We start from the raw sequence: 230686 nt of genomic DNA on the forward strand, positions 1-230686 counted from the left end.
AATATAGAGCTATGGCCGCATAAATCGTTTTTATTATTTCCACTGTCTACTTGACAGGGGGCAGTTCAGGCTGCACATGCAGCTCTTTTATTTTTGTTCTTTTCTAGCTTGGATAGAGCTAAACGATTGGATATAACAATGGTATTAATGATACGATGAAAGGGAGGGAAGGAAAGAAGGCGGGGAAAATAATGAAAACGAGAATTACGGAATTACTAAATATTAAATATCCAATCGTTCAAGGCGGGCTGGCTTATTTGGCCTATGCAGATTTGGCTGCAGCTGTTTCAAATGCTGGGGGATTAGGGCAAATTACAGCAATGAGTTTACCGGATGAAAATAAATTAAGAAGTGAAATACATAAATTGAAAACGCTGACAGATAGGCCTTTCGGAGTAAACTTTGCCATTGGTCAGCATGGCCGCCCATTTGAGCATATGGTGCAGGCTGCCGTTGAAGAACAAGTTCCGGTTATTTCTGTTACCGGCGGGAATCCAAAAGGAGTATTGGATATGGTGGAAGGGCATAATATAAAAAAGCTTGTCCTGGTGGCAGCACGCAGGCAGGCGGAAAAAGCGGAAGAGCTTGGTGCAGACGCCGTTATGGTTGTTGGCCAGGAAGGCGGCGGCCATCTCGGCAGGGAAGATACAGGCACTTTCGTATTAACCCCCCAGGTGGCCGACAGTGTTTCTATTCCTGTGATTGCTTCAGGCGGTATTGTGGACGGCAGAGGTTTAATGGCTGCATTGGCTCTTGGAGCAGAAGGGATCGAAATGGGTACGCGATTTATTGCAACCAAAGAATGTATTGATGCACATGAAAACTACAAAAAAGCAATACTGGATGCAGATGAAAATGCCACAGTAGTAATTAAACGTACATTGGGAACCCCGGCAAGGGCACTGAGGAATAATTGGACAGATGAAATATTGGAAATGGAAAATTTGGAAAAAGGGTATGATGGCTTAAAGAACTATATTAGCGGTGAAGCAAACAAACGCTATATTTATGATGGAATGAAGGAAGAAGGTTTTGGCTGGGCAGGGCAAGGTGTGGCAGGCATTCATGATATACCTTCCGTGGCAGAACTCATTCAAACTATTGTGAAGCAGACTGATAAAATTAGAAATAACTGGCAGCAGGCAGGTGGATTTCAAAAATGAATTATCATTATCCCATTGATGAAACGTGGACAAAAGAAGAGGTTATTGATGTAGTCAAGTTTTTTTCTTTGATCGAGAAGGCGTATGAAAGCAAAGTAAATCGCGAAGAGGTTTTACTGCAATATAATCGTTTTAAGCAGGTTGTGCCCTCAAAAAGTGAAGAAAAAACATTGCTGAAACAGTTTGAAAAACAATCAGGATACGTAGGTTATCTTGTATTGAAGAAAGCAAAAGAAGCGGATGGAAATTTCATATCCATGAAGTAAAAAGAAGGGTCATTTGCAGCATGACCCTTTCATAACCTGTTTATAGGGATATCACAAATCGATGTTTTATTATTTTTCTTCAAGCTAATTGGATGCAGACCTGCTTCTCAGGGCTTTTTGGTACAAGGGGATTAATGAATTAAATGTTTCCTTTGCTGTTTCCAGAAACTCGCCTCCGTTTGTTGTCCTTGCATCATCAGGGGACAAATGCTGTCCGATTAGAAATTCGCATTTCTTCACATCACGAAATCTTTCCACATCTTTCAACTTGAGATCTTCCAGACTGATTGCCTCTTTTTTCATGTGATCGAGAGAGACAACATAATGATCAGGCAATTTCTTAATCTCTTCAAAACTGTTGACAAATGTTTCTGCAATGGCCCGTTTATGATCCAATTCATATATAAGAGCCAGCCAAATAAAAACATGATCATCGAATAAACCTACTTGGAAATGCGGGTGCTTTTTATATCCCCGTTTATTATCCGCTATCGCCAGCCATGTGTCGTTTGGGGGATTCACCGTTCTTCGGGCATGCTTTGCTATATGCAGATATACTTCATTGCCAAGCTGAAGAGACAAATAGTCTGCCAGTTCACTGCCTATTTCCTTGAATTTGGGCTGGATCCTGTTTTTTATTGCTTCCATTCTTCCATCAAGTCCTTCAATGGAAAATGTATCAAAGTCTTTTTGTTCAAATCCTTGAAATGTCATGTGAACAGTCCTTTCCTACACATCTTTATTACAAATATGATTATTCATGATATGGAATATCAAGTCAAGCAGTGTGCTGCTTTACAGCAGTTTAACCACTGTCATGTTTCAAAAAATTAATATTTGGGAATTAAAAAATAAATAGAAATCCATTTGGCAAATGAGAATTGAACCAAACTAATAAGTAAAACATAAATATAATCAAAGGTAATCGAAAGGTTGTGAAAAAATGAAGTATGTAATGGAGGCGTTGAGGCGTAAAGAGGCACAAAAGAAATTACCTGTAATTCGTATGGAAATTGATTATGAACTCGTTACACTGAATGATGCATTAAAAGCAAGTGATAAAGTGCAGATTATCAAATCAAAAGAGCGTTTGGAACAATTAAGGCGGCAGCTGCTTGAGATAGAAGATGACTAGGAGCAATTTATTAACAGAAACCCAAAAATATTCCCGGGGACATATTATAACACTTGATGACTAATCAGAGCTATAATTGGTACTATATATCATAGAGTAATATTCGGAGGAAAATATATGGAAAAAGACATACGCAAAAATATTTATAATTTCGCAAAATCCTGGGTGCTGGAAGCTGGTAAAATAATAAGAAAAAAAATGAATGATCCGCTCACTATTGAGACAAAGTCACATGCAAATGACCTTGTTACTGCAATAGACCGGGACACGGAATCCTTTTTTGTCAATAAAATTAAATCTGTATATCCCAATCACCAAATAATAGGTGAGGAAGGATATGGCGATGAAGTTACACATCTGGATGGAACGGTTTGGATTATTGACCCGATAGACGGGACAATGAATTTCGTCCATCAAAAAAGAAATTTTGCAATATCTGTTGGTATCTACCAGGATGGTATTGGGGAAATTGGGTTTATTTATAATGTAATGGAAGATGTCCTTTACAGTGCAAAAAGAAATGAAGGAGCCTATAAGAATCACCAAAAATTACCTTCAAAGAAAGCATATGTACCATTAAATCAAGCCATACTTGGTTTGAATCATTTATGGCTGTGCGAGAATCGGCTGGTGGATGTTAGTGCTATGCAAAAATTAATAAAAACAGTCCGCGGCTCCAGAACCTATGGATCCGCTGCTTTGGAATTAGCTTATGTAGCTGAGGGAACGCTTGACGGGTATTTAACGATGCGGCTTGCTCCGTGGGATATTGCAGCCGGAAAAATTATTGTGGAGGAGACCGGGGGTGTAATGACCAATGTGGATGGAGATGAAATAAATATGCTTGGAAACAATTCAATTTTTGTATGCAATCCATCCATTCAGAGAGTGATATTAGATGATTATATTAAAGCCGGAAGAAAGTGACGCTTAGTGAAGCAGTCACTTTTCCTTTTTTTTCTTCAAATAAATGCCATACCCCATGGCGCTGAATCCTACTATAATCAATAATATAATAAGCCAAACACTTCTAAGTGCAATGGCAAATCCAACTCCAGCAAATGATAAGATAACGAATGATGCCAATAGGAGCATAGGGATATCGATTTTTTTCACTGTAACACCTCTGTTTCGGAATTTCTCCGTTAATTTCTTCTTTCTTGGCAAGAAAGCAAAATCATTTTTACCTGAATTAATTTCATAACAAAAAATTAGTATTGAAACCCTGATGAACTAATTTCCGCCCGGTAATTAGCGCCTTCCGCTTCAAGCGACGGGAATAGCTTTATATTAACCTGATTCCATATGAAAGTTCAGCTACATAAAATAAGCAATTATGAAATTAACCCGGCTGGAAAATTTTACTTTATATTCTGCGGCGCGAAAACTTTTGCAAAAAACTTATGCCTACTGCCTAAGTTTTCGGGTCAAAAATAGTATATATTAAATTTGGGAGATTGTTAAGTAAGTGATAAATGGACATAGCCTTTAGGGATTATTCAAAAAAAATTAACACGGAAAAAACTAGCATCCCGGCATAAGTTCTAGTATGATAGTACAAGGGTTTGATAGGAAAGTTCAAGTAATGGAGGAGTAAGATGGATACAAATTTCGGCATTATTTTTGATTTTTTATTGGATAATTATGGGACGTCCATTAATTTATTCTGGGTTTTTTATGTATTGAATTTCATATTTGGCTTGATTGCATATAAATTGGGTTTTGCAAAAAAACTTCCTTTAATGAAATCTGTAATTGTTTATATTTTGTTTGCGATCGGTGTATTTATTATTACGATATTCAGTATTTTTAAATTGCCGATTACCGAAAGTCTGATTATTATTTCCCTCGTCCTAGCCATATACAGGCTTAGGCTGCATAATCAGCGAAAGAAAGATAAATAAAAGGACAAAAGGCTGTGATAATGAGGATCCTTCCTCAAAATTTCACAGCCTTTATTTAAATTAAACTGCTGGAATTTTTTTTCACGCTGTATAATCGGAATTTGCCTGTTGCATGTCTTTCCTTTGTTTTTACTTCAATCCGCTCATAACATTTCCTGCATAAAAACATATGCTTCCTTCGATTTCTCAGCCGTTTTGCCTGAAATGAATTATCATCCAAATATTCTATTTTATCACATAGCGGACATATTACTTTCATTATTTCACCCTCTAGCTATGATTAGATTCATTATTCATATTGCAATATGTTAAAGTTTAACATAAAAAGTGCGGAATAAAGAAGTGTTTGGCATGTTTTAATTAAATTTTCCGGGGGAATATAATAATTAAAGGAATAAAGGGAAGGGTGAATTACTTAATGAGAAAAAGCTTTATTCTTTCTGCTGTTGGGGCAGCTGGAGCAATCGGTGCAACAGCGGCAGGATATTATCTCAAAGATAAAGAAAACAGGGAAAAATTAATTGAACAGGCCCAAAATGTCCGGGAAAAAGTCAACCGTTTCACCAATGGATCTGATCCTACTTTTGAAGATGCAGGAGTTCCGGATCAGTCTGAGGGCAATGATACGGCACAGCTGGAAAATTCCAAAATGGTCTCGGAAGGGTCCCAATTTGGGGTACAATACTATAATAAGTATAAGGATGATAATAAAGCGGAACTGCAGCAATAAAATAAGGTTTCCGGCTACTCAGACCGGAAACCTTATTTTTCTTATAGTGAATTTACAACACTGAATTTAATCTGTACTCCCACTTTGGTTGTGTGAATGTTCTTCTTCCAGCTCTTCCATCTTCCGTTCATCTTCTTCAGGAACTGTCCGTTTATTCTGATCAGGCTCTTCCGGCTGGTCGTGACTAATCGGGAATTCAGGCATATACCTGCCCACTATGGCTGCGATCTCATCCACTACTCCCCTGACAGGATGTCCCTGCCTGAGTTTATCTGCCATTCCCCTGATTCTTTCTGTGACGTCAGCATCCGCAACAACCACTGCGGTTTTTCCGTATGGATCGTGATAAAGTGCTTCCTGCACTGAATATTTTACCGTTCCCACTCTGGAACGATCAAGCTCTCCATCCACATCAATCCCAACAACTGTATAGGGACCTGCTACAACGGAGGCTGCATCATTTACTTCAGGAACCTCGCTTGCTACATTTGCAAGGTGATCTGCAATTTCGCCATTTGTTAATTCCCGCTGTTCAACCGGATCTGAATCCCTTACTTGAATAATTCGATCACTTTGTTCCTGGTCCTCGTTTGCCAATGGTTCTTCGTTATCGTTATTTTGCTGACATCCTGAAATAAACAGCAGCATGGCAGCGCCTATGATGATCGATTGCCGTAATCTCATTGTTCGTATCCCTCCAAATGATCGCTACTAACAAATATCAATTAATGTTATTTTGGGTAATTTACATGAAAATATACGAAAGAATTTACACGGCAAGCCCTGGTTATAAAACGGATTCAGGCTGCAGAAGAAAATATAAAATAAGAGAGGATCGTGATGACATAAAAGCATCACGATCCTCTCCGTAAAATGAATGACTAATTGATAATGATTTTAATAATGTTTTTAATTGGATTTTCTTTGTTGGAGCCGTCCTGAAAATATAAATGCACTGGGCCATCTTCTGTTAATGGCTTGCCATCCCTGGCAAAAAGAAAATAACTTTCTTTGAGCTCCTCCAGGGAAATAACAACTTCGCCTTTCTCCGTAGCCAGTGTTGCATTTTCTGCGCCCGGTTTTACTTCTGCATTGTCAATAAAATCTCCAAGTGGCATTACATAGGTACTTTGCAGGATTTTTTCCCGTTCAAACTTTTTAATGCTTCTGTTAACAGGCGGCTTTGCAGACTGCTGATAAACCTCACGATTAAACCTTTCTGATGCTTTTTCCAGTTCATCTTCTTCTTTTGTCTCCGTACTATACTGAAACGCGTGTTCAAACTCGATTTTTCGATCATCAAAGATCCATACCGTCGGATCGAGTGTAATAGGATATGTAACATTGCCGGTAATTGGCACGATCATTTCTTTCACCTCTTTTTAATATATCTCTACCTAGAATAGCAGACTGCAGTTAATTTTGCAGGTAAGAAAGCAAAATAATTACCTGGTCTATAATTTTAAAAAAAGTTATTAGTGAGCTTATTAACTGTGAAAACACTTACATTCATTTGGGGTTTTGCTGAGATTTAATTTTTCTCATCTTCGTCTGTGGTTATTGATAATTTTATTTGCATTTTTTCTATCCAGACGATAATATAATATAGAAGAAAGCTTTTTAACGGAGGGATAATATTGATGCCTGAGGCGACTATGACTCATCGAGAAAAAGCCTATGCCCTTCTTAAGGCTGATGCTGAAAAAATTTTACGGTTAATAGAAGTTCAAATAGATAACCTGACGATGCCGCAATGTCCTTTATACGAAGAGGTCCTTGATACGCAGATGTACGGCCTTTCTAAGGAGATCGATTTTGCAGTGCGTTTGGATCTGATCAGTGAAGATGAAGGAAAAGCATTGCTTGGAAATCTTGAAAAGCAGCTGAATATCCTGCATGAAGCCGCTCAAAATACCGTATAACACATTTATGCAATTAGTGTATACAGTGTGACGGTAGGCAAAAACTTTGCTTGCAAATATAATGGCAAAGTTTTTTTATTTATGGCATGTATTTCCTAACATTATATTTAGGCAAGCATTATTTTTGCCGATATATTTACTGCATGCCATTTTATGGCGGACAAATGTGTTACACTATATTCTTAAATTTGTTATATTAATATAAATTTCTTTTTCATCTGAGCATCGGCTTATATTTAAATGGGGAGAAAAAAGATGATACAGAAATTAAAAGATTACGATTTTACTTTAATGATAACACCTATACTTTTATCATTATTTGGCATGGTAATGATCTATAGTGCAAGTATGGTTATTGCGGTAGTGGAAGGTCATGAAAGTACATATTACCTTATCAGGCAGATGCAATGGTTTGTAATTGGGCTGTCCGGGTTTATTTTTTGCTGTATTTTCCCATATAAATATTATCAAAAGCTAATGAAGATTATCATTTTAGTTGTTATTTTATTATTGGTTGGTGTATTGTTATTTGGAAATACGATAAATAATGCAAAATCATGGTTTTCTTTCGGCCCGGTAAATCTGCAGCCGGCAGAATTTGCCAAGTTGGGATTAATTATGTATTTGGCTTCGGTATATTCGAAAAAACAGGCCTATATTAAGGATTTCAGTAAAGGGGTATTGCCGCCGCTTGTTTTGACGGTAATTATTCTGGCCTTGATTGTACTCCAGCCGGATATTGGTACAGCAGCCATTATTTTCCTCATTGCCTGTTCAGTTATTTTCAGTTCGGGAATTAAATTTAAACATTTATTTACACTGGTGGCGGCAGGGGTTGTTCTGCTTGCTGTTGCTATACCAAACATGGTTACAGATGTAAGAATTTCGAGATTTACCGGTGCTTATCAGCCGTTCCAGGCTCCGGATGATGGAGGATATCATTTAATCCAGTCCTATCTTGCCATTGGCGGGGGAGGTCTGACAGGTACAGGCCTTGGACAAAGCGTACAGAAGCTGGGGTACTTGATGGAGGCACATACTGACTTTATTATGGCTATTATTGCCGAAGAACTTGGTTTTTTAGGCGTAATTGTGGTTATAGGGCTGTTGGCAACCATCGTTTTAAGGGGGATTTTTATTGCAAGGAAATGTGATGACAGCTTTGGTGCATTGCTTGCCATTGGAATAGCTTCCATGGTGGGGATCCAGGCTTTTATTAATCTGGGAGCAATCAGCGGTGTACTCCCAATCACAGGCGTTCCGCTTCCATTTGTCAGTTATGGCGGATCATCATTGCTTATCCTGATGATCTCTATGGGAATCCTTAATAATATCGCTATGAATGTGAAAAAACAGGAAAATGAACCAGCAAATAATATACCAAATTCCAAAACAATAAACTATTCTCAATCAGGAGGGAGAACATGGCAGAAACAAACAAGATAGAAAAAGTATTGGTAGCAAATCGGGGAGAAATTGCAATTCGTGTATTCCGTGCATGTACAGAACTGAATATCAGAACAGTTGCTGTTTATTCCAAGGAGGATTCCGGTTCTTATCATCGCTATAAGGCTGATGAAGCATACTTAATCGGGGAAGGCACGAAGCCGATTGATGCATATCTGGATATAGAGGGAATTATTAAACTGGCAAAAAGTGTAGGGGTAGACGCCATTCATCCGGGATATGGCTTTTTATCCGAGAATATAGAATTTGCCAAGCGCTGTGAGGAAGAAGGAATCATTTTTATCGGACCGACAAGTGAACATTTGAATATGTTCGGGGACAAGGTAAAAGCAAGAACACAGGCTGTAAATGCGGGACTGCCGGTTATTCCGGGTACTGATGGACCCGTCTCCGCAGTGGAAGAAGTAGAAGCATTCGGGGAAAAATACGGTTACCCCATTATTATTAAAGCTTCCCTTGGCGGCGGTGGCCGCGGCATGCGCATCGTCAGGAGCAGGAACAATCTCTCTGATGCGTTTGAAAGGGCGAAATCTGAGGCAAAAGCAGCCTTTGGAAATGATGAAATTTACGTAGAGAAATTAATTGAAAATCCGAAGCATATTGAAGTGCAGGTAGTTGGTGATGCACATGATAATGTTATCCATCTGTATGACCGGGACTGTTCCGTACAGCGAAGGCATCAGAAAGTGGTCGAGGTTGCTCCGAGTTTATCCTTATCCGAACAGCTTCGTACGGAAATTTGTGATGCGGCCGTAAAATTAATGGAAAATGTAAAGTACAAGAATGCGGGAACTGTTGAATTCCTGGTAACTGAAGATGCTTATTATTTTATTGAGGTAAACCCGCGTGTACAAGTGGAACATACCATTACGGAAATGATTACCGGAGTGGATATTGTGCAGACCCAAATTAAAGTCGCTCAGGGCGAGGATCTGCATGGGGAATCTGTAGGGATCCCTTCTCAGGATAAAATAGCTGTAAATGGATATGCCATTCAATCCCGGGTTACAACGGAAGATCCATTAAATAATTTCATGCCTGATACCGGAAAAATAATGGCATATCGTACAGGCGGCGGATTTGGTGTCCGGCTGGATGCCGGGAATGGTTTCCAGGGCGCTGTCATATCACCGCATTATGATTCTTTGCTTGTAAAAGTTTCTACTTGGGCACTGACGTTTGAACAGGCGGCACATAAAATGGTCAGAAACTTAAAAGAGTTCAGGATCCGCGGGATTAAGACAAATATCCCGTTTTTGGAGAATGTTATTCTGCATGAGCAATTTTTGACAGGAAAATATAATACAACTTTTATTGATCAGACACCGGAGTTATTCGTGTTCCCTAAACGAAAAGACCGCGGAACGAAAATGCTGACCTATATCGGGGAAACCACGGTAAATGGCGGGGAAGGCATGACGAAAAAAGTAAAACCGACCTTTCCGAAATTACAGGTGCCTAAAGTGGATTCCATGGAAAAAATACCGGACGGGACAAAACAGATTTTGGATGAAAAAGGTCCGGATGGATTGGCGGAATGGCTGAAGGAGCAGAAAGAGGTCATGCTGACTGATACAACCTTCCGTGACGCACACCAGTCATTGTTGGCAACAAGAATAAGAACAAAGGATTTAAACAGGATTGCAGAGCCCACTGCGAGGATGCTCCCGAATTTATTTTCCGTGGAAATGTGGGGAGGAGCGACCTTTGATGTAGCTTATCGATTCTTGAAAGAGGATCCGTGGGACCGTTTATTGAAACTGCGGGAAAAAATGCCGAATCTCCTGCTGCAAATGCTGCTCCGTGCCAGTAATGCGGTAGGCTACAAGAATTACCCGGATAATGTAATTAAGGAATTTGTGGAAAAGAGTGCAAGCGCAGGGATTGATGTATTTCGGATATTTGACAGCTTAAATTGGCTGGAAGGAATGCAGCTGGCAATTGAAGAAGTGAGGAAGACAGATAAAATTGCAGAAGCTTCTATCTGTTATACAGGGAATATCCTGGATAACGGCCGTTCCAAATATGACTTGGATTATTATTTGAAGATGGCAAAGGAATTGGAACAAGCTGGGGCACATATTCTGGGCATTAAGGATATGGCAGGTTTGTTAAAACCGGAAGCTGCATATCAATTAATATCCAGTCTAAAAGATACGGTAGATCTTCCTATCCATCTTCATACACATGATACAAGCGGAAATGGAACTTTCCTTTATGCCAGAGCCATTGATGCCGGCGTGGATGTAGTGGATGTGGCTGCAGCACCATTGGCAGGTTTAACATCACAGCCTGCTGCTCAAACGCTCTACCATGCGCTTGAAGGAACTGACCGCCAGCCCAAAATCAATATAGATGCTTATGAAAAGCTGTCCCATTACTGGGAAGGAATCCGGGAGTATTATCAGGATTTTGAAAGTGGAATGAAAGCTCCGCATACAGAAATTTATCATCATGAAATGCCGGGTGGACAGTATAGTAATTTAAAACAGCAGGCCAAAGCAGTGGGGCTGGAAAACCGCTGGAATGAAGTGAAATCCATGTTTCGCCAGGTTAATGACATGTTCGGTGATGTGGTAAAAGTTACACCATCCTCAAAGGTCGTCGGGGATATGACATTATTTATGGTGCAAAATAATTTAACGGAAGATGATATATATGAACAAGGTGAATCTATTGACTTCCCTGATTCCGTAATTGAATTTGCCCAAGGGTATATCGGGCAGCCTTATCAGGGATTTCCGCAGGAGCTGCAGCGTATTATATTAAAAGGCAAAGAGCCAATCAGGGTACGGCCGGGTGAACTGCTTGAACCTGTGGACTTCACCCAACTGAAAGAATCCCTGTTTAAATCACTTGACCGTCAGGTAACGAGCTTCGATATGGTATCCCATGCACTTTATCCGAAGGTTTTCATGGACTATCAGAAGTTTCATGACACTTATGGAGATGTTTCGGTATTGGATACACCAACCTTTTTTTATGGAATGAAACTGGGTGAAGAAATCGAAGTGGAAATTGAGCAGGGAAAAACTTTAATTGTTAAGCTTGTATCGATTTCTGAGGCACAGCCTGATGGAACCAGGGTCGTCTATTTTGAATTAAATGGACAGTCACGTGAAGTGGTGATTAAAGATAAAAGTATTAAATCAGAAATTGTATCCAGGCCAAAAGTGGATAAATCAAATGAAAAACATATTGGAGCAACCATGCCGGGCACGGTAATTGAGGTGATTTGCTCTAAAGGAGACAGGGTGAACAAAGGAGACCATATTATGATCACAGAAGCAATGAAGATGGAAACAACAGTCCAGGCACCTTATACCGGTACAATTAAAGACATACACGTTTCTAATGGCGATACGATCATGGCCGATGATTTGCTTATAGAATTTGAATAAAATAAGGGTAAGTGCCACGTTTAACGGCTTACGGACTGCTTTTAAACGATCGCCATCGTTTGCAAAAAGTTGTTCCTGCCATAAAGCTACAAAGCCCGGCTATAGCCGGGAGTGGAACCTATAAAAAAACGCAAATTGCAATTGCAATTTGCGTTTTTTCTCATGGATAAATTAGTCGGCAGTGACCAATGGAGATGTTTCCGCCTTTTTCAATGCCGGCTGCTCTGCTTTGGCACTCCTTGACGATAACATGATGAAATAGCAGAGTACGCCAAAATAGCAGGTGATCACCAATGCGTGCAGCAGGGCGACATTTAAATTTAATAATGTAAAAATAATCATTGCTCCGAAGAATACTTGCAGGGTAATAAGTCCTAAAGCTGCCATCCAGCCATAGTACATAACATTTTGGGAACGGTAATTTTTCACCACTTTTATGAAAAACACTATTGTCCACAAGAACAGCATTCCGGCCATAAGCCGATGTCCCATTTGGATCCATTGCTCCATACTGTATGCGGCAAAATCAAATGGCGCAGCATTATTGCAAAAAGGCCAGTCACCGCATACCAAATTGGCTTCCGTGTGACGTACCAAAGCACCTGTATAAACCACAATCATTGTATAAACAGATAGCGCATAAATTTCAATACGATGCTTCTTTTTTATATATAACCCGCTTGTGTCCAGCTTTTTATCGATTTCAAAAATAAGCAGCGTCAACAGAAAAACCGATGCAAAAGAAATTAATGAAATCCCAAAGTGTGCTGCCAAGACAAAATCAGGCTGCCCCCACATTACTACTACTGCACCCAATAATGCCTGCAAAATTAAAAAGGCTATGGACATAACTGCAAGGAATTTCACTTCCCGGATGTGCCCAATATATTTCCAGGCGAGAATGGAAAGCAGGACCACAGTTATTCCTACTACACCGGAAACAAGTCTGTGACTAAACTCAATAACGAGTTCGGGTGTAATAACTGAAGGAATCAATTGCCCTTCACATAATGGCCAGCTATCACCACACCCCTCGCCAGAGCCTGTTTTAGTCACAAGCGCTCCGCCCAGTAAGACAAACGCCATTCCGATTGTAGTAACGACAGACAACGATTTTAAAATCTTTAACATAAGATAGCCTCACTTCTATGTAATTAATACTGTATAATTACCAATACTAATATTAATATCATGTATTTCATTAACTTTGCAATAAAATAGCCCGAAAAAGTGACAAATGACACAGAATTGTTACAGTCCCGTCACTAATTACCATTTTCACTATGGAAAAAGTGAAAAACGCTTGCATTGTTTACATTTGTTTGCTAGAAATAATGTAGAGGATATTTGCTGTGCTGTTTATCACTTTGTGAAAAAAAGTTTAAAAATGTCCAAACTGCATAGTACTACTGTGATTGTGAAGAAGGCTGGCCGCCTTTTATTTTCATTTTACATCAATTATTTCACAGAAATGTCACAATTACATCGTTTCATTGTATTATAATGATATTCTGTGTAGTTTGTTAGAATGTAATTCATTTACGTGCTACAATTAAAAGGTCATAGCTTGGCTGCTTATTGGAAATAGTATATAGCATACGGCTGTGAAACCCTTGGAATTTGGAGTATAAAGGGGGGAACGGATGGGGAAAGCGGAGCCGCCTTCTGCTGGGATTGTTGGTGTATCTGCTGCCGGTGATATTAGCAATAAATCATTTATTTAAGGTTTAAAATCACTTATTAAAATAGGTATAGTAAATTCGCGGGGTTTTGGCTGGGACTATATATTACAGGCGCTTCTATTGGGGCGAACTGGGATATATTTCTGTTCACAAGGCCGGAAACGCCCTCGTCATTATAGGGGGGATGTATCGTCAACATTTCGTATGATGCAGATATAGATCCTGTCATGAACCGAACAAAACCCGGCCTACTGTAACAGGGAATATAACACTGAATACAGCATTGGTACTTGGTATAGCTGCCACGGTACTCGGATTAATCCTCTTACTTTTTACCACAGTTCAGACAGTGTTAATCGCATTTTTTGGATGGTTTGTCTATATAGTTTAAAGAGACGATATATGTTAAATACAGCAATCGGAAGCCTCTCCGGAGCTGCTTCGCCATTAATTGGGTGGACTGCTGTACAATCGGAATTTCATATGGTACCGTCTATATTATTTTACTGATGTTTATTTGGCAGATCCCGCATTTCCTGCGTTGGCAATGAAGAAAAAAGATGAATATAAGCGGGTGGGAACCCCTATGCTTCCGGCAGTTTTTGGTTTTGATATGACAAAACATCAAATAATTATATATTGCGTGCCTGCTGCCATTGCCATTTTACCTGGGTTCCTTTGGATCCGCATTTATTATAATTGCAGCCATATTAAAAGCAGGCTGGATCATCCTTAGAAGCAGCGGTTTTTTCATGAAAAATGATTTGAAATCGGCAAATTTAATATTTGTTTATTCACTGAATTATTTATTGGTCATTTTTTTAACCATGATTGCAGTAACAATGAATTTACCTTTTAGCTAATCATCTGTTAACAACGTCCTTAATAGAATAAATATATAAGGAATCAACAATAGAAAGAGAGGTATAAACATGAAAGGTTGGATGGGAAAATTCAAGTCATTATTTCTTTTAAGCATGCTGGCATTGGTTCTGGCAGGCTGTGGAAAAGAAAACTTAACCGCCCTTGTACCTAAAGGATACGGTGCTGAATCGTCCATGAATTTGATAATTCTTTCCACAGTTATTATGGTTTTTGTATTTCTTATTGTAATCTTGGTCTATACAATTGTTCTAATTCGTTTTCGCAGGAAAAAAGGACAGGAAGGTTACATACCAAAACAGGTAGAGGGAAGTAAAACGCTGGAGACTGTATGGACAATTATTCCAATTATATTGGTGGTTACCCTTGCAGTTCCGACGGTGGCCGCTACTTTTGATTTGGCTGATGAGTCTGCTTCTGCGGATGGGATTAATATTGAAGTTACGGGACATCAATACTGGTGGCATTTTAACTATGAAGAAGAAGAATTTGCAACCAGTCAGGATCTGTATATTCCTGTAGGTGAAAGAGTGTATGTTCATATGCTTTCTTCCGATGTAATCCATTCATTCTGGGTGCCGAGCATAGCCGGAAAAATGGATGTTAACCCGGAGAACGTAAACACGATGTATCTGGAAGCTCATGAAGAAGGTGTTTACTGGGGTAAATGTGCGGAACTTTGCGGACCGTCGCATTCACTAATGGATTTCAAAGTGATCGCAGTAAGCCCTGAAGAGTATGACCAATGGGTGAGCGATATGCAAAATGCGGATCCTGAAGAAGAGCCGCAAGATGCAGTAGCGCAGGATGGAAAAGCACTTTTTGAGGAAAATAACTGTATGAGCTGCCACGCGATTGGTTCTGCACCATCTGCAGTAGGTCCTGATCTGACAAACTTTGCCAATCGTTCAAGAATTGCCGGATACTTGGAGCCGACAAAAGAAAATCTTGTTGATTGGCTGATGGATCCTGAGTCACTCAAGCCAGGGAACAAAATGACGGGCGCTTATCCTGCTCTATCGGAAGAAGAGGCAGACAGTATTGCTGAATACTTACTGCAGCTGGAACATTCCGAGATCACACCTGAAAGTGCAGGCGGTTTATAAATGGTATGGATTCTTATAAATACTGGGATGAAAGATGACAAAGGGAGGTTTGGAATTTGAGTATTGCAGCTACTCAAAAACGAGGCTTCGGAGCCTTCTTGTGGGATTATATTACCACTGTCGACCATAAAAAAATAGCACATCTCTATTTATTTGGCGGCGGTTTTTTCTTCCTGCTGGGCGGCTTGGAAGCAATGATTATTCGTATACAATTAGCTACACCTGAAAATGATTTTATTAGTGCAGGTTTATATAATGAAATGATAACGATGCATGGTACTACCATGATTTTCCTGGCGGCCATGCCATTATTGCTCGGCTTAATGAACGCCGTTATGCCTCTGCAAATCGGAGCGCGGGATGTTGCATTTCCATTTTTGAACTCTCTTGGATTTTGGCTGTTCATGTTTGGCGGCATATTGCTGAACTTCAGCTGGTTTATGGGTGGAGGAGCACCTGATGCCGGCTGGACTGCCTATGCACCATTATCTACACAGTCGCCCGGACACGGGGTTGACTTTTATGTGCTCGGGTTGCAGATATCGGGTGCCGGTACATTAATGGGGGGCATTAACTTCCTTGCAACGATTGTTACCATGCGTGCACCCGGTATGACTTATATGCGTATGCCGCTCTTTTCATGGGCAACATTTATAACAAGTGTACTCATTCTATTTGCCTTTCCTGCGTTGACAGTTGGCTTATTCCTGTTAATGTTTGATAGAATGTTCGGCTCTGCATTTTTTGACGTAGCACTGGGCGGAAATACAATTATCTGGCAGCACTTGTTCTGGATTTTTGCTCACCCGGAAGTATATATTCTGATCCTGCCGGTTTTCGGTGTATTCAGTGACATAACTGCCACACTATCAAAGAAAAGGCTATTTGGATATACAGCAATGGTATTTGCGACGATTCTAATTGCATTTCTTGGGTTTATGGTGTGGGCCCACCACATGTTTACAGTAGGTCTTGGACCTGTAGCAAACTCTATTTTTGCTATTGCAACCATGGCCATCGCTGTACCAACCGGTATAAAAATATTTAACTGGCTTGCGACCATGTGGGGCGGAAGCATAACGATAAACTCGGCTATGCTTTGGACACTTGGTTTTATTCCGTCTTTCACTATTGGTGGTATGACAGGAATTATGCTCGCTTCAGCTGTAGCCGATTATCAATACCATGACACCTATTTTGTTGTGGCACACTTTCACTATGTAATCGTAGGTGGAACAGTATTTGGTATAATGGCGGCATTGCATTTCTGGTGGCCAAAAATGTTTGGCAGAATCCTGCACGAAGGCATGGGAAAGCTTACATTCTGGTTATTCTTTGTCGGCTTTCATTTAACTTTCTTTGTGCAGCACTTCCTCGGTCTGATGGGAATGCCTCGCCGTTATTGGGTCTTCCTGGAGGATCAGGGTTTGGACACTGGGAACATGGTAAGTACCATCGGTGCCTTCCTGATGGCAGTCGGTGTGGTTATATTCCTGATCAACGTATTCTATACATGGGCAAAAGGCAATAAAGCACCTGCAGACCCGTGGGATGGACGTTCATTGGAATGGGCAATTTCATCACCTCCGCCTTACTATAACTTTAAGCAAACACCGCTTGTTCGCGGTTTGGATCCGCTATGGGTGGAAAAAATGGAAGGAAAAGGGGAAATTACACCAGCAGAGCCTTTAGGTGATATCCATATGCCAAATTCATCGATTCTGCCATTCCTGATTTCACTAGGATTTACAATTGCCGGTTTTGGATTTATTTTTCAAGTGGATCATAGCGCATATCTGATTTTAGTATTTGCCGGAATAGGGCTTGCGCTTCTTTCGATGTTAATTCGTTCCCTGAAAGATGACCATGGCTACCATATTAAGAAAGAAGAACTTGAAAGGGAGGCGGACTAATATGAGTCACGATCATTCCTTGAATCCGGAAACGATGCCGCAGGAACCAGAGAAAGCCACCCTTGAAGGAAGAAATAAATTCTATGGTTTATGGTTCTTCCTCGGAGGGGAGACTGTTCTCTTTGCGAGCTTTTTCGGAACGTATATTGCATTAAGAAATTCGACTGCAGGCGGTCCTGCCTCAACTGATTTATTTGGCCTGGGGCTTGTATTTGCAATGACAATGATCCTGCTTACTAGTTCTTTAACTAGTGTTTATGCAATGTATCACATGAAAAACAATGATTTTAAAAAGATGCAGCTATGGCTGGCGATCACTGCATTTTTGGGACTCAGCTTCCTTGCGCTGGAAATTTATGAGTTTACCCATTATATCATTGACTATGGATTTACGTTCCGCTCATCCGCTTTTGGCTCCGCCTTTTACACATTAGTCGGGTTTCACGGAGGGCACGTTACTTTTGGGATTGCCTGGCTGATGGCGCTCATGGTTCGAAATGCCAAGCGGGGATTAAATCTGTACAATGCGCCTAAATTTTATACGTTCAGTTTATACTGGCACTTTATTGATGTTGTGTGGGTATTTATCTTCACAGTTGTATATTTAATGGGAAGGGTGGGTTAATTTATGACAAATAACACCAATACCAATCATGTTGATTCGTTTGAGAAACGGAAAAAGAAGGAAGAAATGAAAAAACAGTTAATTTCTTTTGCGTTAATGATTGGATTTACCATTATTGCATTTATAGCTGTTGCAGCTGATGTTATGGAACCAATGTTTGTTGTACCATTAATCCTGATCCTTGCCGTAGTACAGGTTGCCTTTCAATTTTACTACTTTATGCACATGAAGGATAAAGACCATGAAATGCCGGCAACATTGATGTACGGTGGTGTATGGGCTGCCGCTCTTACACTTGCAGGACTTATTCTCATTGTCTGGTGGTAAAGGAGAAAGACTGGCTTAGCCAGTCTTTTTTCATGATTATTGTTATCTTTCATGCTTCATTGTTTTGTTTATAAATTGTCACAATATAAAGTAGTTCGCTAATTAATTTTCAGTTATAATAGATGATATACTGTTTCCTCTAAGGAGAAAAAAGCTCCCCATACTATTTCACTGTGTTTGCCTATTTTGACACTTTGCTTCCGAATTTTATGTACTGGTAAATCACTGCATCCATACAAAACTATGGTGCATCAGGGGGATTTAAGATGTGGTTAGAATTACAGATATTCGGGTTCCGTGCTTTGTGGAGTCCTTACTTTCTTTTGTTTGTAGCAGGACTGGCTCTACTATATTTTCTCGTGACTGGACCTTTCCGGCACAAATTTGGCGGTAATGAAAAACCGTCAGTTAAGCAGCAGATATTTTTTTATACAGCAATGGTTCTTTTGTATGCTGTGAAAGGGGCCCCGGTGGACCTGCTGTCGCATATAATGCTGAGTTTTCATATGACACAAATGGCCATTTATTACCTTGTATTTCCCATTTTGGTTATTAAGGGTCTCCCTGTATGGATTTGGGAAAAAATATTGTACGCACGGTTTATTAAGCCTATGTTGCGTTTATTGACAAAACCGGTGGTTTCCTTACTATTGTTTAATACTTTATTTTCCCTGTACCATATACCGGCCATACATGATTTCTCAAAAACATCACAGCTGGCGCATACATCCATCTCTTTAATCATTTTAGTTGCAGCTTTTATTGTTTGGCTGCCAATATTAGCGCCGCTTAAAGAACTGGATAGAATAAAGCCACTCGGAAAAATACTTTATATTTTCGCAAATGGTGTGTTAATTACCCCGGCTTGTGTATTAATTATATTTGCTAATGAGCCGCTTTTCTTAACATACAGTTCAGAAGGGGCATGGATGCAGGCCATGGCATTATGTGTGCCGGGAGATGTACTGCAGGGAATTACTTATGCCATTTCCGGACCGGAGATGTTTTCGCCAATGAGTACACTGGTAGACCAGCAGCTGGGCGGTATTATTATGAAAATTATGCAGGAGATCACTTATGGCTTCATTTTGGCAAGTGTATTCTTTAAATGGTTTAACAAAGACAGCCTGAAGGTGGATCCGGCACCTGCTCCTGCAGAGCCGCAAAACCTGTAATATACAGCATAAGCAGTTTATTAATTGTATTTGGAAAACGGGAAAAATAGCCCCCTTGACGATAGACAGTAACAATATTGTCAAGGAGGTTTCAATTTATAAGGCGATATTTCGGCATTATATGTATTTGACTCTTTGTCTATCTGAAAGACAGTAAAGAAACATAGTATTTGTAAATGAAAGGAACAGTGTACTCCATGGAATTTTTACCAACAATCAGTACCTTTTTTATCCTGTTAAGCGCTATATTGGTTGCGATTGGATGGCGATTTATTGCAAAAGATAAAAGAGCTGCCCATAAAAAAACAATGCTGGCAGCAGCAGTCAGCGCATTATTATTTTTTATTATTTATGTGTCACGTACGATTTTCGTAGGGAATACCAGTTTTGGCGGTCCGGAGGAACTGGAAATTTATTATACGATCTTTCTTGTATTTCACATAATATTAGCGACAACCGGTGCAGTCTTTGGGCTGGTTACACTTCGGCTGGCTTTAAAACGAAAGATTACCAAACATAGAAAGATTGGTCCGGTCACAAGTATTATTTGGTTTTTCAGTGCGCTGACAGGCATTATGGTATATTTATTACTGTATGTATTTTTTGATGGCGGAGAGACGACCAGTATGATCCGCGCTATATTTGGCTCTTAATAGTAAGATGAAGCTGCTAAACTGATTTATCGGCAGCTTTAAATTTTAGTTCGTTTGCCTGAATATAAAAGGGTGAAAGCTCCATGCTCTCACCCTTTTATATTTTTATATTCCATTTAAAAATGCCGACTTCCTTTGCAGAGGTAAATATAATTACGAGCAATGGTCCAAGTATAAACCCCCATATTCCCAGCAGCTTCAATCCGAGAAACATTGAAATCAGGGTTGCAAGCGGGCTTAAACCAATTTGTTCTCCCATCACCTTAGGTTCCACAGTTCTTCTGATGGCAAGCAATATTACTGCTAATGCAGCGAGCTGGATGCCCAGAACAGTGTCTCCTGCCAGTAGTACATAGGCTGCCCAGGGCCCCAGAATAATAATGGATCCTATGATCGGAATTAAGTCTACCGCCCAGATAATCAGTGACATAATAATGGCTACTTCCGGTATAATGATAAACAAACCTATTAAAGATACCAGAAATATAATCAGTGAAACTAAAAATTGGGCTTTGAAAAAACCAAAAAACACACTGGCTAACCTGGCATTCATAAAAGTTACCTTTTCGGCAGTTTCTTTTGTTAATAATTGATACATTTTTGTTTTTAGAATTGGCAATTCCAGCATGAATAAAAATAAGGCTATCAGGTATACCAGGATGCTGATTAAATATTCCGGAATTTTGGCGAAAATCTGCGCAATATTTTCCAGTGTAAACCTTTCCCTTACTACTTCACCTAGCGTATGCAGATTCGATTCGATACTTTCCGAAACCTGACTGACAAACTCAGATGGTAAATCATCTGTGTAGCGCTGGAGCTGTTCTTCCCAAGACTGGTAAATTACATTCATTTGATTCACATAAACCGGGACATCTTCCACCAGATTTATAACTTGAGTCACCGCTTTAGATATAACTGTTGCTCCAATAAACACAACCACAAGCAAAAAAAGAGTAAAAACAATAATAACGGAAAACTTTCTGCTTATTTTCGTTCTCCGCTGCATGAGTCTTACAAGCGGATTAAGTATCAGGGCAGTGATAAGAGCTAAAATCAGGGGTATGGAAATTGGCAGTATAAAAACAGCTGCTAATATTAAAAAAATAGTAAGGAATATAAGTGTCCACTGTCTTTTTGTTATGGATCGAAACACAGTAATATGGTTACCCCTTTCGAATTTAGAGTGGAGGCTGCAAAATCAATAATTAGAATACTGTTATAATAAACATATGAAGAAACGGATAAAAGGATGAAGCTGCTTTAGCATTTTTTTACACGTAAAGAAATGATGAAATTTCAGCTGAATACTGGATTCGAGGAATCGAATATTTAAGTCTCAAGGACAGGGAAAATCAATGCATTCACTAAAAGGCGGGTGAATGCGGGCTTTTCTAAAAGCCAGCCGCCTATATATAAGCAGCTGGCTGTTTCCTTTCTTACTTTTGATGCTGTTCAATTTCCTCTTTTAATTTAATAACTAAATTATTGGCTCTTTCAACAAGGTTTTCCGGGAAGTTTTCTTCTTCTCCGTATTCCACTCCATGCGGATAATAATGCTTTCCGAGCAGGGGAGTCATCAGCTTAATTACTGCATTACGGCTGTCTACATCACCTTCAATGGCATAGCCCTGTACGCGGATATAATATGTAATATTTTTTTCTTTTGAATCAATTCTGTAGTCATACGTAACCCTTTCATAATCCCACTGACCGGCTCGGATGAAAGCATGTTTAGCTGTAATATGGTCCAGTGGCTTTAAATCGATAACAATTTCATCAATACCTGTATTTTCTATTTTCATTTTATCCACCTCGCGTATTTGTCCTCATTACCTTATGATAGTACGAATTACCTGAAGTTGCAATTGATACGTTAATTTTTTTCGTCTGACTTTCATGATAAAAATTAAAATGGAACGGCCGCAGCTCATCCTCCTCAAATTAGATTTACCGCTTATCCTCAGGAATCTATTTATTTAATATACAGTATCTTTTTTTTACGGAAAAAAATGCTATAATTACGGGGAATTATAATAGAAAAAATAGCATGTATTTTATCCCTTTGACATATAGTGTTTTAAAAAGGAATAAAGGAGTTTCTTCTATGCGATTTGTAAAAAATCTATCTTTAGCCGCATTCATTGTTGTTCTGATTGGTGTTCTTTTAATAGACCAAACAGGGATCGGAGAGGGAGAAGCATTCAATTTGGTCAGTGATGCAGCATGGAAGCATCATACACTGGAAACAAAAGTTGCTCCTGAAATAGAGGGTATGTTCCCGTTGGAAGGAGATTTATTCCAGTGGATGAGAAAAGATGCAGATGCGCTGGAAAAAGCTTTGGGAGAGCCTGACAGGAAAGATATGAGCGCTTATGGATATACTTGGTGGGTGTACGCCAGTCAGCCGGAAAGCTATATCCAGTTTGGCATATTGGAGGGTGAAGTGGTTACTATTTATGCAACAGGAGATGGTTTGGATTTATCTCCTGTCCATATTGGACAGCAATATGAATCCGCTGCTGATGCTTATGCAGCAAGCGGGGATTTTCAATTTAGCGATGAAGTAAATTATAGTGGAGGATTTTCATCGTATACTTTTCTATTAAACGAGGAAGATTTGAAATCCCGTCCATTAGTAAAAGTGGATCATGATACTTTTATACAGAACTATTTTGATACGTTTACCAATAAATTATCCTCCATCAGAGTATTAACAGCCGACATACTGCTTAAACACCGACCTTATGAATTGCAATACCGCGGCAGCCTTCCTGAAGAGCCAAATCTGTCTGATGAAGCATGGGAAGAGGTTGAAATGGGGATGGAACAGCAGATTTTTGATATAACAAATGTCATTCGCCAGAGACATGATTCTCCTCCATTAAGCTGGGAGGGAGACGTTCATGAAGTAGCATTTTTACACAGTAAAGACATGGCCGAAAATGATTATTTTTCTCACTACGGTTTAAATGGTGATGGACTAAAAGAGCGTTTGTCGGAATTGGATGTGTTTTACAGGACGGCCGGAGAAAATATCGCTGCGCAATACTCGGATGCTCCTTCCGCCATGGAAGGCTGGCTTAACAGTGAAGGACACAGGGAAGCATTATTCAATGAAGAATATACCCATCTTGGTGTTGGTGTTTATCGTCTCTATTACACACAGAACTTCCTGGAAAAACCAATGTAAGCCCCTGCAGCTTGTTTTCCGAATAATCGCCTATTTTACAAAGCACAGTATATGGGTAATCAGCATAAATTAAATAGTAAAAAGATTGCTTTTGAGGTGAGTAAATTGGGCGAACAAAAACTTCATCCTTCTATCCATGAATTCAAACAATTTGTTAATAAACATCCTAAATTAATCTCGAACCTGCGAAAAAAAGGAAGACCTTGGCAGGAGTACTATGAAAAATGGATATTGCTTGGAGAAGACGATGACTACTGGGAAGCATTCAAGGAAGAGGATAAAGGTGACGAGGAAAAAAAAAAGACAGCCGACGAGAATACCAAGAAGAAAAACACCGAGCTATTAAGCCAGCTTGTTAAGGTGGCTGAAAATATGGATATGGATAAAGTACAAAAACAAGTGCATCAATTAAGCAATACTATTTCTACTGTTCAGGAAGCTATCAGCCAGTTTCAGCAGACCAAGGGGTCAACAGCGAAACAAAATCCAAATCAATGGTTTCAGGATTAGGGGGAAGGACGGTGGATAAACATACGTATCATTACTTGGCAAATAATCCCTCCCTAATAAGATTTGTCCGATATAACCCGGTTTGGTACCGCTATTTATCAAGGGATCCGCGAAAGATTAGCGAAATAGAAAAAGAAGCGAAGAAGTTCTACGGAAAAACATTCCCACAGCGTATGGACCGTTTAAATAATCAAGTGCAAATGATGGGAATGCTCATGCAATTTGCCGAAGAAATGAAAGATTAGATATTCTCAGAAAGCCTCTGACATGTTAAGATAGTGTTGGAGGTGTTTTGTGAATGATTGCGACACTGGAGTATGCAGATATACTTGATCACTCGGAATCCTTAGCTAAAATGATTTTGGATTCAGAAGATATGCAGGCCTATCAGAAAACTAAAAAAGCACTTGATCGCGACAAAGAAGCCCAACGGCTTATTAAGAAGTTTATAGATGTAAAAGAGCACTATGAGGATGTCCAGCGGTTTGGCCGGTATCATCCGGATTATAATCAAATTATGAAAAACGTGCGTTCCGCCAAACGGGAAATGGACATGAATGATAAAGTGGCAGCTTTTAAGGTAGCGGAGCGGAATATACAAAAATTACTTGATGAAGTCAGTTCCCATATTGCATTAAGTGTCAGTAAGGATATTAAGGCACCAAAGGATGGAGCTGCTTTAACCGACAGTGGATGCGGCTGCGGAAGCGGTGGAAGCTGCGGGTGTGCTTCCTGACTGTGCTTAAGGAAAACCGGTACTTTTATATATTAAAATAATTTGTAAATGAGGATTTTATATGAGGGTAAAAAGGCAGGGACTGATCGTCTGGTTCCAACATAGAAAGAACATAAAACAAATAAAACGGCACGGACATTTACTCTATATTTCCAAAAAGCTGAAATATGCCGTTATTTATGTAAATGTCTCAGATATTGAAAGAGTAGAAGAAAAACTGTTGAAGTTTCCGTTTGTTTCAAAGGTGGAACGTTCATATAAACCATATGTTCAGACGAATTTTCAGAACGCCATGACTGATCAGGCAAAGCAGTATGACTATAAATCAGATATGCATTCTACTATATAAATACATCCTTAAAATAAAATGGGGACACCCGGTACTTGGAAAAAGCCACAAGGTTTGTAATTCAGATTTTGTTGGCTTTTTCCTTTCAATCTTCCTTAAATCGGCTGCTCTGCTGATTATTGGGCAAAAGAAAAACCTGTAGATATATTTCTACAGGTCTTTTTGTTTTCGCCCAACGAAAACAAAAAGGCAAAGGGAGAGGAGAAACCGGAGGAAGAACTTATGGGGAAGTGTAAGTCTTCTCCGAGTTTTTGAAACAGCTGATTAAACATTTGCTGTTTCATTATGTTATTATGGACGAGTAAATTAAAAATATACATGACTTTGACTGGAAGTGGACTATTTCTTCACTTCACTTTATCAAAAATAGGCGGGAAAACTCCCTCTTCAAGCATGCGAAGAGCCTGCCCCTCAGCAATAAGGGTTGATCAAGGCAGGATTAATGTCAAATAGTATTCAATTGAGGTGAAGGAATGCGCGTTGTTGCAGGTTTACATAAAGGAAGAAAATTAAAGGCGGTCTCAGGCAGTACAACAAGACCTACAGCAGATAAAGTAAAAGAAGCTGTTTTTCAAGTGATGGGCCCATTTTTTAGCGGCGGAAAGGTATTGGATTTATTTGCCGGAAGCGGAGCATTGGGAATTGAAGCATTGAGCAGGGGAATGGAAAGCGCTTTTTTTATTGACAAGCAATCGAAAGCAATTCATACTATTCACGATAACTTAAAATCACTCAGCATCGCGGATCAAGCGGAAGTTTATCGAAATGATGCATTCCGTGCTTTACAGCTACTGTCCAAACGACAATTGCAATTTGATCTGATCCTCCTCGATCCGCCGTATGGCCATGTTGATCTTATAAAGCTTTTAAATGAAATCAGCAGGCACTTGTTACTTAAAGAAAATGGCTTTATTTTCTGTGAACACGATTATTCTGTAAAACTGCCGCAAAGCATTAATAGTTACCAAATACTGAAGCAAAGTAATTATGGGGATACCATCGGTGTTACTATTTATCAAGAGACAATGGAATAGAAAGGATTGATTTTAGTTGAGCAGGCTCGCCATCTGCCCTGGGAGTTTTGACCCGATTACCTTTGGGCATATAGACATTATCAAACGGGGATCTAAAATATTCGATCATGTTATCGTAGCTGTTTTTAAGAACCAGTCAAAAAACCCTATTTTTACGGTGGATGAAAGGATACGTCTGATTGAAGAAAGTGTCAAGGAATACCCAAACGTGACAGTTGATACATCAAGCGGATTACTTATAGATTATGCCGAATCCAAAAATGCACAGGCTATCATCCGCGGGTTGCGTGCAGTAAGTGATTTTGAATATGAAATGCAAATCACTTCCATGAACAGAAAGCTTAATCCCGAAATAGAGACTTTTTTTATGATGACAAATAATCAATATTCTTTCCTGAGTTCAAGTATTGTAAAAGAAGCTGCAAGATACCAGGGAAATGTCAGTGATCTTGTACCCGAACCAGTAGAAAAAGCATTAAAGGAAAAATTCACCAAATAAAGGAAGAGAGGCTGAGACAGAACACTGGGTAAGCATAGAAAAGACGAACAATCCACCATATTAGCTCCGGAGATATACGCAGACTCCTGGGACTATGGTACACCGGTTCCCTCGTACCACCGGAAAGATTTGCGGGAGCAAAGGCATCGGTAAGCCCCCCTAAAGACGAGTTGGCAATCTTTACTTGCGAGGAGTGCTGCACCACTGGGATAATTGTAACACGAAGCGCACGAGAAGGCTTACCAGCTGCCCGGCAAAGCAGACACCGAAAAAACGACCAAAGGGACAAAGGGAGTTTGAGCTGATGTCGCATTTGTGCCTATGGTGAAAGCGTAGTATATTTCCGGAGCGGGTTTTAAGCTTAGTGTATAAGGATGTTCGGGTTTCTGTTTACTAAAATTGTTTTGTCCCACCGTCTTTTTTCAGCATTCTTCTGTATAATATGATTGCACCAGCACCAAGTGTAACTATTGTAACTGCTGGACCAATCTGGGAAATGTGATTTATTATTTCCATCCAAATATTCGTGCTTGCTTCTTTGGATACAGCGATATCTTCTCTTTCAAACGTTTGCTGGTTTAAATAAAGCGGATAATATAACATTATCGTTAATATACTGGCAAAAATACCGTGCAGAAATCTGGCAAAAAAATATGGAGCAAATTTAATATCTGTCTTTGCCAAAATACTGGCAACCTGAGCCTGAACCGAAAAACCATTAAACCCTAAAATAAAGCTGACAATTACCGCTTTTTGCAGGAATGTATCTGTTGATACCTGTGATATCATCTGTGCACCGATGGTTATTTCAAAAAGTCCCGAGAAAAATGGCGGAGCAAGCTCGGACGGCAATGAAAATAATGCTAAAACATACTGGAATATTCCTGAAATAACCGGAGATATGCCAACAAGGTGGAAAAGCTTCGTCAAAACAGAGAAAAGTATAATAAAGCCGCCAATCATTACCAGTGTCTGAATGGAAGTGAGGACTGCATCTCCAATGATCTGTCCCAATGGACGCTTATCCTTTAAACGGGTCCGGTGCATCTCCCGAAAGGCTCTAATCGGTGATATTCTTGAACTTGAATCTCTCCCTCTAAGCTCGTATTTCATTTTCTTTTCCTCGTTTCTTTTATAAAAACGCATGCAAACACCTACGAGCGCATTCCCTGCATAATGGGCTGCAGCCAGTAATATTCCAAGCTGTGGATCATGGAAAAATCCAATGGATACAGCTCCTATGATGAACAGGGGACTGGAGGCATTCGTAAAAGAAACAAGTCTCTCGGCTTCCGTTTTTGTCAGCTGGTCATCCTCACGCAGGCGGGCAGCAATTTTTGCACCGGTGGGATAACCGCTTGCCATTCCCATTATCCAACCAAAGCTGCCTGCACCCGGGACATTAAATAACGGTCTCATAATGGGTTCAAACAATACTCCGACAAATCTTACCACCCCAAATGCAATTAATAATTCTGCTGTAATAAAGAACGGCAGCAATGAAGGAAAAACTACTTCCCACCATATATTTAACCCTCTAATACTGGCCTCAAATGCCTGATCGGAAAAAAACACAAGAGAAAAAGCAAAAAATGCAGTAAATCCTGCTAAGATTATGGTTTTTAATTTTTGTATCAATACTGTAGCCTCCTATATAATTAGCTAGCTCTTGATTTGTTTCTCTGATATAATAATAGAATGATTTTTGGAGTTTTTTGGCTTGTGACCTGTGCTCTTGGGTAAAGATGATATATAGAAGCTGTGTACAAGCATACGGGTCTTTTAACAATATACGCTCATACATGTTGCATTTATGCCATACACTTTTTAAAGCAGCTGGTATTTTAACAAGTTTTTTCAGTGCATGAGTAAGGCGCGGCCGGGCGGGAAGTAAAGTAAAGCTGACTCGTTCCGCTGTAAAGAATTGCTATTGCCGGGGGCTATAGTATTATGAGGTTAAATAACTTTGCCAACTTATCCATAGCTTATAAATTTATAATTCCTGAGGATGACGATAGGCAGGGTTAGTCATTAAATCACCAGACTGCCTGACACAGCCAAGTTTTTAACTGGGATGGAAGGAGTTCTTACATGTTATTTAACAAGAAACGAATATTATCTCTCGTTATTATTGTAATTGCTGCTTACTTTTTGGCGGCTTTTCAATTGCCGTATTATATATACAAACCGGGAGCTGCTGATGAGCTGAATCCGATTGTGGAAGTAACCGACGGATTTTCAAGTGAAGGTGAAATGCATCTTGTCACGGTAAGCGGCGGTCAGGCTACCCCGCTGCAATACGTTTGGGCTATGTTTTTGCCCCATCATGAAATTAGACCATTAGAGGAAGTGAGGCCGGATGGCATTACTGATGATGAATATATGCATGCACAGCTGCAAATGATGGAAAGCTCACAGGAGGCTTCTACAGTTGTTGCTTATGAATTGGCTGGGCAAGAGATAAACATAGAGTATAATGGTGTTTACGTGGTCTCAGTTATGGAGAGTATGCCTGCATCCGGAAAGCTTCAAATGGGTGATCGTATTATTGGGATTGACGGGGAAGAAATCACAGAAGCTGATGATTTAATTAACTATGTTCAGGCAAAAGAAGCAGGGGAAACAATTACTGTGGAATTTATCCGGGAAGAAGAAACGATGGAGGAAATGATCACCCTGGAAATGCTGGGAGAGCTTGATGGTCAGCCCGGAATTGGTATTCAGCTGGTTACTGACCGGGGTGTCACAGTAAATCCTGAGGTAAACTTCTCAAGCGGCAGAATTGGCGGCCCAAGTGCCGGATTAATGTTTTCCCTGGAAATATACGATCAGCTGACAGAGGAGGATATAACTAAAGGATATGCTATTGCGGGTACCGGTGAAGTTGACTATGACGGAAATGTCTACCGTGTTGGCGGAGTGGATAAAAAAGTAGTTGCTTCCGATAAAAAAGGTATCGATATCTTCTTTGCACCTAATGAAAATGGCAATGAACAGTCAAATTATCAAATTGCACGGGAGAAAGCGGAAGAGATTGGGACAAATATGGTAATTGTTCCAATTGATACAGTGGAAGAAGCGGTTGCTTATTTACAGGATTTAGAGCCAAATGATAGTTAGAGGCAAAAACTTAATATCGTGGGTATGACTGTAAAAAACCGATGAAAAATATCATCGGTTTTTTACAGTTAAAGAAATTACTGTCAAATTCTAATTGGTGTTAATAGCTTATATATCAAGCTATTCAGCGTTTCTTTATACCGAGTGTCGTTAACGCATAATCAAAAGCGCTATGATGGGATAATCATTGGTGGCTGAAAGTCCTGTCTGCTTAATTTATATTTATTCTCCGGAGGAAGGATACTGTAATAAGCGTTACTTGCTCTTTCTTCAAGTAACAGCATAGGATCTGCATTTTTTGTGATCTTTGACACCAGCGGAACCTTAAATTCCTTTTTATAGCGATTTAAATAAGATTGGCCTTTTTCCGTCATTCCAAGCAATCGAATATATGGTACAGTTTTATGTTGTCTTATTTCATCCATTTCTTTTTTTGTGGTATTGGTTAAAATATGTACAAAAATACGCTGCAGCCTTGTCCATGTATATCTTTTTGTTTTTATTGCCTTCATCCAATCGTTGAAGGAGAATGCCGTCTTTGCGGTTTTCTTAATACGATATTCCAAGCCTTCTTCCACATCATGAATACTTGCAAGGTCTTCTAAACTCATGGTGGATACGCGGTAGTGCAGCAATGGGAAATAATGTTCCCATGTATGCCAGGTTAATGCTGCTGTTTCATATTTCCGTAATTGTACAAGTGTTTCATCAGGCATTGCTTTTTTCAGTACATTCGTAATCGTCCCAGTTTCAAGCAATGCCTTTCGTATACTGGTTGCACTGGCAATAGAGCTTGTGATAGATTCATCATGGTAGTTGCTATTTGTACGTTTGATGGTAAAGGCATCAATAGGCAGCCAGTAGTCTAAAATAGTTTTTACATATCCGAAGCCAAGAATATTATTCGGTTTAGTGAGATCCATTTTCTCCGTTGACAGTCCTATTGCTTTATATGCCAGTCTGCTGGCTTCAGGGAAAGTAATGCCCTTGTTTAATTGGGATTTTAATACTTGCTGGAACAGCTGCTTTTTTTCTTCAAAATCTCCGTAGGCTTTTTTAAAATAATCTATATTGCCTGATTCGCTACCAAAGCAGATGGAATCTACACCTATTTCATCCAGTGTGAAAACAGCCCCTTTTGCAAAAAAATCACTGCTTTGAACAGCGTATGGATACGGCAGTTCCAGCATAATATCAACACCAGCATTCAAAGCTGCCCTGGTGCGGTGAAACTTATCGATAATTGCCGGCTCGCCTCTCTGGAGAAAGGATCCGCTCATCACAGCAATCACACAGTCTGCTTCCGTCAGTCTTTTCGATTGCTGAATATGATATAGATGTCCATTGTGGAATGGATTATACTCAACAATTAAACCGCAAGCTTTCATATCGACCAACCCCTGATTGTATTTAATATTTATTGTACCAAAAAACACCATACTCCGCATGAATATCCGGTAGTTTCTTTTGGTTAGCAGTTTAGGTCTTAGGGTAGTATAATAGGTAATACTGCTGGTGAATATAGAATTCGGCCTGAGCCATTTGCGGCGGATATATTTACCCCGAAAGGAAAATATTATGTTTAAGGAAAATGCTTGTCTATACAGCGTGCTCATTTCCAAATGGATGTAAAGATAATATGTTGACAAAACATGTTTTTTCTTTTAAAATAACTCTTGTTGTCTTGAGGTGATAATGGTGAAATTTTCTATAGCACAACTAAGAAAAAGTGCTCATCAGGAAGCTTTTGCCTTTGATGATACTGTAGATGTTTCTGAATTGGAAGTAATGAATAATGATATTAGAAAAATTGATCCCGTTCATGTGACAGGCCAATGCTTTTTACAGGGAGAGCAATTCATTTTTGACCTTCGTATTCAGGGAGAGTTGATTTTACCCTGTGCACGTACACTTGCAGATGTGCCCTATACACTGGATGTCCGGGCAAGTGAAATCTTTGCGGATTCCGATATTGGGGATGAAGAAAATGAAATTTACCCAATAGAAGGGGAAGTAATTGACCTGACTCCCTATATCAAAGAGCATATTCTATTAAATATACCGTATCGCGTGTATTCCAAGGATGCATTAAATCAGGAAAACACGCTCACTAAGGGGCAGGGCTGGGAATTTTTCACCGAAGAGGAAAAACAGGAAAAGAATGTTGATCCCCGTTTGAAAAAGTTGGAAAGTTTGCTGAAGGAAAATAAAAATGATAAGGAAGAATGATTGTAAATTACTTTCTTGCCTGGCATAGTCAGAAAATGCTTAATCCCGGCAGATAAGTACAAATCAGTTAAAGAAATCAGGGAGATATAGTTTCTAAAAGGAGGTGTAAGTCGTGGCAGTACCAAAAAGAAGAACTTCCAAAAAAGTAAAAAATCAGCGTCGTACGCATAAAAAACTGCAGGTGCCCGGCATGGTGGAATGCTCAAATTGTGGAGAATTAACAAAACCGCATCATGTTTGCAAATCATGCGGTCATTATGACGGCAAAGAAGTGGTAAGCAGTTAATAATGAATAAAGGAAGCTGTCCCAGTTATAAATGGGTCAGCTTTTTTATTGTATGAGCAAATTCCGGCTTGATTTTACATAGAAGGTGATTACTATTGAAATAAAAAGGAGTGATAATGCTTGGTTAATTTGGTTACCTATGAAAAACATGAACAAGGTTATGGTGAAATATGCCTGAACCGGCCTGAAAAAAACAATGCTGTATCACGGGAAATGACAATGGAACTCATGGCAATACTTGAAGAAGCAAAGGAAGATCCCCTGAAATTTCTAGTAGTTACAGGAAGGGGGAAAATGTTTTCCGCAGGCGGAGACTTGGGTGATTTGCATGGAGAATTAACAACAGATGAAGCTTTTTCCCGCTTATATCCAATGAAAGAAGTGTTATTTGAGCTGGTGAATTTTCCTGTGCCAACAATTGGATTGCTCAATGGAAATGCATTGGGCGGGGGATGTGAACTGGCCACGGCTTGTGATATACGGATTGCAAAAAATTCAAGTGAATTTGGATTTATACAAACTAAACTGGGAATTTTGCCAGGATGGGGCGGGGGTGCTTTACTATATGAGAAAGTAAATCCCAGTTTTGCGCTGTACTGGTTAACTGAAGCAAGTATACTAAAAGCAGATTACTTAATGCAGCAGGGCTGGCTGCATAAAATCGTGCCACTTGGGGAATGGGAGGATCAGTCTAAGATTATGTTGAATCCATTTATTTCCAAAACATATGATCAAATGAAAATGCTTAAGCTGCAATACAAGAAAAAAATATCCAGTCTTGGCTTGTCCTCTTTAATGAGTGAAGAGGTGAGAAACTGTGCAAGTTTGTGGGAAACTCCTGAACATAAAGGAGCCATCAGCCAATTCAATAATCGAAAGAATGACTGAAAATTTCCCATAAAAAGCTAAACATGTATTCTATCACTCCTATTTTATGCATACATTGATAGCAAACGTATAAGGAGGGATGGTATGAATGCAACTCGGCAGGATGCCTGGTCAAAGGATGAAGACATCATTCTGGCTGAAACGGTATTACGCTATATTAGGGAAGGCAGAACCCAGCTGGAGGCTTTTAAAGAAGTAGCCAAAAAACTGTCACGCACTTCAGCCGCATGCGGCTTCAGATGGAATGCCACCATTAGAAAGCAATATCAGGAAGCAATACTAGCTGCCAAGGAAGATAGGAAAAAAGGCAATAGGAAAGATGTATGGCAATGGAATGAGCCAGTTACGGCAGAAAAAGATTCCATAGAAGCAGCGATTACTTTGCTCGAGAAAATGAGGAAGGATTTTTTCAATGAAAAAAGTGATCAGCAAAAGCAGCAGGAAAATATGGTAGTATACTTAAAAAATGAAAATGAAAGGCTAAAAAAAGAACTTGGCCGCTATGAAAGCACCTGGAAGGAAATGGGCGAACTATTCGAGCGGGCAAAAGTGGGGGAAAGAGAATAAGTTGATTGAAACGCTGCTTGAGATCGATAGATGCCTGGTTTCATAACAGTAATGTATATATAAATACTATCACATACAACACTTGCATAAAACATAAAAAAGACATGAAGGGAGTAGAGCTCATTCATGTCTTTTGTTATTTTAACGTATTGAAAATGAAAAGCCATCAGCTGCTTTCCTGTTCATTGACACCTTCCGGCAGCCAGATTAATGGGTTTTCCCCTAAATCTCTTTCCATATCATATTGGGCTTTTTGGAAGTCCATTTTTTCCCAGAATCCATGTGAATTGATTCGCGGATTTGTTTTAATAGGGAGACCATAACTCTTGGCGAAATCAACCAGCGCTTTGCCATATCCCTTACCCTGATAATCGGGCAGTACTTCCAGTTTCCATAGTGTTAAGTAGTCCTGAGGAGGATCAAAGTAATGGTCATATTTTGCTTTTATCCTGTATAAACTCATTCTTGCAATTAAATTGTCTCCATAATAAATGCCGTAAAAAGGGGAATCCACATAATTTTCAACGATATTATTTTCCAGGTCTTCCTGCATGGAAAGCTCCTGATTTCCATACTCCTTAAAGTGCTTAAACCTCTCAAGTGTTTTATAATTAATTTTCAGCTTCTCTACTTTTGTCGGCATAGTTCTTCTCCTCCATAAAATATACATTATTGTCAGAAATATTTTAGCTTTTCTGTTTATTTTATTATAATATAAAAAAAGGATAAATAAAATCTTTCTTGTTCATTTTAACATTTTTTACTCCAGGTTCATATATCATTTGGATTAATTTTAATGTTTAAGAGGAAGGAGCCGATGTAATGAATATTGGCATTATAGGAGGAGGTTCTACCGGATTATTACTAAGTTTCTATTTATCCCGAAAGCATGCTGTTACAATTTATGTGCGCAGGGAAGAACAAAAGAGAAAGCTGGACAATGAGGGGCTTATATTACAAAACGCTTCCGCCCCCATCAAAATCCGTTCGTTGCTTAGTTCGGATTTGCAAGAAGAGGATTGTTTTATTATCTGTGTTAAACAACTTGCTGTTCCGGCTGTCATTCCACTTTTGCAGAAAATGAGTGAACAGATCCCGCTGATTTTTTTACAAAATGGAATGGGGCATCTGGATGAAATAAAGAAATTAAATAATCCGATTTTATTGGGCGTGATTGAGCATGGCGCTTTAAGGCATAGGGATAATCTCGTTCAACATACCGGGAAAGGCATAATAAAACTGGCAGCTTTTCAGGGCGATGGAAAGCTTTTATATGCGCTTTCCGTGAAGTTAAATCAGCACGATTTTCCGTTTGGTTTTGAAGATGATTATATGGCATTGCTTAAAGAAAAGCTGGTCATAAATGCTGTAATTAATCCGCTGACTGCGTTATTTCAAGTATGCAATGGGGAAGTGACAAGAAATCCTTACTTATATAGAATGGCACGTATTATATGCCGGGAGACTTGTTCAGTTCTGGACATGGATTTTTCCATAGAATGGGCCAAGGTAGAAAATATATGTAATAATACAGAACAAAACCGTTCCTCGATGCTAAAGGATATGGCGGATCATAGAAAAACAGAAATTGATGCGATATCCGGTTATATTCTGAAGAAAGGAAAGGATCTTCCAATTCCATACACTGCTTTTTTATATGACAGTATAAAAGCATTAGAAACTAGAAGGGAATTATAGACTGATTATGGTCGATATTATTAGCTATATCATTGCATTTATTATCACTGTTCCTTTCATCGCAACATGGCTTGTTTATTTTGTATTGGTGAAATGGAATTGGCCTAAGCTGAAAGCATTTCACCAGGCGGTGAATTGGACAACCTTGCCGTATATTATAGCTGTATTAATATTAATCCGGTTAAACTTTGATGTAAACCTGACAGGTGTTTTTATCATTTTCTTTCTGGCTGCATTAGCATTCATTATTTTTATGCAGTGGAAAATGAATATGGAGATATTGCTAACCAAAGCATTAAAATTACTCTGGAGAATATTGTTTTTGCTATTTGTGTTTATCTATATTTGCTTATTAGTTTTCGAAATCAGTTATCGGATCTTCTATTAGGATAGTTATTTAAGGTTCAGTCTGTAAACTTCTTATCTTAAATCATGGGTTAATTACATCGGAATAGTAGGTTTAATTCATGTCCCGATGCTAAAACAGAATGAGTGAAATCGTATGATTATTTATGTACAATACATATGGATATCATAAACATAAGGGGCATCGGAATTATGCAGATTGAGTCAGTAGAAATAAATAATAAAAGCAGGCTGATAAGGGATTACATGGCAAAGGAAAAGGCGATCATGTCTTTTTTTGACTATGACCCTCATACCCAATACGAAGAGCGTATAAAGGAATTGAAACAGCGGCAATTTGACCGCCGGCATATGACTGATGTTTTACATATCATAAATAGCCGATGGGATGCTCCTGGATCGACGATGGATAATATAGAGCGGCTGAAGGACGGAAGCAGTGTTGTGGTTATTGGAGGTCAGCAGGCAGGTTTATTGACCGGTCCCATGTACACAATAAATAAAGTAATTTCCATTATCCAATTGGCAAAACAAAAAGAAAAGGAACTGAAAGTCCCGGTTATCCCGGTTTTTTGGATTGCGGGAGAAGACCATGACTTTGACGAAATTAATCATGTATTTCTGCCAAGCCGCGAGCAGTTAAAAAAATATAAGCATCCACAGAAAGTTTATAAAAAAATGTCCGTTTCCGAGATAAAGATGAACAAGGATGAAACCGCAAAGTGGCTGGATAAGCTATTTCAGCAGCTGCAGGAAACAGCGTATACGAATGACTTATACTTTTCGATAAAGCAGTGCTTGGATAAATCTGAAAGCTATGTGGATTTTTTCGCCCGGCTTATTTATCAGTTATTTGACCAGGAAGGTCTTGTATTGGTTGATTCTGCACATCCGGCGTTACGGAAGCTGGAGAAGGAGCATTTCATCAGCCTGATCAAAGCACAGCCAGAGATAGCCGAAAGTGTACGTCAAACACTGCTGGAGCTCCATCAGCTTGGGTACCACGTATCGCTCGATGCAGAGGATGACGACGGACATTTGTTTTATCATAAGAACGAGGAGCGGATTTTGCTTAAAAGGACAATTGAGGGTGATTGGGCAGGCAAACAAAATGAAGTTTCTTTAACAACACAGGAACTATTGAATATTGCCAAGGATCATCCTGAACAGTTGAGCAATAATGTTGTTACAAGACCAATAATGCAGGAATTATTATTTCCATCCATTGCATTTATAGGTGGACCCGGAGAAATTGCCTACTGGGCTTCGTTAAAGCAAGCTTTTCATAATTTGAACCTAAAAATGCCCCCTATAGTTCCTAGATTATCATTTACCTTTCTGGAGAGAAATGTTAAAAGATATGCAAAAAAGTATAATATCTCGTTTAAAACAGTTGTAAATGAAGGGGCAGAACAGCTGAAGAAACAATGGCTGGAGGCAAAAAACAATCCATCTGTCCGGGATGTGGCAATTTCTGTTAAAGAGCAGATAGAGGAAGTGCACAAACCGTTAAGGGATATTGCATCCGACATTAGTCCGGACATAGGAGATTTATCCGAAAAGAATTTGTTTTATTTAAGGAATAATATCGACTTTCTGGAAAACCGGATAATGAAAGCATTAAAAGATAAATATGAAAAAGAAATGTACGAATTTGATTTAATTAATATGTCATTATTCCCGCAGGATAATTTACAGGAACGGGTTTGGAACCCGCTGCCATGGATTAATTTATACAGTTCCGGATTTATAAAAGAACTGACAGGCAAACACTTATCTTTTCAGAATGATCATTATATCGTTTCGCTTTGATTTTTCACCACTTTCCCCCACAATTGAAATTAACTTTTAGGAAAGGCTGTCTATCACTGATATGACAGCCTTTTTTTATGGGCAAAAACCTTTATTCAAACACCTGATAAAATAAAAATGATAGTTTTTTAATATAATTGTGGTGAATAGTGGGGAGATGTGGTAAGATAATTATACGAAAGTGGGGCGGACTATATGTTTATGGGTGAATTTCAACATAACATAGATACAAAAGGCAGAATTATCGTGCCTTCCAAGTTTCGTGAAGGACTTGGAGAAAACTTTGTTGTCACCCGTGGACTGGATAAATGTTTGTTCGCCTACCCAATGGATGAATGGAAATCATTAGAAGAAAAATTAAAAAACCTCCCACTAACCAAAAAAGACGCCAGGGCTTTCACACGGTTTTTCTTTTCCGGTGCAGTGGAATGTGAAGTGGACAAGCAGGGAAGAATAAACATTCCTCAGCCTCTCCGCAACTATGCTGTCCTGGAAAAAGAATGTGTAGTAATCGGTGTATCAAACCGGATTGAATTCTGGGCAAGCGAAAATTGGGAAGATTACTTTACCGAATCAGAAGAATCTTTTGCCGAAATCGCAGAAAATCTTATGGATTTTGATATTTAACTTAAGCTTTTTCGAATAGAGTGATATTATTCAGCCGGTTGTCCGTATACTCCCCGCTTGTTGAGACGGCTTGGAATATTTCACAACGCTTGTTGTTTAAAAAAGCAACAATCTTTGTTAAAAAGGCTGAATAAAACGCTGATACTAGAAAAGTGGGTGTCCCTATGTTTGAACATTACAGTGTATTAATGAATGAAACGGTGAAGGGATTGGCAGTAAAACCTGACGGAACTTATGTAGATTGTACGTTAGGCGGCGGAGGCCATGCAGAACAAATTGCCGCCAATTTGAAACCGGACGGTCTCCTCGTAGGATTTGATCAGGATAGAGATGCTTTAAAAGCTGCAAAAGAAAGACTAACCCCTTACCATGATCGTATCCTTTTTATTCACTCCAATTTTACGGATTTAAAAAACCAATTAATTAAAAATAATATCCAACAGGTGGATGGTATATTATTCGACCTTGGTGTTTCTTCCCCGCAGCTTGACAGAAAAGCGCGCGGGTTCAGTTATCAGGATGATGCAAAACTGGATATGAGAATGGACCAAACCCGAAATTTAACTGCTTTTGAAATTGTCAATTCCTGGTCTTACCAGCAACTGATTTCCATCTTTTTTAAATATGGAGAGGAAAAGTTTTCTAAACAAATTGCCAGAAAAATTGAGCAGCACCGTAATAAAGAGGCGATAGAAACAACACACCAGCTGGTGGATATTATTAAAGAAGCAATACCTGCCCCTGCTAGAAGAAAAGGCGGGCATCCTGCAAAACGAATTTTTCAGGCATTGCGTATAGCGGTTAATGATGAACTGAATGTGTTTAACAGCGCGCTTCACCAGGCTGCTGAAATAGTTTCAAAAGAAGGCAGAATTGCTGTGATTACTTTTCATTCTTTGGAGGACCGGATAGCCAAGCAGGCTTTTAAAGCATGGAGCAAAGAGAAACCGACACCAAAGAACCTGCCGGTGTTGCCTAAAGAATTTGAAGCCCCCTTTAAGCTGATTACCAAGAAACCAATAGTACCAAATGAAAATGAATTACAGGAAAACAGAAGATCCCGGTCGGCGAAGTTACGGATCGTTGAAAAAGTAAATGATTGGAATGAAGATTTTACATACAGAGAAGGGTGGAATAAGTAATGCGTGGGAACCAGGCTTTTGATTGGCAGCACCGAACTTCAACGGAAGCTGCCCCAAAAAGGGAACAAAAGGTAACTGTAAAAGTCCGAAAACAGGGATGGATCACTAAAGGTGAGAAAGTATTGTATTCACTGATCGGAACGGCAATCATAATAGCCTGTGGCTTTATGGTTTCCTTTTCTTCATCAACAGACAGCCTGAACAGAGAGCTTCAACAGTTGGAGCAGACCGTGCAGAATCAGCAGGTGATCAATGAAAGCCTGTTATTCGAAGTGAAAGAACTGGAACGCCCGGAACGAATTACCAAAATTGCCAGGGATAACGGGTTGAAGATACAGGATACAAAAGTAAAGCAAGCTCAAAATGTTAATAATTAAGCAAGGCGGTTTTTAAAATGAAAAAAAATAGAACAACCCATTTTATGGCAGGGATTATGATTATCCTGTTTGTTGGTGTGTTTCTGGTATTAACCGGCCGCTTCTTGTATATTCAGGCTACAGGGGAAGTCAATGATGTGTCCTTACAGGAATGGGCAGAAGAGAAACGGACAACTTCCTTTACGCTTGAATCTGAGAGAGGTAAAATCTATGATAAAAATGGAATGACACTTGCTTATGACATGCCTGTATATCGACTGTATGCGATTGTTCAGGAAGCTTATTCTACCAATCTGGACAATCCGCAGCATGTAGTCGACCCGGAGGAAACTGCTGAAAAAATTGCCCCCATTATTGAAGCAGATGAGGGTGAAATACTGGAACGTCTGGAAAGTGGAATGAAAAACGATGCCTTTCAGGTGGAGTTCGGAAATGAAGGCAGAGAATTGTCACAGCAACAGAAGGAGGATATTGAGGCACTCGAGCTTCCAGGCATTAACCTTGAAAAAGAGTCCATCCGTTACTACCCCAATGGAATGTTTGCTTCCCATATTATTGGATTTGCAAGGGAATCAGAAACAGAGGATGGCGTAGCAGGCGGAATTACAGGTGTTGTCGGCATGGAAGATGAAATGGAAGAGCTGTTAAGCGGAAAAAATGGAAAGATATCCTACCAGCGTGATAAGTATAATAAAAAATTACTGGATCCAAAAGAGGTCATCACCATGCCGGAAGACGGGGATGATGTCTATTTAACAATTGATCAAAAGATACAAACCCTTCTGGAAGATACATTAACAGAAGTAAATGAAATATATAATCCGGAAAGAATCACTGCAGTGGTTATGAATCCAAAAAGCGGAGAAATTCTAGCCATGAGCAACAGGCCAAGCTATAACCCGAATGATCCATCAGATGTGGAAAATTGGTATAATGATGTCATTTCCACACCGGTTGAACCGGGTTCATCGGTGAAAATGTTTACCTGGGCAGCGGCTATTGAAGAAGGTGTTTATAGCGGAGAAGAAACTTTTGAATCAGGAAGCTATACGGTTAATGAACGGATTCAGCCAATTAATGACCATAACCAGGGTGAAGGCTGGGGAAGCATTTCGTATAATGAAGGATTTAGGCGTTCTTCCAATGTTGCGGCTGCAAAGCTGTTATGGGAAAAAATTGGGGCAGATACATACCTGGAATATTTGGAAGCATTTGATCTGGATCAACCAACAGGAATTGACTTACCAGGGGAAGTTCCGGGTCAAATTTTATATAATTGGCCACTGGAAAAAATTACGACTTCCTTCGGGCAGGGGAGTACGATGACACCAATTCAGCAAATGAAGGCAGCTACTGCCATTGCAAATGGCGGGAAAATGTTTCAGCCATATGTCATTCAAAGAGTAGTTGATTCCAGTACCGGGGAAACATTGGAGGAGAAGAAACCCAATGTGGTTGGAGAACCAATATCAAAAGAAACTTCTGAAAAGGTTTTAAAGCTGCTCGAATCTGTTGTGAATGGGGAAAACGGAACAGGGAAAATGTATCAGCTTGATGACTATACCGTTGGCGGAAAAACAGGAACAGCACAAATTCCAAATCCGGATCCTGGCTCAGGCCCATATTTAACCGGCCGGGAGAATTATATATTTTCATTTTTGGGAATGGCCCCTATGGACGACCCGAAGCTGATGATGTACGTATCGGTTAAGCAGCCTGAATTAGATGAAACAGAATCGGGTTCTGCCCCCGTATCTTTCATATTCAATAATGTGATGGAAAACAGCCTTCACTATTTAAATATTGAACCAGACAAAGAGCAGCAGGATAAGGTCCGGCAAATGGAAATACCAAAGCTGGTTGGAGCTGACGCAGCCAGTGTTGAAGACTCACTGAAAGAACTGGGATTAACCGTGACGGTAATGGGCAAAGGAAATGTTGTTACAGCAAATGTTTCAGAAGGAGACGCTATTCTGCCCGGGGACCATATTATGCTTGTTGCCAACGAACCTGAAATGCCTGATATCTCCGGGTGGTCAAGAAGGGAAGTTTTACAATTAACCGAGCTGCTTGAATTAAAAACGGAAACCTTCGGACATGGTTTTGTGGCTACCCAAAATATAAGTGAAGGCACACCTATTAAAAAGGGAGATTACTTAGGTGTGGAGTTCGTTTCTCCTCACGACACAGAGGAAACAGAATCAGTGGAGGATGAAGGTGAAGAAGCGGAGGAATAGCTTGCTGAAAATATAATACATCTATAAATACCAGAGAGGCTGTCTTTTGACTCAATTTCACCTTTCCATTTAACGCTGATGGGAGTCTGATTCTTTTACAGGACAGCCTCTCTTTTGCTTCTGGTAAAGCGAGTTAACCTCCTAAAAAGTTCTATTCGATTTTCTTCATTCATATAGTGGATACAAGCCTACCTATGAAAGAAAAGGGGATGGAATATGAAGCGTGTATCTGCTGTAACGATGAAGAAACGTATAGTAACTGTTTTTCTTTTTGGGCTGATTATCTTTCTTGTGATTGTTATTAGATTAGGATATGTTCAATTCGCACTGGGCGATGAATTAATGGGAAAAGCAAATGATTTATGGACAAGGGATATTGTTTTTGAGCCTGAAAGAGGGTTGATCCTTGACGCGAATAACGAAGTATTGGCTGAGAATGTAACTGCGCCATCCATTATTGTAACCCCAAGACAAATTACAAACCCGCAGGAAACAGCTGAAGTGCTTGCTGAAATATTGGACGTATCTGTAGACAAAGTATTTGAAAATATAACCAAGAATACATCAAGTGTGATGATTCGGCCTGAAGGCATTAAAATTTCAGAAGAGCAGGAGCTTGCCGTACGAACAGCAAACCTGGAAGGGGTCTATCTTGCCAAAGATTCCAAGAGACACTATCCATTTGATGAAGATTTATCACATGTATTGGGGTTTGCCGGAATTGATAATCAGGGATTAATGGGTCTGGAATTGTTTTATGATGAAAAGCTGAAAGGGGAACAAGGCAGCCTTTCCTTTTATTCTGACGCAAAAGGGAGAAGGCTTGATGATTTAGCAGATATATATTCTTCTCCTGCAGATGGTTTAAATTTAAAAACTACCATTAATACAAAAGTGCAATCCATTATGGAAAGAGAACTTGATCTTGCAGTTTCCAGATATGATCCGGACGGTGCGCTTGCTATAGCGGTCAACCCAAAGACCGGCGGAGTTTTGGGGATGTCAACTAGACCAAATTTTCATCCTGAAAATTATCAGGATGTGGAAGCAGATGTTTTTGACCGCAACCTGCCCATTTGGAGCACGTATGAACCGGGTTCTACCTTTAAAATAATTACACTGGCTGCTGCGCTAGAAGAAAACGCAATAGATTTAATGGAAGACGAGTACCATGATGATGGGGATATTGAAGTGGGAGGTTCCCACCTCCATTGCTGGAAAAGCGGGGGGCATGGACATCAAAACTATCTTGAAGTAGTACAAAATTCATGTAACCCCGGATTTGTAAATCTTGGCCAAATGCTCGGTACAGAAAAATTATTTACTTATATTGAAAATTTTGGTTTTGGCAGGAAAACAGGCATAGATTTGCAGGGGGAAGGCAATGGAATTCTATTTAAACAGGAAAATGTCGGTCCTGTTGAATTGGCAACGACTTCTTTTGGACAGGGAGTTTCGGTTACTCCTATTCAACAGGTAATGGCTGTGGCAGCAGCAGTCAATGGGGGTTACCTCTATGAACCTTATATTGCTGATGAGTGGATAGACCCTGTTACGGAGGAAGTAGTGGATAAAAAGAAGCCTAATCTAAAACAACGGGTTATTTCCTCGTCAACATCGGAGGAAATTAGGTTTGCATTGGAAAGTGTAGTTGCCGAGGGTACAGGACGTCCAGCTTATGTAGACGGCTATCGTGTAGGCGGGAAGACAGGTACGGCACAGAAGGTTGGAAAAGATGGAAGATATATGGAAAATAATTATATCGTATCCTTTATAGGTTTTGCACCTGCAGATGACCCTGAAATTGTTGTTTATGTTGCCGTCGATAACCCGAAAAACACCGTTCAGTTCGGTGGAGTGGTTGCAGCTCCAATTGTAGGTACCATTATTGGCGACAGTTTACGTACTATGGGAGTAGAACCGCGTGATGACGGGCCGGACAAAGAATATCAATGGCCGGAGGAGCCCAAGGTGGAGGTTCCGGAATTAATAGGGCTAACTAAGGATGAGCTGACAGAATATATGTTAAATTTATCGGTGGAAACAGAGGGCAAAGGTGAATATATCATTGATCAGGCACCTGCAGCAGGGACAAAAGTAGAGCAGGGAGCAGAAGTGAGAATTTATTTATCCGAAAACGATCGTTAAAAATGATGAAGTTTGCTATAATGAAAAGGAAATTTCTTATCCATAGGAAAAATCAACCCCCATTCCGGCAGTGAAAGCCCGGCAATGAACTTGTTGTGAGGACAAGTGGTTTCAGAAATAATATGCAAAGTTGCTTTTCAAATACTCACTTGTTCAGTTGTTTGCCAGCTAAATAAAGTAATTTTTATAATGACAGCCGGAGGGATATGTTTACCTATGGTGAAAAAGGGTAAAAAGCAGAAAGCAAAAAAGAAGAATAAATAGATAGGATGTTTATCATGAGATTAACGGCATTACTTTCCACAATACCTTTTTATGAAGCAAGTTCTTCCATCGATCATATCGAAATAAATACACTTGAAATGGACTCAAGAGCTGTAACGGAGGGAAGTTTGTTTGTATGTATTTCCGGCTATACGGTAGATGGCCATCATTTTGTGGAGGAAGCCGTAAGCAATGGAGCAGTAGCAATCATTGCGGAAAAACCCGTGAAAGCCGATGTCCCGGTCATTTCCGTTTCAGACACAGCAAGAACACTATCCATGCTGGCAGTTAAATTCTATCATGACCCAACGAAAAGTCTGCCTTTAATTGGTATAACAGGAACCAATGGAAAAACGACAGTGACGTATTTACTTGAAACGATTTTTAATTATTTTGAAAGAAAGACAGCGGTTATCGGAACCATTCAAATGAAAATAGGTAAAGAAACCTATCCGGTGAATAACACTACCCCTGATTCCCTTCACTTGCAAAGATCCTTCAAAAAGATGCTTGAGGAAGATGTGGAGCAAGGGATTATGGAAGTATCCTCTCATGCATTGGATATGGGCAGGGTGTATGGCTGTGACTTTGACATCGCTGTTTTTACCAATTTATCACAGGACCATTTGGATTATCACAAAAATATTGACGATTATTTAAGAGCGAAAAGTCTTTTGTTCAGTCAACTGGGAAATACTTATGAAGAGCAGGCAAGAAAATTTGCGGTAATTAATGCAGATGATCCTGCAAGTGATCTTTTAAAAAGAAGTACAGCACAGCATGTGATTACATATGGCTGTAAAAAACAAGCACAGATTATGGCTAAAGATATCAAACTGGATGCTTCAGGCACGTATTTCCGCATGGTTACCCCGGCTGGGGATATAGAGGTCAACAGCAATCTGATCGGCAATTTTAATGTGTATAATATGCTGGCGGCAAGCGGGGCGGCAATTGCTTCCAATATACCGCTTTCTGTAATCAAGGAAGCGCTGGAAAGCATTAAAGGAGTCAGCGGAAGGTTTGAAAGTGTAGGCGAAGGTCAGCACTTTTCTGTTATTGTTGATTATGCCCATACCCCGGATTCACTGGAAAATGTATTGCAGACCGCCAAGGGCTTTGCCGCTAATAAAGTTTACGTTATTATAGGGTGCGGCGGGGATCGCGACCGGACAAAACGGCCGCTGATGGCAGGTGTAGCACTTAAATATGCAGACCATGCAATCTTCACTTCGGATAATCCGAGAACAGAAGATCCGCAGGCTATCCTGGATGATATGACGGCGGAAATTAAAAGCACGGAAAAAAACTATGAAGTCATCGTTGACCGCAAAAAAGCAATACATCATGCTGTGCAGATTGCCGAAAAAGATGATATTATTTTGATTGCCGGGAAAGGACATGAAACCTATCAGCAGATCGGGCATACAAAGTATGATTTTGATGATCGTGAAATTGCCCGGCAGGCGATTCAAGTGAAGGAGTAATGGAAATGTTATTTAGTATTAGCCGGCTATCCGGCCTTTTTACAGAGAATCAAGGCAATACGGAAAATGCAAATCAAATTGCGGAAGTATCTACAGATAGCCGGAAAAAAATGAATCAAGCATTGTTTGTCCCAATAGTTGGGGAAATATTTGATGGACATAACTATATCCTGCAGGCTATTGAGCAAGGAGCCATTGCGACTTTATGGGATAAAAAGAGGGAACTTCCCGAAGAACTGCCAGCAGATTTACCAGTGTTTTTCGTCGAAGATACCATTGCAGCGCTGCAGCAGATTGCAGAGGATTACCGTTGGCAAATTGATCCGCTTGTAATCGGCATAACAGGCTCAAATGGAAAAACGACAACGAAAGATATGGTGCGTGCAGTGGTGGAAACCACATACCGCACCCATTATACAAAAGGCAATTTAAACAATCATATTGGTCTGCCTTTAACTATATTATCCATGAAGCGGGATACTGAAGTACTGGTGCTGGAAATGGGGATGAACCAATTTGGGGAAATAGAAACATTGTCGAAGCTCTCCAGGCCGGACTATGCCATTATTACAAATATTGGCGAATCCCATATTGAATTTCTTGGGTCCCGGGAAGGAATAGCCAAAGCAAAATTGGAAATTCTCCACGGGCTTCGTTCGGATGGACAAATCATTATTGATGGTGATGAAAGACTGCTCGAACAGCTCCATGGGCGAAACAATGTAATTTCCTGCGGATATAACGAGAGAAATGACAAAGTTATCGAAATCATCACGATGGAATATGACCGGACAGATTTTAAAGTTGGAGATTCCATGTACACTATTCCATTATTGGGCAAACACCATGTGCATAATGCATCTTATGCCATTGCACTTGGAGAACTTTTAAATATTAAACAGGAGAATATGCAAAAGGCGCTGCGACAACTGTCCAGAACATCCATGCGGTTTGAAATGATCAAAGGGGCTAATGGTTCGTCCATCATTAATGATGCTTATAATGCTTCTCCAACATCCATGAAGGCAGCCATCGATGTCGTTAAAGAGATGGACGGATTTCATCATAAGATTCTTGTGCTCGGTGATATCCTGGAGCTTGGTGTACATGCAGAAGATATGCATCGCTCCGTCGCTGAAAATATAACTGTACCAATTACAGCCGTATTTACATATGGTGATGAAGCAGGAGTTATTTCGGAAAGTATTGCCGGTAAAGACGGGAATATTTATGCGAGGCATTTCACCTCAAAAGAGGCGCTGGTTAATGAAGTGAAGCAATATCTGGAGGAGGATTCCCTGCTGCTCTTCAAAGCATCAAGAGGCCTGGAATTTGAAAAACTCATTGAAGAACTTATGTAAAATGAAAGCATCACATATTATAACAGTAATTACACAGAGGGCGAAACATATCTAAAGTAATTTATTTTAAATATGAACAAAGACCTAATTTAGCGAAGTAAGTATATTTCAGGAGCGGGTTATAGGCGCTAATTATTATTGTTCGGATTTTACCTTGATAAAAATACTTTTGTCCCAGCCCCTCAGAATAAGATACTTCATATGGACGGTTTTGTACTAGGAGGAGAAAACGTGAATATTTCAGTCTTATTAATAACAATAGCCATAGCATTTTTAATTACCGTCCTTTTATCTCCAATATTGATTCCATTTTTAAGACGCTTAAAGTTTGGACAAAGCATTAGAGAAGAAGGACCGGAATCCCATTTGAAAAAAACCGGCACACCGACAATGGGCGGTCTTATGATTATATTCAGCATCATTATTACCTCCATTATTATGGTAAGCAGGGCTGCTCCTGAAGGAATCAGCTATGAATTGTGGCTGTTGATTTTTGTATTGGCAGGCTATGGTGTATTGGGCTTTTTGGACGATTTTATAAAAGTTGCCATGAAACGAAATTTGGGATTGACTTCCAAGCAGAAAATGCTTGGTCAAATCATAATTGCACTTATTTTTTATTTTATTTTGCAAAGCCAGGATTTTCCTACTACAATTCAAATTCCCGGAACACAGATAGAGTGGGAGCTTGGCTGGCTGTATGCCGTCCTCATCATATTCATGCTTGTAGGCTCTTCCAATGCCGTAAACCTGACAGATGGTTTGGATGGACTGCTCGCGGGGACTGCAGCTATTGCTTTTGGAGCTTTTGGCTTATTGGCCTGGTACGGTTTTCCCCAATATGATGTTACGATTTTCTCATTGGCTGTAGTTGGAGCGTTGCTCGGTTTTCTTGTATTTAATGCCCATCCCGCAAAAGTATTTATGGGTGATACCGGGTCACTTGCCTTGGGTGCGGCAATTGCCGCGGTAAGTATATTAACCAAAATGGAAATTCTATTAATTATCATTGGCGGTGTGTTTGTGATTGAAACATTATCCGTGATAATTCAGGTTGCTTCATTTAAAACGACAGGAAAAAGGGTATTTAAAATGAGTCCGCTGCATCACCATTATGAGCTGCTTGGATGGTCGGAATGGAGAGTAGTAACTACCTTTTGGCTGATTGGACTGGTCTTTGCTGCACTCGGGATTTATATTGAGGTGGGATTAAGTTGAAAAAATTAAAGGAATTCCCTTACTCTCGAATACTTGTATTAGGTTTGGCAAAAAGCGGCACTGCAGCAGCAAAATTACTGCTTGAAAATGACCGGATTGTACGTGTAAATGATATACAGGCAAGCGAAGAGGACGAAACGGTTTCAAAATTAAAATCGTTGGGTGCAGAGCTGATACTCGGGTCCCATCCTCTTTTTGTTTTAGATGACATAGAGATTGTGGTGAAAAACCCCGGTATCCCTTATGAAAACCCAATTTTGGTAGAAGCGGAAAAGAGAGGCATCCCTATCATCACAGAAATTGAGCTCGCCTATCTATTGACAGAAGGTCTGCTTATCGGGGTTACTGGATCAAATGGAAAAACCACTACAACAACTTTAATAACGGAAATGCTTTCCAAAAGTGACCAGCCTGTAAAAGTGGCAGGTAATATTGGCTTAGTCGCAACGGAAATTGCACAAACACTGACAGAGGAAGAGCATCTGGTAATGGAACTGTCTTCTTTTCAATTAATGGGGACGGAACAATTTCGCCCCAATATTGCTGTACTGCTTAATATTTATGAAGCACATTTGGATTATCATAAAACTATGGATAATTATAGAACCGCAAAATATAATATATTTAAAAATCAGTCGTCAGGTGACTATTTGGTGTATAATGCGGATGACCCAATACTTTCAGAAGCGGTACTGACTTCAAACGCCATGCTGATCCCTTTCTCGGTAAAAAAACGGCTGGAGGAAGGGGCATGGCTGGATGATGAATGGATTTATTTCCGTGGGGAGAAAGTCGTTAACCGAAAAGACATTGTTCTCGTCGGGGAACATAACCTGGAAAATATACTAGCTGCTGCAGCTGCAGCAAAAATCAGCGGTGCTTCCAATGAAGGAATAAATAAAGTATTAGCTACATTTACAGGTGTCAAGCATCGCCTGCAATTCATCAGAAACCATTATGGGCGTCTATTTTATAATGATTCCAAAGCAACAAATATTCTGGCTACACAAAAGGCACTTGCTTCCTTCAAACAGCCTGTTATATTACTTGCAGGAGGACTGGACCGGGGAAATGAATTTACCGATTTAATCCCTTATTTAACCTGTGTAAAAATGATGGTAACCTTTGGAGAGACCAGGAAAAAATTAAAGGAAACTGCTAAATTGGCTGATATAGATGTAATAATGACGGAAAATATTCACCAGGCTGTAGAAAAAGCCTATAAGCACTCTGAGGAAGGAGATGTCATTTTACTATCCCCAGCATGTGCCAGCTGGGATCAATACCGGACGTTCGAACAAAGAGGTGACATGTTTATACAAGCCGTGCATACATTATTATAGGGGCTTGTTGTGAAACATGAATAAAAATATAAATTAACAACAACACCCCTGCCTTAATGATGAAAAGAGGGGTGTTATTTTGTATAATAAAATGCTGAATAGCCATCATAAACCGGATTATCTGCTGCTTTTTTCCATCATCACTTTACTCGTTATAGGAATTATTATGGTTTTCAGCTCTTCTTACGTTTGGTCGGATTATAAATTTGATGACGCAGCATTTTATCTGAAGAGACAGCTGCTTTTTACCCTGGCAGGTATTATAAGTATGTTTTTTATCATGCAAATTCCTTATGGTACATGGAAAAAATATGCAAAGGTTATACTCATAGGCTGTTTCGTTTTACTTTTTCTTGTTTTAATTCCGGGAATCGGCATGGTGCGCGGCGGTGCCCAAAGCTGGATAGGAATCGGTGCTTTCAGCATTCAGCCGTCAGAGTTTATGAAACTGGGATTGATTATTTTTCTGGCAGCCTACCTTGCTTCCAACCAAAAAAATATTACCTCATTTAAGAAGGGATTTTTTCCGTCTTTAATATTAGTTTTTACTGCCTTTGGGCTTATTATGCTTCAGCCTGATCTGGGAACGGGAATGGTTCTTGTTTTAACCTGCATGCTAATGATCTTCGCAGCGGGAGCAAAATTGTCCCATTTTTTTGGACTGGCTGCCCTTGGACTTGCGGGTTTTGTTGGGTTAATCGCTTCGGCCCCGTATCGTATTAGTCGAATAACCGCATTCTTAAACCCTTGGGAGGATCCATTAGGAGACGGTTTTCAGATCATTCAATCGCTTTATGCAATTGGTCCGGGCGGACTCATGGGGCTCGGATTGGGAGAAAGCCTGCAAAAATATTTTTACTTGCCGGAACCGCAAACCGATTTTATTTTTGCCATCCTCGCAGAAGAACTGGGATTTATTGGAGGGACATTTGTCATCCTGTTGTTTGCCCTTTTGCTGTGGAGAGGAATAAAAGTTGCGCTGGAAGCACCGGATACCTTTTCCGGATTTTTGGCTCTCGGTATTGTCTCCATGCTGGTCTTACAGGCAATGATTAATATTAGTGTAGTAATCGGTCTTATTCCCGTCACGGGAATTACACTCCCATTCTTAAGTTATGGAGGTTCTTCTCTAACTCTGACATTATGTTCGGTAGGCATACTGTTAAATATTAGCAGATATACAAGAGTGTAAAATGAAATATATTTATTAAACACGCAAAATGGAATGACAGGTCCATTTTGCGTGTTTTTTCCTCCGGAGCCGATTTGGTAAAAATTAATATAAATTTTTACAGGAAACTATTCACGGGAGACTACAACTAACAGGGGGATATGTGATATAATTCATATAACATGAGAGAAGACTGAATCAATACATAACTCTTCTGTTAATTTATGTACAAAGGAAGAAATGGGGATGGATGATAAAAAAATTGTTTCAATTGAAGACCGGATTCCCAAATTGAAACAAGCCCGTAAAAAAAAAGCGAATCGGCGTCTCGTATTTTATCTTTCTATTTTTTTCTTTTTAATTTCAATTATCGTGTATTTACAGTCACCCCTAAGCTATATTAAAACCATTGAAGTAACCGGCAATACTTTTTTAACGGATGAGGAAGTTATTGAAATAAGTGAATTACAAACAAATACAAACATTTGGACGATAAATAAAGAAGAAATTGCCGAACAAATGAAGGATAATCCAATTGTTGAATCTGCAGAGGTAAACAGAATTCTTCCCCGGACAGTGGAAATCAGCCTTAAGGAGTTTGAACATGTAGGTTATGTGGAAGAAGAAAACAGTTATTCGCCGATATTGAGGAATGGAAACATCCTGGAATCAATGAATCAATCAAACCCGAATGGGGATGCTCCCATTCTCATCGGTTTTACGGAAACGGAATATTTGGAAAGGCTGGCAAATGAGCTTGCTGAACTGCCGGATAGCATAAGTAATTTAATTTCTGAAATTCACTGGTCACCTGCTGAAGAAAATAGGGACAAGTTATTGTTATATATGAATGATGGTTTTTTGGTGGATGGAACGATAAGGAATTTTGCTGAAAAAATGGAAGTATATCCTTCCATTGCAGGTCAGCTTGATGAGGAAGAAAAGGGAATCATTCATATTGGGGTAGGGGCCTATTTTGAATCATTCAATGAACCGCCAAATGAGGATGATGCAGTGAATGAAGACAGCGGATCAGATTCAAATGAGGATACAGATAATGAATAATTGCATAACAATAGCCATATAACTCGCTGGCGTACCGAATTAGTATATGAATAGAGAGTTCCCGGCTGAAAAGAGCCTAAAAAATAATATATTTCCTATGAAAAATTTGCAAAAGTAATAAATAATGCGGAAAAGTCCATAAATAACAAGGAAATTCCTTGTTTTTCGTTCCATTAACATATATATATTTTCTTTTTCCGCTATTATACTATAAAATAATTAATTATCAGGTTTGAATGACGATGATAGATAAAGATGTGTATTAATGGACCGAAAGAGGGGGTGCCTTTTCTTTGAATAATAGTGAAATATTAGTAAGTCTGGATATAGGAACCACAAAAGTGAAAGTGATTATCGGAGAAGTATTAAATGATTCATTAAATATTATTGGAGTTGGAACGGCAAAATCCAACGGCTTAAAAAAAGGTGCTGTCGTGGATATCGACCAGACAGTTCATTCGATCAGGAATGCTGTAGAACAGGCTGAAAGAATGGTAGGCATGAAAATTGACAGGGTTGTTGTAGGGATCAATGGAAACCATGTGCAATTACAGCCTTGTCATGGTGTTGTAGCTGTCCAAAGTGAAAATCGCGAAATAACAGATGAAGATATTACGAGAGTAATTGATGGTGCGCAAGTGGTTTCGATCCCTCCTGAACGTGAAATCATTGACGTAGTTCCACAGCAATTTATTGTCGATGGTTTGGATGAAATCACAGACCCGCGCGGAATGATTGGTGTAAGACTCGAGATGGCTGGAACAATCATTACCTGCTCCAAAACTTTTCTACATAATGTTCTGAAGTGTGTAGAACGTGCTGGATTGGAAATTGCTGATATTTGTCTGCAGCCGCTTGCTGCAGGAACTGTAGCGCTATCCAAGGATGAAAAAAATATGGGTGTGGCGTTAATTGATATTGGCGGGGGCTGTACCACCATATCGGTTTTTGAAAATGAACATCTAGTTTCCACAGGTGTTATTAACCTTGCAGGAGATAATATTACAAAAGATCTTTCCATTGGTTTGCGGACATCCACGGAGGAAGCAGAGGATATTAAGCTGAATTATGGCCATGCCTATTATGACGATGCACAGGAAGATGAAGTGTTTGAAGTGGGAGCAATTGGAAATGACTCCAAGCAAACATATAACCAGTTACAGGTTGCTGATATTATAGAAGCCAGACTGGAAGAGATTTATGCATATGCTGACGAAGAAATAAAAAGAATGGGCTTTGGTGAATTGCCGGGAGGATATGTATTAACCGGCGGTACAATGACCATGCCCGGGGTGCTTGAACTTGCCCGGGACCTGTTCCGTTCCAATGCCCGCGTTGCTATCCCTGATTATATCGGTGTAAGAGAACCTCAGTTTACAGCAGGGGTTGGAATATTGCAATTTGCTTATCGCAATGCGAAAATACAAGGAAAAGATTTATTTCCAGCTGTACAAATGCAGCCGGACGAACAGAATATGAAACGAAATCAAAAGCAGCCAAAAACAAATGCACCGAAAGAAAAGAAGAAGAAAGAGTCCAAAATAGCTAACATGTTTAAGTACTTTTTTGATTGACATCCGTTTAAGCGTGATGAAAACAGCTATTGGATCACTTGCAATTTTGCACATTAGGAGGAACGAAATATGTTGGAGTTTGATACGAATATGGAGGAATTAGCAACGATAAAAGTTATCGGTGTTGGCGGCGGCGGAAATAATGCTGTAAACCGCATGATTGAACATGGAGTCGAGGGAGTCGAATTCATTGCTGTTAATACAGATGCCCAGGCGTTAAACCTGTCAAAAGCGGAAGTAAAAGTACAAATTGGCAGTAAACTAACCCGGGGATTGGGAGCCGGAGCCAATCCGGAGGTCGGAAAAAAAGCTGCTGAAGAAAGTAAAGAGCAGCTGGAAGAAGTATTACAGGGAGCAGATATGATTTTTGTAACAGCCGGTATGGGCGGAGGAACCGGAACCGGTGCTGCCCCCGTTATTGCCCAGGTTGCCAAGGATTTAAATGCTTTGACAGTCGGGGTGGTGACACGTCCATTTTCCTTTGAAGGGAGAAGGCGCTCAACCCATGCGGTCTCAGGAATTGATACATTAAAAAGCAATGTTGATACGCTTATTGTTATACCAAATGACCGCTTATTGGAAATTGTCGACAAAAATACACCGATGCTGGAAGCATTCCGTGAAGCGGATAATGTGCTTAGACAGGGTGTACAGGGTATCTCTGATCTAATTGCAAAACCGGGCTTAATTAATGTGGATTTTGCGGACGTAAAGACCATTATGTATGATAAAGGATCCGCCCTGATGGGTATTGGTGTGGCTACCGGTGAAACGCGTGCTACCGAAGCTGCCAAAAAAGCAATCTCATCACCTCTTTTGGAAACATCGATTGATGGGGCACATGGAATATTAATGAATATAACAGGCGGTATCAACCTGAGTTTATACGAAGTACAGGAAGCGGCAGATCTTGTTACTTCCGCTGCTGACGAGGAAGTAAATGTTATATTTGGCTCTGTAATCAATGAAAATCTAAAAGACGAAATTGTTGTTACAGTAATTGCAACCGGGTTTGACGAATCAGTTAAAAAACCAAGCAGAACACCAAAAGCAGAACGTCCGATAGTTAACCATAACCAGCATGCTGCAACAAGAGCAAATGAGGATATGCCGCGGGAACATAGGGAACCTGTTCAGCAGCAGCGTCCAAAACAGGAGGAAGAGCTGGATATTCCTACGTTTTTGCGGAACCGCAATCGCAATCGATAATAATGATTAATAATAGGAAAGTAGAAACAAGTGCTGTATTCTGGCACTTGTTTCTTTTTTTATTTAAAAAAGCAACGGCAACATGTTTTCCCCGGCTTAGCGGTTAACTTAAATTTCCTCTCTTTAGTCTTCGCACAAGTACGTGTGATCTTTCATCTTTTGAATCATTATCATCAGTGACAAACTTTTCAATAACTAGCTAAAATTAGTCGCATTACGCATACAGGATGTGACAGACTTTGCTGTCTATATCCCTTATACTTCTTTTAACTGTACGGAAAGTAATTTATAGCATTTATAAATATTAGCGTATAGTCATACAGCAGATTAGTGACATAGCGGAAAACCAATCTATCATTTTAGTAGAATAGTAAATCAGATTATTGATGGTAGTAGCAGAAAGGAAGAATATAGTTGACTATTTACCTTGATGCTGTATGGATGTTGAACTTTTTACTTGATATGATGCTTTTATTATTAACCCAAGCCTTGGCCAGGGAAAGTATAACGAAAAGAAGAATTGCTTTTGGATCCGTCATTGCATCTTTAATTGTGCCTATTTCTTTTTATTTTCCGGATTCATTTTTCAGCGGTGCAGCAGGCAAAATAATGTATTCCATACTTATCATTTTTTGTTCATTTGGATATAAATCATTTTATAGAATGATGAAATTGTTATTTCTGTTTTACTTTGTCTCTTTTTCGATAGGAGGTGGTTTAATTGCTGTACACTTTCTATTTCAGCAGCCTGTAAGTATCACGGCAAATGGTATTTTAACCGTTAATCACGGGTTTGGCGATCCAATCAGCTGGCTGTTTGTCATGATAGGCTTTCCGTTTGTATTGCTTTTTACAAAACGGCGTATGGACAGGCATGTAGCTGAAAAAATCCGATATGATCAATTATGTCCAGTGACGATAAAAATAAAACAGGAAAGTTTTCCAACGTCCGGTTATATTGACAGTGGAAATCAGCTCGTGGATCCGATTACCAAAAAACCGGTAATCCTATGTGATGAACCCTTTTTAAAGCAATGGTTCTCCGAAGAGGACTGGAAACTGCTGAAACAATTACAGGAACATCTTGATTTTACTAAAATCCCAAAGGCATGGGAGAACTATATTCAAATAATTCCATATCAGGGAGTTCAGGGAAACAGCATGTTTTTGCTTGCAATCAGACCTGATGAAATCACGATAATCTATGAAAATAAAAAGATTGTTACCAGTCATTTTTTAGTTGGAATCCAATTTGCGGAGCTAACTAAAGACAAAAGCTATCACTGCCTATTGCAGCCGCAAATGATTCATTTACCTGCAATTCATTCTGCATAAAGGGGAGATTCTGAGTGAAAATAATAAAATTACGTGTACGCTTATGGTGGTATAAATTACTGATTAAACTGGGGATTAAATCTGATGAAATTTATTACATAGGAGGAAGTGAAGCACTGCCGCCTCCTTTATCCAAGGAGGAAGAAAAGGAACTCCTTACCCTTTTACCGCAGGGGGATCAATCGGCAAGAGCCGTACTGATCGAACGAAATTTACGGCTTGTTGTGTATATTGCAAGGAAATTTGAAAATACAGGAATAAATATTGAAGATTTGATAAGTATTGGAACGATTGGGTTAATTAAAGCAGTAAATACATTTAATCCCGAGAAGCAAATTAAGCTGGCAACCTATGCCTCAAGATGTATCGAGAATGAAATATTAATGTATTTACGAAGAAACAATAAATTAAAATCCGAAATTTCTTTTGATGAGCCGCTGAATATAGACTGGGACGGCAATGAATTATTGCTTTCCGATGTACTTGGCACAGAAGAAGATATCATTACAAAAGATCTGGAAGTAAGTGTTGATAAAAGTCTGCTGAAGGACGCACTTTCCCAGTTAAATGACCGTGAAAAACAAATCATGGAGCTCAGGTTCGGTTTGATAGGAAAAGAAGAAAAAACCCAGAAAGATGTCGCCGATATGTTAGGTATTTCACAATCTTATATCTCCCGGCTGGAGAAAAAAATAATCCGCCGTTTAAAAAAAGAATTTAATAAAATGGTGTAACCTTGTCTCTAAAAGGTTTATACTGATTTTCAGGCTTTAGGTGTTTAGTCAGCCTGCATAAAAACCCTTCCTCAGGGAGATACTGTCCATGAACAGCATCACCACCAACTGGGAGGGTTAAACAGATAATGACTAGACATAAAGTAGAAATATGTGGTGTTGATACATCAAAACTGCCTGTACTTACCAATGAAGAAATGCGAGAGTTATTTATTCGAATGCAACAGCATGATGATCTATCAGCAAGGGAAGAACTGGTAAATGGCAACCTGAGATTGGTTTTAAGCGTTATTCAACGTTTTAATAACCGCGGTGAATATGTTGATGACTTATTCCAGGTAGGTTGTATCGGATTAATGAAATCAATTGATAACTTTGACTTATCGCATAATGTACGATTTTCAACGTATGCTGTTCCAATGATCATCGGGGAGATCAGGAGATATTTACGGGATAATAATCCGATCAGGGTATCGAGATCATTAAGAGATATTGCGTATAAAGCATTACAAGTAAGAGAGAAATTGATTAATAAAACCTCAAAGGAACCAACTGCAATGGAAATTGCCGAAGAAATGGATCTGCCGCATTCCGATATTGTGTTTGCGATGGAAGCAATTCAGGATCCTGTTTCCTTATTTGAACCTATATACAATGATGGCGGGGACCCGATCTATGTTTTGGACCAAATAAGTGATGACAAAGATAAAGATTCAACGTGGCTGGACAAACTGTCCCTGAAAGAAGGAATGTACCAGTTGAATGACAGGGAAAAAATGATTTTGAATAAGCGTTTTTTTCAGGGAAAAACACAGATGGAGGTTGCTGAAGAGATTGGGATTTCCCAGGCACAAGTATCCAGGCTGGAAAAAGCAGCGATCAGCCAAATGAATAAACAGATGTTTGAATAATATATGTGAATTTATTCTAAACGTAACTAGCGGCAACGCTCGGGGACACTAAGTGTGTCTGGCTTTTAGCGATCAGATGCACATTAATAGGAATTTAATAAACATAATCTGGAGGGTATATTATAAGCTTTTACTTTGAAAAGTTAATAAAGAATAAGATTAGGAACAGGTTGTCTGTTCCTTTTTGATTTTCGTTAAAAAAACTACTGGTGGAATAGCAAAATTATTTAGCGGCGTCCGGAAGAATTGGAAACAGATCGACGATTGCTGTCAGAAGAGACAGAAGCTGAAAAGTCTTTGAACAGTATTATCAAGGCCAAAATCAGCTGAGAAAGAGTAGAAAAGTCTTTGAACAGTGTTATCAAGGACAAAATCAGTTGAGACAGAAGCTGAAAAGTCTTTGAACAGTGTTATCAAGGACAAAATCAGCTGAGAAAGAGTAAAAAAGTCTTTGAACAGCGTTATCGTGGACAAAATCAGTTGAGAAAGAGTAGAAAAGTCTTTGACAAGCGTTATCAAGGACAAAATCAGTTGAGAAGGAGTAGAAAAGTCTTTGAACAGTGTTATCAAGGACAAAATCAGTTGAGACAGAAGCTGAAAAGTCTTTGAACAGCGTTATCAAGGACAAAATCAGCTGAGAAAGAGTAAAAAAGTCTTTGAACAGCGTTATCGTGGACAAAATCAGTTGAGAAAGAGTAGAAAAGTCATTGAACAGTGTTATCAAGGCCAAAATCAGCTGAGAAAGAGTAGAAAAGTCATTGAACAGTGTTATCAAGGCCAAAATCAGTTGAAAAAAGTGTGAAAATATCTTTGAATACCGGTCTCGTGGACAAAATCAGCGAAAAAAGAGTTTAAAGAGTCTTTGCGGATCATCCTCTTTTCTAAAATCACGATTCCCTGCATATAGTTATAGTATACTGGGGGGTGAAGAGGGATGATCAGATTATCGGAACTTCAATTAAAAGAAGTTATTATTATTGATGATGGGAGTCGGCTGGGTCATATCTCAGACCTGGAAATAGATACGGACATCGGAAGAATTGTCGGGATTGTGATCATAATGAAAGAGAAAAAAGGGATTTTTGATAAACCGGAAGAATTGGTAATTCACTGGAGCCAAATTATTCGGATAGGGTCTGATGTGATCCTTGTCAAAAATGTGGACCAGCCAAAATTATACAGTCCTTCCTAAAAAGGAACATAATTATGTTAAAATGGACAAGTAATCCTGGCGGAAAGTGGAGGAAGCTTTATGAATGAACCATTTATTCGGAAAACAGAAAGGATGCTATTTATTAAAAAATGGCAGGACAAGATTCCCGGGTTAATTGCCGGTTTTACTACGAGAAATGGAGGAGTAAGCGAAGCACCGTTTGATTCCTTAAATATTGGTTTGCACGTAAATGATGAAAAGCAACATGTGTTAACTAATAGAAAGCTGTTTGTGAAAGATTTATCCTTTTCTATGAATGACTGGGTCAGCGGAGAACAGGTTCATCAGACAAAGATAAAAAAATTAGGAGAAGCAGATAAAGGAAGCGGTGCTGCTTCAAATGCTGATTCCATACCAAATACAGATGGATTAATTACCAATAAAAAAGGGATCCTGTGCACTGCTTATTTTGCTGATTGCGTTCCATTATTCTTCCTCGATCCTGTGACAGAATATATTGGAATTGCACATGCTGGATGGAAGGGTACCGTGAACGGCATGGCATCCAAAATGGCAGCTGCATTTAAAGAAAATGGTGTGCTTGCAGAAAATCTGCATGTCATAATCGGCCCTTGTATTTCTTCAGCATATTATGAAGTCGACAATCATGTTGTCCGTCACATCATGCCGAAATACAGGGAAAATTGTGTCACTCCTCGGGGGAATAATCAGTTTTTGCTCGATTTAAAACAATTAAACGTAGATATCCTTTTACAAGCAGGGGTATTACGTAATAATATAGATGTAACCAACTACTGTACGTTTAAAGATAGAGCGTTATTTTTTTCACATCGGAGAGATGAGGGGAAAACAGGAAGAATGGCAGGATTTATTGGCTTTTCCCTTTAACTATTTTTAAAGGAGAAATGGTAATAATGGATGTAGCAGTTAACTTGGATAGCATACAGAAACAAATTAGGCAGGCATGTGCAAGAAGTAATCGAAATTTAGAAGAAATAACCATAATCGGGGTGACAAAATATGTTACAATAGAACGAACAGAAGAAGCATTGCAGGCAGGAGTGACAAATTTTGGCGAAAATCGGCTTGATGGTTTTTTGACAAAATACAATCATTTTCAGGACCGGGCAAAATGGCATTTTATTGGTACATTGCAATCGAGAAAGGTAAAGGAAGTTATCGATAAAGTGGACATGATTCATTCTTTGGACAGGATGTCATTGGCCAAAGAAATTAATAAGCGTGCAAGTGATGTGATGGATTGCTTTGTTCAGGTCAATGTAAGCGGAGAGGAAACAAAGCATGGACTAAAAACTGAAGAGGTACTTGCCTTTATGGAGGAAGTATCCAAATATGAAAAAGTACGTGTGGTTGGACTCATGACCATGGCTCCCCAAATAGAAGATGAATCCCGCTTGAGAGAGATTTTCAGGTCGCTTGCCCGTCTGCGTGATGAAGTTAGGAACCAAAACTTTTCCCATGCCCCTTGTGAATTTTTATCCATGGGCATGAGCAATGACTTTTCAATCGCTGTGGAAGAAGGTGCAACCCATATACGGATTGGCTCCAGCCTTGTAGGAGAATGACTAAGGCGGGAACACCCGGGTTAGCGGACCAAGGCCATGCCAGCTGGATCAATGCTGGGGCTGTGCTAAATGCCCGCCCCGCCGAAAAGAATTGAACTGTGCTGAATTGCCACAAAAAATAAGAGGCACGAGGTGAGAAAATGAGTTTTAAAAATAAGGTGAAAAACTACTTCACAATGGAAGACGAATATGAATATGTTGAAGAACCTGTGGAACCGGAGGAGATAGAAAACCAAAATAAACAGAATGTCGTTAATCTCTCGAGCATACAAAAATCACCTGCAAAAGTGGTGCTGTGTGAACCGAGAAATTACAATGAGGCACAAGAGATTGCCGATAATATTGTAAACAAACGGGCAGTGGTAATAAACCTCCAGCGGGTGGAGCATCAACAGGCGAAGAGAATCGTGGATTTTCTCAGTGGAACAGTGTATGCGATTAATGGTGATATTCAAAAGCTTGGTGCAGATACCTTTTTATGTACGCCCGATAATATTGATGTGACCGGTTCCATCACAGAATCCTTCACAGAAAACGAATACGAAAAAGGATGGTAAAATAAAATATGGCGTTATTGTTTGGAATAATATCGAATGCATTAATGATTTACAGTTATGCATTAATTGTATATATATTTATGTCCTGGTTCCCAGGTGCAAGGGAGTCTGCGTTTGGATCCTTTCTTACTAAAATTTGTGAGCCTTACCTTGAGCCTTTTCGGAAAATAATCCCTCCATTGGGCATGATCGATTTGTCTCCGATCGTTGGCATTCTGGTTCTTCATTTAGCAAGGTTTGGCGTTTTTGAGCTGTATCAGATGATCGCTTTATAAGGGAAGTTTGACATGGATATTTATCAGCATTTCCGTAAAGATGAAAGACCATTTATTGATCAGGTGCTCTCGTGGAAGGAGCAGGTAGAAAGCTCGTTTATAAATAAACAAACGGATTTTCTTGATCCAAGAGAACAGCAAATTGTCAGCATGATCATAGGCAATAATGATGCAGACGTAAAATTGGATATATTTGGCGGCTTCCAAAATGCGGAAAGACGTCGTGCTATTATATCTCCCTATTATGAGGAAGTAACGGAAAATGACTTCCAAATTACCATGCTTGAAGCAAACTATCCGGAGAAATTTTTAACATTAACACATCGGGATATTTTAGGGGCATGCCTGTCATTGGGCATAAAGAGAAATGTCATCGGAGACATCATTGTTGAAGATGGAAAAATTCAAATTATAACTGCTGCTGAAATTGCTGCGTATGTTATCGCGAATCTGACTTCCATCAATAAAGCAACGATCACTCTGAAAGAAAAACCGCTCTCCTCCATCATGGAAAAACAGTTGGACTGGACGGAAAGGGAATTTACGGCAGCCTCTTTACGGCTTGATGTCGTGTTAAAGGAAACATATCATCTTTCAAGAAAGTCTTCCCTTGAGTTAATTAAAAGGCAATTTGTAAAAGTTAATTATAAAGTTGTTGAAGATGCAAAGTTTCTGCTGCGGGACGGAGATATGTTGTCCGTGAGGGGAAAAGGAAGAAGCAAGCTGGTATCGATCAATGGCAGAACAAAAAAAGATAAGTTGAAAATCACCATGGCTGTGCTAAAATAGAATAAACCAGCAGTACTTATTGTATATTTTTGTATAATATTTTATTTATTTTCAAGCAGATCGAACGGAGGTGGCACTATGCCATTAACACCATTGGATATTCACAACAAGGAATTCACAAGAAAATTTAAAGGTTATGACGAAGATGAAGTGAATGAATTTCTGGATCAGGTAATAAAAGATTATGAAATGACGATCAGAGAGAAAAAAGATTTAGAGGAAAAGGTCAAGCAGCTAAACGAAAAATTGGGACATTTTACAAATATTGAAGAGACATTAAACAAGTCTATTTTAATTGCTCAGGAGACAGCTGAAGAGCTGACAGGCAATGCTTCAAAAGAATCCAAATTAATAATAAAAGAAGCGGAAAAAAATGCCGACCGGATTATTAATGAAGCATTAACAAAATCACGCCGGATTTCCATGGACGTGGAAGAATTAAAGAAACAGGCAAAGGTATTCCGTACGAGATTGAAAATGCTTGTGGAAGCACAAATGGATATGATCAATACCGGAGATTGGGAAGATCTTTTTGACACGGATATAGGAGAAGATCTCGAATTAGCGGAAAAAGAGTCGTAGTCCTTGACGTTATCGGAAATTATACATATAATTCATAATCATAATTAATTTTAAATGCGATGATGGAAACAGTATAGAGGAGATTTCTGCTTTAGCGAGTCAGGGATTGGTGGAAGCCTGATGCAGCAATACCTGTAGAAAATCATTCCGGAGCAGCCATTATGAATCAAGTAATAATGGACGTCGGTTCACGTTACGAATATCGAGTGAATTTAAAATTTGTACTGATTTTAAATTTATAAGGGTGGTACCGCGAGTCTTCTCGTCCCTTTTGGGATAGAGGGCTTTTTTATTTAAATTAAAAATCAATGAATGCACCAAGCATACAGGAAAAAAATAAGGAGGAAATGAAATGGACTATAAGGATACATTATTAATGCCAAAAACTAAGTTCCCCATGCGGGGGAATTTGCCTAATAAAGAACCACTAAGGCAGGAGAAATGGGAAGAAGATAAGATTTATGAAAAAGGACTCCAAAGAACAAAAGGGAGACCTCTATTTATTCTGCATGACGGCCCGCCATATGCAAATGGTGATCTTCATATCGGTCATGCGCTCAATAAAATACTGAAAGATTTTATTACCCGCTATAAATCCATGACAGGATATCACGCTCCGTACATTCCGGGTTGGGATACACATGGCCTGCCAGTAGAAACGGCACTTACAAAAACGAAAAAAATTAACCGGAAAGAGATGGATATAGCCGAATTCAGAAAAATGTGTGCTGAATATGCCCTGGGACAGCTTGATAATCAGCGTACACAATTTAAAAAGATGGGTGTGCGCGGCGATTGGGACAATCCATATATAACACTAACAAAGGACTATGAAGCGGCACAGATTAAAGTGTTTGGTGAGATGGCCAAAAAAGGATATATTTATAAAGGATTAAAACCTGTTTACTGGTCTCCATCATCGGAATCCGCGCTTGCCGAGGCAGAAATTGAATATAAAGATAAACGATCTCCGTCTATCTATGTATCTTTTGAGGTAAAAGACGGAAAAGGACTGCTGGACGGCGGGGAGAAAATAATTATCTGGACAACAACACCTTGGACATTACCTGCCAATATGGGAATTTCGCTGCATCCGGAAATCCAATATGCCGTTGTGGAAGAAGCTGGAGAGAAATATGTCATCGCTAAAGCGTTGCTGGAAAGCATAACAGAAGAATTAGGCTGGGAAAACCCGGTGGTTGTGCAAACCTTTAAAGGAGAAAAAGCGGATAAAATGGTGGCCCGGCACCCTTTCTATGATCGTGATTCCCTAATCATGCTGGGAGATCATGTAACAACGGAAGCGGGGACTGGATGTGTCCATACTGCCCCGGGACATGGGGAAGATGATTTCTATGTTTCCGTCAGCTATGGATTGGATGTTTTGAGTCCTGTTGATGAAAAAGGAGTATTTACTTCAGAAGCCCCTGGATTTGAAGGGTTGTTTTATGATAAAGCAAACAAAGTGATTACGGAGAAACTGGAAGAAACGGGAGCGCTGTTAAAGCTTTCATTTATAACACACTCCTATCCGCATGATTGGAGAACAAAAAAACCAACCATTTTCCGTGCAACATCTCAGTGGTTTGCGTCCATCAAGGATTTCCGTGACAATATACTGGATGAAATTAAGGAAATCAATTGGTATCCCAACTGGGGGGAAACAAGACTTCATAATATGGTAAGGGACAGGGAGGACTGGTGTATTTCCCGACAGCGTACTTGGGGCGTTCCAATACCTGTTTTTTATGCGGAGGATAACACACCTATTATTTCAGATGAGACTATATCCCATGTATCAGATCTTTTCAGGGAATACGGTTCGAATGTGTGGTTTGAAAGGGAAGCAAAAGATTTATTGCCGGAAGGTTTTACATCCGAGCACAGCCCCAATGGGAAATTTACGAAGGAAACCGATATTATGGATGTCTGGTTTGACTCCGGATCATCCCATGAGGCGGTTCTCATGGAACGTGAAGATCACCGCCGGCCTGCAGATATTTATCTGGAAGGAAGTGACCAGTACCGCGGGTGGTTTAATTCGTCCCTGTCAACTGCAGTGGCAGTTACAGGAAAGGCGCCTTATAAAACCATTATCAGCCACGGGTTTGTACTTGATGGTGAAGGCAGAAAGATGAGTAAGTCCCTTGGCAATGTCATGGTGCCAGCCAAAGTGCAAAAACAGCTTGGTGCAGACATTTTAAGGTTATGGGTTTCTTCTGTGGATTATCAGGCAGATGTAAGAATTTCACCTGATATATTGAAACAAATTTCCGAAGCGTACCGGAAAATCCGCAATACGTTCCGTTTTATGCTGGCAAATCTGGCTGATTTTGACCCGAAGAAAGATAGTGTGCCTGAAGCGGAATTGGAGGAAGTCGACAAATATATGCTGCACAGGCTGCAGAAATTATTGGAGGATGTGCGTGAAAACTATGAGGAATACGAGTACTCCCCAATCTATCATCAGGTTCATAATTTTTGTGCAGTTGATTTAAGTTCATTCTATCTGGACTTTGCCAAGGATGTATTATATATAGAAGCTGCTGATCATAAGCGGCGCCGCAGCATCCAGACAGGATATTATGAAATTCTCACCACATTGGTGAAACTGTTAACCCCGATTATCCCGCATACGATGGATGAAGTATGGGAGTATATTCCGGGTGTCGAAGCTGAAAGTGTCCAACTGACTGATATTCCCGAACCAAGAGATATTGCCGGTTTGAATAATATCGCCGAAAAATGGGATCATTTTATGAAAGTCAGGGACGATGTGCTAAAGGCATTGGAAGAAGCAAGAAATGAGAAGGTGATCGGAAAGTCACTGGAAGCTAAAGTAGCGATTGCTCCAAAAAATAAAGAAACAGCGGAAGTGCTTAAGTCAATAGATCACCTGCATCAGTATTTAATCGTCTCCGAAGCAGATATAACAGATAATAGCCCAAAGATGAAAGAGTATCAGTATACGGACGTGCTGGTTGAAAAACATCCGGGCGAAAAATGTGAACGCTGCTGGGTATCAACGGATACAAGAGGTGAGGATCCAGATCATCCGGAGCTTTGTTCCAGATGTGCAAGCATTGTGAAAGAACATTATCCAGCATTATAATACAAAGGCTGCCTTATGAATAATCCTTTTATAAGGCAGCCTTTTGCTTTATAATAAATTGCGTATCTGAGTAATAACATATAAAATTAAAAAGACAGATATATGAATACGGAGGAAAACGCATGCACTGGTATTATTTAATTGCGCTTATTATTATTGGAATCGATCAATGGACAAAATGGATCATTGTACAGAACATGGAACTGGGAGAGCGGATTCCTGTCATTGAAAATTTCTTTTACATAACATCTCACCGGAATTCGGGTGCTGCATGGGGTATATTGCAGGGCCAAATGGCTTTTTTTTATATTGTGACGGTCATCGTCGTAATTGGTATTATCTTTTATATGCAGAAGTACGCAAAAAACAATAGGCTGCTTGCAGTATCGTTAAGCCTATTATTAGGCGGGGCAATCGGAAACTTTATCGACCGCTTGCTGCATCAGGAAGTGGTGGACTTTCTTGATTTTTATATTTTTGGGTATAACTTTCCTATATTTAATGTGGCTGACTCCTCGCTCACTATAGGAGTAATCCTTGTTATCATCGCTACCATTATAGAAGAAAAGAAAGGAAATACGAAAAAATGAGCGTTTTTCATCACAAGGTTACAAAAGAACTGGAAAATATACGCCTAGACAAATTACTGGCTGATATAAATGAAGGATATTCACGTTCCCAGGTGCAGGACTGGATCGCGAAGGGGATCGTTACTGTAAACAGTGTAACAGTAAAAGCGAATTATAAGTGCCAGCCGGATGACCTGATTGAATGGAGGATTCCTGAAATACAACCGGTAAAGATAGAGCCGGAAAATATGGAATTGTCTATTGTATTTGAGGATAATGATTTATTGGTAGTGAACAAGGAAAAAGGGATGGTTGTCCATCCATCCGCAGGTCATGAGAGCGGGACGCTTGTTAATGTCCTATTGTATCATGTTGATCAATTATCAACTTTGAATGGGGTAGAACGGCCCGGGATTGTTCATCGGCTTGATAAAGACACGAGCGGTTTATTGGTCATTGCGAAAAATAATAACACACATCAAGACTTGGCTGATCAGCTGGCGGAAAGAAAAATAATACGAAAATATGAAGCAATTGTGCATGGAAGGATTCCACATGAAAAAGGGGTGATTGATGCGCCGATAGGCAGGGATCCCAAAGATCGCCAAAAGATGGCTGTCACAGATAATGGGAAACCTGCAGTTACCCATTTCCGCGTAATCCAATCCTACCCCGGCTATACACATGCAGAATGCCAGCTGGAAACTGGAAGAACCCATCAAATACGAGTTCATATGAAATATATTGGCTACCCGGTAGTTGGAGACCCAAAGTATGGTCCGCGCAAAACGATGGATGCAGGCGGACAGGTATTGCATGCTAAGACAATAGGGTTTACTCACCCAAAAACAAAGAAATGGATGGAATTCACAGAAGCTGCCCCGGATACTTTTTATGATATTTTAGCTTATATACATAAAATGTATTGACTTTGACAACGAAATTTGAAATAATACGTTTAATAGAATAATGCCCTTTTAAGAAAGTCCAGTGAGGCTAAAAAGGAACCGTAATGAAACATTTAGGCAGAAGTATACACACAGCCCCTTTTTTCCTCATGGAAGAAAGGGGCTTATTATTTACAGGAGTGAAATAATGAAGAAAAAAACGGAACTGCTTGATGAACCTGCAATCAACCGGGCATTAACCCGGATAGCCCATGAAATTCTCGAAAAAAATAAAGGTGCAGAACAGCTTATACTGGTGGGAATCAAGACAAGAGGAGTTCCGCTTACGAAGCGGCTTCAGGAAAAAATCAAGCAAATTGAAGGGAATTCTGTGCCTGCTGGAGAATTGGATATCACCCTATATCGGGATGATCTGAAAAAGATTACGGATAATGAAGATCCTCAATTAAAAGCGGCAAATATTCAGGAAGATATTACCGGTAAGATAGTGGTTATGCTGGATGATGTTTTGTATACCGGCAGAACGGTCAGGGCCGGAATGGATGCAATCATGGATATGGGAAGACCGGCACAGATTCAACTGGGAGTGCTGGTGGACAGAGGACATCGTGAACTGCCGATTCGTGCAGATTATGTCGGGAAAAACATTCCAACCTCGGAGAAGGAAATAGTTGTAGTGAAATTGAAGGAAACGGATGATAAAGATTCTGTTGCCATTTACGAAAATTAAATAGAACCTTTAAAAAGATCCAGAGAGGTCTGAAAGGTTGCACTGAAAACATATCTCCAGCGATATGTATACCTCTTTGCGGCCTTTGCAAAGAGGTTTTTATTTTGCCGGGAAAGAAGGTTTTAAGACTTGCCCGGATACCAAAGTACCACTGGATCCCGGAAGAAAGCCTGGTTTTCTAAAATAAGGAGGAGTGCTGGTATGCAACATTTTATCTCTGTTGATCAGCTGACGGAAGATGAGTTATATGCCTTGTTCGAAACTGCAGAAAGCTACCGTTTCAGACAGATTATAAAACCATACAACCAGTTGTTTGCAGCAAATTTATTTTTTGAACCAAGTACACGTACCAAAATGAGTTTTATTGTGGCAGAAAAAAAACTGGGTATGGAAATGCTGGATCATCATAACGAAAACTCCAGTACAAGGAAAGGAGAGTCATTATATGATACGGCTAAAACATATGAGGCCATAGGCGCAGACGTCCTGGTTATCAGAGATGCATCTGATGATTGGATAGAAGATATTTCTGACAGTATTTCTATTCCGATCATTAACGCGGGTGCCGGCCAAAAAGAGCATCCGACTCAATGCATGCTTGATCTCCTTACAATTTTTCAGGAATACGGAAGCTTTGACGGGTTAAAAATTGTAATTGCCGGAGATATAAAGCACAGCAGGGTTGCTCATTCCAATGCTGCTGCACTGAATAGACTTGGTGCTGAAGTATATTTAAGTGCAGCACCGGGATTTGAAGACACGTCATTGGACTTTCCATATATTTCGATGGATAAGGCAGCTGAAATGGCTGACGTGATAATGCTCCTCAGAATTCAGCATGAAAGACATGGGGTTTCCTGCAGCATGGATAATTATTTGGACCAGTACGGTTTAACGATAGAACGGGAAAGAAAAATGAAAAACGAGGCGATTATTCTTCACCCCGCGCCGGTTAACCGCGGAGTAGAAATTGATACGGATCTGGTGGAGTGTGAACGGTCAAGAATCTTTAAGCAGATGAACAACGGTGTTTATATTAGAATGGCAATCATTACTAAATTATTGGAAGATCGGGGGAGTACAAATGAAAATACTATTAACCAATGTCAAACGGCTTTCCTCAGCGTATAAACAGGAAGCAATACAAATCCTGATTGAAGAGGGAAAAATCAAAAAAATAGCTCCGCAAATTGAAGAAGGAGCACAAAAAATTATTGATGGAAAAGGAAAGCTGGTTTTACCGGGATTTATCGATGTTCACATTCATCTAAGGGAGCCTGGCGGGGAATATAAAGAAACGATCGAAACAGGCACGAAAGCGGCAGCCAGGGGAGGATTTACCACGGTATGCGCCATGCCGAATACAAATCCTGTCCCTGATAGTGCGGAAAAAGTCCGGGACTTATTTGACAGAATCAAAGAAAAAGCAGTTGTTCGTGTACTCCCATATGCTTCGATTACAAAACATCTGCAGGGTAAGGAATTAACAAATATAAAGGAAATCGCAGAGGAAGGTGTTTTTGCATTTACGGATGATGGAGTCGGAATTCAGACAGCAGATGTAATGCTCACTGCCATGAAGGAAGCAGCTGCTGCAGGTAAACCGGTTGTTGCTCATTGTGAGGATAACTCCATTGTGTATGAAGGTGTGATGCATGACGGGAAAGTGAGTAAAGAGCGGGATCTTCCCGGCATTCCTTCCCTCAGCGAATCTGTGCAAATCGCCCGGGATGTGCTGCTTGCGGAAGCTTCCGGCTGCCATTACCATGTCTGCCATGTAAGTACAAAAGAATCTGTCCGTGTGATCCGGGATGCGAAAAAAGCAGGCATACATGTCACCGCAGAAGTTACACCACACCACCTGATTCTAAATGAAACACACATTACAGAGGATGATGCAAACTTTAAAATGAATCCGCCGCTCCGGGCAAAGGAGGATCAGGAAGCCTTGCTGGAAGGACTCCTGGACGGTACTATAGACTTTATCGCTACAGATCATGCACCTCACGGGGAAGAAGAAAAGTCGCGCGGTTTTCTGAAAGCACCATTTGGAATAACCGGGCTGGAAACAGCATTTGCTCTGCTGTACACTCATTTAGTCAAAACTAATAAAGTAAAACTGCATCAATTAGTTGAATGGCTGACAGTTAAACCGGCAGATGCATTTGATCTGCCATATGGACGACTCGAAGAAAACAGCGCAGCCGATCTGACCATCGTCGATTTGGGTAAAACAACCATCATTGACAGGGAAACATTTTATTCCAAGGGTAAAAATACACCTTTTCACCAGTGGGAAACAGCAGGAATGCCGGTGCTCACGATGGCAGAAGGAGAAATTGTTTTTCAGGAGGACAGCTATGAATAAACGGCAATTGGTGCTTGAAGATGGTACTGTTTTTATCGGTGAGGGCTTCGGGAGTGAACAGACAGCAAAGGGAGAAATAGTTTTTAATACAGGGATGACAGGCTATCAGGAGGTAATTTCCGATCCTTCCTATTGCGGGCAAATTGTTATGATGACGTATCCGCTTATCGGCAATTACGGTATTAACCTCGATGACTTTGAAACGGTAACACCCTTTTTACACGGTTTGATTGTAAAAGAAGCAAGCCGCATGCCATCCAATTTTCGAAGCGAAGAAAGTATTCATGCATATTTAAAGGAAAATGATATTCCGGGTCTGGCTGGTATAGATACCAGGAAGCTAACCAGGATTATCCGAAAATACGGAACGATGAAGGCTGTAATGACAGACCTGGACAAATCACCCGGGGCATTAGTCGAAGAAATGAAACATGCACCTTTACCGGTGAATCAGGTGGAAACAACATCAACGCTGAAGCCGTATGTCGTTCCGGGAAGAGGAAAAAGAATTGTTGTGGTGGACTTTGGCATGAAGCACGGTATTTTGCGGGAGTTAACTAAACGGGACTGCCATCTTACTGTCGTGCCATACAATTACAGCGCAAATAGTATTCTGCGCCTGAAACCGGACGGCATCATGCTGACTAATGGTCCGGGAGATCCGAAAAATGTACCTGAGGCTGTGGAAATGATTAAGCAGGTAATTGGCAGTATTCCTGTATTTGGCATATGTCTCGGCCATCAATTGCTGGCACTGGCAAGCGGGGCCGATACAGAAAAAATGAAATTCGGACATCGGGGAGCCAATCATCCGGTCAAGGATCTCAGGACTGGAAAAACCTATATCACCCCGCAAAATCACAGCTACTCAGTTACAAAAGACACACTTACTCAGGCGAATCTGGAATTAACCCAGCAATCTTTGAATGATGGAACGGTGGAAGGAATTGCTCATAAACAATACCGCGCATTTTCCGTGCAGTACCATCCGGAAAGTGCTCCGGGACCTGAGGATACCGGTTATTTATTTGATGAATTTCTGAAAATGACTGATTCAGAACACTGGAACAGAGGGGAGAAAACGCATGCCTAAAAATGAAAACATCCAAAAAATTCTCGTCATCGGCTCTGGACCAATCGTAATTGGACAGGCAGCGGAATTCGATTATTCCGGTACACAAGCATGCCAGGCATTAAAAGAAGAAGGGTATACAGTTGTACTGGCAAACTCCAACCCTGCGACAATCATGACAGATACCACTGTGGCCGATAAAGTATATATGGAGCCGCTAACTGTGGAATTTTTAACAAAAATCATTCGAAAAGAACGACCTGATGCCCTTCTTCCAACACTTGGCGGACAAACCGGCTTAAATTTGGCGGTTTCCCTGGAGGAAACAGGCATACTTCAAGAATATGAAGTGGAATTGCTTGGTACTTCACTGGAGGCTATTCAAAAGGCGGAAGATCGGGATAAGTTCAGAAGCCTGATGCAGGAAATTGGGGAACCTGTTCCAGACAGTCAAATCGTCAATTCAGTGGAAGAAGCAGTTGATTTTGCAGTAAAAATCGGTTTTCCGCTGATTGTCCGTCCTGCCTATACGCTTGGCGGCACAGGCGGCGGCATGTGCTATGATGAGGCAGAATTAAGGGAAATAACCCGCAATGGTCTCTCTTTGTCTCCGGTGAATCAATGTTTAATTGAGAAAAATATCGCCGGATATAAAGAAATTGAATACGAAGTGATGAGGGACCGCAATGATCAGGCCATTGTAGTATGCAATATGGAAAATGTGGACCCCGTCGGAATACATACCGGAGATTCCATTGTGGTTGCACCATCGCAAACGCTCAGTGACAGGGAATATCAGCTGCTCAGAAATGCCTCGCTGAAAATTATCCGGGCGCTGAAAATAGAAGGTGGCTGCAATGTACAGCTTGCACTGGATCCATACAGCTTTAATTATTACATTATTGAAGTAAATCCGCGTGTCAGCAGATCTTCGGCACTGGCATCCAAAGCAACCGGCTATCCTATTGCAAAAATGGCTGCAAAAATAGCGGTTGGCCTGACAATGGATGAAATTATTAATCCTATAACCGGAACGACGTATGCTTGTTTTGAACCCGCACTTGACTATGTTGTTGCTAAAATACCGCGTTTTCCTTTTGATAAATTTATCACCGGCGACCGTTCACTTGGGACGCAAATGAAAGCAACAGGGGAAATTATGGCAATCGGAAGAAACGTTGAGGAAGCCCTGCAAAAGGGAGTAAGATCGCTGGATGCAGGATCAGAGCAGCTTTGGCTGGAACAGCTGACTCAAGTGCCGGAAAAAATATTGAAACAACGCATGCAAAAAGCAGATGATGAACGTCTATTCGTTTTGGCGGAATTGTTCCGGAGGGGGATGACCGTAGACGAGGCCTTTAACATCACAAAAATAGACCGTTTCTTTCTTGACAAATTGAGAAACCTGATTCAACTGGAAAAAAACCTCGCAGCTCATCCGTTTTCAACAGAATTATTAAAAAAGGCAAAGCAGCTTGGGTTTTCGGATGCACATATTGCCAGGATGTGGAATACTGATGCAGATGAAGTTTACCACTTGCGTGTCTCAACCGGGATGACACCCGTCTACAAAATGGTGGATACATGTGCGGCTGAATTTGAGTCGGAAACGCCATATTTTTACAGCACCTATGAGGAAGAAAATGAATCACTGCCCTCTGAACGCGAAAAGATTCTTGTGCTCGGATCCGGCCCTATCCGAATAGGACAGGGGATAGAATTTGACTATGCAACGGTGCATTCTGTCCTTGCTATTAAAGAAATGGGCTATGAAGCCATTATTATGAATAATAATCCCGAAACAGTTTCCACGGATTTCAGTATTTCCGATAAACTTTACTTTGAACCTTTAACACTGGAAGATGTCATGCATGTGGTTGAATTGGAAAAGCCGGCAGGGGCCATTGTACAATTTGGCGGGCAGACAGCGATTAACCTTGCATCAGGGCTAAAGCGAAGGGGAGTAAAAATTTTAGGAACAGACCTTGAGTCAATCGACAAGGCGGAAGACCGGGATAAATTTGAGATTCTCCTTGACGAACTTAACCTGCTGCGCCCAAAAGGAAAAACAGTTTTACAGATGGAGCAGGCGATGGAGACGGCAAATACTATCGGTTATCCTGTTTTGGTAAGACCATCTTATGTAATTGGCGGCAGCCGGATGGAAATTGTATATAATGACAACGAACTAATCGCCTACCTGGATAAAAATAAGGTGACAAATGAGCATCCCGTATTAATAGATAAATATGTAACCGGGATTGAAGTGGAAGTGGATGCCATCAGCGATGGAGAAACTACCATTATCCCCGGCATAATGGAGCATATTGAAAGGTCGGGCGTTCATTCCGGAGATTCCATTGCTGTATATCCGCCTCAGCGGCTCAGCCCGGAAGTAAAACAAAAATGTCTTGATGCCACTGCAAAGATTGCCGGAGCATTACATGTGAAAGGGTTAATCAATATACAGTTTATTATAAGAGATGAAGAAGCCTATGTGCTTGAAGTAAATCCGCGGGCAAGCAGAACAATCCCTTTTTTAAGTAAAATTACCGGGATTACCATGGCCAACATGGCAACTAAATGTATTTTGGGCATGAAACTGTCCGATTTGGGCTATGAAACGAACATTCTGCCCGAGGGTAATCAGGTTGCCGTAAAGGTTCCTGTATTTTCTTTTGAAAAACTGCGCAGTGTTGATACAATTCTTGGACCGGAAATGAAATCGACCGGGGAAGCTATCGGGTATGACAAAACATTGGAAAAAGCACTGTATAAAGGCCTCGTTGCTTCCGGCTTAACCGTGCCGCAGGAAGGTGCTGTACTTTTAACAGTGGCAGACAAAGATAAACAGGAAACCTTGCAGATTGCCAGGCGTTTTCACCAATTGGGCTTCCAGTTATTTGCTACAGAAGGAACAGCTGCTTTTGTTGGAAAAACCGGAATACCTATTACAGAAGTGGCAAAAATCGGCTCAGACGAACCAAATGTATTGTCCATTATCGAAAAAGGTGACGTACAATTTGTCATCAATACGTTAACTTCCGGAATACAGCCGCGTTCGGACGGCTTTAAAATACGACGTGAGTCGGTGGAGCACGGGATAGCCTGTTTAACGAACCTGGATACTGCAAGTGCAATATTAAATGTGATAGATTCCATGACATTTCATGCAAAACCGATGACAAAACAAGGGGTTGGTGCATCATGAAAAAAGCAGAAGAAATGCAAATTATAAAGGCGTCGGAAATTGCACGGGATACGGTGGAAATGGTACTAAGGAACCGGTATATCAGTCAACATGCTGCACCGGGACAGTTTTTGCATATCCATGTTGAGGGGCATACATTGCGCCGCCCCATTTCGATTGCAGATGTAAACCACGAGGAAGAAACGGTTACGATTTTATTTAAAATTGTTGGCTCGGGAACACGACAATTGGCTGCTAACAGGCCGGGTATGTCAATCAATGCTCTCGGTCCAAACGGAAATGGGTTTCCCGTTCTTGCGCAGCCCGGGAAAACAGTGCTGCTTGCGGGAGGAGGAATTGGTGTTCCTCCCCTTTATTATCTTGGAAAAACATTAAAAAGTAATGGAGTCAAACTGATTTCCATTCTCGGTTTCCAGTCCAAAGTTGATATTTTTTACGAGAAAGAATTCAGTCAGCTTGGAACAACTTTTATCGTTACAGATGACGGTTCCTACGGGGGAAAAGGGTTCGTGACCGATGTGCTGGATGATACAGGATTGTTTGAACTGTATTACTCCTGCGGTCCTGGGCCAATGCTTCAGGCAATGACAGAAAAGCTGAAGGGGAAACCCGGATATATTTCCCTGGAAGAGCGGATGGGATGCGGTGTTGGAACCTGCCTTGCCTGTGTCATCCCAGCCAGTAATGGAGACGGGTATAAAAAAATTTGCAAAGATGGACCGGTGTTCCATGCCGGGGAGGTATCTTTATGACGAATTTATCCATTCAGCTGCCCGGCTTACAATTGAAAAATCCAATCATGCCCGCCTCAGGCTGCTTCGGTTTTGGCCGAGAATACAGTGAATTTTATGATCTTGGAAAACTGGGGGCAGTCATGATGAAAGCTGCCACAGGCGATGAAAGATTCGGAAATGACACTCCAAGGGTTGCAGAAACCGCATCAGGCATGCTGAACGCAATTGGTCTGCAAAACCCCGGGATAAAAAAAATTTTGGAAACTGAAGTCCCTTTTCTTTCCGATTATGGTATGCCTATCATTGCAAATGTAGCGGGAAGCACACCGGAGGAGTATGAGAAGGTAGCTGCTGCTTTTAATGAAACGGATCAGGTACATGCACTGGAATTGAATATTTCCTGTCCGAATGTGAAAGAGGGCGGTGTTCAATTCGGTACAGATCCGGTGATGGCTGCCGAAGTAACGGAAAAAGTAAAAAGGGCAAGCAACCTGCCTGTTTATGTGAAGCTCTCTCCCAATGCAGGAGATATCGTTGGGATGGCAAAGGCAGTGGAAAATGCAGGAGCAGACGGATTATCCATGATTAACACGATAACAGGAATGCAGATACATCTGCCGAGTAAACGCCCTTTGCTTGCAAATCAAACCGGCGGATTATCCGGTCCTGCGATCAAACCGGTTGCCATAAGAATGATTTATGAAGTCAAACAGGCAGTAAACATTCCCATTATTGGCATGGGAGGTATTACCAATGCAGAAGATGTTCTGGAATTTCTGCTTGCAGGCGCCAGTGCCGTGGCAGTGGGTACGGCAAATTTTCAGAACCCGTTTGCATGCCCCGATATCATTGACGCCCTTCCGGAAACATTAAGGAAGTATGGTTTTCATTCTGTGCAGGAGGCAGTCGGAAAGGGGATTATCTCATGAAGCATCCCATTTTTATTGCATTGGATTTTCCAGACTGGAATGACGCGGAGCTTTTCCTGAAAGAAAATGAATTTGCTGGCGTGCCGGTCAAGGTAGGCATGGAGCTATTTTACCGGGAAGGTCCGCACGTGATAGAAAAGTTAAAGGAAAATAATCATCCTGTCTTTCTTGATTTAAAACTGCATGATATTCCGACAACAGTAATGCGGGCGATGGCTAATCTGGCCAGTATGGAAGTGGACATTGTCAATGTGCATGCATTTGGCGGGAGAGAGATGATAAAGCGGGCAAAAGAGGGCTTGATGCATCCATCAACCAGCCATGAGGTCAAACTCCTGGCAGTTACGATCCTTACTTCCATGGATGAAAAAACAATGAATAAAGAGCTTTTATTACCCGGAAGCCTGCGGACAAACGCTGTTCATTTGGCGTCAATGGCAAGCGACAGCGGGGCAGACGGTGTCGTTTGTTCGGTCCATGAAGCGCGCTCGATAAAGGAGGCATGCGGTCCCGGCTTTTTGACACTGACACCGGGCATTCGTCTTGATAAAACTGAGCAGCATGATCAGAAACGAGTTGCGACACCGCAATTTGCCCGGGAAAACGGGTCAGACATGCTAGTCATCGGAAGGAGTATTACAAAAGCGGATTATCCGCATCAAAGCTATGTACAAGCAGTAAAGGAGTGGGAAAATGGGCTTAAATCATGATTTGGCAAGGGATTTATTAAGCATAAAAGCGGTTCAGATTAATCCAGATCACTATTTTACCTGGACATCCGGCATAAAATCACCGATCTATTGTGATAACCGACTAACCATGTCATACCCTTTCATCCGGAAAAAAATTACGAAAGCATTTGTTGAACTTGTGGAGAAAGAAGAGGAAAAGCCGGATGTTATTGCGGGATGTGCAACAGCTGGAATCCCCCATGCTGCATGGCTTGCGGATGAACTTCATCTTCCTATGGTTTATGTGCGTTCCAAACCAAAAGCCCATGGGAAAGGAAACCAAATAGAGGGTGAAATAAAAGAAGGACAAAAAGTGCTGGTGATTGAAGACCTGATTTCCACCGGCGGATCATCTATTGATACAGCGAATGCCCTAAGAAAAGCAGGTATGGAGGTTATTGGCGTCTTTGCTATTTTTACTTATGGCATCAGGCAGTCAGCGGCTTCTTTTGTCGGGGAAAACCTGAAACTCAGGACCCTTACCGATTTTGATCAGTTAATAGATGTTTTAGCGGAAGATGGGGAACTCCAGGAGAAAGATAAAAAGAAACTGCTGGAGTGGAGAAATGGGTTGTAGAAGTTTATTCTCGGTGTAAATGAAAAACATGGGATACTTTTTACTGAAGTAACCCATGTTTTTATTCGAAAGCGGGTGAGTGGGATTTCCCTAATTTCATCATGTAATCCTTAAAATCCAAAGTTATCCAATTATCCTATAACGTACATAAAACGAACCATTCATCAATCGTAAAATGCTGGATCTTCCCATTTTCAATTTCTATATTAAAATATTGTTTTACATCATTAGAAGCATTCATTATAAATTCTTCCACAATTTTTTGTTCCTCTTCACTGCCTGACGTCCGATTTACCCACTCCCCATAGGGCAGCATTTTTCTTCTCTTTTGCTCATGAAGGATTTCCATTTTAGTTTCAGATAAAAGTTCTTTCCATTCACTTATTTTTAGTGAACGGACATGGCTGTAATCCCGGATTTTTTCCAGTTTATTAATAAAAGCATCATATTTTTCATCAGCTGGAGCTACGTTATCAATCAGTAAAAATTTTCCCTTTTCCTTTAATACACGCTTTACTTCACGTATGAACTGATCGGGGTGTGGAAAATGATGTGCAGCAATCCGGCAGGTAACAATACCAAAGGTATGATTTAAAAATGGCAGCTGCTCTGCATCAGCAATGACATAATCAATATTCGAATATCCACTTAGATGATCAGCTGTATTTTCCAGCATTTCCTTAGTAATATCTGTTGCAACCACTCTTGTCACATATGGTGAAAGTTGTTTTGCAGTATGCCCTCCGCCTGTGGCAATATCCAATGCAATCATACCGGCTTTTGGATTCAGCCATTCGGTTAACAGAGTCAAATCCCTGCTATTACTATGGGTACTGCTTGATACGTATGCTTTTCTGTTTTTCGAAAACATACGTTTAGCATCCTTTTTTACTGACATATTTACCATCCTTTCCCTATATAAATATCATATGATGATTAATGCAATAAGTAAAATAGTAGTTTATAATAAATAATAATAACTAATACTTATCCAAGGAAGATGAATATGAGAATAGATGACTATGCATTATTATTAAAATTACATGAAATAGGCACCATCAGGGGGACTGCCAAAGCAGTGCTTATTTCCCAGCCTGCGGTTACCCAGCGCTTAAAATATATCGAGGATTACTTTGACAGAATGATATTTATTCGCACACCCAAGCGGTTGATACCTACACCTGCCGGGGAACTTATTTTAAAACATGCCGAAAAAATAATAGAAAAAGAAAAAGAAATAAAGAACAGCCTTGCACAATCCAGCGAAGAGGTGCAGGGGACATTATCGATTGCCTGTTCTTCCCTGATCAGCCAGCGTTTTCTGCCGATGATTTTAGGTCAATTTACAAACCACTACCCAAAAGTTGCGATTGAACTTGTAACAGGCATCAGTGAAGATATAAAACGCCATCATAAGAAGTATCATGTATGCATTATCCGTGGCGAAAAACTAAAAGAGAGTGTTTCTACCCGTTTATTTGATGATCCGCTTTATATTTTTGATACGGAACCATTTCCTGAAAAAGGTATAAAAGAAAGACCATTGATAGCCTTCAACAGTGACGACAGCATGCATGAACTAGTGGACAACTGGCTCTATCATCATCAGGAGGATATTAAGCCCGTGAAAACAATTACAGTGGATCAGATAGAAACTTGTAAACAATTTATGAAACAGGGACTGGGAATGGCAGTCCTGCCTGAAAGTGTGTCTGATTCAATGAAAAAAGATTACCCGCATTTGCCGCTGACTTTAAATGGAGAGCCAGTTACAAGAGCTACATGGCTTTGCTATCAGGAAGGCATAAAAGAGCTGCCGCAAGTCAATCATTTTATTGAAGCTTTAAAAAATTATTCGTTTCTAAAACAGCGGTTGGATTAGATTGCTGCCTTAGTCTGTGTTAAGTTTTACGAACCGGATAATAAGGAATACTATAAGCAGACAATAAAAAGGAGTGTTATTCATGAGTGAAGTAATATTTACTAGCAGCGCTACTGCAAAAGGCGGCAGGGAAGGACATGTAACTTCCGGCAACGGGATCATCGATTTAAATCTGGTAAATCCGGCTGATAACACTTCCGGCAGCGGTACAAATCCGGAAGAATTATTTGCTGCGGGCTATGCTGCATGTTTTGACGGAGCTTTGAATCTGGTTGCTTCGAAAAAAAGAAAAAGCATAGATTCGGAGACAACAGCAGAGGTTGATTTTATGAAGGATGAGGAAGATGGCGGTTCTAAAATAGGAGTTCAGTTAAATATACAGATAAATGGAGTAAGTCCGGAGGAAGCAAGAGATTTAGCGGAAGCAGCACATAAGGTTTGCCCGTATTCAAAAGCAACAAGGGGAAATATAGAGGTTAAATTAAATCCGAAAGCAGTGGAGATCAGGGGTTAATCCTACCGGGGGTTAATCCCTTTTTTTCTATGCCGGAAACTTGCCTGCTGTAAATGGAGGGGAGTTTGTTATAGTATAATTGAATGTATATAAATTATTTATGACTTATGGGGGAAATGAAATGAAAAAAAGCAGTTGTCGCCTACGATAATTCACCATTAAGCAAGAAAGGAATAGATGAAACTAAAAGTTTGGCTTTAATGTCTGTGCTGTCTAAGGTTCATTTTGTTTCTGTCATGAAGCTGAAAAGCATTAGCTTAAATAAACTAAGAAACCCGCAAGGTGATGGAACTGTAGTTGAAAGGTATTATTCCAAAGAAATAAATTCATTGGAGGAAACTTTTAAAGCAGACGGAATACCGGCTTATTCTGAAGTATTAATTGCCGCAGCAAATGAAAATCAATATTGGGGATAGAGGCTGAGACATTATTTAAGCAATCCACGTGAAATGCAAACAATAAACTAATCCAGCGGCGGAAATATACGCAGAGCCCTGTGGGAAGCAGGAGACCGGTGAGAGCCCACAGGGCGTTAGCCCCAAGAGGCTCGCTCCCCCCCCATCGGCAAAGCAGACACCGAGAAAACGACCAAAGGGAGTTTAAACGGATATCGCACTTGTGCCAATGTGGAAAGCGAAGTATATAAGCGCTGCTGTTGTTTGGATTTTAATAGATAAAATTACTTTTGCTCAGCCTCTTTTCTCCCAACCCTGATAACATGATACAACATAGTCATTTCCCGTTTCTTAATAAATCTACAATCTTTTTCTCCGGAGTGACAAAAACAGTTTTTTGATTATCGTAAATGACATAACCCGGCTTTGCCCCATTTGGTTTTCTAACATGCTTAACTTTTGTATAGTCAACAGGAACTGAGGAAGATTGCTGTGATTTACTGTAATAGGCAGCAATTACAGCAGCTTCCAATAATGTTTCTTCGGAAGGATCACTGGAACGTATGATGACATGTGAACCCGGTATATCCTTTGTGTGCAGCCATGTATCCTCTTTATGTGCAAGTTTCGCTGTGACATATTCATTTTGTTTATTGTTTTTGCCAACCAGTATAGTTGTTCCATCTGATGCCGTATATTTTTCCGGCACAGGCAGTTTTGGTTTGTTTTTTCCCTTTTTCTGTCTGATTTGTTTTTTCAGATAGCCTTCTTCCCTGAGTTCTTCCCGAATTTCCTCGATATCTTCCATATTGGCAACCTCAATTTGCTGAAGCAGTTGTTCCAGATACGTAATTTCTCTTTTTGTTTTGACGATTTCCCTGTCAATAATATCCTTGGACGTTTTTAACTTTTGATAAGTCTTGTAAAAGCTTTGCGCATTCTCGCTTGGCGTTTTATTCGGATTTAAATCTATGGTCAGCTCGCCCTGTTGCGGGTCGTAATAATCAGTCACCGTTACATGTGAATCGCCTTGTGAAACGAGATGCATATGTGCCGTCAGCAGTTCACCCATTTTTTGATAATGATCTTTGTTTTCCGCTTTTTTTAATGTTTGCCTATGTTTTTTCATCTTCCGGACATTTTTATCCTTCTCGTTTTTAATAAAACGGTATAGATCTTTTGTCTGCTGCTTAACTCTGTCCCGTTCTGCTTTTCCGGAGAAAAATTGATCGAGCATGCTGCTGGCAGATGAATAAGTTTCCTTTTCCCCTGATAAAAATGTGATGGGGATGACATGAAAATTCTCTTTATCATCCCGGTAGATTGAAGGCTCATAACGATGGGAATGGATCAGCTCCTGAATTTCAAGAAACTTTTCCATATATACCCGGGCATTCCCCAATTTTGCACGGGATACAATTTCTTTGGCAATGAACGGGGAGAAGCCAACGAAATGATTCACGATTTGTCCTTCCAATTTGCCTTCATTAAAATCAAGTTTTCGGATGAATTGTTCACCGTCTATTTCCAATGGATTCAGCTTATCCTGCATCGGCGGAAGCAAATAGTCATGTCCGGGTAAAATCGTCCGGTGCCTGTTCTGTGACACGGAAATATGTTTTAGGCTATCGATGATCATATCCCCATCGTTCAGGAGCATCACGTTGCTATGCTTTCCCATTAATTCCAGCATCAGCGTTTTATTGGAAATATCTCCAATTTCATTTCTGGCCTGTATGTGGAAAGAAACGATCCGTTCCATGCCATATTGCTTTATTTCTTTCAGCTGCGCTCCCAATATATGCTTTCTGAGCACCATGCAAAACATGGGTGCTTCCCTCGGATTTTGAAAAGATTCCGCTGTGATGTGAAAACGGGCGTAGGCTGGATGGATGGAAAAAAGCAGTGAATGATTTTTTCCATGGCTCCGGATGGTAAAAACAAGCTCGGTTGTGGTCGGCTGATATATTTTCGTAATTTTTCCCGGAGTCAGTTGTCTATTTAATTCCGCTGTTACCGCGCGGGTAACGATTCCGTCAAATGGCATAGAATCACCTCTTCCGTAATTATAGCATTTTTGCGGACAAGTCTGCATAGATATTATAAACAACAATGAAAAATCAAGTGGAAGATAAAGACAAGGACAGGCCAGATATGAAAATACCGTTATAGTGCTTATTTGGAGGAATGTATGATGAAATGGTATCAATTAGACGTGGAAAGCATAGAGAAAAAACTGCATGTATCCTCACACAAAGGGCTAAATGCAAAACAGGTGAACCAAAGGCGAAATCAATACGGGGAAAATACTTTACAGGGACAAAAAAAGCCTTCCAGGTGGTTAATATTTTTAAAACAATTTCAGGATTTTATGGTCCTGGTCCTATTGGCAGCAACTTTGATAGCTGGTCTTCTGGGAGAATATATTGATGCTATTGCTATTATGGTAATCGTTCTGATTAACGGATTTATAGGTTTTTTCCAGGAACAAAAAGCAGAAAAATCGATGGAGAAATTAAAAGAATTGTCCGCACCCATGGCCAACGTCCTTCGCCATGGAAAATGGGAAAGGCTGTTGTCCAAAGAAGTAGTTGTCGGGGACATTGTCAAAATAAATAGTGGCGACCGTATTCCAGCTGACGTCAGAATTATAAAATCAAACAGTATGGAAACAGAGGAATCCGCATTAACGGGGGAATCACTTCCGGTTATGAAGCACGCCACCGCAATACCGGGTGATAATCTGGATGCCCAGGATCAAGTGAATATGGGGTTTATGGGAACACTGGTTACCCGGGGCTCAGGTTTGGGGATCGTAGTGGGCACTGGCATGAACACGGTGATGGGTCAAATTGCCTCATTAATGGTAAATACGAAAAAAGTTATGACCCCGCTTGAACGAAAATTGGCCGAGCTTGGAAAAATATTAATCGTTGTTGCACTGCTGCTGACTGCCCTCGTAGTCGTACTTGGCGTATTGCAGGGTCATTCTGTCTACAATATGTTCTTGGCAGGTGTATCACTGGCCGTTGCAGCTATTCCCGAAGGACTTCCTGCCATTGTAACGGTTGCTTTATCATTGGGTGTGCAGCGTATGATCAGGAAAAAGGCAATTGTCCGAAAGCTTTCAGCTGTAGAAACGCTCGGCTGTGCCTCTGTTATTTGTTCCGATAAGACCGGTACCATGACTGAAAATCAAATGACAGTCAAAGAACTTTACTTAAATGGAGAAAACATCTATGTCTCCGGGGACGGCTATGATTTACGCGGGGATTATTTTCTCAACAGGAAAAAAATTGATGGAAAATTTCCCAATCTCAAATCCATGCTTTTAAATGGCATGCTATGCAATAACGCATCGCTTTTTGTTAAAAAGGGAAAGTACAATGTGGACGGTGACCCTACAGATGGTGCATTATTAATTGCTGCTAGAAAATTCGGGATTACACAAGGAACACCTGAAGCATACCGGATTATTAAGGAAATTCCTTTTGATTCCGATCGAAAGCGGATGAGTGTCATTGTGGAAGATGAGAATGGCATGCGTTTTTTGATTACAAAAGGAGCGCCTGATGTACTTCTTCCAAGGTCCGCATATTTCATGGATCGGGAAGGGCGCAAGGTGATGCGGCCATCTGATAAAAATGACATTGATCAAGCTGTGAATAATATGGCTAATAAGGCATTAAGAACCATTGCTATTGCTATACGCCCCATTTCCAAAAGCGATTCACTGAATACGCACTTTTTAGAAAAAGATCTTACTTTTCTGGGTGTTTATGGCATGATTGATCCGCCTAGGAAAGAAGTAAAGTCGGCTATTGAGGAATGTAAAGAGGCAGGGATAAAAACGGTCATGATTACCGGTGACCATGTGAAAACGGCTCAAGCCATTGCTAAAAACCTGAATCTGCTGCCTGAAGGAGGTTTGGTGCTCGAAGGATATCAGCTTAATAAAATGTCAGCGGAACAATTGGAGGATGTTATTGATGATACGTATGTATTTGCAAGGGTGACGCCTGAACATAAATTGAAAATCGTTAAAGCATTTCAAAACAGGGGACATATTGTGGCAATGACAGGGGATGGAGTAAATGATGCCCCGGCAATCAAGGCCAGTAATATTGGGATTAGCATGGGAATAAATGGTACGGATGTAACAAAAGAAGCATCCTCTCTCATTTTAATGGATGATAATTTTGCTACGATTAAATCAGCAATTAAAGAAGGCAGAAATATATATGAAAATATTCGTAAATTTATTCGATATTTACTGGCATCCAATGTCGGGGAAATATTAGTGATGTTATTTGCCATGTTGCTTGCAATGCCTCTGCCGCTAGTCCCTGTCCAAATACTTTGGGTTAATCTCGTAACGGACGGGCTGCCCGCCATGGCGCTGGGCCTGGATAAATCAGAAGGAGATGTGATGAAAAAGAAACCGAGAAATCCCATGGAGGGTATATTTGCAAGAGGCTTAGGGTATAAAATAATTTCCAGGGGGATACTGATCGGCGTAGTCACGTTAATTGCTTTTATGGCTGCTTATCAAAACAATCCGGATAACCTGATTTACGGCCAGACTGTAGCGTTCACTACTTTGGTTATGGCACAGCTAATTCACGTGTTTGACTGCCGAAGTGAAAGGTCCGTGTTTGCACGAAACCCATTTGAAAATATGTATCTTGTATTTGCTGTCCTATCTTCTTTATTACTGCTGTTGGTTGTTATATATTGGGAGCCGCTCCAGCCTATCTTCCATACAACTGCACTCAGTTTAAGTGACTGGATATTTATAGGGGCAATGAGCGCGATTCCTACTGTATTGTTTGGCTTTACTAAAAAATAAAAGTAAAAACCCCTCTGATTGTTATTTGTCAGAGGGATTTTGTTTGCAGAATTAAAGCAATATGAAGCAGGCTTTTCTAGTATTAGGCTAACTATATGGGATGGAAATTTGCACTGCAGGCGAAGGGGACAGTTTTCTTTCACATGCCATTAAAGTTATTTATCTGCCATGTATTATTAAATCTGCTGAGGTGCATATAAGGGGATCTTCAGTTGACGTTGGATCAAGGACATTACGCTGTCTGAAAAGTTGACTTTTACATTTAATATCCCCTTACCAAAAGTCTCTGTTTTCAATTTTAGTATCATTGGCGTATAATACAAATATGGGTGTGATCAGATGACAACAAGTATGACAGGCTATGGTGCAGATAAACTGCATATGGAAGACACTACAATTACTGTTGAAATTAAAACGGTAAATCATCGCTTTTTTGATTTTACGGCTAAAATACCACGTTCTTTGTTATTTCTGGAGGATGCAATCAAAAAAGAAATCCAATCTTATTTTCACAGGGGAAGAATAGAAATCTATATTAATATAGAAGGAAAAGGATTTGTGGAAAAAAGCCTGCAGACGGATTGGAATTTGCTGGGGCAATACATTCATGAAATGAAATTGGCTAAAAAACGGTATGGATTGACAGGAGAAATTCCAGCTACAATTATCTCCGCCATTCCGGATATTATCTCCATACAGGAAAAAGAACAGCAGCCCGGGGATTTACAGGATGCAATTATAAAAAGTGTGCAGCAGGCCTGCTCGCAGGTTTTGAGAATGAGAAAAAAAGAAGGTGCATTTCTGCAAAAAGATTTAATGGAAAGAATTAAAACAGTAACCGGACTGACTAGGGAAATAGAGGCTATGCGTCCGAAAATTATAGAAGGATATAAAGAACGGATTGCAGAAAGAATAGCAGCAAATATAACTAATACAGCAAATTTGGATGAAGACAGGGTCCAACAGGAAATTATATTGCTTGCGGAAAAAGGAGATATAACGGAAGAATTAACCCGTTTGTACAGTCACTTCAAACAATTTTCTTCCTTGCTGCAGCAAAAACAGGATACACCAATCGGCCGCAAATTGGATTTTATTGCACAGGAAATTCATCGCGAGGCGAATACCATCGGTTCTAAATCCACGGATGCCGCATTGAGCGAGAAAATGATATTATTAAAGAGTGAAATGGAAAAAATAAAAGAACAACTTCAAAATATTGAATAAAGGTTGTTTTTTGCCGGGATATGAACGTATAATAAAATATATCTTGCTTAATGGGGAAATATTGCAGAAAACTATAGAAATAGACTTCCCGTCCGGGGATGTTTATGTTGAAGAATATTACTTCCCACTCATGCGGTTTGACAATCCAGCGGTCGGAGCAGGAAAACTCCAGCTGAATGAAGCTTCGATTTAGTAATGGAAATAAGCAATAATAGGGGGAACAATTGTGAGTTTACGTTTGATAAATATTGGATTTGGTAATGTAGTTTCCGCAAATAGGGTGATCTCAATCGTATCACCTGAGTCAGCTCCTATAAAACGGATTATTACGGTTGCAAGAGATAAAAATAAACTAGTGGATGCTACATATGGCAGACGTACCAGGGCCGTAATTGTTACAGATAGTGATCATGTGATCCTCTCGGCTGTTCAGCCGGAAACAGTGGGGCAGCGTGTGATCAGCCACGAAGATGTAACAGATGAACAATAAAGCGGAAACTTTATACGGCTGTCTGTGTGCCGGATAAATAAAAGAATTCTTTTTAAAAAAATCAATTTACGTGTATTGCCTTTTGAAAAAGGTTAAGATAAAATTATTGCTCATTTTGCTCATTTATGATACGGAGGTTGGTCATTATGCTGGAACCATCAATTGATTCATTGCAGGAAAGAATTAATTCAAAATATACGCTTGTCACGCTTTCTGCCAGACGTGCAAGAGAAATAAGCGAAACGAAAAAGGTATTGGTTGAGAACCCGAAATCCAAAAAATATGTAGGCATGGCACTTGAAGAAGTTCAGGAAGGAAAGTTATTTTTGGCAGAATAATACTTTTCTGTCTTGTATGGCAAAGCCGGAAAAAATAGTCCGGCATTTTTCAAGCGGTTTACCACAGACGGGCCTATACTTTAGTATATATGTCAAATAATCAAAGCTCCTTTACAAAGTAAGTGTAAAGGAGCTTTATTCTTTTTCATTGCTGAATAAAAGTTGTATGATGAAAATATGGACAACCGAATTGATGTAAATTATCTGAGAGGGGCTTAACCATGGTTCAAAATAAGAATGTCATATTAGGCGTTTCAGGAGGGATTGCCGCCTATAAAGCATGTGCGCTTGCCAGCAAACTGACACAGGCAGGTGCCAATGTAAAAGTAATTATGACTGAAAGTGCCAGGGAGTTTGTTTCTCCATTAACCTTCCAGGCTTTGTCAAGAAACCCTGTTTATACAGATACATTTGATGAAAAAGATCCTGAAAAAATTGCCCATATTGATGTTGCCGACTGGGCGGATATAGCTGTCATTGCCCCGGCGACTGCGAATATAATCGGCAAACTGGCCGGCGGTATTGCTGATGATATGCTGTCAACGGTGTTACTAGCTACCCGGGCAAGTGTATATATCGCTCCGGCTATGAATGTTCATATGTACGCCCACCCTGCCGTAATAAGAAATATGGGGCAGCTGGAAGAATGGGGCTATCATTTTATTGAGCCTGGAGCGGGATATCTGGCTTGCGGTTATGTTGGAAAAGGCCGTCTGGAAGAACCGGAAGAGATTATTAAGGTAATTGAGGAACACCAACATAAAAGCGGCAGGCAGCCGTTAAAGGGGAAAAAGGTACTCGTTTCAGCAGGGCCGACCAGAGAGGTGATAGATCCTGTCCGGTTCTTTTCCAACAGATCAACGGGAAAAATGGGTTTTGCGATCGCAGAAGCAGCAGCTGAAGCCGGTGCGGAAGTTACGGTAGTGGCCGGACCTTCAAATGTAACAACAGAAAACGGATTGATCAGGCGGGTAGATGTAATTTCCGCGGAAGAAATGTATGAACAGATGCATCACTATTTTCCGGCCAGCGATATTGTAATTAAAGCAGCTGCTGTTGCAGACTACCGGCCAAAGCAGCAGCATGAAGAGAAGATGAAGAAAAAGGAAGGAGACCTGCAGATAGAATTGGAAAGGACAAAGGATATATTACAGTCGCTTGGACAAATAAAGGACAAGCAATTCTTGGTAGGTTTTGCAGCTGAAACAACTAATCCCATCGAATATGGGATGCAAAAATTAAAGAAAAAAAATCTTGATGCCATTGTGATTAATATGGTCTCCGCGGCTTTTGAAGGAGATACAAATATAGCGACCTATATAAATAAACATTCGCAGAAAGAAGAAATAGAATTGGCATCTAAAGCAGAAGTAGCCAAAGAAATAATTGCATTGATCGAACGGGATATGAAGGGTGACCGCCGGTGAAAATAGCAAAAATCATTGTTGATGTGCCTGCAAGCTCTATTAATCAGACATTTGATTATTTAGTTCCTGAGAAGTTCCAGGATATTTTGCAGGAAGGCATGCGGGTCATTGTTCCTTTTGGTCCCAGAAAGGTCATGGGGTTTATTACCGGTTTTACAGATGAATCAAGCCATGGAAATTTAAAGGAAATAATTGATGTGCTTGATATCACACCGGTATTAACAGATGAATTGCTGGAATTGGGGAAATGGATTGCCGATAAAACGATCAGCTTTTATATTACTGTTCTTCAGGCTATGCTGCCTCAGGTTTTAAAGGCGCATTATAAAAAAGAAATTGTGCGTTTGAGCGAAATGGAGCTAAACCCCGAACTGGAATATCTTTTTGCAGGACGTGACCGCATCCAATATGAAGAATTTGAAGGGGCATCCATGAGTTATTATCATTTGCAAAAAGCGGTTCAGGATGGTGATATAGCGATTGAACACCTCGTAAAATCGAAAATCACAAAAAAATATACAACCATGCTAAAGCCTGCAAAACCTGTCCATTTATTGGAAGAAGCCTTGCTTGATTTATCGAAGCAGGCCAAAAAACAGCGCAAAATACTTTCCTATTTTATTGAACACCCGGATCCAGTAGAAAAGCAAAAATTTAAAAGTGAGCTCAATGTCACGGAAAGCACCGTAAAAACATTAGTGGATAAGCAGCTTTTGGAGTCAGATAAGGTGGAGGTATACAGGAATCCATATAATGATAAAATGATAAAAAGAACAGAAGCCCTTCCACTGACAGAAGAACAAAAAGCAGCAATCAAACCGGTAAATGAGCATATTGCAAATCAGGAACATGAAGTTTTTTTGCTGCATGGGGTGACAGGGAGCGGCAAGACGGAAATTTACCTGCAATCCATACAGACGGTTCTGGAAAAAGGGGAAGAAGCGATTGTATTAGTGCCGGAAATTTCGCTCACTCCCCAAATGGTTAACAGGTTCAAGGCCCGGTTCGGCTCGAAAGTAGCTGTTATGCACAGCGGCTTATCAACAGGTGAAAAATATGATGAATGGCGCCGCATGCATAACAAGGAAGTAAAAGTAGTAGTTGGGGCGCGGTCTGCCGTATTTGCTCCGTTTGAAAATATTGGCATTATCATTATTGACGAAGAGCATGAAACTACTTATAAGCAGGAGGACCAGCCGCGCTATCATGCCAGGGATATAGCAATAAAAAGAGGGGAATATCATCAATGCCCGGTTATTTTAGGAAGTGCAACACCGACACTCGAATCATACGCAAGAGCAAAAAAAGGTGTTTATCAATTGATTTCCCTGACAAAGCGGACAAACGAAAAGGAAATGCCTTCCGTAGAGATAGTGGATATGAGAAAAGAACTTCATGCAGGCAACCGCTCCATGTTTTCTCACCTGCTGACGGAAAAAATGAGAGACTGTATTGATAAGGGAGAACAAATTGTTTTATTGCTTAACAGAAGGGGGTATTCCACATTTGTCATGTGCCGAGAATGCGGCTTTGTCAATGAATGCCCGCATTGCGACATTGCTTTAACCTTTCATAAGAATTCCAGCAGGCTGAAATGTCATTATTGCTCCTATGAAGAAAGTCTGCCTGCACTATGCCCGGAATGTGACAGTGATTTAATTCGTTATTTCGGTACAGGAACACAGCGGGTGGAAGAAGCACTGACCCAATTAATACCAGAAGCACGGGTGCTTCGGATGGATGTGGATACAACGAGAAGAAAAGGCTCTCATGAAAAGATATTAAATCAATTTTCAAATAGGGAAGCAGATATTTTGCTTGGAACGCAAATGATTGCCAAAGGACTGGACTTTAACAATGTTACACTTGCCGGCGTGCTTACAGCGGATTCCATGCTGAATTTACCTGACTTCCGGGCATCGGAAAAAACATTTCAATTATTGACACAGGTAAGCGGAAGGGCAGGAAGGCATGATCTTACGGGTGAAGTTATTGTCCAGACATATACACCGGATCATTACAGTGTGGAACTGGCCAGCCAATATAATTTCCAGGCATTTTATAATCAGGAGATGGCTGTGAGGAAAACATTCCAGTATCCTCCATATGTCTTTTTGGCATTAATCACCGTTTCCCATGAAAACCGGATTAAAGCAGAACAGGCAACACGAAAAATTGTACAGACGCTGTTAAACCATGTGAATGAAAATACGGTTGTATTAGGTCCCAGCCCTTCGCCAATTCCGCGCATGAAAGATAGATATCGTTTCCAATGCATGGTAAAATACAAAAATGAACCTTCATTAAATAAATATATGAACAGTATTCTTGCCCATTTTCATGATGAAATACGAAAAAATGAACTGATGATAGCAGTTGATATGCAGCCGTATCATCTAATGTGAATGAACGCTTATTATTACGGGAGGTTTAAGGATGAAGAGAATTGTTTTTATGGGAACGCCGGATTTTTCCGTACCAATTTTACAAGCCCTGACGGAAACGGACAATGAGGTAGTTCTCGTTGTTTCCCAGCCGGACAGGCCAAAAGGAAGAAAACGTGTCATTACACCGCCTCCGGTTAAAGCCGAAGCTGAAAAACACGGTATTCCTGTTTTTCAGCCGGAGAGACTGAAAAATCAATATGAAGAAATACTTGTCCTCAAGCCTGATATTATTATTACAGCAGCATACGGGCAAATATTGCCCAAAGCGTTATTGGAAGCACCGGAATACGGGTGTATTAATGTACATGCATCTTTACTCCCCGAATTAAGAGGGGGAGCGCCGATTCACTATGCAATATTGCAGGGAAAAAAGGAAACAGGGATCACCATCATGTATATGGCGGAAAAACTGGATGCCGGCGATATTCTAACCCAGCGGAAAGTCCCTATTGAAAAGGATGATCACGTGGGCAGCCTGCATGACAAACTGTCAGCTGCCGGAGCAGCATTGCTTACAGATACACTTCCTGATTTATTTGCAAATAAGCTGGATCCGATCAAGCAGGATGATGCCAAAGCCACATTTGCAGCAAATATAAAAAGGGATGAGGAGAAGATTGATTGGACCAAAAGCAATCAGGAAATATACAACCATATTCGTGGCATGCATCCATGGCCGGTAGCTTTTACAACCTATGAAAATAAAAATATGAAAATATGGTGGGCGGAGATGGACGATGCGTCCTACGAAGGGATCCCTGGTGAAATTGTAAAAATTGACGATAATGAAGCTATTATTGTTATTTGTGGAAATCAAAAGGGGCTGCGTTTAACTGAAATACAGCCTGCAGGCAAAAAAAGAATGGCTGTGAAGGATTACTTGCTCGGTTCAACGGACAGAATCAAAACAGGTACAATAATGGGTGGTTAGATGAGTAAACATAATTTAAGAGACAGCATGCTTGAAATACTAATCCGGATTGAAAAGGATACAGGCTACAGCAATCTCCTTATTGATCAGGAAATAAAATCCCGGGATATCTCCCCAAAAGATCAAGGATTACTGACCGAAATTGTTTATGGTACACTGCAGCATAAAATAAGGCTGGATTATTACTTGAAGCATTTTATCAATAAGGGAAAGAAGCTGGATCAATGGGTGGGCATTTTGTTGAGAATGTCACTTTATCAAATGATTTTTTTGGATAGAATACCTGACCATGCCATTATACATGAGGCTGTGGAAATAGCTAAATCACGGGGACATAAAGGAATTGCTTCACTTGTGAATGGCGTACTGAGAAGTGTGCAGCGAAAAGGGGTTCCTTCATTGGATCTCATAGAAAGTGATACAGAGCGGCTGGCGATAGAGACGAGCCATCCGGAATGGCTTGTAAGACGCTGGATCAGGGCCTATGGATATGAAACAACAAAGGATATGTGCTTTGCAAACACGACTTATAAACCTTTGTCTGTTCGCGTGCAGCCGTTAAGAATAAACCGGGAAGAAGCCATTCAATTATTAACGGAGGAAGGTTATCAAGTCAGACCTTCTTTCTTTTCCGGCCAAGGGCTTATTATTGATAAAGGCAATATATTAAATAGCAAACTGTTTAAGCAGGGATTATTGACAATACAGGATCAAAGCTCCATGCTCCCGGCGGAGATGCTGAAATTGTCTTCTGAAATGCGTGTACTTGATGCGTGCAGTGCACCTGGAGGGAAAGTAACGCATATCGCGGAAAAAATGGGGAATAGAGGGGAAATCCATGCCTATGACCTCCATAAAAAGAAAATAAAACTAATTAAACAGAAGGCCAATCAACTTGGACTAAATATTATTCATACTGGGGCGAAGGATGCAAGGAAGCTGCAAGCAGTGCATCAGCAGAAGAGTTTTGACCGTATTTTGGTCGATGCACCATGTTCGGGACTTGGCGTCATTCGCGGAAAACCGGAAATAAAATACCATAAGGAAGAAAAAGACATACACCGTCTTGCGGAAATTCAATTGGATATACTGGGAGAAGTGGCCCCATTGCTTAAGCAAAATGGATTATTGGTTTACAGTACATGTACCGTGGACAAAGAAGAAAATGAAGAAGTAGTAAGGCAATTCCTGAATAATCATAACGACTATATAATTGATGTGAACTTTTTTGAAGAACTGCCTTCCATGTTAAAAACATCTGTTGGGATATCAGATTATGGCCTGCAGTTATTTCCGCAGTTTTTTGAAACAGATGGTTTCTTTTTGACAAGATTGAAAAGAAAATCATAAGTATTTCCCGTATAGGCATACGGATTGTGTACGGCATAAATGCTCACCCCGCCATAAAACACTGGTGTTCCCGTGTCCAATGTAAGCCTCGCTGGCTGCCGGATGCCGGAGCGGGACGAGGGTTAAAACTTTGGCAATGGATTAACGGTGTTCATGAAAAAAATTAAATATAAATTGTTCTTTTTGAGGCAATCTTATGTCATACTTTATAGCAAGTGTATCTGTTGTGAAAAAGGGGTGAAAGGATGAAAGCTCGATTTTTAACTGATCAGGGAAAAGTGAGAAGTCATAATGAGGATGCAGGCGGAATTTTTTATAATCTGTCCGATCAGTTCTTAGCGATTATAGCTGACGGTATGGGAGGACATCAGGCAGGGGACGTCGCCAGCCAAATGGCCATATCTTTAATGGAAGAAAAATGGAAGCAGCAAAGTGAACTGAGTTCACCGGAAGAAACGGAACAATGGCTGTCATCTGTAATATCTGAAATAAACCATTCCATTTATTCTTACGGTTTTCAAAAACCTGAATGTGAGGGTATGGGCACCACCATTGTCATTGCCATTTGTACTGAGGAGTTTGTAACCATAGCGCATATTGGAGACAGCCGCTGCTATATGCTGAGCGGATCACGGTTTAATCAGGTAACCGAGGATCATTCATTGGTCAATGAACTTGTCCGGTCCGGACAGATTTCTAAAGATGCAGCCGAGCAGCATCCGAGGAAAAACGTCCTTTTAAGAGCACTTGGAACAGAGGAACATATCACTTCCGACTTGGAATCGATGAGTTGGGAGCAAGGGGATAAACTATTATTATGTTCTGATGGCTTGACCAATAAAGTATCTGATGAAGAACTGGAAGCACTTATTTCCTCTGATAAGGATTTGCAGGAAATTGGGGAAAATATGGTTCAATTGGCTAATGACAGAGGGGGAGAGGATAACATCTCACTCATTCTCATCCATTATGATCCTTCATCAAAGGGTGGTGAAGATTCATGCTGAATGGCCGCCTTTTGAATGAACGTTATCAAATCAAGGAGACCATCGGTGGAGGGGGCATGGCAAACGTATATTTGGCCAGAGATATGATACTGGAACGGGAAGTTGCCATAAAAGTACTCCGCCTGGAATACGCCAACGATGAGGAGTTTATCGCACGCTTTGACAGAGAGGCACAGTCAGCAACAAGTTTATCCCATCCGAATATCGTAAATATTTATGACGTTGGTGAAGAAGATCATATTTTATATATGGTGATGGAATACGTCGATGGTATGACACTGAAGGAATACATATTACAGCGGGGGCCGCTTGAAGTCAATGAAGCACTTGATATTATGAAGCAGATTACCTCTGCCATCACCCATGCCCATGCAAATGGGATTGTTCATCGGGATATAAAGCCGCAGAATATTTTAATGGATTCCCATGGCAAGGTAAAGGTGACAGACTTTGGAATTGCAATGGCACTGAGTGCGACGTCTTTAACACAGACAAACTCCATTTTGGGTTCTGTGCATTATCTATCGCCGGAGCAAGCCAGGGGAGGTATGGCTACAAAGAAATCGGATATTTATTCGATCGGGGTCGTATTATATGAACTTTTAACAGGCAGGCTTCCTTTTTCAGGAGAATCTCCAGTCTCCATTGCATTAAAGCATCTACAAAATGATACACCATCTGTAAGACGGTTTAACGAAAATATTCCACAGAGTGTAGAAAATATTGTATTAAAAGCCATGGCGAAGGACCCTTTTCACAGATATGAGAACGTAGCCGGACTTGAGCAGGCACTTGAATCGGCGATGGACCCGGATAAAATAAATGAAGCAGTCTATACACCACCTGTAGAAGTCGGGGAGGAAACAAAAGCAATACCGATTATTACAGATAATCATATTCAGGATACCGATCAGGACACCATCGTTCATCATGCCGATGGCACAACGAAAAATTTCAGCGAGGATATGGCAGATGAGGAAGAAAAAGCGGCAGCTGGAACAGCGAATGGAAAGAAGAAAAAGAAAAAAGGGAAAAAAAATAAAAATAAAAAGAAAAAAAAGAAGAAGTGGATCATTCTGTTGATCCTGTTTATTTTGCTGGCATCAGGAATTGCGGCTTTATTTATTATTCCCGGCATACTGCAGCCTGAGGATGTAACTGTTCCTGATGTTTCGGAAATGGAATATGATGAAGCGGTGGAAGAACTGGAAATGCACAATCTGTCAGCAGAAGAAGAGCTGATTTTCTCTGAGGAAATAGAGGAAGGGTTAGTAGTAAGGTCCGATCCCAGAGCAGGAAGGACAGTAAAGGAAGAATCGACCATAACCCTGTTTGTCAGTCAGGGCAAAGAAAAAGTAAATTTTTCGGATTACGTCGGAAGGGATTATTCCCAGGTGAGAAGAATTCTGGAAGAGGAAGGTTTTGAGGTCATAGCCTATGAGAAGTTTTCAGACAGGCCAGTTGGGGAAATTATTACACAAATTCAGCCAACTCCAAACGGTGATGTTGTTCCAAGTGAAACAAGGGTTATTTTTGAGGTCAGTCAGGGACCGGAATTAGTAAGTCTGAATAACCTAAGGGGAATGACTGAACAGGAGGCAAGGGACTATCTGGAAGGGAATAATTTGATCATGAATATGCATCAGGAAAATTCGGATTCCGTACCGGAAGGGGAAGTAATCAGACAGGATCCTGAAGCAAATACGGAAATGGAGGAAGGGTCCACAGTCAATGTTTATATTTCGACCGGACCGGAAGAACTGCCGCCGGTATCCCATACCGTTAATTATACCGTTTCATTTGAGCCTGAAGAAGATAATGAAGAAGAAACGGTGCGCGTGTATATCCATGATGTCAATAATGATATATCGGAAGTATATATAGAAGAGACAATTACGGAAGATACGCCATTTGAGTTTACATTAACCATTGCACCTGAGACACAGGGGGAATATTTGATCATGCTTGGGGAAGATATTGTCAGCAATGAAACGATTTCCTATGAGGATGGTGGATAAATGGCAGAAGGAAGAATCGTAAAAGCCCTAAGCGGTTTTTATTATGTGAAATCCGGAGACAAGCTCTATCAATGCAGAGGAAGGGGAGTTTTCCGCAAAAACAAAACCACTCCCCTTGTCGGTGATTTTGTGCAATTTGATATAAGCGATGAATATGAAGGATACGTAATGAAAATTGAAAAAAGAAAAAATGAATTGGTCCGTCCGCCAATTGCAAATATTGATCAGGCGATCATTGTCAGTTCTGCAGCAAAGCCTGATTTCAGCACCAAATTGCTGGACCGCTTTTTGGTTTTAATTGAGGCTAAGGATATTAAACCGATTATTATCATCAATAAATTGGACTTGGCCACTGCTTCACTCAAGGAGGAATTGGAAAACTACCGGGAAGAATATAAAAGGATAGGCTATGACGTGGAGTTGTTATCCGCGGATGAGTTAACCGAAACCTCGGATTTAAAAACGTATTTTCCCGGCAAAGTAAGTGTCATTGCAGGCCAGTCCGGTGTAGGGAAATCTTCACTGCTAAATGGGCTGATGCCATCTTTATTTTTACCGACCGGGGAAATTTCTGAAAGTCTAGGACGCGGAAGACATACGACAAGGCATGTGGAACTGGTTGAAGTAAATAAAGGATTGGTAGCAGATACACCAGGTTTTAGTTCCCTGGAATTTGATGAAATTGCATTGGAAGAACTGGGAGATTGTTTTCCCGAAATAAGTTATAGAAGTGCTGATTGCAAATTCCGGGGCTGTTCCCATAACAAGGAACCTAAATGTGCCGTTAAGCAAGCTGTCTCAGATGGAGAGATTGCCTTATATCGCTATGAGCACTATTTACAATTCTACGAAGAAATTAAATTGCGAAAACCGCGGTATTGATGTCAGTAACCCAAGTCTGCCCGGTGGCTGTAAATAGCATTGATTAATCCGCTGGCGGCCTGCCGCCCTGTTTTCCGGAATAGAGTTACTGGAGCCCGTCAGCTGTTTTTTGGAAGCCATCATACACCGGCATGATCCGCCGTCAGGTTTGTTGAACAAATATGGCTATATGCTGCGGATGAGTAAAGATTAGCAGAATCAAAACAAATAAGTAATAAGTTAAAGGAGGGAAGGTCGCTTTCCTCTCCATGCTTAAAAGCAGGGGGGTTCCAGCGGCCGTTTTTATGACTAAAATAGCACCATCAATTTTGTCAGCAGATTTTTCTAAACTGGGAGAGGAAATCAGCGAGGTGGAAAATGGCGGAGCAGACTATATTCATGTGGATGTGATGGACGGGCATTTTGTCCCGAATATTACGATCGGCCCATTAATTGTAAATGCAATTAAACCTAAAACAAAACTGCCTTTGGATGTTCATTTAATGATAGAAAATCCGGACGATTATATTCCTGCTTTTGCTTCTGCCGGTGCAGATATAATTACCGTTCATCAGGAAGCCAGTGTTCATCTTCACCGGACTGTTCAGCTGATAAAAAATCAAGGGAAAAAAGCCGGGGTTGTCATTAACCCTGCAACCCCGGCAGAAACTCTTCGCCCTGTTTTGCCAGACATAGATCTTGTCCTGATTATGACGGTTAATCCAGGTTTTGGCGGTCAGGCATTTATCAAAAATTGTGTTAAAAAAGTAGAACAGGTGGCAGCATGGAGAAAAGAAATGGGCTTGCGGTTTGAAATAGAAGTAGACGGCGGGGTAAATAAAGACACGGCAAGACATTGTACTTTGGCAGGGGCCGATGTTTTAGTAGCAGGAAGTGCAGTTTTCGGCCAAGACGACAGGCGGGCTGCAATGGAAATTATCCGGCAGGCGGCAGAAGGGAAATAGAATGGTATGTTATCTGTTGGTATAATGGGGAGCTCTCCTGATTCCCCAGGGGATCTTTCCGAATATGATAAAAAAATCAATATATGGATTGGTGCAGACCGGGGCGCAATAACATTAATTGAACGGCAAATCCGGGTCGATTATGCGGTGGGAGATTTTGACTCCATCACTGATATAGAGAAAAGAATGTTAATGGATTACGCTGTCTCTATGGAAGAATATCCCTCCGAGAAAGCTGAAACCGACTTGGAAATTGCATTGTTAAAAGCAATGGAACTAAATGCAGATCAAGTATATTTATTCGGAGTAACCGGCGGCAGACTTGATCATGAGTTGTCAAATATCCAATTATTGTATTCTTTCGTTACAAAAGGAATACGGGGGATGATCGTCAATGAAAATAATTATTTGGAATTGACATTGCCGGGGGAGCATCAAATCAATCAGGATAGCCGGTACCCGTACATCTCTTTTATCCCATTCAGCCCTGAAGTAGAAGGGCTTACATTAAAAGGGTTTTATTACCCTTTGGCAAATCAGGATATATATTGGGGTTCTACACTTTGTATATCAAACGAGCTTATTAAAAAAAGTGGTACTTTTTCCTTTAATGAAGGCATATTATTATTAATAAAGAGTCGAGATGCAATTGAAGGATAAGCTTTGTTTGTAAAAGAGGAGGAAGAACTCATGAAATTTTATACGATTAAGCTTCCAAGGGTGGTCGGTGGATTTGTCAGGGTGATTATCGGGGTTTTTAAAAAAGAAAAATAATATTTTTAGGCTTTTGTCAATTTATTTGGCGGAAGCTTTTTTACACGTAAAGCACGTTAAGAAAGTATCCTGTAATAAAGCAAGACAAGGATTGAACAACAAATCCTCTTGGCACGATACAGTTTGTTCACAGCTGATCAGCAAAAATGGACACTTATAGAACCATGATGGATTGTAAATAAAAAAGTCACCTGCAGCTATTCAGGTGACTTTCCCTTTTTCATTGAATATGATTGCCCGTATAAAGAGCTGTTTGCTTTCATGATAATCCATTATAATGATCTGTATTTGTATGGATTTCAAACCGAAAATAAATATCGGATTATACGCGCTCCACTTTACCAGATTTTAGCGCACGGGCTGATACGTATACTCTTTTTGGCTTTCCATCTACCATAATACGCACTTTTTGCACATTTGCCTTCCAATTGCGTTTATTAGCATTCATAGCGTGTGAGCGCTTGTTTCCACTGCGCGTTTGCCGTCCGGTAATAACACATTTTCTAGCCATGTTATCCCTCCTAATCACCATGTGTCAATTCATACTTATACAATTTACCACAAGTGAATGGATAATGCAATCGATTTTTGTTTTGGCATATAAAGAATAATTACTTGACAGATTATAAAAAATCGTCCATTGTAATAAGGGAATTTTAACTAAAAGGAGAAGTCTGCTTTTATTCATTATCAATATGTAGTAAAATATGCTTATATAATGAGAAACGTTTATAAGGGGGATCATTATGTCCATAGAACTTAATACAAATGATGGCCATGTTACGATAACAAATGAAGTTATTGCAACAATAGCCGGCGGTGCGGCCGTGGAATGCTACGGTATTGTGGGAATGGCTTCCAAGAGCCAAATCAGGGATGGAATTGCGGAAATGCTAAAGAAAGAAAACTTTTCCAGAGGCATCGTTGTTCGCCAGGAAGATGATAAACTTCATATAGATATGTACATAATCGTAAGTTATGGCACAAAAATCTCGGAAGTTGCCCATAATGTACAATCCCAGGTTAAATATACGCTCAGTCAATCACTCGGCTTGTCTATTGATTCTGTAAATATATATATTCAAGGGGTGCGAGTAGCAAAAGACTAATTTTGCTATTTCTTTTTAGTGTAGAGGAGGAAGAATTGTGACAGTACATGAATTAGATGGTGTAAGGTTTGCACAAATGGTTCAGCTGGGAGCACACCATTTATCAAACAACGCCAAGAAAATAGACGCACTTAATGTTTTTCCAGTACCCGATGGTGATACAGGTACAAACATGAATTTATCGATCACTTCCGGTGTAAATGAAGTAAAGAAGCGGGAAAATGATGATATATCCCAAGTAGCTGATGCCTTTGCTAAAGGGTTATTAATGGGTGCCAGAGGGAACTCGGGAGTTATCCTTTCACAAATTTTCAGAGGGTTTTCAAAAGGACTGGCAAATAAGTCTCTTGCAAATGCAAAAGATATAGCAGCGGCCTTGGATAACGGCGTAGCGACGGCGTATAAAGCTGTAATGAAACCGGTTGAAGGCACCATTTTGACTGTTGCAAAAGATGCTGCGAAAGAAGCGGCTAAAATATCGGAAAGCGAAAAAGATGTCATCGTATTAATGGACAAGGTTGTAAAAGAAGCGAAGGCTTCCTTAAAAAGAACGCCTGACCTTTTACCCGTATTAAAAGAGGTAGGGGTAGTTGATTCAGGAGGACAAGGTTTAGTTACGATTTACGAAGGTTTCCTGGCAGCGCTGAAGGGGAAAGCGCTTCCGGAAAAGGCGAATGGAATTGCCATGGGGGAAATGATTAATGCCGAGCATCATAAAGTAACACAGGATTTTATGGATACCTCGGAAATTGAATTTGGGTATTGTACGGAATTCATGGTGAAATTTGAAGATGATAAAATAAAGGAAAATCCATTTGATGAAGATGCTTTTCGCAGGGAATTAAGCGAGCATGGGGATTCTTTACTGGTAGTTTCCGATGATGAACTGGTAAAAGTCCATATTCACGCAGAGTATCCGGGAACCTGCATGACACTTGGGCAGCGCTATGGCAGCTTGATTAATATGAAGATAGAAAATATGCGGGAGCAGCATACAGCGCTTGTTGGCGATAATAAGTCTGAAGAAAAACCGAAAGAGAAAACGGAATATGGTATTGTTACCGTAGCCATGGGAAGCGGTATAAAAGAATTATTTGAAAGTATAGGTGTCTCTAAAGTAATTGAAGGCGGACAAACGATGAATCCGAGTACGCAGGATATTACGGAAGCAATTAAGGAAGCCAATGCAAAAAACGTGATTATTCTCCCCAATAACAAAAATATTGTAATGGCAGCAGAACAGGCAGCAGAATTAGCCGAAGATAATGTGAAAGTTGTGCCGACTACAACGATTCCCCAGGGGATCAGTGCTATGTTTGCTTTTCACCCTGAAGCAGATTTAAAAACAAACCAGGAAGCAATGGAGGATGCAAGAAAACAGGTTAAAACAGGTCAAGTAACATACGCAGTGCGGGATACAAAGATTAATGGCATGTTAATTGAAGAAGGAAACTTTATGGGGATTTTGGATGGAGCCATTAAGGCGACACATCAAGATCAACAAGAAGCAGTTAAATTGCTGTTAGGTGAAATGATCACGGAAGAGGATGAAATCCTCACGATTTTATACGGAGAAGATGCAGGAGAAACAGAAGTGGATGAGCTTGTTTCTTATATAGAAGAGAACTACGAAGATATAGAAGTGGAAGTGCACAATGGTGCCCAGCCAATTTACTCATTTATTTTTTCAGTTGAATAAAAGTAAAAAAGACCGCCGGAATATCGGCGGTTTTTTTACTTAAGCAGCAACCTTAATGCCCTATAGTATGCCCCGCTCTTTCAGGAACAGCCATTTCATTCGAAAGAGCATAGACTTTATTTACACAGGTTTTACTGATTAATGTATTCCGCCCCTTTAAGTTAGGGGGGAATGACTGCATGACACCCCCAAATGTTTATGGAGGGACGGACAAAAGCAAAAAATCTATAACTCTTAAGTAAGATAACAAACGCATTCACTAAAAGACGGGAAAAAGCAAATTTTCCAAGTGTCGCCACTTCTCGTTATCCCATGATGAATGTCTGAGGGATAAGAGGGCGTAATGTTCAGTTTAGCACCTGTACGCCATGCTTATTTCCGTGTTTTTTGGTATACTTTTTATTGGATTCACGCACAAAAAGAAAATCAGCGTATTAGGATGGTGAGGCATTTATGAAATATAATTCCGTGTTTGATATTATTGGTCCGGTCATGATTGGCCCATCCAGTTCACATACAGCAGGTGCTGCGAGAATAGGAAAAGCAGCACGGCATTTATTGGGAGAAGAGCCAGCATGGGCAAAGATTTACTTATATGAGTCCTTTGCAAAAACATATAAAGGTCATGGTACCGACTTTGCTTTAGCCGGCGGATTACTTGGTTTTGAAACAGATGATCCAAGAATGAGCAAGGCTTTGGAAATAGCCAAAGAGAAAAATATAACTATCGAGTTCATCGAAGATACAGCAGCAGCGGATCACCCCAACACTGCAAGGCTATGTATCGGAAATGATCATCATTCTATTGAACTGACCGGTATTTCCATTGGCGGCGGCAAAGTGGAAATAACAGAATTGAACGGTTTTCAATTGCGATTATCCGGTAACCATCCTGCTATACTTATTATGCATAATGACCGGTTTGGTGCTATAGCCTCCGTCACTAAAATTCTTGCAAAAAATGAAATCAATATCGGCCATATGGAGGTCAACCGTAAAGATATCGGTAAAGATGCTTTAATGGTGATTGAGGTAGACCAGAATGTCGATGATGCCATTATGAATGAATTGGAAAGAGCAGATCACATTAATCAAATTGCAAAGATTGTCAGCTGATCTTTAAAGGAGGGGGATATGTATGTTTCGTACTGTAGAAGAGTTAGTGAAAATAGCGGAAAAGGAAAATATTTTAATCTCTGAGGTCATGATCCGGCAGGAAATGGAAGTAAAAGAGACATCACGTAAAGAAGTATTTTCCCAGATGGAAAAGAATCTTGAAGTTATGGAAAACGCGATTGAGGAGGCACTTGAAGGCGTAAACTCTGTTACTGGTTTAACTGGGGGAGACGCTGTCTTAGTTCAAAAATACATGAAGGAAAAAACACCGCTTTCCGGAAATCTCATGCTGGATGCAGTAAGCAAGGCGATGGGGACCAATGAGGTGAATGCAGCTATGGGGACAATTTGTGCAACCCCAACTGCCGGCAGTGCCGGGTGTGTTCCCGGGACTTTATTTGCTGTGAAAAATCAGCTGAATCCTACCCGTGAACAAATGATTCGCTTTCTGTTCACATCCGGTGCTTTTGGGTTTGTTGTAGCCAATAATGCGTTTATATCCGGTGCGGCCGGGGGCTGCCAGGCGGAGGTCGGTTCAGCGGGAGCTATGGCTTCAGCTGCCATTGTGGAAATGGCTGGAGGCACACCACAGCAATCTGCAGATGCATTTGCTATCACATTAAAAAACATGCTTGGGTTGGTATGTGATCCGGTCGCCGGTTTAGTAGAGGTGCCTTGTGTAAAACGAAACGCTGCAGGTTCATCTCTGGCCATCGTTTCCGCGGATCTTGCGCTTGCCGGAGTTACAAGCCGGATTCCATGTGATGAGGTAATAGGAGCTATGTACCGAATTGGAAAACAAATGCCTTCGAGCCTGCGTGAAACCGGGGAAGGCGGGCTTGCTGATACGCCAACAGGCCGGCTGCTGAAAGAAAAAATCTTTGGAATGACAGTGTAGAAAGAGGGATCAGGTTGCTGAGTAATGCTGTATCAACGGTTAAAGGAGTAGGGGAAAAATTAGCAGAAGATTTGGCTGCAATGCATATATTAACAGTAGATGACTTATTGCATTATTTTCCTTATAAATATGATGTTTATGAAATTAAACCGCTTAGCGAATTAATTCATGATGATAAAGTAACCATTGAGGGAAGGGTTGTATCGGAACCTTCCCTTACCTTTTACGGCAGAAAAAAATCACGTCTGTCCTTTACGGTGGAAGTAGAAAATATTGCTGTAAAAGCTGTCATGTTTAACCGTGCTTTTGCCAAAAAGCAAATAAATAAAGATGATATCTTCACGCTTACCGGGAAATGGGATGCACATAGACTGCAGATCACGGTTAGCAACTATAAAAAAGGCGAGGCAGAGCGTGATAAAACAATCAATCCTGTTTATTCAGTCAGGGGCAATGTAACAAATTTTAAATTAAAAAAAGTGATAAAAAATGCCATTAGCCAATATGGGGAACACATACATGAGATGCTGCCGCAAGGATATTTAAGTAACTATAAACTGCCAAATAGGCGGAATGCCATTAAAACGATGCATTTTCCCCCTGACCGAATTTACCTGAAACATGCCAGGAGAAGGTTTATTTACGAAGAGTTTTTACTATTTCAATTAAAAATGCAAATGCTGAGAAAGCAGATTAGAGAACAGACTATAGGAAATGCCCAGTTGTTTGACGCTGAAAAAACAAAAGCATTTATTGAATCTTTTCCATTCCGTTTAACCCAGGCGCAACATAAAGCATTAACGCAAATTTTGCATGATATGAAATCACCGTACAGGATGAATCGGCTGCTCCAGGGGGATGTGGGGTCGGGAAAAACAGCTGTAGCCGCAATATGTCTTTATGCGGCAGTAACTGCAGGGAAGCAGGGAGCATTGATGGTACCTACGGAAATACTGGCTGAACAGCATTTTCAGAGTTTGACAGAGTTGTTTGGGGGCAAAGCAAATATTGCATTGTTAACCGGTTCAGTAAAAGGGAAAAGAAGAAAAGAAATACTCCAAGCAGTTGAAAATCATGATGTGCATATTGTGATAGGTACACATGCTCTCATCCAGGAAGATGTCTATTTCGATGACTTAGGCACGGTAATCGTAGATGAACAGCACCGGTTTGGTGTGAACCAGAGGAGAGAATTAAGGGATAAAGGCCTGGATCCTGATGTATTATTTATGACAGCGACACCTATACCGCGGACCCTGGCGATCACCGCATTTGGGGATATGGATGTTTCCGTAATTGATGAAATGCCTGCAGGGAGAAAAGAAATTGACACCTACTGGGTAAAAGAAAACATGCTTGAACGGGTTTTGCAATTTATACAAAAGAGACTGGCAAATGGGGAACAAGCTTACGTTATTTGTCCGCTGATAGAGGAATCGGATAAATTGGATATTCAAAACGCCGTTGATTTGTATGATCAGCTAACAGACTATTTTCAATCCAATACAAATGTCGGGCTCATGCATGGAAGGCTGCCTGCAGATGAAAAAGAATCCATCATGAAACAGTTTACGGAAAATGATATTCAAATTCTTGTCTCAACAACTGTGGTGGAAGTAGGAGTCAATGTGCCTAATGCAACAGTAATGTTAATTTATGATGCAGACCGATTTGGTCTGGCCCAGCTGCACCAGCTGAGAGGGAGAGTCGGCAGAGGCGATCAACAGAGCTATTGTATTTTAATCTCAGATCCAAAAGGTGAAGTAGGAAAAGAACGAATGCGAATTATGACAGAAACGAATAACGGTTTTGAACTGGCTGAAAAAGATTTGCAGCTTAGAGGTCCCGGCGACTTTTTTGGAAAGAAACAAAGCGGCATTCCTGAATTTCAAGTTGCCGATATGATTCATGATTATCGTGCATTGGAGCAGGCCCGCAAGGACGCAGAAGAAATAATCGCGTTAAACCTGCTGGAAGAAGATGAAACATATCATTCCCTTCAGAAGATTATTGAAAATGATCTCTCACTAACAGAAAAATTGGATTAGCCGGGGACTTGCATTAATAAAAATGGTATTATATATTACTATTAGTACCAAGTGCTAAAACAGAATATATATCATGGTTGGACGGTGTCTGATATGAAAAGAACGAAAGCGGAACGTCAGCAATTATTAAAAGCTACCATTGAAGAGACGCCTTTTATCACAGATGAGGAACTGGCAAGTAAATTTGATGTGAGCATTCAGACTATACGTCTGGACAGAATGGAATTATCCATTCCGGAATTACGGCAAAGAATTAAATCAGTGGCAACAAATCAGTGGAACGAGACAGTAAAAGCTTTACCATTGGAAGAGGTCATCGGGGAGATTATTGATTTGGAATTGGACAATCGGGCCATCTCTATTTTGGACATAGGTAAAGAGCATGTTTTTTCACGTAATAAAATTGCTCGCGGCCATCATTTATTTGCCCAGGCTAATTCACTGGCTGTAGCTGTGATTAACGATGAACTGGCTTTGACGGTGAAATCAGAACTGAAATTCACAAGGCAGGTTACTGAAGGAGAAAGAGTCGTTGCTAAAGCGGCTGTGACGGGAAAAAATTCAAAAGGGTTAACAATGGTCGAAGTAACCAGCTTTGTGGACCAGGAAAAAGTGTTTACAGGGATGTTCCAGATGTATCAATCCAATGAACGAAAAAAGGAGCAGGTTAAATGAAATTAGCAATTGATGCTATGGGGGGGGACCATGCCCCAAAAGAAATTGTACTTGGTTCCATGGATGCCTTATCTGAAATGAATGATCTACATATAACCTTGTACGGAGACGAAAATAAAATTGATCAATATGTGACAAATGAGAAAAACCTGGACATTGTTCATACCAATGAAGTGATAACGGCAGATGATGAACCAGTAAAGGCAGTAAGAAGGAAGAAAAATGCCTCTCTGGTCTTAATGGCGCAGGCTGTAAAAGAAAATAAAGTGGATGCATGTATATCAGCCGGAAATACGGGAGCATTAATGAGTGCAGGTTTATTTGTGGTTGGAAGAATAACAGGAATTGAGCGTCCAGCTTTAAGCCCCACGCTCCCTACCATTGACGGTAAAGGCTTTCTGCTTTTGGATGTAGGAGCAAATGTGGAAGCAAAAGCCAGTCATTTATTGCAATATGGATTAATGGGGTCTATCTACACAGAAAAAGTGCGTTCCATTGCCAATCCGACCGTAGGGCTTTTGAATGTTGGGACAGAAGATGGAAAAGGAAATGAATTAACGAAAAAAGCATTTACGCTGATGAAAAATGCACCAATTAATTTTATCGGCAATGTGGAAGCAAGGGATTTGTTTGATGGGGCAGCAGATGTAGTTGTCACAGATGGCTTCAGCGGAAATATAGCATTAAAGACAATTGAAGGAACTGCAGCCACCATGTTTTCCTTATTAAAGGAAACTTTTACATCCTCATTGAAGACCAAAATTGCTGCCGGAATGGTGAAAAGTGATTTGAAAACATTGAAAAATAAGCTGGACTACTCAGAATACGGCGGTGCTGGACTATTCGGACTTGCAGCACCTGTAATTAAAGCCCACGGTTCATCAAACAGAAGGGCACTATATAATGCAATCAGACAGGCTTCCCACATGGTGGAGTATAATGTAACAGAAACCATAAAGGAAACAGTGGAAAAATTGGATGGAGGGAAATAAATGAAAAAATTAGCTTTTATGTTCCCCGGGCAAGGTTCCCAGGAGCCTGGCATGGGAAAGAGTTTTTACCATCAGGATGCCAGTATCAAGCGTATTTACGATGAAGCAAATCAGCTGTTAAATAAAGATATAACAAGGCTTATGTTTGAAGGTCCTGCTGATGTATTGACAGAAACTGAAAATGCCCAGCCTGCGCTGCTTCTGTCAAGTATAGCAATACATACATTATTATTAAAAGAAGAAATTCAGCCTGTGATGACAGTGGGCCACAGCCTTGGAGAATACAGCGCACTGGTTGCCGCAGGTTCCTTATCACTTGAGGAAGCATTACCTCTCGTTGCAACAAGAGGGAAGTTAATGGAAGAAGCATTTCCAAAAGGGCAGGGAACCATGGCTGCTGTACTTGGAATGAAACAAGGTGAAATTGAAAGTGTAATTGAGAAAGTAGAAAACGGTGCGGTAGATCTGGCCAATATTAATTGTCCTGGTCAAATTGTTATATCCGGTGCCAAGGAAGGAATAGAAGAAGCAAAAGATTTGCTGAAGGAAGCAGGTGCCAAGCGCGTACTTCCATTGAATGTAAGCGGTCCTTTTCATTCAAGATTAATGAAATCCGCAAATGAAGCTTTTGCAGAACATCTAAATAAAGTAACGATCAGGGATGCATCCATTCCTGTATATGCAAATGTTTCCGCACAACCGGTAACGGACCATAAAGAGATAAAGGACTTATTAATTAAGCAATTATATTCACCCGTTCGATTTGAGGAGTCCATACGGAATATGATGGAAAGCGAAGTGGATGCATTTGTGGAGATTGGCAATGGTAAAGTATTAAGCGGTCTGGTCAAGAAGATTAACAGACGAACGAAAACTTTTGCCGTCCAGGATATAGATTCCTTGAATGAGTTTATAAGATGGAATAAGGAGGAAACGTGATGCTGAAAGGAAAAAATGCACTTGTTACCGGTTCGTCCCGGGGGATTGGCAGAGCGATTGCATTGGAGCTTGCAAAACAAGGTGCCAATGTTGCTGTTAATTATGCGGGAAGTGAAGAAAAAGCCCGGAAAGTTGTGGAAGAAATTGAGCATTTGGGTGTCAAAGCAATTAAAATACAGGCCGATGTTTCCGATGAAGCAGATGTAAAAGCCATGATCAAAAAAGTGATCAATGAATTCGGATCAGTGGATATTCTTGTTAATAACGCAGGGGCAAATAAAGATAACTTAATAATGAGAATGAAAGAGGAAGATTTTGACCATGTGATTAATACAAATCTGAAGGGTGTCTTTTTATGCACTAAAGCTGCTGCAAGGCACATGATGAAGCAAAGGGCGGGTAAAATAGTGAATGTTGCCTCCATCGTCGGTGTGAGCGGAAATGCCGGACAAGCAAATTATGTCGCAGCAAAGGCCGGCGTAATCGGTTTGACAAAAACGACCGCAAAAGAGTTTGCCACACGTAATATTCAGGTTAATGCAGTCGCACCGGGGTTCATATCCACAGATATGACAGATGCTCTTTCAGAAGAACAGCAGCAGGCTATGCTGGCCATGATTCCGCTGGAAAAATTCGGTCAGCCGGAGGATGTTGCCAAAACTGTTCGCTTCCTTGCATCTAGTGATTCCGATTATATTACCGGACAAACGCTACACATCGATGGCGGCATGGTAATGTGACAGAAGAACAGCAATTTTATTTATGGCTTGTATGATGTAACCAAAAAGTTTATATTACTTGAAGGGAGGTGAATGGAATGGCAAATGATGTGTTTGAGCGTGTAAAAGGTATTATTGTAGATCGTCTTGATGTGGATGAATCAAAAGTGACATTGGAAGCGTCTTTTAAGGATGATCTGGAAGCAGATTCTTTAGACGTAGTGGAGCTTGTCATGGAACTGGAAGACGAGTTCGATATGGAAATTGCCGATGAAGAAGCAGAAAAAATCAATACAGTGGGTGACGCTGTTGATTACATAAACAGCACCCAGGGCTAACATGTTTAAAGTCTCGCTAAAGCGGGACTTTCTGTTTCTTCGCTGTCAGGAGGTGAATGTAAAATGAATATGCAGCAATTGGAAAACCAGTTTAACATGAAATTTAAAAATCATGCTTTAATCAAACAGGCTTTTACCCATTCATCTTATGTGAATGAGCATCGTGGTAAATCTTTTTCAGATAATGAGCGTTTGGAATTTTTAGGAGACGCCGTGCTGGAATTGGGTGTATCCCAATTTCTGTTCCGAAGTCATAAAAATATGCCTGAGGGGGAAATGACAAAATTGCGGGCAGCTATCGTTTGTGAACCATCACTTTACAGCTTTGCTGTTTCTCTTCATTTCGGTGAATATATTTTACTGGGAAAAGGGGAAGAACAGACGGGCGGCCGCAGTCGTCCAGCCTTACTGGCAGATGTTTTTGAAGCTTTTCTTGGCGCTGTTTATTTGGATCAGGGCTTCGACAAAGCCCTTGAGTTCCTTGAATCGCATGTATTCCCAAAAATAACCGACGGTGCTTTTTCGCATGAGATGGATTATAAAACACAGCTTCAGGAATTGGTGCAGCAGTCCGGCAAGCAGTCTGTCGATTATCAAATTGTCGAGGAGAAGGGTCCTGCCCATGAGAAAACTTTTTTAGCCCAGGTTATGATCAAAGACAGGGTTTTAGGATCAGGGGAAGGGAAGTCAAAAAAAGAAGCGGAACAGCGTGCTGCAAAAAAAGCGATGGATCGTTATAAATATTCCTGAGCAGGTAAATACTTTAATGAGCGTACCGCGAACGAAGCTTTTTTAACAGAAAAAACCATCAAAGACTGCATACATGACAGCCATGATGGTTTTTTCCTCAGGAATAAAAGTGCAAGCGCCTGTTTAGCGACGTACGGACTGTGCCTGGATCAGCCGCCGGGGCTGTGCTGAATGTTCTCCCTGCCGTAATTATCCCGCTGGTCACTGGGTAATAGAGCTAAAAGCAGCCTTCTAAAAAAAATATGGATTACTTCCGGACAGAACGCAATTCCTCTATAAATGCCTGTGTTTCCGAAGCACTTAAGCTGCCTTTATTTATAATCATCTCATACATGAGTTTTAATTCATCATATTTTTCCAGATCATAATCTTCCGGGTCCATTAAGGAGCGGTTTGCTACCCCCAATCGATCAGCTAATTCTTCCAGTATTATTTTCATATTCTGTTCTGTAGGCTGTTCCAAATTCATTCTAGCACCTCTTTTTAAACGTTTATCGTGTTTTTTAAACTAGTTATTTTTTATGATAGCACAAATTTCTTTCTTACCCTACAGTTAATTTAATTTTATTTGTTGCAAACGAACATCATTTAAAATATTGTCCGGAAAAGATGTAATCGGTGTATAATTGTACATTAGTGTCTATACGCCTTTACACCCTTTATGATAAAATAAAGCAGTATATACAGGATAACAATGACAATCATGAAATGAAATAGATTTGTTTTTTCAGTAGGAGAATGAATATGTATCTTAAACAATTGGAAAGTGTTGGGTTTAAATCTTTTGCTGAGCGAATCCGGGTTGATTTTGTGCCGGGGGTTACAGCTGTAGTAGGTCCAAATGGCAGCGGCAAAAGCAATATAACGGATGCGATTCGCTGGGTGCTTGGAGAGCAGTCGGCAAAATCGCTGCGCGGTTCCAAAATGGAAGACATTATATTTCAGGGAAGCGATTCGAGAAAGCCGTTAAATGTAGCTGAAGTTACATTGACATTGGATAATCAGGACGGAAATTTAGCTGTGAATTATGCAGAAGTCAGTGTGACAAGAAGAGTTTACCGTTCCGGTGAGAGTGAATTTTTTATAAACAAGCAGCCCTGCCGATTAAAAGATATCGTCGATTTATTTATGGACTCGGGTATGGGACGGGAAGCTTTTTCCATTATCAGTCAGGGAAAAGTAGAAGAGATATTAAGTTCCAAAGCGGAAGAACGCCGAACGATTTTTGAAGAAGCTGCCGGTGTTCTTAAATACAAACAAAGAAAAAAGAAAGCTGAATATAAGTTGGAAGAAACCCAGGAAAATTTAAACAGGGTGGAAGATATTATCTATGAAATTGAACAGCAAAGAGCTCCCCTGGAGCAGCAGGCAGAAACAGCTGCTAGGTACTTAGACTTAAAAGACAAATTGAAAGAACAGGAAATAGCGCTCCTTATTGCTGAAATCGAATTGCTTCATCATGAATGGAAAACATTATTGGACGAGCTTGAAGAAGAAAAAATGGAAGAAATGAATTGGAAGTCAAAGATTCAGAGAAAAGACTCCAATTTGGAAAATGAACGGAATGAAATACAGAAGCTGGATGATGAAATTGCAGTACTTCAATCGAAGCTGGTTACGATTACAGAAGAACTGGAAAAATCGGAGGGAAAGAAAAACCTGTTTAATGAACGGACAAAGCATATAACCGAAAACAGGGAAAAACTTCAATCCCAGCAGCAGGAAAGTGCTGCAAAAATTGAAAAACTGCAGCATGTAATAAAAGAGGAAAATCAGAAGCTGAGCCATCTTAAGGAAGGAAAGACGGAGTCACAAAAAAAAGTAAAAGAACTCGAAAAAATGCTGTCGTTAAGGGAAGATGAAATTTCTGATGAAATCGAAAACCTTAAAAGTGAATATATTGAGCAGTTAAATCAACAGGCTGCAATGCGTAATGAAAAACAGTCCGTCATACAGCAAATAGATCAGCTGAAAGCCAAAAGAGACAGCAACAGGAGAAAATTTAATGAGCTGCTTTTATCTAAAGAGAATTTAACCAAAAAAGAAGCCAGGGTGAAAGAATATGTTGAGAAACAGGAAGCGCTTCTTTCAGACAAGGAATCGGACGTCATAAGATTGAAAGAGGAACTGGATGAGAAAAGGGAACTGTATCAAACCGCCCAGGCAAAATTATATGAGGGTTATCAATATATTGAAAAACTTAGTGCCAGAAAGGAAATGCTAAAAGAATTGAAAGATGACTTCCATGGTTATTTTCAGGGAGTCAAGGCAGTTCTGAAAGCCAGAGATGAAAAACAGCTGAATCACATTTACGGCGCAGTCATTGAGCTTATAGATGTGCCGAAAGCATATCTTTCGGCAATTGAAACAACGCTGGGAGGGCAGGCACAGCATATCATTGTAAATAATGATGAGACTGCCAGAAAGGCAATATCCTGGCTGAAGAAAACGAATAATGGAAGAGCTACTTTTCTTCCGCTTGTCTCCCTTCAGGAGCGCAGGATTCCGGGGAATATAATATCGCAAGTCGAGGGGCATCCGGGTTTTATAGGAATTGCTTCAGAGCTGGTTCAAACAAATAGTTTATACAAGAAGGCAATGAACCACCTGGCAGGCAATGTGATCATTGCAAAATCGTTAAAAGATGCAAATCATATAGCCAAAATCGTTATGCGTAAATACCGTATTGTTACACTTGATGGTGATGTGGTAAGTCCGGGAGGGGCAATGAGCGGCGGCGCCAGAAAAAAATCAAACCAATCTTCCCTCTTTACCCGTGAAAAAGATTTGACTGAAATAACGGAGAAACTGACAGATTATAAACGAAATATACATTCATTTGAAGAAAAGCTGAAAACTAGAGAAACTAAAATTTCCGAACTGGACCATTTGCTTAAAGCGGAGGAAGCCAATATCCCGCCTCTGGAACAAGAATTACAGGAGATGCGGTCCAATTATGCCGATATAAGAATGAAAAAAGAGTCCCTGATGGAGAATATAAAATTATATGAACAGGAAAAGAATCAGTTTGAAGAAGAAAGTGAACAATTAACCGGAAGAGATCAAGCATTATCGAATAACCTGAAAGAAATGAAACATACATTAGCATCCATTGAAGAAAATATTGAAAGATTGTCAAATCAGGAAGAAGAATTTAAAAAGAATTATGAGCAGTTACAGCACGATTTTCACAAAGAACAAGTAACCCTTGCTGAACTGGATGAAAGGTTAAAGGCCCAGCAGGAAAAAACAGATGCTAATCAGGCACAGCTGAATGAACTGAATATGCAATATCAAAAATACACGAATGATTTGGAAGAATTAAAGACAATACATGAAAAAGAAGAAACAATAGAGGAAATAGAAGAAAGGATTTCCCTAAAGAAAAATGAAAAGCAGGATTTGACTTATTCCATACAGGATAAGCGTTCCCAGCGTGCAGAACGATCACAATTATTGCAGGACCAGGAAAGAGAACTAAAAGAAGAAAATAAAAACCACCAAGCTTTCCAAAAAAAGATCCAGCAAAAAGAAGTAAAGACGAACCGGCTTGATGTCGATTTGGAAAACCGGTTGTCCCATCTGCAAACGGAATATACCATGACATTTGAAAAAGCACAGCTGACCTATACAAAAGCAGAAGATATGGAAGCTGCCAAAATAAATGTAAATGACCTGAAACAAAGGATAGAACAGCTTGGCACTGTTAATCTGGGAGCAATAGAAGAATATGAGCGAATTAAGGAAAGGCTGGCATTTTTAATTGAACAAAAAACGGATTTAGTGGAGGCAAAAGAAACGCTGTATGCAATTATTGCTGAAATGGATGAAGAAATGGAAAAGCGGTTTGATGAGACTTTTACTCAAATTAAAGAGGAATTTAAAAACGTGTTTTACCAGCTTTTCGGCGGCGGCCATGCAGAGTTAAAATTGACCGACCCATCAAAACTGCTTGACACAGGTGTGGAAATAATTGCACAGCCGCCGGGAAAAAAACTGCAGCATCTCGGTTTGCTTTCCGGCGGGGAACGTGCTTTAACTGCAATTGCACTGCTGTTTTCGATCCTGCGTGTAAGGCCTGTGCCCTTCTGTGTGCTGGATGAGGTAGAAGCAGCACTGGACGAGGCGAATGTAGTACGGTTTGCCGAATATGTCAAATTTCATAGTGAAGATACACAATTTATTGTCATTACACACAGAAAAGGGACAATGGAGGAAGCGGATGTGTTATACGGTGTTACCATGCAGGAAGCAGGAGTTTCCCGTCTGGTTTCCGTAAGGCTGGAAGATACGAAAGAATTAATCGGGTAATAAGGAGGACACGAACATGGGTTTTATGGATAAATTAAAAAATAGATTTAAACAAAACGAGGAAAACGAGGAAGTATCTGAGAAATATAAAGAAGGAATGAAAAAGACGAGGAGTTCATTTTCCGGAAAGATCAACGACTTAATTGCCCGCTACCGCAAAGTGGATGAAGATTTCTTTGAAGAGCTGGAAGAAGTTCTTATCACAGCGGATGTCGGTGTAATGACCGTAATGGATTTAATTGATGAACTGAAAATGGAAGTAAAGCGGCAAAATATAAAGGATACTCAAGAAGTGAAGGAAGTCATTTCAGAAAAACTGGTAGAGATATATTATGGTGATGATGATGAGGAAATTGAGCAATTAAATATTCAGAAAGACCAGCTCTCTGTAATTCTTGTCGTCGGTGTAAATGGTGTCGGTAAAACCACATCGATTGGAAAGCTGGCACACCAGTTGAAGCAGGATGGCAAAGATGTTGTGCTGGCAGCGGGCGATACATTTCGTGCAGGTGCCATCGAACAGCTGGAAGTATGGGGGGAGAGAGCCGGTGTTGACGTAATTAAACAAGGTGCCGGAAGCGACCCGGCGGCGGTTATATTTGACGGGATAAAAGCTGCAAAGTCCCGGAAGGCAGATGTTTTAATTTGCGATACGGCAGGCAGGCTGCAAAACAAAGTCAATCTGATGAATGAGCTGGCAAAAGTAAAACGCGTCATTGAAAGGGAAATTCCAGGTGCTCCGCATGAAGTGCTCCTTGTTCTGGATGCAACAACAGGCCAAAACGCTTTAAATCAAGCCAAGACATTTTCCGATGCAACGAACGTTACAGGGATTGTATTAACAAAACTGGATGGTTCTGCAAAAGGGGGAATTGTCCTGGCAATCCGTAATGAATTAAATATTCCTGTTAAATATGCAGGTCTCGGGGAAAAAATCACTGATCTGCAGCGATTTGATGCGCATGCTTTTGTATACGGACTATTTGCGGATATACTTGAAGAGGAAGAATAGATAGCCCGCTTGACAAAGAATCTTCTTATCTTTAGAATCAAACGTAAAGTAATTTCACTTAACAAGGGGTGTATAGATTGCTCGGAAAAACGACGAGAATGAATTATTTGTTTGATTTTTATCAGACATTGCTTACACCCAAACAACGGAATTATATGGAACTTTATTATTTGGAGGATTACTCGTTGGGTGAAATATCAGAGCTGTTAAACGTTTCACGGCAAGCGGTTTATGACAACATAAAAAGAACCGAAGCCATGCTTGAGGATTACGAGAATAAGCTATGTTTATATGATAAATTTCAGCAGCGGGTGTCACTGATTGAACAGCTGGAAGACCTTCTACAGGAAGAAGACCGTTCTGTAACGGATAAAATAAAGCAATTAAAAGAATTGGATTAGGGGGAAACCTTCTATGGCATTTGAAGGATTAGCCGAACGCCTGCAGGGAACAATTAAGAAAATTACAGGTAAGGGCAAGGTTTCTGAGCAGGACGTAAAAGAAATGACAAGGGAAGTACGTCTTGCATTACTTGAAGCCGATGTAAACTTTAAAGTAGTGAAGGATTTAATCAAGCGTATTAAGGAACGTGCTGTCGGTCAGGAAGTGATGGAAAGCCTTACCCCCGGTCAGCAGGTTATTAAAGTAGTGAAGGAAGAACTTACCGAGCTGATGGGCGGGGAACACAGTAAAATTGCAACAGCTGATCGGCCTCCCACCGTCGTTATGATGGCAGGTCTTCAGGGTGCGGGAAAAACGACCACCACAGGCAAGCTTGCAAACTTATTGCGCAAGAAATATAATCGTTCTCCACTTCTCGTTGCCTGCGACGTTTACCGCCCAGCCGCAATTAAACAGCTGGAGACACTTGGCCAGCAGCTGAATATGCCGGTTTTTTCCATGGGAACCGATACAAACCCGGTTGAAATTGCTGAGAAAGCATTGGAGAAAGCGAAAGAAGAACATCATGATTACGTCATTATTGATACAGCCGGCCGTCTGCATCTTGATAGTGAACTAATGGATGAATTGGAACAGCTTAAAAATACGGTAAATCCGCATGAGATTTTCCTCGTTGTAGATGCGATGACAGGGCAGGATGCCGTGAACGTTGCCGAGAGCTTTAATGAACAGCTGGACATCACCGGGGTTGTATTAACCAAGCTTGACGGGGATACACGCGGTGGTGCAGCACTATCCATCAAGGCTGTCACGGATAAACCGATTAAATTTGCAGGTATGGGTGAGAAACTGGATGAGCTTGAAGCTTTTCATCCGGAAAGAATGGCATCTAGAATACTTGGCATGGGTGATGTGCTTTCATTAATTGAAAAAGCACAGACAAATGTAGATGAGAAAAAAGCAAAAGAGCTGGAAGATAAAATGCGTACCATGTCGTTCACATTTGATGACTTTCTGGAACAAATGGGTCAGGTTAAAAGCATGGGGCCTTTGGATGATTTAATGGCAATGATCCCGGGTGCCAACAAAATGAAAGGGCTGAAAAATGCTCAAATTGATGAAAAGCAGCTCGTTCATGTAGAAGCAATCATCCAGTCCATGACAAAGAAAGAACGGCAGGACCCGAGTATTATGAATGCCAGCCGCAAGAAGCGGATTGCTAAAGGATCAGGTACATCCGTTTCACAGGTCAACCGTTTATTAAAACAATTTGATGAAATGAAGAAAATGATGAAACAGATGACAAATATGCAAAAGGGCAAGAAAGGTAAAGGCATGAACCTGCCTTTCATGTAACGGCAAACCGATTAAAGACAGCCGGAGCAGTTAATTTGGACCTTATACTATGTTGTAATGGAAAAACACTTTACAGACATCCCGGTTTCTGTTAAAATCTAAACTTGGCAGGAAAGAAAATATAAAACTTTCTTCCGGCATAAGCGGCCAGGTGATGAGTCAATACTTAGTGTGCCGGAAGTTCAAGTTTTCCAAAGAAATATTAATTATTGGAGGTGTAAATACATGGCAGTTAAAATCCGTTTAAAACGCATGGGGTCAAAAAGAAACCCTTTCTACCGTATTGTAGTGGCAGATTCACGCGCACCGCGCAATGGACGTTCTATTGAACAGATTGGGACTTATAACCCTGTCGTAAATCCGGTTGAAGTTAAAATAGATGAAGAAAAAGCGCTTGATTGGATGAAAAATGGTGCAAAACCAAGTGATACTGTACGCAATCTTTTTTCCAAAGAAGGGATCATGAAAAAATTCCACGAGCAAAAAAACTAAGTGATAAAGTAGAGTGATAACATGAAAGCCTTAATTGAAACCATTGTCACTTCATTAGTTGATCATCCGGAAGATATTGTCGTAGCTGAAAGAGAAGAAGAATCAAAAATTGTTTATCACCTGACAGTTAATCAGGAAGATGTGGGAAAGGTCATTGGCAAAAACGGCCGAATCGCCAAGGCGATCCGCACGGTTGTATATGCAGCAAAACCTGATGGAAACAAGCGTATTTATTTGGATATTATGTAAAGGGAAAGGGAGCCTCCTTTCCCTTTTGCACATCTCGGGGAATGCAATATAATTCCGCTCTGTATAAAGAAGCTATATGAGAGTGAGGAACAAATATGAAGATAATAAAAAAGGTTGTAATCAAACAAATTATCACAGAGAAGAGTAAGCTAAAATTGAAAAGAAATTTTCATAACCATAAAATGCGCCTTGAACAGGAATGCCAGCAATTGCTGTTTGAAAAAAGAAAGCTGCAGAATAAATCGGCTGCTTCCAAGCAGGATATAGCACACCGGTTCCAACAGGAGATCAATAGGCGAAAAGAGAAAATAAAACTTGCCGATTTTAAAATTGAGCAACTGGATATGCTGGAAATGGGCAGTGAAATTATTGAAAAGGAGATGGAGGCACTTGTAGACGTTTCCGTAGGCTCCGATTGGAAGGAAATTATGACTGAGGGTGCCATCGTAATAAAAGATGATATTGTAATTCGAATTGATTAATGGCAGGTGAAATGATGAATAACCGGATGTTTAATATTGGAAAAATTGTAAATTCCCATGGTATCCATGGGGAAGTAAAAATTGTGCGCATTACAGATTTTGAAGAACGATTTGAGCCCGGAAATACAGTATTTGCTGCAGGCAAAAATGATCACCCCATAAAGCTGACTATTGAAAGTCATCGCCATCATAAAGGTTTTGATCTGCTTAAATTCCAAAATTACAATAATATAAATGATATCGAACATCTGAAAGGGCTAAATTTAAAAATAGAAGAAAGCCAGCTTACCGAACTGGAGGAAAATGAATATTATTATCACGAAATCATCGGATGTGACGTGTATACGCTGAATGGAGAAGAAATAGGGTTCGTGAAAGAGATACTATCTCCCGGAGCAAATGATGTCTGGGTTGTGAAACAGTCTCACGGGAAAGATATTCTCATCCCATTCATTGAAGAAGTCGTCAAGGAAATACATATAAATAAAAAGAAAATTATTATTGAACCAATGGAAGGATTGTTGGATTGATGCATATTGATGTTTTAACGCTATTTCCTGAAATGATTTCCGGCTTATTTCAATCTTCTATTATAAAAAAGGCACATGAGAAGGAAAAATTCAGTTATAGCCTGGTCAACTTTCGGGATTACTCCAATCAAAAACATCAAAAAGTGGATGATTACCCATATGGCGGTGGAGCAGGAATGGTATTAACCCCGCAGCCGGTTTTTGATGCAGTTGCATCCATCAAAGAAAATACAGAGAAAGAACCGAAAATTATTTTAATGACTCCTCAGGGATTCCCCTATAATCAAAAAAAAGCGGAGGAGTTGGCAGAAGAAGAACATCTTATTTTTATTTGCGGCCATTATGAAGGGTATGATGAACGGATTAGGGAGAATCTTGCCGCAGATGAGATCTCCATTGGTGATTATATATTAACCGGAGGAGAACTGGGTGCCATGGTTGTAATCGACAGTGTAATCAGACTGCTGCCCGATGCGCTTGGCAATGAACAATCTGCAAAGGAAGATTCTTTTTCAACAGGTTTACTGGAACATCCGCATTATACTCGGCCTGCAGAATTTCGGGGAATGAAAGTTCCGGATGTTCTATTATCCGGCAATCATGCAAAAATTGAAAAATGGAGAAAGAGAGAATCCTTGAAAAGAACTTGGCTGCGACGTCCTGAATTATTAAATAACCTGGATTTGGATAAAGAAGAGGAAAAGTTATTGGAAGAAATCAAAAAAAATTACTGACATTAGTTGAACAAACAGCCTCACTATGGTATATTAATTGTTGTGCTTAAAGTGATTGCTTTGAGCCGGATAAACGATGTTCCGCTGTCATTTAATGATAAGAACATTAGTTTGGAAGGAGTGAACGATTATGCAAAAATTAATTGAAGAGGTTACAAAAGACCAGCTTCGTACGGATCATCCCGAATTTCGCGCCGGTGATACTGTTAAGGTCCACGTGAAAGTTGTGGAAGGAACACGCGAACGTATTCAGGTATTTGAAGGTGTTGTAATTAAGCGCCAGGGCGGCGGCATCAGTGAAACATTTACAGTAAGAAAGCTTTCATACGGTGTAGGTATAGAGCGTACATTTCCGGTACATTCACCGCGAGTTGACAAGATCGAAGTAACCCGCCGTGGTATTGTTCGCCGTGCAAAACTATATTATTTACGCAATCTGCGCGGTAAAGCGGCACGTATTAAAGAACGTATATAAATATTTAAGAAGATAATTGGGGAGAAAGGAGCTTTGTATTGAATACAAGCTCTTTTTTCTTGGCTCATTTTGAACAGACTGGAATTCAACCGGACGACTTGGCCCATTTTAAAAAATAGAACTACCATACTGCGGTTCCTCATTCTTTCAAAAGATATGGACTGCGGTGGCGTCTAAAAAAAACACATCAGCAAACAGGCTATTTCACCGGCTTCCAAATACATCCCAATGTTGTCGCCTAAATGAAGTATCAGCAGCATTCCTGTTATGCCAATATAGTTGAATGGGAGTATGGAACTGGCTTAAACTAAGTAAAAGAAGATATACATATACGGGGGAAACGACATGGTTAAACGGGAAAGTGAATGGTTGGATTGGATAAAAGCATTATTGGTGGCGTTTGGATTGGCACTAATTGTCCGTATGTTCTTTTTTGCTCCAATTATAGTGGATGGACCATCCATGCTGCCTACGCTGCACGATGGCGATCAAATGATTGTTAATAAATTCGCATATAATATAAGCGAGCCGGAACGCTTTGACATTGTCGTTTTTCATGCTTCTGTTCAAAAGGACTTTATCAAACGCATAATCGGATTGCCAGGAGAGCATGTGGAAGTAAAGGACAATATATTGTACATTAATGGGGAAGAAGTAGAGGAGCCATTTTTAGCAGATATAAATCAGAAAATGAATCCTTTTCATTTAACAAATGATTTTGCGCTGGAGGAACTCCCGGGAAGACATAAAGTCATACCGGAGGGGCATGTATTGGTATTAGGAGACAACAGAACCAACTCAACGGACAGCAGATCCATCGGGGTAATTCCCATGGAGGAAATTGTAGGAAAAACAAATTTGATCTATTGGCCGCTGGACCGGATGAAAATATTAAGAGAGTAGGTAAGATATGACTATACAATGGTTTCCAGGCCATATGGCCAAGGCGAATAAGGGAATAGAGGAAAAATTAAAACTAGTCGACTTTGTGATGGAACTCGTTGATGCAAGAGCCCCCCTGTCTTCCCATAATCCCCTGTTGGAAAAAACAGTATCAAACAAAACAAAAATGAAGGTACTGATGAAAAAAGATCTTGCCGATCCTGAAATAACAAAGGAATGGATTTCTTACTTTAGTAAGCAGGGTATTCCTGCTGCTGCAATAAATGTAAATGAAAAGGCAGATATAAAACGTGTGATTCAATTGGCAAAGGAGCAGGCTCAAAAGAAAATGGACCGGCTAAAGCAAAAGGGAATTCAGCCGAGACCTGCAAGGGGGTTAGTGATCGGAATCCCCAATGTAGGAAAATCCACCTTGATCAACCGGCTGGCAAACAAAAAGATTGCTAAAACAGGTGATAAACCAGGGATAACCAGACAGCAGCTATGGGTTAAAGTGAAAAAGGACTTTGAATTATTGGATACACCAGGTATACTTTGGCCAAAATTTGAAGAGGAATTAGTCGCTTACCGCCTTGCTGCCATAGGTACGATAAAAGATCAATTGTTGCCATTACAAGATGTTGCGGCCTTTGTTATTACCCATTTGCAAAACAACTATCCCGATTTGCTTGAAGAAAGATATGAGGTGGACCGGGATACGAAAGAAATGTGGGGTATATTTACAGAAATCGGAAAAAAACGCGGTGCATTGGAAAGCGGAGGAAATGTCAACTTTGACAAAGTTGCAGACTTACTGCTTCGTGATCTTCGTACAGGCAAGCTTGGTAAAATAACGATGGAATCACCGGAAAATTAAGGGTTTATTAGCCGGACAGGAGAGTCTGACCCGTGCCACGATATAAGTGAGACGGGGTTTTTTATTATGATGCTCCATTAAGAATTGGACCACTATCAGTTAAAGCGAAGAAAAGATATGCCGATATAATTGGGGGACATGTGTTAGCATGAAAGATCAAACGATATCACAAATAAAACAATATATGGAAAAAGAAAAACTGCAGGAAAAAGAAATAGCAGCTTTGAAAAAGGATAAACGAAAAGGGGTTCAGCTGCTCGTTCAAAGTTATGAGAAAAAGAAAGAAAAAGAAAGGGATTTGGAAGAACGGTTTCAGAAAATGTGTCATTTTGAAAGAATAGGATATGTAAATGGCTGCCAGTATATTGCGGGAACAGATGAAGCCGGGAGAGGACCGCTTGCAGGGCCAATTGTTGCAGCAGCTGTAATTCTCCCTTCCAATTGGAAATTACTTGGGTTAAATGATTCCAAACAGTTAAATGAAAAAACGAAAAACAAGTTTTATTCTATTATTACACAAGAAGCAGTTAGTTATGGGGTTTCTATTATTCCCAGCCAGAGAATTGATGAACTTAATATATATGAAGCTTCAAAACTGGCAATGCGTGATGCGATAAACCAACTCCAACCCGCTCCTGATCATGTATTAATAGATGCGGTAAAACTGCCTGATTTACCATATAGTTCGGAGTCCATTATAAAAGGGGATGAAAAAAGCATTTCGATTGCTGCTGCGAGTATTTTAGCCAAAGTAACAAGAGACCGAATCATGCAGCAACTACATCATGAGTACCCTGTCTATGATTTTAAATCAAATATGGGCTACGGAACAAAACACCATTTGCAATCGATTAAGGCACATGGAATAAGTCCTTATCACCGGAGGTCATTTGCTCCAATCAAAGAGCTTGTATAATAAAAGGAGCTGTTTTACTTGAGTATATACCAAATATCAGGCGACCGGCTGAATCATTTGAACAATCAAATGAATCAATTACAGCCTGGGCAAATTGTGCAAGGCAAAATCGTAAAAATCTTTCCAGGTAATAAAGCCCGGATTACACTTGGTTCCAGATCCATGATTGCCCAGTTGGAGGCATCCCTGATCATTGGAGAAAGATACCATTTTCAAGTGAAAAGCACGGATCATCTGCTCCATTTACAGGTTCTCGGAAAACCATTGAAAAATGAAAATAAATTGAATGCAGAAACATTGCTGCAGCAGCTTGGATTTAAAGGGACAAAAGGTAATATTGATCTAGTTAATGGCTTAATACAAAAGTCGATCCCTTTTGATAAAAAGGATATAGCAAATGCCATATCATTGCTGGATCGTGCAGTAAGCAAAAATACAGCAATACAGCTGCTGCAGCAAATGATTACATATAAACTGCCGGTAACAAATGCTGTGTTAAGAGCTATACATTCAATGCAAACATCAGATATTTCCCGGCAAATGCAGGCGATGCTGTCTTCAGCAAATGAAAAGGAGCTGGGAAACAATCTGTTTCGGATGCTTGAAGGTTTCCATACACGGCCGGAAAATCTATATGCATTGCTTACTGCCGAATCTGCGAAACAGGCAAAAGTTAATAACCAGGGTTTATTTTCACTACTTCAACTAACCGGTGTGATCAACGATAAAATAGATTTTTCCACATGGAAATCAGCATGGAACAATGATACGTCCGGAGCAGGGCAAAGCGCTTTTTCAATAAAAATGTCTTCTGCCTTACAGGGCCTGGAACAAATAATCAAGCAAAAAGCTGCATTCACACAGGCGGGAGAGGAAAACCTGCTAATGTGGAGAAAGAAATTATCTGAAGCAATCGCAAATAATACCGGTTTGACAAAAGAAGAATTTAGCACATTAAAACAGCAAATATTACAAATACTCTCACCTAAACTATGGAAGTCATCAGTCATGGAAAATTTAAACAATCATCCTGCTGATCTGGAAAGGATTTTTCATATATCAAAAGCACTGTCCAGCATTAGCACATCTGCAAATTCAGAAAAGCTGCTAAATCAAATAAAAACCGGAAACACTTTCCTTCAGGCACCACCGAAAGATCAATTCCTGATGCATCTGAAACACTGGTTAACGGCAAGCGGTATGGATTATGAAAATCAAATAGCCACTGACAGAATATCCCCGGATCCGTCATTAAAAGGAATGCTGTTACAATTAATGTCCTCGGGCAGCGGAAGGGTTCAGGAACAGGCGGCCCAGTTTCTGCATTTTATTCATGGACTGCAGCTTAGTTCTGTTCACGAAACAAACGGTTTTCTGCATATCAGCCTGCAAATCCCCGGTCAAAAGCTTGGATTATTAAAAGATATTAATCTTGAATTTGAGAGCAGAAAAACGGAATCCGGCCAAATCAATCCAGAACATTGCCGTATTGTATTTGATTTACATCTGGAAAATTTACACGAGACTTTGGTGGATATGCATGTTCAAAAACGGGCAGTTACCATTACGGTATATAACGACGCAGATAATCCTGGAGAAATTTTTGGCAATTTTAAAACGATGTTAAAAAGCGGACTGGAGCATTTGAATTATCAGCTTTCCATTGTACAATACCGTAAATTGCATAAATTGGAACAACAAAACAGAAAAGTATTCCCGGACCAGCAGATGACACAGGGAGTTGACTACCGGATATGAAAGAAAAACAGAAAAAGGCAGCAGCATTAAAATATGATCATAAAAGGAACTCAGCCCCATTTGTTGCTGCAAAAGGCAGGGGAATGATTGCCGATCAGATATTGGAAAATGCTAAAGAAAATAATATTCCTGTAATTGAGGATGCTTCACTTATGGAGTTGCTGGCAGCTTTAAATATAAATGAATCGATTCCCGAAGAATTGTATCAGGCAGTTGCCGAAGTATTTGCTTTTATTTACCGCGCAGACCGGCAGTTGGAGAAACAGAATGATTAACGTGCGGCAGAAAAGCTCCCGCATCGTTTTACTGCAATGAGAAATCCATACCTTGTGAACAGCGCGTTAGTACAACAAAACAAGAAAAAATTCGACAAAATTCTGACAGCAAACTTCTATTATTCTTGTGGTATTTGCTTTTTTTTAATACAATGGAAATGCAGTAAAATTGTTAGGAGGACTAGTGATGAACATTCATGAATATCAAGGAAAAGATATTTTAAGAAGCTATGGCGTAAATGTTCCTGATGGTTATGTTGCCTATACAGTGGATGAAGCTGTAGAAGCTGCAAAAAAATTGGGAAGTTCGGTTACAGTAGTAAAAGCACAAATTCATGCAGGCGGCCGCGGTAAAGCCGGTGGTGTAAAAGTGGCAAAAAGCCTGGATGAAGTGCGTACATACGCAGATGAAATACTTGGTAAAACACTGGTAACACATCAGACGGGTCCGGAGGGTAAAGAAGTAAAGCGGCTGCTTATTGAAGAAGGCTGCGACATTCAAAAAGAATATTATGTTGGAGTTGTCCTTGACAGGGCTACTTCCCGGGTCGTTATGATGGCATCTGAAGAAGGCGGAACTGAAATTGAAGAAGTTGCAGAAGCTACACCGGAAAAAATCTTCAAGGAAGTAATTGATCCGGTTGTAGGTCTATCCGGTTATCAGGCAAGAAGATTGGCATTTAACATAAATATTCCCGATGAGCTGCTGGGAAAAGCAGTGAAGTTTATGACAGGCTTATACCAGGCCTTTGTGGAAAAAGACTGCTCTATCGCTGAAATTAACCCGCTTGTCACAACCGGTGACGGAGAAGTTCTCGCGTTGGATGCCAAATTAAACTTCGATGATAACGCATTATTCCGTCAGAAGGATATAATGGAGCTGCGTGATTTGGATGAAGAAGATGAAAAAGAAATTGAGGCATCCAAGTATGATTTAAGCTATATTTCACTTGATGGAAATATCGGATGTATGGTAAATGGTGCAGGTCTTGCCATGTCTACCATGGATATTATTAAGCATTACGGCGGAGACCCTGCAAACTTCCTCGATGTCGGCGGTGGTGCGACAGCTGAAAAAGTTACGGAAGCATTTAAAATCATCCTGTCTGATCCTAATGTAAAGGGTATTTTTGTAAATATCTTCGGCGGGATTATGAAATGTGATGTGATTGCAGAAGGTGTCGTGGAAGCAACAAAACAGGTGGGACTGGAAATACCGCTTGTAGTTCGTCTTGAAGGAACCAATGTGGAATTAGGCAAAAAGATTCTGGATGAATCCGGATTGAATATTACTTCTGCCGGTTCCATGGCAGATGGTGCAGAGAAAATCGTGTCGCTTGTAAAATAATTTTCCTGTACACTTTTCTTAAATTAAGCATGCATGAATGAAAAATAATAGATTTGGCTGATATCACAATCGGAATGCTGCAGACTTCGGGTTTGCAAGCTGATGAGGAAAGGACGGTAGACAATGAGTGTATATGTAAATAAAGATACAAAAGTAATTGTCCAGGGCATTACTGGCGGTACAGCCAGGTTCCATACAAAACAAATGCTTGAATACGGAACAAAAATAGTTGGCGGGGTGACCCCGAAAAAAGGCGGGACAGAAGTGGAAGGTGTCCCCGTATTTAATACAGTAAAAGAAGCTGTAGATCAAACAGGGGCCACTGCTTCTGTCATTTATGTACCCGCACCATTTGCAGCTGACGCCATCCTGGAAGCGGTTGACGCGGAACTCGACCTTGCCATTTGTATTACAGAGCATATTCCTGTTATGGATATGGTAAAAGTGAAACGTTATATGGAAGGGAAGAAAACCCGATTGGTAGGACCTAACTGCCCGGGAGTTATTACAGCTGATGAAAGCAAGATAGGTATTATGCCGGGCTATATTCATAAAAAAGGACATATCGGGGTTGTTTCCCGTTCCGGCACATTAACATATGAAGCGGTACATCAGCTCTCCGAGGCAGGGTATGGCCAGACTACTGCAGTAGGAATCGGCGGCGACCCTGTTAACGGTACAGACTTCATCGACGTGCTGAGCGCTTTTAACGATGATCCGGAAACAGAAGCAGTGATAATGATCGGGGAAATTGGCGGAACTGCAGAAGAAGAAGCTGCAGAGTGGGTAAAAGCCAATATGAAAAAACCTGTAGTAGGCTTCATCGGAGGAGCAACTGCACCTCCAGGAAAAAGAATGGGTCATGCAGGTGCGATTATTTCCGGGGGCAAAGGTACTGCTGATGAAAAAATACGCATCATGAAAGAATGCGGTATTGATGTTGCAGAAACCCCGGCAGTAATGGGTGAAACCATGATAAATACACTGGAAAAACACGGTTTGAAAGAGAAATGTAAAACACATTAAAATATTTAGGGTATAGGGAACATTCTACAGGTTCCCTATACCGCTATAATAAAAGGAAGTGATTACGCTGCCTGAAGTCAAAATGCGTCTAATTCATTTATCCAGATGCCGCGGCATTTCACGTAAAAGACTCCATAAAATCATGGATCTGGATTCCTCATTAAAAGAAATCTACCACTTATCTCCGCAAGCACTAGCAACATTTTTATCTATCCCCACAAAAACTGCTTTATCCATATACTATGACCTGCGAAATAGGCAATTGATTCAAAATGTAAAGGAGGATGCCAAAAAATATGGCATCGTTACCCTGTTGGATCAGCATTACCCTATCCAATTAAAAACAATTAAAGACCCCCCGATAGTTTTGTATTTACTGGGTGATGCCAGTCTTTTAAAGCATATCCCTTCACTCAGCGTAATAGGAACGAGGAAGCCATCCAAAGAGGCAATGGAAAAAACAAAGGTTATGATCGAGCCGTTAGTAAAAGCGGATTGGCTGATTGTCAGCGGAATGGCGAGTGGAATTGACAGTTATGCCCATCAAATTACCCTCCTTTCCAAAGGGAAAACAATAGCTGTCCTTGGCGGGGGCTTTCAGCATATTTACCCGAGAAAAAATATATTACTTTACAAAGAAATTGTAAGAAATGGGCTTGCCGTGTCGGAATATCCTCCCTCTGTCCCTCCTCAAAGACATCATTTTCCCGAAAGAAATCGAATTATCAGCGGACTGAGTTTTGCTACACTTGTCATAGAAGCAACAGAAAAAAGCGGGACATTAATTACAGTGGATCAGGCGCTGGACCAAGGCAGAGAAGTTTATGCTGTTCCGGGGTCCCCATTAATCCCCCAAACCGCAGGCTGCAATAATTTGATTCAGGATGGTGCCAAGCTGGTTCAGCAAGCCACTGATATTGCTGAGGACTGGGAAGCAACAGGAAAGCATTTTCAGCAAATACACGCAGATCAGAAATGAAAAAACCGGGATAAAAGTGATGAATCTGCTTAAAAAAAGATGCAATTACAGTAGGAATATCTTCAGCTGCCGAACATAAGATGATGACAGTATGTTTGACAAATGTATATTATATATTTAATATTAGTGAAGATTTCCGAATTAGTTTAAGACTACCTCATTTTGGGAGGAAAATATATATGTCAGATTATCTAGTAATCGTAGAATCACCTGCGAAAGCAAAAACAATTGAACGGTATTTAGGGAAAAAATATAAAGTAAAAGCCTCTATGGGTCATGTGCGTGATTTGCCAAAAAGTCAAACCGGTGTTGATGTAGAAAACAACTATAAGCCGAAATATATTACAATCCGGGGCAAAGGTGACGTGTTAAAAGAACTCAGGACAGCCGCAAAAAAAGCAAAAAAAATTTATCTGGCCGCAGACCCCGACAGGGAGGGAGAAGCAATTGCCTGGCACTTGGCACACAGTCTGAATATAGATGAGGATTCAAAATGCCGTGTCGTTTTTAATGAGATAACCAAGGATGCGATTAAAGAGTCATTCAAGCATCCCCGCTCTATAGACAAAGACTTGGTTGATGCACAACAGGCCAGAAGAATTCTTGACCGTCTTGTCGGTTACAATATAAGTCCGCTTTTATGGAAAAAGGTGAAGAAAGGCTTAAGTGCAGGCCGTGTACAATCTGTTGCAGTGAAAATGATTATTGACCGTGAGAAGGAAATTGAAAATTTCAAGCCCGAGGAGTACTGGTCCATCGAGAGTCAGTTTCAAAAAGGAAAAGATGAATTTGATGGTAACTTTTATGGATTAAACGGGGAAAAACTTGAGTTGGGAACCGAAGAAGATGTTAATAAAGTATTGGAAAAGTTACACGGTGAAGATTTTGAAGTGAAGAAAGTAAATAAAAGAGAAAGAAAACGAAACCCTGCTCTTCCTTTTATCACCTCATCCCTGCAGCAGGAAGCAGCAAGAAAACTTAACTTCCGTGCCAAAAAAACGATGATGATTGCACAGCAATTATACGAAGGAATTGACTTGGGGAAAAAGTCGGGAGGCATCACCGGCCTCATAACCTATATGCGTACAGATTCAACAAGAATTTCAGAAACGGCAAAACAGGAAGCAAGGGAATTTATTACCGGTAAATACGGAAAAGACTACCTTGGCGGCCAAAAAACGAAAAAAAAGGAAGGGGCACAGGATGCGCACGAGGCAATCCGGCCGACTTCTGTCATGCGTGAGCCAAAAACGCTGAAAGATGTGCTATCCAGAGATCAATTACGGTTGTACAGGCTCATCTGGGAACGGTTTATGGCAAGTCAGATGGCACCTGCAATTATGGATACAATGACAGTCCATCTAATAAATAATGATGTGGAATTTCGTGCAAACGGCTCCAAAATTAAATTTAAAGGTTTTATGAAAGTATATGTGGAAGGCAGTGATGATAATAAAAAGGAAAATGATAAACTGCTGCCTGACTTGGCTGAGGGGATGACTGTAAAGGCAAAGCAAATTACTCCAAACCAGCATTTTACACAGCCGCCTCCGAGATATACGGAAGCACGGCTAGTAAGAACACTTGAAGAACTTGGGATCGGCCGTCCATCCACTTATGCACCAACGTTGGATACTATTCAGCGCAGAGGTTATGTAACCATTGACAACAAACGGTTTATTCCTACAGAACTCGGTACCGTTGTGCTGGAATTGGTGGAAGAATTTTTTCCGGAAATTATAGATGCGGATTTCACAGCCAAAATGGAAGGTGATCTTGATGCTATAGAAGAGGGGAAGACGGAATGGATCACCATTATCGATGATTTCTATCAAGGTTTTGAAAAACGTCTGGAAACAGCCGAAAAAGAAATGGAGAAAGTGGAAATAAGAGATGAGCCGGCGGGTATCACCTGTGAAAACTGCGGCCATGAAATGGTCTATAAAATGGGACGCTATGGAAAATTTTTGGCCTGTTCGAATTTCCCGGACTGTAGAAATACAAAGCCAATCCTTAAAGAAATTGGTGTCAAATGTCCAAAATGCAAAGAAGGAAATGTGGTAGAAAGAAAATCAAAAAAACGACGTACATTCTATGGATGTGACCGCTTTCCGGAATGTGATTTTGTATCATGGGATAAGCCAGTATCAAGGCCATGCCCGAAATGTGATGCCTTGCTTGTAGAAAAGAAGAGAAAGAAAGAAACACAAGTGGAATGCACAAACTGTGAATATAAAGAGAATCCGCAAACATAAAAACTGTCGGTCTAACGGCAGTTTTTTGCACGTTGAGAAAGTAAAAAAGTTAACGGGGTTTACGGCGGGAGGAGGAACAGCAGTACCGCACTCCCAGATCTTTCCGGTGGGAGGAGGAACTACTGTATCGCACTCCCAAAGAGTGGATTTGAGAAAGCTGAAAGTTTTCAGTCTTAAATATTGGAAAAAACTGATACATATACTAAAAGAGGAGGGGATGCGTGATTTTCTAATGCCGGCAATATCCATCCAATCTATCCAACATTTCGCTGTAAAACAAAACACTACCCTCATATTTCGAAAAATATAAACGATAATTATTATAGCCGGGAATATTTCATGCCTCTAAAACCATAATTCTGATTGGAAAATAACTCTTCCGGCCAGCCAGTTAAGCCAAGAGAATCTTTAAGTAATCAGAATCCTAACTATGTACCTGCCTTTTGGTCATATGTTTGAATGCACGGAAAAGGGGAACATATGTCTAAAAAGGAGGTATTTACATTGGCGGAAAAGAAACGATATTACGTTACCATCGACACGCAGGATATTCGGGAGATGTCCATTCCTGATGGACGCGTGGAATATGAAATCAGAGCGGAGGAAAAAGATGTAAAAGAGCTGAAGGAATTGTTCAGAAATAAGGATAAAAATGCAGCTGACGCTGTTGAATATATCGGAAAACCATTTGATGAATGGGGAGCAGATCAAGAAAGGGAAAGCTATGATCAATATCAGGTAGATATTTATAAAAAAATATATGAATTGGGCACACAAGATACAAAAAATAAAATCGGGGAACTAGGAATAATTTAATGAAAATTTGGCCATAACAATAATAATTTCACAAAATATTCACCGTATCAAATCTTCTAAACAAATTGAATTGTATTTTGTTGACGAATGAAATTAATTAGAGTTATAATTACCCATTGGTAAGGAAATTTACTTGACACAGCAGAAAGAACGGGCAAATGGTTGAACATTATCAAAAAATATTGAAACGAAGCCTCTATTTAGAATTTTTCTGCAATTTAGTTAAATTTATTGCTTTTTGATTTTATATATGTTATGATTTACTCGCTTGTTGAATGGGGTGAAAATTTGAATAATTTCAGTGCTTATAGGGAAGCTTTTATGGAGTACTTGCAAATAGAAAAAAGTGCTTCACCTTATACTGTTCAATATTACCGGAATGATTTGGATGATTACTTCGAATTTTTAGCCCGCGAAGGTATTGCCGAGTTACAAACCATTGATCCGCACACAGTGCGGCTCTACCTTACTGAGCTGTATAGACAGCGTTTAAGCAGACGCTCCGTATCCCGGAAAATTTCCGCGCTGCGCACCTTTAATAAATTTCTGGAAAGGGAAGGGATAATTAAGATCAATCCATTTTTTCACCTCAAGCTTCCAAAATCTGAAAAATCTATTCCCGGCTTTTTATACGAGGAAGAATTGGAACAGCTTTTCGGCATAAGTGATCTAACAAACCCTCTAGGTCAGCGGGATCAGGCAATTCTTGAAATGCTATATGCAACAGGAATGCGGGTGAGCGAGTGTCAGGGATTACAAATGAATGACATTGATTTTTCAATTGGTACTGTATTTGTTAAAGGTAAGGGAAGGAAAGAAAGGTATATTCCTTTTGGCAAGTTTGCAGAAAATGCCTTAAAAACCTACATAAATGACGGTCGGGAAAAGTTATTGAAAAAAAGCGGTGAATCCATAACTTCTGTATTTTTAAATTACAAAGGCTTCCCCATAACTGACAGAGGTATTCGTCTATTGTTAAAAAAAATTGTGGAAAAAGCGGCACTGACTGTAGATGTCCACCCCCATAAACTGCGGCACACCTTTGCCACACACTTGCTGAATGAAGGAGCAGACCTCAGAAGTGTGCAGGAACTGCTGGGTCATGAAAGCATTTCTACTACACAAATTTATACACATGTAACGAAAAGTCATTTAAGAAATGTTTATATGAACAGCCATCCGAGAGCAAAATTATGAAAAGAGGTGTTGAGAATGTCAAATGAGATGCATGCTACAACCATTTTTGCCGTCAGACATAATGGGCAATGTGCGATGAGCGGGGACGGGCAGGTAACACTCGGCAATGCCGTTGTGATGAAGCATAAAGCAAAGAAGGTTCGTACCTTATTTAAAGGCCAGGTAATTGCCGGATTTGCCGGTTCTGTTGCAGATGCATTCACCTTGTTTGAAAAGTTTGAGGGCAAACTTGAAACTTACAATGGAAATTTGGCCAGAGCAGCAGTGGAACTTGCCAAAGAATGGAGAAGCGATAAAGTCCTTCGTAAATTGGAGGCCATGCTGATAGTTATGAATAAAGATCAAATGTTTCTTGTTTCAGGAACCGGAGAGGTAATTGAACCGGATGATGGTATTCTTGCAATTGGTTCCGGAGGGAACTATGCATTAAGTGCCGGACGGGCGCTCGTTAAACATACTGATCATTTATCTGCAAGGGAAATAGCAAAGTCGGCTTTGGCAATTGCCGGAGAAATATGTGTTTACACCAATGACCAAATTACTTTAGAGGCGCTTGATTAAAAGGGGGGACCTGATTAGAAGATGGGATTGGATTACACACCAAAACAAATTGTGGGTCAACTGGATAAATATATAATTGGCCAAAAAAGTGCCAAGCGCTCTGTAGCTGTGGCGCTTAGGAATCGTTATCGCAGAATGCTGCTTGATGAATCACTAAAAGATGAAATTGTACCGAAAAACATATTAATGATTGGTCCAACAGGAGTAGGTAAAACAGAAATTGCCAGAAGACTGGCAAAGCTGGTAGGTGCTCCATTTGTTAAAGTGGAAGCAACAAAATTTACAGAAGTTGGATATGTTGGCCGGGATGTGGAGTCGATGGTGCGTGACCTTGTCGAAATGTCAATAAGAATGGTGAAAGAAGAAAAAATGAGTGAAGTAATGGATAAGGCTGAAGTAGAGGCAAATAAAAAGCTTGTAAGACTTCTCGTACCTCAGGCCAAGAAAGAATCTTCCATGAAAAATCCATTTGAAATGCTTTTCCCTCAGGGCGGTAATGAAGATGCCAATGATAAAGACACAGACAAAGATGAGGAAATCAGAAACAGGCGAAAACGTGTGGAACACCAGCTTGCTTTAGGAGAGCTGGAAGATCACATGGTACACGTGGAAATTGAAGAAGTTCCTCCTTCCATGTTTGATATGCTGCAAGGTTCAGGAATGGAACAAATGGGAATGAATATGCAGGATGCGTTTAGCCAGTTCATGCCTAAGAAGAAAAAGAAACGCAAATTGCCGGTAAGTGAAGCGAGAAAAGTGTTAACCCAGCAGGAAGCCGGGAAAATGGTCGACATGGAGGAAGTTTCGCAGGTTGCTGTAAAGCGGGCAGAAGAGTCCGGAATACTTTTTATTGATGAAATTGATAAAGTAGCCGGAAAGCAGGACAGCGGCGCCGCCAATGTTTCCAGAGAAGGCGTGCAGCGGGATATTCTGCCTATCGTGGAAGGTTCCACGGTTATAACTAAACATGGCCCCGTGAAGACCGATCACATGCTGTTTATCGCAGCAGGAGCTTTTCATATGGCAAAGCCCTCCGATTTGATCCCGGAACTCCAAGGCAGGTTCCCCATTCGTGTAGAACTTGAAAAACTATCGGTGGAAGATTTTAAACGAATACTGAGTGAACCATCCAATGCATTGATAAAACAATATAAAGCTTTACTGCACACAGAGGGTATAAATGTTGTTTTTACCGACGAAGCTATAGTAAGACTGGCAGAAATTGCTTATCAAGTAAACCAGGATACAGATAATATAGGCGCAAGAAGACTCCATACTATTTTGGAAAAACTGCTGGAGGATTTATCCTTCGAAGCACCGGAAATTAATATGGAGAAAGTAGAAATTACACCTCAGTATGTGGATGATAAACTGAGCAACATTGTTACAAATAAAGACTTAAGTCAATTTATACTATAAATTTAATTATTGAAATGGAGGATTATTATGGAACTATTACAACGTGCCAGAAAAATTAATTCAATGCTGCAAAAGGCTGCAGGAAAATCGGTGAACTTCAATGATATGTCTGCCTCACTCAGAGATGTCATTGACGGGAATGTGTACATCCTAAGCAGAAGAGGAAAACTATTGGGCTTTGCGATTAACCAGGAAATCGAGAATGAACGCATGAAAACAATGCTTGAGGAAAAACAATTTCCTGAAGAGTATATCGAGGGATTATCCAATATTCATGAAACGACAGCCAACCTGGATATTAACAGTCCGCAGACTGTTTTTCCTGTTGAAAATCGTGAGCTTTTTAAAGATGCATTAACGACCATTGTACCAATAATCGGCGGGGGAGACCGCTTAGGGACCCTTGTACTGGGGCGTGTAACTGAAAGCTTTAATGACGACGACCTGCTGCTTGCCGAGTATGGTGCTACTGTAGTCGGCATGGAAATTTTAAATGAGAAAACACAGGAAATTGAAATGGAAGCCAGAAGTAAAGCTGTGGTACAAATGGCGATCAGTTCTTTATCCTATAGTGAGCTGGAAGCCATCGATCATATTTTTGAAGAGCTAAACGGCAATGAAGGATTGCTTGTTGCCAGTAAAATTGCCGACAGAGTCGGAATTACCAGATCAGTTATTGTCAATGCGCTGAGAAAACTGGAAAGTGCCGGCGTTATTGAGTCCCGTTCCCTTGGCATGAAGGGTACGTACATTAAGGTGCTGAATGATAAGTTCTTAGTAGAACTTGAAAAACTCCGTTCCAGATAAAAATATAAAAAAACGCATGTTTAAACGCGGGGCATAGAGCCAAAGGTGTTCTCTTGCCTGTAAAAGAAAAGCCGGTATTTTTCCGGCTTTTTTTATTTTGGCAGGAAATTTACAAATTCGTATATGGTGGAAAAGCTGGTTGTTTTATTCAGCGAAGCGAATAACTTCGGCAGGCAGAGCCTTTTCGCTGTAAAGTCAGCATGGAAAAGAAACCTATGAGACCCTTGGAGGGACCCGGATCCTTACGAGGCTCATATCAGGCCTGCAGTTAAAAAGACACCAGAAAACAAGCAAATTGGAGTCTGACTGTATTGTCGCCAATGGCCAAAGGTGAAATCGAAATATAATTCCGGGGCGGATTATAAGCGAAGAGTATAAGGGTGTTCATGTTTCTGTTTACCAAAATTACTTTCCCCAGACTCAAGCTCCGCCACGGGACATAATACCTAAATGTTAAACAATCACCTGAGTCTTGATACATAATGGGCATATTTGCCCAGGATATTTTTGATTATAGACAAACATAAAACCAAATATTGGTTGATTCCTGTAAAATCGTAATAGAAAATTGTCTGTAAAATACTTAATATAACATTTAATGGAAATAAAATAGTTCTTATTACCTAGGTCTTTATAACTGTTGTGTAAAAGAAATGTAAAATCTGTCGAAATGTGATAGACATTACATAAAAATTACCTTAGAATGTAGTATAGATTGTTTATTATATTGAACAAGGTAATTCTTTTTTACTAATTTAGTCATCTTTTTATTGAAGGGGCGTGACTTTTATATCATGACTATGTTCGGCGGGACCATACATAAGCTGGAAAATTCACTGGCGTTTGCTTCGGCAAAAAATCAAACGATAGCAAACAATATAGCTAATGTGGATACACCAAATTACAAAGCAAAAAATGTTGTGTTTAAAGATGTGCTGCATAATGAGATAACCCAGGACCAGGAAGCGAAGCGAACTCACGAAAAGCATCTGCCATTCAGCAATACCAGCGGATCTTCTTACAATGTAGTTGAGCAGCGAAACACATCCTATAACCATAATGGAAATAATGTTGATATTGATAAAGAAATGGCAGAACTGGCAAAAAATCAAATTTATTATCAAGCTTTGGTCGATCGATTGAATGGAAAGTTTGGGAGTATCCAAACAGCAGTTAGAGGAGGAAACTGAGGATGACCATATTCAATGCTATGAATTCCAGTGCAAGTGCCTTAACAGCAGAACGGCTGCGCATGGATGTCGTATCATCAAATATTGCCAATGCCCAAACGACTAGGGCCACAATGAATGAGAATGGCGAATTTGAACCATATCGCAGAAAAATGGTTACTGTTGAACCAAGGGGAAATTCATTTAAATCCTATTTACAGCAGGCATCCGGTCAAATTACAGGTTCCGGGGTTCGTGCTGTCCGTATTGAGGAGGATGAAACTCCATTTAAACAAGTATATAACCCAAATCATCCGGATGCCAATGAAGCGGGATATGTTCAGCTGCCAAATGTTGATCCTTTAAAGGAAATGGTTGATTTAATGAGTGCAACCAGATCATATGAAGCAAATATCACTTCAATAAATGCCAGTAAAGGGATGTTAATGAAAGCATTGGAAATTGGAAAATAACTTAGCAGGGAGTTTTTTAACCATGATTAATTCGATAAATAATACACCTCAACATACTATACCCGTAACAGAAAATACTAAACCAGACATCACACCGGGGGAGGCGCAGGAAAATTTTGCCAATGCACTAAAGCAGGCAATAGAGAATGTAAATGATGCCCAACAATTTTCAGATAAAAAAACAAATGCGCTGATTAATGGAGAAATTAATGATTTGCATGATGTGATGATCACAGCACAGAAAGCAAGCATAACACTGGAAACAACTGTACAGATACAACAGAAGGCAATTGATGCCTATAATGAAATCATGCGGATGCAAGTTTAATAAAAATTATATAACATATATAGCTTTATTTAACAGGTTGGAAAGCAAGTCTGTCATAGCCGTATATTGTGAGCTAAGGCTTGTCACAAGCCTGGTTTTCTAAGTGGTGGGGGAGAACATGAAGGAAAAAATTATAACATGGAAAGATAAAACAATATCTTTCTGGAAAAATCGCACAAAAAGTCAAAAAGGGATTTTTATTGGCTCGGTTATGATTGGAATACTAATTATAGCAGCACTATTTATTTACTCATCAGGCAGCTCCCGGCTTACTCCTTTATATAGTAATCTGTCTTTAAACGAAGTCGGACAAATCAAGGAAGAATTGGATGCCAGAGGGGTCAAATATGAATTGGAAGATGCCGGTACTACAATCAGCGTTCCTGAAGATCAGGCAGATACACTGCTGGTGGATCTGGCCGGACAGGGGATACCAAACAGCGGCAGCATTGACTATTCATTTTTCAGTGAAAATGCATCGTGGGGTATCACAGATAATGAGTTTAATGTGATGAAACTGGATGCGATGCAGACTGAACTTGCAAAATTAATAACAGGCATTGATGGTATAGAAAATGCAGAAGTTATGATCAATCTGCCTCAGGATCCTGTGTTTGTAAATGAATCTCCAGAGGAAGCAAGTGCATCGATTGTACTTCATACACAGCCGGGCTACCAGTTCCAGGGTAACCAAATTGATTCCCTTTATCTGTTAATATCCAAAGCTGTACCAAATTTGCCGCAGGAAAATATCGTGATTATGAATCAATTTAGTGAGTATTTTGACCAAAATACGACAACCGTAAATGGTTCGCAAGATGTACATACATATCAGCAAACTGTTAAACAGGATATAGAGCGTGATATTCAAAGCCGTCTGCAGCAAATGCTCGGTGCCATGGTTGGGATGGACAACGTGGTCGTCTCTGTAACATCGGACATTGATTTCACCCAGGAAAATAGGGTGGAAGAACTGGTGGAACCGATAGATTTGGAGAATATGGAAGGACTGCCTGTCAGCATTGAAACCATTCACGAGACATACGCTGGAAATCCGCCTGCTGGAGGCACTGCAGGGACAGGAGAGGAAGATACGGCTGCAACGTATCAGGAAATAGATGACGGTGACGGGGATTATGAGCTTGCAAAAGAAACCATTAATAACGAATTCAATCGAATTCATAGGGAGATAGTGGAAAGTCCGTATAAAATTAGGGATTTGGGTATCCAGGTAGCAGTTAACCGTATTTCCGATACAAGCGAAAATGAAGTGCAATATTTGTCACAGCAGGAAGAAACGGCAGTAGAGGAAGGCATTAACTCCATTTTGGATTCAATTATTCAAACCTCTATTGATGATGGGTTCGGAGAAGTAGTTACGGAGGAAAAAACCTCTATTGTTTTCCAGGAGTTTAATCCTGCGCCTACCTCCCCGGCTGAAGCAGTACCTGCTATTCCGGCATGGTTATACATTACGGGTGCCATACTGTTTGTAATCATTTTGATATTAGCTATTCTTTTATTCAAAAACAGAAAAGACGAGTCAGAAAGCGTGGAGGAAGAAACTGTTGAAGCTGCAATTAATACGGGAGTACCTGAGATGCCGGAAGATGAACAATCTGATTCAGCTGTACGCAGAAAGCAGCTGGAGAAGATGGCAAAAGATAAACCTGAAGATTTTGCGAAGCTGTTAAGAAGCTGGATCGGGGAAGATTAGGAGTGATTAACACATGGTAAGACATAAAGGTGCGTTAACAGGTAAACAAAAGGCAGCCATTCTTTTAATCTCCCTTGGTCCGGATGTATCTGCTAAAGTGTATAAGCATTTATCAGAAGAAGAAATAGAAAAGCTGAGTCTGGAGATATCATCCGTAAAAAAGGTAGATTCCAACATGAAAGAAGAAGTGCTGGAACAATTTCATCAAACTGCTTTAGCCCAGGATTATATATCCCAGGGCGGCATAGGCTATGCAAAAACTGTATTGGAAAAAGCGTTTGGCAAGCAGGAAGCCTCCGAAATCATTAACCGGCTTACTTCATCTTTGCAAGTAAGGCCCTTTGATTTTGCAAGGAAAGCAGATCCGCAGCAGCTGCTAAACTTTATCCAAAATGAGCATCCGCAAACAATCGCGCTCATTTTATCCTATTTGGATCCGGAGCAGGCAGGGCAGATTTTGTCCTCTCTGCCGCAGGAAGTGCAGGCTGACATTGCCAGGCGTATTGCAACCATGGATTCCACCTCTCCGGAAATTATCAGTCAGGTGGAACAGGTGCTGGAGAAAAACATCTCCTCGGCCTTGATGGATGATTATACCCAAACGGGGGGGATACAGGCAGTTGTCGAAGTATTGAATGGAGTGGACAGAAGTACGGAGAGAACCATACTTGATGCACTGGAAATCCAGGATCCTGACCTTGCTGATGAAATTAAAAAGCGGATGTTTGTATTTGAAGACATTGTTATATTAGATAATCGGGCTATACAGCGTGTGATCCGGGAAGTGGAGAATGAGGATTTGCGCCTGTCTCTAAAAGTTGCAAGTGATGAAGTGAAAGAAATTATCTTCAGAAACATGTCACAGCGCATGGCCGAAACTTTCCGGGATGAAATGGAGTACATGGGACCTGTCAGATTAAAAGATGTGGAGGAAGCGCAAACGAGAATTGTAGCTGCCATAAGGCGGCTGGAGGATGTCGGTGAAATTGTCATAGCCCGTGGCGGGGGTGACGACATCATTGTATAAATACGCTGCAGAAGAAAGGAAAACAATCGGAATTAAGCAAATATCTAAGCTGAAAAAGGACCAGTCTGCTAAACAAGAGGAGTTAATTTCAGCAAAACAGCAGGCTGAAAAGGAACTCAGCAGGGCAAAAAAAGAGCTGGAACGAATCGATAAGGAAAAAGAAACACTAATTTCAACCGCAAAAGCGGAGATCGAAAAGGAAAAAGAAAACTGGATGGAAGAGAAAAAGAAATGGATAAAGGCTGCCGAGAAAGAAGGCTATGAAGCTGGTTTTTCCCGAGGAAGAGAAGAAAGTCTGCAGGAGTTTTCCAATTTAATAGAACAAGCCAATGCTATTACCGAGTCCGCTTTAAAGGATTACAATAAAACAATTGAGAAAAGCGAAGAAAAGATATTGGATCTGGCCATACATACAGCGAGCAGAATTATGAAACAACAGATAGACAAGGATCCATCTTCTTTTCTCCCTATCCTGAAAGCTGCAATAAAAGAATTAAAAGATCAGAGAATAATTACGATTTATCTTCACCCAAAACATTATCATACAGTGATGGAGCAGAAGGATGAATTAGTTCATATTTTGGAAGATGATATGAAACTATCTATATATGTAGATGAAAACTTAACAGTGAATGGGTGCCTCATTCACCATCCATTCGGACAAATTGATGCGGGTGTGGATACCCAGCTTGAACAAATCAGAAAAGCACTTTTTGAAATAGCGATGGAGAGCAGAACATGAGTCTTGACCATTATTATAGAGCAATTGACAATACGGATACATATAAACGTTTTGGAAAAGTTTTGCGTGTTATTGGACTGATGATTGAATCCCGGGGACCCGATGCAAACATTGGAGAAATTTGTCTTATCCATTCATCCTCCAGTCATCATAAACCAATTCTTTCAGAGGTTGTGGGCTTTAATCATGAGAAGATCATCCTCATGCCTTATTCGGAAGTGACGGAAATAGGGCCGGGCTGCCTTGTTGAGGCAACGGGAAAAGCATTGCATATAAAAATAGGCCGGGGTTTGATAGGAAAAGTAGTAGATTCCCTGGGAAAGAGTCTTGATCACACAGACTTGCCTAAAGGATTATCCAATTATTTAACAGAACAGCCTCCGCCCAATCCAATGCTGCGCCCCCCGATAAGTGAACCGATACAGGTTGGTGTTAAAGTAATTGACTCCCTGCTTACTGTAGGGAAAGGACAGCGCATCGGCATTTTCGCCGGGAGTGGTGTAGGAAAAAGCACATTGCTTGGAATGATTGCCAGAAACAGCAGTGCAGACATAAATGTAATTGCACTCATTGGGGAGCGCGGAAGAGAAGTCAGGGAATTTCTCGATGGGGAACTTGGCCCCGAAGGTTTAAAAAAGTCAATTGTTGTTGTGGCCACTTCCGACCAGCCGGCTTTAATGCGAATAAAAGGAGCTTACACAGCTACAGCAATCAGTGAATACTTCCGTGACCAGGGTTATCATGTGAATCTGATGATGGATTCAGTTACAAGGGTTGCAATAGCGCAGCGGGAAATCGGTCTGGCAACCGGAGAACCCCCTACAACAAAGGGGTATACTCCTTCCGTATTTTCCGTCCTGCCCAAATTGCTCGAACGTGCAGGAACCAATGAAAATGGAACCATTACTGCATTTTATACAGTATTGGTGGATGGGGATGACATGAATGAACCGATCGCCGATACAGTAAGGGGGATTTTGGATGGACATTTTGTCATGGACAGAAAGCTCGCGGAACGGGGACAATATCCCGCGATTAATGTGCTGAAGTCGATCAGCCGTGTGATGAACCAAATAATCGAGGATGAACATAAACAAATTGCAGAGGAAATAAGATCGTTGATTTCCACCTATGAAGAAAACAGCGAATTAATTCATATTGGTGCATATAAACGTGGTACAAATCCCGAAATTGATAAATCCATATCCTATTACAACAAAATACAATCATTTTTAAAACAGGATATATCGGAATACAGAACAAGAGATGAGTCAATTGAAATGATGAAAGCATTGTTAAATGGAGGTTAAGTCATTGGCTGAAACAAAAAGCTTCAGGAAAATACTTTATGTGAGAGAACAGGAAAAAATGGATGCACAAAAGGCCTATCAGCAGTCAACAGATTCCTTTGAACAAATAGCAACAAGGTTTTATTATCTGCTGAAAAAGAAAGAAGACGCGGAAACATCATATGAAGAATTGATTCAGCATTCAACCACATTGGATAAAGTAAAGGAACAGGCTGCATATATAGAAAAGCTCAACAAACAAATTATTTACCTGCAGCATGAAGTCCAGCAAGCAAGAAATGAGATGGAGTCAAAACAGTCCCAGCTGACGAATGCCCATGTGGAAGTAAAGAAGTTTCAACACATTATCGATTCCAGAAATCATGAAAAGATGGAAAATGAAAAACAGCTGGAAAGAAACCAAATGGATGCTATCTCATTAACACAGTATATAACGTATAAAAATAGGTGACAGTTATGGCCAAGCAAATAAAAAATGAAAAGAAAAAAATGAATCCTGTTTTATGGCTGCTCTTTGCCGTCATTATCCCTGTAATGGTTGTCCTGAGTTTACTGCTGATTATACTAAATGTGGCTGGTGTGGATGTAACCGGCTGGGCAAAGGATAAAGCAAGTCATGTTCCTGTTTTATCCGGCTTTGTTTCGCAGGATGAAGAATCAGCAGCAGAGGAAGAAGAAATCGGACAACTTCAGGAAAGGATAGCACAAAAAGATGCAGAGATCGAACAATTGAATGAGGAAATAAGAGATTTGGAAACAACGATTGAAAGACAGAGCCAGGATATTTTAAAGCTGGAAAACAGGAATGAACAAAATACGGAACAGGCGAACGAACTGGTTGGGGAAAATGAGACTGTTTCATCTATTTCCGGATCTTTTAAAGATATGGAAAGTGAACAGGCTGCGCTTATTTTGCAAAGTATGGAGAATGATACCGCCTTGATTATTCTGCAGGATGTATCCAATAAAGTCCGGGGGCAAATTCTGGAGGCTATGGATCCCGGGATAGCTGCGGATTTAACACAATTACTTATAGAAAACTAATGTAATAGTTCATTTGAGAGGGGGTGAAAAAATGAACGGAGTTGCAATGTTTCTTCAGCAAATGCAGATACCGGAAAATCGGGAGAAAAGTGTAAACCCTCTGGAAGAAGGAGAAAAGAATGCTTTATTCCATACACTGCTTTCCTCCATGATATCAACAGATATGTTGAATGATGAACAGGAACAGAAAAATGAGGAAGAAGCAGAAATTCCATTGCTGTTTCCTGTAAATCAAATGATAAATCAAATATCAGCGGATGAAGAAATGAATAAAATGCAGAGGACTGAAGCGGAGACACACCATAAAGCTTCAATCACAGAAGGAATACCGCAAGAAATAGAGCTCAAGAACATGCCGGCAGTACACCAAACACTTATCCATATTTTTCGGGAAGCTCAGACAATACTGACACAGCTTAGTGCAGAGCCGGTAAATATAGATAAAGCTGCTCAAAAATTATTGCCGCTGTTACAGGACTGGGTGAAGACAGCCGGTAATGGCACTGACCAAAAAGGCATGGAAATAACATTGACTTCCACTAGACAGGAAGAATCAAAGGAACAGATTATTTGGAAGGATTTATTGCAGGCGTTTGGGAAAAGGCAGCAGTTGGCATCCAAGCAGCAGTACAGTCCAAATGCCCTTGTAAGAACAGAGGACATTGCCAGATGGCTGGTTCGAGCTATGGAACAAGCACCATTACAGAATCGGCTCCCTGTTCATCATGTGAGTCCGCCCCAGTCATTGCCAATTTCACAAGTGGAGCAGGTTGTTGTCCATTTAAACCAGGGGCAAAGCCTTCATGAACAAGGACAGCAGCTAGTAGACCAGTTCCGGGTCATGATGAAATCAAGCAATTTTATGACAGCGCCAAGTAAGGGAAGTCAGATTATCCTTTCACTTCGCCCGGAAAATCTGGGGGAAATGATGATCCGATTCAGTCAAGTCAATGGAGAAATGGCAGTAAAAATATTAGTCACTACCCAGGCAGCAAAAGAAATGCTGGAGACAAATATGCATCAGCTGAGAAATATGTTCTCGCCGCAGCAGGTAGTAGTGGAAAAGCAGGATGCACATCTGCCGCAAAGCCAGGAAACGGAGAAAAATTTGAAGGATGATCAAAGTGACGGGCAGAACCAGCAATCCAGTGATTCATCAGACGAAGAAAAAGAGAAATCAGATGATGATTTCGCAGCAAAGTTTCAAGCCGTGCTAATGAATGAGGAAGTGTAGGTGAAACGAATGACAACTATAGACTCATCGTTATATTTACAAAACCGGCAAACAGCAAGAACACCGAGTCCGGAACTGGGGAAAGATGAATTTCTTAAAATTCTCATGACACAACTGCAAAATCAGGATCCGACAAATCCGATGGAAGACAGGGAGTTTATATCACAAATGGCACAATTTTCATCGCTGGAGCAAATGATGAATATGACCAACTCCATCGATACATTGGTGCAAAGTCAGCTGATCTCCCCTGTTATTCAATATAGTCACATGATTGGAAAAGTTGTCTCATACCAGGGTTATGACGAGGAAGCGGATACGGAAACAGGCATAGAACAAAGCAAGGTAATGGGAGTAAGCCAAAATGATGGCTGGGCAATTTTTGAACTGGAAAACGGTGAAAAAGTATATGCGGATGCAGTTATAAAGGTAAATGAAGACAGAAACGAAGGAAATAATAAACAGGATTAAAAAATTCCGGGAAGTGATTATTTTGGACCATCGCATTCATCAAGTCCCGCATCAGCATGCATTATCATTTCCTAAAGTTCAAAAACCTGAAAAAAGCAAGCCTGTTTTTAAAGAAATATTGGCAAAGGAACAGCAGGAGCTGAAAATCAGTAAACATGCCGAAGCGCGGCTGCAAGCCAGAAATATATCGATAAATGAAAAACAATGGAAAACTATTGAGCAAAAAATGCAAGAGGCAAAACAAAAAGGGATTACTGATTCTCTGGTGGTAATGAATGAAGCAGCATTGCTTGTAAGCACGAAAAACAATACAGTAATAACAGCCTTGGACAAGGATGAAGCAAAGAGCAGAATTTTTACGAATATAAACGGAACGATTTTAATAAATGAATAGGCTGGACCCAAAATGGGAGGCCGAACAGCTGTTGAATGAATGATACAGCTAATAAGATTAAAGGAGAATGATTACATGTTACGTTCAATGTATGCAGGAATTTCAGGTATGAAAGGTTTTCAGACAAAACTCGACGTCATCGGAAACAATATCGCAAACGTAAATACATCCGGATTTAAAAAAGGCCGGGTGACTTTTCAGGATATGATGAGTCAGACAACAAGTGGTGCACAGGGTCCGACCGAAACCCGTGGTGGAACAAACCCTGCTCAGGTTGGTTTGGGTTCCCAATTGGGTTCAATCGACAACATTCATACACAGGGCTTTCGTCAGACGACGAATAACCCTTTGGATCTGGCATTGGAGGGAGACGGAATGTTTGTGCTTCAGGATGAGGATACCACTTATTTTACAAGAGCAGGGAATTTTTATCTGGATGATGAAGATAGAATTGTCAATCCTGATGGGCACTTTCTGCTTGGGGTTGATAACCAGCCTATTCAAATTCCAAGTACTGCCAGAAGCTTTAATATAGAAGAAAATGGCACCGTAAATATTGTGAATGAGGAAGGTAACCCTGAAGATGTTGGACAGATAGCGCTAGCGAGTTTCTCCAACCCGTCCGGGCTCGAGAAAGCAGGGAGCAATTTATTTTTGGCATCACAGAATGCGGAATATACCGGTTCTGTTGTCCCGGGAACAAATGGAACAGGTTCCATTGTTAGCGGCTCACTCGAAATGTCCAATGTTGATTTGTCTGAGGAATTTACTGAAATGATCACGGCTCAACGAGGTTTCCAGGCAAATACAAGAATTATAACTACTTCTGATGAAATACTGCAGGAGCTTGTAAATCTAAAACGTTAATAAGGAGGCAGGAGGTGCTGCAGGCAAGCTGCACCTCCACCAATAAATAATGATCCAATTAACCAGGTTAAATGGAGAACCATTTACGCTAAATGCATTAATGATTGAACAAATTCAATCTCTTCCTGATACAACGATTACACTTACGAATAGCAAAAAAATGGTGGTAAAAGAATCAGAAACAGAAGTGACCCAATTAATTACAGCCTATTATCAAAAAGTTGGTCTTCACGGGAATTTGAAGGGGGAAGGGAAGTCAAATGAGTAGATTAGTAAAAACTTTTATCACTTCACTTATCATTATTCTCCTTGGAGGAATCGCTGTTTTGGCACTCCTGTTATACGGGGAGGAGAAAGCGGCAACAGGGAAAACAATAGATGACATGGTGGAGCATTCCTATGAAACACCTGAAATAACTACAGACTTATCCGATGGAAGCTATGTAAGAATTCAATTTCAGGTGATCACTGACGATAAGACTGCAATGGAAGAAATAAGTAAACGGGACTTTCAGCTTAAAAACATTTTGATAAAAGAACTTGCAGTAATGAATGAGGAAAATTTCAGAACTGGTCTTTCCGATTTGGAAGGGGCTGTAAAATCAAAACTAAATGAATTAATGACTGACGGAAAAGTTACAGATGTATATACAATCAGCAAATTATTGCAATAAATGCATCTGTGCACTCCTGATGGAGGTGAGTTTTAATGGTGGATGAAGTGCTTTCCCAAAGCGAAATTGATGCATTGTTATCTGCAATCAGTTCCGGGGAAATGGATGCCGAAGAAATGAAAAAAGAAGAGGAAGAAAAAAAGGTTCGGGTTTATGATTTTAAGCGGGCTTTAAGGTTTTCAAAGGATCAGATCAGAAGCATATCCAGGATTCATGAGAATTATGCCCGGCTGTTAACCACATTTTTCTCTGCTCAGCTTCGCACCTATGTAAATATATCTGTTGCTTCTGTAGATCAAGTGCCATATGAAGAATTTATCCGTTCCATTCCCAAAATGACGGTTTTAAATATATACACTGTAGAACCGCTTGATGGCAGGCTGATCATGGAAGTGAATCCGAATATAGCTTATGCCATGCTTGACCGCATTCTCGGCGGGAAGGGAGGAGATGTTAACAAGGCTGAAAACTTAACAGAAATAGAAACCATGCTAATGTCCCAGCTTTTTGAAAAATCAGTTGCAAATCTGAAGGAGGCATGGTCATCCATCGTGGAAATTAACCCGGTGCTGGAGAATTTTGAAGTGAATCCTCAATTTCTTCAAATGGTATCACCGAATGACACGGTAATTGTAGTGTCTATGAACACAACAATCGGGGAATCCAGCGGCCTTATCAATATTTGTATCCCGCATATAATTTTGGAACCCATCATATCGAAATTATCCGTTCATTATTGGATGCAAACAGGTACGAAGGAAAGAGATCAGGAATCCTATGAAAAACTGAAGTCAAATTTGCACCATGCACATGTGGAAGGAAAGGCAATACTCGGGGAAACAAAATTAACCATTCACGAATTCCTGCATTTAAATAAAAATGATGTAATTGCCCTGGATCAATCAATAGAAGAGGCGTTAACAATGGAAATAAATGATCAGCCGAAATTTCATGTGCAGCCCGGCAAGTCTAAAAATAAATTATCAGTACAAGTGTTGGAGGAAATTAAAGAGGTGAATGAAGATGACGAATGACAGCATGCTTTCTCAGGAAGAAATTGATGCACTGCTCAATGTAAGTCCGCACGATGATGTGCCGGAAGAAAATAATGAAGAAAAAGGTCCATACTTATCCACAATGGAAGAGGATACGCTGGGTGAAATAGGCAATATTTCATTTGGCAGTTCGGCAACAACGCTGTCCACCTTATTAAAGCAAAAGGTTGAGATTACTACACCATCCGTGTCTATCATTAAAAAAAAGGAACTGGAAACATTTACATTTCAGCCTGTCAGTATTTATGTGAATTATATTGAAGGTTTCAGCGGAAGAAATGTATTAGTTATTAAAGCAATTGATGCAGCTGTTATTGCGGATATTATGCTTGGCGGTGATGGAAGGAATCCGGAAGAGGAACTAAATGATATACATATCAGTGCGGTTCAGGAAGCAATGAATCAAATGATGGGTTCAGCTGCAACAAGCATGTCTACTATATTTAATAAAAAAGTCGATATTTCACCGCCAACGATTAAAATGACAGAGTCAGAAGAAGATGCTGATATTAATATCAATAATGATGAAGCATTTGTACAAGTTTCCTTTCAATTAAAGGTTGGCAATTTAATCGATTCCAATATTATGCAGATTATGCCGATAACCTTTGCAAAAGATCTGGTATATCAGTTGCTTCATGAAACACCGGAGGATGAAAAAGCTAGTGCTGAAGCAGCAGTTACTCTGGATAAAGCTATTACTTTTACAGCTGCTGATCAGGAAAAGAATACGAAAGAAACATCTTCCCAATTTTTAGGAAATCTGGTTGACCAGCAGCATGCAAAAGTACAGGAAGCAGACTTCTCCAGCTTTGATGAGACTGCATTAAATCATCCTGAACAGCGTAACCTGGATTTGCTTCTGGATATTCCACTAAGGGTAACGGTTGAACTTGGACGTACACAGCGCACGATTAAAGATATATTGGATCTGTCCGCCGGATCCATTATAGAGCTGGATAAACTGGCCGGTGAACCTGTAGATATACTTGTAAATCAAAAATTAATCGCCAAAGGGGAAGTTGTTGTTATTGATGAGAACTTTGGTGTGCGGGTAACAGATATTGTAAGTCAATCTGATAGATTAAAGAAACTCAAATAGAAATAGGTGGAGGCTAAAAAAATGGCTAAACAAATTCTTATTGTAGATGATGCTGCATTTATGCGGATGATGATTAAAGATATATTAACAAAAAATGGCTTCGAAGTAGTTGGAGAAGCACAGGATGGATTTGAGGCAGTGGAAAAATATAAGGAGCTGTCACCTGATCTTGTAACCATGGATATTACAATGCCTGAAATGGATGGAATAACCGCATTAAAAAAAATAAAAGAGGAAAACACGGAAGCGAAGGTTATCATGTGCTCAGCAATGGGGCAGCAGGCGATGGTTATTGATGCAATTCAAACCGGAGCACAGGATTTTATCGTCAAACCTTTTCAGGAAGACAGGGTAATAGAAGCCATTCAAAAAGTACTTGGCTAAGAAACAGGTGTTTATGTTGGATAAAAAGTTATTCATTATTTGTATGTTGTTTTTTGTTTTCCCTTTTGTGTCAATATCAGAAACAGAAGCTCGAACCCCGAGCGTAAATGATTGCCTGGAAGCAGAAGCCGATTGTGAAGATACAACACCATTGACAGAGAATGAAGGGGAGGCAGAGCCGGTAGCGGAGTTAAATGATTCCGGTTCTCTCGTATTCGATCTTATCAAAATGTTTTTCGCTTTATTATTAGTTCTTGCACTTATTTATATTATGCTAAAACTGTTGAATAAACGAAATAAAATGTTTAACCAGATAAGACATTTAGAGAATCTCGGCGGGATTTCCGTAGGGCAGAACAAGTCCATTCAAATCATTCGCATCGGCAGTAAATTTTATGTGATAGGTGTGGGGGACAATGTGGAAATGCTGCAGGAAATCACTGATGAGAAGGTGATCACACAGCTGCTGGAAAAAGGAGAAGAAGAACCATTTCATATAAATTCGTTCCTTCCATCTTTTTTACAGAAGAATACAAAAGAAAAAACATCATCTCCGGACAGCAGGAACTTTAAAAATTTGTTTGCAGATGAACTGGAAAATCTGAAAAAGAACCGGGCTGACCTGATTAATCGGAGGGAAGACAAGCGATGAATGAATTTATAGAAATGTTTTCCGGATCTGATCCTTCCAATGTGTCGACTTCTGTTAAATTGATTTTATTATTAACAGTTTTGGCTTTGGCGCCCAGTATTTTGATTTTAATGACAAGCTTTACAAGAATTATTGTTGTACTTTCTTTTGTAAGAACATCGCTGGCAACACAGCAGATGCCGCCAAATCAGGTGTTAATCGGGTTAGGCTTGTTTTTGACTTTCTTTATTATGGCTCCTGTTTTTTCCGATGTATACGATAATGCACTGCAGCCGCTTTTCGATGAGGAACTAACACTTGATGAAGCATATGAAAGAGCAAGTGAGCCGCTGAAAGAGTTTATGGCCTCCCACACGAGGCAGAAGGACCTGGAGTTGTTTATGAACTACAGCCAGCTTGATGAAGTAGGCAGTATACAGGAAATTCCGCTGACAACCCTTGTACCGGCTTTTGCCATCAGCGAACTAAAAACAGCTTTCCAGATGGGTTTTATGATATTTGTCCCTTTTTTAATTATCGATATGGCAGTTGCCAGTGTACTTATGTCCATGGGTATGATGATGCTGCCGCCTGTAATGATATCCCTGCCCTTTAAGATTTTGCTGTTTGTCCTTGTTGATGGCTGGTATTTAATCACACATTCGTTATTGGATGGGTTTTAATGAATTTTAATAAAAAGGGGTGTCTGCTTTGAATAGTCAATTTGTATTGTCTCTGGCTGAAAATGGTGTATTTACAATCCTTCTGGTCACAGGTCCATTGCTCATTTTGGCCCTTGCAGTGGGACTGTTGGTAAGTATATTTCAGGCCACAACGCAAATACAGGAACAGACCCTGGCCTTTATCCCGAAGATTGTTGCAGTCCTGATGGGTCTTGTGATTTTTGGCCCTTGGATGCTGTCCCATATCACTGAATTTACGACAGATTTATTTCAAAACTTAAACCGGTTTACAGGGTGAAACGATGCTGGAAATGATCAACATAAATAGCTTGCCGGTATTCCTGCTTATATTTGTAAGGGTAATTGCTTTTTTTGTTACGCTTCCCTTATTTTCTTATCGCACCATCCCTGTCCCTTTTAAAGTCGGATTCAGTTTCTTTTTGGCCTGGATTATGTTTTATACGGTGGATAGTACGGCTATTCCAGTGGACGGTATGTACCTGTTTCTCTTATTAAAGGAGGCACTGGTTGGTCTTCTCATAGGTCTAATTGCTTATATTATTTTATCAGCTGTGCAGATAGCCGGGGGTTTTATCGATTTTCAGATGGGATTTGCCATTGCCAATGTGGTTGATCCGCAAACGGGAGCACAGACGCCTTTAACAGGACAGTATTTTTATATTTTTGCCTTGCTGTTTTTGTTATCGGTAAACGGCCATCATTTATTAATAGATGGTGTTTTTAACAGTTATTATTTTATCCCTATAGATGCATTTATACCTTTTCATAACGGATCCATATCCGATTTTGTGATTGAAACATTCAATTACATGTTTCTGGTTGCCTTTCAAATGGCCATTCCAATTGTCGGCTGCTTATTTCTGGTGGATGTTGCATTAGGAATGATTGCCAGAACAGTTCCGCAGCTGAATGTATTTGTAGTAGGACTGCCACTAAAAATATTGGTGAGTTTTATTGTTATTTTGTTCTTTTTAAGTTTATATATAGTACTTATTAAATCGCTATTCGAAACCATGTTTCAGGCACTGCGCGGTTTAATGCAGTTATTCGGAGGTGCTTAGTTTGCATTTAAAAATGGACCTGCAATTTTTTGCAGGAGAGAAAACTGAAAAAGCAACCCCGAAGAAAAGACAGGATGAGCGCAGGAAAGGGAAGGTTGCCAAAAGCCAGGATGTCAATACTGCTATTCTATTATTATTTGCATTTATGATATTGGTAACATTTGGCCCTTTTATGAAAGATAGCATGACCGCCTTATATACCCATACTTTTACTGAATTTATTCATTGGGAAGTTACGGAAAATACGGTACAGCATATATTTACAGGTGCCGCCGCAGAAGCTGCAAAGATGCTTGCCCCGATTATGCTGGTTGCCATTGTCGCCGTATTTGGTTCTAATTTATTGCAGATCGGATTTTTATTTACAACGGAACCTTTAAAATTCGACTTAAAAAAAATTGATCCGATTAAAGGGGCTAAACGAATTTTTTCTATCCGGGCATTGGTGGAATTACTGAAGTCGCTGTTCAAGATTGTTTTTATCGGTGCGATTACCTTTATGGTGATATGGATTTATAAAGATGAAATGATGATGCTTTCCTTTAAAACAGCAGAAAGTGCCATGGCTTTTTTTGGCAGGGTAACTGCAATTATGGGAATTGCTGCAACGATTGCACTATTGTTTTTATCGGTTTTTGATTATGCTTACCAGCGTTATGACTTTGAAAAAAATATGCGGATGTCAAAGCAGGATATTAAAGATGAATATAAAAATATTGAAGGTGACCCTTTAATTAAATCCAAATTAAAGGAAAAGCAGCGGCAGATGGCTGCAAGCCGAATGATGAGCGAAGTGCCGAATGCTGATGTAGTAATCACGAACCCTACCCATTTTGCTGTGGCAATAAAATATGATGAAGAAAAAGCAGCTGCTCCTTATATTGTTGCCAAAGGAATCGATGAAATAGCATTAAAAATTAAAGAAGCTGCAAAGGCAAATAATGTGGCAACAGTGGAAAACAGGCCTTTGGCAAGGTCTTTATATTCAGCTATTGAAATTGGCGATGTAATTCCGGAGGATTTTTTTCAGGCAGTTGCCGAAATACTTGCATATGTTTATAAATTAGAAAATAAAGTTTGAGCAATAAGGAGAGACATCCATGAAAGCCCGTGACCTTTCTGTCCTTTTAGGTGTTATTTTAATCATTATTATGTTAATTATCCCATTGCCGGGATGGTTATTAAGTGTACTTATTCTTACAAATATGTCACTAGCGTTAATTGTAATTCTTGTTTCTATGAATACGCAGGAACCACTACAGTTTTCCGTTTTCCCTACGCTGCTTTTACTGCTGACATTGTTTCGGCTCGGATTGAATGTTTCTACTACAAGATCCATACTTTCGGAAGCTGATGCAGGCGGTGTAGTTGAAACATTTGGTTCCTTTGTGATTGGCGACAATCCGTTTGTCGGATTTGTTGTGTTTATTATTCTTGTTATTATTCAATTTATTGTTATTACTAAGGGAGCTGAAAGGGTCTCTGAAGTTTCTGCCAGGTTTACCCTGGATGCTATGCCCGGAAAACAAATGAGCATCGATGCTGATTTAAATGCTGGTTTAATCTCCGAACAGCAAGCAAAGGAAAGACGGGAGAAGGTAGAAGATGAAGCAGACTTCCACGGTTCTATGGACGGTGCCAGCAAATTTGTAAAAGGAGATGCCATTGCTGGTATCATTATTGTCTTAATCAATATCATATTTGGCCTGATTATTGGGATGGTACAGATGGATATGTCGTTTCAGGAAGCGATCAATACATATATGCGGCTTACTGTAGGGGACGGGCTTGTCAGCCAAATTCCTGCACTGCTTATAGCTACTGCAACCGGAATAGTCGTAACGAGAACTGCCAGTACCGGAAACCTCGGTACAGAGGTCAGCGGTCAGCTTCTTCAATATCCAAAGCTGTTATTTATAGCAGCAGGTACAATTTTTTTCATTGGGTTAACACCAATTAATTTCCTGCTTACCACGATATTATCCGGTCTCCTGGCATTGAGCGGGTATTTATTATTAAGACAAAACAGTGAAGAGGAAGAGGTAATAGGTGAAGCGGAGGAGGATGAAGCCCAGAGCACAGCAATGAAGGAGACAGATAATGTCATCAGCCTGTTGAATGTCGATCCGATTGAATTTGAATTTGGTTATGCCTTAATACCGATCGCCGATGCAAATCAGGGAGGAGATCTGCTCGATAGGATTATAATGATTCGCAGACAACTTGCAATAGAACTTGGCATGGTTATTCCGGTGGTAAGAATCCGGGATAATATCCAGCTTGAACCAAATGAATACAGATTAAAAATTAAAGGAAATGAAGTTGCCTCAGGTGAATTATTATTAGATCATTATTTGGCCATGGCCCCCGATATGGAAAATGATGAATTAGAAGGAATAGTTACGAAAGAACCTGCTTTCGGGCTGCCCGCAAAATGGGTTAATGGGGAAGTGAAGGATGAAGCTGAACTACTGGGCTATACGGTAGTAGACCCGCCATCCGTTGTTTCCACCCACCTTACAGAAGTTATCAAACAGCACGCCCATACATTGCTTGGAAGACAGGAAACAAAACAACTGATAGATCATGTGAAGGAGAATTACCCGATTTTGATTGAAGAAGTTACGCCGGAGCCACTGGCAGTAGGAGACATACAGAAAGTACTGGGCAAGCTGCTTAAAGAGAATATTTCCATAAGAAACTTGCCAGTTATTTTTGAGACATTGGCAGACTTTGCAAAGCTTACAAATGATACAGATTTATTGGCAGAATATGTGCGCCAGTCACTATCAGCACAAATAACCAAGCAATATGCGCAAGAAGACATGTCTTTAAAAGTGATCACTGTCAGCGGCAAGGTGGAAAAGTTAATTGCGGAAAATATCCAGCAGACAGAGCATGGCAATTACTTATCACTGGATCCGGAAGATCAGCAGCAAATAATAAATATCATCCGGGAAGAAGCAGAAAAAGCTTCAATAAAGCAGGATACACCAGTAGTATTATGCTCCCCGGCCATACGGATGTATTTAAAACAGTTAATTGAACGGTTTATGCCGCAGATAGTTGTGTTGTCCTATAATGAATTGGAGCCAACTGTCCAGGTACAAAGCATAGGGGTGGTGAATGTAGCATGAAAGTAAAAAAATATGCAGCACCGACGATGCCTGAAGTGATGAAGCAAATTAGAAATGAGCTTGGATCAGAAGCAGTTATTTTAAATTCAAGAAAGGTAAAGCGGAGCGGAGGTTTTATGGGGCTAAAAAAGAAAAGCCTTGTTGAAGTAGTTGCTGCACTTGATCCTGTGCCTAAGCCGTTAAATCAGGAGACAAAACTAATGGAAACAAATGATCCGCTCAGCGAATATAAAAGAACTTCTGATTCGGCTGCGCATGTTTTGAACGAGATTCAAGTACTGAAGAAGTTGATACACCAATCAACAATGAATAAAAGCAAATATCCCGCTATATACCAGTCCATATATATGTATTTGCTTGAGCAGGAAACCGATGAAACAGTTGCGTGCAGGATACTTGACCAAGTTGTCTCATTTCATGAATCAGAAAATATCGAGCCTACCCGGGAAAGGGTTAAACAGGATGTGAAAAAAGAAATCATGATCCAATTGGAAGCTCTGTCCTATAAACCTATTTCATCTGAACAAAAGGTAGTACATTTTGTTGGTCCTACCGGAGTCGGTAAAACAACAACAATTGCCAAAATAGCAGCAAAGAGTGTTTTAAAAGAAGGAAAAAGGGTTGCTTTCATCACTGCAGACACATACAGAATTGCTGCCGTTGAACAGCTGAAGACGTATGCCAGGATACTGAACGTTCCGGTGGAAGTAGTCTATACAAAAGAAGATTATATAAATGCGGTTAAAAAATTGGAAGACTATGATTTTATTCTGGTAGATACGGCGGGAAGGAATTTTCGGGAAGAAATTTATATCAATGAATTATCGGACTGTATTGAATCCGACATTACAATTGATATATATCTGGTTTTATCTTTAACATCCAAGGCAAAAGACCTCATGGAAATATATGAACAGTTTCGTTATTTACCAATAAATCAGGTTATATTAACAAAAATAGATGAAACAAGGCAATATGGCAGTATGCTTAATCTTGCATTGGAAAAAAAGACAGGCATAGCTTATATAACAAATGGCCAGGATGTACCGGATGATTTAATGGAAGCTACTCCTGAATTAATCGCAAACTATTGCACAGGCGGCAGCTATCATGCATGACCAGGCAGAAAGTTTACGTAGGCATATGCAGAAGAAAAATAACCTGAGATATGCTAAAACATTGTCCGTTATTAGTGGTAAAGGAGGTGTAGGCAAATCAAATGTTGCACTCAACTTCTGTTTACAGCTGATTAATCATGATAAGAAAGTTTTACTTTTTGATTTGGATTTTGGCATGGGAAATGTGGATATTTTACTGGGACTTCATGCAAATAAAACAATTGTAGACATGTTTAATGAAAAGCTGTCAGCCTGTGAAGTGATAGAACGGGGACCCGGGGGCCTGGATTATATTGCCGGCGGATCAGGACTAAACAGCATATTTAAAGCAGACAGCAACGTGATGGATTACTTTTTTAAACAATATGACCAATTAATCGATATGTACGATTACATCATTTTTGATATGGGAGCAGGAGCAACAGAAGAGAGTATCCGTTTTATTTTAGCATCGGATGAATGTATTGTGGTTACCACCCCGGAGCCTACATCCATTACAGATGCTTATGGCATGATCAAGTTTATTTTAACCAGGCGTCCTTCCATGACAATCCATGCAGTGATGAACAGGTCTCGGTCAGTGAAATCCGGTTATGATGCACTAATGAGGTTTAAAAAAGTGGTTTTCCAATTTTTAAATGCAGATATTCAACCTATGGGAATATTGCCGGAGGATAAAAATGTACCAGAAGCCGTAATCCGACAGACACCTTTTATATTATATAATGATGCATCTCCAGTGACGGAAGCAATGAAATAACTTACCATTGGCTACATGACCAATTCACCGGCAATCCCAAAAGAAAGGACATCATTTGTCCAGCGGTTAAAGCAACTACTCATCAAGAGGTAAGAAAATATGGATCTTATTCATGTGATAATCATCGCTGATGATGCATGCAAAAGTAAAGAAATAACAGATATTTTACATAGAGAGAAACGTGTGCGGGTTATCGATCAGACCGGAAGCATTGAAGGTGGCGTAAAAAAGGTAACCGAACAGCAGCCTGAGGTCGTTATAGTGGATATACCGTCTCCACAGGTCGAAGAGATCGAACTGCTTGAAAATATAATAATAGAGCAGCCGGTTTCAGTACTCATACTGTATGATGAAATAACAAAAAGCGGGTCTGAAGAAGTACAGGCATTATTCCCTGGTGCTGTTTACTTGTTCAGGCGGCCCTCAGCAAATCAATCTCTGAACTCAATAGGGGAGGAATTAATACAGAGCGTAATTTCAGGATCTCAAGTTAAGTTAAAGAAAGGTATGCTGCAAAACTCATTAGTAGAGCAAGCAGTTAAACCGGAACTTCCATTCCAATCATTTGAAAAAACTGTAATAGCAATTGGCACATCTACCGGTGGTCCCAGGGCACTTGAGAATGTATTTACCCAAATGCCAAAAAAATTACCTGGACCTGTTTTGGTAGTTCAGCATATGCCCGCCGGTTTTACAAAATCACTTGCAGAAAGGTTGAACAGACTGGTGGATTTTTCTGTTAAAGAAGCAGAGAATTTGGAAGTCATTCACAGAAATACAGCATATATTGCGCCCGGCGGCTGCCACATGAAATTACGGAACAGAAACAGGAAACTTGTCATCGAGTTATCAAAGGATGCTCCTTTTCGGGGGCATCGGCCTTCCGTGGATGTTCTGCTTCATTCTATTGCAGAAATGTATCACATAAATAAAATTGCTGTGATATTAACCGGAATGGGAAGTGATGGCGCGGATGGGATACGGCAATTAAAATCCAATGATCCCAATACTGTAGTGATTGCGGAGTCTCAGGAGACTGCTGTTATTTACGGCATGCCCAGAGCTGCTGTAAATACGAACATGGTAGACCATGTGGTTCCATTATCCCAAGTGGGAAAAAAACTAATAAATATCATCGGAAAAATAAGAGGGGAATAACATGGAAATTGCCAGATCTAGATTATTCAGATGTATTTATTGACGAAAGCAATGAACATATAAGGGTTCTATACGATAAGGTGCTGACACTAAAAGCAAGTTCAAACAGCTTTCGGGAATAAAGGAAAAGAAAAGAGTAAAACAAGCAGGATGCTTAATGAAGTAATCTAAAAAATAAAAAACGGGGTGCATCAGCATGGAAATTGAAAAAATGAATGATATAAAGGTGATTGTTTTTCAATTGGAAAAAGAGGAATATGCTGTTTCCGTACAGCAGGTAGGTTCCATTGAGCGTATTCAGCCGATTACCAGAGTGCCGCAGACAGAAACTTTTGTAAAAGGGGTTATCAATTTAAGAGGGGTCATCACGCCTGTGATTGATATTCGTCTCCGTTTCGGATTGGAGGAAAAGGAATATACGGAATCCAGCAGGATTATAATTGTCCATTTAGATGATATGGAAGTTGGGTTAATTGTTGATTCGGCCAATGATGTAATTGATATTGCCAAAAATGCCATAGAACCTGCTCCGGAAATAATTGGGACGGTTGACACCGATTATATTGAAGGGGTTGCCAAAGTGGAAGACAGACTTCTTATCCTGCTCAATCTGCAAAAAGTACTGACGCCGGAAGAAATAAATGATTTAAGCACTGCGGAAGGATAATGAAAATGGAAATAACAAAACTGACCACTATCCAAAAAGATGTCTTAAAAGAAATAGGTAATATCGGTGCGGGTAATGCAGCTACCTCCATGTCCGAGTTACTGAATAAAAAAATTGACATGCAAGTTCCTACAGTAAATGTGGTTGACTTTGATGAAATGATGGACATGATCGGCGGACATGAACAAGTAATTACAGCATTGTTCTTTCGAATCCAAGGGGAGGCACCTGGAACAGTATATTTTATATTAAGTATAGAAGAAGCAAAAAATCTTGTTGAAGAAATAACAAATCAAAACGGCTGCGGTCTGCTGGGAGAGGAATTTGATGAAATGGCCGTTTCAGCGTTGCAGGAAGCGGGCAATATTTTAACAAGTTCCTATCTGTCCGCTTTATCTGACTTTACCAATTTAAATATGCAGCCATCCATTCCCTATTTAAGCATTGACATGGCCGGAGCTATATTAACAGCCGGATTGGTTGAATTATCCCAGGTTACGGACTACGCCATTATTATTAATACAAGAATTAACTATCTGGACAGCAAAGACGGGATTCAGGGAAATTTCTTTTTCATTCCGGATCCGCATTCTTTTCAAAAAATATATCAATCTTTGGGATTACATAATCATGAATAAAACACAGACAGTAATAAAAGTAGGGATAGCGGATGTGAATCTTGTAAAAAAACCTGAAAATATACGAACCTCCGGATTGGGTTCATGTGTAGGTGTCGTTGTATACGATGCGAAAGCAGGGCTTGCAGGGTTGGCTCATATTTTACTGCCTGACTCCAGTATGGCAAGACAAAAAGATATCAATATATATAAATATGCTGATACTGCCTTGCCGTATTTAATTGACAGCCTGATAAAAAAAGGAGCTTCGCCAGACAGGTTAAAAGCAAAAATGGCAGGGGGAGCACAAATGTTTCAATTTTCTTCCCAGTCGAATATGATGCGGATCGGTCCGCGAAATATAGAGGCGGTCCGGGGAATCTTGCATGAATACCATATCCCTGTCGTTGCGCATGATGTGGGAGGAAATGCAGGCAGAACGATAGAATTCGATACAAACATGAATAAATTAAAGATACGAAAAATAAATGAGAAAGAATTTTTGATCTAGACAAACAATCAGTCAACTGCGGATTATGAGCTAATTTTGAAGAGAGGAGGAATTAATAATGCAAACGAACACTACATCACGGGAAGCAGTACTTTGGAAAAACTGGTTAGAAGACCGTGATGAGCAGGCCGCTAATAAACTAATCCAGCAATATATGCACTTAGTGAGTTTTCATGTGGAAAGAATATCAAGCCATTTACCGACAAGTGTGAATAAAGATGATGTTCAAAGCTTTGGGCTAATCGGCTTATTCGACGCTATCAAAAAATTTGAGCCGAGCCGGGAATTAAAGTTTGATACGTATGCCTCCTTTCGCATCCGCGGGGCGATTATGGATGGATTGCGCAAAGAAGACTGGATACCAAGGTCATTAAGAGATAAAATTAAAAAGGTGGAAAAAATAACACAAGAACTTGAACAGCTTTATCAGCGAAAGCCGAAAATCGAAGAAATTTCTAAAAGCGCAGGATTGGAAATAAAAGAAACGGAAGTCATTATCAGAGATTCATTATTTTCCAACATATTATCCATGGAGGAAAAACCGGCTGAAGGAAAATCGGAATTAAAAGAAGGGATTGGCTACTCTGTTCCTGATAAATCGGCTGTACTTCCGGAAGAACAGCTGGTTTCCGAGGAACTGAAAAAAGATTTGGCAGAAGGCATAAAGGCATTAAATGAAAACGAGAAACTGGTCATCAGTCTGTTTTATCATGATGAATTAACATTAACCGAAATAGGAAAAGTGCTTGGTTTAACGACGTCCCGCATCTCCCAGATACATAAGAGATCTATTGTTAAGTTAAGAGATTCACTAAGGAAAATACAGGCTTATCAATAATAGGGAAAAGAGGGGAAATTGATGGTTACACACCATAATATTTTTCATATAGCTGTTTCCGATGATCGAGTGCATGCAGAAATAGAATTGAAAGAACCCCGCATCCCGGAAGATTTTAGCATGGATGAAAATGACGTTAGCCAGCTGCTGAATGACTATAATATAAAATATGGCATCGATGAAGAAGCAGTCAGGATGCTCCGCTGCGAACTTTCCAGAGATATATTTCCTCTCGTGATTGCAAAGGGGAAGCCGGTGGTTCATGGGGAAGATGGCCGGTTAAACTTTATGGCAAACGTTCATCCTGGTGAAATTAACCGTAGTCCGGGCTGGAATTTTCGGGATGTTATGTCTATTCCTTCGGTTAAAAAAGGAGAAAAAATCGCGGAAGTAATATTGCCTGCCGAGGGGGAAAATGGAAAAACGGTACATGGTACTGTTATACGTGCGAAAAAAGGAAAGCCATCCAATGTAATGGCCGGAAAAAATGTAGTATTTCTCGAGGATAATCATGCTTTTTATGCTGCAGCTAATGGGCAATTAAGCATCAGCGGCAGAAATATACATGTTCATCCAGTATTTGAAGTCGATAGCACATTGTCCATGAAAGAGGGAAACCTGGATTTTACAGGTACTATCATTATTCGCGGAGATGTTCCAGCCGGATATTCCGTTAAAGCGGAAGGGGATATTAAAGTATTTGGCATTGTGGAAGCAGCTACACTTATGTCAGGAGGTTCCATTTTCATTGCAGAAGGGCTGGCGGGACAGAAAAAGGGCTATATCAAAGCGGAAGAATCCATTCGGATTGGATATATTAACCAGGGCAAGGTTTTCGCAGGCAACGATTTATTCGTAGAAAACTCCATTATTCATAGTACTTGTACGGTGAAAAATCATGTGTTTTGCCAAAAAGGAAATATCATTGGGGGTAGTTTATCCGTAGGGAAATCCCTGGCTGCAAAAGATATAGGTTCACGATTTGGCACAAAAACAGAAATTATATTTGGCATGGATCAGCACTTGCATCGTAAAGAAGAAGAATTATTTAAAGAAAAGCAAGAACTGGAGGATACAATACAGAAATTAACCAAGCTGGGTGAAAAAATAAAACAGCAGAATACGAAAGATAACCCCAAGTTAAGGATCATGCTCCTGAAACAAAGGAATTCCTACACGAAAGCAAGAGAAAAATTATCCGAAATAGAAAGATCCCTGGGAAAAATAAATGCCCAATTGGGATCAGAAAATGAAGCAGAATTAATTGTCAACAATTATTTATTCAGCCATGTTACAGTTGCTTTTGGAAAATATAAACGTATAATGAAAACAGATTATCATTATATTAGAATGTTTTTAAGTAAAAATGAAATAGTTATTGAACCTTTATTTCAGTAGATAACTTCTACTATTCTATAAAGGGAGTGACGATACTTGAGCTGGAAATCAATAGAAATGCAGGTCGCGCTTCCAAGAACACAGGATGCCGGGAAACTTCAGGAGCAAATGGGAAAGCAGCATCAGCATTTTCAGGAGTCGCTGGCAGCGAACCAATTAAAGCAGGAGGAACGGAAACGAAAAAAAGTAAATGATTATGAAAGCATACATTTGCTGAAAGATAAGAAGGGAGATAATACATCTGTTTTACGAGATGAAGAGAAAAAGAAGGATTCAGGCTCTCAAAATAAAGCGGAGCATCCTTATTTGGGCATGAAGATTGATTTTAACGGATAGAGGGATGTTATGGTATCATTCGCAATTATTATCAGTTTTATATTACATATTATAACCTTTGCTGTCATTTACGTGCTGTTTAAACAAGTTCAAACGAAGAAAGAAACAAACACCGGTGAAATTCAAACACTTTTAGATGGATATCTGCAGGAAATAAAAGAAGAAAATTTCCGGCTGCAAAAAGCCGTTTCTGAAGGCTGGACCAATGAACACGGACAGCCTTTGCCAAAAAAGGACAACACAGACGGTGACCCGGCAACAACTAACACAAGTGAAGATGGTATCTATGAAAATGAGCAAAAAGATGATATGGAAGCATCCCTGCAATCCCGTATTCTGCAATTATATGATCAAGGACACACAGAAGCGGAAATTGCTCGGGAACTGAATTGCGGAAAAACAGAAGCGGCACTGATCATTAAATTGTACAGCAAAAAGTAATTGCAGGCAGAGATGGCGGCTGATTTTCTCATTTTTTACTTGATTACGACGTGGCACTATGTTATATTAATTTTTGGTGTAAAGACTTGGTTCATCAATAAAGAATCAGGAAAAAAATACACACGCCCGGGGATTTGTATGGAAGGTGCCATGTGAAATGGTCTCTAAACAATATGAACCGGACGGAGGAAAAAACCATAAGGAGGAAGTAAAATGTCAGCAATTTCAATGAAACAACTGCTTGAAGCTGGAGTGCACTTTGGGCACCAGACACGCCGTTGGAATCCGAAGATGAAAAAATACATCTTTACGGAACGTAATGGCATTTATATCATCGACCTGCAAAAAACGGTAAAGAAGGTTGATGAAGCGTATAATTATGTAAAGGAATTAGCAGCCAATGGAGGAACCCTTCTTTTTGTGGGAACAAAAAAACAGGCCCAGGATTCTGTACGGGACGAAGCTACCCGTTCAGGCATGTTCTATGTGAATCAGCGCTGGCTGGGAGGAACATTAACAAATTTCCAGACAATCCGCAAACGCATCAGCCGCCTGAAGGATATTGAGCGTATGGAAGAAGACGGCACGTTTGAAGTACTTCCGAAAAAAGAAGTTGGAGAACTGCTGAAAGAAAAAGATCGTTTGGTTAAGTTTCTTGGGGGAATTAAAGAGATGGATAGGCTGCCAGATGCTTTATTCGTTATCGATCCCCGAAAAGAGCGTATTGCAATAGCGGAAGCTCATAAGTTAAATATCCCTATTATCGGGATTGTAGATACAAACTGTGATCCGGATGAAATCGACTATGTCATTCCGGCTAACGATGATGCCATCCGCGCAGTAAAACTTTTGACTTCAAAAATGGCAGATGCTATTTTAGAGGTGAAACAGGGAGAAGAATTGGAAGAAGTTCAGCCGGAGGAAGAAGCACAGGCTGTCGAGACGGAAGCAGAAACTGCAAATTCTGGTGAAGAAGATTCCGGTACAAAAGAAGTTTAACTATTAAAAGGGAAGGGTGATAAGAGGATAAGAGCCTTTTATCACCTTTTTTAAAGCAAATATGATGATGAATGAAACAAGGAGGATGTAATAATGGCAATTACCGCAAAAATGGTTAAAGAGCTGCGCGAGAAAACAGGCGCAGGTATGATGGATTGTAAAAAAGCATTGCAGGAGACAGATGGGGATATGGATAAGGCCATCGATTTTCTGCGTGAAAAAGGAATGGCGAAAGCAGCAAAGAAAGCAGACCGCATTGCAGCAGAAGGTCTTGCACATGTAGAAGTGAAGGATAACACTGCTGTATTGCTTGAAGTGAACTGTGAAACCGACTTTGTAACCAAAAATGATCAATTTAAGCAGCTGCTCTCTGACATCGGCAAGCATTTAGTGGAAGAAAACCCATCCACTGTAGAGGAAGCGCTTGGTCAAAAAATGCATGGCGGGGAAGAAACACTGGAAGCTTATATTAATGCTGCAGTGGCAAAAATAGGTGAAAAAATTTCTTTGCGCCGTTTTACTGTTTTGACAAAAACGGATAATGATGCATTTGGTGAATATCTCCACATGGGCGGACGCATAGGAGTCCTGACATTATTGGAAGGTACGAATGATAAGGAATTGGCTAAAGATATTGCCATGCATACAGCAGCGATCAATCCTCGTTATATTTCCCGGGATGATGTGGCGGAAGAAGAGGTTAACCACGAACGGGAAGTATTGAAAACCCAAGCATTGAATGAAGGAAAGCCGGAAAACATTGTGGAAAAAATGGTGGAAGGCCGCCTTGGTAAGTTTTTTGAAGAGATTTGTCTGTTAGAACAGGATTTCGTTAAAGATCCTGATCAAAAAGTCAAAAAGTATGTTGGAGATAAAGGAGCAGCCGTTAAAGCATTTGCCCGTTATGAAGTAGGCGAAGGTATGGAAAAACGGGAAGAAAACTTCGCAGATGAGGTAATGAGCCAAATTAAAAAATAAAAACATGCTGTAAAAAGGGAACCTTTGCTGTTCCCTTTTTGGCAGACAGGAAATTGAAACTATTCTTTAATACTGCTTAAACAAGAGGCTCTTGGGTCTTTACTTGCGATCCATAAGACTTGCACCCCAAAAGCCAAAAGGGTCCGGAAAGAAAGTTTTGTTTCCGGGAATCCTTTAACGATCAACCAGTTTTCCAACAATAGACGTTCAGAGTAAACGGATAAAATAGTTTTTCTATGGAGGTTATTATGACAACAGCTCGTTACCGCAGAATAGTACTTAAACTGAGTGGAGAAGCTTTAAGCGGCCAACAAGGTACCGGAATAGAACCGAAAATAATACAGTCCATTGCGGCTCAGGTAAAGGAAGTTGCTGAACTGGGCGTTGAGATTGCGATCGTGGTTGGCGGAGGCAATATTTGGCGTGGAAAAGTAGGAAGTGAAATGGGGATGGACCGGGCAACTGCAGACTACATGGGAATGCTTGCTACTATTATGAACTCGCTGGCGCTGCAGGACGGATTGGAAAAAATAGGCATTCCGACAAGAGTGCAGACATCTATTGAAATGCGTCAGGTTGCTGAACCTTACATAAGGAGAAAGGCCATTCGCCATTTGGAGAAAAAACGTGTTGTCATTTTTGCTGCTGGTACCGGAAATCCTTATTTCTCAACAGATACGACTGCAGCCTTACGCGCTGCTGAAATTGAAGCTGAAGTAATTTTAATGGCAAAAAATAACGTGGATGGGGTTTACACAGACGATCCTAAAATAAATAAAAATGCGAAGAAATATGATAAACTTTCTTATATGGAAATGTTAAATGAAGGGTTGGGCGTAATGGATTCCACGGCCTCCACGCTGTGTATGGATAATAATATTCTGTTAAAAGTATTTTCAATTACAGAAGAAGGTAATATTAAAAGAGTTGTGCAAGGTGAAGAAATTGGAACAACCATAAGGGGGAAATAATAATGGCGGATCAAATTAAAAAGCAAATGAAAGATAAAATGGCTCAGGCTGTACAGGCATTTTCCAGAAATTTAGCAACTGTAAGGGCAGGGAGAGCGAACCCGAGCCTGCTGGACAGTGTGCATGTTGATTATTATGGCGCTTCCACACCTTTAAATCAATTGGCATCGGTGGGTGCACCGGAGGCGAGATTGCTTGTAGTTACACCTTACGATAAAACAGCCCTACCCGATATTGAAAAAGCCATTCAAAAGGCGGATTTAGGTCTGTCTCCTTCCAATGACGGAAATGTTATTCGAATTAATATTCCTGCTTTAACGGAGGAGAGACGCAAGGATTTGGTAAAAGTAGTAGGCAAATATGCTGAAGAATCACGCGTCCAAGTAAGAAATGTGCGCCGTGAGGCAAATGATCAATTGAAAAAGAACGCCGATCTCGCTGAGGATGAATTAAGAAACGCCCAGGATGATGTGCAAAAAGTGACAGATGACCATATCAGACAAATCGATGAGCTTGCTAAAAATAAAGAAAAAGAAATTATGGAAGTTTAGCCGAAGACCAGGCTGCAATAATCAGCTTACCGCTAAAGGGATGCTTAACATTCGTATTTCCTTTCTTAAAGTCCATGTGCAGGCTTTAGCTGGACTTATATATAAGAAAGCTTAATAATTTCTTATATATGAAAATAAATATAACCGCCCTCTTTTTTAAGGGGGCTTTTGTATTCTTTTTTAAATATCGTTATAATAAAGTAGGATTTTCATGATATAATGATATTTCATTGCGTATAGTTTATTAAATCAAATCATAATGAATAAAAAAGAATGTATATCAGGATAAACCAAGCATTCGGAGGACAGACAATGTCAAAGAAACTTCCTTTTTTCAACAAAGGTAAAAATATAAAAAATGATTTTATTAGAGCGGAAAGTGTGCCAAAGCATGTGGCCATTATTATGGATGGTAATGGACGATGGGCAAAAAAAAGAGGCCTGCCCCGTATTGCAGGACATAAAGAGGGTGTAAACGCCGTAAATAAGATCGTCCGGGCGGCACATAAATGCAATGTACAAATATTGACGTTATATGCATTTTCCACGGAAAATTGGAAAAGGCCAGCATCCGAGATTGAGTTTCTAATGAAACTTCCGAAAGAATTTTTACATATATATTTACCCGAGCTGATGGAAAATAACGTTCAGATTAAGACAATAGGGGATTTTGAGGCACTTCCTGAATATACAAAAGAAGCAGTGCAGTATGCGAAAGACCAAACAAAAAATAATGATGGACTGATCTTAAATTTTGCACTGAACTATGGAAGCAGATACGAAATTATAAAAGCAATTAAGCAATTAATGACTGATGTAAACGGGTCAAAAGTTTCGATTGATTCGCTTGATGAAAAAGTATTTTCAGAGTATTTATATACACAGGGGCTCAGTGATCCTGACTTGCTAATACGGACGAGCGGAGAAATGAGGCTGAGTAATTTTCTGCTATGGCAATCAGCCTATACTGAATTCTGGTTTACCGATGTCCTGTGGCCGGATTTTAATGAGGAAGTATTTCTTCAGGCCATTGAGGATTATCAGTATCGCATCAGACGTTATGGAGGAGTTTAAGGTGATGAATGAACTATGAAAAAAAGGATCATTACAGCCATCGTTGCCCTAATTATATTTTTGCCATTTGTTATTATTGGCGGCTGGCCATTTGATTTGTTCGTTTACCTCATAGCCACTGTAGGGTTAATTGAGCTAATGAGAATGCGGCAAATACCTGTCATCTCCTTTCCGTTTTTTCTGGCATTGGCCCTAATGTGGTTATTTTTATTGCCTCAGGAAGTATATTTGCATGTGGAATGGTTTTCCAAAGTAAATATATTGCTGATTATTGTCATGCTGTTATTAAGCTATACCGTTCTTTTGAAAAATAAGTTTACATTTGATCATGCAGGCTTTATACTGTTGGCTGCACTATATGTTGGCATGGGTTTTTTCTTTTTTATCGAAACAAGGGATTCAGCTAATGGCCTGGCAAATATCCTGTATGTTTTTCTGATTGTCTGGGCAACAGATACCGGAGCTTATTTTGTTGGCAGATCATTTGGGAAACGAAAACTATGGCCCGAAATCAGCCCGAAGAAAACGATTGAGGGTGCGATAGGGGGCATCATTCTTGCCACTTTGACAGGAGTTATATATCATTTGATTATACCCTTTTCAAATTCTATGATTATTACCATCGCTGTAACAATATTAGCTTCTATTTTTGGACAAATTGGTGATTTGGTTGAATCGGCTTTAAAGCGCCACTATGGCGTGAAAGATTCAGGGGATATATTGCCGGGGCATGGCGGGATATTGGATCGGTTTGACAGCCTTCTGTTTGTGTTTCCGCTTGTACATTTTATCGGCTTTATGTAATTTTCCTCTGTGCGGTACTTCCAGAGCGAAGTGCTATTGCAAAGGTCACTAATATGAATAAATTTTAGTGTGATTTTCAGATAGTGAAAGTTTGTGAAACTTTGATACCCTGCTTGGAGATTTTATTATTAAAATATTTACAGTCTGTCTCACATATAGTTGATAAGGGGCAAATTAGCAGTTTCCCTTGCATATATTAACCAAAGATAAAACAAGCCTGTAAATCCGTGCTATAATGTTGGGTGTATAGCGCTTAAAGGAAGGTGTTTCTTTTGAACACAGTTATTGCTTTTATATTCATGTTCGGCTTGCTTGTGTTTGTGCACGAATGGGGTCATTTGATTTTTGCTAAGCGTGCCGGCATGCTGGCTCGGGAATTTGCCATCGGATTTGGACCAAAGATTTTTTCGTTTGTAAGAAACGAAACACTTTATACCATTCGTTTATTGCCCATCGGAGGATACGTTCGGGTAGCAGGGGAAGACCCCGAGATTATAGAATTAAAACCCGGTTATCATATCGGTCTTGAATTCAGTGAGGAAGGCAAAGTAAATAAAATCATTGTTAATCATAAATCAAAGCATCCAAATGCTCGCGTTATCGAAGTAGAGCGGGCTGAATTGGATCATGAGCTGGTAATAGAAGGTTATGAAATCGATGAAGAAGATGAAAAACTAGTCTTTGACGTAGACCCGAAAGCTGCTTTTGTGATGGATGAAACAGAAACGCAGATCGCTCCATATGACCGGCAATTTGCTTCAAAAACTGTCGGACAGCGGGGCATGCAGCTGTTTGCCGGGCCAATGATGAATTTTGTGCTGGCTGCGGTTATTTTTCTTATCATAGGTGTGAGCCAGGGCGTCCCCGTTGATGAAGCAAGACTGAGCGAGATTATGCCTGGCAGTCCTGCAGAAGAAGCCGGCTTTCAGCCTGATGATGAGATTGTTCAAATAGAGGGCAGTCCTGTTTCCACCTGGGAAGAATTTACTGCCATCGTAAGGGATAATCCGGAGGCAGAATTAGATATGGTAGTAGAAAGAAATGGAGAACAAGTCCCTTTGACAGTCGTTCCCGATAGCTTGTCCCAGATGGATATGGACGGGGAAGAGGTAATGGTTGGTCAGATAGGAGTTTACCATGCATTTGAAAAGTCATTTTTCGGGACATTTGAGTGGGGTTTTACACAAACATATGAAACAACAAAAATGATTTTAACGAATTTAATGATGTTAATTACCGGACAGGTTTCCATTGAATTACTTTCCGGTCCGGTAGGAATATACGATGCCACAGATCAGGTAGTACAGACCGGCTTTATGAACTTTTTAATGTGGACAGCAATGCTGAGCATCAACCTTGGTATTATTAATCTGGTTCCGCTGCCTGCGCTTGACGGTGGAAGATTAATGTTTGTAGGGCTTGAAGCAATTAGGGGAAAGCCTATTGCACAGGAAAAAGAAGGGCTCTTTCATATTATTGGATTTGCATTCCTTATGCTGTTAATGATTGTGGTTACATGGAATGATATTCAACGGCTTTTCCTGTAAAAGGTAGATAAAAGGTGAAAGACCCTTGTCTGATCATTTGGACAAGGGTCTAAATATTGGTGAGGAATTTGCCGGAGGGAATAATCAAGGAGGGATTAAGGATGAGAATATCCGAAATAGAGAAAATGGATGTTTTGCTGGAGCAGCTGCACATTCCCGAGAAGGATAGAGAAGATTATTTTCAAGAGAGCCGTTTAAAAAAACTAAAGGTGTTTAAAGAATCCAGAACATGGCATTTTTATATTGGGGTAAAGCGAGTTCTTCCGTTCCACGTATACCAGCTTTTTATCACAAACTTAAAACATACCTTCCAGCAAGTAAAAAACGTTGCATTAACCTTGGAAGCAGAAGATAAAGCCACGGATGAAGAAAACGTTTCAGCATATTGGCGCGATTTTCTCCAAACAGAAGCATCATTATCTCCCGCTTACCGTGATTTGATACATAATCAAAAACCAACAGTTAACAATAATAAGATTATGTTAACTGCCAGGAATGAGGCAGAAAAAAATGCTTTAATAAAAAGACTGCAGAACGATTTTCGGATGTATTGCCAAAGAACTGGCCTGCCAGCTTTTCAACTTGATATAAATATAAAGCTGGATGAATCTGAAATTCAAAAGTTTAAAGAGCAAAAAGCAACTGAAGACCGGGAAATGATGATGAAAACTGTTCAGCAAAAAGAAGATAAAGAGCAGAAGAAAGCACAAAACAGCAATCAACCATTTATGCTTGGATATAAAATCCAGGATGATCCGGTATTAATGGAAGAAATTCAAGAAGAAGAGCGCAGGATCACTGTACAGGGCTATATATTTGATGCGGAAGTGCGTGAATTGCGTTCAGGCAGAAGCTTATTGATTATTAAAGCCACAGATTATACGGATTCTCTCCAGATTAAAATGTTTTCCAAAGGCGATGAAGATGCAGAGAAATTTAAATCTGTAAAAGCGGGAATGTGGGTAAAGGCAAGGGGCAGCATACAGACAGATATGTATACAAATGAGCTTGCTATGATGGCCAATGACATTCACGAAGTAAGAGTTGAAGCGAGAAAAGACGCGGCACCTGCTGATCAAAAAAGGGTAGAATTGCATGCGCACACTACGATGAGCCAATTGGATGCCGTTGTATCCCCTGCCGAATTGATTGCCCAGGCAAAGAAATGGGGGCATCAGGCAATTGCCATTACAGATCATGCAGGGGTACAAGGTTTTCCGGAGGCACATAATGCAGGTCAAAAAAATGATATGAAAGTATTATACGGCGTAGAAGCAAACCTTGTGGATGATGGTGTACCGATCGCATACAATGAACAGGATATTGACCTGGCATCAGGCACCCATGTCGTCTTTGATGTTGAAACAACAGGTCTATCTGCAGTTTATGATACAATTATTGAACTTGCAGCTGTTAAAATTCATGATGGGGAAGTCATCGACCGATTTGAGTCTTTTGCAAATCCGCATCACCCTTTATCACAAACTACGATTGATTTGACAGGCATCACTGATGATATGGTGAAAGATGCTCCCGAAGTAGATGAAGTACTTAAAAGGTTCCATGAATGGACTGGGGACAGTGTGCTGGTAGCACATAATGCAAGCTTTGATATAGGGTTTTTAAATCAGGGATATAAAAAGCTTAATTATAACAAAGTGGAAAATGCCGTCATCGATACCCTTGAATTGGCCAGATTTTTATTCCCCGAGTTAAAAAACCACCGCCTTAACACACTATGCAAGTATTTGGATATAGAATTGACACAGCACCACCGTGCTATTTATGATGCAGAAGCAACCGGCTATTTATTCTGGAAACTGGTAAAAGCGTTGCTGAAAAAAGAGATTACCAATCATAATCAGCTTAATAACCATATGGGGGAAGGAAAGGCGTATCAGCGTTCACGGCCGTATCATTGTGTACTCCTTGCTCAAACAGAAACCGGGCTGAAAAATATGTATAAAATAGTATCCAGTGCACATATAGATTATTTTTACCGGGTTCCAAGAATTCCGCGGTCACTGCTGCAAAAAATGAGAGAAGGTATTTTAGTAGGATCGGCTTGTGACCAGGGGGAAGTTTTTGAAACCATGATGCAAAAGTCGGCAGAAGAAGCTGAGAATACAGCCCAATTCTATGACTATATCGAAGTACAGCCCCCGGCCAATTATGCACACCTCATAGAGAAGGACCTAGTGCAGAATGAAGCACAGATTCTGGATATTATCAGAAAGCTGGTCGAAATGGGAGAGCGGATGGACAAGCCTGTAGTGGCAACAGGAAATGTGCATTATTTGGAAGAGCATGATAAATTATATCGGCAAATTCTTGTGTCTTCCCAGGCGGGCAATCCACTGAATCGCCATACATTGCCGGATACGCCATTCAGGACGACGAATGAAATGCTTGATGCGTTTCAATTTCTTGGTGAAGAAAAAGCAAAGGAAATTGTGGTGACAAATACAAATAAAGTAGCGGATGAAATTGATGCTATCTCTCCAGTGAAGGACGGACTGTTTACCCCCAATATTGATGGTGCGGATCAGGAAATTCGGGATTTATGCTACTCCCGTGCAAAATATATTTACGGTGATCCGGTACCTAAAATTGTCGTGGACCGGCTTGAAAAAGAATTGGAAAGCATCATTGGGCATGGGTTTGCCGTAATTTACCTGATCTCGCATAAGCTTGTAAAAAAATCATTGGACGACGGGTACCTGGTTGGATCCAGGGGTTCTGTCGGATCTTCCTTTGTAGCAACCATGACTGAAATAACCGAGGTAAATCCACTGCCTCCGCATTATGTCTGCCCATCCTGCCATCATAATGAATTTATTACGGATGGATCTGTGGGGAGCGGATTTGACCTGCCTGACAAAGAGTGTCCGGAATGCGGCGGCTCCTTGACTAAAGATGGACAGGACATACCTTTTGAAACATTTTTGGGCTTTAAAGGAGACAAAGTGCCCGATATTGATTTAAACTTTTCCGGAACTTACCAGCCACGGGCACATAATTATACGAAAGAGCTGTTTGGCATTGATAATGTTTACCGTGCCGGAACGATAGGAACCATTGCTGAAAAAACAGCTTATGGATATGTAAAAGGCTATGCATCAGATAATCAGCTTACGTATAAAAAAGCCGAGGTAGACAGGCTGGTACAGGGCTGTACCGGAGTAAAACGGACGACCGGACAGCATCCGGGGGGAATCATTGTTGTACCGGAGGACAAGGAAATATTTGATTTCACACCAATTCAATTTCCTGCGGATGATCGAAAAAGTGAATGGAGGACCACACATTTTGACTTCCATTCTATTGACAGCAACTTATTAAAGCTGGATATTCTGGGGCATGATGATCCGACAGTCATCCGCATGCTTCAGGATTTAAGCGGTATCGACCCGGAAACGGTTCCGACCGATGACCCGGAAGTTATGAAGATTTTTTCAGGTCCGGAACCGCTTGGGGTTACACCGGAACAAATTAATTGCAAAACAGGAACATTAGGGGTGCCTGAGTTTGGAACGAGATTTGTCCGTCAGATGCTGGAGGATACAAAACCAACTACGTTTGCGGAATTGGTTATAATTTCAGGACTGTCACATGGTACAGATGTTTGGCTCGGAAATGCCCAGGAGCTGATCAATGATGGGATTTGTGAGCTTTCCGACGTAATTGGCTGCCGTGACGATATCATGGTTTACCTCATGCATAAAGGGCTGGAAGCATCACTTGCATTTAAAATCATGGAATTTGTGCGTAAAGGCAGAGGACTGCAGGATGAATGGATTGTTGAAATGAAAAAACATGGTGTGCCGGATTGGTACATTGAATCCTGTAAAAAAATTAAATATATGTTTCCAAAGGCACATGCTGCTGCTTATGTGCTGATGGCGGTAAGAATCGCTTATTTTAAAGTTCATTATCCTATTTTCTTTTATGCTGCTTATTTTACGGTGAGAGCGGATGATTTTGAACTTGATACAATGATTAAAGGTTCCCAGGCAATCAGAAACCGTATTGAATCTATTGAAGCAAAAGGGAATGACGCACCACCGAAGGAGAAAAGTTTATTAACCGTGTTGGAAATTTCACTGGAAATGTGTGAGCGTGGTTTTCAAATCGGAAAAGTGGACCTGTATAAATCCAGTGCCACTGAATTTATTGTTGATGGGGATACACTGATTCCGCCGTTTAATGCAGTTGATGGTTTAGGCACAAATGCTGCATTGAATATTGTTAAAGCAAGAGAAGATGGAGAGTTTTTATCTAAGGAAGATTTACAAAAAAGAAGCAGGATTTCCAAAACGGTATTGGAATATCTTGATAATCATGGGTGTCTCGAAGGGATGGAAGAAAAAAACCAGCTTTCCCTATTTTAAATCTTTCACCTTTCAGGTTCATGTATGCTATAATACAAGCTATATAAAATTAAAATATTCAATATATTTAAGCCGTATTTATTAAACCGACAAGAAAGGTTGATTGATGTTGAATCTAAGGTATAGCAAAGGAAATGGGATTACAGACTTTTTAATAGAAAACAGAGAAGAATTTGAATCTAAACTGCTGGAAGAACCTAATGTCCGGGAAAAGGTTGAAGAAATACGGGTAGTCGGAAATATAAATTTATTGGAAAATGCACATAAACTTATTTTAATGGTGGTAGAAGAAAAGGAAGAAGAAATTATACAATTTGCCAATCAGGAAGGGATTGCCTGGGCCAATTCTTCATTAACACTTTCTTTTAAGCTGAAATGGGTGCAAAAGATACGAAAAAACCTTTGGACCTTCCTGTATAAATTTGACAGATTTACAGAGGAAAGCTATACCCGTGAAACGTACTATGACTTTGGAAAAAAAATGAATGAATTGCTTGATGAATTTTTGAAGGAGTTTTTTATCACGTATTCCAGTTATAAAGATAGACTGCTCGATGAACAAAAGCAACTGGTTGAAAGTTTATCGGTGCCGATCATTCCTATTTCGCCAAAGATAAGCATTTTGCCGCTCATTGGCACGATGGACAGCTACAGGGCAAATATAGTGGAAGAAAAGGTGTTAGTCGAAATTGGTGCAAAACGGGTACAGACATTAATTATGGATTTATCGGGAATAGCTGATATGGACAGCGAAGCCATTCATTACTTTCTGAAATTATATGACGGTATATCCATGATGGGCTGTCGTTCGGTTATTACTGGCATGCGGCCTGAGGTAGTAAGGAAAATTATTAATTTTGATGAATCATTTGCCCATAATGTGGAAAAAAGGGGGACAGTAGAGCAAGCATTGAATGAACATTTTCGAGCTGGGAGCGATAATAGCCGGAAATACTGATTAGAAATTTGCTTTTGGGGGAAGACTATTAAGCAGGCTGTTATATAAACCTGAATAAAGGCAGATTCCAGGAATTCGCCACATGGAGCGGATACACGCGAGAAGGATTCTGTCTTTCCCGCCTTGTCCAAAAACGATGTATTCTGCTGCGCCGAAAATAATGTGATTCGTGTCATGTATCATTGTTGCATACTTAACCGAATTATGATATAATTCATTTGGAGTATGATAATGGACGCTTAAAGAGTGGGTAAAGACCCACTCTTTCTTAATACTACGAAGCAGCTGCGCCCCCATTCCCTTGCCAAACCTGAGGCAAGGGTTTTATATTGGCAGGCGGGGAAGAATAAATAAATTATAGCCATGTGCAGCAGCATGATAAAACAGGGCTGGGAAAATAAAAATTTCCAAGCTGTTCCGTACTTGAAATGAAAAATACAATGATTGTTTATACTAGTTAATAAATACGTGAATAAAGGAGGATATACGTTTGAGCTCTGTAATTGAAACAACAGAAGCATTAGTTGATCCCATCTTAAGGAAAAGGGATCTGGAGCTGGTTGATGTTGAATATGTGAAAGAAGGAAAGAACTGGTTCTTACGTGTTTATATAGATAAAGCCGGCGGAATTGATATAACGGAATGTGGAGAGGTTTCCGAGGAATTAAGCGAAAAACTGGATGAGAACGATCCGGTTAAGGGCACCTATTACCTTGAAGTTTCTTCACCTGGTGCGGAAAGACCGTTAAAAACGAAAGACGACCTGATTAATAACATTGGCAATAATGTGAATATCAGGCTTTATGAACCAATTAATGGAGAAAAAGAATATGAAGGCAGACTTGCGGATTTTTCAGATAATCTACTTACCGTTGAATACAAAGAAAAAGCAAGGAAAAAAGAAGTCAGTATTCCGTATGAAAAAGTTGCTAAAGCACGGCTGGCTGTTATGCTTTAAAGGGGGAAAAATAAATTGAGCAATCAGTTGTTTGAGGCGATTGATTATTTGGCAGAAGAAAAAGGCATTGATAAAGATATATTATTGGAAGCGTTGGAAGCAGCCCTTATTTCTGCTTACAAAAAGAACTTTAAATCGGCAACAAATGTGAGAATTGAATTAAATGAAGAGACAGGAAAAATGGGTGTGTTTGCAAGAAAGACAGTTGTTGAAGAGGTGGAGGATCACCAGTCGGAAATAAGCCTGGATGAGGCAAAGGAAATAAATCCGAATTATGAGCTGGAAGATGTTCTTGAAATTGAGGTAACACCAAAGGATTTTGGAAGAATTGCTGCACAGGCAGCTAAACAGGTTGTAACACAACGTGTGAGGGAAGCGGAACGCGGAGTTATTTTTTCCGAATACGCTGACCGGGAAGAAGACGTATTAACCGGTATTATACAACGAAAGGATCACCGGTATATATACGTAAATTTAGGTAAAATTGAGGCAAAACTGGCTGAAGCCGAACAAATGCCAACAGAAGAATACCATATTCATGATCGGATTAAAGTGTTTGTAACCAAAGTGGAAAACACGAGCAAAGGACCACAGGTTTATATCTCCAGATCCCATCCAGGACTGTTAAAGCGATTATTCGAAATGGAAGTTCCGGAAATTTACGATGGAATAGTAGAAATCAAGTCTGTAGCACGTGAGGCCGGCGACCGTTCCAAGATATCTGTTTATGCTCCTGACCCGGATATAGATCCGGTCGGTTCCTGCGTAGGCCAAAAAGGCCAGCGGGTTCAAACGATTGTGGATGAATTAAAAGGGGAAAAAATTGATGTAGTGGAATGGTCGGAGGACCCGATAGAGTTTGTTTCCAATGCACTGAGTCCCTCAAAGGTAGTGGATGTGATTGTAAATGAAGAAGATAAAGCAACCACTGTCATTGTTCCTGATTACCAGCTTTCCCTTGCGATCGGAAAACGAGGTCAGAATGCAAGGCTGGCAGCTAAACTGACAGGCTGGAAAATCGATATTAAAAGTGAATCTGAAGCAAAAGAAGAGGGGCTATTGAAAGAAAAAGAGGATGTATTTTTTGATGACAATACAGCTTACCATGAAGAAATTCACGATGAAGATGAAGACCTGTTTCAGTAAGGGGGCATCCCAATGGTAAAAAAGAAAAAAGTTCCACAGAGGAAATGTGTAGTCACCAATGAAATGAAGCCAAAAAAGGATCTGATCCGCGTTGTACGGAATAAAGAAGGGGAAGTATTTGTTGATCCCACCGGAAAAAAGAATGGCCGCGGTGCTTATTTATCAAGGGATCTGAAGGTGATTACAGAAGCAGAAGGTTCAAATATTCTGGATCGGCATCTGAACGCTGAAGTGGATGCATCCGTTTACGAAGAATTAAAACAAATGATCGAAGGGGCCGCCAATGCAAAATAGCTATTTGAATTTGCTTGGACTCGCCAATCGGGCCGGAAAATGTTCCACAGGGGAAAGCACTATTATTAAAGATATTAAAAGCAATAAGGCAAAACTGGTTATATTGGCCGGCGACGCAGGATCACGAACACGAAAAAGAATTACGGATAAATGTAAATCGTATGATGTACCATTTGAGATAGCAGGCGACATAGATACATTGTCACATGCTATTGGAAAACATAAAAGAGTAGCCGTCGCTATTTTAGATGCAGGTTTTGCGGATAAGATAAAGTCGTTGCTCGGGTAACTAATTTCGGGGGTGAACGTATGAGCAAAATGCGTGTATATGAATATGCCAAACAAAACAATACTACTAGTAAAAATGTAATAAATATTTTAAAAGGAATGAATGTGGAAGTATCCAATCACATGTCAACTATTTCCAGTGATACAATAAGGAAACTGGATGAAAAGTTTCATCCTGATACTGTTAAAAAGGAAAGTCCAAAACCCAATAAAACGAAAAAAGAATCCACTAAAGGAAATACTCAATCAAAACAGAAAAATACAAAAAAAGAAGACCGGGGAAAGCAAAAAAACAGCTCAAATCCGAAACAGCAAAATAAACAGACAAAAAATAAAAATAAAAAGCAAAAAGGAAATAAAGGCAATAGAGGAAAAGAAAATAAACAAACTGCGAATCCTGTAAAGGAAACGCCAAAGAAAATCACTTACAGTAATACTTTAACCGTTAGTGACTTAGCGGATAAATTAAATAAAGAAACTGCTGAAATCATTAAAAAGCTTATGTTTCTAGGTGTAATGGCAACGAAGAACCAGGATTTGGATGACGATGCCGTGGAGCTGATCTGTGCAGAATATGATGTTGAAGTTGAAAAAGAAATCATTCTTGAGGATACCGACTTTGATAAATATATTGAGGAAGATGATGAAGCAAACCTGCAGGAAAGACCAGCAGTAGTAACGATTATGGGTCACGTTGACCATGGAAAAACAACCCTTCTTGATTCTATTCGACATACAAAAGTAACTGCAGGGGAAGCAGGGGGAATTACACAGCATATTGGTGCATATCAAGTAGAAAATGAAGGCAAAAAAGTAACATTTCTTGACACACCCGGTCATGCTGCATTCACGAGTATGCGCTCGCGCGGGGCACAAGTAACGGATGTTGCCATTTTGGTTGTAGCTGCCGATGATGGTGTCATGCCGCAGACGGTGGAGGCAATTAACCATGCAAAGGCTGCTGAGGTTCCAATTATCGTAGCTGTAAATAAAATGGACAAAGAAGCTGCCAACCCGGACCGGGTGATGCAGGAGTTGACGGAATATGAACTAATTCCGGAAGACTGGGGCGGAAGCACAATTTTTGTTAATATATCTGCCATAAAAGGGGAAGGTATTGATGAACTGCTTGAAATGATTCTTCTGGTAGCTGAAGTGGAGGAATTGCAGGCTAACCCTAATAACAATGCCTTCGGAACGGTGATAGATGCCCAGCTGGATAAGGGACGCGGCTCGGTTGCCACTTTACTCGTTCAGAATGGGACCCTTCATGTAGGAGATTCAATTGTAGTAGGAAATACCTTCGGCCGGGTAAGGGCTATGGTTAGTGATATAGGTCAGCGCGTAACAACGGCGGGACCTTCTACCCCTGTTGAAATTACCGGGTTAAATGATGTACCGCAGGCGGGGGATCAGTTTCTCGTATTTAAGGATGAGAAAAAAGCAAGACAAATCGGGGAGGCCCGCCAGCAAAAACAAATTCAGGAAAACCGGGGAGAACAATCCAGAGTAAGTCTTGATGATTTATTTGAACAAATTAAACAAGGCGAGATGAAAGAATTAAACATTATTATAAAAGCTGATGTACAAGGTTCAGCAGAAGCACTGGCTTCTTCTTTGCAGAAAATTGATGTAGCCGGGGTGAACATTAAAATTATCCACACGGGAGTAGGAGCTATTAAAGAATCGGATATTATCCTGGCTTCTGCATCAAATGCCATTGTTATTGGTTTTAATGTTCGTCCTGATGTCAATGCGAAAAAAGCTGCCGACTCGGAAAAAGTGGATATCCGCCTTCATCGTGTTATTTATCAGGCTATTGAAGAAATAGAAGCAGCGATGAAAGGTCTGCTTGACCCTGAATTTGAAGAGAAGGTAATCGGCCAGGCGGAAGTAAGGGAAACCTTTAAAGTTTCCAGAATAGGGACAATTGCAGGGAGCTATGTAACAGACGGTAAAATCACAAGGGATTCAGGTGTACGCTTAATCCGTGATGGTGTAGTACAATTTGAAGGGGAAATAGACACATTAAAACGGTTTAAAGACGATGTCAGAGAAGTTGCCCAAAACTATGAATGTGGAATAACCATTAAAAACTTCAATGATATTAAAGAGGGCGATGTTATTGAAGCATTTATCATGGAGGAAATCCAGCGCTGATGATTTATTATGCCGAAGTAGAGTGCATAATGTATGAAGGACATTCATTAAAAGAAAAGAGATCCATTATCAGACGGCTTTTAGCCCGGCTCAAGCAGGACTTGAATGTTGCAGCAGGGGAACTGGATTATCATGATCTATGGCAAAGAACCAAAATCGGTATTGTTACACTGTCAAATGAAAAAAGCCATGCTGAAAAAGTCATTCAGGAAGCATTAAGGATAGTGGATACATTTGCAGAACTTGAAAGAACGATTACAAATGTGGAAGAATTATAGTATGCAAAATCTGCTGACATCGACGTGTTAAATTGAGGTGAGAAATATGGCTGAGTTACGTGCACACAGAGTTGCAGAACAAATGAAAAAAGAGCTGGGGGAAATTCTTACAAGAAAAATCAAAGACCCGAGGGTTGGCTTTGTCACAGTGACAGATGTGGAAGTAACAGGCGACCTGCAGCAGGCAAAAATTTTCATTTCTGTACTTGGGGATGAAAAGGAAAAACAGGATACTTTGCTTGGGCTGTCCAAAGCAAAAGGGTTTATCCGTTCAGAGATTGGTCAGAGAATTCGTCTCAGAAAAACACCCGAGATATATTTTGAATTTGATGAAGCGCTGGAAAGAGGCAACAGAATAGATAAGATCTTGCGCGATCTAAATGAATAGTTTTTTAAATCGAATAGGCAGGGCAAATAATTTAAAGGAATGACCAATACACAACCTGAGATACTGCTATGAAAAGTAATGCGGTTTCCTGGAAAATGCATGCGCATTTTCCAGCAGCTGCAGCACTGCCGGGGTTTTACTTATTCAGCGGGAGCAGTGACGGGCTCTTCAGCATTAATGGCAATTGTGCCAGCTGTAAAAAAGATGTTTTTATGTAGTCTGGATTCTCATGATAAATTATTTTTGCACCAGCCTCTTTTTACATGTAAACGGGAGCTGAAAGTGATGAATGGAATATTGCCTTTGTGGAAGCCAAAAGGGTTAACATCCCATGACTGTGTAATGAAAGTACGTACCTTGTTTAAAACAAAAAAAGCAGGCCATACAGGAACATTGGATCCTGAGGTTGAAGGGGTGCTGCCGATTTGCATTGGACAAGCTACAAAAATTGTACCTTTTCTAACCGATACAAATAAAACATATATTACAAAAGTCAGGCTTGGGAGTGCAACAGATACGGAAGATGCGCACGGAAAGGTAACAGAAGAAATAAAAATCACAAATCCTCCCACTGATAAAGAAATTGAACAGGCACTCAGTTTCTTTACAGGAAGCATAAAGCAGCTGCCCCCAATGTATTCTGCTGTAAAGGTAAATGGAAAAAAGCTGTATGAGTATGCCAGAGAAGGCAAATACGTCAAACGGCCGGTACGTGAAACAGTGATTCATAATATTGAAAGACTTCCTGATGAAAACCCGGATCCATTGTCCTTCAGTTTTGAAGTAATTTGTTCCAAAGGCACATACATAAGAACATTATGTGTTGATATTGGCAAAAAACTCGGGTTTCCGGCACATATGGAAAAGCTGGCAAGAATTAGAACAGGGAGTTTTACAAAGGAAAATTCAGTTACATTTGCTACAATGGAACAAGCAGCGAAAGAACACCGGCATCAGGAATTATTATTGCCAATCATAAAAGGGCTGGAGCATTTAGAACGGTTATACGTGGATGAGCAACTGAAGGAAAAAATACAACATGGTCAAAAATTAAAAAGGCCCGGTGAGATCAAAAAGGATCCAATTGTGTTGACGTACGGTGAAGAAGTATTGGCAATCTATCAGATACATCCGGATCACCCTGAGCAAATTAAACCTCTTCGTGTTTTTCATGGATAAGGAAAAGAGTAGGTGTAGTTTATGAAAATTTTCGAAGTTACATACCCACATTCATTACGGTTGGAGGAACTCCCTGATACAGCAGCCGCTATCGGATTTTTTGACGGCATACATAGGGGACATCGGAAACTGATTCACACTGCAAAGAAAGCTGCAGAAGAAAAACAGATGGAAAGTGCCGTCATTACCTTTCATCCGCATCCATCCGCCGTGTTAAAAAAAGACGTACAGCATGTGGAATATATTACGCCTTTAAAGGAAAAAAAGAAGCTGCTGCAGCAGATGGATGTCGATCGAATGTATATCATTACATTTAACCGGCAGCTTGCCTCCCTGTCTCCCGGGGAGTTTATCAGTCATTTTATTGACGGATTAAATATAAAACATATTGTCGGCGGGTTTGATTATACATTTGGTCATAAGGGCAAAGGAAATATGGAAACGATGAAGACACATGCGGGTAACAGATTTGAAGTGACAGTTATTGATAAAGTGGAAATGAATCAAGAAAAGGTAAGTTCCACAAAAATAAGAGAGCTTATGAAGGAAGGGAAAATAGAGCAGGTCAATGCTTTGCTTAACAGACCTTTATCCATCACCGGCACTGTAGTAAAAGGAGACCAGCGGGGCAGAACAATTGGATACCCGACTGCAAACCTGCAAATACATCCGGATACGCTAATGCCAAAACCCGGTGTATATGCGGTAAAGGCGTTGTATAAAAATGAAGAATATGAAGCAATGGCAAATCTCGGGGTGAAACCAACCTTTACAACAGGGGAAGAAATCCCTTCTCTCGAAGTCCACCTGTTTGATTATAACAACGATATTTATGGAGAAGAATTAAGGATAGAATGGCATCAATATATTCGCGATGAAGTGAGATTTAATGGTGTCGATGAACTTATTACACAGCTTCAAAAAGATGAGCAGCAAATACGGAATTATTTTTCATTATAAAGGTCCCGTTTGGCAATTAAAATAATTATAGGCTGTAATATGACTTGCATTTTTGCCTGAAAAGATGTACGATATTAAACGTAAAACCATCGCGCGGCAAATCGTAACTCCGACGATTGCTGGGGGATTGGGGATTTTAAAAATATCAGGAGGTGAGCCGGATGGCTATCACACAGGAACGTAAAAATGAAATTATTAATGAATACAAAGTTCATGAAAATGATACTGGTTCTCCCGAAGTGCAAATTGCAGTGCTTACGGAGGAAATCACAAAACTGAATGATCATTTACGTGTCCATAAAAAAGACCATCATTCACGCAGAGGTCTGTTGAAAATGGTCGGGAAACGCCGGAATTTATTGAATTATTTACGTAACAAAGACGTTACCCGTTACCGTGAATTGATAAAAAAACTCGGACTACGCCGTTAATTCAAAAAGCAGGAGCAATCCTGCTTTTTTTAGGATGTTCAAAAAATAGAATGGTTAACCAGGTCAACGAGTCCCTTTTTCCGTGTTTTGCGGATTCTTTCATGGTAATATTTATAATGAATTTACATTAATAAAAATAAATTATAAAATGTTAGGTAGATTGAGTTTTGAAAGGAGTCCTAGAACGTATGGCTGAAGAAAAACAATTATTTTCCACCGAAATTGCCGGTAATACTTTTACTGTTGAAATCGGGGAATTAGCAAAGCAGGCTAATGGTGCATGTATGATCCACTACGGAGATACAGCTGTATTATCTACAGCAACAGCATCCAAAGAGCCAAAGGATTTGCCTTTTTTTCCGCTGACTGTCAATTATGAGGAACGCTTATATGCAGTTGGAAAAATTCCCGGCGGTTTTATTAAGAGAGAGGGCAGGCCAAGTGAGAAAGCTATATTATCATCCAGGTTAATTGACCGGCCAATCCGGCCGATGTTTCCGGAAGGGTTTAGAAATGAAGTGCAGGTTATAAGCACGGTAATGAGTGTGGACCAGGACTGTTCCACGGAAATCGCTGCCATGGTCGGATCATCGATTGCGCTGAGCATTTCCGATATTCCTTTTGCCGAACCAATTGCTGGAGTGCATGTTGGCCGTGTGGATGGTGAGTTTATCATTAATCCATCCATTGAACAGGAAGAAAAAAGTGACATTGAACTGACGGTAGCAGGGACAAAAGAGGCTATAAACATGGTTGAAGCAGGTGCAAATGAGGTGCCGGAAGAGGTAATGCTTGAAGCAATCATGTTCGGCCATAAGGAAATTGTTCGACTGGTAGAATTCCAGGAAGAAATTATTAAAGCCTGCGGCAAGGAAAAAATGGAAGTTACCTTGTTTGAAGTAGATGAAGCTTTTGCTGAAAAGGTTGAGAATGAAGCAAAAGAAAAACTGGTTGAAGCAATACAAGTAAAAGAAAAACATGCAAGAGAAGAAGCGATTGATAAAGTAAAAGAAGAAATAATCGAGCAATACGAAGAGGAAGAAGAAGATGTTATAAAACAGGTTAAGACAGTCCTGGATAATATGGTGAAAGAAGAAGTGCGCCGATTAATCACCAAGGACAAGATAAGACCTGACGGCCGCAGAAATGATGAAATACGGTCGTTATCTTCACGCATTAATGTATTGCCAAGAACCCATGGATCCGGTTTATTTACACGTGGACAAACTCAGGCATTAAGTGTTTGTACACTTGGAGCCCTTGGGGATGTACAAATTTTGGACGGGCTTGATCTCGAAGAATCCAAGCGTTTTATGCATCATTATAATTTCCCGCAGTACAGTGTGGGTGAAACGGGTCCAATCAGAGGGCCGGGACGACGCGAAATCGGTCATGGAGCACTGGGTGAACGGGCTTTGGAAAAAGTGGTTCCATCTGATAAGGAATTTCCATATACGATCCGGTTAGTATCGGAAGTGCTGGAGTCGAATGGATCCACATCCCAGGCAAGCATCTGTGCAAGTACGCTTGCCATGATGGATGCAGGAGTGCCAATAAAAGCGCCGGTCGCAGGCATCGCTATGGGACTTGTAAAACAGGATGAGGATTATACGATTTTAACGGACATCCAGGGGATGGAAGATGCACTTGGAGATATGGATTTCAAAGTTGCCGGAACAGCTGAGGGTGTAACTGCATTGCAGATGGATATTAAAATTTCCGGGTTATCAAAAGATATTTTGGAAGAAGCATTAAAGCAGGCTAAAAAAGGCCGGATGCAAATTTTGGATTCCATGCTTGCTACTATTAAAGAGCCAAAGCAGGAACTTTCCGAATACGCCCCTAAAATTCTGACAATGGAAATCAATCCGGATAAAATACGTGATGTGATTGGTCCGAGTGGCAAACAAATAAATCAAATTATTGATGAGACTGGCGTAAAAATTGACATTGAACAGGATGGCAGTGTATTCATTTCTTCCACGGATGCTGAAATGAATAAAAAAGCGAAGAAAATCATTGAAGATCTTGTACGTGAAGTTGAGGTTGGCCAGATGTATCTTGGAAAAGTTAAGCGAATCGAGAAATTTGGCGCATTTGTAGAGCTCTTCAAAGGAAAAGATGGTCTCGTTCATATTTCCGAGTTAGCCGAAAAACGGACGAATAAAGTAGAAGATGTTGTCTCCATCGGGGATGAAATTATGGTTAAGGTAAAGGAAATCGATCATCAGGGAAGAGTAAATCTTTCCCGTAAAGCCGTCTTGCAGGAAGAAAGGAAAAAGATGGAGCAGGCAAAATCATAGGAAGTAAAAATAGAAGCTGGATAGCCAGTTTCTTTTTTATTTTTACCGTACTAAATCATACTTGTCCCTGCCTTTCATAAGATATTAAGGGAGGGATATGTATGTTTCGCTATCAAAACTTAGTTAATTTATTTGTATTTGTGATTATGGTAAGTCTGGTTTTTCAAGCAGGCTATTATCCATACCAAACCATTGAACCTGTCATGTACCAGGAAGCAACCAAACATGAAGATCCGTTATACAGGGAGATTGAGCAAAAAAGTATTGATTTTTCTGCAGAACCTCAGAATGCGTATATAGATGATGTCTGGAAAAAAACTCCCGGCCGCAATGGATTAAAAGTAGATATAAACAAATCCTATAAAAAAATGAAAGAAGAAGGAGTATTTGACGCTTCTTTAATTGTCTATGAGGAAATCAAGCCGGAAATTACCCTGGCAGATCTTCCGGCTGCACCCATTTACCGGGGGAACCCGGAGAAAGACATGGTGGCTTTTTTAATTAATGTTTCCTGGGGCACAGAGCATATCCCCGCCATACTGAATACGCTGAAAGAGCAACAGGTAAAAGCAACTTTTTTTATTGATGGTAAATGGGCGCAGTCAAATTCTGATTATGTTAAAATGATTGATGAACAAGGTCATTTAATAGGAAACCATGCCTATAATCATCCCGATATGGCAAGGCTGTCAAACCAGCAGGTGTTGGAGCAAATAACGCAAACTAATGAAATCATTAAAGCGATTACCGGGAAATCCCCAAAATGGTTTGCTCCGCCGAGCGGCAGTTTTAATGATCATGTAGTTCAATCTGCACATAATCTTGATATGCAGACAATACTTTGGACAGTTGATACAATAGACTGGAAAAACCCTTCAGTTCCTGTCATGGTGGACCGTGTAAAAAATAAAATTCACCCTGGGGCAACTGTTTTAATGCATCCCACCCCTTCAATAGCCGACGGGCTGGACGCCATTATAGCATTGATTAAAGATGCCGGTTATAAAATCGGCACAATTGAAAACCTGATAAGTGAAGAGAGGTAAGCGTAATCACTTAATAGGAGTCATCTTATTATTAATATGTGATACACATTTTAGGAGGCAAAAGATTGATACAAAAACATACAAGCCCAAATGGACTTCGGATAGTCCAGGAACAAATTCCATCTGTAAGATCCGTTACGATCGGCATATGGGTTTTAACGGGATCACGCAATGAAACGAAATTAAATAATGGGATTTCCCATTTCCTGGAGCATATGTTCTTTAAAGGCACCGATTCCAGGTCAGCACAGGACATCGCCGAAGCTTTTGATTCGATAGGCGGACAGGTGAATGCATTTACTTCAAAAGAATATACTTGCTACTATGCAAAAGTACTTGATACACATAAGGAACTTGCTTTGGAAATTCTTGCTGATATGTTCTTTAACTCTTCTTTTGATGAAGAAGAGATGGAAAGGGAGAAAAAAGTAGTATATGAAGAAATAAAAATGTATGAAGATACGCCGGATGATATTGTCCATGATCTATTGGCCAGGGCATCTTATGGCGAACACCCGCTGGGCTACCCTATTTTGGGTACGGAAGAACAATTGAAAAAGTTTACGCCGGACACACTCAGAAATTATATTAGAGAGCGTTATACGCCTGAAAATATCGTTATATCCGTAGCGGGCAATGTGGATGAATCGTTTATCAGTTCCATTGAAAGTCATTTCGGTTCATATCAATCAAAACATGATCCGGCTTCCATTACAAAACCATCTTTTTTAGCTCAGAATATAGAAAAGAATAAAGATACAGAGCAGGCACATTTATGTCTTGGCTTTGATGGACTGTCCATCGGCAATGAAAATATTTACAGCTTGATCATTATGAATAATGTACTTGGCGGCAGCATGAGTTCCCGGTTATTTCAAGACATAAGGGAAAAACAGGGCCTGGCCTATGCAGTCTTTTCCTACCACTCATCTTTTTTGGATAATGGTCTGTTGACGATTTATGCAGGAACCGGCAATAAACAGCTGCCATTACTAAGAGAGACAATTGATGAGACGATAAATACATTAATAGACGGCGGCCTGACAGACAAAGAATTACAAAACAGCAAAGAGCAGTTAAAAGGAAACTTTATGCTCAGTCTGGAGAGCACAAATAGCCGGATGAGCCGTAACGGAAAGAACGAACTGCTCCTTAAAAGGCACCGCACCCTTGATGAAACGATCGAGGAAATTGATGCCGTATCCCATGATTCGATAAATAAAATAATTAAAGCTGTATTTGACAGGCCATCTTCCGAAGCATTAATTGCACCATAACAAATTATATTGGGTGAGTTATCATTAACTCCGGTTATAAATAACAAACCTTGATCATAATCTTTTTAATAGGATAAATGGCGGGGGTTTGGATATATGCGATATAAAGATATGAGCGGAAAAGAAATTGTTAATGTAAACAAAGGGTCAAGGCTCGGTATATTGGGGCAAACCGATCTCGAAATTAATGAGAAAACAGGGAAAATCGAAGCGTTTGTTATTCCAAATTATAAGTGGTTTGGATTAAAAAAAGAAGGGGAGGAAACAAAAATACGCTGGGAGTCCATACGTAAAATTGGAGAAGATATGATTATCATTGATGCAGATGAATTCGAATAGAAACTGATTCAAAAAGGCTGGTATCCACGTGATATCAGCCTTTTTGCAAGGTTTTTGCCAACTACTTATCACTAACAGCCTACAACCACATAAGCTATAAAGAAGTAAGTGATAAAAGGAAGTGCAAGTTTGGAGGGTGTTTAACCATAATGAATCAATTAATTGCTGTCATAGGAGGGGACGCACGCTACCTGGAATTAATCAGACAGCTGCAATCACTTTCAGACACAACAATTATACTTGTAGGCTTTGAAAGACTAGAACAAGGATTTACTGGTCTAAAACAAATGGAGTTTCACGAATTAAATCCCGCAGAACTTGATGCTGTCATATTGCCGATCACCGGAACAGATTCAGGAGGCAACGTGGAAACAGTGTTTTCAGACCAGCCAATAAAGATTGAAAAAGAATGGTTTCAGAAGCTAAATAAATCAGCATTTATTTTTACCGGAAATACGAGTGCTTATTTAAATGCAGCCGCAAAGGAAGCAAATGTAAAGTTAATTCCTTTATTAAACAGGGATGACGTGGCCATATATAATTCCATTCCGACTGCAGAAGGAACAATTATGATGGCAATTGAACATACAGATTACACCATTCATGGCTCACGCGTTATCGTTGCCGGATTTGGCAGAGTGGGAAATACGGTCGCAAATAAGTTTTCTGCACTGGGAGCTAAAGTATCCGTGAGTGCAAGCAATATAAAAGACCTGGCCAGAATCTCCGAAATGGGTTTAACTGCTATCCCTTTAGATGAACTCCACCGTTTTACAAATAATTGTGATTTATTAATTAATACAATTCCCGATAAAATTATAACCAAAAATGAAATAAAGCATTTACCTTCACACGCATTAATTTTTGATCTGGCTTCCAAACCGGGCGGAACAGATTTTGATTATGCAGAAAAACGCGGGATAAAAGCTATTTTGGCAAAAAGTTTACCGGGAATTGTGGCTCCCAAAACAGCAGGAAAAATACTTGCTGATGTGATTAAACAATTTTTAAGTAAATAAATCATTTATTTTTAAAACAGGAAGGGGTTTTAAATGATGAGTTTAGAAGGTAAAAGAATCGGGTTCGGCATTACGGCTTCCCACTGCACGTATGAGGAAGTTTTTCCGCAGCTGGAAAAACTGATGGAACTAAAAGCGGAAGTAGTGCCTGTGGTAACGTATACAGTCCAAAATACTGACACAAAATTCGGCAAAGCAGCAGATCATATTAAAAAAATTGAAACCATCACAGGAAAAAAAGTCATTGATAATATGCCTGATGCCGAACCGCTGGGACCTGAATACCCATTGGATTGCATGGTAATTGCCCCGTTAACAGGAAACTCGATGAGCAAATTTGCCAATGCCCAGACTGATAGCCCAGTCCTCATGGCGGCAAAGGCAACCATGAGAAATGGCCGGCCGGTTGTACTTGGTATTTCCACAAATGATGCATTAGGTCTCAATGGCGTAAATTTAATGCGGCTCATGGCAACCAAATTAATTTATTTCATCCCGTTTGGACAGGATAATCCATATAAAAAGCCAAATTCACTGGTGGCAAAAATGGACTTATTAAGCGATACAGTAGAGGAAGCACTCCAATTTAACCAACTTCAGCCTGTAATTGTTCCGCATATGCAGCAGAGTATGATAGAATAGAAAATTATAAGAACAAAATGTAATTTTATATAAGGTGGGAACAAGAGAATGGAACAAAATACAGGATACAATGTAGCAGTACTTGGAGCAACGGGAGCAGTTGGAGAAACGATACTGAAGCTGCTGGAGAAAAAGGAATTTCCCGTAAAAGAATTAAAACTGCTTTCTTCCAAAAGGTCGGCTGGAAAAAAGATAAACTTTAAAAACAGGGAAATTACCGTGGAAGAAGCCGCTCCGGACAGTTTTGAAGGAATAGATATAGCATTGTTTTCGGCAGGTGGTTCTATTTCCAAAAAATTTGCTCCCGAAGCAGTAAAGCGTGGAGCAGTAGTTGTGGATAATACAAGTGCATTCAGAATGAATGAGGATGTGCCGCTGGTTGTACCTGAAGTAAACAAAGAAGATATAAAAAATCATAAGGGTATCATAGCGAACCCAAATTGCTCTACCATCCAAATGGTAGCAGCTTTAAAACCAATTCGGGATACATTCGGTTTAAACCGTGTAATTGTGTCAACCTACCAGGCGGTTTCCGGTGCTGGAGCCGAGGCGGTGAAAGAACTGGAAGCGCAGAGCAGGGATTATCTGGACAATCAAGAGCTGCATGCTGAACTTCTTCCTGTAAAAGGGGATAAGAAACATTACCCGATCGCATTTAACGCACTTCCGCAGATTGATGTATTTCAGGAAAACGGGTATACCTTTGAAGAAATGAAAATGATCAATGAAACGAAAAAAATTATGCATGCTCCGGCATTGCCTGTTGCTGCTACGTGTGTTCGCCTGCCTTTCTTTACTTCACATGCCGAAAGTATATATATTGAAGTGGAAAAGGATGGCATTGAGATCGATGATGTATGGAAAGCACTGGAGAATGCCGAGGGAATTGTCTTACAGGATGATCCGGCGACCCAGACTTACCCAACCCCTTTAAGTGCTGAAGATAAAGAGGAAGTATTTGTCGGCCGGGTAAGAAAAGATCCTGATCATGAAAAAGGCTTTCATCTGTGGGTGGTTTCAGATAATTTAATGAAAGGTGCGGCATTGAATACAGTCCAAATAGCACAAGCATTAATAGAGAATAAATAGCCTATTACTAATAGAGGTGGAAACATGAGAATCCTTGTTCAAAAATTTGGCGGAACTTCCGTACAATCTGATCAAAACAGAACCCATGTAATAAAACATATTAAAGAAGCACTGAGGAACAACTATAAGCTTGTGGTAGTAGTATCCGCGCTGGGCAGAAAACCGGATCCGTATGCTACAGATACGCTGCTGGATCTGGTTGATTTTCCGGGAAATAAGAGTTCCGAGCGCGAGCTTGATATGCTTATGTCCTGCGGTGAAGTAATCTCATCCGTGGTACTTTCCAATGAGTTAAGGAACCATCACATTGATTCGATTGCTTTAACGGGAGCACAGGCAGGATTTATCACTACGGAGGATTTTACCCGGGCAAAAATAAAAGAAGTGAAGCCGGATCGGGTTCTAAATGAATTGGAAAAACACGATGTAGTTATCGTGGCAGGCTTTCAGGGCCAGACGGAAGCCGGAGATATTACGACGATCGGCCGCGGCGGTAGTGACACAACAGCTGCTGCACTTGGAGCCTCCCTTTTGGCTGAACGCATTGAGGTATTTACTGATGTCAATGGCATTATGACTGCGGATCCGCGTGTTGTGGAAAAAGCAAGACCGCTTGATATCGTGACTTATACGGAAATTTGCAATTTAGCATATCAGGGAGCAAAAGTAATACACCCGCGGGCTGTGGAAATTGCCATGCAGGCTAAAATCCCAATGAAAGTCAGGTCTACCTATGCGGATAATGGAGGAACACTGGTAACTTCCTCAAGAGAACAGCAAATGGGGAAAGATATTTCGGAAAGACTAATTACCGGTATTGCCCATATTTCCTCTGTTACACAAATCAAAGTACAGACGAAAGAGGAAGTTTATCGACTTCAGTCCGAGGTTTTTAAAGGAATGGCTGAGGCCGGGATTTCCGTTGATTTTATTAACATTTCACCAACCGGTGTCATCTACACTGTACCTGATGCACTAACAGAGAGAGCAGTTCGTATATTGGAGACGTTGGGATTTCACCCGGAAATCACAAGAAATTGTGCAAAAGTTTCTGCAGTCGGTGCCGGCATGACGGGAATGCCCGGTGTCGCTTCCCAAATTGTTCAGGCATTAACCGAACAGGAAATTCAAATTCTGCAATCAGCTGACAGTCATACGACTATTTGGGTGCTTGTACATGATGCAGATTTAAAAAAGGCAGTAAATGCTTTGCATGATGTGTTCGGCCTGGGTGAACGCTTGCTTGCCCCGAGGACAAAATAAACCTTTTTTCATGGAATGGTACTAACCTCAAGAATTCTGCCTGGTATTATCCAGGCAGTTAAATATGCATCAATTTGAAAGAAGGCTGATTAAAATGAACTTCGGTCAATTATTAACGGCGATGGTTACTCCGTTCAAACAAAATGGGGAAGTTGATTTTGAACAAACAACCATTTTAATCGAACATTTAATCCGGAATTCATCGGATGGGCTGGTTGTTGCTGGCACTACCGGTGAATCGCCGACCCTGTCTGTTGATGAAAAAATGGAATTGTTTCAGCATGTAGTTAAAGTGGTGAAAAAAAGAGTGCCGGTTATAGCGGGAACAGGGAGCAACAATACAAAAGCTTCCATCAGATTAACACAAGAGGCAGAAAAAGCCGGTGCGGATGCTGTTATGCTTGTCACACCATATTATAATAAACCAAGCCAGGAAGGTATATACTCTCATTTTAAGGCGATTGCAGAGCAGACCTCTTTACCCGTCATGCTGTATAATATACCCGGACGTTCTGTGGTGAAAATGAATGCAGAAACCATCATACGATTAAGTGAAATTGATAATATTGTTTCACTAAAAGAAGCTTCAGGCGATTTGGACCAGACTGCCATTATCATTGAGCGGACAAAGGATGACTTCAGTGTGTACAGCGGTGAAGACAGCCTGACATTGCCGATGTTATCAGTAGGTGCTAATGGTACAGTGTCCGTAGCTTCTCATATTATAGGCAGCGAAATGAAACAAATGATGGAGTATTTCTATCGCGGGGAAGTCGATAAAGCCGGCAGATTGCACCGGAAATTACTTCCTTTGATGAACGGCTTGTTTTCCTCTCCTTCTCCCGTACCTGTAAAAACAGCCCTGAAGCTAAATGGTCTTGATTCAGGAACTGTCCGTCTCCCATTAATCCCACTTAACGAACAAGAAAAGAATACCCTGGAGGATATCATCCATAAAAGTATCGGCTGAATTGCAGCCGGTATTTTTATTTCTGCGTTAAGGAAGCTTTCTAAATCCCATGAAGAATTGATGACAACCATGTTCTCTAATGTCTGCTGCTGTGTTATTTTCCGGATGAACGCTGGAGCGTCTTATCCCTCGGACAGTTTAAAAATCTAATGTTATATTGGAAAATGGTTTTTAATTATATCTGCATATCTGTGCATGGCAAAAGTCATTTACGTACATATTAAGTAGCAGGAATTGATAAAGAGGGGTGTTCGTAAATGAATAATAAAAATGAAAAAAAAGAAACACAGCAGCCGAATGAAGGGCAGGAAAACCAATCCGGCATTGTTCAGAAAATCCAGCAGCTTGGCCAATCAAATGTAGCTCAGGCTCCTGATTCCAATGTGCATGTACTGACTATCATCGGTCAAATAGAGGGACATGTTCAGCTTCCGCCTCAAAATAAAACAACAAAATATGAACATTTATTGCCACAGCTTATAGCCATTGAACAAAACCCAAAAATTGAAGGTTTGGTCATATTATTAAATACTGTAGGAGGAGATGTGGAAGCGGGACTGGCATTATCGGAAATGATTGCTTCTATGTCAAAACCTACTGTATCCATCGTTTTAGGCGGCGGCCATTCCATTGGTGTTCCTATAGCTGTAGCTGCCAATCATTCATTTATCGCACCAACTGCAACGATGACAATCCATCCGGTACGTTTAACGGGCTTGGTTATCGGGGTGCCGCAAACATTTGAATATCTTGATAAGATGCAGGAAAGGGTAATTGATTTTGTTGTAAATCATTCAAATATTAAAGAGGAAAAATTTAAGGAATTAATGTTTGCCAAAGGGAATCTGACAAGGGACATAGGGACAAATGTGGTGGGGACCAATGCAGTTGATTACGGATTAATCGACGGGATCGGCGGAGTGAAAGAAGCGATGCAAAAAGTCAATGAGCTGATTGACAAAAATAAAGATATGGATGAGCAGGTGATTCAATGATTTTATATACGCCATTATCACAGGAAGACATTTTTCCTACGGCAAACTCCTCATATAATAACCGCCAGTTTATATCTTATGAAGGCAGGTCGGTTTATGCAGAACAAATGGAAGATGGGTCCTATCAGCTCTTACAGCTCATGTCCACGGATCCCCAGGATTTTCTGGATGAGAAATTCACACCGGGTTCTATTTTATCTTAGCACTCTTTGTACGATGCTTTTCTTTACCTGATTATGGTATAATGAAACAATAACCCTTGTCATTTTCCCGGCAAGGGTTTAGTCTTTATATTATATAAGCTTTCCTGTACATATGGGGGTGGAAGAATGGCTCGTAAAAAGAAGAGGCGCAGCAAAAAGTTAAAAAAACAGTTGAAATTTGAATTGATTGGGCTGCTTTTTATATTTCTTGCAATTTTTGGCAGTGGAGCCAGTGCGATTAGCGATGGCGTAATTCCCGGCGGTCTGGAGCATATTTTTCGATTCTTTCTGGGTATTTGGTATTTTGTTGCCTCCGTTATATTACTGATCACAGGAATCATATTAGTAGTGAAAAGAAGAAAGCCTGATTTTTCCAACAGGAAAATGGTCGGTTTCGTTATCTTTTTTATTGGACTTTTACTCATTACGCATATCCAAGTATATGAAAGTTTAGTAGTAAGTGAAAATATATCTATCATTGCAACAACCTGGGATCAGTTTTTTACTTATTTAAGCGGACAGGCCTCTGCTCAAGTTATTGGCGGAGGAATGGCAGGCGCGCTTTTTTTCACTTTTTCCTACTATCTATTTTCTCTTGTCGGAGCAAAGATAGCAGCTGTTTTTTCCATGATTATTGGTATTATGTTTATGACAGAAGTATCTTTAGGTGAATTAGCAAGGAAATCCGGTATGAAGCTCTCGGATATGGTAAAATGCCTGAATGAGAAATGGCAAAACTACAGGCTGGAGAAAAAAGAGCAAAAGACAGCAAGTGTCAATCACGGTACAGTGGAGGAAGTTTTGGCTGATGAAAGGGATGAACCTTTTATTCAGGCTTTTACTGATACTGCTTATGCAGCGGAGGAGTTCAAACAGGAAAAAGCAGATGAAAATAAAGCGCAAAAATCTGTGGAAGAAACCAGCGAGACAACGGAAGATGACGCAATCGGAGATATGACGATGGAAGAAACGGAAAACCGTGATTACACGCTTCCATCATTGGATTTGCTTGCAGAGCCTGCCCACAATGCCCAGCACCAGGAAAAATCACAAATACAGGGAACAGTAAGGAAGCTGGAGCGGACATTTCACAGTTTTGGTGTTCGGGCAAGAGTGACAAAAGTGAATGTCGGTCCTGCTGTAACAAAATACGAGGTATATCCTGAAGCAGGGGTAAAGGTGAGTAAAATTGTAAGTCTTCACGATGATCTGGCGCTGGCGCTTGCCGCAAAAGATATACGTATCGAAGCGCCGATTCCCGGAAAATCTGCTGTTGGGATTGAAGTTCCAAACCAGGAAATTGCCATGGTTTCACTAAGGGAAGTAATGGATAATACATTAAATAACCAAACTTCCAAACTATTATTCGCATTAGGCAGGGATATTTCCGGAGATGCCATAGTTTCAGAGTTAAGTAAAATGCCGCATCTATTAATAGCCGGTGCAACAGGCAGCGGTAAAAGTGTCTGTGTAAATGGTATTATTACAACGATTTTGATGCGTGCAAAACCGCATGAAGTTAAAATGATGATGATTGATCCGAAAAAAGTGGAATTAAATGTTTATAACGGCATACCACATCTGCTAGCTCCGGTCGTTACCGATCCCAAAAAGGCTTCCAGGGCATTAAAGAAGGTAGTTGCCGAAATGGAAAGAAGGTATGAATTATTTTCCGAAACCGGAACCCGGAACATAGAGGGGTATAATGAATTCATCCGGAAATATAATCAGACTTCAGATGAACAGCAGCCTAACTTGCCATATATCGTCGTATTGGTAGACGAACTGGCTGATTTGATGATGGTGGCCTCCAGTGATGTAGAGGATGCAATTACCAGACTTGCCCAAATGGCAAGGGCAGCCGGGATCCATTTAATCATTGCGACACAAAGACCGTCCGTAGATGTAATTACCGGTGTAATTAAAGCGAACATTCCTTCCAGAATAGCCTTTAGTGTTTCTTCCCAAACCGATTCGAGAACAATTTTGGACTCAGGCGGTGCCGAAAAGCTATTGGGACGGGGGGATATGCTGTTTTTGCCAGTAGGCGCATCAAAACCTACGCGGATACAAGGTGCCTTTCTATCCGATGAAGAGGTAGAACGGGTTGTAGACCATTGTATTGACCAGCAAAAAGCTTCATACCAGGAGGAAATGATCCCTGAGGATACAAATGAAATCGTGGATGAAGTAGATGATGAACTTTTTGATGATGCAGTCCAGCTCATCATAGAAATGCAAAGCGCAAGTGTTTCCATGCTTCAGCGCAGGTTCCGGATTGGTTATACAAGAGCCGCAAGATTAATAGATGCAATGGAAGACAGGGGAATCGTTGGTCCATATGAAGGCAGCAAACCAAGAACGGTGCTGGTAACTCAATCCCAGGAAGAAAAAACATCATAATCGCTTTAAATAAACCCGGTAAAATGATGCCGGGTTTATTTAGATCCGATGAAAGTTAAATATGAATAAATTTATTGTGAAAATTAGTTTTTTAATGAATTTACGCCCGGCCTATTTATTTATTTATCTAATAGTGATATATTTATGTAGGATGAAAGTAATACGTCAGAGGTCAGACCTTTGAATTTACAACTATATATTAAGGGGAGCACATATGTCTATCCGGCCAGATTCACGACATTTATACTTACAGGTCATTGATCAGCTAAAACGGGATATGAAGGAGGGGAAATATAAGGAGCGGGAAAAACTGCCGTCGGAATATGAACTGTCAAGAATGCTTGGTGTATCCCGTGCTACTTTGAGAGAAGCATTGAGAGTTCTGGAAGAAGAGAATATTGTTTTTCGAAAACACGGGGTAGGTACATTTGTTAATCCAAAACCAATATTTTCATCAGGTATTGAACAGCTAAACAGTGTTACTGCCATGATAGAGGATTCCGGAAAAAAAGCCGGGACACAATACATAACTTCAGAAGTAACCAAACTATCTGCTGAAGATAAGGAACAATTTGCCGATGATGAGCTGCAGTCTGTTTTTAAAATTGAGCGAGTGCGCACAGCAGATAATAAACCGGTGGTTTTCTGCATCGACAAGCTTCCTGAAAACTTATTGCCGCAAAATAGTATTAAAAGGGAAGAATCTTTATTTAAAGCACTGGAAAAATATGCAAATATACATGTGTCTTATGCTTTGACAAGGATTGAACCTGTAAGCTACCAGCAGCGGATATTTAATATTTTAAACTGTGATCCCAGTCAGCCCCTGCTTTTATTGAAGCAGTTACATTATACAGAAAAAGATGAGCCTGTTTTATACTCGTCAAATTACTTTCGCTCAGATTTTTTCCGGTTTGAGGTAGTAAGGAAAAGGATGTAGCATGGACTTTAAGTTAGGAAAGTTTGAAAATTTCAGCAAAGCAATTGGTTAGCTGCATCTGGAATTTCCACGTCCAAATATTTAAATAACCAGCCGAACGAATGAGAGTTTTACTAAGGGGGTGGTGAGTAATAGCAGGATTAAAGGAAATACTAATGATGGGATTTTTTCTGAATTGATTAATTTACAAAAATGGGGGTTTTCAGTATGAAAAATCGTAAGTTCATTTTATTGTTCGCATTAATATTAGGACTTGGCATGCTTATGGCTGCTTGCGGCGGCGGGGAAGGTGCCGAAGATGATTCCGCTGCAGAAGATGGTGCAAATGGGGAAGAATCTTCCGGGGATTACTCTGTTGGCATGGTTACAGATGAAGGCGGCGTTGATGATAAATCATTTAACCAGTCCGCATGGGAAGGGATCCAGGCCTGGGGCGAAGAGCATGGCCTGGAAAGAGGAGAAGGATTTGATTATGCACAATCGGCGGATGAATCAGATTACATGCCGAATATGACACGTTTAGTGCGAAATGATTATGATTTGGTTTTTGGAATCGGTTTCCTGCTGGAGGATGCTATTACTAATATTGCAGAGCAAAATCCTGACTTGGATTTCTCTATTGTGGATACTGTTGTAGATGCGCCAAATGTGGCCAGCATCACTTTTGCTGAACATGAAGGTTCATTTCTGGCAGGGGTAGCTGCAGCAATGAAAACGGAAACGAATAAATTGGGTTTTGTAGGCGGCGTTGATTCAGACCTAATTAATAAGTTTGAAGTAGGATTTGTTGCCGGTGCGCTTTCAGTTAATCCGGATATTGATGTAGACATTCAATATGTTGGGGATTTCAGTTCGGCCGACGATGGAAAACTGATTGCAACAAGGATGTACAATGATGGCGCAGATATTATTTACCATGCAGCCGGTGCTGCAGGAAACGGTGTATTTGCCCAGGCAAAAGACTTAAAGCAAAATGATCCGGACCGTGATGTATGGGTAATTGGCGTGGACCGTGACCAACATGAAGAAGGCGTCATTGGCGATCATAATGTGACATTTACTTCTATGGTTAAACGCGTGGACATATCCGTACAGGAAGTAAGTAATATGGGACTTAACGGCGAATTCCCTGGAGGGGAAGTACTGGAATTCGGACTGGAGGATGAAGGGGTTTCCCTGGCTGATACGAATGAAGAAGCCATTACAGAAGAAATTGTAGACACAACGAATGACTGGAAAGAAAGAATTATTAATGGCGAAATAGAAGTACCGCAGACACGTGATGAATTGGAAGGTTTTATTGACTCCTTATAAGCAGAATGAGGCTGTCCAAAAATAAAGGGATCAAAGACACTGAAGCTGCAGCGAATTTTATTGGTTTCCAATAGATTTGTATACTGCAGTGTCGTATCCCCTTTAAGAGACAGCCTCATCCCTTTAGTAAAACACTTTAAAATGTGTAATATGATTTAAAATTTAGATTTAGGATATCGCAAAGACCCGGCAATGAAAAAGGAGTAGCTGAAGTCCTTATACATAAGATCCGGAAAAATTTGTACTGCGAAAGATATCTGATTGATCTACTTGTAAGTAAAGGAGTGAGACTGCAATGGATTACGTTATTGAAATGCTGAATATACGCAAAGAATTTCCGGGGATTGTTGCAAATGACAACATAACCTTACAGCTGCAAAAAGGAGAAATACACGCTTTACTTGGGGAAAATGGCGCTGGGAAATCTACATTGATGAACGTCCTTTTCGGTTTGTATCAGCCTGAAAAAGGAGAAATCCGCGTAAATGGAGAACAAGTAAAAATAACGGATCCCAATGTGGCAAATGATCTGGGAATAGGGATGGTTCACCAGCATTTTATGCTGGTAGAGCCTTTTACAGTTACACAAAATATTATTCTGGGAAACGAACCGACAAAAAAAGGCAGTATCAATCTTAAAAAAGCGGAAAAAGAGGTGCAGGAACTTTCTGACCGATACGGACTCCGGGTAGATGCCAAAGCAAAAATCAGCGACATTTCTGTAGGGATGCAGCAGCGTGTGGAAATACTTAAAACGCTTTATCGCGGAGCGGATGTACTTATTTTTGATGAACCGACTGCTGTACTTACTCCACAGGAAATTACAGAGCTTATGGAAATAATGCAATCCCTGATTGCAGAAGGAAAGTCCATTATTCTGATTACGCATAAGTTAAAAGAAATTATGCAAATATGTGACCGCTGCACTGTAATACGCAAAGGAAAAGGGATAGGGACACTTGATGTTGCCAAAACAACTGTAACAGAACTTGCATCATTAATGGTGGGAAGAGAAGTCAGCTTTAAAACCGAAAAAGGACCAGCTGCTCCGCAGGAATCAGTGCTGAATATAGAAAATTTGGTTGTCAGGGATTCCCGGAAAGTCGATATGGTAAAAGGACTTGATTTGGAAATTCGTGCTGGTGAAATAGTCGGTATAGCCGGGATTGACGGAAACGGACAAACTGAATTGATCGAGGCCATAACCGGCCTGATGAAAGCAGAATCCGGCAAAATTAAATTAAATAATAAAGATATCACTAATTTATCGCCGAGAAAGGTTACTGAAAGCGGAATTGGCCATATTCCACAGGACAGGCATAAATTCGGTCTGGTGCTTGATTTTCCAATAGGGGAAAATATAGTGCTTCAAACCTATTATCAAAAACCTTATTCGAAAAACAAAGTATTAAATTACAAGGAAATTTACAAAAAAGCGGAAAGTCTTATCAAAGAATATGACGTCCGTACACCAAGCGCCTATACCAAGGCAAGAGCATTGTCCGGAGGAAACCAGCAAAAAGCTATTGTAGCAAGGGAAGTAGACCGGTCCCCTGATTTACTAATTGCTGCCCAGCCTACAAGAGGGCTTGATGTCGGAGCAATTGAATTTATTCATAATAAACTAATCGAAGAAAGAGACAGGGGAAAAGCTATATTATTAGTTTCATTTGAACTGGATGAAATCCTGGATGTGAGTGACCGGATTGCAGTAATTTTTGACGGGAAAATTGTTGCCGAAAGAAAACCGGAAGAGACAAATGAACAGGAACTCGGTTTATTAATGGCCGGAAGCAAGAAAGAAAAGGCAGGTGGGGAATAATGACATCCAACAAAACCTTTAATATTTTAGTCCCGCTGATATCTGTCTTTATCGGATTGCTGGCAGGTGCCATTATTATGCTTATTTTTGGTTATAATCCGATCCAGGGGTATGCTGCCCTATGGGAAGGTGCTTTTGGGGATGCCTATTTCTTCGGGGAGACAGTACGTCAGGTAACCCCATACATTTTAACCGGTCTGGCGGTAGGTTTTGCTTTCCGCAGCGGTTTATTCAACATCGGGGCAGAAGGGCAAGTGATTGTCGGCTGGCTGTCCGCAGTTTGGATTGGCATCACGGTAGATGCGCCAATGTACATACATCTCCCGCTTGCTATTTTTGTTGCAGCTCTTGCGGGAGCAATTTGGGGATTCATCCCCGGTATTTTAAAAGCACGCCTTGGTGTACATGAGGTAATTGTTACCATTATGCTGAATTATATTGCCTTGTACAGTTCCAATGCCATTATAAGAAACGTACTGTCAGACAGTGAGAATAGCACGGAAAGAATCGCAGAAACCGCTTCACTGTCTTCAGAGTGGCTGCAGTCATTAACTTATTTTTCCCGAATGCATTACGGAATTTTAATCGCTTTATTTGCCGCTATGATTATGTGGTTTATTATCGAGCGCACCACCATTGGTTACGAATTAAAATCTGTAGGTTTTAATAAGCATGCATCCAAATATGCCGGTATGAATGTAAAAAGAAATATTGTCCTATCCATGGTGATCGCCGGTGCTTTTGCCGGTTTGGCAGGTTCTATGGAAGGACTTGGAACATTTGGAAATATGACAGTGAGCGGCGGCTTTTCCAATTTGGGTTTTGACGGCATAGCGGTTGCATTGTTGGGCGCAAACACGGCTATAGGTATTGTGCTTGCAGCCATTTTGTTCGGTGCTTTAAAAGTGGGGGCATTAAATATGCCTACCGAAGCAGGCGTGCCAAATGAATTGGTGGACATTATTATTGCTCTCATCATTTTCTCTGTTGCTTCCAGTTATATTATCCGCTGGGCCATACTTCGCTTTAAAAAGGAGGAGAAATAAATGGGATTCATTGACTTATTGCAATCAATTATTCCCCCTGCCCTTTTCTTTTCAGCACCTTTAATTTTTACGGCTCTAGGCGGAGTGTTCAGTGAACGTTCAGGTGTAGTTAATATTGGCTTGGAAGGCCTTATGGTAATGGGGGCATTTGTAGGGGTGGTTTTCAACCTTACTTTTGCAGATGTTTTTGGTGCTTGGACACCTTGGATCTCTATCATCGTGGCCATGCTTATCGGAGCTTTGTTTTCCGTAATCCATGCTGTCGCGGCCGTCAGTTTTCATGCTGATCAAGTGGTTAGCGGAGTGGCAATTAATTTCCTTGCTTTGGGACTGGGCATATTCCTTACTAAGCAATGGTATGATAAAGGCCAGACAGATATGGTCTCCCAGCCATTTTATACGATAGATATACCAATTCTTTCAGAAATACCGGTCATCGGAGATATATTGTTCTCAAATATGTATCTGACTTCATATTTAGCGATCATTCTTGCATTTCTCGCCTGGTATGTATTATATAAAACACCATTTGGGCTGCGTTTGAGGGCAGTGGGAGAGCATCCGATGGCAGCTGATACAAATGGTATCAATGTATATAAAATGAGGTACATTGCCGTGATTCTGTCAGGAGCTTTAGGTGGTCTTGGCGGTTCTGTGTTTGCATTGACAATTGCGCTCAATTTCTCGCACGCAACCATTGTGGGACAAGGGTTTATGGCATTGGCAGCAGTCATCTTCGGTAAATGGCACCCACTAGGGGCAATGGGCGCCGCACTATTCTTCGGTTTTGCTCAAAGCCTGAGTGTCATTGGCGCAGGAATTCCCCTTCTCGCGGATGTGCCGCAGGTATTCCTGTTAATCGCTCCGTACGTGCTGACTATCCTTGCGCTTGCAGGATTTATTGGCAGAGCGGAAGCACCGAAAGCAAATGGACAGCCGTATATTAAAGGGAGCAGATAATAGCACAAAAGCCATGCGCAAGGTTTGAGAATAAGAGTAATTTTCGGATCTTGGCGGGTATGCCCGTTCCAGATCGAGAATCAGGGACTTCGCTAAATTTTGGTTCCGCCTTTTAAACTAATGACTACGGTGTTTCTTCGTGCTGAAGTTCTTTAATCGATACTATTTAATGTGAAAAAACCGACTTGCCGGAAAATATTAGCAAGTCGGTTTTTTTTGCTCTATAATGAAGTACATATAGAAAATAAATGTGTACAAAATAAAGAGGAAATACGCTAAAACCGGGAGGATGTTACATGACGTCAATAAAAGAATATGTAAGTAAGCAGGATGGATACCAACTCCATTTCATAAAAAGCTATAAATTTAAAACAAATTCAATTACGGTGAAATTAAAAGCACCCTTGAACAGAGAGACGATTACTTACAGAGCATTGCTTCCCTATGTTCTGAATCAGGGGACCAATAATTATCCAAGCAAGCAGGAATTGCAGCTGAAACTTGATGATTTATATGGTTCTGTGCTTGGGATTGGCGGAAATAAGAAGGGTGAGAGTCATATTATTACGATTCGTATGGAATTGGCGAATAAAAAATTTATTCCGGATAATATGGACATAATGAATGAAGGAATTGACCTTGTACACGACATACTATATAACCCACATGCTAAGGATAACCGTTTTAATGATGCGATTTTTAACAGGGAAAAAGATACACTGAGAAAAAAAATACATGCACAAAAAGACGATAAAATGAGCTATGCCAACATGAGACTTATTGATGAAATGTGTAAAGGGGAGAAGTATCAGCTTCATGTCCATGGTTATGAGGAAGATCTGGAGGATTTAACAAATGAAGATTTGTATTCCTATTACCTGACCATGTTACAGTCTGATCAGATGAATATTTATGTCCATGGAGATTTTGATGAAGAAGAGGTAACAAATAAATTCAATGCCGTCTTTAAGCGAAAAAGTAACCCCCAGGTGCCGGAAGAAGATGAGGAAAATAACCAAACTGTAAAACAGAAGGAAGTAGTAGAAAAGCAGGAAATCCAGCAGGCTAAACTCCATATTGGATACCGTACCAACACCGCATACCGTGATAAGGATTATTTTTCGCTCCAGGTATTTAACGGCATTTTTGGCGGATTTCCAAGCTCTAAATTATTTATCAACGTCAGGGAGAAAAACAGTCTTGCCTATTATGCGGCCTCAAAGCTGGAGAGTCACAAAGGATTATTGCTCGTCTTCAGCGGCATAGCACCTGATGATTTTGAAAAAGCGAGAGATATCATTAAAAAACAGATGGAAGCAATGAAACAAGGTGATTTTACAGAGAATGATGTAACAGAAACAAAAGATCTAATTGTCAATCAGCTGCTGGAAACGATGGATCACCCGCAGGGAATTATTGAATTATTATACCAGCAGGTTTTAGGCGGTGTCACACGCACCCCTGAGGAGATGACCGAAAACATTAAAAAGGTTTCGAAACAAGATGTGATAGACGTCGGCAAAAAAATTGAGGAAGACACACTTTATTTGCTTACCCGGGAAGGAGGATCATCTGATGCATAAACAAACATACAGCCATATTGATGAAACTGTCTATTCAAAAAAACTAAAGAATGGCTTAACAGTCATCCTGCTGCCCAAAAAAGATATGTCCAAAACTTATGCATTATTTTCTACAGACTATGGTTCCATCGATCAATCATTTGTTCCAATTGGAAAAAAAGAAGCAATTACCGTACCTGAAGGAATTGCACATTTTCTGGAGCATAAATTATTTGAAAAAGAAGACAGGGATGTGTTTGCAGACTTTGGAAAGCAGGGCGCTTCACCAAATGCATACACCTCATTTACCAAAACAGCTTATTTATTTTCGGCAACCAATCATATTGAAAAAAATGTGGAGACACTGATTGATTTTGTACAGGATCCATACTTCTCTGAAGAATCCGTGGAAAAAGAAAAGGGCATCATAGCCCAGGAGATTAAAATGTATGATGATCAGCCTGATTGGCAATCATTTATGGGAACCATTCAGGCCATGTTTAAGCATCATCCGGTAAATATCGACATAGCAGGAACCGTAGACTCTATTCAATCGATTACGAAGGATGACCTGTATACTTGCTATCACACTTTTTACCATCCGGAAAATATGACGTTGTTTATTACGGGGAACTTTAATGAAGAAACGCTGATGACATTCATTGAGGAAAATCAGAATAATAAAGCGTTCAAAAAAATGGATGAAATTAATCGCAGCTACCCGGAGGAGCCAAAGGAGGTAGCCATGAAAGAGAAAAAGATCAACATGCCTGTTTCTATTCCCAAATGCACCATAGGGATTAAGGAATCTGTAGAACCATTAAAAGGAGAGGCATATTTAAAGCATGACCTTCTCCAGGGAATGGTATTGGATCATTATTTCTCCAAAGGCGGTTCATTCTATCAGGAGCTGTACAATGAAAAGTTGATTGATGCAAGCTTTTATTTTGAAACGAATTTAGAGGGGAATTTTGGCTACACATTAATCGGCACCAATACAAATGAACCGGAGCAGTTCGCCGAAAAAACAAAACAGCTGTTAATGTCCACGAAAAAAGAAACATTTTCCGAAGCAGACTTTACACGGATGAAAAAGAAAAAAATCGGCCGGCTCCTGCGCTCCATGAATTCACTCGAATTTATAGCCAGTAAATATACACACTACCATGCGCTTGATATTGATTTTTTTGAGATTATCCCTGCCATCGAGGCATTAACAGCAGACGATGCAAATCATTTTGTACAAAACTGGATTCGGGAGGATTTCCTTTCGGTATGTACGATCTCTGCTGACTGAGGAGTTTTATAATGGGGAAAAATGTACTTATTATCGGTGCAAGCGGTGATATTGGAATAGCCATTGCACAACAGCTTGCAAAGGATGGCTATACATTGCTGTTGCATTATAATACAAACAGGAAGATGATTGACCAGCTAAGGGAGGGCTTGGAAGAATCGAGCGTATTAGCTGTATTGCAGGCGGATTTATGTGAAGATGCCGCCGTGAAAAAATTTTTGACTGAGCTCGTGTTCCCTGTTGACGGTATTATTTTCGCAAGCGGACTGGCCCACTTTGGCGTATTTCAGGAAACACCGGAGACTGTCATGGACAAAATGATTAATTTACATGTTAAAGCGCCTTGGATGATTATCAAATATATATTGCCGCAAATGGTTAAACGGCAATCGGGAACGATCATATTCATAACTTCGATTTGGGGAGAACAAGGAGCTAGCAATGAAGTAATTTATTCATCTGTGAAAGGCGCCCAAAACAGCTTTGTAAAGGCATTGGCTAAAGAAGCAGCTCCTTCTGGTATTTCTGTAAATGGGGTAAGTCCCGGATTTATCGAAACAAAAATGAATGGGCACCTTCCCGAGACGGAAAAGGAAATGCTTATTTCCGAAATACCCGCTAACCGTGCAGGCAGACCGGAGGAAATAGCACATGCCGTCTCTTTCTTATTTGATAGTAGATCGAACTATATTCAAGGTGAAATTATTAACGTGACCGGCGGATGGTAGCCTGTGTATTAACATAGAAATACGACATTTTACAGGCCTCCTGAAAAGATATGGAATCGCTTTGTCTCCGTGTGTATAAAAAAAAAGGAAATTCAAATACTATACATGTAAAACTTTGAAGGAGGCAAGGTGTATGTCAGTACTTGATAATTTTGATTCATGGAAAGGCTTTTTGGCTAATAAGCTGCAGGAAGCACAGCAGCAGGGAATGAGCCAGCAAACAATAGAAAGTGTTGCTGAAGAAGTAGGCGACTACCTGGCACAAAGTGTAGATCCAAAAAACAGTGAAGAAACCGTACTGAGAGATTTATGGAACGCTGCTTCCGAAGAGGAACAGCAAGCAATTGCGAACACTATGATAAAACTTGTACAAAATCAAGGCAACATGAATCAATAAGAAACGAGGAGCTGCTTCCGGCAAAGCAGCTTCTTTTTCATTTATTTCCCCGTTATCCTAAGCTTCCACTTTTCATGGGAGTGAAAATCATTTATTATAGACTTATATTGCATTATTAAAGATGTTTGGTTACCATTAGTAAAGTATATATAATGGGAGGATATTTATGGATCGAACAGAATGGTATCTGGAATATGAAATTAAAAAGAACCGCCCTGGACTTTTGGGAGATATATCCTCTTTATTAGGAATGCTGTCATTTAACATTGTAACGATTAATGGTATTGAAAAATCAAGAAGGGTCATGCTGATTTTATCGAAATTTGATGAAAATATAACAAGGCTGCAGTCCATTCTCGACACGATGGATACGATTGAAGTAAGAAAAATCCGAAAACCGAAACTCCGTGACAGACTTGCTGTGAGACACGGCAGGTACATACACATGGATGTAGATGACCGGAAACTCGTCCGGTTTGTTAGAGATGAACTCGGATTATTGGTAGATTTCATGGCTGAGTTATTCAAACGGGAAGGACATAAATTAATTGGGATACGCGGCATGCCGCGGGTCGGAAAAACAGAATCCGTCGTTGCTGCAAGTGTTTCAGCTAATAAAAGGTGGCTGTTCGTATCAAGCACATTACTTAAGCAAACAGTGCGCAGTCAGCTGGTTGAAGGTGAATATAACGCAAATAATATTTATATTATAGATGGAGTTGTTTCTAAAAGCCGGGCAAACGAAAAACATTGGGAATTAATCAGAGAGGTTATGCAGCTCCCATCCATTAAAGTAGTAGAACATCCGGATATTTTTGTTCAGCAGACGGAATATGATATGGATGATTTTGATTATATTATAGAACTGCGAAGTCATGAGGATGAGGAAATTACTTATGAGCATGTGGAAAGGCAGCAGTTTGATCAGCAACAGGGATTTTCGATGTTTGATTTTTAGTTTGATTTTTAGTATTTCCTGTTAAAGGCTTCCGTCACATTGGTTCAGCGGTAAGCCAAGTTTGATGAAAATGGATGGTGTTTTTTATGGAAATAGGAGCAAGACTGAAAGAAGCCAGAGAAGAAAAAAATATATCCCTGGATAGTCTGCAGGAAACGACCAAAATTCAAAAGCGTTATCTGGTAGCTATTGAAGAGGGCAATCTGCAAGTTTTGCCTGGAAAATTTTATGCCAGGGCATTTATCAAGGAATATGCAAATGCGGTAGGCCTTGATCCAAATGAATTGCTTGAGGAATATAAGGAAGAAGTTCCAAAAACGGAGGATGAAACTGAAGTACAGTATAGCCGAATGCAGCGTACCAGAAAAGATAGCAGCTCGGAAAAAAACAATGCCATTTTTTCCCTGCTTCCGACGATTATTGTCATATTACTGGTAATTGGTATTTTCTTTGCCGCCTGGTATTTTATACAGCTGGCAGTGTCAAACGGCGATACAGACTCTCCGGAAGAGCAAAATGATAATGAAGAAATAATTATTAATAATCCGGAAGAGAATACAGATGGAGATGCTGGTACCGGCGAAGAAGAAACCGAAGATACAAATGAAGAAGCAAATGAGGAACCTGAGGAAGAAGAGTCAGAAGCCGAATTAAGCATCGTGGAGGAAGAAACAAGCGGGACAAATTCGACCTTTGATTTAAATGATGCGGGGGATGAAGTTACGCTTACGCTGGAGTCGAGCGGCAACACATGGCTGGAAATTGAGAATGAGGCAGGAGAGTCTTTATTCAGCGGAATGTTTTCCGAGGATCAATCACCGGTCGAATTGGATGTATCCGATGAAGAAAGTGTATACTTTAATATAGGAAATGCAGCTGATTTAATGATTATCTTTAATGACACCGAGCTGGAATATCCAATTGACCCGAATGAAAATGTAGTGCAGCGCATTTGGGTGAATATTAATAATTGAACCGAATCATTTATAAAACCCTTCCGAATTGTTCAGATTGGAAGGGTTTTGTACCTTGGCGATTAACAAAGGTGCTAAAGCCGCTTATGGATATATGAGCGGAAGACTTTTATCAGCAAAAGTTCAGCAGGACTTACAGCCGGCGTCGAATTTGTTTACAGGTGAGATTGGGAGGAAAATATATATGAACATACCAAATAGATTAACTTTATCCCGAATAATAATGATACCAATTTTTATTTTGCTCTTAGCACTGCCCTTGGAATGGGGAGAATGGAATATTGGAGAGAGAGAACTGCCGGTTGCCCATTTTATAGCAGCTTTAATTTTTATTGTGGCTGCTGCCACTGACTGGGTTGATGGCTATTATGCAAGGAAATATAATCTCATTACCAATCTTGGAAAGTTTTTGGATCCGCTTGCGGATAAACTGCTCGTTGCGGCTGCTTTAATTATGCTGGTGGAATTGGGAGCAGCACCGGCCTGGATCGTTATTATTATTATATCAAGGGAAATGGCTGTGACCGGACTTCGTTTGGTTGCCGCAGGCGAGGGAATTGTACTGGCAGCGGGGAGCATGGGGAAATTAAAGACAGCAACGCAAATGATTGCTATTGCCGTTTTATTGCTGAATAATTTTCCTTTTTCCTATATTGGTTTTCCATTTGGAACGGTTATGCTGTATGCTGCATTAATCTTTACCGTGATCTCGGGTTATGATTATTTTGTGAAAAATTGGCATGTAATGAGGGATTCGAAATGACAAAACAATATAAAGCGGAAATTATTGCTGTCGGTACAGAACTGTTATTGGGCCAGATTGCAAACACAAATGCACAATGGCTGTCCGCAGCGCTTGCGAAATATGGCATTAATGTTTATCAGCATATCGTGGTCGGTGACAATTTATCCCGTGTATTGAATGCTTTTAAGCTTGCACACAGCAGGTCGGATATCATTATCGTGACCGGGGGGCTCGGACCCACGGATGATGATATGACGAGAGAAGCATTTCAATCCATGACCGGATTGGAACTGGTGGAACACACTCCTTCCATGGAAAAAATAAAAACTTTTTTTGAAAAACAAAAATCCGTGATGACACCAAATAATCGAAGACAGGCCCGGGTGTTCGAGGGAGCGGCCGTACTGAAAAACAGAGTGGGAATGGCCCCGGGAATGATTATGGCCTATGAAAATAAAACATGGGTGTTTTTACCCGGAGTGCCGAGAGAAATGAAATCCCTGGCACGCAATGATGTATTTCCCTATTTGCAAAAATTGACCGGTCAGGAGGAAATCATTCAATCAACTGTATTAAAATTTATAGGAATCGGTGAATCTGCACTGGAACATGATTTGCAGGATTTAATAAAAAAACAAACCAATCCGACAATTGCACCATTGGCCCAAAATGATGGTGTAGTAGTACGGCTGACGGCAAATGCAGGTTCCATTGAAGAAGCAAATAACTTCATAACCCATACGAAAGAAGAAATTTTAAAACGGGTAGGGACGTACTATTACGGAGCTGATGAACAGACAATCGAGCAGCGCGTGTTCGCCATGCTGAAAAATCGAAATGTAACACTGGCAGCTGCTGAGAGCTTAACAGGCGGCATGTTTACAGAAAAACTCGTTTCAGTGGAAGGAGCTTCCGAGGTATGCCGGGGCGGCATTATTGCTTACGATGCCAATGTGAAAGAAAATCTGCTCGGTGTGTCTGCAGAAACGATTAACAAAGCGGGAACTGTCAGTGAAATATGTGCCATTGAAATGGCGTCCAATGTATATCAGAAACTTGATGCTGATATAGGCATCAGTTTTACCGGGGTGGCAGGACCGGTAGAATCGGAAGGAAAACCGGTTGGACTGGTATTTATTGCAATTTGTGACCGGAAAGGAAATCAGGTGGGTAAGGAATTTACATTTCAGGGAGACCGGAATTCCATTCGGAGAAGGGCAATGCTGAAGGGTTTTGAACTTTTATTAAATTTTTTAAAAAATGATGGAAAATAAAAATCTCATTCCGGGAATTCTTTAATTTTATTTTTTTATCATGTCTATGTCCCGGAATTTTTAATTTCTAAGCTAAAATAGCTATAGAAATACAAGAACATCTATTCGCTTTTTTCTTGGCAAATGGAGCAAAACATAGTATGATGTAATTAGTCAAAAAAAGGAGGAAGTCGTTTTGAGTGATAAAAAACAAGCATTGGATATGGCTTTAAGACAAATAGAAAAGCAATTTGGAAAAGGGTCCATTATGAAGCTCGGTGAACAGGCAGAACAAAAAATAGCAACAATTCCAAGCGGATCCCTTGCATTGGATGTAGCTTTAGGAATTGGCGGTTACCCCCGCGGCCGGGTGATCGAAATCTATGGCCCGGAATCTTCAGGTAAAACCACCGTTGCCCTGCACGCAATCGCAGAAGCCCAGCGAAAAGGCGGACAAGCTGCCTTCATCGATGCAGAGCATGCACTTGATCCCGGGTATGCCCGCGCTTTAGGTGTAAATATAGAAGAGCTTCTGTTGTCCCAGCCCGATACAGGAGAACAGGCATTGGAAATAGCTGAAGCCCTTGTCAGAAGCGGTGCTGTTGATATGGTAGTAGTAGATTCAGTTGCAGCACTTGTGCCAAAAGCGGAAATTGAAGGGGAAATGGGCGATTCCCATGTTGGTTTGCAGGCAAGGCTGATGTCCCAGGCATTGCGTAAATTGTCGGGGGCAATAAATAAATCAAAGACGACAGCAATATTTATAAACCAGATTCGCGAGAAAGTCGGTGTTATGTTTGGTAATCCGGAAACTACACCGGGCGGCCGGGCACTTAAGTTTTATTCCTCTGTCAGACTGGAGGTCCGCAGAGCGGAGACTTTGAAGCAGGGAAATGATATGGTCGGGAACAGAGCAAGAATTAAAGTCGTTAAAAACAAAGTAGCTCCACCATTTAAGCAAGCTGAGGTGGATATTATGTACGGGGAAGGCATATCCAAAGAAGGAGAAATTTTGGATATCGGTTCTGACCTGGATATCGTCGATAAAAGCGGTGCATGGTATTCCTATAACGGTGAACGGCTTGGACAGGGGCGCGAAAATGCCAAGCAATTCCTGAAAGAAAATGCAGAAATGATGGCAGAAATACAGCAGGCCGTCCGCAATCATTATAATATGGATGAAAAGACCGAAGAAACAGATGAGGAAGCTGCTGAGCAGGGAAGTCTGAATGTATAGCAACTGCCAGAATGATAGACTTAAATAGGAAAAGCCTGTTAGAGGTGGTCAGATAGTGAGTTCACAATTGGCATTTCAGCTGATAATTGAATCTCACTATCTTTTTCTATTTTACTTTTTCAGTACAACTGCTTCTTAAATTTGTTTTTAAAACAGCAATCTTCTAAAAACAGATGGGATTCAGGTAAATATTTCAGTGAACTGTTTTACTAAATTATTCCTGATAAGTTGTGACGTTTCCTTGACAATCACAATACAGACAATTACAATTAAAATGTATAAATATAATTTATATTATATGATTTAATTATTGTTATTTATGCACCTGAACATGTTACATGCCGACAATAATGAATTGTAAAAACTTAATAGCAATAGGAGGTGAAATCATGGACAATCCTATAATCATCTCCATTTTGCTTGCTTTAATCCTAATCGTCGGTATTGTTGTTGGTTATCTGATTCGTAAATCTATTGCGGAAGCTAAGATTTCAAGCGCGGAAACTTTGGCGAAGCAAATAGTTGATGAAGCACATCGGAATGCAGATGCCTCCAAAAAAGAGGCACTTCTTGAGGCGAAGGAAGAAAATCACAGGCTTCGTCAGCAGACCGAAGAGGAATTGCGCGAACGAAGATCTGAGGTACAGAAGCAGGAAAACCGTCTGATGCAAAAAGAAGAAAATCTGGACAGAAAAAGTGAAACACTTGATAAGCGTGAACTTATGCTGGAAGGAAGAGAGCAATCATTAACAGAAAAACAACAACAAATTGAAGAAATGGAAAGCAAAGTGGAAGCTATGTTAAAAGAGCAGCAAACCGAGCTTGAACGCATTTCAGGATATACTACTGACCACGCCAGACAGGTTATTTTAGAGCGAATTGAACAGGAAGTAGCACACGAATCAGCTTTATTGATCAAAGAAGCTGAAAACCGGGCAAAAGAAGAGGCTGATAAAAAGGCGAAAAATATACTTTCATTGGCTCTACAGCGTTGTGCTGCAGACCATGTAGCTGAAACGACCGTATCTGTTGTAGATCTTCCAAACGATGAAATGAAAGGCCGGATAATTGGAAGAGAAGGACGCAACATACGTACACTTGAAACCTTAACGGGCATTGACTTAATCATTGACGATACTCCCGAGGCGGTTATATTATCGGGCTTTGATCCAATCCGCAGGGAAACGGCGCGATTGGCTTTGGAAAAACTGGTCCAGGATGGCAGAATTCACCCTGCCCGAATCGAGGAAATGGTTGACAAAGCCAGGAGAGAAGTTGATGAATATATTAGGGAAATTGGTGAAGAAACGACCTTTGAAATTGGTGTACATGGATTGCATCCTGACCTGATTAAGATACTTGGTCGGCTAAAATATCGTACAAGCTATGGACAAAATGTTCTGAAGCATTCAACAGAGGTTGCTTCTCTTGCAGGATTACTTGCAGCAGAATTAGGAGAAGATGAGACACTGGCAAAAAGAGCCGGATTACTCCATGATATCGGTAAAGCAATTGACCATGAAGTGGAAGGCAGCCACGTCGAAATCGGCAAAGAATTGGCAACGAAATATAAGGAACATGAAGTCGTTATTAATTCGATTGCATCCCACCACGGGGATGAAGAACCAACATCGATTATTTCCGTGCTGGTAGCTGCAGCGGATGCCCTTTCTGCAGCCAGACCGGGCGCACGCAGTGAAACATTGGAAAACTACATCAAACGACTCGAAAAACTTGAAGAAATATCAGAAGGGTTTGATGGTGTAGAAAAATCATTTGCCATTCAAGCCGGAAGAGAAATTCGCATTATGGTAAAGCCTGATGAAATTGATGATCTGGAATCTGTACGCGTAGCCAGAGATATAAGGAAACGCATAGAAGATGAACTGGATTACCCGGGACATATTAAAGTAACTGTGATCAGGGAAACGAGATCAGTTGAATATGCCAAATAAAGCGGAGCATGGCTGCCCCGCTTTTTTTTGTGTAAAGAAAAAGCTGAACAGACAGAAATAGCGCGCCAAGGACCGTTGCAGATCTAAATAGCCAATCATGCAGATTGTTGATTTAAAAGCGGAAAAATGGCATAAATTAACTTACCGGTAAAATCACACACATCAGGAAAAAAAGGCGGCGGCCGAAGAAGTTGGTTTCCAATTTGAAGATCAATACATCATGAAATAACAGGCTTTGACATTTACAAACTGATGTGAAAAACTTAATGTAATAAAAGTATAGAAAAGAGTGAGCGCATGAAGATATTATTTATAGGCGATGTAGTCGGTTCACCCGGCAGAGCTATGATCGAAGAATATTTACCCAAACTGAAAAATAAATACAAACCCAACGTAACCATTATAAACGGGGAAAATGCTGCTTCGGGAAAAGGAATTACTGAAGCCATTTATAAGCAGTTTTTAGGCTGGGGGGCACAAGTGGTTACGATGGGAAACCACACTTGGGATAAAAAGGAAATCTTTCATTTTATTGATGAAGCAAAATATATGATCAGGCCGGCTAATTTTCCGGAAGGGAACCCGGGTAAAGGAATGACATTTCTCAATATAAACGGAAAAGAAGTTGCTGTAATTAATATCCAGGGGCGTACTTTTTTACCGGCAATTGATGATCCATTCCGGAAAATAGATGAATTAATTAATGAAGCAAAAAAAAGGACGAATATAATATTCGTGGACTTTCATGCAGAAGCAACAAGTGAGAAACAGGCGATGGGCTGGTATGTTGATGGGAGAGTAAGTGCTGTGGTTGGCACACATACCCATACACAAACTGCGGATGAACGCATTTTGCCGCAGGGGACCGCATATATAACAGATACGGGTATGACCGGCCCTTATGACGGCATTTTGGGTGTAGAAAAGGAAGCCGTATTAAAGCGCTTTTTAACTTCCATGCCTGTACGTTTTGAAATTACAAAAAAGGGAAGACACCAATTAAATGGTGTATTAATTACCTTAAATACTGAAAATGGGACAGCGACAAATATTGAAAGAATACTCATCAATGAAGACCACCCTTTCTTTCCATGACTAATTGAATTTTTGGAATTATTAATGCATAATAAAGTAATAAGCCAGCTATTCCGGGAATATAGTAGCAATAGAAGACCAATAGTTAACGAGGGAGGTACCAGTAATGGAAGTATTAAAGGTTTCAGCAAAATCAAATCCCAATTCAGTAGCAGGTGCACTTGCAAATGTTCTAAGAGAAAGAGGTTCAGCGGAAATTCAGGCAATTGGTGCGGGAGCATTAAACCAGGCAGTTAAAGCTGTAGCGATTGCCAGAGGGTTTGTGGCACCAAGCGGAGTTGATTTAATCTGCATACCGGCTTTTACCGATATTATGATTGATAATGAAGAAAGAACAGCGATAAAGCTGATTGTGGAGCCAAGATAGGTAATTTCAAAGGATGGGGGGGAATCTGCCCGCTTTGAATAAAGTATGATCTGACAGTCGTTCTTTTATATCATGTGAAATCCCAAAAGTGTTGCGTTATAAGCGCAGCGCTTTTTTTACTCCAATTAACTGTTTATCAAAACAGGGCTTAAAAATGACAATTATAGTAAACTTTCTCTTATTACCAGAGGTATTTTACTCGATATATTGTTTAATTTAATGATAAGCTTTATACTGTAAGAATGGATAGTTAACAGCACGAACAAGTATTATGGAAAGGAGATTCATGATGAACGAAGATCAGCGTTTGGAACAATCCCAAATTAAACAACCAGATAAAAAATCTGATAATAATATGAATCGAATTAAAAACACATCAAGCGATGATATGATTGCCAAATATTTTCAATCCAATTATCAGCCGCCGGATATTAAAAAAGCAAGGAAGCGCCGAAAGGAAGATATTCAATTCCATTATGATTTCTCTATCCCCGAAGATATGCAAAATATTGGGGAGGGAAAAAAGTTTCTTATCCGTACGTATGGCTGCCAGATGAATGAACACGATACGGAAGTAATGGCCGGGATTTTAACCGAAATGGGGTATGAATCCACTTCCGATACAAATGAAGCCGATATTATTTTATTGAACACCTGTGCCATCAGGGAGAACGCAGAAAATAAAGTATTTGGCGAGATTGGCCATCTAAAACCGTTAAAACTGGAAAAGCCTGATTTAATTCTAGGGGTTTGCGGCTGTATGTCCCAGGAAGAATCAGTGGTAAACCGCATTCTAAAAAAACATCAGCATGTTGATTTGATTTTTGGTACCCATAATATACATCGCCTGCCGCATTTAGTAAAAGAAGCGATGTTTGGGAAAGAAAAAATTGTAGAGGTATGGTCAAAAGAAGGAGATATTATTGAAAACCTCCCTAAGGCAAGAAAAGGAAAAATAAAAGCCTGGGTAAATATCATGTACGGTTGTGATAAATTCTGTACATATTGCATTGTCCCGATGACCCGCGGGAAAGAACGGAGCCGCAGACCGGAAGATATCATCCAGGAAGTCCGCCACCTGGCTGCGCAAGGCTATCAGGAAGTTACGCTGCTTGGGCAGAATGTTAATGCGTATGGCAAGGATTTTGAGGATACGGCCTATGGGCTTGGGGATCTGATGGATGATCTGCATAAAATAGATATCCCTCGAATCAGGTTTACTACCTCCCATCCAAGGGACTTTGATGACCGCCTGATAGAGGTGCTGGCAAAGGGCGGAAACCTGCTTGACCATATTCATCTGCCTGTACAATCCGGAAGCAGTGAAGTACTGAAAAAAATGAACCGGAAATATACGCGGGAAGAATATCTGGAGCTGGTGCGAAAGATCCGGAAAGCAATGCCGAATGCAACATTAACAACGGACATCATTGTCGGTTTTCCAAACGAAACGGATGAACAGTTTGAAGAAACAATGACATTGGTGGAGGAAGTCGGATTTGAAGCAGCATATACATTTATTTATTCTCCAAGGGAAGGAACTCCAGCCGCCCGCAAAAAAGATGATATACCGGAAGAAGTGAAAAAGCAGCGCCTCTACCGTTTAAATGAACTGGTGAATAAACAATCCGCGGCATCAATGAAAAAATATGACAAGCAGATTGTTAAAGTACTGGTGGAAGGTGAAAGCAAGAAGGATCCGGAAGTGCTGGCAGGTTATACGGAAAAAAATAAACTCGTTAACTTTAAAGGACCTAAGTCAGCAATCGGAAAAATTGTGGAAGTGGAAATTACCGAAGCAAAAACCTGGTCACTGGATGGGGTTATGGTTGAAAATAAAGTAGAGGTGAACGGATGATGGCAGAGTACACAAGAAAACAAGTTTTGGATGAAGCAAAAAAGCTTGCAGAAATGCTCGCAAACACAGAAGAAATAGACCGCTTTAAGCAAGTGGAAGCAAAAATTAATGAAAATCAGAAGGTACAGCAGCTGATAAAGCGAATAAAAACATTGCAAAAGCAAGCGGTGAATTTCCAGGCATATGAAAAAACAGAGGCTTTGAAAAAAGTCGAAGCAGAAATAGACCGGCTGCAGGCAGAAATCGATGATATCCCGGTAGTTCAGGAGTTTAAGGAAACACAAATTGTAGTCAATGATGTGCTGCAATTAATTTCCGGAACAATTGCGAGAGAAGTGACCAATAATGTCATCGAGTCTACAGGCGGTGATCTGCTTTCAGGGGAAACAGGTTCTAAAGCAAAAAATGGTACAGCTTGCGGACATTAATAAACAAATGAGCAGAGGAAATGCTGCTTCAATTATATAATTTTAACGGCAGGTTCAATTTTTTAGTCTTTGAGCATAAGAAAACCCGTCTTCACTTAAAAATAAGTGAATTCGGGTTTTTCTTATGCACAAATTTTTCCGGATTATAATTAAATATACTGGGTATGTTTTTAGGCGATAAACATTCATAAAAAATGCTTTCCCCGAATTCATCATTTCACTATGCACTTTAGGTATTTGTCTTGCATAAAATGACTATGAAAAAGAGGAGGTAAACGTAATTATGAGTTTTCTAGATAAAGAATACAGAGAAATCATTACGAAAGCTGTATGTGGCAAAGGGAAAAAGTTTACGCAGGCAACGCATTATGTATCCCCTTCACATAAACCATCAAGCATACTCGGCTGCTGGATTATCAACCATCTATACAATGCTAAGAAAAAATCAGAGGATACAGTAGAGATACACGGGAGCTATGACATTAACATCTGGTATTCGTATAATGATAATACAAAAACAGAAGTAGTAACAGAAAGAGTAACTTACACGGATGTGGTGCCGCTTTCTGTTAAGGATGACAATACCATTAATGATGAATTTGATGTTATTGCTAAAGTGGTCCAGCAGCCGAATTGCCTGGAATGCAAAATTTCCAATAAAGGAAACAAAATCGTAGTAGAAGTAGAAAGAGAGTTCCTCGTTCAGGTAATTGGGGAAACGAAAATTTCCGTAAAAGTGACCCGTAAAGCAAATAAAGATAGTGATTTTGACGAAAGCAGCAGCTGGGATTTTGAATTGACTGATGATGAACTATCAGATGTGGAACCGGATTTCCTTGATAAAAAAGATTAACAAATTACGGGGAGTGATTTCCTCGTAATTTTTTTTGCAGGCCGGAAATTCTGTACTGCTTTCCTGCCTGCAAAAAATTGCTGACTCTTTTAAAACTGCGTTTAACTTAAATCACGTCTTTGCCTGCTGTTTTTCGTATTCTGTGTTCGTCTTACCAAAGTCTAATATGCTATAATTAATGTGAATATATTTTGGCAGACAATAAAGTTTTATAGTTACCTGCCTTCATTAATGCAAGGACTATAAGGAGGCCGTGTTCAGGTTCTTCCTATTATTACCTTTGCAGGATCATCGCTTGGCGGGAAACCAAGCTTTTTAACTCGGTTTTGGAGGATGACTTATGGCAAAATTCACACCAATGATGCAGCAATATTTAAGAATTAAAGCAGCATATAAAGATGCATTTTTATTTTTCCGTTTAGGCGACTTTTATGAAATGTTTTTTGATGATGCCATATTGGCGGCAAGGGAATTGGAGATTACGCTGACAAAGCGGGATGCCAATCAAAGTAATCCTATTCCCATGTGCGGTGTTCCTTATCATGCTTCGGAAAATTACATAAAAAAACTGATTGAAAAAGGATATAAAGTGGCTATTTGCGAACAGGTAGAAGATCCTAAAACCGCAAAAGGGGTAGTTAAAAGGGAAGTAATACAGTTAATTACACCGGGGACCGTAATGGAAAGCAGAATGCTTGATGCGGATGAAAACAATTATATTGTCAGTCTATCCCATTTTAAAGACGGTTCTTTCGTGGTTGTTTATCATGATTTATCAACCGGTGAAAACCGTCTGGCTTTAATTACGGAAGGATGGGATGCGGTCATCCATGAATTGTACAACCAATCCGTAAAGGAAATGGTAATAGACTCCGGATTGGCCGAAGATAAGCAAAATCAACTGAGAGAACGATTAAATGTTACTTTATCCTACCAGGATGAGGTGAATTTTCACGGGGAGTATCGGGAACTGTGTGAAAACTTAAATGATGAGAGACTCATTAAAGCATTCAGCAGATTGCTAAACTATGTGCAAAGTACACAGAAACGCTCACTTGAACATTTGAAAAAGGCTGAAGTGATTGAACTGAAGTCCTACATGAGTCTTGATATGTATTCCAAGCGCAATCTGGAATTAACGGAAACGATTATGAAAAAAGGCAAACATGGCAGCCTTTTATGGGTACTGGACCAAACAGTGACTGCCATGGGTACCAGAATGCTGAAAAAATGGCTGGAGAGGCCGCTGCTTGACAAAAGACGGATTGAAAACCGGCTTGAAATCGTAGATGGATTCTACCAGGGGTTTATGGAAAGGGAAGAATTGAGAGAAGCTTTGAAGTCTGTTTATGATCTCGAAAGATTAGCAGGAAGAATAGCATTCGGTAATGTAAATGCAAGGGACTTATTGCAATTAAAACAATCATTGGAAAAGGTTCCCGAATTAAAAGAAATACTCCGGCGATTTGGCCAGAAAGAAATAAGCAATTTAGCTGATGCGCTGGTTTTACCAGATACAATAACGGAATTGCTTGCTGACAGTCTAGCAGATGATCCTCCCGTTTCCATCAGAGAAGGAGACATTATAAAAGACGGGTATCATGAACGGCTGGATGCATACCGGGACGCTTCCCGCAATGGGAAAAAGTGGATTGCGGAATTGGAACAAAAAGAAAAAGAAGAAACAAAAATAAAATCTTTGAAAATAGGCTATAACCGTGTTTTTGGTTATTACATTGAAGTAACGAAAGCCAATTTGCACCTGCTCCCTGAAGGCAGGTATGAGCGGAAGCAAACCTTAACCAATGCAGAACGCTATATTACCCCGGAGTTAAAAGAAAAAGAACAATTGATTCTGGAAGCGGAAGAAAAAAGTGTGGATCTCGAATACCAGCTTTTTATTGAAATTCGCGAACAGATGAAGGAACATATTCCCGAGCTGCAGCGAATTGCAGATATTGTAAGTCATATTGATGTATTGCAATCATTTGCAGAGGTGAGTGAAAAAAATAATTACAAGCGACCGAGCTTCACCGATAAAAAGCTAACCATTAAAAACGGCAGACACCCTGTACTCGAAAAAGTCATGAAAGACGGATCTTTCGTGCCCAACGATATAGAATTGGATGATACTAAAAATATTTTACTGATTACAGGTCCAAATATGTCCGGGAAAAGCACATACATGCGGCAATTGGCACTAACTGTGATCATGGGGCAAATCGGCTGCTTTGTTCCATGTGAGGGTGCAGAACTTATCTTGTTTGACAAAATATTTACCCGGATCGGTGCTGCTGATGATCTCGTTTCAGGACAAAGCACATTTATGGTGGAAATGCTGGAAGCTAATCACGCGATTCAAAATGCGACGGATCATAGTTTAATATTACTGGACGAAATAGGACGGGGGACAAGCACCTACGATGGCATGGCGCTGGCACAGGCTATCGTGGAATATATTCATAATAATATAAGGGCAAAAACATTATTTTCCACGCATTATCATGAATTGACCGTCCTGGAGGAATCATTGCCAACATTAAAAAACATTCATGTCAGGGCAGAAGAGTATGAAGGCAATATTGTTTTTCTTCACCAAATAAAAGAAGGTGCAGCAGATGAAAGTTATGGAATTCAAGTTGCCAGACTGGCAGAGCTTCCCGACACTTTAATTGAAAGAGCCGGTGCTATACTGGAAAAACTGGAAAGTGAGGCAAAACCTTCTCCAGCTACAGAGAAAATGGAATCGGGACAGCTGTCCTTTTTTGTGGAAGAACCAAAAGGGGAAAACAAAGAGACACTTCCCCCGGCACATCAAAAAACCATCGATGATTTACGTGATTTAAATTTATTTGAAATGACACCGCTGGAAGCGATGAATGAATTATACCGTCTGCAAAAGAAAGTAAAAAAGTAATCATGCGGAAAGGATCGTTTACATGAGCATTATACAGATGCCTGAGGACCTGGCGAACAAAATTGCAGCAGGTGAAGTGGTGGAACGCCCAGCATCTGTTGTAAAAGAATTAATCGAAAACAGTATCGATGCAGGCAGTACATGGATTAAGGTGGAAATAAAAGAAGCCGGCTTACAACAGATTAAAATTACCGATAACGGAGATGGAATGTCGGAGGAAGATTGTGAAAGAGCTTTTTTACGCCATGCTACAAGTAAAATAAGAAATGAAAATGACCTGTTTCATGTCAACACCCTGGGATTTCGCGGCGAGGCGCTGGCCAGCATAGCCTCTGTAAGCAGGCTAACGATTAAAACATCACAAGGAGATGAAGCAGGTACGCTATTAACAATGGAAGGCGGGAAGGTGGTAGAAAAAAAGAAAAGTGATGCAAGAAAAGGTACAGAAATCATTGTGGAGGACATTTTTTTCAACACTCCCGCACGGCTGAAGTATATGAAAACCATTCATACAGAGCTTGGTCATATTACAGATCATCTAAATCGCCTGGCATTCTCCCATCCCGAAATCCGTTTTGAGGCAACACATAATGGGAGAGATTTATTTAAAACATCTGGGAAAGGGGAGCTGCTTCAGGTCATTGCCAATGTGTACGGAATGAGCGTGGCGAAGCAAATGGTTCCTATCGAGCATCAAACACTTGATTTTACAATAACGGGGTATATTTCCAAGCCCGAGGTTACAAGAGCCTCGCGCAATTATATAACACTTTTAATAAATGGAAGATATGTAAAGAGTATCCCCCTGACAAAAGCTATTATGGAGGGGTACCACACATTGCTGCCGATTGGGAGAAAGCCAATTGCTGTAATTTCGATTGTGATGGATCCTATTCTGGTGGATGTAAATGTCCACCCTGCCAAATTGGAAGCACGATTCAGCAAGGATAAAGAATTGTATACGGCGATTGAGGAAACGATTAAAGATAAGTTCAGGCAATTAACACTCATACCTGAAATGAAGCAAAAACCTGTACAGAAAGAAAAAAACCTTCAGCATACAATGAACTTTGAAGAGCCTGCGAGGGAAAAGGAGCCGATAAATCAAAACAAAATCAGGGAATATCAGCCGGCCTTTGTTCAGGAAGACATCCCGACAAAGCCACAGCCGCCGGAAATAGAAAATGAACAGGCTGAGGCCGCGGCAGCCGACAATGCCGATCCTATAGAACAACATATTCCCGAGACTCCCAAAATATCCGGTTCCGCAGCAGAAGAACGCATTCCGGTCATGTACCCGATTGGCCAGCTCCAAGGTACGTATATATTGGCCCAGAATGAAAACGGCCTGTATATGATTGATCAGCATGCTGCCCAGGAAAGAATAAAATATGAATATTTTAAAAAGAAACTGGGCATTACAACGAATGAAGTACAAGAATTGCTCTTCCCGCTGACTTTTGAGTTTTCGGCCCAGGAAGCATTATTAATAGAGCAGTATAAAGAGCAGCTGGAAAAGGTAGGATTGTTTTTTGAACCATTTGGCCAACATACATTTATTATCCGCTCTCATCCCCGCTGGTTCCCAAAAAACTTTGAAGAAGAAGTAATAAGGGAAATGGTGGATGAGGTCATTCATAAAGGTAAAGTGGACGTCGAGACAATTCGCGAGGATGCTGCTATTTTAATGTCATGCAAACGATCGATCAAAGCAAATCATTATTTAAATCAGGATGAAATGTTTCGCCTGCTGGAAGATTTGCGCCATACGATAGATCCGTTTACATGTCCGCACGGGAGACCTATCATTGTTCACTTTTCCTCCTATGAGCTGGAAAAGATGTTTAAACGTGTCATGTAAATTAAAAAATGTATAAAGTGCATCTGCCTCGTACAAGCTAAGACAAAAATGGCGAGGTGGAATAAACGTGGATAATCAAAAGCTGATCAATTTTTTGAATCAATTGTTATCAAACTACTTTGTTATGTATGTAAAATTGCACAGGTATCATTGGTTTGTACAAGGCAGGCATTTCTTTGTGCTCCATGAAAAATTTGAAGAGATGTATAATATGTTTGCAGAGGACCTTGATGAAATTGCAGAAAGAATTTTAATGATTGACGGGAAACCTCTTGCAACCATGGTAAAATATTTAAAAGAAGCTACACTGACAGAAGCAAATGCAGATGATAAGGAAAATGAAATGATCAACCAGCTTATAGAAGATTACAATCAGATTATAACGGAGATAAAAGATGAAGGAATGGTCTATGCCGATAATGAAAATGATGAACCCACGTTAGACTTGCTCATTTCGTTGCAGGCAAAACTGGAAAAATACGTTTGGATGCTAAAAGCATACCGGGCTTATGAATAATCTATTGCTTACAGGGGAATACTAATGAAAAAAAATGTAATTGTGATTGTTGGACCTACCGCAGTCGGGAAAACAAAATTAAGCATTGAAGCAGCAAAAAAATTCAATGGGGAAATTATCAGCGGGGACGCGATGCAAATATATAAAGGAATGGATATTGGCACTGCAAAAATAACAAAAGAAGAAATGCAGGGAATTCCGCATCATATGATCGATATTAAAGAGCCTGATGAAAGTTTTTCAGCTGCAGAATTTCAAACACTGGTACAAAAACATATAGAAGAAATTGTTTCATCGGGAAAAATGCCAATTATTGCCGGGGGCAGCGGCTTATATATACAAGCTGCACTATTTAACTATAACTTTTCCAGCAGGCAGGATTCCCGGATTACGGAGAGACTGCAGGAAAAGGTCCGTGAAGAGGGGATAACACCTTTATTTGAAAAACTAAAACAAATTGATCCAACCCAAGCTGAGAAGATCCATCCAAATAACGAGCGCAGAGTGATCAGAGCCATAGAGGTGTATGAAAAAACGGGAATGACCATGACGGAATTTCAGCAAAGTCAGGAAGCCTCTTCCCCGTATCACCCATGTTTTATCGGTTTAACAATGGAAAGAACACTTTTATATGAGAGGATCAATAAACGGGTAGATGACATGATTGACAATGGATTGATCCAAGAAGTAAGAGAGTTATATAATAAAGGATATAAAGATATGCAATCCATGAAGGCAATCGGATACAAGGAATTTATACCGTACTTTGAAAATAGACAAAGTTTAGATGAAACCATTCATATTCTAAAAAGAAATTCCCGCAGGTTTGCCAAAAGACAGTATACATGGTTTAAAAATAAAATGGATATTACGTGGTATCATCTGGAAGAGAGCGCAATTAATGAAAAATTTAGAATCATATTAGAAGATTTAGCAGGATTTTTCAAAGAAAGATAGAAATAAGAAGGTATAGATAGAAAAGGGAGGAAGAACCATGGCACAAACTGTAAATATTCAGGATCAATATTTAAATCAGTTAAGAAAGAACCACATTTCCGTTACTGTATTTTTAACCAATGGTTTTCAGTTAAGAGGAGTGGTGAAAGCATTTGATAATTTTACCGTTTTATTGGAAACGGACGGTAAACAGCAATTAATATATAAACATGCGATATCTACATTTGCTCCTGTTAAAAATGTTACGCTGGAAAAGGAATCATAAAAATTGCAGACGCTTCATAGCGTCTGTTTTTTTATGATAAAAGTTATCCTATCAATTTAGAATATAAGCGGTAAGAAGGATTTATAATGTGTTTTAAGTTTGCCGGAACTTGAAGAACGTGTGAATTTTAAGAAAGAATCACCGAAAAAATGATTTTCGTGGTACTTTCATCCATTTGCTGAGTGACAATAAAGTTTTTTAAATAACATTTATCTTTTATTTCATTAATGGGTCATATTGTGAGTAAAAAAATTTTGCAATCGAGAACAAATCCTTGGCAGTCGGATGTGATAAATTTAAATGGAATTATAACAAGGGAGGAATAAATTATGAATAACAAAATCCAAAAAATCACGCCAAATTTGTGGTTCGATACGCAAGCCAAACAGGCGGCAGAGTTGTACACTTCTATTTTTGAAAATTCCCGGATTGGAAAAATCACCCGCTACGGGAAGGAGCGTAAAGAGGAAATAGGAGAAGTCGATGGCATATCAGAAGGAACGGTAATGACTGTGGAATTCCGGCTGGAAGGACAAGAATTTGTAGCATTAAATGGCGGTCCTCAATTCAATTTTACTGAGGCGATATCATTTATTGTCCATTGCGGCACACAAGGTGAACTCGACTATTTTTGGGAAAAACTCTCCGAAGGCGGAGATGAAAAGGCTCAAAACTGCGGTTGGCTAAAAGATAAGTATGGCGTGTCGTGGCAAATTACTCCTGCCAACTTGACCGAAATGGTAAGCAACCCCGATCCTGAAAAATCAGAAAGAGTGTTGAAGGCACTGTATGAGATGAAGAAAATTGATATAAATACTTTAGAACGAGCGTATGAAGGATAAGTTTCTGGCTGAATAAAGATTCTTTACCATTGGAATACCCAGTACTAATCATTACGGGCGGCAGGACAGTGTTGTTTGGTATAAAGATTTATGGAAGTTGATTGTTGATTATTTTCCAAGAGCGAACTTTACAGCATTTGGTATGGCAGGTCATAATCTTCGAATTGAAAGTTTAATGTATTTGAATCGATAACAGGCAATTGGCTCGAAAGGGTTCAACAAGAACTTGCGAAAAAGCGTTCATCAGTTTAATTCTACTAAGTAATCTTGATTTCAAGTCTTCTGCAATGGGGCACGAAATTATGGCATAAAAATTTGATTTTAAACGACTTTATCGTTACGTAGGTACGTATTCAGGGACTGCACTGGGAATCAAACATTTTATTTTTGCACGTCCGCAAATGTTAACGGTGTAATTGAGTATCCTAAGTGTATTTTTGAAAAATGTACTTAAATTAAACCATTTTTAGTTGAACAAAAACAATTAAATGTCACGCTAAAAAAGCTCAGAAAATCTCCTGAGCTTTTTAATGTTATTATAGATCCTTGTGTAATTAAGGGCAGGTTGTGTAACAGTGAAACCTTTATTTTTCTACTTCGTATTTAAGGTAAAACAAATAAAATCTGCAATAATTGACACTAATTCATAAAGAAGGAAGGTGAGTTATATTATTTTTATAAATTCTTTGATAAGAGGTAGTATACCATTAGCCATAATGGGTGGAATTGCTTTACTCCTCTATTTTCAAGGTAAGTATTCAGATGCAAAAAGTACGTTTATTACTGGTGTTATCATATTTTTCGTTGCTGCTGCATCCGTTATTTATGAAGTGGAAGACTGGAGTATATTTAAGCGGAGTATTATCCATTTTTGTGTGATGCTGTTCACCATTTATCCCATCCTTTTACTTAGCGGTTGGTTTAAGATTTCATCATTCTTGGATACATTAAAAGTTTTCATCATTTTCCTTTTGGTTGGTCTTGTTTTGTGGTCACTGTTTATGATATTGGCTAAAGTTTTCTCGTGGTAAATATTATGTGCTTATTACAGAAACGGGTGCATTCCTCTAAGAAGGAGATCGAACCCTTTCTAATGAAGTTATAGGGGGGACAGAAGAGTTAAGTATAATTTTAATTTTATTGTATCAAACATATGTTAATTATTTGCGTACTACATAACAAAGATATTGTGAGGCAAAAGATGTTTAAGGAATACGAAAAAATTTATTTACAAAAAGATGCACGGAGATTGGATTATGCAATTTATAGTAATGAAAAAGTGGTTGGAAAAGTACAAGAAACTAATAACCCTTCAAAAAAAATAGGTCATGGTCTAATTGTATTACTTAGTTTATTAGTGAGTAGATATAAGAGACACTTTATAGAAAGTTTGGAATTTGAAGTATTAGATAAGAATGGAAATAGATTAGGAATCATCGAAAAAGGCATTGGCTTCCATAAAGATTTAATTTTATACGCTGAAACAGGAAAACATATTGCAACGATTAAATCATCAATAGAACTAAACTCACCTACATTGACGGCTATAGATCCAGAGGGAAATAATCTAATAAAGGCAAAAGGTAGTTTTGGCGCAACAGATTTTTCAGTGATTAATAGTGGAACAGACAAAGAGACTTCCACTATTAAAAAACGCTCACTAGTTTATAAAACCGTTAAAGAAACTCTTTTTAATAATGATGTTTATCACATTGAAAATAGTAATCCTAAAGAGGAAGTAACCTTAGCGTTAATTGGAATGGCAGTTGCTTTAGATATGTATTTCCATAATAAGTGAATAATCATGAATAACAATCTTCAAGTAACGGTGGCAACCCTTGACGAAGGATAATGCACCTTTCAAACTAATGGTTCAGATTAGTTGATGAATCTTTTTATCATATGTTCCGCAAACGGGTCAAATTGTTGAAAAGCTCTATGTTACTCGTTATCTATACATTATAAATAAAAAGGGGTGATAAATTTGAGACGAACATTTTTTAGCTTCGTTTTATTACTATTTATACTAACAGCATGTAACAATAAAGAGGCAGAAAGTAATTATTATTTGTCATTGAATGGAGAAAGTGAACACTGGAAACTGAATGGTTATGAAATTTTGATGTCACCTGATGAATCTAAAGCAGGGTATGGGACATTGACAATGAAGGGCGAAAACAAACATATGGCGAACTTTTTTAGTTTTAAAGTCTATACCGTTGTTGATGGAATGGAAAACAGATTACATAGTGGCTCCGTATCTGGAGCAACGGATATCGCTAAACAGACCACTGGAATTATCGAGGGCGAAGGAGGAAAAAATCTTACGGAATTTCCTGAAGTGGATAAAATCTATATGACTGTTACTTGGAATGATGATGAGACAGATGGTGACCAAGAAGAAAAAATTGTCTTGTATGACAAAGAGAAAAATAGTGAGTCCTTCTTGGATTAGAAATAAATATTAAACCTGTATTTATACTGCAATCGGTCGCGATTGTCGAAGAAGTTATAAAAAGGAATATTGGGAGCATATATGTTAAGGTGAATATAAAGTTGTGAAACATTGTACTTAAAGTAACGGGGCAGGTTAGTGAAAGAAGGATATAATGAATTCTTGTCGAATTATAAATGTAAATACTTAAATAGGGAGAGTGTTCTTAATGTGTGGGATTAGTAAGTAAACATAAGGGAAGAGACTTAGAATTGCCTCATAACCGTAAAAAACTAATAGATGCAATTCAACGTGATTTATTAGCCGATGATCAAGTTCTGGCATTTTTTTATGGTGGGTCAATCGGGAATGGAAATACAGACGTTTTCTCGGATATTGACTTGAGGGTAGTTGTCAATCCTGAATACATAAAGGAATATATTGCAAATAAAAATGAACGTGCAAAGAACTGGGGAGATGTTCTATATTTTGAAGACTTATACCCGTCCTCCATTTATACTGTTGCTCACTACAATTGTTTTGTTAAAGTCGATATCTTTTATTACACTCCAGAAAATATTCAACCATCTACATGGTTAAAAAACATAAAGATTATAAAGGATACGATTGGAATGATGGCTGAAACTCTGACTCGATCCAAGACTCTTACTTACAAACCATCAGTAGAAGAATTTGAAATATGGAGAACAAAGTTTTTTGCGTATTTACATGAAGCATATAGAAGAGCGATGCGAAAAGAGTATTATTATGCTTTAAATTGTATTGATAAGTTGCGGCTATCCATGTCGACTGCTTGGTATATGATGTCTGGGAATCAACCAAATACGTTTGGTGATTGGGCAAAGTATGAAGGCAGTAGAAGTGAGTTAGAGGTTTGGCAGAAATCACTGCTTGAAAGTTGGGAATGTGGAAGAAATGCAGTCGAAATTCTTAATGTAATGAAGAGTATTGTTCCCGAATTCAAGAAAGTTCATCGTTCTCTTTGTGATACATTGGGAGTGCAGGAGGATTCTCAATGGGTGGATAATATTGTAAATATGGTGTTATGAATTGTGATTTGATATTGCTATGTTCTTCTCAAGTAACGGGTGCATTACCACAATAAGGGATCGTCAAAATGACGGTCTCTTTTCACCGATGCGACAGGATAGTTGAAGAGAAAGTGGTTGGTTAGGGCAGGAAATTACAGGAAAGGAAGAACTTTATGAAACGCTATTATTCTTGGGATGATGAAGATTATATTGGTGGCACTACATATATTGAAATTGATGATGGTTACGCAACAAAACAAATTGCAATAACACCAGATAATTATATAGCCTCGAACAGAAAAGACAAAGAACATCATTTTTATTTAGCAGAAGGACTGGTCGACATAGATGAAATTATAAAGTACGGTGGTTTTGAGATAAGTGAACAATATTTTTATAGTGTATGGAACGCATATAAAAATGCCCTAATGGATAAATGGAACGAAACCAAAGAAAGATTCCCACTTGGATATGAGATTGAGGGGATAATTGAGGTTTTTTATCCTCAAGGGATAGTTATTACTATTTCACAAGATGTATTTGGTATTACTGACTACGATAAAAGTAGAGACAGTACAAATCCAAAAAACCTTTATCCAGGACATAAAATGTTAGGAAAGGTTGTTAGTTATGATGAAGAAAATATGTGGTTAGTTATTGATAATCCAAGAGTGTTTTGACCGTTGGTTTCTTCAACTAAGTCAGCTAATAGAAGCTCGTTCGTTATTCAATAATAGGGTGCTTTAGTTGAATAAAACATTTAAATCTCACGCTAAAAAGCTCAGAAATCTCCTGAGCTTTTTAGTTTGCTATTTAGCTTTTTCTCTCCCAAAACTGAACCAGTTGGGCATATGTCACACCTTTTTAATAAAAACGTATAATAAACGTGACGAAGGAGTGATGACATGGAGACGCAATTGAAACGAAACAGGAATGGGCAAATTAATATTGTGTTGAGCGAAAGGCAAAATGAAAAGCCGAAAACCGATCAATCCTCATTTTACACTATTAATAATACACCTTTTTCCCATATTGACGAAGCGTTTTCTTCCTTTATCGGCATGAAGGAATTGAAAGATAAAATAAAGGAAATCTATGCAACCGTGTTGATCAATGAA

Annotated in this window: 232 protein-coding genes and 1 other annotated feature (1 of these 233 cut by a window edge); of the genes, 217 read left to right on the top strand and 15 right to left on the bottom strand. The window is 40.1% G+C overall.

Annotated elements, in window-relative coordinates; all coding sequences use genetic code 11:
- Window positions 1–191: 191 nt before the first annotated feature.
- Together GHD25_RS05250 and GHD25_RS05255 are read left to right on the top strand one after the other, a co-directional pair.
- Entirely contained in the window at window positions 192–1163 is a 972-nt protein-coding gene (locus GHD25_RS05250) for an NAD(P)H-dependent flavin oxidoreductase (protein ID WP_164215330.1), read from the top strand.
- Window positions 1160–1429 carry a UPF0223 family protein gene (locus tag GHD25_RS05255; RefSeq protein ID WP_164215331.1) on the top strand — a complete coding sequence of 90 codons (270 nt, stop codon included), beginning with the start codon at window positions 1160–1162 and terminating at the stop codon, window positions 1427–1429. Before GHD25_RS05250 ends, GHD25_RS05255 begins: the two co-directional genes overlap by 4 nt.
- Window positions 1430–1513: 84 nt before the next feature.
- Here GHD25_RS05255 and GHD25_RS05260 read toward each other — a convergent pair whose 3' ends face one another.
- Window positions 1514–2143: a YktB family protein gene (locus GHD25_RS05260; RefSeq protein WP_164215332.1), complete on the bottom strand. Its 630-nt coding sequence runs from the start codon at window positions 2141–2143 to the stop codon at window positions 1514–1516.
- 229 nt (window positions 2144–2372) lie between these two features.
- On the opposite strand from GHD25_RS05260, the gene GHD25_RS05265 reads away from it, so the two are divergent.
- Together GHD25_RS05265 and GHD25_RS05270 are read left to right on the top strand one after the other, a co-directional pair.
- On the top strand, window positions 2373–2564 hold the full coding sequence (locus GHD25_RS05265) for a hypothetical protein (RefSeq protein WP_164215333.1): 192 nt from the start codon (window positions 2373–2375) through the stop codon (window positions 2562–2564).
- A gap of 117 nt (window positions 2565–2681) precedes the next feature.
- Window positions 2682–3491 carry an inositol monophosphatase family protein gene (locus GHD25_RS05270; protein WP_164215334.1) on the top strand — a complete coding sequence of 270 codons (810 nt, stop codon included), beginning with the start codon at window positions 2682–2684 and terminating at the stop codon, window positions 3489–3491.
- A gap of 15 nt (window positions 3492–3506) precedes the next feature.
- Here the strand turns inward: GHD25_RS05270 and GHD25_RS05275 are convergent, their stop codons facing one another.
- On the bottom strand, window positions 3507–3680 hold the full coding sequence (locus GHD25_RS05275) for a DUF5325 family protein (protein WP_164215335.1): 174 nt from the start codon (window positions 3678–3680) through the stop codon (window positions 3507–3509).
- A gap of 482 nt (window positions 3681–4162) precedes the next feature.
- On the opposite strand from GHD25_RS05275, the gene GHD25_RS05280 reads away from it, so the two are divergent.
- Entirely contained in the window at window positions 4163–4468 is a 306-nt protein-coding gene (locus tag GHD25_RS05280) for a YlaH-like family protein (protein ID WP_164215336.1), read from the top strand.
- Window positions 4469–4523: 55 nt separating this feature from the next.
- Here the strand turns inward: GHD25_RS05280 and GHD25_RS05285 are convergent, their stop codons facing one another.
- Window positions 4524–4727, bottom strand: a complete 204-nt coding sequence (locus tag GHD25_RS05285; protein WP_164215337.1) for a YlaI family protein — start codon at window positions 4725–4727, stop codon at window positions 4524–4526.
- A 159-nt stretch (window positions 4728–4886) separates the two neighbouring features.
- Between GHD25_RS05285 and GHD25_RS05290 the strand changes: the two genes are divergently transcribed.
- Window positions 4887–5198, top strand: a complete 312-nt coding sequence (locus GHD25_RS05290; protein WP_164215338.1) for a hypothetical protein — start codon at window positions 4887–4889, stop codon at window positions 5196–5198.
- Between the two features lie 66 nt (window positions 5199–5264).
- Here GHD25_RS05290 and GHD25_RS05295 read toward each other — a convergent pair whose 3' ends face one another.
- Both GHD25_RS05295 and GHD25_RS05300 read right to left on the bottom strand, forming a co-directional pair.
- On the bottom strand, window positions 5265–5882 hold the full coding sequence (locus tag GHD25_RS05295; protein ID WP_164215339.1) for a YhcN/YlaJ family sporulation lipoprotein: 618 nt from the start codon (window positions 5880–5882) through the stop codon (window positions 5265–5267).
- A gap of 197 nt (window positions 5883–6079) precedes the next feature.
- The gene (locus GHD25_RS05300) at window positions 6080–6565 is read right to left on the bottom strand and encodes a hypothetical protein (RefSeq protein WP_164215340.1); all 486 of its coding nucleotides are present in this window, start codon (window positions 6563–6565) and stop codon (window positions 6080–6082) included.
- A gap of 273 nt (window positions 6566–6838) precedes the next feature.
- On the opposite strand from GHD25_RS05300, the gene GHD25_RS05305 reads away from it, so the two are divergent.
- From GHD25_RS05305 to pyc, 3 genes are all read left to right on the top strand, one after another.
- On the top strand, window positions 6839–7120 hold the full coding sequence (locus GHD25_RS05305; protein ID WP_164215545.1) for an Fpa/YlaN family protein: 282 nt from the start codon (window positions 6839–6841) through the stop codon (window positions 7118–7120).
- 255 nt (window positions 7121–7375) lie between these two features.
- Window positions 7376–8566: a putative lipid II flippase FtsW gene (gene ftsW / locus GHD25_RS05310; RefSeq protein WP_164215341.1), complete on the top strand. Its 1191-nt coding sequence runs from the start codon at window positions 7376–7378 to the stop codon at window positions 8564–8566.
- A complete protein-coding gene (gene pyc, locus GHD25_RS05315; RefSeq protein ID WP_164215342.1) occupies window positions 8545–11988 on the top strand; it encodes a pyruvate carboxylase in 3444 nt (1147 codons plus the stop codon). The genes ftsW and pyc overlap by 22 nt, the downstream gene beginning before the upstream one ends.
- Window positions 11989–12159: 171 nt before the next feature.
- Here the strand turns inward: pyc and GHD25_RS05320 are convergent, their stop codons facing one another.
- Entirely contained in the window at window positions 12160–13119 is a 960-nt protein-coding gene (locus GHD25_RS05320; protein WP_164215343.1) for a COX15/CtaA family protein, read from the bottom strand.
- 834 nt (window positions 13120–13953) lie between these two features.
- Between GHD25_RS05320 and GHD25_RS19905 the strand changes: the two genes are divergently transcribed.
- From GHD25_RS19905 to GHD25_RS05355, 8 genes are all read left to right on the top strand, one after another.
- Window positions 13954–14061 carry a hypothetical protein gene (locus tag GHD25_RS19905; RefSeq protein ID WP_240452225.1) on the top strand — a complete coding sequence of 36 codons (108 nt, stop codon included), beginning with the start codon at window positions 13954–13956 and terminating at the stop codon, window positions 14059–14061.
- Window positions 14062–14217: 156 nt separating this feature from the next.
- Entirely contained in the window at window positions 14218–14406 is a 189-nt protein-coding gene (locus GHD25_RS19910; protein ID WP_240452226.1) for a hypothetical protein, read from the top strand.
- Between the two features lie 196 nt (window positions 14407–14602).
- Complete coding sequence (coxB, locus tag GHD25_RS05330; protein WP_164215344.1) at window positions 14603–15658, top strand: cytochrome c oxidase subunit II; 1056 nt, start codon at window positions 14603–14605, stop codon at window positions 15656–15658.
- Window positions 15659–15714: 56 nt separating this feature from the next.
- Complete coding sequence (gene ctaD, locus GHD25_RS05335) at window positions 15715–17571, top strand: cytochrome c oxidase subunit I (RefSeq protein ID WP_164215345.1); 1857 nt, start codon at window positions 15715–15717, stop codon at window positions 17569–17571.
- A gap of 1 nt (window position 17572) precedes the next feature.
- Window positions 17573–18196, top strand: a complete 624-nt coding sequence (locus GHD25_RS05340) for a cytochrome (ubi)quinol oxidase subunit III (RefSeq protein WP_164215346.1) — start codon at window positions 17573–17575, stop codon at window positions 18194–18196.
- A 3-nt stretch (window positions 18197–18199) separates the two neighbouring features.
- On the top strand, window positions 18200–18523 hold the full coding sequence (gene ctaF / locus GHD25_RS05345) for a cytochrome c oxidase subunit IVB (RefSeq protein WP_164215347.1): 324 nt from the start codon (window positions 18200–18202) through the stop codon (window positions 18521–18523).
- Window positions 18524–18789: 266 nt separating this feature from the next.
- Entirely contained in the window at window positions 18790–19698 is a 909-nt protein-coding gene (gene ctaG, locus GHD25_RS05350; protein ID WP_164215348.1) for a cytochrome c oxidase assembly factor CtaG, read from the top strand.
- A 197-nt stretch (window positions 19699–19895) separates the two neighbouring features.
- Complete coding sequence (locus GHD25_RS05355) at window positions 19896–20351, top strand: DUF420 domain-containing protein (protein ID WP_164215349.1); 456 nt, start codon at window positions 19896–19898, stop codon at window positions 20349–20351.
- A gap of 97 nt (window positions 20352–20448) precedes the next feature.
- Here GHD25_RS05355 and ytvI read toward each other — a convergent pair whose 3' ends face one another.
- Both ytvI and GHD25_RS05365 read right to left on the bottom strand, forming a co-directional pair.
- Entirely contained in the window at window positions 20449–21507 is a 1059-nt protein-coding gene (gene ytvI, locus GHD25_RS05360) for a sporulation integral membrane protein YtvI (RefSeq protein WP_164215350.1), read from the bottom strand.
- A 283-nt stretch (window positions 21508–21790) separates the two neighbouring features.
- Complete coding sequence (locus tag GHD25_RS05365; protein WP_164215351.1) at window positions 21791–22156, bottom strand: YugN family protein; 366 nt, start codon at window positions 22154–22156, stop codon at window positions 21791–21793.
- A gap of 302 nt (window positions 22157–22458) precedes the next feature.
- On the opposite strand from GHD25_RS05365, the gene GHD25_RS05370 reads away from it, so the two are divergent.
- The 7 genes from GHD25_RS05370 (at window position 22459) to coaD (ending at window position 26672) form a co-directional block, all read left to right on the top strand.
- Window positions 22459–23544, top strand: a complete 1086-nt coding sequence (locus tag GHD25_RS05370; protein WP_164215352.1) for a CAP domain-containing protein — start codon at window positions 22459–22461, stop codon at window positions 23542–23544.
- Between the two features lie 51 nt (window positions 23545–23595).
- Complete coding sequence (ylbD, locus tag GHD25_RS05375; RefSeq protein WP_164215353.1) at window positions 23596–24054, top strand: spore coat protein YlbD; 459 nt, start codon at window positions 23596–23598, stop codon at window positions 24052–24054.
- Window positions 24055–24065: 11 nt separating this feature from the next.
- Window positions 24066–24299, top strand: a complete 234-nt coding sequence (locus GHD25_RS05380) for a YlbE-like family protein (protein WP_240452227.1) — start codon at window positions 24066–24068, stop codon at window positions 24297–24299.
- 53 nt (window positions 24300–24352) lie between these two features.
- A complete protein-coding gene (locus GHD25_RS05385) occupies window positions 24353–24790 on the top strand; it encodes a YlbF/YmcA family competence regulator (protein WP_164215355.1) in 438 nt (145 codons plus the stop codon).
- Window positions 24791–24851: 61 nt separating this feature from the next.
- Window positions 24852–25139: a YlbG family protein gene (locus GHD25_RS05390; protein WP_164215356.1), complete on the top strand. Its 288-nt coding sequence runs from the start codon at window positions 24852–24854 to the stop codon at window positions 25137–25139.
- A gap of 473 nt (window positions 25140–25612) precedes the next feature.
- Window positions 25613–26173 (top strand): 16S rRNA (guanine(966)-N(2))-methyltransferase RsmD, encoded by a 561-nt coding sequence (gene rsmD, locus GHD25_RS05395; RefSeq protein WP_164215357.1) that lies wholly within the window; start codon window positions 25613–25615, stop codon window positions 26171–26173.
- A gap of 16 nt (window positions 26174–26189) precedes the next feature.
- A complete protein-coding gene (coaD, locus tag GHD25_RS05400) occupies window positions 26190–26672 on the top strand; it encodes a pantetheine-phosphate adenylyltransferase (protein WP_164215358.1) in 483 nt (160 codons plus the stop codon).
- Window positions 26673–27065: 393 nt separating this feature from the next.
- On the opposite strand, the gene ylbJ is transcribed toward coaD, so the two are convergent.
- Window positions 27066–28310 carry a sporulation integral membrane protein YlbJ gene (gene ylbJ / locus GHD25_RS05405; RefSeq protein WP_164215359.1) on the bottom strand — a complete coding sequence of 415 codons (1245 nt, stop codon included), beginning with the start codon at window positions 28308–28310 and terminating at the stop codon, window positions 27066–27068.
- 453 nt (window positions 28311–28763) lie between these two features.
- Here ylbJ and GHD25_RS05410 point away from each other — a divergent pair, with 453 nt between their 5' ends.
- Window positions 28764–29792 (top strand): SepM family pheromone-processing serine protease, encoded by a 1029-nt coding sequence (locus tag GHD25_RS05410; RefSeq protein WP_164215360.1) that lies wholly within the window; start codon window positions 28764–28766, stop codon window positions 29790–29792.
- 170 nt (window positions 29793–29962) lie between these two features.
- Here the strand turns inward: GHD25_RS05410 and GHD25_RS05415 are convergent, their stop codons facing one another.
- Window positions 29963–31180: a nucleotidyltransferase gene (locus GHD25_RS05415; protein ID WP_164215361.1), complete on the bottom strand. Its 1218-nt coding sequence runs from the start codon at window positions 31178–31180 to the stop codon at window positions 29963–29965.
- Window positions 31181–31490: 310 nt separating this feature from the next.
- Here GHD25_RS05415 and GHD25_RS05420 point away from each other — a divergent pair, with 310 nt between their 5' ends.
- The 4 genes from GHD25_RS05420 to GHD25_RS05435 all read left to right on the top strand — a co-directional run bounded on the left by GHD25_RS05420 (window position 31491) and on the right by GHD25_RS05435 (window position 33762).
- A complete protein-coding gene (locus GHD25_RS05420; RefSeq protein ID WP_164215362.1) occupies window positions 31491–32021 on the top strand; it encodes a YceD family protein in 531 nt (176 codons plus the stop codon).
- A gap of 112 nt (window positions 32022–32133) precedes the next feature.
- A complete protein-coding gene (rpmF, locus tag GHD25_RS05425) occupies window positions 32134–32307 on the top strand; it encodes a 50S ribosomal protein L32 (protein ID WP_164215363.1) in 174 nt (57 codons plus the stop codon).
- A 120-nt stretch (window positions 32308–32427) separates the two neighbouring features.
- Window positions 32428–33195 carry an enoyl-CoA hydratase/isomerase family protein gene (locus GHD25_RS05430; RefSeq protein WP_164215364.1) on the top strand — a complete coding sequence of 256 codons (768 nt, stop codon included), beginning with the start codon at window positions 32428–32430 and terminating at the stop codon, window positions 33193–33195.
- Window positions 33196–33279: 84 nt separating this feature from the next.
- Window positions 33280–33762: an RsfA family transcriptional regulator gene (locus tag GHD25_RS05435; RefSeq protein ID WP_164215365.1), complete on the top strand. Its 483-nt coding sequence runs from the start codon at window positions 33280–33282 to the stop codon at window positions 33760–33762.
- Between the two features lie 166 nt (window positions 33763–33928).
- Here GHD25_RS05435 and GHD25_RS05440 read toward each other — a convergent pair whose 3' ends face one another.
- Complete coding sequence (locus GHD25_RS05440; RefSeq protein ID WP_164215366.1) at window positions 33929–34405, bottom strand: N-acetyltransferase; 477 nt, start codon at window positions 34403–34405, stop codon at window positions 33929–33931.
- A gap of 179 nt (window positions 34406–34584) precedes the next feature.
- On the opposite strand from GHD25_RS05440, the gene GHD25_RS05445 reads away from it, so the two are divergent.
- The 38 genes from GHD25_RS05445 to pyrE all read left to right on the top strand — a co-directional run bounded on the left by GHD25_RS05445 (window position 34585) and on the right by pyrE (window position 77745).
- Entirely contained in the window at window positions 34585–35460 is an 876-nt protein-coding gene (locus GHD25_RS05445; protein ID WP_164215367.1) for a 2-dehydropantoate 2-reductase, read from the top strand.
- A gap of 7 nt (window positions 35461–35467) precedes the next feature.
- Window positions 35468–35848 (top strand): DUF3397 domain-containing protein, encoded by a 381-nt coding sequence (locus GHD25_RS05450; RefSeq protein WP_164215368.1) that lies wholly within the window; start codon window positions 35468–35470, stop codon window positions 35846–35848.
- 170 nt (window positions 35849–36018) lie between these two features.
- Window positions 36019–37638 carry a bacillithiol biosynthesis cysteine-adding enzyme BshC gene (bshC, locus tag GHD25_RS05455; protein WP_164215369.1) on the top strand — a complete coding sequence of 540 codons (1620 nt, stop codon included), beginning with the start codon at window positions 36019–36021 and terminating at the stop codon, window positions 37636–37638.
- A gap of 195 nt (window positions 37639–37833) precedes the next feature.
- Window positions 37834–38265 (top strand): division/cell wall cluster transcriptional repressor MraZ, encoded by a 432-nt coding sequence (gene mraZ, locus GHD25_RS05460; protein ID WP_164215370.1) that lies wholly within the window; start codon window positions 37834–37836, stop codon window positions 38263–38265.
- Between the two features lie 164 nt (window positions 38266–38429).
- A complete protein-coding gene (rsmH, locus tag GHD25_RS05465) occupies window positions 38430–39407 on the top strand; it encodes a 16S rRNA (cytosine(1402)-N(4))-methyltransferase RsmH (RefSeq protein ID WP_205601334.1) in 978 nt (325 codons plus the stop codon).
- Complete coding sequence (ftsL, locus tag GHD25_RS05470; protein ID WP_164215372.1) at window positions 39407–39784, top strand: cell division protein FtsL; 378 nt, start codon at window positions 39407–39409, stop codon at window positions 39782–39784. The genes rsmH and ftsL overlap by 1 nt, the downstream gene beginning before the upstream one ends.
- 17 nt (window positions 39785–39801) lie before the next feature.
- Window positions 39802–42021 carry a penicillin-binding protein gene (locus GHD25_RS05475; RefSeq protein WP_164215373.1) on the top strand — a complete coding sequence of 740 codons (2220 nt, stop codon included), beginning with the start codon at window positions 39802–39804 and terminating at the stop codon, window positions 42019–42021.
- Between the two features lie 216 nt (window positions 42022–42237).
- Complete coding sequence (locus GHD25_RS05480; protein ID WP_164215374.1) at window positions 42238–44169, top strand: stage V sporulation protein D; 1932 nt, start codon at window positions 42238–42240, stop codon at window positions 44167–44169.
- Between the two features lie 278 nt (window positions 44170–44447).
- Complete coding sequence (locus GHD25_RS05485; protein WP_164215375.1) at window positions 44448–45920, top strand: UDP-N-acetylmuramoyl-L-alanyl-D-glutamate--2,6-diaminopimelate ligase; 1473 nt, start codon at window positions 44448–44450, stop codon at window positions 45918–45920.
- Between the two features lie 5 nt (window positions 45921–45925).
- Entirely contained in the window at window positions 45926–47281 is a 1356-nt protein-coding gene (locus GHD25_RS05490; RefSeq protein ID WP_164215376.1) for a UDP-N-acetylmuramoyl-tripeptide--D-alanyl-D-alanine ligase, read from the top strand.
- Between the two features lie 201 nt (window positions 47282–47482).
- Window positions 47483–48499, top strand: a complete 1017-nt coding sequence (gene mraY / locus GHD25_RS05495; protein ID WP_462943519.1) for a phospho-N-acetylmuramoyl-pentapeptide-transferase — start codon at window positions 47483–47485, stop codon at window positions 48497–48499.
- Window positions 48496–49842: a UDP-N-acetylmuramoyl-L-alanine--D-glutamate ligase gene (gene murD, locus GHD25_RS05500; RefSeq protein ID WP_164215378.1), complete on the top strand. Its 1347-nt coding sequence runs from the start codon at window positions 48496–48498 to the stop codon at window positions 49840–49842. The genes mraY and murD overlap by 4 nt, the downstream gene beginning before the upstream one ends.
- Window positions 49843–49933: 91 nt before the next feature.
- On the top strand, window positions 49934–51034 hold the full coding sequence (gene spoVE / locus GHD25_RS05505) for a stage V sporulation protein E (protein WP_164215546.1): 1101 nt from the start codon (window positions 49934–49936) through the stop codon (window positions 51032–51034).
- Window positions 51035–51259: 225 nt separating this feature from the next.
- Window positions 51260–52078: a cell division protein FtsQ/DivIB gene (locus GHD25_RS05510; RefSeq protein WP_164215379.1), complete on the top strand. Its 819-nt coding sequence runs from the start codon at window positions 51260–51262 to the stop codon at window positions 52076–52078.
- 293 nt (window positions 52079–52371) lie between these two features.
- The gene (gene ftsA, locus GHD25_RS05515) at window positions 52372–53652 is read left to right on the top strand and encodes a cell division protein FtsA (protein WP_164215380.1); all 1281 of its coding nucleotides are present in this window, start codon (window positions 52372–52374) and stop codon (window positions 53650–53652) included.
- A 69-nt stretch (window positions 53653–53721) separates the two neighbouring features.
- Window positions 53722–54861: a cell division protein FtsZ gene (gene ftsZ / locus GHD25_RS05520; RefSeq protein ID WP_164215381.1), complete on the top strand. Its 1140-nt coding sequence runs from the start codon at window positions 53722–53724 to the stop codon at window positions 54859–54861.
- Between the two features lie 414 nt (window positions 54862–55275).
- Window positions 55276–56196, top strand: coding sequence for a sigma-E processing peptidase SpoIIGA (gene spoIIGA / locus GHD25_RS05525; protein WP_164215382.1), 921 nt, complete (start codon window positions 55276–55278; stop codon window positions 56194–56196).
- 14 nt (window positions 56197–56210) lie between these two features.
- Entirely contained in the window at window positions 56211–56930 is a 720-nt protein-coding gene (gene sigE / locus GHD25_RS05530) for an RNA polymerase sporulation sigma factor SigE (RefSeq protein WP_164215383.1), read from the top strand.
- A 128-nt stretch (window positions 56931–57058) separates the two neighbouring features.
- Window positions 57059–57841, top strand: a complete 783-nt coding sequence (gene sigG / locus GHD25_RS05535; RefSeq protein WP_164215384.1) for an RNA polymerase sporulation sigma factor SigG — start codon at window positions 57059–57061, stop codon at window positions 57839–57841.
- A gap of 934 nt (window positions 57842–58775) precedes the next feature.
- Window positions 58776–59033 carry a YlmC/YmxH family sporulation protein gene (locus tag GHD25_RS05540; RefSeq protein WP_164215385.1) on the top strand — a complete coding sequence of 86 codons (258 nt, stop codon included), beginning with the start codon at window positions 58776–58778 and terminating at the stop codon, window positions 59031–59033.
- 60 nt (window positions 59034–59093) lie between these two features.
- Window positions 59094–59903: a peptidoglycan editing factor PgeF gene (pgeF, locus tag GHD25_RS05545; protein WP_164215386.1), complete on the top strand. Its 810-nt coding sequence runs from the start codon at window positions 59094–59096 to the stop codon at window positions 59901–59903.
- A 26-nt stretch (window positions 59904–59929) separates the two neighbouring features.
- Window positions 59930–60601, top strand: a complete 672-nt coding sequence (locus tag GHD25_RS05550; protein WP_205601335.1) for a YggS family pyridoxal phosphate-dependent enzyme — start codon at window positions 59930–59932, stop codon at window positions 60599–60601.
- 140 nt (window positions 60602–60741) lie between these two features.
- Window positions 60742–61158, top strand: a complete 417-nt coding sequence (locus tag GHD25_RS05555) for a cell division protein SepF (RefSeq protein ID WP_164215387.1) — start codon at window positions 60742–60744, stop codon at window positions 61156–61158.
- Between the two features lie 8 nt (window positions 61159–61166).
- On the top strand, window positions 61167–61433 hold the full coding sequence (locus tag GHD25_RS05560; RefSeq protein ID WP_164215388.1) for a YggT family protein: 267 nt from the start codon (window positions 61167–61169) through the stop codon (window positions 61431–61433).
- Between the two features lie 12 nt (window positions 61434–61445).
- Window positions 61446–62222 carry a YlmH family RNA-binding protein gene (locus GHD25_RS05565; protein ID WP_164215389.1) on the top strand — a complete coding sequence of 259 codons (777 nt, stop codon included), beginning with the start codon at window positions 61446–61448 and terminating at the stop codon, window positions 62220–62222.
- A gap of 78 nt (window positions 62223–62300) precedes the next feature.
- Complete coding sequence (locus GHD25_RS05570) at window positions 62301–62804, top strand: DivIVA domain-containing protein (protein ID WP_164215390.1); 504 nt, start codon at window positions 62301–62303, stop codon at window positions 62802–62804.
- Window positions 62805–62854: 50 nt separating this feature from the next.
- Window positions 62855–63077, top strand: a binding site (T-box leader).
- A gap of 79 nt (window positions 63078–63156) precedes the next feature.
- Entirely contained in the window at window positions 63157–65916 is a 2760-nt protein-coding gene (gene ileS, locus GHD25_RS05575; RefSeq protein ID WP_164215391.1) for an isoleucine--tRNA ligase, read from the top strand.
- Between the two features lie 122 nt (window positions 65917–66038).
- Window positions 66039–66506 (top strand): signal peptidase II, encoded by a 468-nt coding sequence (lspA, locus tag GHD25_RS05580; protein WP_164215392.1) that lies wholly within the window; start codon window positions 66039–66041, stop codon window positions 66504–66506.
- Window positions 66503–67414 carry an RluA family pseudouridine synthase gene (locus GHD25_RS05585; protein ID WP_164215393.1) on the top strand — a complete coding sequence of 304 codons (912 nt, stop codon included), beginning with the start codon at window positions 66503–66505 and terminating at the stop codon, window positions 67412–67414. Before lspA ends, GHD25_RS05585 begins: the two co-directional genes overlap by 4 nt.
- A 166-nt stretch (window positions 67415–67580) precedes the next feature.
- Window positions 67581–68123, top strand: a complete 543-nt coding sequence (pyrR, locus tag GHD25_RS05590) for a bifunctional pyr operon transcriptional regulator/uracil phosphoribosyltransferase PyrR (protein ID WP_164215394.1) — start codon at window positions 67581–67583, stop codon at window positions 68121–68123.
- A 201-nt stretch (window positions 68124–68324) separates the two neighbouring features.
- Window positions 68325–69254, top strand: a complete 930-nt coding sequence (locus GHD25_RS05595) for an aspartate carbamoyltransferase catalytic subunit (protein WP_164215395.1) — start codon at window positions 68325–68327, stop codon at window positions 69252–69254.
- On the top strand, window positions 69208–70491 hold the full coding sequence (locus GHD25_RS05600) for a dihydroorotase (protein ID WP_164215396.1): 1284 nt from the start codon (window positions 69208–69210) through the stop codon (window positions 70489–70491). The genes GHD25_RS05595 and GHD25_RS05600 overlap by 47 nt, the downstream gene beginning before the upstream one ends.
- Window positions 70484–71584, top strand: a complete 1101-nt coding sequence (locus GHD25_RS05605) for a carbamoyl phosphate synthase small subunit (RefSeq protein ID WP_164215397.1) — start codon at window positions 70484–70486, stop codon at window positions 71582–71584. Before GHD25_RS05600 ends, GHD25_RS05605 begins: the two co-directional genes overlap by 8 nt.
- A complete protein-coding gene (carB, locus tag GHD25_RS05610; RefSeq protein WP_164215398.1) occupies window positions 71577–74774 on the top strand; it encodes a carbamoyl-phosphate synthase large subunit in 3198 nt (1065 codons plus the stop codon). The genes GHD25_RS05605 and carB overlap by 8 nt, the downstream gene beginning before the upstream one ends.
- A complete protein-coding gene (locus tag GHD25_RS05615) occupies window positions 74771–75526 on the top strand; it encodes a dihydroorotate dehydrogenase electron transfer subunit (protein ID WP_164215399.1) in 756 nt (251 codons plus the stop codon). The genes carB and GHD25_RS05615 overlap by 4 nt, the downstream gene beginning before the upstream one ends.
- On the top strand, window positions 75523–76437 hold the full coding sequence (locus GHD25_RS05620; protein WP_164215400.1) for a dihydroorotate dehydrogenase: 915 nt from the start codon (window positions 75523–75525) through the stop codon (window positions 76435–76437). The genes GHD25_RS05615 and GHD25_RS05620 overlap by 4 nt, the downstream gene beginning before the upstream one ends.
- The gene (gene pyrF / locus GHD25_RS05625; protein ID WP_164215401.1) at window positions 76434–77147 is read left to right on the top strand and encodes an orotidine-5'-phosphate decarboxylase; all 714 of its coding nucleotides are present in this window, start codon (window positions 76434–76436) and stop codon (window positions 77145–77147) included. The genes GHD25_RS05620 and pyrF overlap by 4 nt, the downstream gene beginning before the upstream one ends.
- Window positions 77131–77745 carry an orotate phosphoribosyltransferase gene (pyrE, locus tag GHD25_RS05630; RefSeq protein WP_164215402.1) on the top strand — a complete coding sequence of 205 codons (615 nt, stop codon included), beginning with the start codon at window positions 77131–77133 and terminating at the stop codon, window positions 77743–77745. Before pyrF ends, pyrE begins: the two co-directional genes overlap by 17 nt.
- A 136-nt stretch (window positions 77746–77881) precedes the next feature.
- Here the strand turns inward: pyrE and GHD25_RS05635 are convergent, their stop codons facing one another.
- Window positions 77882–78643: a class I SAM-dependent methyltransferase gene (locus tag GHD25_RS05635; protein WP_240452228.1), complete on the bottom strand. Its 762-nt coding sequence runs from the start codon at window positions 78641–78643 to the stop codon at window positions 77882–77884.
- A 108-nt stretch (window positions 78644–78751) separates the two neighbouring features.
- Here GHD25_RS05635 and GHD25_RS05640 point away from each other — a divergent pair, with 108 nt between their 5' ends.
- The 3 genes from GHD25_RS05640 to GHD25_RS05650 all read left to right on the top strand — a co-directional run bounded on the left by GHD25_RS05640 (window position 78752) and on the right by GHD25_RS05650 (window position 80557).
- Entirely contained in the window at window positions 78752–79627 is an 876-nt protein-coding gene (locus GHD25_RS05640; protein ID WP_164215404.1) for a LysR family transcriptional regulator, read from the top strand.
- Window positions 79628–79709: 82 nt separating this feature from the next.
- Window positions 79710–80141: an organic hydroperoxide resistance protein gene (locus tag GHD25_RS05645; protein ID WP_164215405.1), complete on the top strand. Its 432-nt coding sequence runs from the start codon at window positions 79710–79712 to the stop codon at window positions 80139–80141.
- 191 nt (window positions 80142–80332) lie between these two features.
- Window positions 80333–80557, top strand: a complete 225-nt coding sequence (locus tag GHD25_RS05650) for a hypothetical protein (protein ID WP_164215406.1) — start codon at window positions 80333–80335, stop codon at window positions 80555–80557.
- 316 nt (window positions 80558–80873) lie between these two features.
- Here GHD25_RS05650 and GHD25_RS05655 read toward each other — a convergent pair whose 3' ends face one another.
- Entirely contained in the window at window positions 80874–82583 is a 1710-nt protein-coding gene (locus GHD25_RS05655; protein WP_164215407.1) for an Rqc2 family fibronectin-binding protein, read from the bottom strand.
- Between the two features lie 147 nt (window positions 82584–82730).
- Here GHD25_RS05655 and GHD25_RS05660 point away from each other — a divergent pair, with 147 nt between their 5' ends.
- From GHD25_RS05660 to spoVM, 15 genes are all read left to right on the top strand, one after another.
- Window positions 82731–85385: a calcium-translocating P-type ATPase, SERCA-type gene (locus GHD25_RS05660; RefSeq protein ID WP_164215408.1), complete on the top strand. Its 2655-nt coding sequence runs from the start codon at window positions 82731–82733 to the stop codon at window positions 85383–85385.
- 339 nt (window positions 85386–85724) lie between these two features.
- Window positions 85725–86612, top strand: coding sequence for a YicC/YloC family endoribonuclease (locus GHD25_RS05665; protein WP_164215409.1), 888 nt, complete (start codon window positions 85725–85727; stop codon window positions 86610–86612).
- A 61-nt stretch (window positions 86613–86673) separates the two neighbouring features.
- Window positions 86674–86805: a hypothetical protein gene (locus GHD25_RS20150; RefSeq protein ID WP_276207799.1), complete on the top strand. Its 132-nt coding sequence runs from the start codon at window positions 86674–86676 to the stop codon at window positions 86803–86805.
- 33 nt (window positions 86806–86838) lie between these two features.
- Window positions 86839–87102 carry an extracellular matrix/biofilm regulator RemA gene (gene remA / locus GHD25_RS05670; RefSeq protein WP_164215410.1) on the top strand — a complete coding sequence of 88 codons (264 nt, stop codon included), beginning with the start codon at window positions 86839–86841 and terminating at the stop codon, window positions 87100–87102.
- 143 nt (window positions 87103–87245) lie between these two features.
- Window positions 87246–87440 (top strand): DNA-directed RNA polymerase subunit omega, encoded by a 195-nt coding sequence (rpoZ, locus tag GHD25_RS05675; protein WP_164215548.1) that lies wholly within the window; start codon window positions 87246–87248, stop codon window positions 87438–87440.
- A gap of 221 nt (window positions 87441–87661) precedes the next feature.
- Complete coding sequence (gene coaBC / locus GHD25_RS05680; RefSeq protein WP_164215411.1) at window positions 87662–88867, top strand: bifunctional phosphopantothenoylcysteine decarboxylase/phosphopantothenate--cysteine ligase CoaBC; 1206 nt, start codon at window positions 87662–87664, stop codon at window positions 88865–88867.
- A complete protein-coding gene (gene priA / locus GHD25_RS05685; RefSeq protein ID WP_164215412.1) occupies window positions 88864–91272 on the top strand; it encodes a primosomal protein N' in 2409 nt (802 codons plus the stop codon). The genes coaBC and priA overlap by 4 nt, the downstream gene beginning before the upstream one ends.
- 31 nt (window positions 91273–91303) lie before the next feature.
- A complete protein-coding gene (gene fmt, locus GHD25_RS05690; RefSeq protein ID WP_164215413.1) occupies window positions 91304–92245 on the top strand; it encodes a methionyl-tRNA formyltransferase in 942 nt (313 codons plus the stop codon).
- Window positions 92246–93595, top strand: a complete 1350-nt coding sequence (gene rsmB / locus GHD25_RS05695) for a 16S rRNA (cytosine(967)-C(5))-methyltransferase RsmB (RefSeq protein WP_164215414.1) — start codon at window positions 92246–92248, stop codon at window positions 93593–93595.
- Window positions 93596–93840: 245 nt separating this feature from the next.
- A complete protein-coding gene (locus GHD25_RS05700) occupies window positions 93841–94602 on the top strand; it encodes a Stp1/IreP family PP2C-type Ser/Thr phosphatase (RefSeq protein ID WP_164215415.1) in 762 nt (253 codons plus the stop codon).
- Complete coding sequence (gene pknB / locus GHD25_RS05705; protein ID WP_164215416.1) at window positions 94596–96620, top strand: Stk1 family PASTA domain-containing Ser/Thr kinase; 2025 nt, start codon at window positions 94596–94598, stop codon at window positions 96618–96620. The genes GHD25_RS05700 and pknB overlap by 7 nt, the downstream gene beginning before the upstream one ends.
- Window positions 96621–97502, top strand: coding sequence for a ribosome small subunit-dependent GTPase A (rsgA, locus tag GHD25_RS05710; protein WP_164215417.1), 882 nt, complete (start codon window positions 96621–96623; stop codon window positions 97500–97502).
- A gap of 284 nt (window positions 97503–97786) precedes the next feature.
- Window positions 97787–98446 (top strand): ribulose-phosphate 3-epimerase, encoded by a 660-nt coding sequence (gene rpe / locus GHD25_RS05715; RefSeq protein ID WP_164215418.1) that lies wholly within the window; start codon window positions 97787–97789, stop codon window positions 98444–98446.
- Window positions 98447–98470: 24 nt separating this feature from the next.
- Window positions 98471–99106, top strand: coding sequence for a thiamine diphosphokinase (locus GHD25_RS05720; protein ID WP_240452229.1), 636 nt, complete (start codon window positions 98471–98473; stop codon window positions 99104–99106).
- Window positions 99107–99136: 30 nt separating this feature from the next.
- Window positions 99137–99220 (top strand): stage V sporulation protein SpoVM, encoded by an 84-nt coding sequence (gene spoVM / locus GHD25_RS05725; protein ID WP_164215549.1) that lies wholly within the window; start codon window positions 99137–99139, stop codon window positions 99218–99220.
- Between the two features lie 322 nt (window positions 99221–99542).
- On the opposite strand, the gene rpmB is transcribed toward spoVM, so the two are convergent.
- Window positions 99543–99731: a 50S ribosomal protein L28 gene (gene rpmB, locus GHD25_RS05730; protein WP_164215420.1), complete on the bottom strand. Its 189-nt coding sequence runs from the start codon at window positions 99729–99731 to the stop codon at window positions 99543–99545.
- 235 nt (window positions 99732–99966) lie between these two features.
- Here rpmB and GHD25_RS05735 point away from each other — a divergent pair, with 235 nt between their 5' ends.
- From GHD25_RS05735 to rnc, 11 genes are all read left to right on the top strand, one after another.
- Complete coding sequence (locus GHD25_RS05735) at window positions 99967–100329, top strand: Asp23/Gls24 family envelope stress response protein (protein ID WP_164215421.1); 363 nt, start codon at window positions 99967–99969, stop codon at window positions 100327–100329.
- A gap of 37 nt (window positions 100330–100366) precedes the next feature.
- Entirely contained in the window at window positions 100367–102028 is a 1662-nt protein-coding gene (locus GHD25_RS05740; RefSeq protein WP_164215422.1) for a DAK2 domain-containing protein, read from the top strand.
- Window positions 102029–102481: 453 nt separating this feature from the next.
- Window positions 102482–103144 (top strand): L-serine ammonia-lyase, iron-sulfur-dependent subunit beta, encoded by a 663-nt coding sequence (gene sdaAB / locus GHD25_RS05745; protein WP_164215423.1) that lies wholly within the window; start codon window positions 102482–102484, stop codon window positions 103142–103144.
- Window positions 103145–103166: 22 nt separating this feature from the next.
- The gene (gene sdaAA / locus GHD25_RS05750; RefSeq protein ID WP_164215424.1) at window positions 103167–104042 is read left to right on the top strand and encodes an L-serine ammonia-lyase, iron-sulfur-dependent, subunit alpha; all 876 of its coding nucleotides are present in this window, start codon (window positions 103167–103169) and stop codon (window positions 104040–104042) included.
- 8 nt (window positions 104043–104050) lie between these two features.
- Entirely contained in the window at window positions 104051–106090 is a 2040-nt protein-coding gene (gene recG, locus GHD25_RS05755) for an ATP-dependent DNA helicase RecG (RefSeq protein WP_346426774.1), read from the top strand.
- A gap of 93 nt (window positions 106091–106183) precedes the next feature.
- Window positions 106184–106765: a transcription factor FapR gene (gene fapR, locus GHD25_RS05760; RefSeq protein ID WP_164215426.1), complete on the top strand. Its 582-nt coding sequence runs from the start codon at window positions 106184–106186 to the stop codon at window positions 106763–106765.
- The gene (gene plsX, locus GHD25_RS05765; protein WP_164215427.1) at window positions 106762–107757 is read left to right on the top strand and encodes a phosphate acyltransferase PlsX; all 996 of its coding nucleotides are present in this window, start codon (window positions 106762–106764) and stop codon (window positions 107755–107757) included. Before fapR ends, plsX begins: the two co-directional genes overlap by 4 nt.
- Complete coding sequence (gene fabD, locus GHD25_RS05770; RefSeq protein ID WP_164215428.1) at window positions 107758–108696, top strand: ACP S-malonyltransferase; 939 nt, start codon at window positions 107758–107760, stop codon at window positions 108694–108696.
- A complete protein-coding gene (gene fabG / locus GHD25_RS05775; protein WP_164215429.1) occupies window positions 108696–109436 on the top strand; it encodes a 3-oxoacyl-[acyl-carrier-protein] reductase in 741 nt (246 codons plus the stop codon). The genes fabD and fabG overlap by 1 nt, the downstream gene beginning before the upstream one ends.
- A gap of 77 nt (window positions 109437–109513) precedes the next feature.
- Complete coding sequence (gene acpP, locus GHD25_RS05780; RefSeq protein ID WP_164215430.1) at window positions 109514–109753, top strand: acyl carrier protein; 240 nt, start codon at window positions 109514–109516, stop codon at window positions 109751–109753.
- A 63-nt stretch (window positions 109754–109816) separates the two neighbouring features.
- Window positions 109817–110503, top strand: a complete 687-nt coding sequence (gene rnc / locus GHD25_RS05785) for a ribonuclease III (protein WP_164215431.1) — start codon at window positions 109817–109819, stop codon at window positions 110501–110503.
- A 247-nt stretch (window positions 110504–110750) separates the two neighbouring features.
- Here the strand turns inward: rnc and GHD25_RS05790 are convergent, their stop codons facing one another.
- The gene (locus GHD25_RS05790) at window positions 110751–110972 is read right to left on the bottom strand and encodes a DUF1128 domain-containing protein (protein ID WP_164215432.1); all 222 of its coding nucleotides are present in this window, start codon (window positions 110970–110972) and stop codon (window positions 110751–110753) included.
- 275 nt (window positions 110973–111247) lie between these two features.
- Here GHD25_RS05790 and smc point away from each other — a divergent pair, with 275 nt between their 5' ends.
- The 121 genes from smc to spoVK form a co-directional block, all read left to right on the top strand.
- On the top strand, window positions 111248–114814 hold the full coding sequence (gene smc, locus GHD25_RS05795; RefSeq protein WP_164215433.1) for a chromosome segregation protein SMC: 3567 nt from the start codon (window positions 111248–111250) through the stop codon (window positions 114812–114814).
- A 16-nt stretch (window positions 114815–114830) separates the two neighbouring features.
- Entirely contained in the window at window positions 114831–115826 is a 996-nt protein-coding gene (ftsY, locus tag GHD25_RS05800) for a signal recognition particle-docking protein FtsY (protein WP_164215434.1), read from the top strand.
- A 77-nt stretch (window positions 115827–115903) separates the two neighbouring features.
- Window positions 115904–116227 (top strand): putative DNA-binding protein, encoded by a 324-nt coding sequence (locus GHD25_RS05805; protein ID WP_164215435.1) that lies wholly within the window; start codon window positions 115904–115906, stop codon window positions 116225–116227.
- A 13-nt stretch (window positions 116228–116240) separates the two neighbouring features.
- Complete coding sequence (ffh, locus tag GHD25_RS05810; RefSeq protein WP_164215436.1) at window positions 116241–117584, top strand: signal recognition particle protein; 1344 nt, start codon at window positions 116241–116243, stop codon at window positions 117582–117584.
- A gap of 225 nt (window positions 117585–117809) precedes the next feature.
- Complete coding sequence (gene rpsP, locus GHD25_RS05815) at window positions 117810–118076, top strand: 30S ribosomal protein S16 (RefSeq protein WP_164215437.1); 267 nt, start codon at window positions 117810–117812, stop codon at window positions 118074–118076.
- Between the two features lie 21 nt (window positions 118077–118097).
- Window positions 118098–118325, top strand: coding sequence for a KH domain-containing protein (locus GHD25_RS05820; protein ID WP_164215438.1), 228 nt, complete (start codon window positions 118098–118100; stop codon window positions 118323–118325).
- A 95-nt stretch (window positions 118326–118420) separates the two neighbouring features.
- Entirely contained in the window at window positions 118421–118807 is a 387-nt protein-coding gene (locus tag GHD25_RS05825; RefSeq protein WP_164215439.1) for a YlqD family protein, read from the top strand.
- Between the two features lie 14 nt (window positions 118808–118821).
- Complete coding sequence (gene rimM, locus GHD25_RS05830; RefSeq protein ID WP_164215440.1) at window positions 118822–119337, top strand: ribosome maturation factor RimM; 516 nt, start codon at window positions 118822–118824, stop codon at window positions 119335–119337.
- The gene (gene trmD, locus GHD25_RS05835) at window positions 119337–120071 is read left to right on the top strand and encodes a tRNA (guanosine(37)-N1)-methyltransferase TrmD (protein WP_164215550.1); all 735 of its coding nucleotides are present in this window, start codon (window positions 119337–119339) and stop codon (window positions 120069–120071) included. The genes rimM and trmD overlap by 1 nt, the downstream gene beginning before the upstream one ends.
- A gap of 130 nt (window positions 120072–120201) precedes the next feature.
- Complete coding sequence (gene rplS, locus GHD25_RS05840; protein ID WP_164215441.1) at window positions 120202–120546, top strand: 50S ribosomal protein L19; 345 nt, start codon at window positions 120202–120204, stop codon at window positions 120544–120546.
- Between the two features lie 345 nt (window positions 120547–120891).
- Window positions 120892–121449 carry a signal peptidase I gene (gene lepB / locus GHD25_RS05845; protein WP_164215442.1) on the top strand — a complete coding sequence of 186 codons (558 nt, stop codon included), beginning with the start codon at window positions 120892–120894 and terminating at the stop codon, window positions 121447–121449.
- Between the two features lie 7 nt (window positions 121450–121456).
- Window positions 121457–122305, top strand: a complete 849-nt coding sequence (gene ylqF, locus GHD25_RS05850) for a ribosome biogenesis GTPase YlqF (protein ID WP_164215443.1) — start codon at window positions 121457–121459, stop codon at window positions 122303–122305.
- 148 nt (window positions 122306–122453) lie between these two features.
- Window positions 122454–123221, top strand: coding sequence for a ribonuclease HII (locus tag GHD25_RS05855; RefSeq protein ID WP_164215444.1), 768 nt, complete (start codon window positions 122454–122456; stop codon window positions 123219–123221).
- Window positions 123222–123239: 18 nt separating this feature from the next.
- Complete coding sequence (locus GHD25_RS05860) at window positions 123240–124979, top strand: hypothetical protein (protein ID WP_164215445.1); 1740 nt, start codon at window positions 123240–123242, stop codon at window positions 124977–124979.
- Window positions 124976–125254, top strand: coding sequence for an EscU/YscU/HrcU family type III secretion system export apparatus switch protein (locus GHD25_RS05865; protein WP_164215446.1), 279 nt, complete (start codon window positions 124976–124978; stop codon window positions 125252–125254). Before GHD25_RS05860 ends, GHD25_RS05865 begins: the two co-directional genes overlap by 4 nt.
- A gap of 187 nt (window positions 125255–125441) precedes the next feature.
- Window positions 125442–126602, top strand: coding sequence for an ADP-forming succinate--CoA ligase subunit beta (gene sucC, locus GHD25_RS05870; RefSeq protein WP_164215447.1), 1161 nt, complete (start codon window positions 125442–125444; stop codon window positions 126600–126602).
- A gap of 123 nt (window positions 126603–126725) precedes the next feature.
- The gene (gene sucD / locus GHD25_RS05875; protein ID WP_164215448.1) at window positions 126726–127628 is read left to right on the top strand and encodes a succinate--CoA ligase subunit alpha; all 903 of its coding nucleotides are present in this window, start codon (window positions 126726–126728) and stop codon (window positions 127626–127628) included.
- A gap of 82 nt (window positions 127629–127710) precedes the next feature.
- Window positions 127711–128607, top strand: a complete 897-nt coding sequence (gene dprA / locus GHD25_RS05880) for a DNA-processing protein DprA (protein WP_240452231.1) — start codon at window positions 127711–127713, stop codon at window positions 128605–128607.
- Between the two features lie 179 nt (window positions 128608–128786).
- The gene (gene topA, locus GHD25_RS05885; protein ID WP_164215449.1) at window positions 128787–130862 is read left to right on the top strand and encodes a type I DNA topoisomerase; all 2076 of its coding nucleotides are present in this window, start codon (window positions 128787–128789) and stop codon (window positions 130860–130862) included.
- Between the two features lie 480 nt (window positions 130863–131342).
- Window positions 131343–131678, top strand: a complete 336-nt coding sequence (locus tag GHD25_RS05890; RefSeq protein WP_164215450.1) for a hypothetical protein — start codon at window positions 131343–131345, stop codon at window positions 131676–131678.
- Between the two features lie 288 nt (window positions 131679–131966).
- Window positions 131967–132875 (top strand): tyrosine recombinase XerC, encoded by a 909-nt coding sequence (gene xerC, locus GHD25_RS05895; RefSeq protein WP_240452232.1) that lies wholly within the window; start codon window positions 131967–131969, stop codon window positions 132873–132875.
- Window positions 132876–132890: 15 nt separating this feature from the next.
- Window positions 132891–133436: an ATP-dependent protease subunit HslV gene (hslV, locus tag GHD25_RS05900; RefSeq protein ID WP_164215451.1), complete on the top strand. Its 546-nt coding sequence runs from the start codon at window positions 132891–132893 to the stop codon at window positions 133434–133436.
- Window positions 133437–133457: 21 nt separating this feature from the next.
- On the top strand, window positions 133458–134855 hold the full coding sequence (gene hslU / locus GHD25_RS05905) for an HslU--HslV peptidase ATPase subunit (protein WP_164215452.1): 1398 nt from the start codon (window positions 133458–133460) through the stop codon (window positions 134853–134855).
- 27 nt (window positions 134856–134882) lie between these two features.
- Window positions 134883–135662, top strand: a complete 780-nt coding sequence (codY, locus tag GHD25_RS05910; protein WP_164215453.1) for a GTP-sensing pleiotropic transcriptional regulator CodY — start codon at window positions 134883–134885, stop codon at window positions 135660–135662.
- 794 nt (window positions 135663–136456) lie between these two features.
- On the top strand, window positions 136457–136852 hold the full coding sequence (flgB, locus tag GHD25_RS05915) for a flagellar basal body rod protein FlgB (protein ID WP_164215454.1): 396 nt from the start codon (window positions 136457–136459) through the stop codon (window positions 136850–136852).
- A 2-nt stretch (window positions 136853–136854) separates the two neighbouring features.
- Window positions 136855–137304: a flagellar basal body rod protein FlgC gene (gene flgC, locus GHD25_RS05920; protein ID WP_164215455.1), complete on the top strand. Its 450-nt coding sequence runs from the start codon at window positions 136855–136857 to the stop codon at window positions 137302–137304.
- Window positions 137305–137326: 22 nt separating this feature from the next.
- Window positions 137327–137632 carry a flagellar hook-basal body complex protein FliE gene (gene fliE / locus GHD25_RS05925; protein WP_164215456.1) on the top strand — a complete coding sequence of 102 codons (306 nt, stop codon included), beginning with the start codon at window positions 137327–137329 and terminating at the stop codon, window positions 137630–137632.
- A 118-nt stretch (window positions 137633–137750) separates the two neighbouring features.
- Entirely contained in the window at window positions 137751–139349 is a 1599-nt protein-coding gene (gene fliF / locus GHD25_RS05930; RefSeq protein WP_164215457.1) for a flagellar basal-body MS-ring/collar protein FliF, read from the top strand.
- 13 nt (window positions 139350–139362) lie between these two features.
- Window positions 139363–140376, top strand: a complete 1014-nt coding sequence (gene fliG, locus GHD25_RS05935; protein ID WP_164215458.1) for a flagellar motor switch protein FliG — start codon at window positions 139363–139365, stop codon at window positions 140374–140376.
- Window positions 140357–141118, top strand: coding sequence for a flagellar assembly protein FliH (fliH, locus tag GHD25_RS05940; RefSeq protein ID WP_164215459.1), 762 nt, complete (start codon window positions 140357–140359; stop codon window positions 141116–141118). The genes fliG and fliH overlap by 20 nt, the downstream gene beginning before the upstream one ends.
- Window positions 141115–142428: a flagellar protein export ATPase FliI gene (fliI, locus tag GHD25_RS05945; protein WP_164215460.1), complete on the top strand. Its 1314-nt coding sequence runs from the start codon at window positions 141115–141117 to the stop codon at window positions 142426–142428. The genes fliH and fliI overlap by 4 nt, the downstream gene beginning before the upstream one ends.
- 4 nt (window positions 142429–142432) lie before the next feature.
- A complete protein-coding gene (gene fliJ / locus GHD25_RS05950; RefSeq protein ID WP_240452233.1) occupies window positions 142433–142879 on the top strand; it encodes a flagellar export protein FliJ in 447 nt (148 codons plus the stop codon).
- A gap of 5 nt (window positions 142880–142884) precedes the next feature.
- Window positions 142885–143472, top strand: coding sequence for a MotE family protein (locus GHD25_RS05955; protein WP_164215462.1), 588 nt, complete (start codon window positions 142885–142887; stop codon window positions 143470–143472).
- 31 nt (window positions 143473–143503) lie between these two features.
- Window positions 143504–144706 (top strand): flagellar hook-length control protein FliK, encoded by a 1203-nt coding sequence (locus tag GHD25_RS05960; RefSeq protein ID WP_164215463.1) that lies wholly within the window; start codon window positions 143504–143506, stop codon window positions 144704–144706.
- A 9-nt stretch (window positions 144707–144715) separates the two neighbouring features.
- Window positions 144716–145177 (top strand): flagellar hook assembly protein FlgD, encoded by a 462-nt coding sequence (gene flgD, locus GHD25_RS05965; RefSeq protein WP_164215553.1) that lies wholly within the window; start codon window positions 144716–144718, stop codon window positions 145175–145177.
- A 22-nt stretch (window positions 145178–145199) separates the two neighbouring features.
- On the top strand, window positions 145200–145571 hold the full coding sequence (locus GHD25_RS05970; protein ID WP_240452245.1) for a TIGR02530 family flagellar biosynthesis protein: 372 nt from the start codon (window positions 145200–145202) through the stop codon (window positions 145569–145571).
- Between the two features lie 75 nt (window positions 145572–145646).
- Window positions 145647–146438: a flagellar basal body rod protein FlgG gene (gene flgG / locus GHD25_RS05975; protein WP_164215465.1), complete on the top strand. Its 792-nt coding sequence runs from the start codon at window positions 145647–145649 to the stop codon at window positions 146436–146438.
- 49 nt (window positions 146439–146487) lie between these two features.
- On the top strand, window positions 146488–146706 hold the full coding sequence (locus GHD25_RS05980) for a flagellar FlbD family protein (protein ID WP_164215466.1): 219 nt from the start codon (window positions 146488–146490) through the stop codon (window positions 146704–146706).
- Entirely contained in the window at window positions 146699–147112 is a 414-nt protein-coding gene (fliL, locus tag GHD25_RS05985; RefSeq protein WP_164215467.1) for a flagellar basal body-associated protein FliL, read from the top strand. Before GHD25_RS05980 ends, fliL begins: the two co-directional genes overlap by 8 nt.
- A gap of 35 nt (window positions 147113–147147) precedes the next feature.
- A complete protein-coding gene (fliM, locus tag GHD25_RS05990; protein ID WP_205601336.1) occupies window positions 147148–148146 on the top strand; it encodes a flagellar motor switch protein FliM in 999 nt (332 codons plus the stop codon).
- Window positions 148136–149269 (top strand): flagellar motor switch phosphatase FliY, encoded by a 1134-nt coding sequence (gene fliY, locus GHD25_RS05995; protein ID WP_164215468.1) that lies wholly within the window; start codon window positions 148136–148138, stop codon window positions 149267–149269. The genes fliM and fliY overlap by 11 nt, the downstream gene beginning before the upstream one ends.
- A gap of 21 nt (window positions 149270–149290) precedes the next feature.
- A complete protein-coding gene (locus GHD25_RS06000) occupies window positions 149291–149653 on the top strand; it encodes a response regulator (protein WP_164215469.1) in 363 nt (120 codons plus the stop codon).
- Window positions 149646–150305 carry a flagellar biosynthetic protein FliO gene (locus GHD25_RS06005; RefSeq protein WP_240452239.1) on the top strand — a complete coding sequence of 220 codons (660 nt, stop codon included), beginning with the start codon at window positions 149646–149648 and terminating at the stop codon, window positions 150303–150305. The genes GHD25_RS06000 and GHD25_RS06005 overlap by 8 nt, the downstream gene beginning before the upstream one ends.
- Window positions 150302–150967, top strand: coding sequence for a flagellar type III secretion system pore protein FliP (gene fliP, locus GHD25_RS06010; protein ID WP_164215470.1), 666 nt, complete (start codon window positions 150302–150304; stop codon window positions 150965–150967). The genes GHD25_RS06005 and fliP overlap by 4 nt, the downstream gene beginning before the upstream one ends.
- Window positions 150968–150995: 28 nt before the next feature.
- A complete protein-coding gene (fliQ, locus tag GHD25_RS06015; protein ID WP_164215471.1) occupies window positions 150996–151265 on the top strand; it encodes a flagellar biosynthesis protein FliQ in 270 nt (89 codons plus the stop codon).
- Window positions 151266–151269: 4 nt separating this feature from the next.
- Complete coding sequence (fliR, locus tag GHD25_RS06020; RefSeq protein ID WP_164215472.1) at window positions 151270–152049, top strand: flagellar biosynthetic protein FliR; 780 nt, start codon at window positions 151270–151272, stop codon at window positions 152047–152049.
- Between the two features lies 1 nt (window position 152050).
- Window positions 152051–153130 carry a flagellar biosynthesis protein FlhB gene (flhB, locus tag GHD25_RS06025; protein ID WP_164215473.1) on the top strand — a complete coding sequence of 360 codons (1080 nt, stop codon included), beginning with the start codon at window positions 152051–152053 and terminating at the stop codon, window positions 153128–153130.
- A 19-nt stretch (window positions 153131–153149) separates the two neighbouring features.
- Window positions 153150–155186: a flagellar biosynthesis protein FlhA gene (flhA, locus tag GHD25_RS06030; RefSeq protein WP_164215474.1), complete on the top strand. Its 2037-nt coding sequence runs from the start codon at window positions 153150–153152 to the stop codon at window positions 155184–155186.
- Window positions 155183–156304 carry a flagellar biosynthesis protein FlhF gene (gene flhF / locus GHD25_RS06035; protein WP_164215475.1) on the top strand — a complete coding sequence of 374 codons (1122 nt, stop codon included), beginning with the start codon at window positions 155183–155185 and terminating at the stop codon, window positions 156302–156304. The genes flhA and flhF overlap by 4 nt, the downstream gene beginning before the upstream one ends.
- Window positions 156297–157064, top strand: coding sequence for a MinD/ParA family protein (locus GHD25_RS06040; protein WP_240452241.1), 768 nt, complete (start codon window positions 156297–156299; stop codon window positions 157062–157064). Before flhF ends, GHD25_RS06040 begins: the two co-directional genes overlap by 8 nt.
- A 99-nt stretch (window positions 157065–157163) precedes the next feature.
- Window positions 157164–158222 carry a chemotaxis protein CheB gene (gene cheB / locus GHD25_RS06045; protein ID WP_164215476.1) on the top strand — a complete coding sequence of 353 codons (1059 nt, stop codon included), beginning with the start codon at window positions 157164–157166 and terminating at the stop codon, window positions 158220–158222.
- Window positions 158223–158418: 196 nt separating this feature from the next.
- Window positions 158419–158889, top strand: coding sequence for a chemotaxis protein CheW (locus GHD25_RS06050; protein WP_205601337.1), 471 nt, complete (start codon window positions 158419–158421; stop codon window positions 158887–158889).
- 5 nt (window positions 158890–158894) lie between these two features.
- On the top strand, window positions 158895–159527 hold the full coding sequence (locus GHD25_RS06055; protein ID WP_164215557.1) for a chemotaxis protein CheC: 633 nt from the start codon (window positions 158895–158897) through the stop codon (window positions 159525–159527).
- Complete coding sequence (locus GHD25_RS06060) at window positions 159520–160017, top strand: chemotaxis protein CheD (protein WP_164215477.1); 498 nt, start codon at window positions 159520–159522, stop codon at window positions 160015–160017. Before GHD25_RS06055 ends, GHD25_RS06060 begins: the two co-directional genes overlap by 8 nt.
- A 58-nt stretch (window positions 160018–160075) precedes the next feature.
- Entirely contained in the window at window positions 160076–160855 is a 780-nt protein-coding gene (locus GHD25_RS06065; protein WP_164215478.1) for a FliA/WhiG family RNA polymerase sigma factor, read from the top strand.
- 21 nt (window positions 160856–160876) lie between these two features.
- Window positions 160877–162253 (top strand): DUF342 domain-containing protein, encoded by a 1377-nt coding sequence (locus GHD25_RS06070; protein ID WP_164215479.1) that lies wholly within the window; start codon window positions 160877–160879, stop codon window positions 162251–162253.
- A 36-nt stretch (window positions 162254–162289) separates the two neighbouring features.
- Window positions 162290–162589 (top strand): hypothetical protein, encoded by a 300-nt coding sequence (locus GHD25_RS06075; protein WP_164215480.1) that lies wholly within the window; start codon window positions 162290–162292, stop codon window positions 162587–162589.
- 9 nt (window positions 162590–162598) lie between these two features.
- Entirely contained in the window at window positions 162599–163030 is a 432-nt protein-coding gene (locus GHD25_RS06080) for a helix-turn-helix domain-containing protein (RefSeq protein WP_164215481.1), read from the top strand.
- A gap of 213 nt (window positions 163031–163243) precedes the next feature.
- Window positions 163244–164029 (top strand): 30S ribosomal protein S2, encoded by a 786-nt coding sequence (rpsB, locus tag GHD25_RS06085; protein ID WP_164215482.1) that lies wholly within the window; start codon window positions 163244–163246, stop codon window positions 164027–164029.
- Between the two features lie 93 nt (window positions 164030–164122).
- Complete coding sequence (tsf, locus tag GHD25_RS06090; protein WP_164215483.1) at window positions 164123–165007, top strand: translation elongation factor Ts; 885 nt, start codon at window positions 164123–164125, stop codon at window positions 165005–165007.
- Between the two features lie 248 nt (window positions 165008–165255).
- Window positions 165256–165978, top strand: coding sequence for a UMP kinase (gene pyrH / locus GHD25_RS06095; RefSeq protein WP_164215484.1), 723 nt, complete (start codon window positions 165256–165258; stop codon window positions 165976–165978).
- A gap of 2 nt (window positions 165979–165980) precedes the next feature.
- On the top strand, window positions 165981–166529 hold the full coding sequence (frr, locus tag GHD25_RS06100; protein WP_164215485.1) for a ribosome recycling factor: 549 nt from the start codon (window positions 165981–165983) through the stop codon (window positions 166527–166529).
- Between the two features lie 312 nt (window positions 166530–166841).
- Window positions 166842–167603 carry an isoprenyl transferase gene (locus tag GHD25_RS06105; protein WP_164215486.1) on the top strand — a complete coding sequence of 254 codons (762 nt, stop codon included), beginning with the start codon at window positions 166842–166844 and terminating at the stop codon, window positions 167601–167603.
- A 15-nt stretch (window positions 167604–167618) separates the two neighbouring features.
- Window positions 167619–168407, top strand: a complete 789-nt coding sequence (locus GHD25_RS06110) for a phosphatidate cytidylyltransferase (RefSeq protein ID WP_164215487.1) — start codon at window positions 167619–167621, stop codon at window positions 168405–168407.
- A gap of 272 nt (window positions 168408–168679) precedes the next feature.
- The gene (gene rseP, locus GHD25_RS06115; RefSeq protein ID WP_164215488.1) at window positions 168680–169954 is read left to right on the top strand and encodes an RIP metalloprotease RseP; all 1275 of its coding nucleotides are present in this window, start codon (window positions 168680–168682) and stop codon (window positions 169952–169954) included.
- Window positions 169955–170055: 101 nt separating this feature from the next.
- Window positions 170056–174345 (top strand): PolC-type DNA polymerase III, encoded by a 4290-nt coding sequence (locus GHD25_RS06120; RefSeq protein WP_164215489.1) that lies wholly within the window; start codon window positions 170056–170058, stop codon window positions 174343–174345.
- A gap of 106 nt (window positions 174346–174451) precedes the next feature.
- Window positions 174452–175303: an STAS domain-containing protein gene (locus GHD25_RS06125; protein WP_164215490.1), complete on the top strand. Its 852-nt coding sequence runs from the start codon at window positions 174452–174454 to the stop codon at window positions 175301–175303.
- A gap of 490 nt (window positions 175304–175793) precedes the next feature.
- Complete coding sequence (gene rimP, locus GHD25_RS06130; protein WP_164215491.1) at window positions 175794–176261, top strand: ribosome maturation factor RimP; 468 nt, start codon at window positions 175794–175796, stop codon at window positions 176259–176261.
- A gap of 15 nt (window positions 176262–176276) precedes the next feature.
- Window positions 176277–177407 (top strand): transcription termination factor NusA, encoded by a 1131-nt coding sequence (nusA, locus tag GHD25_RS06135; protein ID WP_164215492.1) that lies wholly within the window; start codon window positions 176277–176279, stop codon window positions 177405–177407.
- 12 nt (window positions 177408–177419) lie between these two features.
- Entirely contained in the window at window positions 177420–177701 is a 282-nt protein-coding gene (gene rnpM, locus GHD25_RS06140) for an RNase P modulator RnpM (protein WP_164215493.1), read from the top strand.
- Complete coding sequence (locus GHD25_RS06145) at window positions 177691–177990, top strand: YlxQ family RNA-binding protein (protein ID WP_164215494.1); 300 nt, start codon at window positions 177691–177693, stop codon at window positions 177988–177990. Before rnpM ends, GHD25_RS06145 begins: the two co-directional genes overlap by 11 nt.
- 20 nt (window positions 177991–178010) lie before the next feature.
- Window positions 178011–180149, top strand: coding sequence for a translation initiation factor IF-2 (gene infB / locus GHD25_RS06150; RefSeq protein WP_164215495.1), 2139 nt, complete (start codon window positions 178011–178013; stop codon window positions 180147–180149).
- A complete protein-coding gene (locus tag GHD25_RS06155; protein ID WP_164215496.1) occupies window positions 180149–180427 on the top strand; it encodes a DUF503 domain-containing protein in 279 nt (92 codons plus the stop codon). Before infB ends, GHD25_RS06155 begins: the two co-directional genes overlap by 1 nt.
- Before the next feature lie 46 nt (window positions 180428–180473).
- On the top strand, window positions 180474–180815 hold the full coding sequence (gene rbfA, locus GHD25_RS06160; protein ID WP_164215497.1) for a 30S ribosome-binding factor RbfA: 342 nt from the start codon (window positions 180474–180476) through the stop codon (window positions 180813–180815).
- Between the two features lie 285 nt (window positions 180816–181100).
- Complete coding sequence (truB, locus tag GHD25_RS06165; RefSeq protein ID WP_164215498.1) at window positions 181101–181994, top strand: tRNA pseudouridine(55) synthase TruB; 894 nt, start codon at window positions 181101–181103, stop codon at window positions 181992–181994.
- A gap of 21 nt (window positions 181995–182015) precedes the next feature.
- A complete protein-coding gene (ribF, locus tag GHD25_RS06170) occupies window positions 182016–182954 on the top strand; it encodes a riboflavin biosynthesis protein RibF (protein WP_164215499.1) in 939 nt (312 codons plus the stop codon).
- 161 nt (window positions 182955–183115) lie between these two features.
- Complete coding sequence (gene rpsO / locus GHD25_RS06175) at window positions 183116–183385, top strand: 30S ribosomal protein S15 (RefSeq protein WP_164215500.1); 270 nt, start codon at window positions 183116–183118, stop codon at window positions 183383–183385.
- Between the two features lie 188 nt (window positions 183386–183573).
- The gene (gene pnp / locus GHD25_RS06180; protein WP_164215501.1) at window positions 183574–185688 is read left to right on the top strand and encodes a polyribonucleotide nucleotidyltransferase; all 2115 of its coding nucleotides are present in this window, start codon (window positions 183574–183576) and stop codon (window positions 185686–185688) included.
- 101 nt (window positions 185689–185789) lie between these two features.
- On the top strand, window positions 185790–186734 hold the full coding sequence (locus tag GHD25_RS06185) for a polysaccharide deacetylase family protein (RefSeq protein ID WP_164215502.1): 945 nt from the start codon (window positions 185790–185792) through the stop codon (window positions 186732–186734).
- A gap of 65 nt (window positions 186735–186799) precedes the next feature.
- Entirely contained in the window at window positions 186800–188011 is a 1212-nt protein-coding gene (locus GHD25_RS06190; RefSeq protein WP_164215503.1) for a M16 family metallopeptidase, read from the top strand.
- 96 nt (window positions 188012–188107) lie between these two features.
- Window positions 188108–188350 carry a YlmC/YmxH family sporulation protein gene (locus tag GHD25_RS06195; protein WP_164215504.1) on the top strand — a complete coding sequence of 81 codons (243 nt, stop codon included), beginning with the start codon at window positions 188108–188110 and terminating at the stop codon, window positions 188348–188350.
- 149 nt (window positions 188351–188499) lie between these two features.
- Entirely contained in the window at window positions 188500–189369 is an 870-nt protein-coding gene (gene dpaA / locus GHD25_RS06200; RefSeq protein ID WP_164215505.1) for a dipicolinic acid synthetase subunit A, read from the top strand.
- Window positions 189370–189405: 36 nt separating this feature from the next.
- Window positions 189406–190011, top strand: coding sequence for a dipicolinate synthase subunit B (gene dpaB / locus GHD25_RS06205; protein ID WP_164215506.1), 606 nt, complete (start codon window positions 189406–189408; stop codon window positions 190009–190011).
- A 48-nt stretch (window positions 190012–190059) separates the two neighbouring features.
- Window positions 190060–191100, top strand: a complete 1041-nt coding sequence (locus GHD25_RS06210) for an aspartate-semialdehyde dehydrogenase (RefSeq protein WP_164215507.1) — start codon at window positions 190060–190062, stop codon at window positions 191098–191100.
- A 24-nt stretch (window positions 191101–191124) separates the two neighbouring features.
- The gene (gene dapG / locus GHD25_RS06215) at window positions 191125–192363 is read left to right on the top strand and encodes an aspartate kinase (protein ID WP_164215508.1); all 1239 of its coding nucleotides are present in this window, start codon (window positions 191125–191127) and stop codon (window positions 192361–192363) included.
- A 94-nt stretch (window positions 192364–192457) separates the two neighbouring features.
- Window positions 192458–193333: a 4-hydroxy-tetrahydrodipicolinate synthase gene (dapA, locus tag GHD25_RS06220; protein WP_164215558.1), complete on the top strand. Its 876-nt coding sequence runs from the start codon at window positions 192458–192460 to the stop codon at window positions 193331–193333.
- Between the two features lie 257 nt (window positions 193334–193590).
- Window positions 193591–194328: a ClpP family protease gene (locus GHD25_RS06225; RefSeq protein ID WP_164215509.1), complete on the top strand. Its 738-nt coding sequence runs from the start codon at window positions 193591–193593 to the stop codon at window positions 194326–194328.
- Window positions 194325–194531 carry a YlzJ-like family protein gene (locus tag GHD25_RS06230; RefSeq protein ID WP_164215510.1) on the top strand — a complete coding sequence of 69 codons (207 nt, stop codon included), beginning with the start codon at window positions 194325–194327 and terminating at the stop codon, window positions 194529–194531. The genes GHD25_RS06225 and GHD25_RS06230 overlap by 4 nt, the downstream gene beginning before the upstream one ends.
- Window positions 194532–194657: 126 nt before the next feature.
- Window positions 194658–196934 carry an FtsK/SpoIIIE family DNA translocase gene (locus GHD25_RS06235; protein ID WP_164215511.1) on the top strand — a complete coding sequence of 759 codons (2277 nt, stop codon included), beginning with the start codon at window positions 194658–194660 and terminating at the stop codon, window positions 196932–196934.
- A 214-nt stretch (window positions 196935–197148) separates the two neighbouring features.
- Window positions 197149–197874 (top strand): GntR family transcriptional regulator, encoded by a 726-nt coding sequence (locus GHD25_RS06240; RefSeq protein WP_164215512.1) that lies wholly within the window; start codon window positions 197149–197151, stop codon window positions 197872–197874.
- A 207-nt stretch (window positions 197875–198081) separates the two neighbouring features.
- Window positions 198082–199188, top strand: coding sequence for a BMP family lipoprotein (locus GHD25_RS06245; protein ID WP_164215513.1), 1107 nt, complete (start codon window positions 198082–198084; stop codon window positions 199186–199188).
- Window positions 199189–199483: 295 nt separating this feature from the next.
- Complete coding sequence (locus GHD25_RS06250; RefSeq protein WP_164215514.1) at window positions 199484–201010, top strand: ABC transporter ATP-binding protein; 1527 nt, start codon at window positions 199484–199486, stop codon at window positions 201008–201010.
- Window positions 201010–202056 (top strand): ABC transporter permease, encoded by a 1047-nt coding sequence (locus tag GHD25_RS06255; RefSeq protein ID WP_164215515.1) that lies wholly within the window; start codon window positions 201010–201012, stop codon window positions 202054–202056. The genes GHD25_RS06250 and GHD25_RS06255 overlap by 1 nt, the downstream gene beginning before the upstream one ends.
- A complete protein-coding gene (locus GHD25_RS06260; protein ID WP_164215516.1) occupies window positions 202057–203016 on the top strand; it encodes an ABC transporter permease in 960 nt (319 codons plus the stop codon).
- Between the two features lie 296 nt (window positions 203017–203312).
- A complete protein-coding gene (yfmF, locus tag GHD25_RS06265; RefSeq protein WP_164215517.1) occupies window positions 203313–204599 on the top strand; it encodes an EF-P 5-aminopentanol modification-associated protein YfmF in 1287 nt (428 codons plus the stop codon).
- Window positions 204592–205875 carry an EF-P 5-aminopentanol modification-associated protein YfmH gene (gene yfmH, locus GHD25_RS06270; protein ID WP_164215518.1) on the top strand — a complete coding sequence of 428 codons (1284 nt, stop codon included), beginning with the start codon at window positions 204592–204594 and terminating at the stop codon, window positions 205873–205875. The genes yfmF and yfmH overlap by 8 nt, the downstream gene beginning before the upstream one ends.
- Before the next feature lie 11 nt (window positions 205876–205886).
- Window positions 205887–206603 (top strand): elongation factor P 5-aminopentanone reductase, encoded by a 717-nt coding sequence (gene ymfI / locus GHD25_RS06275; protein WP_164215519.1) that lies wholly within the window; start codon window positions 205887–205889, stop codon window positions 206601–206603.
- A 133-nt stretch (window positions 206604–206736) separates the two neighbouring features.
- Complete coding sequence (locus tag GHD25_RS06280) at window positions 206737–207000, top strand: DUF3243 domain-containing protein (protein ID WP_164215520.1); 264 nt, start codon at window positions 206737–206739, stop codon at window positions 206998–207000.
- Between the two features lie 166 nt (window positions 207001–207166).
- Window positions 207167–207958 carry a DUF3388 domain-containing protein gene (locus GHD25_RS06285; RefSeq protein ID WP_164215521.1) on the top strand — a complete coding sequence of 264 codons (792 nt, stop codon included), beginning with the start codon at window positions 207167–207169 and terminating at the stop codon, window positions 207956–207958.
- Between the two features lie 86 nt (window positions 207959–208044).
- Complete coding sequence (locus tag GHD25_RS06290) at window positions 208045–208932, top strand: helix-turn-helix domain-containing protein (protein ID WP_164215522.1); 888 nt, start codon at window positions 208045–208047, stop codon at window positions 208930–208932.
- A gap of 184 nt (window positions 208933–209116) precedes the next feature.
- Window positions 209117–209695 (top strand): CDP-diacylglycerol--glycerol-3-phosphate 3-phosphatidyltransferase, encoded by a 579-nt coding sequence (gene pgsA, locus GHD25_RS06295; protein WP_164215523.1) that lies wholly within the window; start codon window positions 209117–209119, stop codon window positions 209693–209695.
- Window positions 209692–210951: a competence/damage-inducible protein A gene (locus GHD25_RS06300; RefSeq protein WP_164215524.1), complete on the top strand. Its 1260-nt coding sequence runs from the start codon at window positions 209692–209694 to the stop codon at window positions 210949–210951. Before pgsA ends, GHD25_RS06300 begins: the two co-directional genes overlap by 4 nt.
- A 175-nt stretch (window positions 210952–211126) precedes the next feature.
- Window positions 211127–212167: a recombinase RecA gene (gene recA, locus GHD25_RS06305; RefSeq protein ID WP_164215525.1), complete on the top strand. Its 1041-nt coding sequence runs from the start codon at window positions 211127–211129 to the stop codon at window positions 212165–212167.
- A 389-nt stretch (window positions 212168–212556) separates the two neighbouring features.
- Window positions 212557–214122 carry a ribonuclease Y gene (rny, locus tag GHD25_RS06310; RefSeq protein ID WP_164215526.1) on the top strand — a complete coding sequence of 522 codons (1566 nt, stop codon included), beginning with the start codon at window positions 212557–212559 and terminating at the stop codon, window positions 214120–214122.
- Window positions 214123–214419: 297 nt separating this feature from the next.
- Window positions 214420–215217 (top strand): TIGR00282 family metallophosphoesterase, encoded by a 798-nt coding sequence (locus GHD25_RS06315; RefSeq protein ID WP_164215527.1) that lies wholly within the window; start codon window positions 214420–214422, stop codon window positions 215215–215217.
- A gap of 106 nt (window positions 215218–215323) precedes the next feature.
- Complete coding sequence (locus GHD25_RS06320; RefSeq protein WP_164215528.1) at window positions 215324–215584, top strand: stage V sporulation protein S; 261 nt, start codon at window positions 215324–215326, stop codon at window positions 215582–215584.
- A gap of 289 nt (window positions 215585–215873) precedes the next feature.
- Complete coding sequence (miaB, locus tag GHD25_RS06325; protein WP_164215529.1) at window positions 215874–217442, top strand: tRNA (N6-isopentenyl adenosine(37)-C2)-methylthiotransferase MiaB; 1569 nt, start codon at window positions 215874–215876, stop codon at window positions 217440–217442.
- Window positions 217442–217870, top strand: a complete 429-nt coding sequence (locus GHD25_RS06330; RefSeq protein ID WP_164215530.1) for a YlbF/YmcA family competence regulator — start codon at window positions 217442–217444, stop codon at window positions 217868–217870. The genes miaB and GHD25_RS06330 overlap by 1 nt, the downstream gene beginning before the upstream one ends.
- Window positions 217871–218153: 283 nt before the next feature.
- On the top strand, window positions 218154–218723 hold the full coding sequence (locus tag GHD25_RS06335) for an outer spore coat protein CotE (RefSeq protein WP_164215531.1): 570 nt from the start codon (window positions 218154–218156) through the stop codon (window positions 218721–218723).
- A gap of 340 nt (window positions 218724–219063) precedes the next feature.
- Complete coding sequence (gene mutS / locus GHD25_RS06340) at window positions 219064–221640, top strand: DNA mismatch repair protein MutS (protein WP_164215532.1); 2577 nt, start codon at window positions 219064–219066, stop codon at window positions 221638–221640.
- Between the two features lie 22 nt (window positions 221641–221662).
- Window positions 221663–223501 (top strand): DNA mismatch repair endonuclease MutL, encoded by a 1839-nt coding sequence (gene mutL, locus GHD25_RS06345; RefSeq protein WP_164215533.1) that lies wholly within the window; start codon window positions 221663–221665, stop codon window positions 223499–223501.
- 67 nt (window positions 223502–223568) lie between these two features.
- Entirely contained in the window at window positions 223569–224018 is a 450-nt protein-coding gene (locus GHD25_RS06350) for a Dps family protein (RefSeq protein ID WP_164215534.1), read from the top strand.
- Window positions 224019–224042: 24 nt separating this feature from the next.
- Window positions 224043–224975 carry a tRNA (adenosine(37)-N6)-dimethylallyltransferase MiaA gene (miaA, locus tag GHD25_RS06355; RefSeq protein WP_164215535.1) on the top strand — a complete coding sequence of 311 codons (933 nt, stop codon included), beginning with the start codon at window positions 224043–224045 and terminating at the stop codon, window positions 224973–224975.
- 37 nt (window positions 224976–225012) lie between these two features.
- Window positions 225013–225240, top strand: a complete 228-nt coding sequence (gene hfq, locus GHD25_RS06360; protein ID WP_164215536.1) for an RNA chaperone Hfq — start codon at window positions 225013–225015, stop codon at window positions 225238–225240.
- 329 nt (window positions 225241–225569) lie between these two features.
- Window positions 225570–226082 (top strand): VOC family protein, encoded by a 513-nt coding sequence (locus tag GHD25_RS06365; protein ID WP_164215537.1) that lies wholly within the window; start codon window positions 225570–225572, stop codon window positions 226080–226082.
- Between the two features lie 686 nt (window positions 226083–226768).
- The gene (locus tag GHD25_RS06370) at window positions 226769–227113 is read left to right on the top strand and encodes a DUF3021 family protein (protein ID WP_240452243.1); all 345 of its coding nucleotides are present in this window, start codon (window positions 226769–226771) and stop codon (window positions 227111–227113) included.
- Window positions 227114–227283: 170 nt separating this feature from the next.
- Window positions 227284–227880 (top strand): LURP-one-related/scramblase family protein, encoded by a 597-nt coding sequence (locus tag GHD25_RS06375; RefSeq protein WP_164215538.1) that lies wholly within the window; start codon window positions 227284–227286, stop codon window positions 227878–227880.
- A gap of 186 nt (window positions 227881–228066) precedes the next feature.
- On the top strand, window positions 228067–228537 hold the full coding sequence (locus GHD25_RS06380; protein ID WP_164215539.1) for a hypothetical protein: 471 nt from the start codon (window positions 228067–228069) through the stop codon (window positions 228535–228537).
- A 212-nt stretch (window positions 228538–228749) separates the two neighbouring features.
- Entirely contained in the window at window positions 228750–229586 is an 837-nt protein-coding gene (locus tag GHD25_RS06385) for an aminoglycoside 6-adenylyltransferase (RefSeq protein WP_164215540.1), read from the top strand.
- A 155-nt stretch (window positions 229587–229741) separates the two neighbouring features.
- On the top strand, window positions 229742–230248 hold the full coding sequence (locus GHD25_RS06390; protein ID WP_164215541.1) for a hypothetical protein: 507 nt from the start codon (window positions 229742–229744) through the stop codon (window positions 230246–230248).
- A 225-nt stretch (window positions 230249–230473) separates the two neighbouring features.
- On the top strand, window positions 230474–230686 hold the 5' portion of the coding sequence (gene spoVK / locus GHD25_RS06395) for a stage V sporulation protein K (protein ID WP_164215542.1). Its footprint extends 714 nt past the window's final position; the window shows 213 of its 927 coding nt (coding positions 1–213); the start codon lies at window positions 230474–230476; the stop codon falls past the right edge of the window.

This window comes from Virgibacillus aidingensis, from assembly GCF_010994035.1.
Classification (GTDB): Bacteria; Bacillota; Bacilli; order Bacillales; family Amphibacillaceae; genus Virgibacillus_N.

Excerpts from the sequence above, each read along its gene's own strand:
- acpP (WP_164215430.1), top strand. The coding sequence starts at position 109,514 with ATGGCAAATGATGTGTTTGAGCGTGTAAAAGGTATTATTGTAGATCGT.
- GHD25_RS05370 (WP_164215352.1), top strand. The coding sequence starts at position 22,459 with ATGCGATTTGTAAAAAATCTATCTTTAGCCGCATTCATTGTTGTTCTG.
- rplS (WP_164215441.1), top strand. The coding sequence starts at position 120,202 with ATGCAAAAATTAATTGAAGAGGTTACAAAAGACCAGCTTCGTACGGAT.
- miaB (WP_164215529.1), top strand. The coding sequence starts at position 215,874 with ATGAACGAAGATCAGCGTTTGGAACAATCCCAAATTAAACAACCAGAT.
- GHD25_RS05555 (WP_164215387.1), top strand. The coding sequence starts at position 60,742 with ATGAGTTTTAAAAATAAGGTGAAAAACTACTTCACAATGGAAGACGAA.
- flgB (WP_164215454.1), top strand. The coding sequence starts at position 136,457 with ATGACTATGTTCGGCGGGACCATACATAAGCTGGAAAATTCACTGGCG.
- GHD25_RS06050 (WP_205601337.1), top strand. The coding sequence starts at position 158,419 with ATGGAAATTGAAAAAATGAATGATATAAAGGTGATTGTTTTTCAATTG.
- ftsL (WP_164215372.1), top strand. The coding sequence starts at position 39,407 with ATGCGTGGGAACCAGGCTTTTGATTGGCAGCACCGAACTTCAACGGAA.
- ctaG (WP_164215348.1), top strand. The coding sequence starts at position 18,790 with ATGTGGTTAGAATTACAGATATTCGGGTTCCGTGCTTTGTGGAGTCCT.
- dapA (WP_164215558.1), top strand. The coding sequence starts at position 192,458 with ATGAACTTCGGTCAATTATTAACGGCGATGGTTACTCCGTTCAAACAA.
- GHD25_RS05790 (WP_164215432.1), bottom strand. The coding sequence starts at position 110,972 with ATGAATTTGGAACAGCCTACAGAACAGAATATGAAAATAATACTGGAA.
- GHD25_RS05615 (WP_164215399.1), top strand. The coding sequence starts at position 74,771 with ATGAAAAAAGCAGAAGAAATGCAAATTATAAAGGCGTCGGAAATTGCA.
- GHD25_RS05255 (WP_164215331.1), top strand. The coding sequence starts at position 1,160 with ATGAATTATCATTATCCCATTGATGAAACGTGGACAAAAGAAGAGGTT.
- flhA (WP_164215474.1), top strand. The coding sequence starts at position 153,150 with ATGAAAGCCCGTGACCTTTCTGTCCTTTTAGGTGTTATTTTAATCATT.
- GHD25_RS06375 (WP_164215538.1), top strand. The coding sequence starts at position 227,284 with ATGTTTAAGGAATACGAAAAAATTTATTTACAAAAAGATGCACGGAGA.
- pyrF (WP_164215401.1), top strand. The coding sequence starts at position 76,434 with ATGAAGCATCCCATTTTTATTGCATTGGATTTTCCAGACTGGAATGAC.
- pknB (WP_164215416.1), top strand. The coding sequence starts at position 94,596 with ATGCTGAATGGCCGCCTTTTGAATGAACGTTATCAAATCAAGGAGACC.
- GHD25_RS06065 (WP_164215478.1), top strand. The coding sequence starts at position 160,076 with ATGCAAACGAACACTACATCACGGGAAGCAGTACTTTGGAAAAACTGG.
- ftsZ (WP_164215381.1), top strand. The coding sequence starts at position 53,722 with ATGTTGGAGTTTGATACGAATATGGAGGAATTAGCAACGATAAAAGTT.
- GHD25_RS06055 (WP_164215557.1), top strand. The coding sequence starts at position 158,895 with ATGGAAATAACAAAACTGACCACTATCCAAAAAGATGTCTTAAAAGAA.
- coaBC (WP_164215411.1), top strand. The coding sequence starts at position 87,662 with ATGGTTCAAAATAAGAATGTCATATTAGGCGTTTCAGGAGGGATTGCC.
- bshC (WP_164215369.1), top strand. The coding sequence starts at position 36,019 with ATGCAGATTGAGTCAGTAGAAATAAATAATAAAAGCAGGCTGATAAGG.
- mutS (WP_164215532.1), top strand. The coding sequence starts at position 219,064 with ATGGCAAAATTCACACCAATGATGCAGCAATATTTAAGAATTAAAGCA.
- GHD25_RS05490 (WP_164215376.1), top strand. The coding sequence starts at position 45,926 with ATGTTATTTAGTATTAGCCGGCTATCCGGCCTTTTTACAGAGAATCAA.
- flhF (WP_164215475.1), top strand. The coding sequence starts at position 155,183 with ATGAAAGTAAAAAAATATGCAGCACCGACGATGCCTGAAGTGATGAAG.
- dprA (WP_240452231.1), top strand. The coding sequence starts at position 127,711 with ATGCGTCTAATTCATTTATCCAGATGCCGCGGCATTTCACGTAAAAGA.
- coxB (WP_164215344.1), top strand. The coding sequence starts at position 14,603 with ATGAAAGGTTGGATGGGAAAATTCAAGTCATTATTTCTTTTAAGCATG.
- rnc (WP_164215431.1), top strand. The coding sequence starts at position 109,817 with ATGAATATGCAGCAATTGGAAAACCAGTTTAACATGAAATTTAAAAAT.
- ribF (WP_164215499.1), top strand. The coding sequence starts at position 182,016 with ATGAAAATTTTCGAAGTTACATACCCACATTCATTACGGTTGGAGGAA.
- sdaAB (WP_164215423.1), top strand. The coding sequence starts at position 102,482 with ATGAAATATAATTCCGTGTTTGATATTATTGGTCCGGTCATGATTGGC.
- ctaF (WP_164215347.1), top strand. The coding sequence starts at position 18,200 with ATGACAAATAACACCAATACCAATCATGTTGATTCGTTTGAGAAACGG.
- GHD25_RS05570 (WP_164215390.1), top strand. The coding sequence starts at position 62,301 with ATGCCATTAACACCATTGGATATTCACAACAAGGAATTCACAAGAAAA.
- GHD25_RS06250 (WP_164215514.1), top strand. The coding sequence starts at position 199,484 with ATGGATTACGTTATTGAAATGCTGAATATACGCAAAGAATTTCCGGGG.
- GHD25_RS05435 (WP_164215365.1), top strand. The coding sequence starts at position 33,280 with ATGAATGCAACTCGGCAGGATGCCTGGTCAAAGGATGAAGACATCATT.
- sucD (WP_164215448.1), top strand. The coding sequence starts at position 126,726 with ATGAGTGTATATGTAAATAAAGATACAAAAGTAATTGTCCAGGGCATT.
- GHD25_RS05480 (WP_164215374.1), top strand. The coding sequence starts at position 42,238 with ATGAAGCGTGTATCTGCTGTAACGATGAAGAAACGTATAGTAACTGTT.
- GHD25_RS05280 (WP_164215336.1), top strand. The coding sequence starts at position 4,163 with ATGGATACAAATTTCGGCATTATTTTTGATTTTTTATTGGATAATTAT.
- dpaB (WP_164215506.1), top strand. The coding sequence starts at position 189,406 with ATGAGTTTAGAAGGTAAAAGAATCGGGTTCGGCATTACGGCTTCCCAC.
- miaA (WP_164215535.1), top strand. The coding sequence starts at position 224,043 with ATGAAAAAAAATGTAATTGTGATTGTTGGACCTACCGCAGTCGGGAAA.
- rsmD (WP_164215357.1), top strand. The coding sequence starts at position 25,613 with ATGCGCGTTGTTGCAGGTTTACATAAAGGAAGAAAATTAAAGGCGGTC.
- GHD25_RS05475 (WP_164215373.1), top strand. The coding sequence starts at position 39,802 with ATGAAAAAAAATAGAACAACCCATTTTATGGCAGGGATTATGATTATC.
- fliP (WP_164215470.1), top strand. The coding sequence starts at position 150,302 with ATGAATGAATTTATAGAAATGTTTTCCGGATCTGATCCTTCCAATGTG.
- GHD25_RS05735 (WP_164215421.1), top strand. The coding sequence starts at position 99,967 with ATGTCCATAGAACTTAATACAAATGATGGCCATGTTACGATAACAAAT.
- GHD25_RS06300 (WP_164215524.1), top strand. The coding sequence starts at position 209,692 with ATGACAAAACAATATAAAGCGGAAATTATTGCTGTCGGTACAGAACTG.
- GHD25_RS05565 (WP_164215389.1), top strand. The coding sequence starts at position 61,446 with ATGGATATTTATCAGCATTTCCGTAAAGATGAAAGACCATTTATTGAT.
- GHD25_RS05585 (WP_164215393.1), top strand. The coding sequence starts at position 66,503 with ATGAGCGTTTTTCATCACAAGGTTACAAAAGAACTGGAAAATATACGC.
- GHD25_RS06240 (WP_164215512.1), top strand. The coding sequence starts at position 197,149 with ATGTCTATCCGGCCAGATTCACGACATTTATACTTACAGGTCATTGAT.
- GHD25_RS05510 (WP_164215379.1), top strand. The coding sequence starts at position 51,260 with ATGGATGATAAAAAAATTGTTTCAATTGAAGACCGGATTCCCAAATTG.
- yfmF (WP_164215517.1), top strand. The coding sequence starts at position 203,313 with ATGACGTCAATAAAAGAATATGTAAGTAAGCAGGATGGATACCAACTC.
- ylqF (WP_164215443.1), top strand. The coding sequence starts at position 121,457 with ATGACTATACAATGGTTTCCAGGCCATATGGCCAAGGCGAATAAGGGA.
- GHD25_RS05540 (WP_164215385.1), top strand. The coding sequence starts at position 58,776 with ATGATCAGATTATCGGAACTTCAATTAAAAGAAGTTATTATTATTGAT.
- mraY (WP_462943519.1), top strand. The coding sequence starts at position 47,483 with ATGGACGGTTTTGTACTAGGAGGAGAAAACGTGAATATTTCAGTCTTA.
- spoVM (WP_164215549.1), top strand. The coding sequence starts at position 99,137 with ATGAAATTTTATACGATTAAGCTTCCAAGGGTGGTCGGTGGATTTGTC.
- plsX (WP_164215427.1), top strand. The coding sequence starts at position 106,762 with ATGAAATTAGCAATTGATGCTATGGGGGGGGACCATGCCCCAAAAGAA.
- GHD25_RS06000 (WP_164215469.1), top strand. The coding sequence starts at position 149,291 with ATGGCTAAACAAATTCTTATTGTAGATGATGCTGCATTTATGCGGATG.
- GHD25_RS05550 (WP_205601335.1), top strand. The coding sequence starts at position 59,930 with ATGGATGTAGCAGTTAACTTGGATAGCATACAGAAACAAATTAGGCAG.
- GHD25_RS05720 (WP_240452229.1), top strand. The coding sequence starts at position 98,471 with ATGGGGAGCTCTCCTGATTCCCCAGGGGATCTTTCCGAATATGATAAA.
- rimM (WP_164215440.1), top strand. The coding sequence starts at position 118,822 with ATGAATAACCGGATGTTTAATATTGGAAAAATTGTAAATTCCCATGGT.
- GHD25_RS05355 (WP_164215349.1), top strand. The coding sequence starts at position 19,896 with ATGGAATTTTTACCAACAATCAGTACCTTTTTTATCCTGTTAAGCGCT.
- GHD25_RS05445 (WP_164215367.1), top strand. The coding sequence starts at position 34,585 with ATGAATATTGGCATTATAGGAGGAGGTTCTACCGGATTATTACTAAGT.
- GHD25_RS06365 (WP_164215537.1), top strand. The coding sequence starts at position 225,570 with ATGAATAACAAAATCCAAAAAATCACGCCAAATTTGTGGTTCGATACG.
- codY (WP_164215453.1), top strand. The coding sequence starts at position 134,883 with ATGGAACTATTACAACGTGCCAGAAAAATTAATTCAATGCTGCAAAAG.
- GHD25_RS05865 (WP_164215446.1), top strand. The coding sequence starts at position 124,976 with ATGAAAGAAAAACAGAAAAAGGCAGCAGCATTAAAATATGATCATAAA.
- tsf (WP_164215483.1), top strand. The coding sequence starts at position 164,123 with ATGGCAATTACCGCAAAAATGGTTAAAGAGCTGCGCGAGAAAACAGGC.
- GHD25_RS19910 (WP_240452226.1), top strand. The coding sequence starts at position 14,218 with ATGAAGAAAAAAGATGAATATAAGCGGGTGGGAACCCCTATGCTTCCG.
- GHD25_RS06080 (WP_164215481.1), top strand. The coding sequence starts at position 162,599 with ATGGTATCATTCGCAATTATTATCAGTTTTATATTACATATTATAACC.
- GHD25_RS05560 (WP_164215388.1), top strand. The coding sequence starts at position 61,167 with ATGGCGTTATTGTTTGGAATAATATCGAATGCATTAATGATTTACAGT.
- fliY (WP_164215468.1), top strand. The coding sequence starts at position 148,136 with ATGACGAATGACAGCATGCTTTCTCAGGAAGAAATTGATGCACTGCTC.
- trmD (WP_164215550.1), top strand. The coding sequence starts at position 119,337 with ATGCATATTGATGTTTTAACGCTATTTCCTGAAATGATTTCCGGCTTA.
- GHD25_RS05595 (WP_164215395.1), top strand. The coding sequence starts at position 68,325 with ATGCAACATTTTATCTCTGTTGATCAGCTGACGGAAGATGAGTTATAT.
- GHD25_RS06255 (WP_164215515.1), top strand. The coding sequence starts at position 201,010 with ATGACATCCAACAAAACCTTTAATATTTTAGTCCCGCTGATATCTGTC.
- ftsY (WP_164215434.1), top strand. The coding sequence starts at position 114,831 with ATGGGTTTTATGGATAAATTAAAAAATAGATTTAAACAAAACGAGGAA.
- flgD (WP_164215553.1), top strand. The coding sequence starts at position 144,716 with ATGACAACTATAGACTCATCGTTATATTTACAAAACCGGCAAACAGCA.
- rpsB (WP_164215482.1), top strand. The coding sequence starts at position 163,244 with ATGTCAGCAATTTCAATGAAACAACTGCTTGAAGCTGGAGTGCACTTT.
- fliM (WP_205601336.1), top strand. The coding sequence starts at position 147,148 with ATGGTGGATGAAGTGCTTTCCCAAAGCGAAATTGATGCATTGTTATCT.
- sdaAA (WP_164215424.1), top strand. The coding sequence starts at position 103,167 with ATGTTTCGTACTGTAGAAGAGTTAGTGAAAATAGCGGAAAAGGAAAAT.
- GHD25_RS05285 (WP_164215337.1), bottom strand. The coding sequence starts at position 4,727 with ATGAAAGTAATATGTCCGCTATGTGATAAAATAGAATATTTGGATGAT.
- GHD25_RS05635 (WP_240452228.1), bottom strand. The coding sequence starts at position 78,643 with ATGTCAGTAAAAAAGGATGCTAAACGTATGTTTTCGAAAAACAGAAAA.
- GHD25_RS05320 (WP_164215343.1), bottom strand. The coding sequence starts at position 13,119 with ATGTTAAAGATTTTAAAATCGTTGTCTGTCGTTACTACAATCGGAATG.
- GHD25_RS06110 (WP_164215487.1), top strand. The coding sequence starts at position 167,619 with ATGAAAAAAAGGATCATTACAGCCATCGTTGCCCTAATTATATTTTTG.
- carB (WP_164215398.1), top strand. The coding sequence starts at position 71,577 with ATGCCTAAAAATGAAAACATCCAAAAAATTCTCGTCATCGGCTCTGGA.
- GHD25_RS06225 (WP_164215509.1), top strand. The coding sequence starts at position 193,591 with ATGAATAATAAAAATGAAAAAAAAGAAACACAGCAGCCGAATGAAGGG.
- GHD25_RS05485 (WP_164215375.1), top strand. The coding sequence starts at position 44,448 with ATGAGATTAACGGCATTACTTTCCACAATACCTTTTTATGAAGCAAGT.
- GHD25_RS05660 (WP_164215408.1), top strand. The coding sequence starts at position 82,731 with ATGAAATGGTATCAATTAGACGTGGAAAGCATAGAGAAAAAACTGCAT.
- GHD25_RS05295 (WP_164215339.1), bottom strand. The coding sequence starts at position 5,882 with ATGAGATTACGGCAATCGATCATCATAGGCGCTGCCATGCTGCTGTTT.
- pnp (WP_164215501.1), top strand. The coding sequence starts at position 183,574 with ATGGCTGAAGAAAAACAATTATTTTCCACCGAAATTGCCGGTAATACT.
- rsmB (WP_164215414.1), top strand. The coding sequence starts at position 92,246 with ATGAGTAAACATAATTTAAGAGACAGCATGCTTGAAATACTAATCCGG.
- GHD25_RS05980 (WP_164215466.1), top strand. The coding sequence starts at position 146,488 with ATGATCCAATTAACCAGGTTAAATGGAGAACCATTTACGCTAAATGCA.
- GHD25_RS06330 (WP_164215530.1), top strand. The coding sequence starts at position 217,442 with ATGGCAGAGTACACAAGAAAACAAGTTTTGGATGAAGCAAAAAAGCTT.
- rsmH (WP_205601334.1), top strand. The coding sequence starts at position 38,430 with ATGTTTGAACATTACAGTGTATTAATGAATGAAACGGTGAAGGGATTG.
- GHD25_RS05415 (WP_164215361.1), bottom strand. The coding sequence starts at position 31,180 with ATGAAAGCTTGCGGTTTAATTGTTGAGTATAATCCATTCCACAATGGA.
- GHD25_RS06125 (WP_164215490.1), top strand. The coding sequence starts at position 174,452 with ATGTTGAATCTAAGGTATAGCAAAGGAAATGGGATTACAGACTTTTTA.
- GHD25_RS05270 (WP_164215334.1), top strand. The coding sequence starts at position 2,682 with ATGGAAAAAGACATACGCAAAAATATTTATAATTTCGCAAAATCCTGG.
- yfmH (WP_164215518.1), top strand. The coding sequence starts at position 204,592 with ATGCATAAACAAACATACAGCCATATTGATGAAACTGTCTATTCAAAA.
- GHD25_RS06290 (WP_164215522.1), top strand. The coding sequence starts at position 208,045 with ATGGAAATAGGAGCAAGACTGAAAGAAGCCAGAGAAGAAAAAAATATA.
- GHD25_RS06245 (WP_164215513.1), top strand. The coding sequence starts at position 198,082 with ATGAAAAATCGTAAGTTCATTTTATTGTTCGCATTAATATTAGGACTT.
- fliG (WP_164215458.1), top strand. The coding sequence starts at position 139,363 with ATGGTAAGACATAAAGGTGCGTTAACAGGTAAACAAAAGGCAGCCATT.
- ffh (WP_164215436.1), top strand. The coding sequence starts at position 116,241 with ATGGCATTTGAAGGATTAGCCGAACGCCTGCAGGGAACAATTAAGAAA.
- cheB (WP_164215476.1), top strand. The coding sequence starts at position 157,164 with ATGGATCTTATTCATGTGATAATCATCGCTGATGATGCATGCAAAAGT.
- GHD25_RS06335 (WP_164215531.1), top strand. The coding sequence starts at position 218,154 with ATGAGTTTTCTAGATAAAGAATACAGAGAAATCATTACGAAAGCTGTA.
- rpsP (WP_164215437.1), top strand. The coding sequence starts at position 117,810 with ATGGCAGTTAAAATCCGTTTAAAACGCATGGGGTCAAAAAGAAACCCT.
- GHD25_RS05260 (WP_164215332.1), bottom strand. The coding sequence starts at position 2,143 with ATGACATTTCAAGGATTTGAACAAAAAGACTTTGATACATTTTCCATT.
- dpaA (WP_164215505.1), top strand. The coding sequence starts at position 188,500 with ATGAATCAATTAATTGCTGTCATAGGAGGGGACGCACGCTACCTGGAA.
- rpmB (WP_164215420.1), bottom strand. The coding sequence starts at position 99,731 with ATGGCTAGAAAATGTGTTATTACCGGACGGCAAACGCGCAGTGGAAAC.
- fmt (WP_164215413.1), top strand. The coding sequence starts at position 91,304 with ATGAAGAGAATTGTTTTTATGGGAACGCCGGATTTTTCCGTACCAATT.
- GHD25_RS06210 (WP_164215507.1), top strand. The coding sequence starts at position 190,060 with ATGGAACAAAATACAGGATACAATGTAGCAGTACTTGGAGCAACGGGA.
- GHD25_RS06060 (WP_164215477.1), top strand. The coding sequence starts at position 159,520 with ATGAATAAAACACAGACAGTAATAAAAGTAGGGATAGCGGATGTGAAT.
- pyc (WP_164215342.1), top strand. The coding sequence starts at position 8,545 with ATGGCAGAAACAAACAAGATAGAAAAAGTATTGGTAGCAAATCGGGGA.
- GHD25_RS06155 (WP_164215496.1), top strand. The coding sequence starts at position 180,149 with ATGATTTATTATGCCGAAGTAGAGTGCATAATGTATGAAGGACATTCA.
- GHD25_RS06120 (WP_164215489.1), top strand. The coding sequence starts at position 170,056 with ATGAGAATATCCGAAATAGAGAAAATGGATGTTTTGCTGGAGCAGCTG.
- GHD25_RS05640 (WP_164215404.1), top strand. The coding sequence starts at position 78,752 with ATGAGAATAGATGACTATGCATTATTATTAAAATTACATGAAATAGGC.
- GHD25_RS05960 (WP_164215463.1), top strand. The coding sequence starts at position 143,504 with ATGAACGGAGTTGCAATGTTTCTTCAGCAAATGCAGATACCGGAAAAT.
- dapG (WP_164215508.1), top strand. The coding sequence starts at position 191,125 with ATGAGAATCCTTGTTCAAAAATTTGGCGGAACTTCCGTACAATCTGAT.
- GHD25_RS05305 (WP_164215545.1), top strand. The coding sequence starts at position 6,839 with ATGCCTGAGGCGACTATGACTCATCGAGAAAAAGCCTATGCCCTTCTT.
- GHD25_RS05340 (WP_164215346.1), top strand. The coding sequence starts at position 17,573 with ATGAGTCACGATCATTCCTTGAATCCGGAAACGATGCCGCAGGAACCA.
- fliR (WP_164215472.1), top strand. The coding sequence starts at position 151,270 with ATGCTGGAAATGATCAACATAAATAGCTTGCCGGTATTCCTGCTTATA.
- GHD25_RS06235 (WP_164215511.1), top strand. The coding sequence starts at position 194,658 with ATGGCTCGTAAAAAGAAGAGGCGCAGCAAAAAGTTAAAAAAACAGTTG.
- rny (WP_164215526.1), top strand. The coding sequence starts at position 212,557 with ATGGACAATCCTATAATCATCTCCATTTTGCTTGCTTTAATCCTAATC.
- hslU (WP_164215452.1), top strand. The coding sequence starts at position 133,458 with ATGGGATTGGATTACACACCAAAACAAATTGTGGGTCAACTGGATAAA.
- ftsW (WP_164215341.1), top strand. The coding sequence starts at position 7,376 with ATGATACAGAAATTAAAAGATTACGATTTTACTTTAATGATAACACCT.
- GHD25_RS05440 (WP_164215366.1), bottom strand. The coding sequence starts at position 34,405 with ATGCCGACAAAAGTAGAGAAGCTGAAAATTAATTATAAAACACTTGAG.
- GHD25_RS05385 (WP_164215355.1), top strand. The coding sequence starts at position 24,353 with ATGATTGCGACACTGGAGTATGCAGATATACTTGATCACTCGGAATCC.
- rpe (WP_164215418.1), top strand. The coding sequence starts at position 97,787 with ATGACTAAAATAGCACCATCAATTTTGTCAGCAGATTTTTCTAAACTG.
- flgG (WP_164215465.1), top strand. The coding sequence starts at position 145,647 with ATGTTACGTTCAATGTATGCAGGAATTTCAGGTATGAAAGGTTTTCAG.
- rpsO (WP_164215500.1), top strand. The coding sequence starts at position 183,116 with ATGGCTATCACACAGGAACGTAAAAATGAAATTATTAATGAATACAAA.
- rbfA (WP_164215497.1), top strand. The coding sequence starts at position 180,474 with ATGGCTGAGTTACGTGCACACAGAGTTGCAGAACAAATGAAAAAAGAG.
- GHD25_RS06185 (WP_164215502.1), top strand. The coding sequence starts at position 185,790 with ATGTTTCGCTATCAAAACTTAGTTAATTTATTTGTATTTGTGATTATG.
- GHD25_RS05390 (WP_164215356.1), top strand. The coding sequence starts at position 24,852 with ATGAGGGTAAAAAGGCAGGGACTGATCGTCTGGTTCCAACATAGAAAG.
- flgC (WP_164215455.1), top strand. The coding sequence starts at position 136,855 with ATGACCATATTCAATGCTATGAATTCCAGTGCAAGTGCCTTAACAGCA.
- ymfI (WP_164215519.1), top strand. The coding sequence starts at position 205,887 with ATGGGGAAAAATGTACTTATTATCGGTGCAAGCGGTGATATTGGAATA.
- GHD25_RS05300 (WP_164215340.1), bottom strand. The coding sequence starts at position 6,565 with ATGATCGTGCCAATTACCGGCAATGTTACATATCCTATTACACTCGAT.
- GHD25_RS05825 (WP_164215439.1), top strand. The coding sequence starts at position 118,421 with ATGAAGATAATAAAAAAGGTTGTAATCAAACAAATTATCACAGAGAAG.
- GHD25_RS05820 (WP_164215438.1), top strand. The coding sequence starts at position 118,098 with ATGAAAGCCTTAATTGAAACCATTGTCACTTCATTAGTTGATCATCCG.
- GHD25_RS06105 (WP_164215486.1), top strand. The coding sequence starts at position 166,842 with ATGTCAAAGAAACTTCCTTTTTTCAACAAAGGTAAAAATATAAAAAAT.
- hfq (WP_164215536.1), top strand. The coding sequence starts at position 225,013 with ATGGCACAAACTGTAAATATTCAGGATCAATATTTAAATCAGTTAAGA.
- spoVE (WP_164215546.1), top strand. The coding sequence starts at position 49,934 with ATGCTGAATAGCCATCATAAACCGGATTATCTGCTGCTTTTTTCCATC.
- GHD25_RS06070 (WP_164215479.1), top strand. The coding sequence starts at position 160,877 with ATGGTTACACACCATAATATTTTTCATATAGCTGTTTCCGATGATCGA.
- GHD25_RS06390 (WP_164215541.1), top strand. The coding sequence starts at position 229,742 with ATGAAACGCTATTATTCTTGGGATGATGAAGATTATATTGGTGGCACT.
- pgsA (WP_164215523.1), top strand. The coding sequence starts at position 209,117 with ATGAACATACCAAATAGATTAACTTTATCCCGAATAATAATGATACCA.
- GHD25_RS05605 (WP_164215397.1), top strand. The coding sequence starts at position 70,484 with ATGAATAAACGGCAATTGGTGCTTGAAGATGGTACTGTTTTTATCGGT.
- lepB (WP_164215442.1), top strand. The coding sequence starts at position 120,892 with ATGGTTAAACGGGAAAGTGAATGGTTGGATTGGATAAAAGCATTATTG.
- GHD25_RS05665 (WP_164215409.1), top strand. The coding sequence starts at position 85,725 with ATGACAACAAGTATGACAGGCTATGGTGCAGATAAACTGCATATGGAA.
- ileS (WP_164215391.1), top strand. The coding sequence starts at position 63,157 with ATGGACTATAAGGATACATTATTAATGCCAAAAACTAAGTTCCCCATG.
- fliE (WP_164215456.1), top strand. The coding sequence starts at position 137,327 with ATGATTAATTCGATAAATAATACACCTCAACATACTATACCCGTAACA.
- GHD25_RS05645 (WP_164215405.1), top strand. The coding sequence starts at position 79,710 with ATGAGTGAAGTAATATTTACTAGCAGCGCTACTGCAAAAGGCGGCAGG.
- sigG (WP_164215384.1), top strand. The coding sequence starts at position 57,059 with ATGACTAGACATAAAGTAGAAATATGTGGTGTTGATACATCAAAACTG.
- fabD (WP_164215428.1), top strand. The coding sequence starts at position 107,758 with ATGAAAAAATTAGCTTTTATGTTCCCCGGGCAAGGTTCCCAGGAGCCT.
- GHD25_RS06145 (WP_164215494.1), top strand. The coding sequence starts at position 177,691 with ATGCAAAATAGCTATTTGAATTTGCTTGGACTCGCCAATCGGGCCGGA.
- rnpM (WP_164215493.1), top strand. The coding sequence starts at position 177,420 with ATGGTAAAAAAGAAAAAAGTTCCACAGAGGAAATGTGTAGTCACCAAT.
- fliF (WP_164215457.1), top strand. The coding sequence starts at position 137,751 with ATGAAGGAAAAAATTATAACATGGAAAGATAAAACAATATCTTTCTGG.
- GHD25_RS06195 (WP_164215504.1), top strand. The coding sequence starts at position 188,108 with ATGCGATATAAAGATATGAGCGGAAAAGAAATTGTTAATGTAAACAAA.
- pyrH (WP_164215484.1), top strand. The coding sequence starts at position 165,256 with ATGACAACAGCTCGTTACCGCAGAATAGTACTTAAACTGAGTGGAGAA.
- pyrE (WP_164215402.1), top strand. The coding sequence starts at position 77,131 with ATGGGCTTAAATCATGATTTGGCAAGGGATTTATTAAGCATAAAAGCG.
- ylbD (WP_164215353.1), top strand. The coding sequence starts at position 23,596 with ATGGGTAATCAGCATAAATTAAATAGTAAAAAGATTGCTTTTGAGGTG.
- GHD25_RS05600 (WP_164215396.1), top strand. The coding sequence starts at position 69,208 with ATGAAAATACTATTAACCAATGTCAAACGGCTTTCCTCAGCGTATAAA.
- GHD25_RS05250 (WP_164215330.1), top strand. The coding sequence starts at position 192 with ATGAAAACGAGAATTACGGAATTACTAAATATTAAATATCCAATCGTT.
- truB (WP_164215498.1), top strand. The coding sequence starts at position 181,101 with ATGAATGGAATATTGCCTTTGTGGAAGCCAAAAGGGTTAACATCCCAT.
- fliI (WP_164215460.1), top strand. The coding sequence starts at position 141,115 with ATGAGTCTTGACCATTATTATAGAGCAATTGACAATACGGATACATAT.
- pyrR (WP_164215394.1), top strand. The coding sequence starts at position 67,581 with ATGAAGAAAAAAACGGAACTGCTTGATGAACCTGCAATCAACCGGGCA.
- GHD25_RS05410 (WP_164215360.1), top strand. The coding sequence starts at position 28,764 with ATGTTATTTAACAAGAAACGAATATTATCTCTCGTTATTATTGTAATT.
- mraZ (WP_164215370.1), top strand. The coding sequence starts at position 37,834 with ATGTTTATGGGTGAATTTCAACATAACATAGATACAAAAGGCAGAATT.
- pgeF (WP_164215386.1), top strand. The coding sequence starts at position 59,094 with ATGAATGAACCATTTATTCGGAAAACAGAAAGGATGCTATTTATTAAA.
- GHD25_RS05955 (WP_164215462.1), top strand. The coding sequence starts at position 142,885 with ATGGCCAAGCAAATAAAAAATGAAAAGAAAAAAATGAATCCTGTTTTA.
- GHD25_RS05855 (WP_164215444.1), top strand. The coding sequence starts at position 122,454 with ATGAAAGATCAAACGATATCACAAATAAAACAATATATGGAAAAAGAA.
- GHD25_RS06260 (WP_164215516.1), top strand. The coding sequence starts at position 202,057 with ATGGGATTCATTGACTTATTGCAATCAATTATTCCCCCTGCCCTTTTC.
- frr (WP_164215485.1), top strand. The coding sequence starts at position 165,981 with ATGGCGGATCAAATTAAAAAGCAAATGAAAGATAAAATGGCTCAGGCT.
- GHD25_RS06230 (WP_164215510.1), top strand. The coding sequence starts at position 194,325 with ATGATTTTATATACGCCATTATCACAGGAAGACATTTTTCCTACGGCA.
- lspA (WP_164215392.1), top strand. The coding sequence starts at position 66,039 with ATGCACTGGTATTATTTAATTGCGCTTATTATTATTGGAATCGATCAA.
- GHD25_RS05620 (WP_164215400.1), top strand. The coding sequence starts at position 75,523 with ATGACGAATTTATCCATTCAGCTGCCCGGCTTACAATTGAAAAATCCA.
- GHD25_RS05290 (WP_164215338.1), top strand. The coding sequence starts at position 4,887 with ATGAGAAAAAGCTTTATTCTTTCTGCTGTTGGGGCAGCTGGAGCAATC.
- smc (WP_164215433.1), top strand. The coding sequence starts at position 111,248 with ATGTATCTTAAACAATTGGAAAGTGTTGGGTTTAAATCTTTTGCTGAG.
- rsgA (WP_164215417.1), top strand. The coding sequence starts at position 96,621 with ATGGCAGAAGGAAGAATCGTAAAAGCCCTAAGCGGTTTTTATTATGTG.
- GHD25_RS05450 (WP_164215368.1), top strand. The coding sequence starts at position 35,468 with ATGGTCGATATTATTAGCTATATCATTGCATTTATTATCACTGTTCCT.
- fabG (WP_164215429.1), top strand. The coding sequence starts at position 108,696 with ATGCTGAAAGGAAAAAATGCACTTGTTACCGGTTCGTCCCGGGGGATT.
- GHD25_RS06315 (WP_164215527.1), top strand. The coding sequence starts at position 214,420 with ATGAAGATATTATTTATAGGCGATGTAGTCGGTTCACCCGGCAGAGCT.
- GHD25_RS05700 (WP_164215415.1), top strand. The coding sequence starts at position 93,841 with ATGAAAGCTCGATTTTTAACTGATCAGGGAAAAGTGAGAAGTCATAAT.
- GHD25_RS06320 (WP_164215528.1), top strand. The coding sequence starts at position 215,324 with ATGGAAGTATTAAAGGTTTCAGCAAAATCAAATCCCAATTCAGTAGCA.
- GHD25_RS05265 (WP_164215333.1), top strand. The coding sequence starts at position 2,373 with ATGAAGTATGTAATGGAGGCGTTGAGGCGTAAAGAGGCACAAAAGAAA.
- GHD25_RS06280 (WP_164215520.1), top strand. The coding sequence starts at position 206,737 with ATGTCAGTACTTGATAATTTTGATTCATGGAAAGGCTTTTTGGCTAAT.
- mutL (WP_164215533.1), top strand. The coding sequence starts at position 221,663 with ATGAGCATTATACAGATGCCTGAGGACCTGGCGAACAAAATTGCAGCA.
- fliL (WP_164215467.1), top strand. The coding sequence starts at position 146,699 with ATGAGTAGATTAGTAAAAACTTTTATCACTTCACTTATCATTATTCTC.
- GHD25_RS06040 (WP_240452241.1), top strand. The coding sequence starts at position 156,297 with ATGCATGACCAGGCAGAAAGTTTACGTAGGCATATGCAGAAGAAAAAT.
- GHD25_RS05365 (WP_164215351.1), bottom strand. The coding sequence starts at position 22,156 with ATGAAAATAGAAAATACAGGTATTGATGAAATTGTTATCGATTTAAAG.
- hslV (WP_164215451.1), top strand. The coding sequence starts at position 132,891 with ATGTCAAATGAGATGCATGCTACAACCATTTTTGCCGTCAGACATAAT.
- GHD25_RS06285 (WP_164215521.1), top strand. The coding sequence starts at position 207,167 with ATGGATCGAACAGAATGGTATCTGGAATATGAAATTAAAAAGAACCGC.
- infB (WP_164215495.1), top strand. The coding sequence starts at position 178,011 with ATGAGCAAAATGCGTGTATATGAATATGCCAAACAAAACAATACTACT.
- topA (WP_164215449.1), top strand. The coding sequence starts at position 128,787 with ATGTCAGATTATCTAGTAATCGTAGAATCACCTGCGAAAGCAAAAACA.
- fapR (WP_164215426.1), top strand. The coding sequence starts at position 106,184 with ATGAAAAGAACGAAAGCGGAACGTCAGCAATTATTAAAAGCTACCATT.
- GHD25_RS05890 (WP_164215450.1), top strand. The coding sequence starts at position 131,343 with ATGTCTAAAAAGGAGGTATTTACATTGGCGGAAAAGAAACGATATTAC.
- sucC (WP_164215447.1), top strand. The coding sequence starts at position 125,442 with ATGAACATTCATGAATATCAAGGAAAAGATATTTTAAGAAGCTATGGC.
- GHD25_RS05655 (WP_164215407.1), bottom strand. The coding sequence starts at position 82,583 with ATGCCATTTGACGGAATCGTTACCCGCGCGGTAACAGCGGAATTAAAT.